The sequence below is a fragment of the Candidatus Woesearchaeota archaeon genome (assembly GCA_018675335.1).
Taxonomy (GTDB): domain Archaea; phylum Nanobdellota; class Nanobdellia; order Woesearchaeales; family UBA11576; genus JABJCP01.
Window position 1 is genome coordinate 57,672 of record JABGYH010000007.1, and the last position, 230,686, is coordinate 288,357.

At 30.6% G+C, this 230,686-nt stretch carries 220 protein-coding genes, 6 tRNA genes, 3 rRNA genes, 1 other RNA gene and 2 pseudogenes (2 of these 232 only partly in view); 106 read left to right on the plus strand and 126 right to left on the minus strand.

The genetic code is table 11. The annotated features are described in order from the left end of the window. From HN587_04620 to HN587_04630, 3 genes are all read right to left on the minus strand, one after another. Positions 1-1,128, minus strand: partial view of a hypothetical protein gene (locus tag HN587_04620; protein ID MBT7903127.1) — the 5' portion only. Its footprint begins 729 nt before the window's first position; 1,128 of the gene's 1,857 nt are visible here — the first part of the coding sequence; its start codon is at positions 1,126-1,128; its stop codon lies beyond the left edge, outside the window. Positions 1,129-1,164: 36 nt separating this feature from the next. Further along, positions 1,165-2,595 (minus strand): hypothetical protein, encoded by a 1,431-nt coding sequence (locus tag HN587_04625; GenBank protein MBT7903128.1) that lies wholly within the window; start codon positions 2,593-2,595, stop codon positions 1,165-1,167. A gap of 108 nt (positions 2,596-2,703) precedes the next feature. Then, entirely contained in the window at positions 2,704-3,894 is a 1,191-nt protein-coding gene (locus HN587_04630) for a hypothetical protein (protein MBT7903129.1), read from the minus strand. Between the two features lie 501 nt (positions 3,895-4,395). Between HN587_04630 and HN587_04635 the strand changes: the two genes are divergently transcribed. The 4 genes from HN587_04635 to HN587_04650 all read left to right on the plus strand — a co-directional run bounded on the left by HN587_04635 (position 4,396) and on the right by HN587_04650 (position 11,576). Beyond that, a complete protein-coding gene (locus HN587_04635; GenBank protein MBT7903130.1) occupies positions 4,396-9,231 on the plus strand; it encodes a hypothetical protein in 4,836 nt (1,611 codons plus the stop codon). 202 nt (positions 9,232-9,433) lie between these two features. After that, positions 9,434-9,973, plus strand: coding sequence for a hypothetical protein (locus tag HN587_04640; GenBank protein MBT7903131.1), 540 nt, complete (start codon positions 9,434-9,436; stop codon positions 9,971-9,973). 223 nt (positions 9,974-10,196) lie between these two features. Then, positions 10,197-11,033, plus strand: coding sequence for a PD-(D/E)XK nuclease family protein (locus HN587_04645; GenBank protein ID MBT7903132.1), 837 nt, complete (start codon positions 10,197-10,199; stop codon positions 11,031-11,033). 150 nt (positions 11,034-11,183) lie between these two features. Next, entirely contained in the window at positions 11,184-11,576 is a 393-nt protein-coding gene (locus tag HN587_04650) for a hypothetical protein (protein MBT7903133.1), read from the plus strand. Positions 11,577-11,651: 75 nt separating this feature from the next. Here HN587_04650 and HN587_04655 read toward each other — a convergent pair whose 3' ends face one another. Beyond that, positions 11,652-13,037, minus strand: coding sequence for a tRNA (N(6)-L-threonylcarbamoyladenosine(37)-C(2))-methylthiotransferase (locus HN587_04655; GenBank protein ID MBT7903134.1), 1,386 nt, complete (start codon positions 13,035-13,037; stop codon positions 11,652-11,654). Positions 13,038-13,246: 209 nt separating this feature from the next. On the opposite strand from HN587_04655, the gene HN587_04660 reads away from it, so the two are divergent. The 4 genes from HN587_04660 to eif1A all read left to right on the plus strand — a co-directional run bounded on the left by HN587_04660 (position 13,247) and on the right by eif1A (position 16,666). Further along, a complete protein-coding gene (locus tag HN587_04660; GenBank protein ID MBT7903135.1) occupies positions 13,247-13,600 on the plus strand; it encodes a hypothetical protein in 354 nt (117 codons plus the stop codon). Positions 13,601-13,945: 345 nt separating this feature from the next. Continuing rightward, on the plus strand, positions 13,946-15,913 hold the full coding sequence (gene gyrB, locus HN587_04665) for a DNA topoisomerase (ATP-hydrolyzing) subunit B (GenBank protein ID MBT7903136.1): 1,968 nt from the start codon (positions 13,946-13,948) through the stop codon (positions 15,911-15,913). Positions 15,914-16,007: 94 nt separating this feature from the next. Next, complete coding sequence (locus HN587_04670; protein MBT7903137.1) at positions 16,008-16,208, plus strand: hypothetical protein; 201 nt, start codon at positions 16,008-16,010, stop codon at positions 16,206-16,208. 101 nt (positions 16,209-16,309) lie between these two features. Further along, complete coding sequence (gene eif1A / locus HN587_04675) at positions 16,310-16,666, plus strand: translation initiation factor eIF-1A (GenBank protein MBT7903138.1); 357 nt, start codon at positions 16,310-16,312, stop codon at positions 16,664-16,666. An 80-nt stretch (positions 16,667-16,746) separates the two neighbouring features. Here the strand turns inward: eif1A and lspA are convergent, their stop codons facing one another. The 4 genes from lspA to HN587_04695 form a co-directional block, all read right to left on the minus strand. After that, entirely contained in the window at positions 16,747-17,190 is a 444-nt protein-coding gene (gene lspA, locus HN587_04680; protein MBT7903139.1) for a signal peptidase II, read from the minus strand. 79 nt (positions 17,191-17,269) lie between these two features. Next, the gene (locus HN587_04685; protein ID MBT7903140.1) at positions 17,270-18,019 is read right to left on the minus strand and encodes a hypothetical protein; all 750 of its coding nucleotides are present in this window, start codon (positions 18,017-18,019) and stop codon (positions 17,270-17,272) included. A gap of 162 nt (positions 18,020-18,181) precedes the next feature. Next, positions 18,182-21,079, minus strand: coding sequence for a hypothetical protein (locus HN587_04690; protein ID MBT7903141.1), 2,898 nt, complete (start codon positions 21,077-21,079; stop codon positions 18,182-18,184). 241 nt (positions 21,080-21,320) lie between these two features. After that, positions 21,321-21,896 (minus strand): hypothetical protein, encoded by a 576-nt coding sequence (locus HN587_04695; protein MBT7903142.1) that lies wholly within the window; start codon positions 21,894-21,896, stop codon positions 21,321-21,323. A gap of 138 nt (positions 21,897-22,034) precedes the next feature. On the opposite strand from HN587_04695, the gene HN587_04700 reads away from it, so the two are divergent. The 5 genes from HN587_04700 (at position 22,035) to HN587_04720 (ending at position 26,682) form a co-directional block, all read left to right on the plus strand. After that, on the plus strand, positions 22,035-22,919 hold the full coding sequence (locus HN587_04700; protein ID MBT7903143.1) for an endonuclease III domain-containing protein: 885 nt from the start codon (positions 22,035-22,037) through the stop codon (positions 22,917-22,919). A 148-nt stretch (positions 22,920-23,067) separates the two neighbouring features. Beyond that, entirely contained in the window at positions 23,068-23,817 is a 750-nt protein-coding gene (locus HN587_04705) for a hypothetical protein (GenBank protein MBT7903144.1), read from the plus strand. Between the two features lie 150 nt (positions 23,818-23,967). Then, positions 23,968-24,495: a hypothetical protein gene (locus tag HN587_04710; GenBank protein MBT7903145.1), complete on the plus strand. Its 528-nt coding sequence runs from the start codon at positions 23,968-23,970 to the stop codon at positions 24,493-24,495. Positions 24,496-25,014: 519 nt separating this feature from the next. Beyond that, positions 25,015-25,395: a 30S ribosomal protein S8e gene (locus HN587_04715; protein ID MBT7903146.1), complete on the plus strand. Its 381-nt coding sequence runs from the start codon at positions 25,015-25,017 to the stop codon at positions 25,393-25,395. Between the two features lie 141 nt (positions 25,396-25,536). Beyond that, the gene (locus HN587_04720) at positions 25,537-26,682 is read left to right on the plus strand and encodes a glycosyltransferase (protein MBT7903147.1); all 1,146 of its coding nucleotides are present in this window, start codon (positions 25,537-25,539) and stop codon (positions 26,680-26,682) included. Positions 26,683-26,796: 114 nt separating this feature from the next. Here HN587_04720 and HN587_04725 read toward each other — a convergent pair whose 3' ends face one another. After that, complete coding sequence (locus HN587_04725) at positions 26,797-26,964, minus strand: 50S ribosomal protein L37e (GenBank protein ID MBT7903148.1); 168 nt, start codon at positions 26,962-26,964, stop codon at positions 26,797-26,799. 63 nt (positions 26,965-27,027) lie between these two features. Beyond that, positions 27,028-27,255 carry a small nuclear ribonucleoprotein gene (locus HN587_04730; protein ID MBT7903149.1) on the minus strand — a complete coding sequence of 76 codons (228 nt, stop codon included), beginning with the start codon at positions 27,253-27,255 and terminating at the stop codon, positions 27,028-27,030. A gap of 604 nt (positions 27,256-27,859) precedes the next feature. Here HN587_04730 and HN587_04735 point away from each other — a divergent pair. Then, complete coding sequence (locus tag HN587_04735; protein ID MBT7903150.1) at positions 27,860-30,340, plus strand: hypothetical protein; 2,481 nt, start codon at positions 27,860-27,862, stop codon at positions 30,338-30,340. A gap of 122 nt (positions 30,341-30,462) precedes the next feature. Here the strand turns inward: HN587_04735 and HN587_04740 are convergent, their stop codons facing one another. From HN587_04740 to HN587_04795, 12 genes are all read right to left on the minus strand, one after another. Further along, positions 30,463-32,133, minus strand: coding sequence for a hypothetical protein (locus HN587_04740; GenBank protein ID MBT7903151.1), 1,671 nt, complete (start codon positions 32,131-32,133; stop codon positions 30,463-30,465). Then, on the minus strand, positions 32,127-33,482 hold the full coding sequence (locus tag HN587_04745) for a transglutaminase domain-containing protein (GenBank protein MBT7903152.1): 1,356 nt from the start codon (positions 33,480-33,482) through the stop codon (positions 32,127-32,129). Before HN587_04745 ends, HN587_04740 begins: the two co-directional genes overlap by 7 nt. A 1-nt stretch (position 33,483) precedes the next feature. After that, complete coding sequence (locus tag HN587_04750; GenBank protein MBT7903153.1) at positions 33,484-34,590, minus strand: Mov34/MPN/PAD-1 family protein; 1,107 nt, start codon at positions 34,588-34,590, stop codon at positions 33,484-33,486. Positions 34,591-34,598: 8 nt separating this feature from the next. Then, positions 34,599-36,560, minus strand: a complete 1,962-nt coding sequence (locus tag HN587_04755; GenBank protein MBT7903154.1) for a hypothetical protein — start codon at positions 36,558-36,560, stop codon at positions 34,599-34,601. Position 36,561: 1 nt separating this feature from the next. Further along, complete coding sequence (locus HN587_04760) at positions 36,562-38,196, minus strand: hypothetical protein (GenBank protein ID MBT7903155.1); 1,635 nt, start codon at positions 38,194-38,196, stop codon at positions 36,562-36,564. 35 nt (positions 38,197-38,231) lie between these two features. Then, the gene (locus HN587_04765; GenBank protein ID MBT7903156.1) at positions 38,232-38,657 is read right to left on the minus strand and encodes a hypothetical protein; all 426 of its coding nucleotides are present in this window, start codon (positions 38,655-38,657) and stop codon (positions 38,232-38,234) included. 35 nt (positions 38,658-38,692) lie between these two features. Then, the gene (locus tag HN587_04770; GenBank protein ID MBT7903157.1) at positions 38,693-40,027 is read right to left on the minus strand and encodes a hypothetical protein; all 1,335 of its coding nucleotides are present in this window, start codon (positions 40,025-40,027) and stop codon (positions 38,693-38,695) included. 34 nt (positions 40,028-40,061) lie between these two features. After that, positions 40,062-40,358, minus strand: a complete 297-nt coding sequence (locus HN587_04775) for a hypothetical protein (GenBank protein ID MBT7903158.1) — start codon at positions 40,356-40,358, stop codon at positions 40,062-40,064. A 69-nt stretch (positions 40,359-40,427) separates the two neighbouring features. Continuing rightward, a complete protein-coding gene (locus tag HN587_04780) occupies positions 40,428-40,850 on the minus strand; it encodes a four helix bundle protein (GenBank protein ID MBT7903159.1) in 423 nt (140 codons plus the stop codon). 211 nt (positions 40,851-41,061) lie between these two features. Continuing rightward, a 23S ribosomal RNA gene (locus HN587_04785) occupies positions 41,062-43,878 on the minus strand. A gap of 135 nt (positions 43,879-44,013) precedes the next feature. Next, positions 44,014-44,115 (minus strand) — tRNA-Ala (locus HN587_04790). 54 nt (positions 44,116-44,169) lie between these two features. After that, positions 44,170-45,647: ribosomal RNA gene (locus HN587_04795) — 16S ribosomal RNA — on the minus strand. A 460-nt stretch (positions 45,648-46,107) separates the two neighbouring features. On the opposite strand from HN587_04795, the gene HN587_04800 reads away from it, so the two are divergent. From HN587_04800 to HN587_04815, 4 genes are all read left to right on the plus strand, one after another. Beyond that, positions 46,108-46,272: transfer RNA gene (locus HN587_04800), tRNA-Gly, on the plus strand. Between the two features lie 36 nt (positions 46,273-46,308). Beyond that, positions 46,309-46,472, plus strand: a tRNA-Ile gene (locus HN587_04805). Between the two features lie 146 nt (positions 46,473-46,618). Beyond that, positions 46,619-46,693: transfer RNA gene (locus tag HN587_04810), tRNA-Glu, on the plus strand. A 301-nt stretch (positions 46,694-46,994) separates the two neighbouring features. Further along, the gene (locus tag HN587_04815; protein ID MBT7903160.1) at positions 46,995-47,993 is read left to right on the plus strand and encodes a hypothetical protein; all 999 of its coding nucleotides are present in this window, start codon (positions 46,995-46,997) and stop codon (positions 47,991-47,993) included. Positions 47,994-47,998: 5 nt separating this feature from the next. Here the strand turns inward: HN587_04815 and alaE are convergent, their stop codons facing one another. Beyond that, on the minus strand, positions 47,999-49,369 hold the full coding sequence (alaE, locus tag HN587_04820) for an L-alanine exporter AlaE (GenBank protein MBT7903161.1): 1,371 nt from the start codon (positions 49,367-49,369) through the stop codon (positions 47,999-48,001). A 99-nt stretch (positions 49,370-49,468) separates the two neighbouring features. Between alaE and HN587_04825 the strand changes: the two genes are divergently transcribed. Next, positions 49,469-50,497, plus strand: coding sequence for an Lrp/AsnC family transcriptional regulator (locus tag HN587_04825; GenBank protein ID MBT7903162.1), 1,029 nt, complete (start codon positions 49,469-49,471; stop codon positions 50,495-50,497). 144 nt (positions 50,498-50,641) lie between these two features. Here HN587_04825 and HN587_04830 read toward each other — a convergent pair whose 3' ends face one another. Together HN587_04830 and HN587_04835 are read right to left on the minus strand one after the other, a co-directional pair. Beyond that, a complete protein-coding gene (locus HN587_04830; GenBank protein ID MBT7903163.1) occupies positions 50,642-51,379 on the minus strand; it encodes a segregation/condensation protein A in 738 nt (245 codons plus the stop codon). Positions 51,380-51,610: 231 nt separating this feature from the next. After that, positions 51,611-51,727 (minus strand) — tRNA-Val (locus HN587_04835). A 366-nt stretch (positions 51,728-52,093) separates the two neighbouring features. Here HN587_04835 and HN587_04840 point away from each other — a divergent pair. From HN587_04840 to ftsY, 3 genes are all read left to right on the plus strand, one after another. After that, entirely contained in the window at positions 52,094-52,783 is a 690-nt protein-coding gene (locus HN587_04840; protein ID MBT7903164.1) for a translation initiation factor IF-6, read from the plus strand. Positions 52,784-52,853: 70 nt separating this feature from the next. Then, on the plus strand, positions 52,854-53,321 hold the full coding sequence (pfdA, locus tag HN587_04845) for a prefoldin subunit alpha (protein MBT7903165.1): 468 nt from the start codon (positions 52,854-52,856) through the stop codon (positions 53,319-53,321). 100 nt (positions 53,322-53,421) lie between these two features. Next, complete coding sequence (gene ftsY, locus HN587_04850; GenBank protein MBT7903166.1) at positions 53,422-55,401, plus strand: signal recognition particle-docking protein FtsY; 1,980 nt, start codon at positions 53,422-53,424, stop codon at positions 55,399-55,401. Positions 55,402-55,999: 598 nt separating this feature from the next. Here the strand turns inward: ftsY and HN587_04855 are convergent. Beyond that, positions 56,000-56,810 (minus strand): annotated as a pseudogene (locus tag HN587_04855) (DEAD/DEAH box helicase). 490 nt (positions 56,811-57,300) lie between these two features. Between HN587_04855 and HN587_04860 the strand changes: the two are divergent. Genes HN587_04860 through HN587_04875 form a run of 4 tightly spaced genes read left to right on the plus strand, consistent with a single transcriptional unit; the run spans position 57,301 to position 60,846 of the window. After that, complete coding sequence (locus HN587_04860) at positions 57,301-58,254, plus strand: hypothetical protein (protein ID MBT7903167.1); 954 nt, start codon at positions 57,301-57,303, stop codon at positions 58,252-58,254. Next, positions 58,251-59,339, plus strand: a complete 1,089-nt coding sequence (locus HN587_04865; GenBank protein MBT7903168.1) for a hypothetical protein — start codon at positions 58,251-58,253, stop codon at positions 59,337-59,339. The genes HN587_04860 and HN587_04865 overlap by 4 nt, the downstream gene beginning before the upstream one ends. Beyond that, positions 59,336-60,211, plus strand: a complete 876-nt coding sequence (locus HN587_04870; protein MBT7903169.1) for an LD-carboxypeptidase — start codon at positions 59,336-59,338, stop codon at positions 60,209-60,211. The genes HN587_04865 and HN587_04870 overlap by 4 nt, the downstream gene beginning before the upstream one ends. A gap of 26 nt (positions 60,212-60,237) precedes the next feature. Next, positions 60,238-60,846, plus strand: a complete 609-nt coding sequence (locus tag HN587_04875; protein ID MBT7903170.1) for a hypothetical protein — start codon at positions 60,238-60,240, stop codon at positions 60,844-60,846. A gap of 30 nt (positions 60,847-60,876) precedes the next feature. Here HN587_04875 and HN587_04880 read toward each other — a convergent pair whose 3' ends face one another. The 10 genes from HN587_04880 to HN587_04925 form a co-directional block, all read right to left on the minus strand. Next, positions 60,877-61,722 carry an inositol monophosphatase gene (locus HN587_04880; GenBank protein MBT7903171.1) on the minus strand — a complete coding sequence of 282 codons (846 nt, stop codon included), beginning with the start codon at positions 61,720-61,722 and terminating at the stop codon, positions 60,877-60,879. A 63-nt stretch (positions 61,723-61,785) separates the two neighbouring features. Continuing rightward, positions 61,786-63,375: a 2,3-bisphosphoglycerate-independent phosphoglycerate mutase gene (locus HN587_04885; GenBank protein ID MBT7903172.1), complete on the minus strand. Its 1,590-nt coding sequence runs from the start codon at positions 63,373-63,375 to the stop codon at positions 61,786-61,788. A gap of 95 nt (positions 63,376-63,470) precedes the next feature. Beyond that, positions 63,471-64,511, minus strand: coding sequence for an Lrp/AsnC family transcriptional regulator (locus HN587_04890; GenBank protein MBT7903173.1), 1,041 nt, complete (start codon positions 64,509-64,511; stop codon positions 63,471-63,473). A 239-nt stretch (positions 64,512-64,750) separates the two neighbouring features. Next, complete coding sequence (gene eno, locus HN587_04895) at positions 64,751-66,016, minus strand: phosphopyruvate hydratase (GenBank protein MBT7903174.1); 1,266 nt, start codon at positions 66,014-66,016, stop codon at positions 64,751-64,753. Positions 66,017-66,270: 254 nt separating this feature from the next. After that, positions 66,271-67,143, minus strand: coding sequence for a hypothetical protein (locus tag HN587_04900; protein ID MBT7903175.1), 873 nt, complete (start codon positions 67,141-67,143; stop codon positions 66,271-66,273). A 162-nt stretch (positions 67,144-67,305) separates the two neighbouring features. Further along, complete coding sequence (locus tag HN587_04905; protein ID MBT7903176.1) at positions 67,306-67,485, minus strand: RNA-protein complex protein Nop10; 180 nt, start codon at positions 67,483-67,485, stop codon at positions 67,306-67,308. A 158-nt stretch (positions 67,486-67,643) separates the two neighbouring features. Next, positions 67,644-68,432 carry a S1 RNA-binding domain-containing protein gene (locus HN587_04910; GenBank protein MBT7903177.1) on the minus strand — a complete coding sequence of 263 codons (789 nt, stop codon included), beginning with the start codon at positions 68,430-68,432 and terminating at the stop codon, positions 67,644-67,646. A gap of 104 nt (positions 68,433-68,536) precedes the next feature. Continuing rightward, positions 68,537-68,719, minus strand: a complete 183-nt coding sequence (locus tag HN587_04915) for a 30S ribosomal protein S27e (GenBank protein ID MBT7903178.1) — start codon at positions 68,717-68,719, stop codon at positions 68,537-68,539. Positions 68,720-68,732: 13 nt separating this feature from the next. Beyond that, complete coding sequence (locus HN587_04920; protein MBT7903179.1) at positions 68,733-69,044, minus strand: hypothetical protein; 312 nt, start codon at positions 69,042-69,044, stop codon at positions 68,733-68,735. A gap of 162 nt (positions 69,045-69,206) precedes the next feature. After that, positions 69,207-69,932, minus strand: coding sequence for a hypothetical protein (locus HN587_04925; protein ID MBT7903180.1), 726 nt, complete (start codon positions 69,930-69,932; stop codon positions 69,207-69,209). Between the two features lie 387 nt (positions 69,933-70,319). On the opposite strand from HN587_04925, the gene HN587_04930 reads away from it, so the two are divergent. Then, the gene (locus tag HN587_04930; GenBank protein MBT7903181.1) at positions 70,320-71,546 is read left to right on the plus strand and encodes a radical SAM protein; all 1,227 of its coding nucleotides are present in this window, start codon (positions 70,320-70,322) and stop codon (positions 71,544-71,546) included. A gap of 477 nt (positions 71,547-72,023) precedes the next feature. Here HN587_04930 and HN587_04935 read toward each other — a convergent pair. Both HN587_04935 and HN587_04940 read right to left on the minus strand, forming a co-directional pair. Continuing rightward, a pseudogene (locus HN587_04935) lies at positions 72,024-72,125 on the minus strand (lectin). Between the two features lie 346 nt (positions 72,126-72,471). Beyond that, the gene (locus HN587_04940; protein ID MBT7903182.1) at positions 72,472-72,867 is read right to left on the minus strand and encodes a hypothetical protein; all 396 of its coding nucleotides are present in this window, start codon (positions 72,865-72,867) and stop codon (positions 72,472-72,474) included. A 142-nt stretch (positions 72,868-73,009) separates the two neighbouring features. On the opposite strand from HN587_04940, the gene dusB reads away from it, so the two are divergent. Continuing rightward, complete coding sequence (dusB, locus tag HN587_04945) at positions 73,010-73,981, plus strand: tRNA dihydrouridine synthase DusB (GenBank protein ID MBT7903183.1); 972 nt, start codon at positions 73,010-73,012, stop codon at positions 73,979-73,981. Between the two features lie 224 nt (positions 73,982-74,205). Continuing rightward, a complete protein-coding gene (gene lonB / locus HN587_04950) occupies positions 74,206-76,155 on the plus strand; it encodes an ATP-dependent protease LonB (protein ID MBT7903184.1) in 1,950 nt (649 codons plus the stop codon). Between the two features lie 103 nt (positions 76,156-76,258). On the opposite strand, the gene HN587_04955 is transcribed toward lonB, so the two are convergent. After that, entirely contained in the window at positions 76,259-77,317 is a 1,059-nt protein-coding gene (locus HN587_04955; GenBank protein MBT7903185.1) for a hypothetical protein, read from the minus strand. Positions 77,318-77,389: 72 nt separating this feature from the next. Beyond that, a complete protein-coding gene (tsaD, locus tag HN587_04960; protein ID MBT7903186.1) occupies positions 77,390-78,397 on the minus strand; it encodes a tRNA (adenosine(37)-N6)-threonylcarbamoyltransferase complex transferase subunit TsaD in 1,008 nt (335 codons plus the stop codon). A 218-nt stretch (positions 78,398-78,615) separates the two neighbouring features. Here tsaD and HN587_04965 point away from each other — a divergent pair, with 218 nt between their 5' ends. Further along, positions 78,616-80,562, plus strand: coding sequence for a bifunctional (p)ppGpp synthetase/guanosine-3',5'-bis(diphosphate) 3'-pyrophosphohydrolase (locus HN587_04965; GenBank protein MBT7903187.1), 1,947 nt, complete (start codon positions 78,616-78,618; stop codon positions 80,560-80,562). A gap of 62 nt (positions 80,563-80,624) precedes the next feature. Further along, positions 80,625-80,963 (plus strand): hypothetical protein, encoded by a 339-nt coding sequence (locus tag HN587_04970; GenBank protein MBT7903188.1) that lies wholly within the window; start codon positions 80,625-80,627, stop codon positions 80,961-80,963. Positions 80,964-81,023: 60 nt separating this feature from the next. Here HN587_04970 and HN587_04975 read toward each other — a convergent pair whose 3' ends face one another. Together HN587_04975 and HN587_04980 are read right to left on the minus strand one after the other, a co-directional pair. Further along, on the minus strand, positions 81,024-81,761 hold the full coding sequence (locus tag HN587_04975) for a hypothetical protein (protein MBT7903189.1): 738 nt from the start codon (positions 81,759-81,761) through the stop codon (positions 81,024-81,026). Positions 81,762-82,207: 446 nt separating this feature from the next. Beyond that, entirely contained in the window at positions 82,208-82,642 is a 435-nt protein-coding gene (locus HN587_04980) for an Lrp/AsnC family transcriptional regulator (protein ID MBT7903190.1), read from the minus strand. A gap of 90 nt (positions 82,643-82,732) precedes the next feature. Between HN587_04980 and HN587_04985 the strand changes: the two genes are divergently transcribed. Further along, positions 82,733-83,698 carry an Lrp/AsnC family transcriptional regulator gene (locus HN587_04985; GenBank protein ID MBT7903191.1) on the plus strand — a complete coding sequence of 322 codons (966 nt, stop codon included), beginning with the start codon at positions 82,733-82,735 and terminating at the stop codon, positions 83,696-83,698. Positions 83,699-83,713: 15 nt separating this feature from the next. On the opposite strand, the gene HN587_04990 is transcribed toward HN587_04985, so the two are convergent. From HN587_04990 to HN587_05005, 4 genes are all read right to left on the minus strand, one after another. After that, complete coding sequence (locus HN587_04990) at positions 83,714-84,160, minus strand: Lrp/AsnC family transcriptional regulator (protein MBT7903192.1); 447 nt, start codon at positions 84,158-84,160, stop codon at positions 83,714-83,716. 230 nt (positions 84,161-84,390) lie between these two features. After that, complete coding sequence (locus HN587_04995) at positions 84,391-84,621, minus strand: hypothetical protein (protein ID MBT7903193.1); 231 nt, start codon at positions 84,619-84,621, stop codon at positions 84,391-84,393. A gap of 202 nt (positions 84,622-84,823) precedes the next feature. Further along, the gene (locus HN587_05000; GenBank protein MBT7903194.1) at positions 84,824-85,534 is read right to left on the minus strand and encodes an RNA methyltransferase; all 711 of its coding nucleotides are present in this window, start codon (positions 85,532-85,534) and stop codon (positions 84,824-84,826) included. A 60-nt stretch (positions 85,535-85,594) separates the two neighbouring features. Continuing rightward, complete coding sequence (locus HN587_05005; GenBank protein ID MBT7903195.1) at positions 85,595-86,119, minus strand: hypothetical protein; 525 nt, start codon at positions 86,117-86,119, stop codon at positions 85,595-85,597. A 685-nt stretch (positions 86,120-86,804) separates the two neighbouring features. On the opposite strand from HN587_05005, the gene HN587_05010 reads away from it, so the two are divergent. Beyond that, entirely contained in the window at positions 86,805-88,148 is a 1,344-nt protein-coding gene (locus tag HN587_05010; GenBank protein ID MBT7903196.1) for an aspartate kinase, read from the plus strand. 108 nt (positions 88,149-88,256) lie between these two features. Then, positions 88,257-89,537, plus strand: a complete 1,281-nt coding sequence (lysA, locus tag HN587_05015) for a diaminopimelate decarboxylase (protein MBT7903197.1) — start codon at positions 88,257-88,259, stop codon at positions 89,535-89,537. Between the two features lie 33 nt (positions 89,538-89,570). Here lysA and HN587_05020 read toward each other — a convergent pair whose 3' ends face one another. The 7 genes from HN587_05020 to add form a co-directional block, all read right to left on the minus strand. After that, on the minus strand, positions 89,571-90,752 hold the full coding sequence (locus HN587_05020; GenBank protein MBT7903198.1) for a site-2 protease family protein: 1,182 nt from the start codon (positions 90,750-90,752) through the stop codon (positions 89,571-89,573). A gap of 244 nt (positions 90,753-90,996) precedes the next feature. Beyond that, a complete protein-coding gene (gene rpl40e / locus HN587_05025; protein MBT7903199.1) occupies positions 90,997-91,158 on the minus strand; it encodes a 50S ribosomal protein L40e in 162 nt (53 codons plus the stop codon). 102 nt (positions 91,159-91,260) lie between these two features. Further along, the gene (locus HN587_05030; GenBank protein MBT7903200.1) at positions 91,261-91,659 is read right to left on the minus strand and encodes a translation initiation factor IF-5A; all 399 of its coding nucleotides are present in this window, start codon (positions 91,657-91,659) and stop codon (positions 91,261-91,263) included. 178 nt (positions 91,660-91,837) lie between these two features. After that, positions 91,838-92,056 carry a histone family protein gene (locus HN587_05035; protein MBT7903201.1) on the minus strand — a complete coding sequence of 73 codons (219 nt, stop codon included), beginning with the start codon at positions 92,054-92,056 and terminating at the stop codon, positions 91,838-91,840. 656 nt (positions 92,057-92,712) lie between these two features. After that, a complete protein-coding gene (locus HN587_05040; GenBank protein MBT7903202.1) occupies positions 92,713-93,438 on the minus strand; it encodes a hypothetical protein in 726 nt (241 codons plus the stop codon). Between the two features lie 3 nt (positions 93,439-93,441). Continuing rightward, the gene (locus HN587_05045; GenBank protein MBT7903203.1) at positions 93,442-94,218 is read right to left on the minus strand and encodes a hypothetical protein; all 777 of its coding nucleotides are present in this window, start codon (positions 94,216-94,218) and stop codon (positions 93,442-93,444) included. Between the two features lie 110 nt (positions 94,219-94,328). Further along, positions 94,329-95,426: an adenosine deaminase gene (gene add / locus HN587_05050; GenBank protein MBT7903204.1), complete on the minus strand. Its 1,098-nt coding sequence runs from the start codon at positions 95,424-95,426 to the stop codon at positions 94,329-94,331. A gap of 292 nt (positions 95,427-95,718) precedes the next feature. Between add and cyaB the strand changes: the two genes are divergently transcribed. Both cyaB and HN587_05060 read left to right on the plus strand, forming a co-directional pair. Then, the gene (gene cyaB / locus HN587_05055) at positions 95,719-96,261 is read left to right on the plus strand and encodes a class IV adenylate cyclase (GenBank protein ID MBT7903205.1); all 543 of its coding nucleotides are present in this window, start codon (positions 95,719-95,721) and stop codon (positions 96,259-96,261) included. A gap of 58 nt (positions 96,262-96,319) precedes the next feature. After that, positions 96,320-96,844, plus strand: a complete 525-nt coding sequence (locus HN587_05060; GenBank protein ID MBT7903206.1) for an NUDIX domain-containing protein — start codon at positions 96,320-96,322, stop codon at positions 96,842-96,844. Between the two features lie 82 nt (positions 96,845-96,926). On the opposite strand, the gene HN587_05065 is transcribed toward HN587_05060, so the two are convergent. Further along, a complete protein-coding gene (locus HN587_05065) occupies positions 96,927-98,027 on the minus strand; it encodes a peptide chain release factor aRF-1 (protein ID MBT7903207.1) in 1,101 nt (366 codons plus the stop codon). A gap of 169 nt (positions 98,028-98,196) precedes the next feature. Here HN587_05065 and HN587_05070 point away from each other — a divergent pair. The 7 genes from HN587_05070 (at position 98,197) to HN587_05100 (ending at position 100,082) form a co-directional block, all read left to right on the plus strand. Further along, positions 98,197-98,270 (plus strand) — tRNA-Pro (locus HN587_05070). 95 nt (positions 98,271-98,365) lie between these two features. Next, positions 98,366-98,560: a hypothetical protein gene (locus tag HN587_05075; protein ID MBT7903208.1), complete on the plus strand. Its 195-nt coding sequence runs from the start codon at positions 98,366-98,368 to the stop codon at positions 98,558-98,560. Between the two features lie 152 nt (positions 98,561-98,712). Then, positions 98,713-99,018 (plus strand): 50S ribosomal protein L37ae, encoded by a 306-nt coding sequence (rpl37ae, locus tag HN587_05080; protein MBT7903209.1) that lies wholly within the window; start codon positions 98,713-98,715, stop codon positions 99,016-99,018. A 21-nt stretch (positions 99,019-99,039) separates the two neighbouring features. Then, positions 99,040-99,177, plus strand: coding sequence for a DNA-directed RNA polymerase subunit P (locus HN587_05085; GenBank protein ID MBT7903210.1), 138 nt, complete (start codon positions 99,040-99,042; stop codon positions 99,175-99,177). A gap of 3 nt (positions 99,178-99,180) precedes the next feature. After that, positions 99,181-99,426 (plus strand): hypothetical protein, encoded by a 246-nt coding sequence (locus HN587_05090; GenBank protein MBT7903211.1) that lies wholly within the window; start codon positions 99,181-99,183, stop codon positions 99,424-99,426. 1 nt (position 99,427) lies between these two features. Further along, positions 99,428-99,757, plus strand: coding sequence for a prefoldin subunit beta (locus HN587_05095; GenBank protein MBT7903212.1), 330 nt, complete (start codon positions 99,428-99,430; stop codon positions 99,755-99,757). A 79-nt stretch (positions 99,758-99,836) separates the two neighbouring features. Next, on the plus strand, positions 99,837-100,082 hold the full coding sequence (locus tag HN587_05100; protein ID MBT7903213.1) for a hypothetical protein: 246 nt from the start codon (positions 99,837-99,839) through the stop codon (positions 100,080-100,082). 6 nt (positions 100,083-100,088) lie between these two features. Here the strand turns inward: HN587_05100 and HN587_05105 are convergent, their stop codons facing one another. After that, entirely contained in the window at positions 100,089-100,721 is a 633-nt protein-coding gene (locus tag HN587_05105; protein ID MBT7903214.1) for a mechanosensitive ion channel family protein, read from the minus strand. 52 nt (positions 100,722-100,773) lie between these two features. Here HN587_05105 and HN587_05110 point away from each other — a divergent pair, with 52 nt between their 5' ends. Genes HN587_05110 through HN587_05120 form a run of 3 tightly spaced genes read left to right on the plus strand, consistent with a single transcriptional unit; the run spans position 100,774 to position 103,061 of the window. Further along, positions 100,774-101,868: a GTP-binding protein gene (locus HN587_05110; GenBank protein MBT7903215.1), complete on the plus strand. Its 1,095-nt coding sequence runs from the start codon at positions 100,774-100,776 to the stop codon at positions 101,866-101,868. Positions 101,869-101,874: 6 nt separating this feature from the next. Next, complete coding sequence (lgt, locus tag HN587_05115; GenBank protein MBT7903216.1) at positions 101,875-102,684, plus strand: prolipoprotein diacylglyceryl transferase; 810 nt, start codon at positions 101,875-101,877, stop codon at positions 102,682-102,684. After that, positions 102,681-103,061: a hypothetical protein gene (locus tag HN587_05120; protein MBT7903217.1), complete on the plus strand. Its 381-nt coding sequence runs from the start codon at positions 102,681-102,683 to the stop codon at positions 103,059-103,061. The genes lgt and HN587_05120 overlap by 4 nt, the downstream gene beginning before the upstream one ends. 3 nt (positions 103,062-103,064) lie before the next feature. Here HN587_05120 and HN587_05125 read toward each other — a convergent pair whose 3' ends face one another. From HN587_05125 to ffh, 3 genes are all read right to left on the minus strand, one after another. Continuing rightward, a complete protein-coding gene (locus tag HN587_05125; protein ID MBT7903218.1) occupies positions 103,065-103,460 on the minus strand; it encodes a hypothetical protein in 396 nt (131 codons plus the stop codon). A gap of 26 nt (positions 103,461-103,486) precedes the next feature. Then, positions 103,487-103,636, minus strand: coding sequence for a hypothetical protein (locus HN587_05130; protein ID MBT7903219.1), 150 nt, complete (start codon positions 103,634-103,636; stop codon positions 103,487-103,489). A gap of 131 nt (positions 103,637-103,767) precedes the next feature. Then, positions 103,768-105,168 (minus strand): signal recognition particle protein, encoded by a 1,401-nt coding sequence (gene ffh, locus HN587_05135; protein MBT7903220.1) that lies wholly within the window; start codon positions 105,166-105,168, stop codon positions 103,768-103,770. A gap of 422 nt (positions 105,169-105,590) precedes the next feature. Here ffh and HN587_05140 point away from each other — a divergent pair, with 422 nt between their 5' ends. Both HN587_05140 and HN587_05145 read left to right on the plus strand, forming a co-directional pair. Next, complete coding sequence (locus tag HN587_05140) at positions 105,591-106,928, plus strand: ABC transporter ATP-binding protein (GenBank protein MBT7903221.1); 1,338 nt, start codon at positions 105,591-105,593, stop codon at positions 106,926-106,928. Positions 106,929-106,943: 15 nt separating this feature from the next. Next, the gene (locus HN587_05145; GenBank protein ID MBT7903222.1) at positions 106,944-109,064 is read left to right on the plus strand and encodes an ABC transporter permease; all 2,121 of its coding nucleotides are present in this window, start codon (positions 106,944-106,946) and stop codon (positions 109,062-109,064) included. Between the two features lie 33 nt (positions 109,065-109,097). On the opposite strand, the gene HN587_05150 is transcribed toward HN587_05145, so the two are convergent. Beyond that, positions 109,098-110,282 carry a stage II sporulation protein M gene (locus HN587_05150; protein ID MBT7903223.1) on the minus strand — a complete coding sequence of 395 codons (1,185 nt, stop codon included), beginning with the start codon at positions 110,280-110,282 and terminating at the stop codon, positions 109,098-109,100. A gap of 53 nt (positions 110,283-110,335) precedes the next feature. On the opposite strand from HN587_05150, the gene HN587_05155 reads away from it, so the two are divergent. The 3 genes from HN587_05155 (at position 110,336) to HN587_05165 (ending at position 112,811) form a co-directional block, all read left to right on the plus strand. Then, on the plus strand, positions 110,336-110,656 hold the full coding sequence (locus HN587_05155) for a hypothetical protein (GenBank protein ID MBT7903224.1): 321 nt from the start codon (positions 110,336-110,338) through the stop codon (positions 110,654-110,656). Positions 110,657-110,723: 67 nt separating this feature from the next. After that, positions 110,724-111,497: an NADH:ubiquinone oxidoreductase gene (locus tag HN587_05160; GenBank protein MBT7903225.1), complete on the plus strand. Its 774-nt coding sequence runs from the start codon at positions 110,724-110,726 to the stop codon at positions 111,495-111,497. 15 nt (positions 111,498-111,512) lie between these two features. Further along, positions 111,513-112,811 (plus strand): Ni/Fe hydrogenase subunit alpha, encoded by a 1,299-nt coding sequence (locus HN587_05165; protein MBT7903226.1) that lies wholly within the window; start codon positions 111,513-111,515, stop codon positions 112,809-112,811. 8 nt (positions 112,812-112,819) lie between these two features. On the opposite strand, the gene HN587_05170 is transcribed toward HN587_05165, so the two are convergent. Further along, positions 112,820-113,146 (minus strand): nucleotide pyrophosphohydrolase, encoded by a 327-nt coding sequence (locus HN587_05170; protein ID MBT7903227.1) that lies wholly within the window; start codon positions 113,144-113,146, stop codon positions 112,820-112,822. A gap of 91 nt (positions 113,147-113,237) precedes the next feature. Between HN587_05170 and HN587_05175 the strand changes: the two genes are divergently transcribed. Beyond that, entirely contained in the window at positions 113,238-113,978 is a 741-nt protein-coding gene (locus HN587_05175; protein ID MBT7903228.1) for a hypothetical protein, read from the plus strand. On the opposite strand, the gene HN587_05180 is transcribed toward HN587_05175, so the two are convergent. After that, entirely contained in the window at positions 113,950-114,339 is a 390-nt protein-coding gene (locus HN587_05180) for a hypothetical protein (protein MBT7903229.1), read from the minus strand. The genes HN587_05175 and HN587_05180 overlap by 29 nt on opposite strands. Before the next feature lie 55 nt (positions 114,340-114,394). Here HN587_05180 and HN587_05185 point away from each other — a divergent pair, with 55 nt between their 5' ends. After that, positions 114,395-115,309: a DMT family transporter gene (locus HN587_05185; protein MBT7903230.1), complete on the plus strand. Its 915-nt coding sequence runs from the start codon at positions 114,395-114,397 to the stop codon at positions 115,307-115,309. Here HN587_05185 and HN587_05190 read toward each other — a convergent pair. From HN587_05190 to HN587_05200, 3 genes are all read right to left on the minus strand, one after another. Then, on the minus strand, positions 115,306-115,812 hold the full coding sequence (locus HN587_05190) for a hypothetical protein (protein MBT7903231.1): 507 nt from the start codon (positions 115,810-115,812) through the stop codon (positions 115,306-115,308). The genes HN587_05185 and HN587_05190 overlap by 4 nt on opposite strands. Before the next feature lie 31 nt (positions 115,813-115,843). Next, complete coding sequence (locus tag HN587_05195) at positions 115,844-116,077, minus strand: HypC/HybG/HupF family hydrogenase formation chaperone (protein ID MBT7903232.1); 234 nt, start codon at positions 116,075-116,077, stop codon at positions 115,844-115,846. A gap of 74 nt (positions 116,078-116,151) precedes the next feature. Then, positions 116,152-117,180, minus strand: coding sequence for a hypothetical protein (locus HN587_05200; GenBank protein ID MBT7903233.1), 1,029 nt, complete (start codon positions 117,178-117,180; stop codon positions 116,152-116,154). Between the two features lie 132 nt (positions 117,181-117,312). On the opposite strand from HN587_05200, the gene HN587_05205 reads away from it, so the two are divergent. Further along, a complete protein-coding gene (locus HN587_05205; GenBank protein MBT7903234.1) occupies positions 117,313-118,212 on the plus strand; it encodes a phosphate uptake regulator PhoU in 900 nt (299 codons plus the stop codon). A 119-nt stretch (positions 118,213-118,331) separates the two neighbouring features. Here HN587_05205 and thrS read toward each other — a convergent pair whose 3' ends face one another. After that, positions 118,332-120,260: a threonine--tRNA ligase gene (thrS, locus tag HN587_05210; protein MBT7903235.1), complete on the minus strand. Its 1,929-nt coding sequence runs from the start codon at positions 120,258-120,260 to the stop codon at positions 118,332-118,334. Between the two features lie 244 nt (positions 120,261-120,504). After that, positions 120,505-121,482 carry a magnesium/cobalt transporter CorA gene (gene corA / locus HN587_05215; protein MBT7903236.1) on the minus strand — a complete coding sequence of 326 codons (978 nt, stop codon included), beginning with the start codon at positions 121,480-121,482 and terminating at the stop codon, positions 120,505-120,507. A gap of 148 nt (positions 121,483-121,630) precedes the next feature. On the opposite strand from corA, the gene HN587_05220 reads away from it, so the two are divergent. From HN587_05220 to HN587_05230, 3 genes are all read left to right on the plus strand, one after another. Continuing rightward, a complete protein-coding gene (locus tag HN587_05220) occupies positions 121,631-122,728 on the plus strand; it encodes a DUF1704 domain-containing protein (protein ID MBT7903237.1) in 1,098 nt (365 codons plus the stop codon). Between the two features lie 89 nt (positions 122,729-122,817). Then, positions 122,818-123,180 carry a peptidyl-tRNA hydrolase gene (locus HN587_05225; GenBank protein ID MBT7903238.1) on the plus strand — a complete coding sequence of 121 codons (363 nt, stop codon included), beginning with the start codon at positions 122,818-122,820 and terminating at the stop codon, positions 123,178-123,180. A 63-nt stretch (positions 123,181-123,243) separates the two neighbouring features. Next, positions 123,244-123,456, plus strand: a complete 213-nt coding sequence (locus HN587_05230) for a hypothetical protein (protein MBT7903239.1) — start codon at positions 123,244-123,246, stop codon at positions 123,454-123,456. Between the two features lie 22 nt (positions 123,457-123,478). Here HN587_05230 and HN587_05235 read toward each other — a convergent pair whose 3' ends face one another. Beyond that, entirely contained in the window at positions 123,479-124,237 is a 759-nt protein-coding gene (locus HN587_05235) for a hypothetical protein (protein MBT7903240.1), read from the minus strand. 66 nt (positions 124,238-124,303) lie between these two features. On the opposite strand from HN587_05235, the gene HN587_05240 reads away from it, so the two are divergent. After that, on the plus strand, positions 124,304-124,900 hold the full coding sequence (locus HN587_05240; protein ID MBT7903241.1) for a hypothetical protein: 597 nt from the start codon (positions 124,304-124,306) through the stop codon (positions 124,898-124,900). A gap of 97 nt (positions 124,901-124,997) precedes the next feature. On the opposite strand, the gene HN587_05245 is transcribed toward HN587_05240, so the two are convergent. Next, positions 124,998-125,831: a hypothetical protein gene (locus HN587_05245; GenBank protein ID MBT7903242.1), complete on the minus strand. Its 834-nt coding sequence runs from the start codon at positions 125,829-125,831 to the stop codon at positions 124,998-125,000. Between the two features lie 219 nt (positions 125,832-126,050). Here HN587_05245 and HN587_05250 point away from each other — a divergent pair, with 219 nt between their 5' ends. From HN587_05250 to HN587_05265, 4 genes are all read left to right on the plus strand, one after another. Then, positions 126,051-126,719 carry a signal peptidase I gene (locus HN587_05250; protein ID MBT7903243.1) on the plus strand — a complete coding sequence of 223 codons (669 nt, stop codon included), beginning with the start codon at positions 126,051-126,053 and terminating at the stop codon, positions 126,717-126,719. Positions 126,720-126,805: 86 nt separating this feature from the next. Then, a complete protein-coding gene (locus tag HN587_05255; protein ID MBT7903244.1) occupies positions 126,806-127,123 on the plus strand; it encodes a transcription factor S in 318 nt (105 codons plus the stop codon). Beyond that, positions 127,124-127,396, plus strand: coding sequence for a DUF167 domain-containing protein (locus HN587_05260; protein ID MBT7903245.1), 273 nt, complete (start codon positions 127,124-127,126; stop codon positions 127,394-127,396). A 57-nt stretch (positions 127,397-127,453) separates the two neighbouring features. Beyond that, a complete protein-coding gene (locus HN587_05265) occupies positions 127,454-127,927 on the plus strand; it encodes a hypothetical protein (GenBank protein MBT7903246.1) in 474 nt (157 codons plus the stop codon). A 56-nt stretch (positions 127,928-127,983) separates the two neighbouring features. On the opposite strand, the gene HN587_05270 is transcribed toward HN587_05265, so the two are convergent. Next, complete coding sequence (locus HN587_05270; protein MBT7903247.1) at positions 127,984-129,087, minus strand: AAA family ATPase; 1,104 nt, start codon at positions 129,085-129,087, stop codon at positions 127,984-127,986. 319 nt (positions 129,088-129,406) lie between these two features. Between HN587_05270 and HN587_05275 the strand changes: the two genes are divergently transcribed. Both HN587_05275 and HN587_05280 read left to right on the plus strand, forming a co-directional pair. Beyond that, complete coding sequence (locus HN587_05275; protein ID MBT7903248.1) at positions 129,407-131,026, plus strand: hypothetical protein; 1,620 nt, start codon at positions 129,407-129,409, stop codon at positions 131,024-131,026. A 57-nt stretch (positions 131,027-131,083) separates the two neighbouring features. After that, positions 131,084-131,923: a hypothetical protein gene (locus HN587_05280; GenBank protein ID MBT7903249.1), complete on the plus strand. Its 840-nt coding sequence runs from the start codon at positions 131,084-131,086 to the stop codon at positions 131,921-131,923. Positions 131,924-132,479: 556 nt separating this feature from the next. Here HN587_05280 and HN587_05285 read toward each other — a convergent pair. After that, positions 132,480-132,980, minus strand: a complete 501-nt coding sequence (locus HN587_05285) for a hypothetical protein (GenBank protein MBT7903250.1) — start codon at positions 132,978-132,980, stop codon at positions 132,480-132,482. 67 nt (positions 132,981-133,047) lie between these two features. Here HN587_05285 and HN587_05290 point away from each other — a divergent pair, with 67 nt between their 5' ends. Both HN587_05290 and HN587_05295 read left to right on the plus strand, forming a co-directional pair. Beyond that, positions 133,048-133,980: a 4-demethylwyosine synthase TYW1 gene (locus HN587_05290; protein ID MBT7903251.1), complete on the plus strand. Its 933-nt coding sequence runs from the start codon at positions 133,048-133,050 to the stop codon at positions 133,978-133,980. Positions 133,981-134,033: 53 nt separating this feature from the next. Beyond that, entirely contained in the window at positions 134,034-134,444 is a 411-nt protein-coding gene (locus HN587_05295; GenBank protein MBT7903252.1) for a DUF1295 domain-containing protein, read from the plus strand. Between the two features lie 12 nt (positions 134,445-134,456). On the opposite strand, the gene HN587_05300 is transcribed toward HN587_05295, so the two are convergent. Then, on the minus strand, positions 134,457-135,053 hold the full coding sequence (locus HN587_05300; protein ID MBT7903253.1) for a hypothetical protein: 597 nt from the start codon (positions 135,051-135,053) through the stop codon (positions 134,457-134,459). Between the two features lie 253 nt (positions 135,054-135,306). Between HN587_05300 and HN587_05305 the strand changes: the two genes are divergently transcribed. Both HN587_05305 and HN587_05310 read left to right on the plus strand, forming a co-directional pair. Next, positions 135,307-135,726: a hypothetical protein gene (locus tag HN587_05305; protein MBT7903254.1), complete on the plus strand. Its 420-nt coding sequence runs from the start codon at positions 135,307-135,309 to the stop codon at positions 135,724-135,726. A gap of 17 nt (positions 135,727-135,743) precedes the next feature. After that, positions 135,744-136,070: a hypothetical protein gene (locus HN587_05310; protein MBT7903255.1), complete on the plus strand. Its 327-nt coding sequence runs from the start codon at positions 135,744-135,746 to the stop codon at positions 136,068-136,070. A 34-nt stretch (positions 136,071-136,104) separates the two neighbouring features. On the opposite strand, the gene HN587_05315 is transcribed toward HN587_05310, so the two are convergent. From HN587_05315 to HN587_05330, 4 genes are all read right to left on the minus strand, one after another. Continuing rightward, the gene (locus HN587_05315) at positions 136,105-137,037 is read right to left on the minus strand and encodes a 4Fe-4S binding protein (protein MBT7903256.1); all 933 of its coding nucleotides are present in this window, start codon (positions 137,035-137,037) and stop codon (positions 136,105-136,107) included. A gap of 162 nt (positions 137,038-137,199) precedes the next feature. Then, positions 137,200-138,231 (minus strand): thioredoxin domain-containing protein, encoded by a 1,032-nt coding sequence (locus HN587_05320; protein ID MBT7903257.1) that lies wholly within the window; start codon positions 138,229-138,231, stop codon positions 137,200-137,202. Positions 138,232-138,444: 213 nt separating this feature from the next. After that, entirely contained in the window at positions 138,445-139,644 is a 1,200-nt protein-coding gene (locus HN587_05325; GenBank protein MBT7903258.1) for a VWA domain-containing protein, read from the minus strand. Then, positions 139,637-140,674, minus strand: a complete 1,038-nt coding sequence (locus tag HN587_05330; protein ID MBT7903259.1) for an AAA domain-containing protein — start codon at positions 140,672-140,674, stop codon at positions 139,637-139,639. The genes HN587_05325 and HN587_05330 overlap by 8 nt, the downstream gene beginning before the upstream one ends. Positions 140,675-140,805: 131 nt before the next feature. Here HN587_05330 and HN587_05335 point away from each other — a divergent pair, with 131 nt between their 5' ends. Next, positions 140,806-141,681, plus strand: a complete 876-nt coding sequence (locus tag HN587_05335) for a hypothetical protein (GenBank protein MBT7903260.1) — start codon at positions 140,806-140,808, stop codon at positions 141,679-141,681. 36 nt (positions 141,682-141,717) lie between these two features. On the opposite strand, the gene HN587_05340 is transcribed toward HN587_05335, so the two are convergent. From HN587_05340 to HN587_05360, 5 genes are all read right to left on the minus strand, one after another. Then, positions 141,718-142,314 (minus strand): DedA family protein, encoded by a 597-nt coding sequence (locus HN587_05340; GenBank protein ID MBT7903261.1) that lies wholly within the window; start codon positions 142,312-142,314, stop codon positions 141,718-141,720. Between the two features lie 55 nt (positions 142,315-142,369). Then, positions 142,370-143,131: a nucleotidyltransferase family protein gene (locus tag HN587_05345; protein ID MBT7903262.1), complete on the minus strand. Its 762-nt coding sequence runs from the start codon at positions 143,129-143,131 to the stop codon at positions 142,370-142,372. A gap of 134 nt (positions 143,132-143,265) precedes the next feature. Beyond that, a complete protein-coding gene (locus tag HN587_05350; GenBank protein ID MBT7903263.1) occupies positions 143,266-145,098 on the minus strand; it encodes a hypothetical protein in 1,833 nt (610 codons plus the stop codon). Between the two features lie 173 nt (positions 145,099-145,271). Then, a complete protein-coding gene (locus HN587_05355) occupies positions 145,272-145,622 on the minus strand; it encodes a hypothetical protein (GenBank protein MBT7903264.1) in 351 nt (116 codons plus the stop codon). 75 nt (positions 145,623-145,697) lie between these two features. Next, on the minus strand, positions 145,698-148,013 hold the full coding sequence (locus HN587_05360) for a type II/IV secretion system ATPase subunit (GenBank protein ID MBT7903265.1): 2,316 nt from the start codon (positions 148,011-148,013) through the stop codon (positions 145,698-145,700). Between the two features lie 193 nt (positions 148,014-148,206). Between HN587_05360 and HN587_05365 the strand changes: the two genes are divergently transcribed. From HN587_05365 to HN587_05380, 4 genes are all read left to right on the plus strand, one after another. Then, positions 148,207-148,884, plus strand: coding sequence for a hypothetical protein (locus HN587_05365; protein MBT7903266.1), 678 nt, complete (start codon positions 148,207-148,209; stop codon positions 148,882-148,884). Positions 148,885-148,886: 2 nt separating this feature from the next. Continuing rightward, the gene (locus HN587_05370) at positions 148,887-149,438 is read left to right on the plus strand and encodes a C26 family cysteine hydrolase domain-containing family (GenBank protein ID MBT7903267.1); all 552 of its coding nucleotides are present in this window, start codon (positions 148,887-148,889) and stop codon (positions 149,436-149,438) included. 29 nt (positions 149,439-149,467) lie between these two features. Then, positions 149,468-149,749 (plus strand): hypothetical protein, encoded by a 282-nt coding sequence (locus HN587_05375; GenBank protein ID MBT7903268.1) that lies wholly within the window; start codon positions 149,468-149,470, stop codon positions 149,747-149,749. Between the two features lie 71 nt (positions 149,750-149,820). Then, entirely contained in the window at positions 149,821-150,060 is a 240-nt protein-coding gene (locus tag HN587_05380) for a glutaredoxin (protein ID MBT7903269.1), read from the plus strand. A 25-nt stretch (positions 150,061-150,085) separates the two neighbouring features. On the opposite strand, the gene HN587_05385 is transcribed toward HN587_05380, so the two are convergent. Then, entirely contained in the window at positions 150,086-151,687 is a 1,602-nt protein-coding gene (locus HN587_05385; protein ID MBT7903270.1) for a DUF87 domain-containing protein, read from the minus strand. A gap of 259 nt (positions 151,688-151,946) precedes the next feature. Between HN587_05385 and HN587_05390 the strand changes: the two genes are divergently transcribed. Beyond that, complete coding sequence (locus tag HN587_05390; GenBank protein ID MBT7903271.1) at positions 151,947-152,192, plus strand: hypothetical protein; 246 nt, start codon at positions 151,947-151,949, stop codon at positions 152,190-152,192. Between the two features lie 69 nt (positions 152,193-152,261). After that, positions 152,262-152,744 carry a hypothetical protein gene (locus HN587_05395; protein MBT7903272.1) on the plus strand — a complete coding sequence of 161 codons (483 nt, stop codon included), beginning with the start codon at positions 152,262-152,264 and terminating at the stop codon, positions 152,742-152,744. 134 nt (positions 152,745-152,878) lie between these two features. On the opposite strand, the gene HN587_05400 is transcribed toward HN587_05395, so the two are convergent. From HN587_05400 to HN587_05410, 3 genes are all read right to left on the minus strand, one after another. Continuing rightward, positions 152,879-153,448, minus strand: coding sequence for a hypothetical protein (locus tag HN587_05400; protein ID MBT7903273.1), 570 nt, complete (start codon positions 153,446-153,448; stop codon positions 152,879-152,881). Between the two features lie 76 nt (positions 153,449-153,524). Next, positions 153,525-154,010, minus strand: coding sequence for a hypothetical protein (locus HN587_05405; protein MBT7903274.1), 486 nt, complete (start codon positions 154,008-154,010; stop codon positions 153,525-153,527). 348 nt (positions 154,011-154,358) lie between these two features. Beyond that, complete coding sequence (locus HN587_05410) at positions 154,359-154,916, minus strand: hypothetical protein (GenBank protein MBT7903275.1); 558 nt, start codon at positions 154,914-154,916, stop codon at positions 154,359-154,361. Between the two features lie 236 nt (positions 154,917-155,152). Between HN587_05410 and HN587_05415 the strand changes: the two genes are divergently transcribed. Continuing rightward, positions 155,153-157,993, plus strand: coding sequence for a hypothetical protein (locus HN587_05415; GenBank protein ID MBT7903276.1), 2,841 nt, complete (start codon positions 155,153-155,155; stop codon positions 157,991-157,993). On the opposite strand, the gene HN587_05420 is transcribed toward HN587_05415, so the two are convergent. Beyond that, positions 157,990-158,586 carry a hypothetical protein gene (locus tag HN587_05420; protein MBT7903277.1) on the minus strand — a complete coding sequence of 199 codons (597 nt, stop codon included), beginning with the start codon at positions 158,584-158,586 and terminating at the stop codon, positions 157,990-157,992. The genes HN587_05415 and HN587_05420 overlap by 4 nt on opposite strands. A gap of 36 nt (positions 158,587-158,622) precedes the next feature. Beyond that, the gene (gene infB / locus HN587_05425) at positions 158,623-160,389 is read right to left on the minus strand and encodes a translation initiation factor IF-2 (protein ID MBT7903278.1); all 1,767 of its coding nucleotides are present in this window, start codon (positions 160,387-160,389) and stop codon (positions 158,623-158,625) included. An 87-nt stretch (positions 160,390-160,476) separates the two neighbouring features. Between infB and HN587_05430 the strand changes: the two genes are divergently transcribed. After that, positions 160,477-161,532, plus strand: coding sequence for a hypothetical protein (locus HN587_05430; protein ID MBT7903279.1), 1,056 nt, complete (start codon positions 160,477-160,479; stop codon positions 161,530-161,532). Between the two features lie 27 nt (positions 161,533-161,559). On the opposite strand, the gene HN587_05435 is transcribed toward HN587_05430, so the two are convergent. Then, a complete protein-coding gene (locus HN587_05435) occupies positions 161,560-162,177 on the minus strand; it encodes a hypothetical protein (protein ID MBT7903280.1) in 618 nt (205 codons plus the stop codon). 308 nt (positions 162,178-162,485) lie between these two features. Between HN587_05435 and HN587_05440 the strand changes: the two genes are divergently transcribed. Then, a complete protein-coding gene (locus HN587_05440; GenBank protein ID MBT7903281.1) occupies positions 162,486-163,679 on the plus strand; it encodes an AAA family ATPase in 1,194 nt (397 codons plus the stop codon). Between the two features lie 7 nt (positions 163,680-163,686). On the opposite strand, the gene HN587_05445 is transcribed toward HN587_05440, so the two are convergent. Beyond that, positions 163,687-164,439, minus strand: coding sequence for a hypothetical protein (locus HN587_05445; GenBank protein ID MBT7903282.1), 753 nt, complete (start codon positions 164,437-164,439; stop codon positions 163,687-163,689). Positions 164,440-164,530: 91 nt separating this feature from the next. On the opposite strand from HN587_05445, the gene HN587_05450 reads away from it, so the two are divergent. Continuing rightward, the gene (locus HN587_05450; protein MBT7903283.1) at positions 164,531-165,403 is read left to right on the plus strand and encodes a hypothetical protein; all 873 of its coding nucleotides are present in this window, start codon (positions 164,531-164,533) and stop codon (positions 165,401-165,403) included. Between the two features lie 92 nt (positions 165,404-165,495). On the opposite strand, the gene HN587_05455 is transcribed toward HN587_05450, so the two are convergent. Further along, positions 165,496-165,771: an elongation factor 1-beta gene (locus HN587_05455; protein ID MBT7903284.1), complete on the minus strand. Its 276-nt coding sequence runs from the start codon at positions 165,769-165,771 to the stop codon at positions 165,496-165,498. Positions 165,772-165,790: 19 nt separating this feature from the next. Further along, positions 165,791-165,967, minus strand: a complete 177-nt coding sequence (locus HN587_05460) for an RNA-binding protein (GenBank protein MBT7903285.1) — start codon at positions 165,965-165,967, stop codon at positions 165,791-165,793. Positions 165,968-166,171: 204 nt separating this feature from the next. On the opposite strand from HN587_05460, the gene HN587_05465 reads away from it, so the two are divergent. Beyond that, positions 166,172-166,903 (plus strand): HAD hydrolase-like protein, encoded by a 732-nt coding sequence (locus tag HN587_05465; protein MBT7903286.1) that lies wholly within the window; start codon positions 166,172-166,174, stop codon positions 166,901-166,903. Positions 166,904-167,015: 112 nt separating this feature from the next. Here HN587_05465 and HN587_05470 read toward each other — a convergent pair whose 3' ends face one another. Further along, complete coding sequence (locus HN587_05470) at positions 167,016-167,300, minus strand: translation elongation factor-like protein (protein ID MBT7903287.1); 285 nt, start codon at positions 167,298-167,300, stop codon at positions 167,016-167,018. A gap of 308 nt (positions 167,301-167,608) precedes the next feature. On the opposite strand from HN587_05470, the gene HN587_05475 reads away from it, so the two are divergent. Both HN587_05475 and HN587_05480 read left to right on the plus strand, forming a co-directional pair. Beyond that, entirely contained in the window at positions 167,609-170,926 is a 3,318-nt protein-coding gene (locus HN587_05475; protein MBT7903288.1) for a hypothetical protein, read from the plus strand. 44 nt (positions 170,927-170,970) lie between these two features. Continuing rightward, complete coding sequence (locus HN587_05480) at positions 170,971-171,282, plus strand: hypothetical protein (protein MBT7903289.1); 312 nt, start codon at positions 170,971-170,973, stop codon at positions 171,280-171,282. 21 nt (positions 171,283-171,303) lie between these two features. Here HN587_05480 and HN587_05485 read toward each other — a convergent pair whose 3' ends face one another. From HN587_05485 to HN587_05525, 9 genes are all read right to left on the minus strand, one after another. Next, a complete protein-coding gene (locus tag HN587_05485; protein MBT7903290.1) occupies positions 171,304-171,690 on the minus strand; it encodes a hypothetical protein in 387 nt (128 codons plus the stop codon). Positions 171,691-171,909: 219 nt separating this feature from the next. After that, complete coding sequence (locus HN587_05490) at positions 171,910-172,101, minus strand: 30S ribosomal protein S27ae (GenBank protein ID MBT7903291.1); 192 nt, start codon at positions 172,099-172,101, stop codon at positions 171,910-171,912. Between the two features lie 39 nt (positions 172,102-172,140). After that, positions 172,141-172,503 (minus strand): hypothetical protein, encoded by a 363-nt coding sequence (locus HN587_05495; protein ID MBT7903292.1) that lies wholly within the window; start codon positions 172,501-172,503, stop codon positions 172,141-172,143. A 76-nt stretch (positions 172,504-172,579) separates the two neighbouring features. Continuing rightward, the gene (locus HN587_05500) at positions 172,580-172,768 is read right to left on the minus strand and encodes a DNA-directed RNA polymerase subunit E'' (protein ID MBT7903293.1); all 189 of its coding nucleotides are present in this window, start codon (positions 172,766-172,768) and stop codon (positions 172,580-172,582) included. 40 nt (positions 172,769-172,808) lie between these two features. After that, positions 172,809-173,384 carry a DNA-directed RNA polymerase gene (locus HN587_05505; GenBank protein ID MBT7903294.1) on the minus strand — a complete coding sequence of 192 codons (576 nt, stop codon included), beginning with the start codon at positions 173,382-173,384 and terminating at the stop codon, positions 172,809-172,811. A 39-nt stretch (positions 173,385-173,423) separates the two neighbouring features. Beyond that, positions 173,424-173,822: a hypothetical protein gene (locus HN587_05510; GenBank protein ID MBT7903295.1), complete on the minus strand. Its 399-nt coding sequence runs from the start codon at positions 173,820-173,822 to the stop codon at positions 173,424-173,426. A 321-nt stretch (positions 173,823-174,143) separates the two neighbouring features. Next, positions 174,144-175,463: a hypothetical protein gene (locus tag HN587_05515; protein MBT7903296.1), complete on the minus strand. Its 1,320-nt coding sequence runs from the start codon at positions 175,461-175,463 to the stop codon at positions 174,144-174,146. A gap of 351 nt (positions 175,464-175,814) precedes the next feature. Next, a complete protein-coding gene (locus HN587_05520) occupies positions 175,815-180,008 on the minus strand; it encodes a PKD domain-containing protein (protein MBT7903297.1) in 4,194 nt (1,397 codons plus the stop codon). Positions 180,009-180,125: 117 nt separating this feature from the next. After that, positions 180,126-181,673, minus strand: a complete 1,548-nt coding sequence (locus tag HN587_05525; protein ID MBT7903298.1) for a hypothetical protein — start codon at positions 181,671-181,673, stop codon at positions 180,126-180,128. Positions 181,674-181,987: 314 nt separating this feature from the next. Between HN587_05525 and HN587_05530 the strand changes: the two genes are divergently transcribed. The 8 genes from HN587_05530 to HN587_05565 all read left to right on the plus strand — a co-directional run bounded on the left by HN587_05530 (position 181,988) and on the right by HN587_05565 (position 191,977). Beyond that, positions 181,988-183,202, plus strand: a complete 1,215-nt coding sequence (locus tag HN587_05530) for a hypothetical protein (GenBank protein MBT7903299.1) — start codon at positions 181,988-181,990, stop codon at positions 183,200-183,202. A gap of 155 nt (positions 183,203-183,357) precedes the next feature. Then, the gene (locus HN587_05535) at positions 183,358-186,303 is read left to right on the plus strand and encodes a hypothetical protein (GenBank protein MBT7903300.1); all 2,946 of its coding nucleotides are present in this window, start codon (positions 183,358-183,360) and stop codon (positions 186,301-186,303) included. A gap of 1 nt (position 186,304) precedes the next feature. Then, positions 186,305-186,967, plus strand: coding sequence for a glycosyltransferase family 2 protein (locus tag HN587_05540; GenBank protein ID MBT7903301.1), 663 nt, complete (start codon positions 186,305-186,307; stop codon positions 186,965-186,967). Continuing rightward, positions 186,964-187,329, plus strand: a complete 366-nt coding sequence (locus HN587_05545; GenBank protein ID MBT7903302.1) for a DUF2304 domain-containing protein — start codon at positions 186,964-186,966, stop codon at positions 187,327-187,329. The genes HN587_05540 and HN587_05545 overlap by 4 nt, the downstream gene beginning before the upstream one ends. Further along, a complete protein-coding gene (locus HN587_05550; GenBank protein MBT7903303.1) occupies positions 187,326-188,243 on the plus strand; it encodes an NAD-dependent epimerase/dehydratase family protein in 918 nt (305 codons plus the stop codon). Before HN587_05545 ends, HN587_05550 begins: the two co-directional genes overlap by 4 nt. Then, positions 188,240-189,352: a glycosyltransferase family 4 protein gene (locus tag HN587_05555; protein MBT7903304.1), complete on the plus strand. Its 1,113-nt coding sequence runs from the start codon at positions 188,240-188,242 to the stop codon at positions 189,350-189,352. The genes HN587_05550 and HN587_05555 overlap by 4 nt, the downstream gene beginning before the upstream one ends. A 13-nt stretch (positions 189,353-189,365) precedes the next feature. Next, positions 189,366-190,490 carry a glycosyltransferase family 4 protein gene (locus HN587_05560; GenBank protein ID MBT7903305.1) on the plus strand — a complete coding sequence of 375 codons (1,125 nt, stop codon included), beginning with the start codon at positions 189,366-189,368 and terminating at the stop codon, positions 190,488-190,490. Further along, the gene (locus HN587_05565; GenBank protein MBT7903306.1) at positions 190,487-191,977 is read left to right on the plus strand and encodes a flippase; all 1,491 of its coding nucleotides are present in this window, start codon (positions 190,487-190,489) and stop codon (positions 191,975-191,977) included. Before HN587_05560 ends, HN587_05565 begins: the two co-directional genes overlap by 4 nt. Here HN587_05565 and HN587_05570 read toward each other — a convergent pair. From HN587_05570 to HN587_05610, 9 genes are all read right to left on the minus strand, one after another. Continuing rightward, positions 191,974-192,591 (minus strand): PIG-L family deacetylase, encoded by a 618-nt coding sequence (locus HN587_05570; protein MBT7903307.1) that lies wholly within the window; start codon positions 192,589-192,591, stop codon positions 191,974-191,976. The two genes, HN587_05565 and HN587_05570, sit on opposite strands and share 4 nt — an antisense overlap. Positions 192,592-192,596: 5 nt before the next feature. Next, a complete protein-coding gene (locus HN587_05575) occupies positions 192,597-193,856 on the minus strand; it encodes a B12-binding domain-containing radical SAM protein (protein MBT7903308.1) in 1,260 nt (419 codons plus the stop codon). Positions 193,857-194,016: 160 nt separating this feature from the next. Continuing rightward, positions 194,017-194,709 carry a WbqC family protein gene (locus tag HN587_05580; protein ID MBT7903309.1) on the minus strand — a complete coding sequence of 231 codons (693 nt, stop codon included), beginning with the start codon at positions 194,707-194,709 and terminating at the stop codon, positions 194,017-194,019. Next, positions 194,706-195,857 carry a glycosyltransferase family 4 protein gene (locus HN587_05585; GenBank protein MBT7903310.1) on the minus strand — a complete coding sequence of 384 codons (1,152 nt, stop codon included), beginning with the start codon at positions 195,855-195,857 and terminating at the stop codon, positions 194,706-194,708. Before HN587_05585 ends, HN587_05580 begins: the two co-directional genes overlap by 4 nt. Further along, positions 195,838-196,164 carry a hypothetical protein gene (locus HN587_05590; GenBank protein ID MBT7903311.1) on the minus strand — a complete coding sequence of 109 codons (327 nt, stop codon included), beginning with the start codon at positions 196,162-196,164 and terminating at the stop codon, positions 195,838-195,840. Before HN587_05590 ends, HN587_05585 begins: the two co-directional genes overlap by 20 nt. A 218-nt stretch (positions 196,165-196,382) precedes the next feature. Beyond that, positions 196,383-197,474 (minus strand): asparagine synthase, encoded by a 1,092-nt coding sequence (locus tag HN587_05595; GenBank protein MBT7903312.1) that lies wholly within the window; start codon positions 197,472-197,474, stop codon positions 196,383-196,385. Between the two features lie 11 nt (positions 197,475-197,485). Next, on the minus strand, positions 197,486-198,202 hold the full coding sequence (locus HN587_05600) for a CDP-alcohol phosphatidyltransferase family protein (GenBank protein ID MBT7903313.1): 717 nt from the start codon (positions 198,200-198,202) through the stop codon (positions 197,486-197,488). A 2-nt stretch (positions 198,203-198,204) separates the two neighbouring features. Next, positions 198,205-198,738, minus strand: coding sequence for a hypothetical protein (locus HN587_05605; protein ID MBT7903314.1), 534 nt, complete (start codon positions 198,736-198,738; stop codon positions 198,205-198,207). A 329-nt stretch (positions 198,739-199,067) separates the two neighbouring features. Further along, entirely contained in the window at positions 199,068-200,465 is a 1,398-nt protein-coding gene (locus HN587_05610) for an NTP transferase domain-containing protein (protein ID MBT7903315.1), read from the minus strand. Between the two features lie 257 nt (positions 200,466-200,722). Between HN587_05610 and HN587_05615 the strand changes: the two genes are divergently transcribed. The 3 genes from HN587_05615 (at position 200,723) to HN587_05625 (ending at position 202,550) form a co-directional block, all read left to right on the plus strand. Continuing rightward, the gene (locus HN587_05615) at positions 200,723-201,436 is read left to right on the plus strand and encodes a phosphocholine cytidylyltransferase family protein (GenBank protein MBT7903316.1); all 714 of its coding nucleotides are present in this window, start codon (positions 200,723-200,725) and stop codon (positions 201,434-201,436) included. A 243-nt stretch (positions 201,437-201,679) separates the two neighbouring features. Beyond that, positions 201,680-201,795: ribosomal RNA gene (rrf, locus tag HN587_05620) — 5S ribosomal RNA — on the plus strand. A 44-nt stretch (positions 201,796-201,839) separates the two neighbouring features. Next, complete coding sequence (locus tag HN587_05625; GenBank protein MBT7903317.1) at positions 201,840-202,550, plus strand: hypothetical protein; 711 nt, start codon at positions 201,840-201,842, stop codon at positions 202,548-202,550. A gap of 49 nt (positions 202,551-202,599) precedes the next feature. On the opposite strand, the gene HN587_05630 is transcribed toward HN587_05625, so the two are convergent. From HN587_05630 to HN587_05645, 4 genes are all read right to left on the minus strand, one after another. After that, on the minus strand, positions 202,600-202,800 hold the full coding sequence (locus tag HN587_05630; GenBank protein ID MBT7903318.1) for a hypothetical protein: 201 nt from the start codon (positions 202,798-202,800) through the stop codon (positions 202,600-202,602). 108 nt (positions 202,801-202,908) lie between these two features. After that, entirely contained in the window at positions 202,909-203,991 is a 1,083-nt protein-coding gene (locus HN587_05635) for a mannose-1-phosphate guanylyltransferase (protein MBT7903319.1), read from the minus strand. A 41-nt stretch (positions 203,992-204,032) separates the two neighbouring features. Further along, on the minus strand, positions 204,033-205,250 hold the full coding sequence (locus HN587_05640; GenBank protein MBT7903320.1) for a hypothetical protein: 1,218 nt from the start codon (positions 205,248-205,250) through the stop codon (positions 204,033-204,035). Positions 205,251-205,395: 145 nt separating this feature from the next. Next, positions 205,396-206,451: a hypothetical protein gene (locus HN587_05645; protein ID MBT7903321.1), complete on the minus strand. Its 1,056-nt coding sequence runs from the start codon at positions 206,449-206,451 to the stop codon at positions 205,396-205,398. A 280-nt stretch (positions 206,452-206,731) separates the two neighbouring features. On the opposite strand from HN587_05645, the gene HN587_05650 reads away from it, so the two are divergent. Further along, the gene (locus HN587_05650) at positions 206,732-208,057 is read left to right on the plus strand and encodes an ATP-binding protein (protein MBT7903322.1); all 1,326 of its coding nucleotides are present in this window, start codon (positions 206,732-206,734) and stop codon (positions 208,055-208,057) included. A 102-nt stretch (positions 208,058-208,159) separates the two neighbouring features. On the opposite strand, the gene HN587_05655 is transcribed toward HN587_05650, so the two are convergent. Further along, on the minus strand, positions 208,160-208,435 hold the full coding sequence (locus tag HN587_05655; GenBank protein ID MBT7903323.1) for a hypothetical protein: 276 nt from the start codon (positions 208,433-208,435) through the stop codon (positions 208,160-208,162). 185 nt (positions 208,436-208,620) lie between these two features. Between HN587_05655 and HN587_05660 the strand changes: the two genes are divergently transcribed. From HN587_05660 to HN587_05685, 6 genes are read left to right on the plus strand one after another with little or no spacing between them, the layout of a single operon-like run. Next, positions 208,621-208,815 carry a hypothetical protein gene (locus HN587_05660; protein ID MBT7903324.1) on the plus strand — a complete coding sequence of 65 codons (195 nt, stop codon included), beginning with the start codon at positions 208,621-208,623 and terminating at the stop codon, positions 208,813-208,815. A 13-nt stretch (positions 208,816-208,828) separates the two neighbouring features. After that, positions 208,829-209,077 (plus strand): hypothetical protein, encoded by a 249-nt coding sequence (locus HN587_05665; protein ID MBT7903325.1) that lies wholly within the window; start codon positions 208,829-208,831, stop codon positions 209,075-209,077. 17 nt (positions 209,078-209,094) lie between these two features. Further along, positions 209,095-210,027 (plus strand): ornithine carbamoyltransferase, encoded by a 933-nt coding sequence (gene argF / locus HN587_05670; GenBank protein MBT7903326.1) that lies wholly within the window; start codon positions 209,095-209,097, stop codon positions 210,025-210,027. A 44-nt stretch (positions 210,028-210,071) separates the two neighbouring features. Beyond that, complete coding sequence (locus HN587_05675; GenBank protein ID MBT7903327.1) at positions 210,072-211,832, plus strand: carbamoyltransferase; 1,761 nt, start codon at positions 210,072-210,074, stop codon at positions 211,830-211,832. Next, positions 211,819-213,000 (plus strand): SGNH/GDSL hydrolase family protein, encoded by a 1,182-nt coding sequence (locus HN587_05680; protein MBT7903328.1) that lies wholly within the window; start codon positions 211,819-211,821, stop codon positions 212,998-213,000. Before HN587_05675 ends, HN587_05680 begins: the two co-directional genes overlap by 14 nt. Positions 213,001-213,011: 11 nt before the next feature. Next, complete coding sequence (locus HN587_05685; protein MBT7903329.1) at positions 213,012-213,173, plus strand: hypothetical protein; 162 nt, start codon at positions 213,012-213,014, stop codon at positions 213,171-213,173. Between the two features lie 37 nt (positions 213,174-213,210). Here the strand turns inward: HN587_05685 and trpS are convergent, their stop codons facing one another. Further along, positions 213,211-214,332 (minus strand): tryptophan--tRNA ligase, encoded by a 1,122-nt coding sequence (trpS, locus tag HN587_05690; protein MBT7903330.1) that lies wholly within the window; start codon positions 214,330-214,332, stop codon positions 213,211-213,213. Between the two features lie 31 nt (positions 214,333-214,363). Beyond that, entirely contained in the window at positions 214,364-214,957 is a 594-nt protein-coding gene (locus tag HN587_05695) for a hypothetical protein (protein MBT7903331.1), read from the minus strand. Positions 214,958-215,063: 106 nt separating this feature from the next. Between HN587_05695 and HN587_05700 the strand changes: the two genes are divergently transcribed. Beyond that, positions 215,064-216,035 (plus strand): hypothetical protein, encoded by a 972-nt coding sequence (locus HN587_05700; GenBank protein ID MBT7903332.1) that lies wholly within the window; start codon positions 215,064-215,066, stop codon positions 216,033-216,035. A gap of 83 nt (positions 216,036-216,118) precedes the next feature. Here the strand turns inward: HN587_05700 and HN587_05705 are convergent, their stop codons facing one another. Beyond that, a complete protein-coding gene (locus HN587_05705; protein ID MBT7903333.1) occupies positions 216,119-216,958 on the minus strand; it encodes a hypothetical protein in 840 nt (279 codons plus the stop codon). Between the two features lie 233 nt (positions 216,959-217,191). On the opposite strand from HN587_05705, the gene ffs reads away from it, so the two are divergent. The 4 genes from ffs (at position 217,192) to HN587_05725 (ending at position 220,810) form a co-directional block, all read left to right on the plus strand. Further along, an RNA gene (gene ffs / locus HN587_05710) (signal recognition particle sRNA) lies at positions 217,192-217,463 on the plus strand. Positions 217,464-217,943: 480 nt separating this feature from the next. Further along, entirely contained in the window at positions 217,944-218,879 is a 936-nt protein-coding gene (locus tag HN587_05715; GenBank protein MBT7903334.1) for a hypothetical protein, read from the plus strand. A gap of 337 nt (positions 218,880-219,216) precedes the next feature. After that, positions 219,217-220,089: an HIT domain-containing protein gene (locus HN587_05720; protein ID MBT7903335.1), complete on the plus strand. Its 873-nt coding sequence runs from the start codon at positions 219,217-219,219 to the stop codon at positions 220,087-220,089. Between the two features lie 91 nt (positions 220,090-220,180). Next, positions 220,181-220,810 (plus strand): HIT family protein, encoded by a 630-nt coding sequence (locus HN587_05725; protein ID MBT7903336.1) that lies wholly within the window; start codon positions 220,181-220,183, stop codon positions 220,808-220,810. A 60-nt stretch (positions 220,811-220,870) separates the two neighbouring features. Here the strand turns inward: HN587_05725 and HN587_05730 are convergent, their stop codons facing one another. The 3 genes from HN587_05730 to HN587_05740 all read right to left on the minus strand — a co-directional run bounded on the left by HN587_05730 (position 220,871) and on the right by HN587_05740 (position 225,952). After that, the gene (locus HN587_05730) at positions 220,871-221,716 is read right to left on the minus strand and encodes a hypothetical protein (GenBank protein ID MBT7903337.1); all 846 of its coding nucleotides are present in this window, start codon (positions 221,714-221,716) and stop codon (positions 220,871-220,873) included. 249 nt (positions 221,717-221,965) lie between these two features. Further along, positions 221,966-224,704 carry a leucine--tRNA ligase gene (locus HN587_05735; protein ID MBT7903338.1) on the minus strand — a complete coding sequence of 913 codons (2,739 nt, stop codon included), beginning with the start codon at positions 224,702-224,704 and terminating at the stop codon, positions 221,966-221,968. A gap of 261 nt (positions 224,705-224,965) precedes the next feature. After that, positions 224,966-225,952 (minus strand): Lrp/AsnC family transcriptional regulator, encoded by a 987-nt coding sequence (locus tag HN587_05740; protein MBT7903339.1) that lies wholly within the window; start codon positions 225,950-225,952, stop codon positions 224,966-224,968. A gap of 137 nt (positions 225,953-226,089) precedes the next feature. Here HN587_05740 and HN587_05745 point away from each other — a divergent pair, with 137 nt between their 5' ends. Beyond that, positions 226,090-226,245 carry a hypothetical protein gene (locus HN587_05745; protein ID MBT7903340.1) on the plus strand — a complete coding sequence of 52 codons (156 nt, stop codon included), beginning with the start codon at positions 226,090-226,092 and terminating at the stop codon, positions 226,243-226,245. A gap of 44 nt (positions 226,246-226,289) precedes the next feature. Here HN587_05745 and HN587_05750 read toward each other — a convergent pair whose 3' ends face one another. From HN587_05750 to HN587_05775, 6 genes are all read right to left on the minus strand, one after another. Then, positions 226,290-227,204: a hypothetical protein gene (locus tag HN587_05750; GenBank protein ID MBT7903341.1), complete on the minus strand. Its 915-nt coding sequence runs from the start codon at positions 227,202-227,204 to the stop codon at positions 226,290-226,292. A 1,267-nt stretch (positions 227,205-228,471) separates the two neighbouring features. After that, on the minus strand, positions 228,472-228,669 hold the full coding sequence (locus tag HN587_05755; protein MBT7903342.1) for a DNA-directed RNA polymerase subunit N: 198 nt from the start codon (positions 228,667-228,669) through the stop codon (positions 228,472-228,474). A gap of 49 nt (positions 228,670-228,718) precedes the next feature. Beyond that, positions 228,719-229,105: a 30S ribosomal protein S9 gene (gene rpsI / locus HN587_05760; GenBank protein ID MBT7903343.1), complete on the minus strand. Its 387-nt coding sequence runs from the start codon at positions 229,103-229,105 to the stop codon at positions 228,719-228,721. Positions 229,106-229,121: 16 nt separating this feature from the next. Next, positions 229,122-229,541, minus strand: a complete 420-nt coding sequence (locus HN587_05765; GenBank protein ID MBT7903344.1) for a 50S ribosomal protein L13 — start codon at positions 229,539-229,541, stop codon at positions 229,122-229,124. 1 nt (position 229,542) lies between these two features. Further along, the gene (locus HN587_05770; GenBank protein ID MBT7903345.1) at positions 229,543-229,908 is read right to left on the minus strand and encodes a 50S ribosomal protein L18e; all 366 of its coding nucleotides are present in this window, start codon (positions 229,906-229,908) and stop codon (positions 229,543-229,545) included. Between the two features lie 107 nt (positions 229,909-230,015). Further along, positions 230,016-230,686: the 3' portion of a DNA-directed RNA polymerase subunit D gene (locus HN587_05775; GenBank protein MBT7903346.1), read on the minus strand. Its footprint extends 109 nt past the window's final position; only the last 671 of its 780 coding nucleotides appear in the window; its start codon lies beyond the right edge, outside the window; it ends in the stop codon at positions 230,016-230,018.

Genomic DNA, 230,686 nt, shown 5'->3' on the forward strand with positions numbered 1-230,686 from the left:
ATCCCCTGATTTAAGATTTGAAATTAAAGAATTTAATAATTCAACAGGATTTCTTTTTGAAAACTGAGTTCTAAAAATAGTTGCATAAGCTTTATCTTTATACCTGCTTTCTAAAATTTGAGCAGTATTTTCAATTAAATGCGCTAAAACAATATCGGACAATATTGCAATCATGTTATTATCATTATAATTATTATCAAACTTACTCAAATAACTCACAATTGCTTTTGCAATAATTGTTGACGGTGAATCTTTTAAGTTCAATTGAGCCCAATAATCTGGAACGTTTTCATCAATTCCAAACGCAACTAAATAATCTATAATTTTTTGCCCATCTTTTTTTGAAAAATCTTGCAATAACTGAGCCAACGGTTTGGAGTTAACACTTGCAAGAATTTTTTTTACTGCAAATAACACAGTTACAAAAGTACTTTTCTTATTTGTCAATAAGTCTTTGAAATGTTCTAATGCTTTTACTTCTTCAAACAACTTACCCAAAAATACAATTTTGTCAGATTGAGCTAGTTTTTTTTCTAACTTACTTTTTGGAAAATGTTTTTCAACATAATCAACAAATTGTTCAAAATACGAAACAAAATGAACAACATCTAAATGAAATACTTCTCCACTAGCAAGATTGTTTTTTACAGAAGTAAAAAAACCAACATCTTGTTGAGGGGGAATTAACTTTTTAGCTACAAATTTTTTCATTAGTTTCGTTAACTTTGTTGCCAGCTCAGAATCATGAAAATTTGTGGTCAACCATTTACAATACTCATCTAAATGAGGTAAAAACGTATGGAAAAAGAATTCTGAAACTCTTAAACTTTTACCTGAATCTGCAAGTAGAGTTTCTAAATGCTCAAGTTCTCTACCCATCAAAGTATGAGCAAATCTTTTTCTAAACCTGCCATATAATTCGAATGTATCTGAAAATTCAACAAATAAATCATCTAATTCTTTTGCTGCAAGTTTGAAATCAGCAGGAAGATTAGATCTGTTCACCGCAGGAGTATTTTGAGTAACTACTCTTAAATTCGTTTTGTTACTAGCTGCATTTACTGCACTCGCAGGGTTTATGTTTGATCCAGCTACAGGACATTGATTTGAAATATTTGGTACAACCATTTTTTTATTTTTTTTAACTTATGTTCTAACTTAATTTTAAGATGAAAAAGCAGGATCTAACTGACCTCCTGAGTTTTTATCATCTTTTGATTCCGAACTTGTTCCTTCTTTTTTTGCAGGAGTGCTAGGATTTGGTGAATCTGACTTGGCGTTGTTTTTACTACCAAATAAATTTCCAATACCACTTCCGATAAATCCAAAACTCCTACGCCAAAGAGGGGGTTTATCAACTAAACCAATAGTATCTTTCATAGAAGTTTTAGTTCGTTTCCAATTATCCATAGAATCTTGAAGATCTTTAATCGCTTCAGGATCTTTCATATGCAACTCTCGGAAATATTTTTTAAAATCTCCTTTAACCTTAGATTTAGGAATTCCAAGTTTTTGAGCAACTTGCCCAATAATTCCATCTTGAAGTTCTGCATCTAATTTTTCTTCATCAGAATCAAAATTAAGAAGTGGAATTGCCCCAGATAATCTTGCTTTTAGAGGATGACCTTCTTCAATTAATTGATCAACTCTAGTACGCTCTTTTTCTGATAGATTCTGATAAGTTTCAGACCAATTCTTCCCCACATTTGAAAGAATATTTTTTACATGCCCAATTAAAATCCCAACAATAATCCAAGTAAGAATTGCCTCTGCTGATCCAGGACCAGGATTTGTTTTGAAGGGATTCCACACAATTAAACTTGAATTCACATCAACATTAGTTATAATAATTTGAACAAATGCGAAAGCTAAACCAAAAATAAATCCACTAGGTTTATCACTATTCATATTTTGGTGAAGATTAAAACTTAAAGCCATAAGAGCTGCCCACCCACCAATTAAAACTGCAATTGCCCTAGTCATCCCATCATTAGCAAATGAAAATGCAATAAATGCAGGAATAATAAATTCCATATAAAAACCGTCAGGCAATCCAAGTTTATCTTTAAAAATAACAAACACAAATATTAAACTAACAAATGCTGCGATAAATGCAGGTAACCCTTCACCATTCGTTCCAGTCTTTAATACTCCTTGATCAACATCTTTTGGAAAATCGCTTAACACATAAGCTCCAGGACTATTATTAACTTGAGTACAACCAATCTTTGACTCTCCATTATCACAACCCCAACCCATTACTTTGTATTCGAGGAAAGTTTTTTGCTCCCAAATATATTCTTGAGGCTCAACTAACATTGACTTTGTTATCAAAACTGCTACGACAAATACCATTGCCCAAGCAACATACTTACTTGAGTTATCAGAAAATTTACTTCCCAAAAATACCATAAATAACACGAATAAAACACCACAAGTTGCAAGTGTTGAAAGTATGAACTGTTTTGTCAAATAATTTAATTTAAACTCCTTAAACTTAACTTTATACTCTCCAAACTTAGATTTTGCGCCTGAGAATTTACTTTTGAATGTATCTTTAAAACCTGCTTCAACCGCAAGAGAACAAACGAACATAAATAATACTAATGAGATTAACAAAAACACAATTTTTCTTTTTTTGTTTTTATTTAGTTTATTCATTTTTGTTAGTTAATAGAGTAATTGAATTTATTTTATCGAGAGTTATCTCAAAAAATCCTCCAGCTCTGCGAGGCTTGCCAATGAAATTATATCTGAATCCTTAATTGAAATATTATTAAACATCAATTTACACCATATCTTTAGAAGAGGTGTTGCAAAAACAAAGACTTTACCTTCCTTTTTGATAATATCAACCTCCATTAAACGCTCCAGAAGACTTTTGGTAACTGGCCCCGAACGATAAACTTGACGTGCAATTTCAGTCAATCTTAAATCAGGATTATGAGTCATAACTTTTAGAACTACTTTTAACAAGGTTGCACCCCTAGCATTAGTTAATGCAGTAGAGTAAGTTTTATTACAAAATGAATAAAGAGGCGAAAATTTAGAAGATAAATTTTGAACGAAAAATGCAAATAAATTCTCATTAGAAATTTTAAAAGAGTCTTGTTTTGTTGATTGTTCTTCTTTAAACTTCAAATATAAAGATTTTGAAAGAGTTCTTACTAAAAAAGGAATCCCTCCCGAAAAATTATAAATTTGAGAAATTACATGCCTATCAAAATTATACTTTAAAACTTTTTCAATATAATGAATAGTTGCATCTTTATCCCAATACTTCATTTCTAATAAATCAACTCTATATTTCAAAAGTCCAGTTAGTTTATTTGTGAAACTTGATGAAAAAATGTAATTGACATGTTTATGAGAATTCATTCGCGTAAAAAATAAATCAAGTATATCTCTAATCTGCGAATAATTATTAAAATCCAGTAAATTTTCAAAATTAAGAAATGCAATAGACATTTTTTGTTTAATATGTTTTGCAAAATATTCCGAAAAATCAAATGCGGACTCTAATAATAAGGTTTGATCTGGCTTTATTTTTTGTAATTCATTTTGAATTACTCCAATTATTTCTTTACATTGTTTTGATAATGCTTGCTCAATCAAAAAATCTGCATCATAATACTTTGAACGCTCAACAGAATTATTTGAAAAATAAGACCAAACAATTGTTCCAACAAATTCAATAGAAAACTGTTCTGGAGAAATACTTAACCTGTTTAAATCACAAATTAGCGCATGTTTTGGCTTAAGACTTGCAAAATGAGTTTTTATTAATGTCTCCTTACCACAAGAATTAGGCCCTAAAACAGCAATATTTGAATTTTTCCTAAGTGCATCTAAAAAAATAGAATTATCCCAATACAACACCTCTTTTTCTGACAAAAATTTATGCATCTTTGTTCTCGCAAAACTCAAAATTATTGTTTTTTTACTATATTTTACTCAAGTCAAGTATTTTTTATACCAATCGGAATATATTCAGAATTGAATACTATTTAAATCTTACTAAAATTTTTATACAAAACCGAATATAAACAAGCTACAAAATATACCGTTCAGCATAATCATATATAAATGTTTTGAAAGTCTAATTCAGATGAATTACAAATCGGAATATATACCAAACTGAATAATAAAATAATTAATTAGAAAAAAAATTATTAATTAAAGAATAAAAAAAATGATTAAAAAAATAATAAATAAGTAAGAATTCCCAATTATCCTGCGAAAGATTTAAATAATAAAAAAGAAAACAATTTCTAAATATACAATTAAAATATTTTAGTTGTATATATTATGTTTAAATTAAAAAATATTGTTTTTATTATTCAATAACAAAAATAAATAAATTTAAGCAATTATTTTCAAAAAAAAATTAAAAGGGTGATTAACATAAAAAGGGGAAAATTAGTTCTAGCAACACTATTAATAACAATATTTATTCTATGTTCATTTGGAGCGTACGCATTAACCAACGCACAAATAAAAACAGAATTAAACAAATTAACTCCACCTGCAGCAGCTGACGTTGATGCGTTACCAGGAAAGATTTGTGAAGTACATGGATTATTTAACTTTAACGAACCCCCTCCAGTTACAGCCCAAAGTAAATTAACTGATTACGTATTAGGTAATTCTGAAACATCATTATTAGAATACTTAAACTATTTACACACATTACATTATACTGGCCCAATATACATAAGCGCTTATTCTAGTATTGATGGATCATCAACTTATAATGTTAAACTCGCACAATCACGACAAGACGCAATTGTAGAATTAATGGTAGACCTCTATATTAGTTCAGGACAATACCAATTCCAATCAATAGGATTTGGACCAACACAAGAAACAGACATGTTTTGGCCACTTGCTGAACCACTACGAAGTGAAGTTGACAAAGCAAAAGGACTAGATAATTACAAACCATTAGTTGCTAACAGAAGATTTGTTGTTTCAACTTATGAACAACCCCTACTTACAACTGGCGCACAAGAATATGTCCAATACACAGAAGGATGTGGATTTTATGTTGAAGAAGAAGACATACCAAAACCAGATCCAGTTATTGAAAATCACCCTCCTGAAATTTTTATGATAGGAGAACAAACTACATTCCCTGCAAAATTCGAATTTGTAAATAATGCAGCAATTGGTTTAACAATCACAACCAATGATGCAGATTTTCCAAATGAAAGTATTTCTTATAGCCTTTCTGGTGCCCCTGCTGGAATGACCATCGCAGGATTTAATGATGGAAAACGTGCAGAACTTGATTGGACCCCTCCCGAAGAACCTACCGCAGTAACTTTTAAAATTATTGCAATCGATTCTGATGGAGAAATTGATGAAGAAGAAGTTCAATTTACATTTAAAATTGATACAGTTCCAGCAGTAATTGATCCAGCCTGCGATAAAACAGTTGATGCATATGTTAGCAAAGGTAAAGCATATGTTCCAAATGGCGAAGGACTAACTGCAGAACAAAAAGCAAAAATTGAATCAGGAGAATCCAATGTTGATGGTTTTGATGTTTATACCCTTGCATCAGGCAAATCAAAAAATGGAAAACAATATTATAAAGAGGGCAAGGCAGTTGTTTGTATTACTGCACTCCCATTAAAAGTTACAGAAGATGGAGATGGCACAACAACTCCTGGAACTACTGCAGATGATTGCATCTGCCCAACAAGAACAGTTCTTAATTGGTTTACAAGCGATGAATTAGCTTCATGGTGCGGACAACCCTTCTGGTTAAAAATATTTACTTGTTGGTTAATTTTATGGATTTGGTTAATATTCCCAATTTGGTGGTTTAAACGAAAAACATTTAGAAGACTAATCAGAGAGCATAAAAAAGAAGAAGTAGCTGAAATGAAAAATTGCAAAGATGTAATAGGATTTATCAAACTAGTAAATGATAAAAAAACTAAAACTATCAAAAAAATAGAAGAAATAAATGCAAAAATTTCAAAGCTATCTGAAGAAGAAAAACAAAAATTTGGAGAACTTGTAAAACAAATAGATAATGCAAATACTTCAAAAATAATATCTCCAGAACAAGTTAAATCCAATTTAGAAGCATTAGATTTAAAACTTAAAAAAGGAAAATCATTGAAAGAGTTAATTGAAGACAAAACATTTACCGCAGAAACATTAAAAGAATATTTAACTTCAATGAAAGAACAAACTGGCCTTACAGATTCTGAAATTGCAATAGTTCTTGAGATTGTTCTAAAACATAAAAAGGATCATGGAAACAAATTTGAAGCAAAACTCGTAATGGAAACAGCATATCATGTGCTACAAAAAAAAGAATTTCCAGGACTTGTTGAAGCAGGAGAAAATGTTCAAAAGATACTAATGTTGTATTTAGAACTTGTAGAGTTATTAATGGAACTCGATGGAGATGAACATGGAATTGAACTCGTTATTCAAAAAATAGAGAATGGAGATATTAAAATCTGTAATCCCGAAGAAAAATTCAAACAAGGTAATCAGATTATAACTCGAAAAGAACATCTATTAACAGTATTAACAAAAATTAAAGAATTAATTGTTGAAGTAAGAAAAGAAATAGATTTTATCTTAAAAGACATAGAAACAGAAACAAGAGAAGGTGGAATTCTATTATCCGGAGTACTTAATTTATTTGGTGGAAACCGCGAACAATGGAAAAAAATGGGCTTTAAAAATTGGCTTACAGACTACAAAAAAAAATGGAGTCATTTCCACGACATGAAGCGAACACGAAAAGAAGAATGGGGTTATGGAACTGGAATGCAACGAGTTGCTGGCGGAACTAGAGCCTTAGAAGAAGACTACGGACATGCACCATACAAATACAATGTACTTCAATTATTATTTGGACGACCTCAAAATCCTGGTGCTGCAAGAGATTGGAATCCAGGACTTGGCGGACAAGGAGACTTGTTTGATACAAAATGGCTTGAATGGACAGGTGTTCGAAAAGAAAATACTACCGCGATGTTTAGATACATACACAAACTATCTATGCAAATCTATGTTCAATTGCAAAAAGACAAAACTATTCTTACAGGTCTTGCGCAAAAACTTGAAGCTCAGAAAAAATTATCTGAACGAATCATAGAACTCATAGAAAAAACACCTAAACTAAAAGCCGAAATAATACATCCAAAACTACCACACACAACTGGTGGAAAAGGTACAAAGAAAAAAGGAGATGCTCCATATGTTACTTTGTTAACTGGAAAAGATGTATTAGAACTTACAACCAATAAAGCAAAATTCGAAGGAAGAATTCCTAGAGAAAATGGAATACTACAAGGATGTGCACCATTCCAGTACAAATTTATTTGGGGATATAATAGTCGTAACCCAATTGAATTAAGTGTTAGAGCTGACGGTAAGTGGTATGCCAAGGCAGATAATGACAAACTAACAACAGAAATTACATGGGAAAGTGTTTCCGAAGAAGTGAAAAAGAAATTTGGAATTACTGAAAACGTCCCAGGAATGGTATTTGATAAGCGCTTAAGTATAAAAGGTGATGAAAAAGAATTCCAACTAGCACTCGTTGTTAGAGATGAATTTGGACGAGAAGTAATCGTTATTGAAAAATTACGATTTAAGAAAGTGCCAAATCTCATAATGGGAACAGTAGTTACATTGACTGAAAAATTGGAAGAAACACCATTAAAAGGTGCAAAAGTTTGGTTGCAAGAAGATGGCCACGACTATCAAGAAGCAGGTAAAACTGTTGAAGTGATAACTGATAAAGATGGCAAGTTCACATTTAAGGGCAGATTCCATAAGAACTTAGTTGTTTGGGCAAAAATCAAACCAAAAGGTAAACCTGAAGTTATCAAAAATAATATTGATAGTGGAAAACCTGACAAACCAATTAATCAAAGCCCTCTTGGTGGTGGCACATGCACAGATGTAAAAATACTATTGCCAACAACATCAATTGTCCCAGTAGTTCCGCCAATACCAATACAGAACTTAGAAAGTAACTTAAGAGATATTGATGGACTATTGCCGTTATTAAACAATAAAGGAAAAGACCACATCATGGCAATAAAAACAGAATTAGAACACCAACTAAACACACTAAATTCCGAATTCCCATTAAGTGAAAATGATGGTGAGCGAAAATCCAAAAATCCGGCAGGACTAAGAAAAGCATTCGAACAACCACACGTATTTGGAGGTTTGACTGATCGAGGAAATGTTAATGGAGTTGGAAAATTCTGGGGAACTATCCAAGATGGAAATAGATTACAACTAGCAGGAGTTAAGAAATTTATTTTTGGAACTGAAGCAGTACATGATGACTGGTTAAAGTTACAAGAAAAATTAACTCATGAAGAATATAGAAGAGGACTAACTCTTCCTGCAAACAGAAAAAGACTTACTAAAGGAAAGTTCTTATACACTGGATGGAGAGGAATTACAAGTGCTGGAAATTTATTTGGTGATTTAAAACCCAGCATAGAAAAAGTAAAAGCACACTTCATTAATTCCGGCGGAATTGGTAAATGTAGTTTTGCATATTGTATGATGGGAGAAGACGTTCCAAAGTATTTTGTAGAGATACAAAAAATAATCGATGAGAAAATAAAACTCATGGAAAAGTATCTTGACCAATACTTAGAAGCTTCAGAAGCATTAACTGAACCCATCCAACAAGCAGAATCAATGAACCACACAGACTTATATGTATTACTTGGAAACATAAACCAACTACTACTAGAAGTAATGGACTACATTGAAAAACAAACACTACCAAAACTAAAGAGTGCTAAACACGGAGTTGAAAGTTACATCAAAATTGTAAAAGCAATGCAAATGGTACGAGAAGGTCGCGAAAGAGACGATAAAATTGAAGACACATTAAGAAACAGTGATGCATTAAAAGAGCTATTACATTGGATGGAACAAATGAAATCCGAACCTAGTGCAGGAACTTGGGAAGGTGGAGTTAGTTACTTAAATAAACACTATTCCGACTTCCTTGATGAAGTTAAATTATTGATCCATCAAGAAACAAAAACCGCAGTGGAAGACATAAAAACCAAGATGGAAGCTGACCATGCAAAGATTGCAAAAGACATAAAACAAATTGATGACGTGGTTTATGGAAAAAAAGTCGAAGTTAAAGAGGAGAAAAAACCTGACGCGCGAAACTTTGATTATAAACCTGCAAACGCTAGTGGTGGCAAAACTCAATAAACACAAAAAAAATAGTGTAAAAATTTTTTAAATTTTTTATTCTTTTTCTTTCTTATTTTATACAAAATACAATATAAGTATATTTTTGAAGGCATCTAAGAAAAATATACCCGAAGAATTTCCGCCATATTTAAAATTTATAAACAATATATACCATTTGCAAACAAGTTATATAAACCTGGATTGCTTAACACACTTTATCATGGGGAGACCAAAAAGAAAAGTTATCTCCATAGTTGGATTAACAAGACCAACTCCATATGCAGGAATAATAAACGACATACAGATTTTCTTAAAACCTAGCGAAGGACTACAAACAATTGTCGATGCATTAAGTTTAATGCAAATTGAAGCACCCGAATTTTATTTGCCTGTTGAAGAACGCGTACGCAATGTAAAACTATCAGAATACGACCGCATAAGTTACGCACACGGAAACTCAGTTTATATGGCAAAAAAAGCAATGGAACGTGGACGAGTTTATTGTGCGACAGTCCTTGTTCATGAAGTTAAGCATATGGATCTTGAAGGAACACTCACACCAAAAAAAATTGCAGAAAGAATGTGTGATGAACGAGAATTAGACTTGTTAAAACGACTAGGGGATGAAAAATATTGGGAAATGAATCCACCATTTACTATGGATACGTATCTTGCTTGGAAAACATATGAACGACTAATATTTGAAATGAATATTAGGCCTCATAATTCTGATGAAGAACCATCAATACTACAACCATAAGCAGACCCCAAGCAAATAACTAGTTCCAATTAAATTAAGCCATATAAAAATAAAACTGAATATGATTAAAACTGAAAATAATTTAATGTGAAAAACTAATCGCTAAAAAAACATAATCAAAATTTAAAACAATTAATCGCTTTTTAAGCAGAATTATAATCACAAAATAAATAGAATAAAATCAAACCAAAACTATATAAGTAAGCCTCAAACTTAAAATATGATGGTTGCAAAACAAGGAGGCAGAGTACAAAGTCCAAGTTCGATAAATTTATTTAAACAGTGTCCTCGACGGTATTTCTACTCATACATTCTTAGATTTCCAACAAAACCTAACATACATTTAATAAGAGGGAATGTAGTTCATAGTGCTCTTGAAAACTTTTTTGATATAAAATTTAGTACATTAACTCTTGATGATTACAAACTCAAATTAACTAAACATTTAAAACAATTATTCAGCCAAAGTTGGCAAAGTAAAAAAAAAGAATTATCAAAACTAGGATTATTACAATCAGAACTAGAATTCTATTATGAAGAAAGCACATTTATGCTCGCAAATTGGCTTAATGATTATTTACAAAAAATAAAAAAACAACTAGACAAAAATGACAATGATTTAAAATTTGCATTTAATCGAGTAAACCCATTAACTCGCGAAGAACTATACAAAGATGACGAACTGAAAATAAAAGGATATGTTGACGCAATTCATCGAGACGGAGACTCAGAAGATGTTGTAGTAATCGACTATAAAACTAGCAAGAAAGATACTATGACTCCTGCGTATCGATTGCAATTAGGATTATATGCTTTAATGTATCAAAGAAAACATGGAGTAATGCCTAAAAAAGTTGGAATTTGGTTTTTGAAAACCGGCGAAAAACACATAGATGTCACACAAGAAATGATTCAAGATGCACTTTTTGAAGTTGAACAAATACACGCAGCAACACAAACTACAGTAATAACTGATTATCCCAAAAAAGTTAGTCCTTTATGCAAATACTCAACAGGTCAATGCGATTTCTACGATATGTGTATGCGCGAGCGAAAATAAACGCAAATAATTACACCAATACTAAAACTAATAATAAAAAAATAGTTAACAACTATAATAGTTAACAACTATATTCGCCATCATAAACTGCAATTTAATCAATCTAGATTAGAAAAATTAATAAACAAAAAAAATACTGAAGTAAATAAAATGGCACACTGTAATGAATGTTCAACAAAGGGACTTGCAGGAGATAATTACTGCAGACAATGTGGAGAAGACCTACCTGAAGAAGAAGTGATTAAATGTGATTGCGGAGTTGTTGTAAGTGAAGATGACAATTTCTGCCATGCATGCGGAGCAGGATTTGAAGGCGACATCGAAGAAACTGCAAGATGCGTAGGATGTGGAGAAGAATACGACGAAGGAGCAAAATTCTGCCAAAACTGTGGAGTACAACTACCCGAAGTCGAAGAAAGTGATGAAGAGTGCGAAGAAGGGGACGAATCAGAAGAGGAAAGTGAAGACGAACCTGAAAAAATATCACAACCACAAGAAACTCAATCACAAACACAGCAACAATTTCCACCAAGTGGATTTTAACCATAGCTCATAAAAGGTAGAAATTAACCAAAATTGTTAAATTTTTTATTTTAATATCCCCACAATATTTCTAAATTAAATTATTTCACCAATCAAATAATGAGAACTTGAAGAAGTAATTTTAACTTTAACTAAATCACCTAATTGAAGTTTATTCTTTTGCAACTTTTTTTGATTAACAATAACTTGAGTATAAGATTCATTATGACCAATAAACGAAACAACAGACTCAGTTGACTTGCCAATACCATCAACAATAATTTCTTGAGTTGAACCTACCAACTTAACAAGATAATCTTTACTAATTTTTTTAAACAAATTAGCAATTTTACGAGAACGAGTATTAGTGATTGTTCCTGCCAATTGTTTTAATTCTGCTGCAGGAGTTCCCGGTCGCGACCAAAATCTCGAGATATTAATAATTTCAGGCTTTGTTATTTTTATTAAATCAAGAGATTCTTGAAACTCAGACTCAGTTTCTGTTGGAAACCCACAAATAATATCCGTAGCAATAGTCATAGTTGGAACTGCAGATCTTAATTCTTTAACTATTTGTAAAAAATCTAAACGAGAATATTTTCGATTCATTAAATTTAAAATCCGATCGGATCCTGCTTGCACAGGAATATGAATAAACTTAAACATTTTTTCAGACTGAAAAATATCTTTTAGCCCTGGCAAAAATTCTTTTATAAAATTAGGATTTGACATTCCCACTCTTATCTTAAAATCTCCTTCTAACCTAATTAGTTCAGACAATAATTCAACTATGTTCGTACCTATATCAACCCCATACGCACCACAATCTTGACTAGTAATCCAAATCTCTTTACACCCTGCCGTAATTGCATCTTTTGCCCTGCGAATTATTGCTTTTGAATCATAAGAAAAAAGTTCTCCCCTAGCAGCTTTAGTTTTACAATAAGAACAATTACCAACACAGCCTTTGCTAATTGGAATAATTTCTATAATTTTGTTTTTTCGAACTTTAGGCAGATTAAGCCTATCATCATTTGAATTAAAAAGATCATGACTAGAACCAACACTCATCGAACCAAGTACATTTTTTGACTGTGTGCGATCAACTGGTTTTGTCCCAATTAATTGAACAACATTACCATTAAGAGTTTCTTCAACAACAAAACAAACTTGATCTAGCATCTCAATACCAATAATAGAATAATCTTTTAATTTAGTTTGAATTAATTCTTTTCTTGCTTGAGGAATACACCCTGCAATTACAACTTTTTTATTTAGTTTTTTTAACTTGCGAAGCATACGAAAAAACTTAGTCTCTGCAAGTTGTTTAACAACACAAGAATTAACAATAACCAGATCTGCTGATTCAATTGAATCTGCTAATTCAAATCCTTCTTTTCTAAGTTGACCTAACAAACACTCAGAATCTGACTTATTCAAAGTACAACCATAAGTTAAAATAAAAACTGAATTCATAACCATCCTTAATTATCAAGAATTAAATATGCTTATAAAAAGATTTCCAAAATTTAAAATCAAAAGCACATTTGAAAATAAATTTTAAATTAAAAAAAAATAATAAAATATGACCAAACATTTAAATACTAAAAAAACAATAAATAAAAATATTAGCCGAGAATTAGCCAAGATCAAAAAAAGATTGAAAAGCTAAAAATTGGGGTGCAAAATATATGGAAAACGAGAATGTAGAAACAAATCCTGAACCGGTCCAAGACCAAACAACTGAAGCGATTTCTCTTGGCGGTAGTATTGAATTAGTAGGCTTTAGAGACTTAGATAGAAGTACAATGGTTATCCTAAAAAAAATGATAGGCAATCACGTACGAAAAATGACTGAAATAAGCTCAGACTTTGAAAGTATTTCAATATCAAAGAAAAACATACACGGGTCAAATAAAAAAGTAGAACTTCATGCAAAAGCAATGGTTGCAGGAAGACCAATAACAAGAGATGAAACTGACTTTAACATATTCTTCACAATTGATAGAGTGTTATCAAGCCTTTCTGAAGAACTAAAAAAGTAAGTTAAATCAATATTGAAACTGACTTAGAAGTATATTCCAAACTAATCGGAAACTGTTTTCTTAAATTATTTTATTAGATTAATTAGGCTTCACTTAACTAATTTTGTAAAACTGTCCAAAACAAATAATACAGGGCCCCTACTGCTTGTTTCTAAACGAAAAGTATATAAAGCACGAAGTATTTTTTTAAATTAAAATAACAGGCAAAATAAGCCTTCTAATGCCATAATTTCAAGGTTTGATACGTTGAAGTTTTTATGGATAAAAGTTAACAAAAAAACGATAAAATAGTTCACAGAAGAAAACAAAAATAACTAATAATCACACAATAAAAACATAAGAAAAATGGAAGAAGAAAACCAACCAACACAAACCACTGACGTAGAACCTACAACTGAAATAAAAGACGCTACACCTCAGAAAGAATCTAATCCTGCAGATTATAAAGCAGATCAAATAACAGTTCTAGGAGGCCTTGATGCAGTTAGAAAAAGACCTGGCATGTATATAGGATCCACCGGACCTCGTGGCCTTCACCATTGCGTATACGAAATTGTAGATAACAGCATAGATGAAGCAATGGCAGGACATTGTACTCAAATTGATATAAGTCTTAATGAAAATGGTTCTGTAAGTGTAAAAGATAATGGACGTGGAATTCCCGTTGATATTCACCCAAAATTAAATATGCCTGCATTAACAGTAGTATTAACTAAACTACATGCAGGAGGAAAATTCGATAAACAAAGTTACAAAGTTAGTGGAGGCCTTCACGGAGTGGGAGTTTCTGTTGTAAATGCGCTTTCAACTAAATTAATCGCAGACATATCTCGAGATGGAAAACATTATAGACAAGAATTTCTCGCAGGAGTGCCTCAAGAATTCCAAACACTCGGAGATACCACTGATCGAGGAACTAAAATCACATTCCAACCAATGTCTGAAATATTTGAAACAACAAATTTTCAATTCGATATTTTATCTTCCAGACTTCGAGAACTGGCATTTCTAAATAAAGGAATAGAAATAACTATTACCGAAGAGAAAACAGGAAAAATGAATAGATTCCTATACAAAGGAGGAATCACACAATTTGTAGAATTTCTAAATAAAAATAAAAATAGCATTAACTCACCAATTTATTTTGAAAAAGAAAAAGAAGGAATGCACTTAGAAATTGCAATGCAATATACTGATAGTTATACTGAAAATTTCTTTAGTTTTGTAAATAACATAAACACAATAGAGGGGGGAACTCACGTAATTGGATTTAAGTCAGCACTCACAAAAAGTTTTAACAAATACATCGAACAGAATAAATTAACAAAAGATGGTGGAAAGTTAAGTAGTGATGATGTACGTGAAGGACTTACTGCAGTTATTTCAGTAAAAATTGCAGAACCTCAATTCGAAGGACAAACAAAAGCAAAACTAGGAAATAGCGAAGTAAAAGGACAAGTTGAATCACTTGTAAGCAGCGGACTTACTATGTTTTTAGAAGAAAATCCTAGTATCGCAAAAACAATCCTACTAAAAGCAGTGCAAGCATCAAAAGCACGAGAAGCTGCACGAAGAGCAAGAGAATTAACAAGAAGAAAAGGAGTTTTAGGTGGTGGCGGACTACCTGGAAAACTTGCAGACTGTCAATCAAGAGATCCTTCAAAATGTGAAGTATATATCGTAGAGGGAGACTCAGCAGGAGGAAGTGCAAAACAAGGACGTGATAGAATAATTCAAGCAATACTCCCACTAAGAGGAAAAATTCTAAATGTAGAAAAAGCAAGAATTAATCGAGTATATGAAAATACTGAAATCATCGCACTCATAACTGCAATAGGATGTAGTGCAGGAGAAGAATTCAACATAGAAAAAGCAAGATATCATAAAGTAATAATTATGACTGACGCAGATGTTGACGGTGCACATATTTCAACACTACTTTTAACATTCTTTTTTAGATACATGAAACCATTAATCGAACATGGATATGTATACATTGCTCAACCACCTTTATTTAAAGTAAGTAAAGGAAAGAAAAGCAAATATGTACAATCTGAAGAAGAAAAAGACATAGCAATTCAAGAAATTGGAGAAGGCGCAATGATTCAAAGATTTAAAGGTCTTGGAGAAATGAACCCTCAACAATTATGGGATACTACAATGGACCCTGAAACTCGAGTGTTAAAACAAATCACAATTGAAGACGCAGTAAAAGCAGAAAAAATGTTCACACTTTTAATGGGCGATGATGTAGAACCTCGAAGAAAGTTCATTGAAGAACATGCAAAAGATGTTGTCAATTTAGATGTTTAAACTAACCAAATTATTTAATTTATTTTTTCTAACCTTTTTTTATAAAATATTTATCCAAAAATTTATATAATAAAAAAGAATTTATTCTAATAAAATGGGAAAAGGACATCCAATATTTTATTTAACAATAATAGGGATAATTGTATTTGTTTGTTGGATCATATACCAAATATTTTCTAGTTGGAAAAGTTACGTGTTCGTAGGAATAATTGCATTCATAGGAGTTGGACTTCTCAGACAAAAAGAAGATCGCACACGAAACCAGAAAATAAGAGAACGACAAAGAAAAAAATAAACAATTCTTATTTAATTATCACAATTAAACAACTAATTTAAACTTTTGAAATAGTTTATAACCCCAAAGATTTATAAATCAACCTTCATTTTTTAATAAACATGCCACCAAGAAAACCATACAAAAAAGGCGGAAAAGTTAAAACTGCTACTGAAGAAGAAGATTTTGGCAGAATAAAATTACCGCGAGGATTAGAATCATTCGGAGTTGTAGAACAAAGAGTTGGTGGAAGCCGTATGTTTGTAAGATGTATGGATGGTAAAAAAAGACTTTGTCGAATACCTGGAAGACTTAAAAAAAGATTATGGGTACGAGAAAGAGATTTCATAATTGTAGAACCTTGGGAACTCGGCGGCGATGAAAAAGGAGACGTAATCTTTAAATATCGACCAAACCAAGTAAAATGGTTAAAAACTAAAGGATACTTACGTGCACTTGAAGAAGCAGACGAATTCTAAACATAAAATATTTTAAATTTATTCTATTTTATAATTTGATTGAAACCAGAAAAAAAACAACTAAATGAAATTCTAAAAATTTATTTGCGATCAAGTAAATAATAAACAACCAATATCCCAACACCAATACAAAGAGCACTATCCGCAATATTAAAAACAGGCCAGACCCTAAAATCAAAAAAGTCAATAACAAACCCAAAAAAAATACGATCAATAAGATTTCCAATCGCACCCCCCATAACTAACGCGGACGCTATTAAAATTACTTTTTGTTCAACTAATTCTGGAAGAAAATAAATAAACCCCCCAATTAAAACTAAAGCAATGCACACGAATAACCACTGCGCATGTTGTAAAAAACCAAACGCAGCACCAAAGTTTTGAACATAAGTTAGATGAAAAATATTATTTATTATTGGAACAGAATGACCAAGACTAAATGAATTTTTTATAAGAAACTTAGAAATTTGATCAAGCATTAACACAAAAAATGCAATGCCCGCAAATAGTGATACGTTAAACATAAATTTTTTATCTGAAAAATTATGATTAAAAATACTTTTCAAATTTAAATTTAAAGAATTATTTTTTGATTTCATAAAATCACCACTGATACTTCTGATGATTATTGTTGTTATCTCCCTTAGCAATTCTTTCAATATTTGAAAGACGCTGATTAATTGATTCAATCGCAGAACGAATAGCATCAAGTTTTGCGTTAACAAGTTCAATATCTTTATGAATATTTTGAGACTGTGCATTAAAATTAGAATACCCTTGAGGTTGAGATGGTTGTTGAGGCACTTGAGTTACTTGAGGAACTTGAGAATATTGAGGTTGTTGAGGGGCAGTTGCATGTTGAACAGAAGGATATCCTGCAGATTGTGATCCGACCGCTTGAGGAGTTGAACCTAAACCTGACAAATCATGTTGAGCTGCTTCATGATCAGAAATAGGTGAAAAATTACCTGAAAAATCTGAATTTGAATCAGACGGACTTGATGAAATCGATGGAAGTCCAACAGGAGGATTAGGCGCAGAACCAATAGGATTCATAGTAGACTGCATAGCCGAAGGATTAGATGAAGGCAAGGTAGACGAAAGATCATTTGAGGGCATTGCCGAAGATTGAGGTAACGGAGAGTTTTGAGAGGAAGGACTTGGTTGCGCTCCAGGACTTGATTGCGAATTAAAATCAGGAAAACTCATATCTCCAGTACCTGAAGTTCCATTACTAGCTCCAGAAGCATTACCAAAGTCAGAACTAAAATCAGAGCCGAAATCTTTACCTAAATCACCCATATTAAAATCGTCTCCGCCGCTTTTATCCCAAAACTTTAGTTTTTCAAACATAATTAACACCTAAATAATCTTCAAATACACACCTAATGAATGACCAAATTTAATGGCCAAATAATTCCCAATTAATATTTTATTAATATACGATAAACATTTAATACCAATAATTAACATCTGAGTATAAATAATTTTTGATTAAAACAACCTGAAACAAAATTATTTTAAAAAAGGCAATTTATCAGGCTGATTACCTTTTTTATGGAAAAAATAAAATAAAACAATAATTAATAAAACCAAACCACTAACAATTTTTAACAAAGTAATTGTTTTGTTTGAAAAAGAAGAACTCCCTTCATCTGACAATGTTTCACCGTTAACTGGTTCAAAATTTGTAATTTCATCAACACCAATAATATCCTCATCAGATAAATTAGTTATTGATGCAGTTTCACTTAATTTTGTACTTGAATCTAGTTTGGTAAATTTAGGAACATAATTTGCAACATTAACAGTTTTTATATCTGCATGAGAATTAAAAGTCATACTTTGATACTCATATTCTGCAGATATATTACTAATATTAAAAACTCCCTCGTCATCAAAAACAGTTTTATAATAATAAACTCTAAATGAACTCGCCGGAACAACTCCTTCCCACTCAAATTTATCTAAACCATCTGATACCAAGGATACTTCAGTTGTAGTTTGTCCCGCATTTCTAATTTTGATAGGAAATGAAACTTCCTCAGACTCAGTAATATTTACATCACCTAAAACTTCAACAAAAATAATTGGCCCTGCAGATTTAGCATAAGAGGGATTAATGCTAATAATTGTGGAATTATCAAAAAATTGATTTTTGTCAGCATCATAAAACTCAAGAACACTCTTATTAATTTTATGACTACCATTAACTTTAACAAATACATTAAAAATATCTTCAATCTTAACAGATTCTTTTGGACCTAACCGATCCAACTTGTGAACCTTTGGACCCACAATATCAATTTCACTTTGTTTTGGTGGACGGATAATCAAATTATACGCAGTCTCTTCTTCATCCGCATTAGTAATAGTATAAGACAACGGAATAATATCTCCCACAGTCAACGTAGATTCTGATAATTCTTGAAAAATGGTTACATCAGGAGATTTAGGTTGCACAATTATTTCTTCAAACTCAGAAAAATTATAATCAAAAAAAGCATCCCAATCAAAATAATGTGTATTTGTAATAATTTTAAAAGTTGTTTCATTAGAAACTTTAGGTGCAGTCAAGGTATACGTGTACACAACTGCCTCTGCTTCTTGCTTCAATACCAGCGTTCTACCATGCACTCCTTCAACAGTAAACTCAGGAGGGATTAAATCATTAACTTCTAATTTAGGAATTTTAACCAATCTAGGATTTTCAACAGTAGTCGACCAAATAATTTCTTGACCTTCATCAACAGTTAATCCTTCAGAGCTTTCATGAGTAATTTTTAAATCCTCAAACTTGTTAACTTTAAAATCAACTTCAGTTGAGTTTGAATAAGACTCACCATACTCATTTTTGTAATCAACAGTAACATTAAATGCATAAGTTTTATCTGCTAAAACTTTAGGAACAATCATATCTACTTGATGAGTATATTCCGAACCACCTTTTGAAATTTTTTCAATATCAAGTGATTCTAAATCAATCATACTAGTTACAGGTGTTACCACAATATCTTCAATAAACACATAAGGATTTAAATTTTCAACAAAAATTCTTAACAATTCAACATTTAATGATTCTAATTGGCCGATTTCACCATCTTCAATCTCTCGACGTGGCTGATGCATCGCATCTTTATCTTGCAAATAAACTCTGAGTTTAATACCTGCATCTTTTACAGTAAACCTCTCCCAATAAGTTGACACAAAATTTAAATCATCTTCTTCAGTTGTGTAATCTGCAGTAATTTTAAAATTAATTCTTCCGCTCTGAGACGTTTTGAAACGCAACACAAACATTTTAGAATAATTAGCAGACCAATCATGATTTGAATACTCAACATAATTAGATTTAATCTCATCAATTTTTCCACTAGATTCTACATCCACCAAAGAATTTGATGCGTTCGATTCATTCGCCCAGCGGTACCTAATTTGACCGGTTCCCAAATATTTTAATGAATCTGGAAATTCTATTTTAAATGAATTAATTGAAATTTTTTCATCGAATAAATTTGACACATTAAGCACTAAACGAACTTCTTCATTAAGATGGTAATCCTCATTGTCGTCTGAAAAATCCAATTCAGACTTAGAATTTTCTAACGGATACTCAGAAATTTCTTCATCTTTACTCAACATTATCCCTTCAACAAAAAATAAAGGAGATACAGTTAATTTTTTAGACGTTGTTTTTTCTTCATGAATTTTTTTAAATCCATCACCAAACGAATACTCAGCAGATAACGCACCCTCAAATTGAGATAATCCCCTAATTGTATATTCACAATCAAATGAAACATCAGTATTCATATACCCTCTAGTAAAAATAATTGAATTTCCAACCTGCTTACAATAACCATCAACATCAACAATTTCAAACTCTGCAGGAAAATCATCAACATAATTAATATCAAAAGCAGTGTCACCCTCACTAGTAATATTTAATGAAACTTTAGCAAGTTCACCAGTTATTAAAACTGACTTGTTAAATGTTCTAGTAACTTTTAAATCAGGAACTTGACGAGAAATATTAATATTAGCATAAGTAGTATAAGGCTCTTCAGTTGTGTCTTGAGAAACATTCGTAAAACAAAAAGTAAAAATTTCTTTTTCAGAACAACCAGTCACAGGAACACTAGCACGAATACTTAATCCATCAACAAAAATTCTATCTTGCGCACTGTTCATAGTCACAATAAAAGAATACTCATCAACAACAACGCTCGCACCACTTTTCACATTACCATCAAAAACTATATCTGAACCGGAAACAAAATTTGTTGCAACCAAAAAAAGAGATACGATAATAATTCCTACAAAAACAATCTTGAACAAAAATTTTACCAACTTAATAAACAAAAATGCAACTACAACAAGAATTACTAATACTACTAAAAAAAATGGATCCATTCAAATACCTCTTTTTGCAAAAAAATGAATACTACCCGCACACAACCAATGCAGCTAATATTTGACTAATAGTTAATTAATACTTATTTAATATTTATAAAGAAAAGATTAAAATCATATTTAAATGTTATGTTTAAAAAAACTAAAATATGGTATTTTAGAAAATTAAAATGTCAGGTTTTAGAAAATTAAAAATTATGTTTTAAAAAATTAAAATGCAATATTTAAAAAAAAAAAACAATCATGACCCAGTATATGCAGATTTAGATCTAACTTTAGTTTCAACTTTAGTTTCAACTTTTTCTTCAACACGATCTGCCCAAAATTTAAAATGAAGTCTTAACATATGCTCTGCCATCAGTTCTGGACTCGCAGGAATTCCAAGCTGACCAATATGATCATCAATTGTTGCATAGAATAAACCCACTTCGAAAATATAATTGTTCGGAAGAACCCAAGTTGCATCATGGTCAGTAACATATAATCGCCCATCTGCTTTTTGTTCTAATGCATATTGTTTAGCTTCCTCTTTTGCACCCACCAAAATCGGCCAAGTTTCTCTTTCGAGAACTAATTCAAGAGACATCTGTGCGAAAGTGGGATCTACTTCACCTAAACTTGCATCAGTTTTACCTAATTTAGGAACTGGAATGCGAGAAATAATTTCATCAGCATAACTACCAATATATTCAAGAGAATCGTGAGTTTGAAGTGAATACCTCGCCAATTCAATAACTTTCCTACGAATATCAGGAGTGATTTGATCATCCGCAATACAAAAATAAAATTGTCTCTTAACATCGAAAGGAGTTGTCATGAATTTAAATACTGAACGTAATTTTATAATAATTTAGATTATTGAAAATAACCACTAAATACTATAAAGACAAATAAATTTTAAATAGTTTAAAAAAGAAACAAATTAAGTGGAACCAAACAAGTTAAATTTAAAAAAATGAATCAAACCAATAAAATAATTCAAATGTATAACTGGTTGTTTAATGAATATGGCCCTCAAGGATGGTGGCCAGTTTCAGACGTCAGCGAAGAGACTGAATCTAAGTTTGGAGAGGAGGTCGAGAAAATTTATTTAGGCATTCAGACTTCGGCGAATAACATCGCAAACACAAATAAAAAAAATAAAGGATATCACCTCAAAGATTATTCTTATCCAAAAACTAACCAACAAAAATTTGAGATTTGTTTAGGCGCAATACTTACACAAAATACTAGTTGGACTTCTGTTGAAAAAGCACTTGAAAACTTAAAAAAATTGAATGCACTCAATATTGAGGTCATAACAAAATTAACTGATGAAGAAATCAAAAATACAATCAAACCTGCAGGATATTATAATCAAAAAATGACATACATAAGAGAATTCATAAAATTTTTTGATTCAATTATATGTTCACAAAATAAAATACCCTCCAGATCCGAACTATTAGCAGTAAAAGGAATCGGACCTGAAACTGCAGACTCAATGTTACTTTATGCATTCAATCAGCCAACATTTGTTGTAGACGCATATACAAAACGAATATGTTTGAACTTAGGCCTCATTAATGAAACCAGCACTGAAATGAAATACGATCACATGCAAAAATTATTTGAAACTACAATTAAACAAAATATTGAATTAATAAATAATAATAATAACAATAATAACAATAAGAAAAGTCGCATAGATAAAAATAACAAAGAGCAAAAAAACACAAAGCAACTAGTTGTAATCTACCAAGAATATCACGCACTAATTGTCGCACATGCAAAAAAATTTTATCAAAAAAAGGAAATGTGGCAAAACTGCCCACTTAAAAAGCAAACCAAAAGTATTTAAAAAACAAGTTTTCTGTCCCAATAAAAGGACAATTTTAGAGGGAAAAAGTATAAATATGAAATACAAATTGATAACAGATAATAAACAATTATTAAAAAAAATAATGAAAATAAAATAATGCTTAAAAATAAAGGTGAGGCAAAACAAAATGGCAAGCAAAACCAAAAAACAAACTCAAACAGACAAAAAAGAACCTTCTAAAAAGAAGAAAATTAATGAAAAAACAAAAAATACAATCAAATGGGTTGTTGGATTCGTAATCTTATTACTAATCTTGTTCTTCATTCGACAAAAAATGATGGCAGACCCTGCAACAGCAGAACCTGAATTCGAACCATTACAACCACTCGAAACACAAGACTTACCAGAACCTACAGAACCAACACCTACAGAATTTGTACCTGAACCACAAATTGAGATAACACCAACTCCATTTGAAACAGGAGAACAAATTAGTTCTGAAGACGTAGACGACTTAAAAGATAAAGAACTTGCAATTGATGTAACAACAACTGACGATACTAGCTTACTTAGCAATGTTGAATGTCAGTATGATGAAGCAAGCGGACTTTTATATGTAAGTTTAGACATGACTAACACCGGAACTGAAACATTCACCATCAGTCCAAAAGGAGTTAGTAAAGATTACAACACATATTTTAAAATTAGAGGAATTGTTGATCCAAATCCAGGATGCACACAAGAAGAATTAACACCTTCTGAGACAACTACATGTACTAAAATCGGATTTGATTCTCCAACATACAGCAATGTAGAAGGAGTAAATAGAATTAGCATTCAAGCACCAGGAGTTACTGAAGCGCTACTAGTAGAATGTCCTGAAATGCCTGAACTCGTAGAAGAAGTTACTGAATCCGAAGTAGAAATTGTAGAGTAATTCGACAAAAGTCTAATTAAAAAACAAGTGCGAAATTAGCACTAAATTTTTTATTTTTTAAAATTTTTCAAATTCTAACCGAAAAGTGTTGTAACTTACTAGTAATTAAAAAGCGAAAAGCTTATAAGTAGTACAAAATCAAACAAAATTATGACTTTTGTTGATCAAACACTCGAGCAAATGCTCCTAGAAATAAATTCACACACCCAAATATTCTCAGAAGAAATCGATAAAATAGATGTTTCCCCCTACGCTCGAAAAATTGCAAAGAAAATAGGAATCGAATTTGAAGCAGATGATGTTGATTTGGATGATCCAGCACAACGAATTCCATTTTACATAATTCGCGCACTAATACTCACTTACGAAAATTCAGAAGAGAGAGGTAAATTACCAATCACAACCCAAATATATCAAGGCAATCAAGGATACGTAATAAGAATTAGTGACTCAGGAGAAGGATTTGACCACAAAAAAATGTTACTTGGTTTCAATCAATTTCTCGACGAAGTAGATAAACAAAAATTAATTGCAATAGACAAAGCACGCGCTGCAAAAAAACATTATGCAACCAATTTAGGGCAAGGCACGCAAGCCATCCATTTATCCACGTTCGAATGTTCATATGAAGGTTGTGGCAACACAATAAACATGAAACTATTAATTCCCAAAAACTAAACTAAAACGCAATCATAACTACCAATTAACAAAAACTTTTTATATGTCCATTAAAAAACACACTAGATTCCAAATGAGGGGGTGCCGGAGCGGTCAATAATAAATAGTATCCAATCATGGTTTTTGACCATAACGAAACTGTTTATTGACTTGACGGGATAGGCTTAGGCACTTCATAGATGACTACATAGGTAAAGCACACGCATTATTCTATGAATTGAAGACACCTATTGGCTTAGTGCCTACTAGGGTTCGAAATTAGACATCAAGTAAATCCAGCAAACTACATGCTTGCTAAAAACTGATGTTTGACGATTGTCCCTACCCCCTCATATTTATATCTTAAATTAGAATATGCCTGCAGAATTCGGAATGCAGCGAAATTCATGAAAATTAACATAATCCACTAATAAATATTACTTAATTAAGTAAAACACAATAAATACAATATTATTAAAATTTATAAAGGGTTAAACTAAATTAAAAAAAGTATTAAAAACAGTTTTAAAAGGATAAAAAATGGGAATTTCACATCATAGAAGCAAAAAACAAACAAGTGGCGGAGTATACAAGCGCTACAGAAAACAAAGACAGTTTGAGCTAGGAACAACTCCAAGTTTAACCAAATTAGGAGAAAAGAAGTTCATAGATAAGAGAACTCTCGGAAACAACACCAAACGAAGCTTACTACAGTGTGAAGAAGCTAGTGTGACAAACTCAAAAACAGGCAAAACAGTTAAAACTACAATTAAAACAATACTTGAAAGTCCTGCAAATCGACATTATACTAGACGAAACATCATGACTAAAGGCACAATTATTGATACAGAACTTGGAAAAGCAAGAGTTACATCTAGACCTGGACAAGAAGGCGCAATAAATGCAGTATTAGTAGAATAAACACAAGCATTACGTTTATTAAAATTATTTCAAACTTTTTCTTAACGATTTTTTTTAATTACAACTAATAAATTAAAACAAATAGTTGTACTGCATTCAACACTAAAAAAATTTAAATATACGAAAAAATTCTATTCAAATATGACTCCCACAATAAGTTTATGCTTAATTGTGAAAAACGAAGAAGACTATATCGAACAATGCTTAAACTCAGTTCTCGAACTCGTAAATGAAATAATAATTATAGATACAGGTTCCACAGATAAAACAAAAGAGCTCGCACTCGACTTTAAAAAAAATAAATTTCCAAATCTTAAAATTCTAGATTTTCCCTGGGTGCAAGATTTTAGCTCTGCAAGAAATTTTTCCACAAGTTATGCAACAAGCGAGTGGATACTAATTCTTGATGCCGATGAAATAATTGCAAAAGAAGACCACAACAAAATCAAAGAATTAATTTTAAAATATAATAAACCAAACACTGCAATGGGACTGATGTTAATTCAAAGAAATTATGCTAACAATTCAAAACTCGTCGGATGGACACAAAATGATGAAAAATATGTTAGTTTGGAAAAATTTAGTGGATTTTATCCAACTCCAATTACCAGACTATTCAAAAACAAACAAGAGATAGTATTTAGAAGTAAAGTCCACGAAAGTGTTGATGATTCAATATTCGAAAAAAAAGGAAAAATAAAATTAACAGAAATACCAATACATCACTTCCAATACGAACGTGGAGAAGAATACGTTAAACAAAAACAACTAAACTATTTTGATATATGCAAAGAGATGGTAAAGACTCGAAAACAAGATTTTAAAGTATGGTTTGATATGGGCGTGATCTCAGCAAATTATCGAAATTCACCAACCGATTCTGAAAAATTCTTTAAACAAAGTTTAGAATTAAATCCCCACTATCTACTATCATATTTACAACTCGCAACAGTTCTTGAAAAACAAAATAAATTGGAAGCTGCAATAACCATATATAAAAAAGCATTAAGCATAGAAAAAAACAATTTTCACCTAGTTCACAATCTTGCCGTCGCTTTAACTAAAACAAACAAACCAATTTTAGCACTCAAATTTTTTGAACATGCAGCAAAATTAAATCCAAACAACCCTCACGTTTACACCAATGTTGGATGCATATTTGGACAATTAGGCAAATTTAAAGACGCAACAGAATTTTTTCAAAAATCACTTGACCTAAATCCTAACGATACTCGAGTTAAAAACTTACTCGAAGGAACAAAAAATAAAATAAATAAGAATAATTGAATACAATTTAAAAAGAAAAACACACAATTTAAACAAAGTGATCTGTTAAAATCAAACATTCTAGAACCTAAAAGTACACCAACATAATAAATTTAGAAAAAAAATTAATAAATCTTACTTTTTCTGCCAACTGTAAGATCGAGTTTTTGCAGATGCGCCGTAGCCACAACTAGAACAAACTTTTTTACTCTTGTGATAAGTGTGCTGACCACATCTACGACAATAAATGTGAGTTTTCTTACCACTCTTCTTACCCATGCTAGGAGTTCCTTTACTCATAATAATTCACCTGAAAATTAATTTAATAACAAATTGATAATGAAAATAAAAAATTTATGATAAATTTTATGCAGGAGAGATAAATATAATCGTATCTCCTCTAATAAATGTAGTGCCTAATTTACGCTTAAGTGCTCCATCTACGTGTTCTTCGCCTTCATCAAGCACAACATTGATATGAATATCAAAAGCTTTTAAAAGTCCAATGAACTGTTTACCATTCTTTAATTCAAGAACAACTCGTTTTCCACGAGCTGCATTAAGAGCGTCTAACGGTCTTGATGTATTATCCATAATTTAAGCACCTCAAAATATAATTAAAATCGGTTAATTTAAATTTGGAAAAAAAGGTAGAGGTATTTAAATGTTATGTATTTGTAAAAATCACCTAAACAATCAACTAAACAATAAGTAATAAACCCAACATAACACTCCTTAATTTTCACCATAATCACCCAAAATACCCAAATTTTACTAAAAATATTTGCAAAAAGATTATAAATATTTCCGAGCTTATAGTAATATACTATATTAGCTAACCGGCAATGCATTTAAAAGGAAGCATCGGAAATTAATGTTCATTTATAAATAACGGTCAAAAAAAGTTTTTTTTATTATGCAATGACGACAGGCCAAAAATGGCAAATTTTTACAAAAGAAGTCAAATTGAGACTAATCAAATTAATTCTTAAGACGGTGTTGCGAAAAGCTTATAAACGATAATCTGTCTTTTCGACGATAATTAGACTTGACTAAAAACGACACAGACATTGCCCGCAGAGACTAACAGAGGCGCAACTATGACTCTTTTTTAAGAAGTAAAGAGGTGAACACTTCTTAAAATCAAACAAACCACAAAAATAACTAAAAACACGTTACAAAACACGGAGGTGTTTTGATGAAAGTTAAAAAAACAGTTAAAAAAATCGTAGCTCTAGGAGTGGGAATTACCATGATGGGAGCAACACTATTAGGAGCTATGGCTACACCCTACACATTAGCAGATTATCCACAGCCATTTGTAATGGACGGCGCTTGGAACGGTCTTATGGTAGTAGGAGATGACGCAGCACCTGCAGATATTATTGGTGTAACAGACATCGCAATGGAACTTCAATACAGTGCAACTGTAACTAAATCTGTTTCAACAGGAACAGCTGGAAGCGCAGTAGCATTAGAAGGAGATGCATGGGAAGCTAAAACTAGTTCTAAATTATGGGAATTAGGAGAAAACTTAACCGCAATCCAATCAGTTTTAGATGAAACAGACCTAAACGCATTAGAAGATGGAACATTTAAAAACAGCAAAGGAACATTCGGATATGAACAAACATTAACATTCTATCCTGCAACTGCACCAAGTGTATCATACACAGTAGATGAAGATGATGTAACTGGAGATTTTTTATTATTAGATGATTCAGACGATCCATATGCAAGATATTCTTTTGACTTTACATCTTCTGCAGAATCAGATGTTGTTGAAAATGAAATGGAAGATTTCCATAACAAAAAAATAACAATGTTAGGCAAAGAATATACTATCGTAGATACTGCAGTAAGCAGCGGAGAACCAACATTTACCTTAATGGCAGGAGCAGTACAAGATGTTTTAGAAGAAGGCGAAACAAAAACATATACTCTTGGCGGAAAGGAATTTGAAGTAACTGCATTAATCATATCAGATACTTCAACAAGTGTTAAATTCAAAGTTAATGGAGAAACTACAGATGCTATGACTCCAGGAGATATTGAATTATTAAGCGATGGAACTCAAATGGGAATTAGAGAAATCTTACCTAATGAAGCAGGAGAAACTGCTGGCGGAGACATTGTAGAATTTTACATCGGAGCTGACAAACTAGTTTTAGAAAACGGAACTACAATAGAAATCAACGAAGAAAAAATTGAAGAAACATTAGTAACTTTTGACGGAGATTTTACTGCCGCAACATGGGACGGATTCACAATAGACTACAACGCAGATGACACATACTATATTCCTGCAGGCGGAAAACTATCTGAATTCTTAGATGAACCAGAAGGTTTAATGAACTGGGATATTGCTTATGAAGGTCTAACTGCAGAAGATACAGAAATGATTAAACTAGTAGCATCAGGAGATGACGAGTATAAACTAAAATTAGAAGTTGCAGATGGTGAAGTAACAATTCCATTAGCATATTCTGGCGCAGCAGACGTAATGAATCTAGGAGATAAAGCATCCAGTTCAAAAAGAAAATATTTGATTTTGGATAAAACTGAACCTCTCCAAGAAGACGATTACTTTGTTTTAACAACTGGTGGTGCAGCAGATCAAGGAGATGAATCATTTGTCTTACAATATAAAGGATCTGATAAAACAACTGGAACTGATAACGGAGTTCTTAAGTTTAAAAACTTAGCTACTGGAGAAACCATTGAACGAAGTTTAGCTAAAACTACTTGCGATGCAACTCTAAGAGTTGGAGGAGTTAGTTATGCATTTAATGAATCTAGCGCAGCGGGTTGTTTAATAAACGATATTAATGTTAGTTTAAAGAGTGCGAGTCAATCAGATACGACATCTCAAGTTATTTTATCTAAATATGGAGCTAAACTTTCATTTAACCAGTTAAGATTAAATGACTCTGTAGCAGAAGGAACATTTGACAACTTAAATACTAGCAGATTTTTAAACGTGGTAGTCGAAGAAGTTAACTCAGACATGGTTGAATCAACAAACAAAGACATTATTTTTAAAATTGGACCACACGTTACAGGAACTGATGAATTATCATTAGACTATGATGAAACAGCAACTGCATTACAAGACCATGAAGAAAATGATGACTTACGAACAGGATTTACGCCATACGGAGCATTAATTAGTTACATGACTAAAGACAATGCACCTGATGAGTTAGAAATTTCATGGCCTAGTGAACAACAATATGCACAAGTATTCGTAACAAGCGGAGCTGTTGAATCTTCAATGACTAGCGCTGGCGGAGACGTAACATACGAAGTACCTGTTAAAATTGAAGTTGGTGCAGCTGTATTAGCAAGCCAAGTTCCTGACGTAACAAGTGCAAATATTGTATCAGTTGGTGGAAGTTGTATTAATGAAGTAACTGCAGCAATTATGGGACTAACATATCCAGCATGTGGAGAAGCTAGTGGACTAAGTGAAGGAGAAGCTATCGTTAAGCTATACGAAAGTGGCGACAGTGTTGCAATTGTTGTTGCTGGATGGGAAGCTGAAGATACAACCAGAGCTACAAGAGTTCTAGCTAACTACGAAGAATATCAAGCAGCTGGTCAGTTAGTAGGTTCAGAAGTTAAAGTAACTGGAACAAGTTTAACAGATGTTACTGTTACACCAGTTACAAGCCAATAAGCCTGCAAACTTAAGTTAGTTTTAAAAAACTAAAATTTTTTCCTTTTTTTTCTTTCTTTTTTAAAATGATCAAAATAAAAAATACTTCTTAGCGTAAGCTAAACTAATACTAAAGTTACAATTTATTTCGAACTAGTCTTTCTTTTTTCAAATCGCTTTTTTACTTGGTAAAAATTAGAATACAAATGTTTAGATGAATGATTATCCATACGACCACAAACAAAATTAGGATTTGATTTAACTGAAGGTTTCCAAACATAACTTGGCAATAAAACTCTCCAATTACTTTTGTAATTCTGACTAAACATCCAATAAAAAATATCCGCACTAGACAAATGATTAGTTTTAGAATCAACCCAACCAACCGCTTCAGAATTAGATAACTTGTTAGGAATACTAATATAACAAAAATTATTATTCAATGCAGAAGTAGGTGCATTCTTGCTTTGAATATTAGTTCCATCCGCAACAGAGTTAGTTAATTGAGATGGATTTTTAGCCCCATTAATTTCATGATCAATAATTGAATAACCTCCAAACATTAAACCAAATAAAGTGACTCCAACTAATGCTGCTTTTGATGGACTATGTTTTAATTGTTTAATATCTCTAAACAATCTTGATTGGCCTAATTTACTTATCACCTTTTTTGAACAGTCAGGATTTGTTTCGTAAAAATAAGAATCAGGCAATGAAGAAATATCAAAAAATGGATCTGTAGGCGAATCTGTTAAAAATATTTCTAAATCAGTATCGTTTATCGCACCTCGATCATCACTTCTAGATTTAATATCTAATTTTTTTAATGTTTTTTTAGATGCTAAATTTTTTGGCCTATTTTTCTTTCGTCCAAAAGAATCATTTAACCCATTTTTGTCTAAAGTAGCAACTCCAGATTTTGCAGAATGATCAGACTTGTAATTAGACTTATAATCAGTTGCATTTGCAAATAAATTAACCCTAGTTTGAATAGATTCTAGTAAAGAACTTAATAGATCAGAACAAGACTTAACATCATACCCTGCGTCTTTATCCGAGAATTCGTAATTAAGCTCTACGCCTTGCAAACTTAACTGATCAAGCAACCTATCTACAAATAATAATGATTTCAAATCATAAATAGAATTGCAGTCATCCATCCAATAAATCAAGTTAGAGTCATTCAATTCAGACAAGTACCAATCAGCAAGAAAAAACGCAGATTGATTATGCGCGTATTTTGCATATTTATCATACTTATTTTCACTATTTAATTGATCTGAAATATTCGTTAAATTACATTTAATAGAGGTGATATTTTCAAATGTTAAACTAATCAATGACTCAAAAAGACTAGTATGCGGATGAGAACTATTCGAATAGAGTAAATATGGCGATTGTTTTGAATGTTGTGATTCCCCATTCAACTGATCATTTGATAAAATATATTTTACTAACCGACTAATTTCATCCCCTTTACCCGTTAAATCAATTAAATGATCTGTACAAATAAGATCAGTTAATCCTCTAGCAGAGTTTGACAAGTTTTTACATTCAGAATAACTAAAATGATTTAATAAAAAAAATGAAACTAAATTTTCTTCTAAAGTTAAACCTGGTTTTGATACTAGAGAAGATCTAAATAACTCATTAAACCGCACATAAATATATTCTTTATCTACTGCAGTGTCAACCGAAGAGTTAGCCAATTTAGCTTGATTTGATCCATAGTGCGGGAATTGAATTGAGTTAGTTTGATCTGATTTAGCTTGGTTTGATTTGGATGCTTGTTTAATTAATTGTTTTGTTAACATGCCCCCTTCCTCCAAAGAGTAAACGTATCAACAAAAGAAAAATCAAATTTTGGCTTCATATGTTCATAATACGCATCAAATTGATTCTTGCTTAAATCAACATAAATCTTTTTTTTGCCAATACCCAATTCAGACTTGATTTCTACTTGCGCAATTGCATGAGTATACATATCTTCGATTTTACTTTTAACACTAACATATTTAGACTTAATTCCTAATGACCGACACAACGTAATGTATAGAATTGCTTGCTCACCACAAACACCTTGACCAGAATTAAACACTTCTTCTGCAGTTCTATATCCTACTTTTCCCCTATCAGAGTCACCATAAACTATATTTAGTTTCATCCAATCAAACACTGCTTTTGACTTATGATAATCACTAAACTGCACATATTTTTCAACTTCAGAATACATATCTTTTGTTAACACAAAGGGATTATCTTGCCAGAAAGGAAATACTTGAGACAATACTTTTTTCTTTTCAAACTTAATCAAACCAACTTTTTTGGGTCTTTTAATTTTTTTACTTTGTTCACGCTTTTTACTTTTCTTAATTTTTTTAGATTTTTTAGATTTTTTATATTGTTCTGATTGTTTAGATTTATTAGATAAAGGCACAATTAATTTGGGTTCATAACTTAATTCTCGACTAACTCCTTCACCCCCATAATCGAACCCATCGACTTTTTGTTCTAATGAATCTAATTTTTCTTTAGTGAACATAAATAATTTAAAATCAACATCATAGTTTTCACCAATTCTACTTGAGTTTGACTCAATTTGTTGTTCTGCTGCAGATAATTTTTTTTCAAGCGACTGAAACTTCCAATACACACCACCTAATAAAACTAAAGAAAGAATCCCCACACTCAAATAAGTAAAAAAACTTTTGTAACTTTTTGAAGAATTAGTTTTATTCAGATTTGAATTAGTTGAATTTGTAGAAGAGGATGAAATACCCACCCCCATTAATTGATCTTGGAATAAATCAGGACGATCCGGCAGCAACATATTTATTGAAGGGATCTCATCTGAAACATCAATCGATGACCTTGCCACGCCAAGTTTTAATTTATTAGACTCAATTACTTCACACGCACTATCATCCACAGAACTAGAAATTAAAATATCCGATATTGTTTTTAATGAAACTGGCTGAATAGGAAATGAACTATCATTTTTTACAACGTAATCCTCCTGCGAAGAAGTATCTAAAATAGAACATAAATTCCCCCCACATAATAATCCCCTCTCTTTTTTAATCTTTAATTTAAGATCAACACCCGATAAACTAGATTTATTTTTTTTGTTATTCTTGGCAGCATTTTTATCTTTAAAACTCAAACTAATCACCTCTACAAATAATAGAATTAGATCTTTGCTCTTGCAAAAATCCCGGTCGCAAATAATTTCCTAAAATTTTTCCCCCATAAACAACGTTAGAACAAATTTCATCCAAAATTAAATTTAAATCATAATTAGAAAAATAATTATCTGCGCAAGGAAATTCATTTGCATTTTTTGAGTTGATTGGACCTGATACATCATAATCCACCAATTCTAAAGTAACATTTTTAATCGAACGTGGAAATAAATTCTTAAAATCTTGCTGCACCCTCAATTCACAATAATAATCAGATCCAATGCAAGGATTAAATCCACTTAAAAATGTTTTAGCATAAGTATTTTCATTAACAACCAAACTAACTGCAAATGGAATATGTTGAAATTTTTTTACATTAGATTCGACAAATAATTCTAAGAATAATTTTTGAAATTTTTTAGTAAGTTTATTTTGCCTATTAGTTCCAGATTTAAACCCCAGCTCAATAAAATAATCTGATGACCAACTTGATTGAGAATTTAGCTTTGACGCATTAAATAAAATAATCTGGGTTGAGTTATGTTGACTAGTTAAATTTTTATCAGACAACTCGGATGCATTAAAAAATAAGTTAGAATTTGAATTGTTAAACTCATCAAATGAATTATTTAAATCAGTTAAGCAACAAACGTCCTCAACTCCAACTAATAAACTATTTTTTAAAACATTTTGGTTATGGTAATAAAGTACATCTAATTGTTCATCATCATGTTCAGAATGAAATGCAGGATGTCCCCCATGACTATGCCACATACCTAAAATTTTATGATTATTTAACCTGGCAAGGTTATATGCTTGAGCAATGGATGTTTCACTAAATTGACCATCAAAACTTGAAACTGTCTGCTCAGGAAATAAAAAAGCATCACTTGCAACCAAATTAACACTATCTCTCTGCGCAGTTAAAACACCTGCAATTTCAATAGGTGAATTAACAATTTCTGAGGCCAATTTAGAATACAAACAAACTTTTTCAAATGCACGTCGAGAAATTTTAACTGGACAAACTAATTCATCAATTTTGGATTTTAAAATAGAGCTCTCGCTAATCAAATCATCTAATCTCATTTTTTACCTCAAACAATTAATTTATGACACTCACACTCACAATATCTCGAGCAAAGAATATCATCTGCAACTAAAGAAAATTTATGATCATCACTTTTTTGACAATTATACTCAAACTTATTACCCAATACAGACCCAATTTGAGCTGTAAAAATTGACTCAGGAAAATAATCACTTAATAAAATCTTAATTCCCAAACCAACCATAAACGATCCGACAAACGCATTTGGCATCACCACATTTGCAACAAGATCTGCGCAAGATGCAACTTCTTCCCCTCCTGCCAAACTATTTACTTCAGAACTAACTACTTCAGAACTAACTAAATCAACATAATCATTACAACAATCTAAACATAAAGATTTACCAGGAATAAAAAAATCAGCTTCACAAAAATAAGTTCCAACAGAACCATTAATTAAAGGAACTTTCATTTCCACAGCATAATCAGACATTAATTTGCGCGAACTCCAATTATCAACACAAGAAAAAATTAAATCATATTGCCCAGCAATTAATTGAGTTTCTAAAAAAGCCTCATCAACAAAAACAGGATGTGCACGAATATAATCTGCTCGCCCAAATACCTCCTCTTCTGCGCACCAAATACCCATTGAATTAGTTGAACTTAATTGTTTGAGTCGCTCAGATAAAACTAGTGATTTATTTGATCCAATTTTACCAAAATAAAAAATTTGACGATTAAGATTATGCTGCTCAATAATATCCCCATCACAAAGATCAATTACCCCTTGGTTTTTTCCAAAACCTGCCAAAACAGAATTTAATGCAACATATGTCCCAATACCCCCTAAACCAACGACCAAAATATTTTTAGATGATAAAAAAGAACGAATAAATTTGTCAGGATTTTGGTAAAATTTGAATAAATCTAAATTAACTTTTTTATTGAAAAATTTGGACTTTTTTTTATATGGATTTGACTTGACTTTTTTATTAAATTTTTCTTCTAACTTAAAATTAATTTTTGCATTCTTTGATCTAGCACTCAACATTTGATCATATTGGAAAAATGAATGCATAAATCCTCCAGACATAAAATCAAAAATAATAGGAGCACATAATTTTTTATCTGCCTCCAACAAACAAATCTCTTTACGAATTTCATCAACAACTAATGTACCAATTAAACCACTGGTGAAATCTCCTTGAAAACAAGATTCGAATTCTTCAAATAAAATATTTTCCAGATTGAATTGAGTATTAAATTCAGCAGTCATTTCAGATGCACCCCCACTCAGATTTACCCCTTCCGCAAATTTACCAATCACAGATTTAAACGTGGAACTCGACGCTGAAATTAAAGGAATTCTTACACCAAATTTTTGAAAATAAGTTTCACAAGCAGACATACAAGAATATTTAGAGCAAGGATCATTTGTAACATCAATTAATACATCAGGACTTAACAAATCTAAAAAAGGAAAAGAAATTCCCTGTTCAAATGTAGTTACTGTAATTTTCGGATTAATTTTTTTAATCATTAAATTTAATAAATCCAACTTTGTTTTAACTTCCGATTTGATACCTGATTTAACATCAAATTTAACCTTGACTTTATCTTCAAATTTTTTATCTACTTCAAGTTTTTGAGACTTGCAACTAAAATAATTTTTTATTTTTTTACGCCTCAACTCATCATTCAAATACCTGCCTAAGTTTAACAGGAATTCCGAAGACATAGTTTGAAATCTATTAGCCCCCTGAGCGGAACTCCCCTCAACCACATTAATTTCTGGTTCGAATAAAGATAATTTGCCAATTCCTAAACCACACAAATAAGAAATAACAAAATTAGAAATGGTTCCTGATCCTACAATTGCAACATGCTTAGAATTAATAGTCTCTTGATCAAACCGACTTCTTAAAGATTCATCAGCACAATGGTTAATTGAAGAAGCTCCATTAATTTTTTCAACCAAATTTATTAATTTTTGATTTGATGACATCCTAAACTTCCCCTCTCTTAGTTTTAGAATCAACTAATAACTGTTTCAAATAACCTATCTCTCCCGCAGACAAATGCTCTTTGTTAGTAATATTTTCAAACTCGACTTTATCTGGTGCAACTTGTAAACACGCAAGTTTTTCATCCAAATTAGGAGAATATAAATTATGCCAAGCACTTCCCCCACTGTCATATCCTTCAACAAAATGAGATCTGATTCTACTCAAATAAATTTTAATTCTAGAACTAAAATCTTGAATTAACTCCAACTGATGACGAGGAACTCCCGAAACACAAATAGTTTCAAATTTTTTTCCCAAGTTTTTAATAGAGGGATGCGCATAATTTATCATCACACACGCATCATCAAATTTAATAAAATCCAAATTTGTTTTATTCGAAGACAAATCTAGCTCACCCCCAATCAAATTATCCAAATAAAGTTTAATCCCAATCTTCACTTCAGGAAATTGAAAAAAATTCTTTTTCTTCTTTTCATATAAACAAAAAGAATCAACTAATGTGAATACATAAAAATCACCACCCACAATTTCAAATCCAATATTTTTTGATGACTCGTAAAAAAAATTTTTGTCAATTAATTTAAAAATGTGATCCTCCTTGCGTTGTTTTATCAAATTTATCACGACGCCCAATCTAACAACATCTCTAATTCGAAAATATAAATTCCCAATATATTTCTTAGCCAGATCTCTTGATGATAAATTAGAACAAATAAACTTAGACTGAATAAAATTAGACTGAATAAAATTATATCCGTTGAAATTTAATTTAATCCCTTCAGATCCAAAAACATCATAAACTGACTTTTGACAACTAATACCTCCTGAGTTGGACTTTGCAACAGTTAATTTACTTAACAACTTGTTAATCTTCCAATTTGAATCTGGCGCAGTTTCAGAATTAAAACTTGGTTTTTTAACTAAACAATTATTAGCTTTTTGTTCGAAAATAACCTCATAAAATGCTCCCCCAACACAGAATAACTGAAAATCAAATAAAAAACAATTAGTTTTTCTAAATTCTTCCACCACCAACTGAGAAATATTATCTTCAGTCTCCAGTAAATTTTTATTTGTTAACTTTGATTCATCTGAAACGTAACTCAGATCATCATTAAAAGAAAATTGAGGTGATTTAAAAGACTCAGAAAAATAAGAATTACCCCCCAAACTAAAAGTTTGTGGAGCTCTAAAACTAAAATCAACAAAAGGCACAATTTTTTCCAAAACAAACTTAGATAAAAAATAATTGCCACCCAAAATGCAAGTTGAATCAAAAGACTCAGAAAAATTAATTTGTTTTACATCGCACAGAGCAATATTTACTAATTTAAAAAAATCTTTGGGAAAAAAATTTAAAACATAATCATCCAAACAAATAAATTCACTCTCTTCTTCACCTCCGCTCGCGTCTTCACCTCTACTCTCCAGCTCAATGGCAAAAATATTCGAATATCCTAAATCATTTAATTTATTATTAGAAAAATTAATTCTTGAAAAATTTATTAACTTACCATTAAAAAAATAACCATAAAAATCAGAAAAAAAAGACTCTAAAAAACTAAAAAGTCCATTTTTTTCATCAAACAAATAAGACAAATATTTTTCGACCACATTACTACCTCAATTAAAAATACGGTTTTTCAAAATTAAACTCCTACCTTGGACCAATATTTAACAACAATATCTAAACAATCAAAAGCAGTACCTTCAACTTCCCTAGTTCGAATATATGGTAAAACTGAATCATCCAAACTCAGAACATTAGATTGAGAATCAGAAATATTAGAAATTTCAGACTCCCCATCATAAGCCCACACTCTCAATTTACCCTTATTTTTTGAATCCAATTCATTCAAATACCCCAAAATTTCATTACGCACATCAACTTCGTCAGCGTCGAAAACATAATCTGAATCATCAACCACATACCGCACAAACTTCATAAAATTGGACTCTTTTAACATAGCCACATGCGACGCAGGAATAATTCTTGTAATTGCCTGTTTATCTTCACCAACACTAGTTTCTAACATTGACTTAGTAGTCAAAATACCCACAAATTCATTAGACATAATTTCACCTCACAAAAAAATATTAACAAATCACATTATCCACTCAATTTAGATTCAAACTCTGCCAATTCAGAATCAAAATCAAACTTAGAAACAACACGATTTGCACGAACATCATCAAATTGATCTCTAGATGATAAAGTATGCAAAACATGAGCAGTATTTGAATCACCATTATTCAAAAAAAAATTAGTCACCTTACGATCCAAACCAAACAATTTAAGATTCTTTAACTTTTGAGTAAATGACTGAGTCAAATTATTGATTGCAGTCTCAGTAGCAAAAACATTTTCAGAAAGTGCTTGAAAACCCCCCAAATAATCTGGAGATACAACAATTAAAGAATACATGGACTTACTTCGCCTAACCGAATTCTCAAGATCAACACCCAAATATAATAATTCCTGAACAACTGAAATAGTTTTCCACATAAGTGATTTATATTTTAAAATAAAATCTTTTTCTATGATTTTCCCATCAAATGAATTATTACTGGAAGAAAAATTCAAAAAATCCCGACGTAATTCATCCTGAGATTCTATAAGTGCATCTTCAATACATAAAACATCGGAGCTACCACTATTAACACTTGAATGTTGCTTTAATTTTTTACTCAAACCAGAATAAACAAACAATTTTTTCATTAAATCAGACTTATTCTCATCTTTACAACTAGAAAAACTTGAAATATCAGAATTCAAAACTTTACGATAACGTTCTAAATTATTAAACTCAGCATTAAACTGAAATAAAATATTAGCTAAAATAAAATTTAATGCAACAAAATTATTAACCTGCTTTTGAAACAACAAATGTAAATTAAATGAATCGACTTTAGCAACACTATCCAGAAAATCAATAAACTTATACCACGTGCTTTTTTTAAAATTAGAAGAAGTCTCTCGCCTAATTTTATTTTTAACTAATTTTTGAGTAAATGTTACTTCTTCCGTGGCAACACCAATATCCCTAAATGAAAAATAAGGCTCAGTCGGAAATGGAGAATATGCAACATAATTTAAAATTCCCTCCAGAGATGATTCCGCACCTGCTTGATTTAAAAAAAAAGTATTTCCTCCAGATCTAAACGTGCAACCAGGTTCATAAATAAACTCTGAATCAAGATTAACTCTAGCAAATGGAACTAATGACTTATCTTTGCAAACCTCCTGCTCAGGCAGGCTAAGAACAGAATAATGCCCTGCATTTGAAGCTAAATCAAAAAAATCAGAACAACCAGTCCTTTTTTGTATTTTACCGTAATCATCTGACTTTGAGGAGTAACTGGAACTACAATTCGCTCCAGACCTACAAGATTTTAAAAGTTTTTTTAACTCTGAACTTGAATCATACTTTGAAATAACAACCACCTCAAAAAAACTGCAATAACAAAAACTCTAAAAACTATTCTTCAAACTTTAACAAAGAATCAATTGAATCTCCGACTTCATGTTTAATCTTATTTAACCCTCTGCGAAAAAGTTTATCACCCAATTCATTACCTGAACTAGGTTCAGAATTTAAAAACAAAAAAGAATCAATTTCAACTTGCGAATTATGCTTTTTGTCAATAAGATATGCAACAGAATACTCCCGTTTAATCTTATATTGCCTATCAGTATTAATGTAATAACCCAAAAAATATCCACAACTTGCCCCCCCAATAAAAAGAGCTAACGCTACTTTCTTAACTAAACCCATGCAATCACCTAATCAAAACTAAAAAATAAAAATAAAAAACATATAACTAAAATAATATTCTCGCCAAAATTAATTAGCAAACATAATATTTTTCTTTTTCACATTAAAAATAGCAGTTTTTTTATCGAACATAATCTCTTGTTCAACCCGCTGTTTCAGATTATATAACATACCCATAATAGTATCTAACTTACCCAATATATATGAAACTTCAACTGCTGAAGCATAATCAAGATCAACACACAATTTAACTAGAACTTCAAGCTCTTTTGCAGAAGCATAAGAATACCCCAAATGATTAAAAAAAACTTTAGTTGAATTACTATTCGCACCTTCTGCAATATTTAACACAATTGATGTGGAGGCACGCCTAGCTTGATCAATAATATTTCGCTCTTCGCAAGAAGGAAGTTTATTCATTAGCTTATAGATTTCTAAAACTAACTCATATGATTCATTGAATACTTTTAATTTCTTAAATTCCCGAGCCATAAACCTAGATAGTTAAAACTCATTAATAAACTTTTAATGGAAAAATCCAGAAAAAATAACAAATAAATCGGAAAAAAAGAAAAAAAAAAAAGAAAACCATACAAAGGAAAGACAAAAAACAGAACTATTGGTAACTGCATGCTAAATAACTCGCCGAAGCTCGAAACTTACACACCAGTCCCATCAAACGAATCTTTTATTCGCGTTCTCAATATCTCTTTTCGCGGCAAACTTCACGCTTAGATGCTTTCAGCGTTTATTTCTTAAGGCGTAGCTGCTCGGCAATACCTTATCAGATAACCGATCGACCAGAGGCCTCGAACCTTCGTTCCTCTCGTACTAGAAGATCCTTCCACTCAGATATTAAACATTTCCAGTAGATATCAAACAAACTGCCTCACAGCGTTCTGAACCCAGCTCACGATCCCTTTTAATAGGTGAACACCCTCACCCTTGGCTGCTTCTGCACAACCAGGATAGGAAGAGCCGACATCGATGTAGCAAGCCGCGCCGTCGATATACTCGCAATGAATAGAAATATAATTTCAATTCAAAGAATGAGCTCTCGGGCGCGACAACTCTGTTATCCCCGGAGTAACTTTTCAGTCATTTCCAACCCCCATCAAGGAGAATTTGGAAGTTCGCTAGACCAAACTTTCGTTTTTGGATTTCTTTATGTGCAAAATCCAATCAGGCTGGCTTTTGCTCTTGCACTCTAAGATGGATTTCTGACCCACCTGAGCCAACCATTGGGCACCATCGATACCTTTTCGACGGTGTGCCACCCCAGCCAAACTGTCCACTTACTGGTGTCCTCCATTTCGGAGTTAGCAACGTAAATTTTGAAGAGTGGTGTTACATTGGCGTCTATTCACGATCTGGCGATCGTAACATGACAACTCCCACTTACACTATACAACAAAACTCACGCCGCAGCAACAAGCTACAGTAAAGTTTCACGGGGTCTTCGCTTCCCACTGGAAATCTCTGGCCTTTGCACCAGAAAAGAGTGTTCAGGGGCTTGTAATTGGGGACAGTGAGGATCTCGTTACGCCATTCATGCAGGCCGTCATTCAAACGGCAAGGCATTTCGCTACCTTAAGAGAGTTATAGTTACCCCCGCCGTTTACCTGCTCTTAGCTCCCTTGGAAAGGAGTTTCAAGTACAGGCACTGGGCAGACGTCACCTCCTGTACGCATCCTTGCGGACTAGCAGGAAGTTATGTTTTTGTTAAACAGTCGGACCCTCTTTGTCACTGCGCCCTATGATCGCAACCATACGATTACAAACATAGGGACCCCTTATACCGAAGATACGGGGCTAATTTGCCGAATTCCCTCAATTACATTACACCCTTACACCTTAGGCTTCTCACCTAGGGGCACCTGTGCCGGTTCTGGGTATAGATATTCAAGATTCTTTTTGATTTCTTTTTCACGGATTCCAGAAATCAACCAAACAGATCAAAAACCTGCTATTCCTAAGTTTAATCAAATTCTCATTATTACAATTCTCCTTTGACTTACATTAGTTAACACAACAGACAAATTATGTTGGTCTATTCCGAAATGTCAGAAAACAAACTTGCGTCGCCGCACGTACTTGAATAGTAAAGGAATCTTAACCTTTTTCCCTTTCCCACAAATCAATTATGAATATGGTTAGGATTAACTTACCCTTGACTGAACTACATTGTCAAGGAACCCTTGCCCTTTCGGTGGTAGTGAATCTCACACTACTTTGGTCTTACTCTCACCAGGATTCTCATTTCTGTATGGTTCACGCAATCTTACAATCACGCTTTTGCCCGTACAGAACGCCTACTTACCATAATCCTTTCGGATATCTAAAGTATCGGTAACTAACTTAGTCCCGTCCATCTTCAGGGCCTATATTCTTGACAAGTAAGCTGTTACGCACTTATTATAGGGTGGCTGCTTCTAAGCCAACCTCCTCGCTGTCTTTGAATATAGACACCTTTCACCCGTTCACACTTAGTTAGTATTTTGGGACCTTAACTTTAGTCTGGGTTGTTCCCCTCTCGCGACTCACCCTTACGCCGAGCCGCCGTTTCCTAAAATCTACAATACTAAGATATTCGGAGTTGGACAAGAAACCGAGGAATTTCTCCCCCTAAATCTCCAATCCGTATCTCTACCATCTTAGTCATCTCCTTTAAGACTTGACTACGGCCAACTTCAGTAGGAACCAGCTATCACCAGGTTCGATTGGCTTTTCACCCCTAGCCCCAAGTTAGAAGAACACTTGTCCGTAGAACCTCTTCAGGCCTCCACGAAGTATTACCTCCGCTTCACCTTACTCAGGGCTAGATCACCTGGCTTCGGGTCGTATTCAAGTGACTCAAGGCGCTTTCACACCCAACTCCTTGTTACCTGCGAGTTTCTTGGTTTCCCTTCGGATTCCTTTTTAAGTTATCCTCGCCACTTAAATACACTCCCTGGCACGTTATTCGAAACGCACGATAGAACACCGTAATGCCCTATCACACCGTTGCTATTAGGTTTCAGAGTCTTTTAACTCCCTGTCAAGGGTTCTTTTCAACATTCCTTCACAGTACTGTACGCTATCGGACTCGAAACGTATTTAGGGTTGGAAGTTGATGCCTCCCAAATTCTTGCCTAATATCCAATAGACAATACTCAAGATACTTCTACTTCAAAATAATTTATCTCTACGGGACTATCACCCTCTATGGTATAACTTTCCAGAAAACTTGAAGTTCATTATTTTGAATAAAAAGAAGTCTTACAACACCACATTTCTAAAGTATTACTACTCCAGATTCAGTTTGCCCTATGCTGGTTTCAATCGCCTTTACTAACAGCATCTCAGTTGATTTCTTTTCCTGCAGGTACTAAGATGTTTCAATTCCCTGCGTTCCCTATCCTTTCGGATTTAATGAGAAGTCTCATTCAGGAACTTCCGGATCAATGCATACTTGCTACTACCCGGAAGATTTCGTAGCTTGTCACGCCCTTCATCGGCGATTCGAGCCTAGTCATCCACCTAATAGCGTGTAATTTAATAGATGTCTTTCCTTTGCATGGCATCATAAACATGATATAATGAAACGTCATGTCTCACCAGTTATTTGAAAAATTCATTTGCAAATAACTATTATTAAAAATTAATAAATATGAACTGGACCCGGCGGGATTTGAACCCACGGCCCCCGCCTAACTTGAGATATGGGTATGCCCATTCTTTGCAAGGGCGATGCTCTACCAGACTGAGCTACAGGCCCATATGAATTAAGGATAATAAAAAAAGAGAAAGTTTGGAAATAAAAAATAAAAAAAGGAGGTGATCCATCCGCAGGTTCCCCTACGGATACCTTGTGACGACTTAACCCTTCTCACTGAGCCTAGATTCGTCACAATCAATCTGAATGTACCTCATCTAGACCCTGCTCGAGTGGTTTGACGGGCAGTGTGTGCAAGAAGCAGGGACGTATTCACCGGGCGCTGATGACACCCGATTACTAGGGATTCCATCGTCATGAGGATGAGTTACAATCCTCAATCTGGACTTGGATACGGTTTCGAGGATTAACTTCTCCTTTCGGAGTTGTGGACCCATTGTCCGTACCATTGTTGCGCGCGTGTAGCCCAGGAGATTCGGGGCATACAGACCTACCGTGGCCTACACCTTCCTCCTCCTTTCGAAGGCAGTCTCTACAATGTGCTCAGTCATCCAAAAGGACCAGTTAGCAATTGTAAATATAGGTCTCGCTCGTTACCAGACTTAGCTGGACACCTTACGGCACGAGCTGACGGCGGCCATGCACCACCTCTCGGCTTGTCAAGTAAAACCTTCAATCTGACTTTCATTCTGCCGTCGCTCCTGGTGAGATTCTCTGTGTTGAGTTAGATTAAACCGCACGCCGCACCCCTTGTAGTGCTTCCCCGCCAATTCCTTTAAGTTTCAGCCTTGCGACCGTACTTCCCAGGCGGCGAGTTTAACGCCTTCGCTACGATACTGCACAACCTCGAAGATTGTGCAACACCTAACTCGCAGAGTTTACTGCTAGGACTACTCGGGTATCTAATCCGGATCGCTCCCCTAGCTTTCGTCCCTCACCGTCGGATCCGTTATGGTCAGATGCCTTCGCCATAGGTGGTCCTCCAAGGATTATCGCATTTTACCGCTCCCCTCGGAATACCTCTGACTCCTCCCGGTCCCAAGCTCAGTAGTGTCTTCTGCACGCTGTTAAGTTGAGCTTAACAATTTCACAGAAGATTTGCTGAGCAGGCTACGGACGCTTTAGGCCCAATAATAGTGGCTCCCACTCGTGGCGCGGGTGTTACCGCGGCGGCTGGCACCCGTCTTACCCACCACTTATTCGCCAAGATATTTACTCTTAACAAAAGCCCAGCAGAGCTGGGCACTTAGAGTTCCCCTATCACACTTTCGTGCATTGTAAAGGTTTCGCGCCTGCTGCACCCCGTAGGGCTAGGGAAAGTATCTCAGTTCCCTTCTCGGGGCTCCCTCTCTCAAGGCCCCTACTGATCATAAGCTTGGTGGGCCGTTACCACACCAACAACCTAATCAGCCGCTGACTCATCCTTAGGCGTTGCCTTTAGAATAAAATTCTTTCCAGAACAATTATCCTATCAGGTTTTAGCCTCAGTTTCCCAAGGGTATCCCTGACCTAAGGGCAGATTATCAACGTGTTACTGAGCAGTTCGCCTGTGTTCCGAAGAACCCTCTGACTTGCATGGCTTAGTCGAACTCTAATAGCAGCAGCCTCCCGCAGGATCAACGGGAATTGCTATTATTGAAAAATATCCTTTAATGGTCGTATCGCAATTAAATTAAAACTTAAAGAAATCAAACAAGGTTTTTTCCTTATCACAAGGTTATTTGGCTTGTTTATATTCCAAACTTTCTCCTTCGTGCTTAATTTTTAAAATCAAGCATTCATTTAATTTTATTTTCTCACTGTGAGAAAATTTGGCGGTGATTGTTAATTTTTGTGTGTTTTCCTGGAAATTTATTCTGTTTATAAATCTTTGGGTCACTTAAAAATTAAGAGTAAAAATTATGTTCAAAATTGGGTTTTATTATTAACATCCTGACATTCTCACCCTGCCAACTTAAAAAATCATCAAATATTTAACTCTAATTAATGTTAAATTACACAGATTTAACCCATCAAAAATAACGCTCTAAATTAGTTCTGCTGTTCATTTTAGAAAGCTTTTTAAAGAACTTCCAAATTTGTGTGAAGTTATATGCAGCAGTAGTCTAATGGTAGGATATCACCCTGCCAACCTTTAAATTGTGATATCAAAATGGTGTAAGCCAAATCATAATAAAGGGATAGAACGGTGGTGATTCGGGTTCGAGAATATATTATCAAAAAAATATTTGATATTTATCGAATGTCCCGGCTGCTGCATTTTTCAAACTTTTCAAACACAAATAATAATTAAAAGAGCCTGTAGCTTAGCCTGGTTGGAGCGCTGGTCTTATATGGCGGTGCTTCATACACTCTTAAGACAGCCAGTGGTCCGGGGTTCAAAAACAGAACTCGAAATATATCTGTGTTATTAATACCATACAGATCTCAGATTTCTGTGGAAATTCCCCGCAGGCTCATTTTTTTTAATAATCACATTTAATTCGACATTAATAACAAACCTGTTGATTAAGCATTAATTTGCTACCAATACGTAAACGTTATAAATGAGTCCAAATTTTTTAGCAAAAAAGCAAAATATCAAAAGATTATTTTGTTATAATACGCCCCGTTGGTGTAGTCCGGCCAATCATCCAGCCCTTTCGAGGCTGGGACTCGGGTTCGAATCCCGGACGGGGCACTCATCATCAAATTATGTAATTTAAAATTACAGATTACTCAATCATAAACCTATATTGGAGGTTAATTATCTCACATTTGTGGGTGAAGGAATTAGAATGAAAAGAAGCTCAAGACGTTGGAAGAAAAAAGGTCAAATGCGTTGGAAATGGCAACGTAAAAGAATGAAGAAAGAGAAGAGAAAGCGCGCTAAATCTAGATAAAGTTAGAATTTAGTTCTATTATTTTTTTGGAAGTTCATTACATACTAGTTTTGTTTATTTTACTAAACTTTTTATATGTAGGACTATTTTTGTAAGTAAATGGATAAAAAAATTTATTTTAAACTTGGTAAACATAACATCACAAGTCCCGTAGTTCTCGCGCCAATGCTAGGAGTTAATTGTAGCAGCTTTAGATTAATGTGTGCAGAATACGGCGCAGGACTAGTTTATACTGGAATGATTGATTGTGAAGAATTTGTCAAATTATCTAATTCTGATAAGAAAAAAAAATTAAACATATTAAAAAATGAACAACCTATTTCCGCCCAAATAATCGGCTCTGGAGGAGAAAATGTTGTAGAAACAGTTAAATTTTTAGATTCCCTCCCAGAAATTTCTGCAATTGATTTAAATTTTAGTTGTCCCATGCCTGAATTTTTATCTCGCAAAATGGGTGCATTTTTTTTGAAACATCCTGAACAAATAGGTAAAATGATTAACTCAGTTATGGATAATACTAACAAACCAATTAGTGCAAAAATAAGATTGGGCTGGGATAAACATGCAATTAATTGTGTTGACGTAAGCAAAATTTTGAAAGATTTTGGTGTTTGCGGAGTTGCAATTCACGGAAAAACTCGTCGAGAGGTGTATTCTGGCAGTGCAAATTGGGATCCAATTAAAACTGTTAAAAAAGAAGTTGGTTGTGATTCTTCTGATTCAAGCGAAGAATTTTTTGTTATTGGAAATGGAGATATTTGCAAACCAGGACATGTTAAATATTATCTTGAACGAGAATATTGCGATGCAGTAATGATTGGACGAGAAGCTAAAGGGAATCCCTTTCTTTTTCGTCGTTGTGTTGAATTAATGCACAAAGGACAAAATGTTTCCGAACCATCATTTAAACAAAAAAAAGATTTATTTTTAGACTTTTTAGATAAATACAAAAAATATGAAACTAAAATTAGACTTAGCGAAGTTAAAGATCATGCTAGTTGGTTTTTAAAAGGTTTTGGTAAAAAAAGATATTTAATGGACCGTGTCGATCGTGCAAAAACTTTTAATGATATTCTAGATATTGCACAAGATTGTTAAGTATTTTAAATTACTTTTTCTTCAGGAGTTGAAACACCAAATAACTTCCTAAATAAATTCAAGTATAATCCCATCGTTGGCCCAATTATAGGCGAAAGAATAGCCAAAGTTTTCATCCCCTCAACAATATGTTCCAAATTAAAACTTGAATCCTTCACACCAGTCAAATAATCAATCGCAGTACCAATTGTTAACGCAATAGAATAAACTGGAAGTTGAAATGTGTTAAATGAAATAAAATCAGTTATTGTTTTTTTTATTAATGGACTTTCTTTTTTTGTTTTAGTTTTTTTAAACACAAAATCTCGCCACAGACCATAAACTCCCCCAGTTAAAATATTTATTATCGATGCAGATGTTCTTGATGCCACAATTCCTGGAACTGCTAAACCTGCAACAATATCAATCCCAATTCCAACCCCTAAAGAATAAGTAAAACTTCCCACAGTATCAACTAAGCCCGCACGATAATATTTTTTAAAATTTAATTTTTTATAATGTTTAAATTTAAGTTGAGAATACCAGCTAATAATTTTTTTAAACGGATTTTTATCACGTTTAAACTGTCCATATGCTTTAACTTTCTTTGAAAGAAAATCTGTTGATTCCACAACATAAATATCCCTGCCCCACATATAACTATTTTTTTCTATTGAGTGTTTGTCCCCCGCCAGACATTTTTTTGGAAACAATTGTTCCATAAGTTGCGTTTCTTCAAAAGACATTTGAGTTAATGCACCACCACCTTTTTTTAAAATTTGTTTGAGCCAAATCTTACTCAATCTAGCTCGCGCACTAGCATTTTTTGGCTTTCCTGCAAAAATAAAAAAACTATCTTGTTCAGAAATAAATTCAGGATAACTTGTTTGAATTGTTTGTTCTAAATTCAAAACTTGTGATTTTGTAAATCCTTGAATAGTTTCACCCGCAGACAAATATTTGAATGCCTGTTTTAACTCATGAAACGATGTGTTCCTAATAGGATATAAACAAAGACAGGCTAAAACTTTAGCATCCGCATCAAATCTTTTAATTTTTATTCTTTGTTTCAAATCAGTTCCAGGTTCATCTTGTTTAGAATCGTAAATTGGCACGTATTTTTCTAAAAAGGGCGCACCTTTAATTGCATACGCACACACTTCATTTTTTTGTAAATCACCAAATGTTCTTGGAGCAGAATATTCAACTAGTTCTCGCAGCACAGTTTGATCTTGCCAATCTCGCATTTCTTGAAGCTCATCATCAATCTCCCCAGAATCACCCTGACCATAATTTATCCTAAAACAATCTTTAACAGCCACAATCCCTGGCAAAACAGAAACTTGACAGTACTTTTTTTGAAATGAATTTAATAAATCTTCAAGCACACCAATCATAGTTACTTTTTAGTAGTACTTTGTTATTAAATATTTTTATCAATAATTACCACTAAAATAGCAATATTTATAACTAAAGTTGCAATAAACAGTAAAATTATGTTATTAAACCCACCAATATCGAAATTAGATAAAATAGATAAATTAGATAATAAAGATAAATTAATATTATTTGAACTAGATCGAGCAGGAAGACAACCAATAAACGAATTAGCACGCAAAACTAGATTAAGTAGAGATGTTGTAAGATACAGGATAAAACAACTAGAAGAAAAAAAAGTAATTACTAACTACATAACACTCATTGATTTTACCAAATTAGGATATAGAATAGTAAGATTATATTTGAAACTTCAATCAACTACCAAAACCACCGAAACAGAAATGATAAACTTTTTTTCTAAAATGGATGAAGTTATTGTCTCATACCGCACAGATGGACATTACGACATAGCATTAGGATTTCTCGTAAACGATTTAAGAGATTATCAAAAAGCGTATGAACAAATACTAATTAAATATCGAAAATTTATTGTAGAAAAAAACTTCTGCGTATTCACAAACTTCATACACTATTTTAGAAATTACTTACTATTAGATTCACCCAAATCTAAAAAAGATTTTACTGAACTCACAACTGGAAGCTGGGAAAAATTTGATTATGACTTGATGGATTTAAAAATATTAAAAGAAATTTCAGAAAATGCACGCATGTCACTTAGAAATTTATCAACCACACTAAACACCCCATTAACAACAATAAAATATCGACTGAAACGACTAGAAAAAGAAAAAGTAATTGTTGCTTATCGGGCACTAATTGACTTCAATAAACTCGGATATAAATATTATAAAGTAGACTTAATTTTAGAAGATTTAAAAATAATACCGGGATTGCAAGAATACGTACGAAATAATCCAAACATAATTTATAGAGATGTGGCCGTCGGAGGAAGTGATTTTGAGTTTGATTGTGAACTCGCAAGCCAAGATAACTTTTACGAAATGATTGAAGAAATAAAACAACTTTTTCCCGGAAAAATTAGATCTTATTTTTATTATAAGTCGATAAAAATACACAAATATTTGTTCTTCCCAAAACTAATTATGAAACAAAATAAAATATAAAACAAAATATGAAATAATATTAATCATAAAACAAACTGAATGAAAAACTAACATAAATCATAAAATATAAAATAACACCAACCATAAAATATGAACTGACATTAATTATAACATAAAATATAGAAACTTAGTCAAGTCAAATCATCATTCAGGCAAATGAATATTTATTTCACCAAAATGATCTTGTTGGCGAAGACCAATTTTTTGAGAATTACTTAAATGAAGAAGAGGAATAAATGTAAGCACCTTATCCATCCTCTCCTCTGACGGACAAAGTTCAGTAAATGTTAACATTGAAGGAAAACTCTGATCCTCATCAAAGAACTCGCAAATCTTTTGATATAAATCAGTCATAATAACTGAAATATCCACTGTTTTTTTAGGAACATTAAACTTATGAGGTATGTCAATTTCTTTTAACACCCTCCTATGTGAAACATTAAGTGCAATTGAAAGTGCATCAACGAGATCATAAACCGACACTTTTCTTTTTCTTGGTTGCGGAGTTCTTGGAATTAATTTTAATTGTTCCTCTGCATTTTCTAATGTCACACCTTGCATATTCATAAGATCTTCTTCAGAATCATAAAGATCTGTTGAATCATCAGATGTTGCTAAAAGACGATCAAACTCCATCATATCAGAACCAACCAACCTATCAGATTTAATCTTGAGAAGAATTGCTGCTGCAAGAAGAACTTTACCTGAAACTCTTAGATTCATTTCAGTCATTTTTTTAACAAGAGTAATGTATTTATTTGCAAGCTCAGACACATCAACATCCCAAGGATCCATCTGTTCAGTTTTAATAAGCTCATAAAGTAAACTTTTCCAAGTAATCTCATCTTGCTCAGTTAGAATACTCATTAATTTATCATACATAGCGATTTAAAAGAAAAATAGTGTATTTAAAGGTTTCTATGGATTGTGAATTATTTTTTGAAATTGTGAATTGTTTCTAGAGAGTGTGAATTAAATAATACCCAGAATCTAATAAAAAAATTAAATAAATAAAAAGCACAATAAATAAAAAAAAGTACAATAAATAAAAAAAAGTACAATAAATAAGAAAACGTACAATAAATAAAAAATTGACTTAAAATAAAAAATGAGTGGGCCCGCCCGGACTCGAACCGGGGATCAATGCCTTTCATCGACAATCAAACTTTGGAATAAACCTAATTTTGATGTCTTGTAAGGGCACTGTCATAGCCACTAGACCACGGGCCCAAATAACTTAAAATAACTAAAAAAAAACGTTAAATTGGGATTTGACTTGTGTTTCATACAAGTATCTTGATTGCAACTGTTTAAAACGTAACTGCAATCAAATACACACAAATACAACAGTGTGTGCTTTTTCAAAAGAGATTATGACTCATTTATAAAATTAACGAAAAAAATCAGAATCAAACAAACAAGCTACAGACAATATGAGTTAATACACAGCAAATAACCAGTTTACACAGGGCCAGATAATTAGGCAAGATAAGCGTTTTTAATACTCCAAAGATAAGCCGTTTAAATAAAGCCAGATAAGCTTTTTTTATACACTATAGATAAGCTTTTTAAATGAGAGGTTTATCCTATAGAATTATGCATCTTTTAAAAACAGATTTTAATGGAAATCCCAATATTGGACTATATGGGTTTTGTACAGATGAATTTTGTCTAATTGGCATGGAAGTCAATGAAAACAAAGCTCAACAAATCTCAGAAGCACTCGGAGTTCCAGTACATAGAATAACCATGTGTGGAACATCACTAGTAGGCGTTTTTATTGCTGGAAACTCAAAAAAGATTTTAGTCCCAGGAATTGCATTTGATTCAGAACTTAAAAAATTAGACAAATTAGGAATTGATTATTCAATTATTAATACTAACTTAACTGCTCTTGGAAACAACATACTTTGTAACGAACAGGGCTGTTTAGTAAATCCAGATTTCTCTTCAGACGTTAAAAAAAGAATACGTGAAGCACTAATGGTTAGTTTAAAACCAGGAACAATTGCTGAACTCCCAACTGTTGGTTCACTTGCAATCGCAAACTCAAACTCCGGTTTGATTCATCCAGACATAACTGAAGAAGAATATGAAAAAGTAAGTTCATTATTATCTGTTAATTTTGAAACAGGAACAATAAATTTAGGATCTCCATTCTTAAAATCAGGCGTTCTTTGTAACAAAAACGGATTTGTTGTTGGTTCAATTAGTGGCGGACCAGAAATTGCGTGGATAGATGAAGCACTCGGATATTTAGAACAAAATAATTCCAAAAATAAATAAATGAATAATTAATTTAACAATAATAATTAATTTTATAATAATATTTAATAGCACAATAATGGTGAACATAATGTCAGACAATAAAGAAAATAACTCCCCCACACAAGAAGTTGGAAAGAGTCAAGAAGAATTACAAAAAATGTTACAATCAAAGTATATGGAATATCAAATGATTGAACAACAGATGAAACAAGCACAACAACAAGTGCAAAAAGTTGATTCTCAATTAGGCGAAATTCAAATCATAATTAAAGGATTAAAAGATTTACAAGAAAGTTCAAAAGATGACGAAATATTAGTTCCAATATCCAGCGGAATCTTTGTAAAAGGTAAAATTGAAAATCCTAATGATTTTTTAGTAAATGTTGGAAGCGGAATTATTGTAAACAAAAATTTTGAAGAAACTGTTTCATTACTTGAAGAACAGTTAGTTGAACTTGAAAAATTTAGAATTGAAGCTATGAATCAAGTACAACAAATGGCAATAAACTCTCAAAACCTCGAACAAGAACTTAAACTTATGATTGAAGATTCTTGAGCATAACATTATTAAAAAGTTATTTTGCACAAAATATTTTTTAAATCAAATTTATTAGATATATATTTATTTAATATTATTCAATAAAAAAGGTGATTAAATGTTTGGTTTTCTAAAAGATAAATTAAAAAAAGCTGTCAGCAAGTTAAGTAAAGATATTGAAGAAGAAGGTGACGATGCAGTTATCGAAACCACTGAAGTATCTGAAAAACTAGATGAAACTACTTCTGACGAAAAAGAAACAATTGATACAACTAGTTCTAAAACAGACATAAAACAGCCTGATGAATCTGAAAACGAGTTAAAAGACCAAGAAATCACAACAGATGATTCAACTCAAACAAATACTCCTACTGAAAAAGAAAAATCTGAAGAATTACCGGAAGAAAAAAAACCCGAAGAATTATCTGAAGAAAAAATTGAAGAAAAAAAAATCGAAGAACAAATAATTGAAAAAGAAGAAAGTTCAGATAAAGAAATCTCGGATGAAAAAGGTTTAGATAACGAACCAGTTTTAGTAGACACTGCAGAAAAAGAAAATGAAGAAACTCCTATTGAAACACCAAAAGAAAAACCAAAAAAGAAAGGATTTTTTGGACGCTTATTTGGTAAAAAAACAGACAATATTGAAACTGAGGATGTAGAAACAGACGACACAACTGATGAGACTAAAACTGATGATCTCACACAAACTGATTCTAAAGAAGATGACCTTGACGATAAATTTCGGAAAACTGCAGACGAAGTATCAGAAAAACTAGATGATGATATTTCTTACGATGATAAAATAGCACAAGAAATTGAAGAAACAGACGATTCAATGAAAGATTATCTTTCCAAAGACTTAGAAGAAGAAAAAGAAATTAAAGAAAAATTACAAGATTTAATGGATAAAACCGATGCGCGAGAAAAAGAAGAAGATGAATTTAGCACAGACTTAGACGATATTGAAAAAGATGATGAAGGACTTAGCGCAAATGAACTTGAAGATTCAGACAAAAAGCTAGATGAAAATATGGATGATGATTTACTAGTTGAAGAAAAGGAAAAAATAGAGATTCCTGATGAAAAAACTACCGACGTTGAAGAAAAAACACAAAAGTTTTCATCCGCACTTAAAGATGATGAAGCAGCAAAATTAGACCTAAAAGAAGACGATCAAGCTGACTTGGAAGTAGCTGAAGAAATTAGTGAAAAAAAAGAAAAAACAGGATTTTTTGGAAAACTAAAACAAAAAGTTGCGGCAAAGACATTATCCGAATCAAAATTTGAAGATTTATTTTTTGAACTTGAAATAACATTACTTGAAAATAATGTTGCAGTAGAAGTTATTGAAAAAATTAAAACAGATTTAAAAGAACGATTAGTCGATCATAAACTTAATCGATTTGAAATTGAAACAATAATTATGAGTACACTTAAAAAAAGCTTAAATGAAATACTAGATTTTGAGCCGTTTGATATTTTAGAAAAAGTTAAACATAAAAAACCATTCGTAATTACATTTGTTGGAGTTAATGGCTGTGGAAAAACAACAACCATCGCAAAACTTGCAAGATTCTTTCAATCACAACAATTAAAACCAGTACTAGTTGCAGCAGATACATTTAGAGCTGCAGCAATACAACAACTAGAAGAACATGCTAATCGCCTAGGTGTAAAAATGATCAAACATGATTATGGAAGTGATCCCGCAGCAGTAGCATTTGATGGAATAAAATATGCAGAATCAAAAGGTCTAGATGTAGTATTAATTGATACTGCAGGACGACTTCAATCAAACATAAACTTAATGGATGAAATGAAAAAAATCATGAGAGTTGCAAATCCAGATCTTAAAATTTTTATTGGAGAATCAATAACTGGAAATGACTGCGTAGAACAAGCAAAAAAATTCAATGAAGCAGTAGAATTTGATGGAATAGTCTTATCAAAAGCAGATGTTGATGAAAAAGGCGGAGCTGCAATTTCAGTTTCATATGTTACAGGAAAACCAGTACTATTCATCGGAACTGGACAATCATATAAAGACTTAGAATTATTTAGTCGTACAAAAATCATGAAAACATTAGGATTTTAAACATTAGTAGGACAATAACATCTATCAATCATAATAAATTTTATATATATCTCAAATATTTTCAAACTCATCAATAAAACCATAATTATGGGGTGGTATACTTGGATAAATTTAAAAAAGCATTTTTGCATCCGTTTCAAGACGTAAAGTCAGTGATCATAGGATGTTTGTTAAATATTTTACCAATAATTAATTTCTTCTCAACAGGATATATTGTTGAAGCAGGAAAACTAAGTTTAAAACACAAAAAAGCATTACCTAAATGGGAAAATTTTGGTCATTTATGGATCACAGGATTACTAGTATTTTTGTTCGGACTTATTTGGTCCATACCTGCATTAATTTTAACATTTTTATTTGTTGGAAAACAATTCGTTTCAATGCTTACCACAGGCAGTGCTTTTGAAATGCTCCCAGGATTTAGTTCGGGAATTGTTTTAGTTGCAATAGTTTTTGTGTTAACATTTTATTTAATGCCTGCCGCACTAATGAACTTTATTAAAAAAGGACACTTTGGCGCAGCATTTGAATTTAAAAAAATATTTTCAAAAGCTTTAACTGGAAAATATTTTGTCGTCTGGGCATTTTTTGTAGTAGTTTATTTTGTACTTTCATTTATTGCAAACTTAATTCCTTTCGCAAATATAGTTTTAGCACCTGCAGCAGGATATATTGCATACATGATCGGCGTTACTGCAATCGCACATGTATGGGACAAATTATAAAATTTTAGAAAGCTTAAATTAAATTTTTTATTTTTCTTTTCTTTGTTAATCAAATTCTATTTTATTATTATAAAAAACACCTTTGCTCAATGTAACCGGACGCCAAGTGTCATGAACGAGTTTTGCCTCCAACCAATCTGCTAATTCTTGTTCATTACCAATAGTTGCGCTGAGACCCACAATTTGAAGACCCACAATTAATTGTTTTAGAAGAGTTATAAGAATCTCCAATGTTGGACCTCGCCTTGGCTCATTTAAAAGATGTATTTCATCAATTACCACAACACCCACTTCTTTAATCCAAGGAGTCCTGTGACGAATTAATGAATCTAACTTTTCAGATGTACAAATAATTAAATCATATTTTGCAAGATGAGAATCCGATGCGTCAAGATCACCTATTGATAATGCTATTTGAAACTTATCAGCATACTTTTTTTTAAATTCTTTATACTTCTCTGATGCTAGCGCCTTTAATGGGACAATATATATCGCCTTAGAATGTTTTTCTAAAACTGCATTAAGAATTGCCAGCTCACCCACCAAAGTCTTACCAGATGCAGTAGGCGTGCAAACTAAAAGATTCTTTTTTTGGAAAAGACCTGCAGCGATAGATTTTTTCTGAGAAGGACGAAACTCCACAATGTTTTGATCCTTAATTATATCAAAAATTCTTTTTGGCATTAACTTTTTTTCTGCATCCATTTTTAAAATTTATAAAAAATTTTAGAGTTTAATAAACTTAGTCTATGAAGAAGATGTTTTTAAATAATTTGGTTGGAAGTTATAGAAATTTTAAAGAGTTTATATTCTTTTTCACCCTAAACTGATGGTGAAAACACCTCTTTTCCCCTAACCGCTATTGTTTAGAACAACAAACTTTAAAAAAGACTGTTTAATATAATAGAATGTAAGTTTTAACGCCAAAAAAGCTTAGATTCGGAGAGCAATCTCCTCTTTTTGTTTTTTGAGTATGCGAAAAGGATTGAAAGATCTTTTTTTCGCTCAAAATTCATTTTTAGATGTTTTTTTGATCTTAGGCGAGTTAAAATGGCTTTGAATTATATTTATAATTTTATTTTAATCAATTCAAAAATCAATAACTTAATTTGAAAACAAGCATAAACACACCAAATAAATTTCATAATTAATTTAAATAAAAGGTTTAATAAAAATGGCACATACACTACCCAAAGTTTATTTTTCTGTTGAAGAAGGATTTCAAAATTATCCTGAAGAGTTTTATAGAACAAGTAGAAGAATTTTATCAAAACTGAGCGATATAACTGACTTGTTTCTTGTAGTTCCAGGAGACTACAATTTAGAAAAAGGCACAATAAAAAAAGCATTTCGATTTCTTAGTCCAACACAATTACAACAAATTTTAGGCGAACATCAACCTGAAGGAGATATGTTCATAATTTATGGAGATGAAACTTCAAAAAATATAGGGTTAGAATTTGCAAAAAGACAATACCAATTTCTTCAAAATCTTAAGTCCGAAGGTGCGTTTAAACAATTTTTAAACGAACCTGAAACTGAAGAAGCAACTCTAAAAGATCGCCTAGTAGAATTATCAAAAGATCCTTCTTTAAACATAGCTGAAACTATTAGATATACTTCAAGAGATCAAACGAAAAGATTAATTCAAAAATATGGAGGACAAATTATTCTTAAACCAATTTTTGGTTGCAGAGGTTCAGGAGTAACTATTGTAACTTCACTAGATGATTTATTTGCTCAAGTTAATTCTGAAGATGAATTAAAACGAGATTACATACTTCAAGAACCGCTAGATGGATCAGAAGTTAGAGTTGTACTTCTTGATGACCAATTGCTTTGTTCTAGAGTACACCATAACAGAAAAACTCCTTGGGACACAACCAGATCACAAACAACTTATGACCACTCCCCGACCACCGATGAATTAGAAATCACATCAAGAATATCCACCCAGGTTGGTGCATATCTGATCGGAGTTGATTTTATTGGACCTAAAGTTAATGAAATCAATGGAACTGGAACTGGTTTAGTAATTTATGATCATACGGGAAATTTAATTTATGATAAAACTGACGAATTCGTACGCCATGTCATGAGTACAATTCAAGAGGATCACCAAACATGAACGAAAAAATATTAATTTGTGGCGCAGGACAAGGAGGGCATGCAATTGCGGGCTATGCTGCAACATTAGGAAATGAAGTTAGTTTATACACTCACACCCCAAAAAAAGCAGAAATTATTTCTTCTAACGGCAACAAAATTAAATTAACAGGAATACTAGACGGTGAAGCGCAATTAAGAAGTATAACCACCAACCTCCAAGAAGCAGTTTCAGATAATAAATATATTTTCATAATTACCGATGCAACAGTTCATAAATACTATGCAGAAAGACTAGCACCAATCTTAACAGATCAACAAGTTATGTTAATTTCTCCAGGAATTGGAGGAGCACTTGAATTTTTAAATTTAGTTAATTCAATAAATCCTGATGCCAACATAGGAGTTAGTGAAACAGATACATTAGTTTACGCGTGCAAAGTTCCAGAAATAGGAACTTCATATATTAAAACAGAAAAAAAAAGCATAATTTATTCTTCAGTTCCTAATGCGGAAGGAATTGCTGGACTTTTAAATGAACTGTATCCTCAATTTGAAGATGTAGGAAATCCTTTAATGGGCTTAGATGATAGTCCAGTATTTCATATTGTTGGAATGTTATATAATGCACACAGAATTTTAAATAAAGAAGATTTTAATTTTTATATTGGTGGAACGACAGAAGAAAGTGCAGAAATAATGGAAGAAATGGATGCTGAAAGATGCGAGGTTGCCCGCGCAGTAGGAATTGAACCTAGAACTGTGCGTGAATGGTTAAACATCGCTTATGGCGTTGAAATGAGTTCTTTATTTAACATGATACATGCGACACCCCCATACCAAAACACTCCTGAAATTCCAAATAGATCTCCTGCCCCAAAAACTCTCTTTCACAGATATTTGTTAGAAGAGATTCCTTTAAGAGCAGTTCCAACAGTTAGCATAGCAAGAATATTTGATATTCCAACTCCCCGATATGAAGAAATGGTCGGTAGAGCAAGAGAATTAACTGGAATTGATTTTTGGAAAACTGGAAGAACTCTTGAAGATATGGGATTAACAGAGCAAGATATAAAAAGATGGACCAATTCACATACTTGGAGATGAAGTCTAATAGTCGAATAATCGCACCATCAAAAAAAATTTCTAAACACGAATTAATTAAGGGAATACAAAGATTACATAAAATAGGATTTATCCCAAAATATAATTCAGATATTACTAGTTCAGATATTTATTTTGCAGGCACTTTGCAACGTCGTGTATTAGAAATCGAAACTGCACTTTTAGAAGTAAAAAATCCATTTATTTTTTGCGCTCGCGGAGGATATGCTTCTATGGAACTTCTCTCACACATTAATCCGAAGCTAATAAAAAAATCAAAAAAAACAATCATAGGCCATAGCGATATTACAGCATTACTCCTCGGTTTTTATAAAAAAGGATTTCAAGGCAATTTAATACACGGACCTAATATTTGCACTAAAAACTGGATTGAAAATTCAGTATCAGAAAAGTTATTAATTGATTGTTTAACAAATAAACCATACAAAATTAATTTAAAAAATCACACCCACATTTTAAATGAAAAAAGTTTTAATGGACACATAATAGGGGGAAATTTAAGAATTATTTGCCACATGATTGGCACAGAATATGAAATTGATACTAACAAAAAAATATTATTTTTAGAAGATGTTAACGAAAGACCTGCCGCAATATATAATATGTTACTTCACCTAAAATTGGCAGGAAAGTTAAAAAATATTAAAGCATTACTTATAGGAAATTTTCAAAAATCAAGAAATTATTTAAAATTACTAGAAAAATTTATCAAAACTCTTAAAATACCAATTATTTATGAGCTTAGATTAGGCCACCAAAATAATATAATACCCATAAGGCTAGGAGATTATGTTCATTATAATACCTTAACAAAAAATTTATCTTTTAAAAACAATAAACAAACAAAAAAATAAATAATTTTTAAATATGTGTGATATTCATGAAACCATATAAACAAACAACGAGGTATACATCTGCGAGTAGTGCTCTATTGATGGTGTTGAATCACTTTGATTCTAAGTTTGAGTTAAGTCGCGATAACGAATTTTGGATTTGGCAGAGAAGTGCCACTCTTCCTACAAGAGGATCTTCCATATATGCGCTTGGGACTTTGGCTGCAAAAAAAGGAATTTCTGTATCCATTATTGTGGAAGAACCAGAATATAAATTTCCAGGATATAGATTTAAAGCATACAAGAAAAAAGAAATTGATGTTGCCAATTTTCGTTCAGAATTATTTTACAAACAAGCAACCAAAGAAAATATTAAAATTGAAGAAAGAGATTTTGAATTAACTGAAGTTAAAGACTTACTTTGTCAAGGAAAATTGTTAATGGTTAGATTAATAGTTGGAATTTTAAGACAAAGTAAATTAAATAGACGAAATCCACATTATGTTTTAATTACAAATTATGATTCTGATAAAAAAGAATTTAAAATAATTGATACTCGAAAAGGAAAATTAAAAATTTCTGAAGAACTAATGATTGAAGCTTTTGAAACAGTACATACCTGCAAAAGAGATAATAGAATGATCATATTTGGATAAAATATATTTTTAACTTATGTGTGCGAATCATTATTTCTTTTTTCTTACGTTTTTAGAAATTGTTTTTACTTTTAATTTATTAGAAGTTATTTTTTTGAACTTTACATTTTTTTTAACAACTTTTACTAAATCATTTTGCACCAAACCATTTGATGCTATTAATTGCGAAGTATTAACTGTTGCAGATTTTCCTTTAAAATCACTCACACTTCCCCCTGATTCAGTTACAATTAATAATCCTGCCGCAATATCCCAACTATTAATACCATGCATAATACACCCATCCAGTCTTCCCGCACCAACATATGCAAGTTCTAATGCCGCAGAACCTAACCTGCGAATTCTTAATTTATGTTTAATTAAATCAGAATAAATATTTACGGCTTCACGAGTTTCTTTATGGGTTTTTCTATGACCTAAATCAAGAACAGTTCCTTTTAGTGTTTTTGCACGCGACACTCTAATTGGTTTTCCATTTAATTCTGCGCCTTTGCCTTTTTCTGCACAAAACATCTCTTTAGTGTAAGGATTAAAAACAACTGCAACAACACTTTCATTATTTACTACAAGACCAATTGACACATTAAAATAAGGAAGTTGAATTTTATAATTGGTTGTTCCGTCGATAGGATCAATAAACCACACATGATCCGAACTTAAATTTGTACACCCAAATTCTTCACCACAAAAACCATGATCAGGAAATTCTTTTAAAATAATTTGTTTAATCTTTTTTTCAGATGCTTTGTCTGCATTGCTCACCAAAGAATCATCGTTTTTAAATTCAAATGTTGCACAACCATAATTTTTTAGAATTATTTTTCCTGCAGCACGTGCTGCTTTAATTGCAACTTTTAATAATTTTGATTTCTTCATTTGTATGATCTCTAATTTTTGTGTTTTTTATTAAATTTAATGTAAACTATTGTTAAATATAAATTAAAATAAAGGATATGACATCTCATTAGGAATTGGAAGATCCATTAATTTAAGAATCGTCGGTGCAACATTTGCAATACTACTTTTTTTCTTAGTTAATTTTATGTTATTATTTGAAAATTTATTATTTTCTTCAAGGATTAAAATTAAAGGAACTTTATTTGTAGTATGACTTGTTTTATGAACTCCTGCCATTTCTTCAGCATTGCCATGATCTGCAGTAACAATTATATTGTAATTATTTAATTTTGCAACTTTCATTACTTTTTCTAAACAAGCATCAGTTATTTGAACTGCATTAATTGCAGCATCAAGATATCCTGTGTGTCCAACCATATCCGGATTTGAAAAATTTATTAAAATAAAATCTTGAGACTTATTTTTAATTTGTGAAACTACCTTTTTAGTTATTTCATTTGCTCTCATTTGAGGAGTTTCATCATAAGTTTTAACTTTGCGACTAGGAATAATTATTCGATCTTCTTTTTTGAATGGAGTTTCTTTTCCCCCATTAAAGAAAAAAGTAACATGCGCATATTTTTCCGTTTCAGCAATCCTTAATTGAGATTTATTATTTTTAAATAAAATTTCACCCAAAGTGTTTTTAGGCAAGGAAGGAGGAAACGCCACAGGTGCTTTAATTTTTTTATCATATTGAGCAAGACACACAAAATCAAGATCGAAAATCTTTTTTCGTTTAAACTCAAGAAATTTTCCTTGAACAAACGCTTTGGTTATTTCTCTTGCGCGATCTCCTCTGAAATTAAAAAATATCATCGAGTCATTTTTATCAACTGTTGAATTATCAGTTATTGTTGGAGGAATAAACTCATCAGTAATTCCTTTTTTATAAAAATCTTTTATTAAATTTTTAATCTGTTTAATTGACATAAATCCAGGATGTTTTTTACGATGATCTTTTTTACTCACCAAGGATTCATACGCCCTATGTTCTCTGTGCCACCTATGATCCCTATCCATACCATAATACCTGCCAATAATTGTTGAAATTACTACTTTAATTTTTAAAGTGCGTAATTTTTTTCCTAATAAATCAAAATATTTTAAAGCGCTCATTGGAGGTACATCTCTACCGTCGAGAATAGGGTGAAAATAAACCGTTTTAATCCCTTTTGACCCCATTAATTTTAGAATTGCGAATAAATGATTAATGTGTGCATGAACTCCTGCATCACTAAATAAACCCAACAAATGCATTTTACTTTTATTTTTTTTAACGTGCGTAATTGATTTAAGAAGTGCTTTATTTTTGAAAAATGAACCATTTTTAATTGACCTATTAATTAAAACTAATTCTTGAGGAATTACTCTTCCAGCACCAAGATGAAGATGACCTACTTCACTATTTCCAATTACTGATTTTGGGAGCCCAACACTTGGCCCACTTGCGTCAAGTAACATATGAGAATTTTTTTTCCAAAGAGAATCAAAACAAGGAGTTTTAGCTTTTTGAATCGCATTATTTACTTGGCTAGTTCTTATTCCCCAACCGTCCAGAACAATTAGCACAGATTTGGAACTAGAATTTATTTTAGACTGCCCGCGCTTAGAACTCTGTTTAGTTGTCATTTTCACCTCTACAAATATTTGAAACGATTAAATAAAAAAATAAAAAATTAAATAAAATAAATATTTTAACTTAATCTTATAACCATTACATTAAATTATAACAATGATGCGAACACTTCAAATTTTTGTTCCCTATAACTAATTAATGTGTCATAATTTTTAACTCGATCTTTAAATTCAAGACGGATCTTACGAATAGTGTCATGAAATCCCTTTTGATTTCTAGCAACAACTTTTAACACAATATTATAATCCCCCATTGTTTTCATTGCACGAACAATATTTGGGTGCATCCTTACAAGTTGCTTGAATTTCATCTCATCTTCTTTAGTCATGTATTTCATATTCAAAAATAAAGTATAAAATTGATATCCTATTAAAGACCAGTTAATGATTGTGCTAAATTGTTGAATTACGCCTTTGTCCACTAGTTTTTTAATTCGGTAATTAACAGTATCTGCACTGACACTTAATTTTTCAGCTAACGCATATAATGATTCCCTGCCATTTTTTGCGAGAAGATTCATTAAATTCCTATCAGTTTCATCCAATTTAATATCATCTTGCCCTAATTCTTTATGCTTTTTTGGTTTATCCAAATTTTCGATTTCAGGTGGCTCTTCAATTTTTTGTTTTACAAATTCTCTTGGTATGTTAACATAGGAATAATTTTTGATAACATGAAAAATTTCCATATTTTCAACTAGATCAGAAAACTTTGTTAAAAAATCATTTAATACTTCATCAAATTCATCAACAGTTTTAGAATAAACCGCCAATTCAAGCTCCCATTTATCACTATATTCTATAATATTTAGAAAATTAGGATTTTTTTTAAGATAATCAAATAATTCTTTTTCTTTGCTTGACTCTAATTCGACAATTTGCAAATATACCTTAAAATGCTTATAATCAAATAAAGAATATTTAGATAAAATTGTGAATTTTTGTATAACTCCTAATTCTTGCATGCGATTAATTCTATACCTAACTGCATCTCGTGATAACATCACTTTTTTTGCAAGCTCAGAAAATGTTAAACGACAATTATTAACTAACAACCCAATAATTTTCCTATCTTTTAGGTCGAGCTTAGGAAGCTCAGAAACTTCATCCAGTATTCTTGTTACAACCATTTTAGATATTTTAAAATTTATTATTATTTAAAACTTACGATTTAATTAGCTAATTATGTGAAAACTTAATTAAATCACTAATCAAACTCAAGAATAATAAGAAAAATAAGTAAACTGATAAAACTAAGAAAAATAAGACAACTAATAAAAATAAGAAAACTCAAAAAAATAAAATCAACCATAATAATAAAAATAATAATAAAAATAATAATAATTATAAAAATACGCAAGACCCATAGTTAATACTTAGCTCTTTTACCAAGTTCCACTTCTATTTGCATGAGCCTATTGTATTTTGCTAAACGTTCTCCCCTACAAGGCGCTCCAGATTTGATTTGACCCGAACCCAAACCCACAACTAAATCCGAAATAAATGTACTAGTAGTCTCACCACTACGATGACTAACCATCACATTCCAATCATTTTTCAACGCCAACTTTGCAGCAGCTAATGCTTCTGTTACGGTCCCAATTTGATTCACCTTTAACAAAAGTGCATTGCATAAATTCCTGTCAAGTGCAAGTTTAACACGATCAACACTCGTAACTAACAAATCATCACCAACAATTTGAACTTTTTTTCTCTTAAGAACTTTATTTTGTCGCAACATAGAAAAGCCAGAAAAATCATCTTGATCAAAAGGATCTTCAATAGATACAATAGGATATTTTTTAACTAACTCTTCATAAAAATCAACAAATTTGTTTTTCGAAAATCGTTTTCCATCAACTTTGTAATAACCTTTATGAAAAAACTCAGACGCTGCCGCATCCATTGCAATCTTAATTTTTTTAGAATAACCTAAATCATCAATTGCAGTCACCAGTAAATTTAATGCTTGTTCAACACAATCAATTCTTGGAGCAAACCCTCCTTCATCACCAACATTAGTGGAATCCTTGCCATACTTATGACCAATAACTCTTTTTAATTCGTGATATGTTTCGGCACCAATACGAACACTATCCGCAAAATTCTTCCCTTTAGGCGCAATCATAAATTCTTGAAACGCCAATTTATTTTCTGCGTGCTTCCCACCATTTAAAACATTGAAAAATGGAGTTGGCAAGCGATTTTTAGTACCAATAATCGAATATAACTTTTTATTTTTGACAATGGAACAAAGACGATATGATGCCAAACTAACTCCTAAAATTGCATTCGCACCAAGTCGAGATTTGTTTTTAGTTCCATCCAAATCCACTAATGCGCGATCTATTTTTTTAGGTTCACGAACATCAAAACCTTTTAATTTACGATTTATAATTGTATTAACATTATTAACTGCTTTTAAAACTCCTTTACCACCGTACCGTTTGCCACCATCTCTTAGTTCCCACGCTTCATGAATCCCTGTTGATGCACCACTTGGTACTTCTTCTGTTGCAGAGTGAGTTTTTGTAAATACTGTAACTTCAACTGTAGGATTACCTCTAGAATCAAGAATTTCTCTAGCAAAAATCTTTCTTATGAAAAAATCGTCTTTTGCAGCCCTAACAGAAATAAATTTTGTAGCCAAGTTACACCTCAATTTTTGAAAATAATATTTTTACAAACCCATTTATGACCTAATCGCCAACAAATTAGATCTGATTATTAAAAATATAATATAATAGATGAAAATAGTTATTTATAAACTTTATGTAGCACTAGCGAGTAAACTATCTGGTTAATATTAAAAATAACGAATTGATAGTACCCCAAATTGATTAAATTAAATCAGTAATTGATTCAATACTTAATTATTGAATCAGTGCATTAACCAATATAACTAGTTTCTTTAGTTAGTCTTTGAGTAATTTTTTTCAAACTACTTTTAGATACTTTACTTGCATCACCTGGTTCTTGTGATAATTCTTTTTCTAATTCGGCAATTTCCTTATCAAGCTTTTTGATACTAATGCCTAAATTAAGTTTTTTATCTAAGATCTTAATTATTTCTCTTGCTCCACCCACACCTAAATAAGCAGGATGACCAAGAGTTTCTGCAAGTAAACAAATACCAGGAACATCTTGTCTTTCTGCAAGACCAATTAACAATCCACTCACACCAATAATTGGGCCCACAACACCAAATATATTATGATTAATTTTAATGCCTTTTTGAAACGAAGTCATAAAATCAGAATTATTAGCAGTACAATAAACTTGAGGTTTCTTAGGTGCTTGACCCAAACCAATACCTCCCAAAGTAATTATTTCAGATCCCCCAACTTTTTTAAACAAACTTAGAACTGAATCGCAAAAAGCATAACAACTCCTGCCATCAGTTGGTTGAAGATCTCCAGTTATGATTATTAAATCTCGTTTATCGCAAGACTTAATTTTTTTTACTTTTTTTTCCGATTTAGAATTTTTAGTTAGTTTAGCTTTATCTTTTCCATTACCATTAAATTTTTTGTAATAAACTTCAATAAGTGGAAGTTCAACACGATTATGCTCATTAATAAAAACAGAATTTGGCAAATCATACGAAAAAATCTCAAAAACTTTTTTAGCCTTAATTTGTTCAATAATAAAATCTACAGCAATTTTACCAACATTACCAATTCCAGGCATTCCTTCCACTAAAACAGGATTGTTAAGTTTAGGTATTTTGTTTGTTTGCGGGATAAATTTCCAATCAGTCAATTTAAGGTACCTCACCAAATATTATTTTAAATCATTATTTTAACGCATTATCTTAACACATTATCTTAAATCAGCAATTCAAAACATCATTTCAAATCAACAGTTCAAAACATCAGTTCAAAGTATAATTACAAATAAATCATATTAGCAATTATTCATTAATTATAGACGACCATCATTTTCAAGAAGTTCTTTTCTCGCCTTACGACGATAACTACCATAAGGATCTTCAGGACTAAATTTAGCAGGAGCAGGATTAACTGTTTTCGCATTACAAGAAGGGCAATCAGCCTCCATAGAATAAACATCACAACTTTTGCACTTAAGTATATGTCTCGCCATTTTTAGAATGTAAGTATCTTCTTCCTTATATTTTTTACTTTTGAAATTTGAAAAAAAAGGTTTTATTTCGAAAAAAATAAATTTTCATCGAATAATTAATGAATTAATATGTGAATAAATATTATCAACTGACTGAATTTTATTAAATTAATAAGATGTTAAGACTTTTGCTCAATTCGCTTGAATTCAGCATAACCATCAACTTTTTCAATTCCCTCAATCACATATTCTGTAACCGCTTTTAATTTTTTCTCAACACTTTTGTAATCAGTATCTGAAACTTCTAAAATATATGCGCCACCGCCCTTATATTTAATCATTGAATCTTTTGCTTTTTTCAAAGATTCAGTAAGAACTTTTTTAATTGTTTCAATACCATCTGGAGTGAAAAGTTTAATTTTGAATTCTCCTGATGCAAATTTAATAGAAGGTTTAATTCTTTGTTTAATTGTAACGCCAAGTAACTTCATAATATTTTCAGGAAGTTTATAATCATCCAGTGCAGAGTCATCAGAAATATAATCTTCAAAACACGGATAAATATTATCATAATCATTTAAAATCTTATCACAAAGAGTTTTGTAAATATCTTTAACATTTAGCTTTAACTCTCCTGCAACAAACTCAATAATTTTTTCAGCCTTTTGTTCTTGCTTAATCTCGTCGACTTTCGCACGTCTTTGAGTTTCAGTAACTCTCCTTAAACTTAAATCAACATGACCTCGTTCTTTATCAGTTTTAAGAACTTTACAAATAACTTTTTTACCCTCTTTAACATAATCGTGAATATTTCTAATTCTACCAGGAGATACTTCCCCAATGTGAATCATACCACTTTTACCACCAAAATCATCAATGGTTACAAAAACACAATGCGGATAAATTTTAGTAACATTACAAAGAAGAATTTCCCCATCCTCTGGCAAGCCAGTTTTTTGTCTTAACATTTTTATTAAACACTCAAATCAGCAATATATACAATTAACACAACAATTAAAAAAAAATGTGTAAAAAAACTATAAAAATTATTAAACGTATTAAAAGAGCAGAATTACTCAAGAACCTCAAGGATTCTTGCCTTAACTTTGGACTTTCCACCAGTACTTTCAGCCAAAGGCTTATCACAAACTAAACATTTAACGGTAGATGCAGTTTTTCCAAACATAATCTGTTCATTCTTACATTTAGGACATCGAACTTTTATAAATCTTGATGATGGATCTTTAACTCTCATTTTATTTCCTCAACTATTTCAACTCAACTCGTTTAGCACGAATTCCTTTTTTCTGACAATGACTTTTTTTACACTCTTTACATTCATATCTAAAATCAGTTTTTTTAGAAACTTTCTTTCCAGTCATTTTGAATGCGCTAATAGCAGGCTTACTACCATACTTACCAAGATTACCAGCACCTTTTCCGAAACCAGTTCTCTTCTTAGCATTAATACCTAGAGGTTTTGCACTACCAGGACTTCTTCTTTTAGCTTGAGTCACTTTATGCTCTGTATGTTTCTTACACTTAGGACAGAGCCTTTTGATTAATTTTGGTTTTTTCATAATTAACACCGAATTTATTAATGAATATGAGTACGAATTATATTTATAAAGCGCATTTGTTCTGATTTAGGGGTCATTTATAAATATTTTGGTTTAACCACCACAGCGCCCGAAAACATTGAAAACTGGGTTTAAGAAGGTTTTAAATTCAGACCTTAAGTTTTAAAGTTTTACTGCTTGTTCTTTACTTATTAACACTTGCGCAAGTTCTGAGGGGAGCTCAACTTCATCACCCTCATTAAAAGGCCCGTAAATCTCTAGATCTGGACCTACAACCTCCTCAACTTGCTTAGTTATTTTAAGCTTGAATGGCGAGTTTAATTGATCTTTTTGTATCCCCTTATCTTTAGTTTCCATAACAGGAATTGATGATTCTGATTGGGATACTCGCTTTACTGAGTTAGATTCAGATAAAAATTCTAAATCATCCTCAATCTCACTTGGAAGTTTTACCTCTAAAATTCCCACAGGAGTTCTAAAATTAACAAGATTAAACAAAATATCAGACCTGTGCTGAGACAAAGTTGAAAAAATATTATCAAAAAAATCCTTCTCAACACCCAACATATTAGTGGCATTAATAATACTTGAGCCAGTTTTAGCTTTCATAACTGCCATCATAAGAATTTTTTTCTCCCTATGATCATAAATATCCTTTAAAATTTTCCGTAAATTTTCGAGTTGAATTCTAGCTTTATCTTTTTCTCCTTGTGCAAAAAGATTTTTCTGATCTTCCTCTTTATCAAAAATGGCACGTTTATCCTTTAAATAAGCTAAAACCTGCCCATAAAACTCAGGATCCAATTTCTGAAGCTCATCTTTTGTTTTTTCTACTCTAAGTATATCAAAAAGACTCTCGTAAGTAATAATTACGTCTTTATCTGCCATTTGTTAAAAACACCCCAAAACATTAACTAATTTGAAACTTTATTTAGTTTTGTATTATTGGCAACTAGAATTATTTCAATTAAATAAATACTCAACTTGAATTACCAGATAAACAATCCAGAATCACCAAATAAACACTCCAAAATAACCAAATAAACAAGCCACAATCATCAAATAACTAAATCCACACCAAATTTTAAACAAACTGAATTACTACAATTACAACATAAACAAAATTGAATCAGTCTGATTTAATTTATAACTTCATTTAAATAACACTTAAATAGAGATTGTGATTTTATTTTTGTAACAATAAATAAAAATATTTTGTAATAAATACCTCAAAATATTTAGATATAATGTTTAGCAATAATAACTAATGATAAAATGGCAATATTAGAATTTGAAGATATGAGTTTTGAAAAATTTGAGAATCAAATTAGAATTGTTTTTCTTAAAAATTATGAATGCTTCATCCCAATAGATGAACTAACGAAAATAGGCGAGTTTGAAATTTTTCCAAATAAAATAGAACTGAAAAATATTAATGAAAATATTGCTGAGAGAAAATTTAATAACTTACTTACTCGCGCATTTCAAAATTTAACAAACACAATAACTAAGAAAAAAACAATTTATGTTCACAAACAAAGTAAAATACCCTTGAAAGGCACAATTTATTTTGGAGTTGTTGACCGAGGAAGTGATATGTTAGATGTGAGACCACTTACTGGCTGTAATCTTAATTGCGTATTTTGCTCAGTTGATGAAGGCATAAGCTCAAAAAAAACAACTGATTATGTAGTGGAAAAAGATTATTTAATACAAGAACTTAAAGAATTAATAAAATTTAAACAAAAACAAACAGAAGAAAATATCCCATACTCAGTATTTATCAATCCCCTCGGAGAACCATTACTTTATCCGAAACTAGTTGAACTAATTGCAGATATTAAAAAAATAAACGGAATTAAATTAATTTCAATTATGACTAATGCAGAATTATTAACTCCCAAAAAAGCAGATGAATTAATTAATTCAGGACTCAATCAATTAAATATTTCAATACATTCATTGGATCCTGAAAAAGGGAAAAAAATAATGGGAACAAATAATTACTCCACTGAAAAAATTAAAAAAACTATTTTATACATAAGAGAAAAATACCCTTTAGTGAAAATCATACTCGCACCAGTTTTTATGAAAAAATCAAATGAAGAAGACATAAAACAAATAATTAAATTTGGACAAGATAATGGTTGCGACACAGGAATTCAAAATTTCTTACGATACAAAACAGGCAGAAATATGCTTAAAACAAAAGAAGTTAAATTCATTAAATTCTTTGAGATGTTAAAACAATGGGAAACTGAATTTAAAATAGAACTTATAAAAAATTATAAATTAACCAAAACACCCCAATATGATCGAGCGTTCAAAAAAGGGGAAATTGTTAAAGCTGAAATTATTGCTCCGGGAAGATTGCCTGGCGAAGTTCTTGCAAAAGCCAACAATGTTTTAATAACTGTAACTGATGTTAAAAATAATTCAGGATTTCTAAAAGTAAAAATTGTCAGAATTAAAGATGGACTTTATTTAGGAATTCATGCGTAAATAATTCTTGCAGATTTAACCTAATCAAATATAAATTTTAGAAAATAAAAAAAAAGTAAAAAAAATATTGAAAAAAATTTAGTCTTATGGACAGTTTACAACACGTACAAATGTACCATCTGGTGTGTTAATTGCAACTCTATTTTCTCCAGAAATAACACCCATGTCAAGACCAACACAAATTGTTGATTCTCCAGGTGTTAAAACTTCAGAACTACATTCAGGAGTTACATCAGATAAACCACGATTCATAATACCTACATTTGGTTTTGCATCAGCAGTTTTTGTTAAAACCCAATCTTTCTCACCAGTATTAACTAATTCGAAACTGATTTTATCTGCATCACAAACAACATCAGAAAATTCTGCGCTTTCAACAGTAACATCCATTGCTAGACCTTTATCTTCTTTTTCTGCCATTACTTCGTCAGAAATTTCTTCACCTTCTCCTTCTGGAAGAGTTGGTTTTTGTTCTACAACTTCAACAGGTTCTGCTACCACAACTGGTTCTGGCACTACAACAGGTTCAGGAGCCACAGGTTCAGGTGCTACAGGAGCTTCCTCAACAGGTGTTTCTTTTGAACCACAACCAAAAACAAAAAGTAGAGCTACTGCCAAAATTGCAATTGCTAATAATACTTTTTTCATTTTTTAATACCTCAATAATAGGTTATATTATTTAATCACCAATTTTATGATTTAATAACCAATTTTGAATAATCTAATAACCACTTTTTAAATAAATCGCAGCATAATCATACACGCCGATTTAAAAGCCAATAAACGCATGTGAGTTTATAAAACTTTGCAAATATATTTAAGAACCTATATTTAACAGAATATAATAAAACTGGACTTGAAGTGATAAAAATATTCAATCCCCTTAAATCACCAAAATTATTCAAATAAACTCTGCTAAATATAACTATATTTTGCGTATTTCATCACAAATTATAGACTGCGAAGGATATTTGGTTGACGGATCATTATTTTCCCCAGATATTTTTCCTCTCACTTCAATAAAATCACCTTTATTTAAATCAAATGAGTTTGGTTTGAAAGCAACTAAATTAAAGGAATTAGTTGATTCTAAGGTAATAAACAAAGTAGAATTTGTTTTAGTCTTAGATATTTTTGTGACTATTCCTGTTAATTTCACAGAAGATTCATCTAATAAATTACAAGACTGCGCAATATCTATTGAAATTTCAGAAATATTCTTAGAAGGAATAATTGAAAAAAGGTTGGTTAACGCAAATAATATAATAATCCCAAAAATTGAACATACCAAAGCTATTTTAATCAACGTCTTTTCTTTCACTTGAAAATCACCCGAATACTTAATTGATTTACGAGTTTTTATCGTTTCAGTTGAAAAAGCTGGAAAAGTTATTAAATAACCCGAAATTAATTCAAACAAACAAAATTAAATTTTTAAATAATCAAACAAACGATAAACAAAATTGAATAATAAAAATCAAAATGCGAGTAAAAAAATGAGTAAAAAACTTCCTAAATTCAAAAGCAATGCATTTTTAGCACCAATGGCGGGGGTTACCGATGTAGCATTTAGAACACTTTGTAGAAAAATGGGTTGTGGTCTTGCCGTAACTGAAATGATTTCTGCAAATGCACTTTCACGCATGAACAAGACAACCATGCAAATGATAGATACGCAAAAAGAAGAAACGCCACGATGCATCCAATTATTTGGACAAAATGTTGAAACACTAGTTAAATCTGCAAAATATTGTGAAGATAAATGTGAAATAATTGATTTGAATTTTGGGTGTCCTGCAAGTAAAATAATAAAACAAGGCGCAGGAAGTGCACTTATGGAACGACCTGCTAAAGTTTTAGAAATTGTAAAAGCAGTAAGCAAATCTGTTAATATTCCCGTAAGTTGTAAAATAAGAAGCGGAATAAGTACCCGAAAAATAAATTGCATAGAAATTGCCAAAGCGTGCGAAGAAGGCGGCGCTCAAATGATTATTGTTCATCCCAGAACACAAAAACAAGGATATAGTGGAAGATCAAATTGGGAGTTAATCAAAAAAGTTAAAGATGAAGTTAATTCAGATATTGTCGTTGTTGGAAACGGAGATGTTGCAACACTTTCCGATTATGAACTAATGAAAAAAGAAACAAACTGTGATCATGTTATGATTGGAAGGGGAGCCATGGGCAATCCATTCATATTTAGCAAAATAAAATTAAAAAAAGGATTTGAAGTTAGTTCAAAATTAAAATATGATGCATTCACAAAATATGTCACTTTAGCAAATAAATTCGGCATAGGAATTAATTCAATAAAATTACACGCACAATCATTTACTAAAGGCGAAAAAAAATCAGGAAGAGTGCGACTTGCCATAAGCAAATCACAAAAAATAGAAAAAATAGAAAAACTCATGGAAGAATTTTTTGATGAATAAGATAACAATAATAATGCCCATAATAATGAGAAGAATCATAATTCATCGTGTTAATATTTAATAGCGAAAACCTTTAAATAGTATAATAATAAAATCATATATTAATATAATTTTTGAATTACAATTTGAATAATTAAATTATAAGAAAAATGGTCTCAAAAACAACTAAAAAAACTATCAATGCAAAAAAAACTGCTAAAAAAGAATCTAAATCTAACACCAAAATTGATTCTAAAAAGACTACTAAAACAGTCGCAGCTAAAAAAAATCCTAATTCAATTAATCCTAAATTAACACCAAAAGCAAAATTTGCAAAATTTAAAGATACTTCAGAGATTACTGTATCAAAAAGTCTTGTTCATCAAGTTATAGGACAAGAAAATGCAGTAGAAATTGTAAAAAAAGCATCAAAACAAAGAAGACATGTTTTTCTTATTGGTGAACCTGGAACTGGAAAAAGTATGTTAGGTTTAGCACTCGCAGAACTTCTTCCAAAAGAAAAATTAGTAGACATTGTTGCATTCCCAAACCCGAATGATGAAAATTCACCATTAATTCGAACAGTTCCAGCAGGAGAAGGAAGAACACTTGTTGCAAAAAATAGATTACAATCAAATAACATATTCAAAAATCAAAATATACTCATGTTCGCATTACTTATTGTTGCAATGATTGCGCCTTGGTGGGCAAGATCCCATTACAACTCAGACATAATGTTTGCAGCATTTTTCTTAGGATCAATGATATTTTTAGCAGCATTTGTTTTATTTATGAATTTAGGCAAAAAAATGCCTGGAAAAAACCAATCACCAAAAGTAATTGTTGATAATTTTGGAAAAAACCAAGCAGCATTTTTTGATGCAACTGGAAGTCATGCAGGTGCACTTCTTGGAGATGTATTACACGACCCATTTCAATCAGGAGGACTTGGAACTCCCGCTCATGAAAGAGTAGTTGCAGGAATGATACATAAAGCAAACAAAGGAGTTTTATTTGTTGACGAAGTTGCAATACTACAACCACACACACAACAAGAATTATTATCCGCATTACAAGAAAGAAAATTTTCAATTACTGGACAAAGTGAACGAAGTGCTGGCGCCATGGTTAGAACAGAACCCGTTCCTTGTGATTTTGTACTTGTTGCTGCAGGAAATTTAGAAACTGTAAAACACATGCACCCGGCATTAAGATCTAGAATTCGAGGATATGGTTACGAAGTATATATGAAAGAAACAATGCATGACACTGAACAAAATAGGTGGAAACTTGCAGTATTTATTTCACAAGAAGTTAACAAAGATACCAAAATACCTCACTTTAGTAAAGAAGCAGTAATGGAAATAATTGAAGAAGCAAGACGAAGAGCTAATAGAAAAAATCATTTAACTGTAAGACTTCGAGAACTAGGTGGACTAGTAAGAGCTGCAGGAGATTTAGCTAGCGAAGAAGGTGCAAAACTAGTTGAGAAAATACATGTTACTAATGCAAAAAAAGTTGCGAGAACGCTCGAACATCAAATTGCTGATAAATATATTGAACACAAAAAAGAATATGAAGTAATAAGAACTCATGGAACTCGAATTGGCCGCGTAAATGGACTTGCAGTAATTGGTGCAGGATCAACACACAGCGGAATTATTTCCCCACTAGAATCTCAAGTTACACCAGGCGGAAAACAAAAAGAGTTTATTGCAACTGGAAAACTTGGAGAAATTGCAAAAGAATCAGTAATTAATGTAAGCGCAATTGTTAAAAAATATTTCGGAGATGATTTACTCGAGAAATATGATGTATATGTTCAATTTTTACAAACCTATGAAGGAGTGGAAGGAGATAGCGCAAGTATTGCAATTGCCACATCAATTGTTTCTGCACTTAAACAAATTCCAATCAAACAAACAGTTGCAATGACCGGAAGTCTTTCTGTACGTGGAGAAGTATTACCTATTGGAGGTGTTAGTAGCAAAGTAGATGCTGCAATTGATGCAGGAATTAAAACAGTAATTGTTCCTAAATCAAACTTAAAAGATATTGTTGTAGATCCAGAAAAGTTAAAGAAAATTAACTTAATTCCTGTTGAAACAATCAGCCAAGTATTACAACAAGCACTTGATTGGAAAGGACATGAAAGTTTGTTAAAGAAAGTTAAGAAAATGAATGGTTGTGATTAAAAATTTTTTATTAATATTTTTATTATTTTTATTTCTTAAATTTTATTAATTTATTAAAAAAAAATAAACAGTTTAGAAATTATTGTGTTAGTTTTAATAGAACTTATTCAACCATTTCTTGACGCCACAAACCTTTAGTTGCATCCACAAGAACTAACCTTACATGAGGTGCTTTGCCCGCATCGTAAACCTCAATACTATCGGAAGTTAAAACGCACTTGTGAAGACTAACTTCTTGATCTGTAAGAATCTTATACTGAGTAACCAAATGAGTTGTCATCTTCTCAAAATCTTCTGCAACTTCATGAAAATTCAAAAAAAACGTGTTGATTCCCTCTTGTTCTAATGCTTCATGAATTTTAATAGGTTTAATTTTTAATTGCCTTGTACGCACGTATTCATTTTTACGATACAACTGATTTTTATCTGCAAATAACAAATAAGTCATAACTGCTTCAGGAAACAATTCTCGTAATGGCTCAAATAAATTTGAAACTAATTTAGGTTCTTCAATATCTAACGCACCAGTTTTTGCTTCTAACACAACTAAATGTCTTTGCCTATAAAACCTATAATCAAACAAACCATCTAATTCTTTAACTGCAGTATAACCATAATCATCCTCCCCTGTAGATCTTAAAATAACCATATTAGGATAACCTGCAATTTTTAAAATATGATCAGGAGTGTGCCTTACAATATACCCTTCACGATCTTGCGGATCAAACCTTGAATCAAATAACCCACCCATTTTTCCAGAAGACGAAAGTCTACGAAGAAAATATTTTGTAATCCTTCTTGCAATACGTTCAGAAAGTTCACCACGTAAATCTCTCACCCTATTTTCGAGAGGAGTTTCTAATTCATCACTTTCTCCACTTTCAATTAAAATTTGTTTATGTGTTTGTGCAAAATTCAACAAATCTTCAACAGTAAACAAATCAAAACTCAACCCATCGAGATTGTATTCAATAAGAACTCTATGAGGGAGATCTCTACCCCTGTTAATCCCATCATTTTGATTGTGCAATGCGTAACCAGTTTTAAACCCATGATTTCCCCGCGTAGAATATATTAATTTACCATTTCTTGGAGCCCACTGCACAGGTGATTGAATAACAAAAGGAGACGAATAACGATCTGATTCATTATGATTTTGCATGAAGAAAAAAAGGTGTTTTAAGTTTTAAAATGATTATTGTGATCCAATTTATATTGTGGAGTTTTGGTAAAATCACCAATAAACATCAATATCATCAGTTCTAAGATATGGCTCAATATTAGCATTTTCGGGAAGAGTAATTCCTCCAGCTTTGTGCATGAGAATTCCAAGCCACGCAATCATCAAACCATTATCAACATTAACTTCAACTGGAAGAGAATATGATTTTGCATCTCGTTCTTTACACATAATAGAACACATTTCTTGAAGCCTTAAACTAGACGCGACACCGCCTCCGAGAAGAAGCTCTTTTTTACCGCAATGCGCCATAGCACGCTCACTAACTTCAACTAACGCTGCAAAAGATACTTCTTGCATACTATACGCTAAATCTTCTTTAGAATAAATTTCGGACTTAAACTTTTGTTTTAAATTTGTGAGAAGCCCACCTAAACTAATGTCCATCCCTTTAACAACATAGGGCAATTCAATCAACGGTTTTGGATTTTTAGAATTTGGATTAATATCACTCTTTAAAGAAAGTTGATATAATTTAGGCCCTCCCGGAAAACCCAAACCAATATGTCTTGCAAAACTATCAAGAAAATTGCCAATTCCCATATCAAGTGTTTCACCAAATACTCTATACTTGCCACCTTCATAAGCAATAATTTGAGTATTCGCACCAGATGCGTACAAAAAGACTGGATCTTTTGCAGGACTCATCAACTTACCAATTTCAAGATGTGCAATACAATGATTAACTCCAATTAATGGAATATCATATTCGAGTGCAATTGCTCGTGCAACCATCGCACCAATTCTTAAACAATTACCAATACCCGGACTTTGCGAAAATGCAATAAGATCAATTTTAGATAAAGTCAAATTAGCTTTTTCTAAAGCTTGATCAAGAATTTTTTCAAAATTTAATAAATGATGTTCTGCTGCTTTTGCAGGAATAATTCCCCCTTCTTCTGTTGTGTAGAGAATTCTCTCATTAGCAAGCTTTTTACCCGAATCATCAATAATTCCAACTCCAAACGTGTGTGCTGTGCTTTCGATACCTAAACAAATCATAAAAAATGCCTCACAAAAAATAGTTTATTAATTTATGAATAACCGTCAATAAATAATATTTTATAAATGATGTTTCATAAAAATATCATACTTAACAAAGTAAATATTGAAAAAAAAGCGTTAAAATGCTTTAATCAATCAAATAAGGGCAAAATAAACTAATTTCCCCCTAAAACCACCAAAAACAATATATAGTATAAATAGTTTTTCCAAAAAAAATGGCATTTGAAAAAAAATCTCCAACAGAGGAAGAATTTTTAGTACAAATAAAAGCCAATAATCCAAATGCAAACTTCGAATTAATTCAAAAAGCATACCGCTTTGCAGAAAATGCGCACAAAGGACAAAAAAGAGAATCAGGCGAAGATTTTTTTATTCATCCCTTGCAAACTGCAACAATTCTAGTACAATTAAAAGCTGACACTGCAACTATTTGTGCAGCACTATTACATGATACAGTAGAAGACACCCCTAATTCAATCGACGTAGTTCGAAAAGAATTTGGAGAGGAAATTGCCGTACTTGTTGAAGGAGTTACCAAAACACAAGGCATTTGGTTTGATTCAAAAGAAGAATACAAAGCAGAAAATCTTCGTAAAATACTTCTTGCAACAACAAAAGACTTCAGAGTTATAGTTGTCAGACTTGCAGACAGACTCCACAATATGCGAACTCTTTCTTATTTTAGAGAAGATAAACAAAAAAGAATAGCAAAAGAAACAATGGAAATTTATGCACCCATCGCACACAAATTAGGAATTTGGAGAATTAAAGGAGAGTTAGAAGATTTATCATTAAGATATTTAGATTACAAAACATACAGCATTCTACGAGAAAAAATAGCTGAGAAAAGAGGAGAACGAGAAAAAGCAACAACTGATCTTACTCAACAAATAAAAGATGCACTAAAAAAAGAAGGAATCGATGCAGATGTAAAAGGACGTGCAAAATATTTCTACTCAATATATAAAAAGATGACAAAAAAGAATCGTCGCTTTGATGAAATATATGATTTAATAGCATTCAGAATAGTTACTTCTCGCGTCGAGGAATGCTATAAAGCAGTTGAAATAATAAATAAATTATTCACACCTCACCCAGAAAGATTTAAAGATTATGTAGCACACCCGAAAGCCAACGAATACCAATCAATACACATGACTGTAGGGTATAAGAAAAAATTACTCGAAGTTCAAATAAGAACTAATGATATGGACCACATCGCAGAAGAAGGAATTGCTGCACACTGGAGATACAAAGGAACAGAACGAGACAAGAAATTTGATAGAAAAATTGCCTGGTTAAAACAAATTCTTGATTGGAAACGAAAATCAAAAAACGCAATAGAATTCGTCGAGTCACTAAAAATAGATTTATTTGAAAATGAAATAATAGTTTTTACTCCACAAGGAGATCCGATTTCATTACCTGAATGTGCAACCCCTGTTGATTTCGCATATGCAGTCCATAGTAATTTAGGAAATCAATGCAGTAAAACAAAAGTCAATAATAAAATCGAATCACTAGATTACGAACTTCACAGCGGAGATGTTGTCGAAGTAATCACTCAAAAAAATGCTAAACCCTCTAGGTCGTGGCTTAATTTTGTAAAAACAACTAAAGCAAAAAGTAAAATTAGAATTTTCTTAGAAATCAAACCCGATAAAAAACTTGGAGATAAAAAACGAAAAGCAATAGCTCGCGGCGAACTTGAAGAAAAAATACCCGTACTTGAAAATATACTAATCCACGGAAAAGATTCTGGCAAAAATAATTTAATAAAATTGTCAGGATGTTGTGAAATAAAACATGGAGAAAAAATAGTTGGATTTTATACAAAAGAAAAAAAAATAAGCATCCACAAACAGGGATGTATCAATATTCACTCACTTGATTCAAATCGCGAAGTAAAATTAAGTTGGATAGTTCCAAAAGATTATAATATTAAAAAACTCAAAGTATTTGTTGATGATAGGCCAGGAGTTTTAGCAGATATTTTAAACTATTTGGGAACCAAACAAATCAAAGTTAAATCTGTTAATACAAGAGCTAAGAAAAAGAAAATACTACTAACATTCAAAATAGAACTTTCTGATGAGAATAAATTAAATAAAACGATTCAAGAAATAAGTGAAATCCGAGATGTTATTGAAACTAGAATTTAAGAATATACTTCAAAATATATCTTTTAGTAAAGTTTAAATAATAGCTTTTTATCATTAGGCACATGGAAGAAACAAAAAGCCAAGAAACCATAGAAAAATTCAAAATAAAGACCAAAAGCGTCCTAATAAGTAGATTGCCCCGTAAAGAAGGCGATGACTTCAAAACAGTGGTTTTAAAGCTTTATGACATCAATAACCCACATAAAACCGCAGAGTTTCCTACTAAAACACTAGAATTCGCTAATAATGAGAAAGTAAGAATTAGACGACTTAATGTTTCATACTATATGGAAGGCAATGATATTGTAATAAACGACTTAGAAGAAATATATATAGAAAAACGACCTAAAAAGCTTTTACTACGAGGATATCAAGTCGAAGTAGAAGAAAGAGACGAATAAAAAAAAGAAAAAAAATATGTTCTAATTTATTATTTTTTAAAAATAACAAACTAAATCTAATTATATTTTTCCAACTAACACAACCGAATCTCCCGAATCATAATCTAATTCTAAAACATCTTTAAAAAATGCAGATGCTTTTTTATGATGTTGAACTTGATCATACAAGCAACGACCATAAAGTCCCCTAATTACCATTCGATCATCAGGCAATTTTGGTGTTGGAACTGCCAGTGCAATATCGCGGATGGTTTCAGGAATGGCCCCTTCAGACAATGCAACATTTGGAAATAACTCTGACACCAGATTACTCGTTGCAGCATAAATAACTGGATTTTGAGTTCGCATAACTAAATAATCGAATCCCGATTCTGAAAGATCACTTATTGCGCGTTTGTTAACTTCGTAAAAATGTTTATGTTTTTGAATTTCTTTTTCTAACACAACACCTTTAAGATGTAAAATTTTTTGACCCTTATGCTCAATAAATTTATATGAACAAAAACCCTTAATTTTATCACCATACGAAATCAGATAAAGCGCATCACAATTAAATGCATTATCCCTTACTTCTTCAATAGGGATGTCAGTTCCAAACCCATCTCTTGCAATCCCTAACAGAATATCAGTTAATTCATCTTGATTAGCACCCCTAAAAACTTCTCCCGGAGCTCTTACTAAATCAACTCGAACATCGGAGAGACCCAAACGTTTACCTAAAGAATGATTTCTTGCAAAATCACTCGCCATTAATTCTTTTGTTACCCCTTCTGTAAATATTAAATCTCCAAATACCATTTTTTTATTCCTCCAATAAAATCTAATTATTAATTTTTATAATTTAATTTAGCGCCATAGCTAAACCTAGCTAAAACCTAATAATTCGTTGTGACAAATATTTTATGAAAAACACATTTGTCGTCGATAAAACTAACGTTAAAAACTAGTTTAATTACTAAAATCGCCAGCGTTTAACCTTGTTAAAGAAAAAGAAACAGATAAAACTAAGTGATTCAAAAACAAAACAATGAGACATAAGTGCAACTAACGAAAAGAAATTATTGCCCTTGCCAGGCACAACCACCCAATATAATTGATGATTTCATAGTATTAATTAAACGAGTTCATAGTTTATAAGTCTTTTGGATGAAAAATTATTCAAAATAAAGATTAAACCAAATAATTAGGTGAACTGCAAACATACAAAAAATATACAGAATTTAAAATACCAACTGAATTAAACATCATTCAAAATTAAATCCTTCTCGTTTTATGTCTTCCAAAATATAATGAATTTCAGTGTTAGCAATATTAAATACGTCAAGCGACTCAATAAAATAATCCAATTCGCGCACATTACGATGTACTGTTTCTGCGATAAAATCCCACCCATTGTTAATTTTAAATAAATTATTCACAGACTTATGAAGTAAAAGATGAGATCTTAATCTATTCCTAAAAATAGGATCACATTTTATGAAAATTTGTGCTTTAACATCAAAACCCAATTCAGAAAAATTAAGTAAAATTGTTGAATGAGAAATAATCTGATGTTTTAAAAACTTTAAAGAATCAAAAAGAGTAGAAATAGGAATATTTGTTTTTTTACTAATAACCGTAAGTTTTTGCCTAGAATCTACCCTTAGCTGAGTTAACAGCTTTATATTTTTTGAATCCAACATAATACCAACATAATAATCAAACCAGTATTAAAAAGCAGTTACCAAAAAAGTTAACTTTTTAAAATAAACCACCTTAACAAATTTATAATGTTAATTGATGCGATAAATAACAAAATTTTAGCAGAATTAGATCAGAACTCTCGCGCTCAATATTCTACAATTGCAAAAAAACTTAAATTAAGCAAACAATCAATAAAAAAACGTATCGACAAATTAATAGATGAAAAAATAATAACTCAATTTACGACAATTATAAATTCTGCAATCTATCCATTAAACCCTGCTCAAATATTTATTTCACTCCATAACACTTCAAAAGATGATAAAGAAAAAATCGTTTTGGAACTATTTAATAATTTCAAAATACCCCAATTAACTGTTTGTGATGGGACCTATGATCTTTTCTTCGGATTACGTGCAGAAAACATTAGAGAATTTGATTGCGAATTAAGAAAAATATGCACTAAATATTCTAGCCACATCAAAGACCGAAAAATTATCCAGTTAGTTGAAACCAAATTACTTCCAAGAACTTTTTTGACTGGAAAAAAAAGAGAAATAATTCCCTCAGATAAAGGATTTCACTCTAAAATAAATAAAACTCAACTTAGTCCATTAAAAGAAATGGATTATGCAATTCTAAATAAACTCGCAGAAAATCCTAAAATCAGTTATGTTTCGTTAGCAAATGAACTAAATATTACAACACAAACTGCAATGAATAAAGTTAAAAATTTAGAAAAATCAAACATCATCATAGGCTATTCTTACCTTTTAGATGCACATAAATTTGTTCATTATCAACTTTTACTTGCATTCACAACAATCACCAAAGAATTAGACCAAAAACTAAACAATTATTTTTTGATCAATCCCAACGTGATTTTTGTTAGTAAAACTTTAGGCGAATTTGATTACACAATCGCGTTTGAAACTAATAATTTTGAAGACTACAGAAAATTCAATGAAGAATTTAAAAAAGAATTTTCAACACACCTAAAAAGTTTTGTCCCACTTTTAGTTACTGACTTTGTAAAATTAAAATTTCTTTAAAAAAAATTACCTTAATTAAACTGCATGATCAGGTTTAAACTCTTCTTTTTTAATCTCATCAATTAAATAATGAATCTCTTGATTTTCTAAACCAAATCTTTGAGATATGTTTTCTAAAAAAAAATCTAAATCTTTTACATTAGGGTGTATTGTTTCAATCATAAAATCCCACCCATTATTTATTTTATAAAACGAATTAACCGAGTTATTACAACTCAAGTGATTTCGTAAAGACTCTTTTGACTCCCCTGACGTTTTTAAAAAAACCATTGCCCGAGTATGATATCCTAATTCAGAAAAATTAAGTAACACAGTATTTTTATGAATAATATTTTTTTGAAGAATTTTTATCGAATCAAATAGAGTCGAAACTGGAACTCCCGTTGTCTTACTAATCTTAGTTAGTTTTTCCCTAGAATTATCTCTTAGACAAGATATTAGTTTTATTAGTTTTTCATTCATAAACAAATCAACTCACAATCCGGAAAAATTTTGGCGAAAACACCTATTCCCATCAACCTAATAACACTTAAGTAAAACTAACTTTTAATAATTCGGATTTTTGATTGTAATAAAAAAAGTAGATCCAAAAAATTTGTGCTCAATACCGGAAGAAATACAACAAAACTGCAAGTATTATGAACACTCAACAATTATCGTAAAAACTACGGGAAAAAATCAAGTTAGAAAACTTACTTTTTCTTAGAAATTGCAGACTTTTTTTGAGATTTAAGTTTAGACCTATTTTGAGATTTAAGTTTAGACTTAGTTTTCCTTTTGTTGTTTAATTCAGTAACCTTTCTAATACCTCGTTTTGTTTGACGAGTAACATGATTAAATGATTTTTTGTGCAAATCATAATACCAATGCTTAGCTGCCTTGTAACCTTCCCTGCCACAAAGATAAACCCCAAAAAATAACAACACCCAAGTTAAAATATAAATATAAAAATTAATTTTGATAAATAAACTTGCAGAAGCAGGATGCAGAATATATAAAAAAGTACCAGGTTTTGTAATAAACCCTACAATGAAGCTTATAATAATAAGAAGAAACCCTACCAAAAATCTGATTGAATGATCTTTTATATCCATTATTACACAAAATAACTAAAAACGCGTTAACTTATTTTAATCTTTTGATTATCTTTTGAAAAATACCCATTAATGCAAATGATTCTCTACGACTTAAAAAACTACGAGTGAAAATCTTTTTCCACAACTTTTTTTGAGTTTGAACTCGTTCAGGTCTTGTAAAATGTAACCTCCCCATAATTTGATTTAACATCAAATTTAATTGTTTGATTTCAATTTTAGAAATTGGCGCAATATTTGAGACTTGAGAACTGTTAGAATTAAGATTTTTATGAAACTCATATAACAAAATAGACACTGCATGTGAAATGTTTAATGTAGAATAACTAGGAGCAGCAGGAATTGATACTGTAAAATCACATTTTTGAATTTCCTCATTTATGAGTCCACTACTTTCCCTGCCAATAACCAAACCAATTTTTGTTTCTGATAAATTTAATTTAGATAATCTTATTGAAAGTTGTTCAGGAGTTATGGGAGACCTAGGAATATTATATGAAGTTCCAATTTTGGCAGTTGTTGCAATCAAATAATCAAAATTAGAAAGAACCCTATTTGTCCTAACCTTTGCTTTAACAATCACTTCTTGCGCATTTTTAGCACGATTTCTCGCAGTTTGCGACAAATGATCACACTTAGGATTAATCAATATAAGATTTGAAAAACCAAAATTTTTCATAACCCTTGCAATCGCACCCACATTACCTGCAGTTTCTGGTTCAATTAAAATAACTGAAATCATAAACTAAGAGAAAAAGAATAAAATATTTAAAATGAACTTAAAAGACTTCAAAAAAAATATTTACGCAGCATATGAATGATGCCCCTCCAGTGGAAGTTCACGTTGCGCTAATACATACCCTTTCACAGTTCGACTTCCAACTTCTTTTCCAGGAATCGTTTGCTTAAATGTAAGATCGACTCCTACAATTGAATGTTCGTCCATTAACAACTTAAGTGCTTCAGAATACTGCGGCGCATGAACTCTTCTACACTCACCGCCAATAACCATTCTTGATGCAACTCGATTTAATAACGTATCCTCAGCAATTCCTTGTTCAGATTCGTTTAATGCCGCAACAATATAAGTTTGTAACGTAGGAATTTGATTTCTTGCATATACTATATTACCCACACCGATTGGTTTTCCAGAATCAATAGGTCTTGCAATTAAAACCTCATCTTCAACCATTCTTGCTAAATGTGATTCAAGATCAACTCCTGCAACTATTTGTGACAATGCTAAAAAAGAATCAGGTCTAGCTTCAAAAAAAGTAAGCAATGCATCATATAATCCCGAACTTCCTGATATTAATTTTTGATTCATTTAAACTACCCCCAAAAAATAATTTAATAATTATACTGATTCAAAATATACTCCCGTTTATAAGAATTTCTAGCTTGAAATATTCGCGAAAAATTAGTATAAAAAAGAAGTTATATAAATCGCCCAAAATAAATATTATTATCACTTTAACTAATTCTCCTCGATGATTCTTTGAATTGCATAGTGCACACTAATCGCATTTTTATTTTTTAAAAACAACTAATTAAATTTGAATATAATTTTTGAAATGTGAAAAAATATTTAGAAAAACTAATTACAAGGGATACTGCATTCTTTTTATACAATATCAAAAATAAACTAGAAATAAAGTTGAGTTTTATTTTTTTATTAAATTTAACACATAGCATGCACACAAATAATAAATCAATAACATATTTAAATACTTTTTGTTACTATAATAACATTAAGTTTTTATATTAGTTTGTAATTAATATGATAATGTCAAACAAAATTACCTCAATTCAAATTGGATTAATACTCACAATTGTAAATTGCAATAAACTGAAGCGTAAGTAAATAGAAACACATAGGCAAACAATTATTTCTAATTTTATTTTTTATTAAAAAACTGGTTAAAACACACAATAAACCACAATAAAAAATCTAAAAAATTGAGACTAAAATCTAAAAAAATATAGGAAAAAAATAATGCGAGGGCACACATATGAATGTTTACAAATTTGGAGGCACCAGTCAAAAAGATCGTCAATCATTACAACAATGTATAAAAATTATCAGAGATGGGTCTGTGAACGATATAGTCATCGTCTCAGCACCCGCAGGAGTTACAGATTTATTAATTCAAGGATTTGATGAACAAACCAGCACAGGAGAATTTACTCGAGAAACGTTTGAAAAAATTCAATCTAGATTTTTTGAAGTTCATCCAGAACAAGAAAAACGAGCAATAATTGAATCTGGAATGAATGAATTAGAGCTTAGAATATCCCAGGGAATGCAAGATGGTTTTGGAACAGAACAATTAAAAGATTTACACTATGCAAGAATTGCTTCATTTGGCGAATTTTTAGAACCCAGATTATTTTCAGAAAATTTAAAAATGGAAGGAATTAGAAGTCGCGTTGGAAGAATTGAACAAACAATGAGAGTTCATGGGCCACCAAGAAATGCAAAATATGATCGATGTTCCGACCCAAGAATACTTGAAGAAGTTAGTGGATTTGATGGAGTCACAGTATTTAGTGGGTTTTATGGCTTTGATTCTGATGGAAACATATTAGTGTTTAGCCGAGGCGGATCAGATTTTACCCAAACACTAGTTTCAAGAGCAGTAAATGCGGACGCTTGCTTTAATTGTACAGATGTTAATGGAGTATTCCCCATAAATCCAAACCTACTTACTCCAAATGCTGCTGAAAAATTAAGAACCATACCCGAATTACAATATGAACAAGCACAAGAATTATCAAAACAAGGTGCTAAAGTTTTACATCCTAAATGTATCGAACCATTAAAAGAAAAAGGAATTCCACTTTATGTAATAAACACATTTGATCCCCTTGGTCCAAACACAGTTATTGGTCCTGAAAGTCGAGCATACATCGGAGTTAATGCAGTCACAGGACGAAAACAAGCATTCACCAAAATAAGTTTAACTACTGGATGCATGGATGGCGCAACAGGATACTTGCAAAATTTTGCAAATTCATTTGAAGGAGTAGATGTAGAAACAATAAGTACATCTGCCATCGAATTAAGCGCAGGATTTTCAGATCCAACTGCAGATACGGATTTAATACTTGAAAGATTAGCACAATATGGAACTGCAAAAAAACAAAATGGACAATCCATGATTGCAATAGTTGGAAAAGGAATTGGCAGAAGTCCTGCAATAATTGGTAAGTTTTTTTCCACTTTAGGAGTTTTGGACATTCCAGTTGATCAAATAACCAAATCAAATGATTATTGTCTTTGGGTTTCAATACCACAACACCATTATGAACGTGCAATGGTTGGAATCTACAATGCAATGCTTACTCGACAATAAATTAAGTCGCAGAAGAATCGGCAAACTATGCGCAAGAAAAAAAAGGAATGAATAGCCTGGAAAAAAAAAGAAAAGAAGAGACTAAAAAAAAATGGAATGTGATTATAAATGAATTCAGAAAAACTAATCGAAGCTGCTCAAAAATTTAAAACTCCACTTTATGTTTATGATGGAAATTTAATTAAAACAAGATATAGAGAATTAAATCATTCATTGAATTGTGCAACTGATGTTAAAACTAAATTATTTTATGCAATGAAAGCAAATTATAATCCGTCAATATTAAAATTATTGCTAAATGAAGGTGCAGGAATTGATGCAGTAAGTCCTGCAGAAGTAATGCTCGCTTTAGAAGTAGGATTTTTCCCAAACCAAATACTTTTCACAGCAAATAAAATAACTGATGAAGAAATGAGACTTGTCAAGTCAACAGGAGTTTTATTTAATATTGGCTCAATTTCTCGATTAAAAAAATATTGTAAAGAATTCCCAAAAAGCTCAGTATGCATTCGATTTAATCCCATGATTGTTGCAGGAGAAACTGAAAAAGTTAGAACTGGAGGAGAAAATAGCAAATTTGGAATTTTTATTTCACAACTAGATCAAGTATTAGAAATTACCCGCTCAGCAGATGTAAAAATTGTTGGAGTTCACGAACACACAGGGTCAGGAATTCCCGAAATGGTACAAATGAAAGCAGGCATGCAAAATCTACTTGACATAGTTACTCCAAAAAATTTTCCAGACCTAATATTCGTAGATTTTGGAGGAGGATTTAAAGTACCATACACCCCCGGAGAAGAAAAAATTAATTATGATTTATTTGGAAAAGATGCAACACAAATTTTTCTTAATCGAACAAAGGATTTTTACACACAATTTAATCGACGCATTGAAATGTGGTTTGAACCAGGAAAATATCTTGTTGCAGAATCAGGAAATTTACTCGTTGAAGTTACTGCAATCAAACATAACCCCCATAAAACATTTGCAGGAACAAATTCAGGCTTCCCTCAGCTCATAAGACCTATGTTTTATCAAGCATACCACCACATAATAAACTTAACAGCAAACCAAGATAATCAACGTAGAAATAACTGTGACGAAATCTCAAAACAAATACACCAATATGATATTGTTGGAAATATTTGCGAGAGTGGTGATTGTTTTGGCGTGAATCGTGAAATGGAAGAAATACATGAAGGAGACATACTATCAATTCAAACTGCCGGAGCTTATTGTTATTCAATGGGTAGCGTTTACAATTTAAGAGTAATGCCTGCCGAAGTCATGTTTTTAAATAATTCAATTACACTCATTCGTAAAAGACTAACTGAACAAGAGCTAGTCGCACAAATAATTGGAGAATGTAGTACAGATACTGAATAAGAAATTAGAAAAAAATTAAAAAGAAAAAAAAAATTAAACAGCAACATTTAACAACCATTGAATAAATGGCCAAATTAAATTAACTGCAAGTAAAATAAGAGTTATTAGCGCAACTCGTTTCCAAATCTTATTGCCTTTTGTTTTACCTTTTGCACGATGAGTTAATACTTGAAGCATTCTTCCACCATCAACAGGCCCTAAAGGAAGTAAGTTTGCCAAACCAATACCTAAACTTAAAATTGCCGTAACAACTAACAATTCAAGAATTGCTTTTACAATCCAACTTAAAATTTTGAAACTTAAGAGTTCACTTTTTAATTCAGTCTTCGGCGCAGATGATACCATAACACCTAAAAATGCACTTCTTTCATCATCAGGATTTGGACCCACTTCAAATGAAAACTTCTTATTATCTGCCTTAACTTGAACATCATCTCCCGGACGCAAATACTTGAGCTCACTTGAAAAATCTTCAAATGTTCTTACTTCAACCCCATTTACTTGAGTGATAACCATATCTTTTTGTATGCCTGCATCTGCAGCACTCATATTAGGAAACGTATCAACAACTTGAACTCCAAGAGGATTTACCATTGCATCTGCTAAAGGATTAAATGCGAAAGATAACAAAGCCAAACATGCTATTGCCAACAATACATTAGAAAAAGGACCTGCTGCATAAACACTATATTGAGTAGTATCTGATGATGCACGTAATTGTTTTTCGTCAGGCTCAACAAATGCACCCATTAAAGGTCCTAAGAAAAAAATACCACTTGACTTAACTTTGATTTTATGAGTTCTTGCAATAACTCCGTGAGAAAATTCGTGAACGACAACTACCAAAAATAACGCAATCCATCCAGAAAATAATGGAATCGTAACAGGTGACCCTGGAACTGCCACCCCTGGTATTACTAAAGATACTGCGCTTGCAGCACTTGGCATCATCACAATGTCAACAAGATTTTTAACAAGAAGATAGAACATACCTATTACTCCTGCAAAACCTACACCAATACCAATAAAACCTAGTACTCGGAAATATTCTCTGTATTTAGAACTCCACGAGTCCATAAGTTTTAAGCCGATCTTAGTTTTATAAAGTGCAATTATCTTACTTTGAATAATAAAATGTTTTCTGTTTAGATAAACAAGCAAAACAATCGCAACATAGAAACTAAGAACAAACCATCCAGAATCAACAAAACTCATTTTGGGTTACCTCTTTTTTAATTTAAAATGTTAACTCAAACAAATAAATATCATCCAAATTAAATTTAAAATGAATTTAATTCAAATATTTGAATTTGAAAAAAATAATACGCGAAAACGGATGTGTACAAATTAATGCGCAACAATGATTGCCCACATAATTTCAAAAAACTATTAAAAAATATTTAAAAAATTCAAAAATAAACAAAACATAAAAGTTTGATTTTACGTTCAGATTTTATGTTTATTTCTTACGCTTAGGTCTTAAGGCTTTACCCTTGCAATGTCTACAAGAAATTTTACCTTGAATAACTTTTAAACCTGGCGCTCTAATTTTATGTTTACAACGCTTACACACGAAAATGTTTTTAAAAAATCGTGCATTTGCTTCTTCAAATTTTGCCATTTTTAACGTCCCTTCATATTAATTTTATAAATTTAAATAAAATTGAATTAAAAAAAGTGTTTTTTTAATTCTCAATTATAATTTTTAATTATTAAACAATTATTATCCTTTAACTTGTTTCATAACCATCTGATCAAGTACAACCCAGAAAAGAACAGTACATCCTTCAACAACGTCATCTTTTAGTTCATCAGGAATCAATAAATCAAATGTTTCAAAGGTTTCAGAGTCCATAATATTTGCCTTATCACCTGCGATAGATAGGACCTGCGCATTTCGTTTATCAATAATAGGTGCATCAACATGATCGTGTCCAGGCATTACAACAATTCTCTTTTTTCCATCTAAAAGACCCATTGCAGTGATTCTTGCTTTTGCGTGACCGTGTTTTCCAGGACGACTAACTGATACGTCTGTAACTTTACTTGCCACACCATCAACAATCATATAACTACCTCGTTGAATACTGGATACTTCAATCTTTTTTGTTTCACCTTTCATATAAACACCTTTAATCTACGTTTTAACTTGAAAAAATCTCCAAGTAATATATAAAAGTTACCTAATCATAAATAATCTATTATAAATGAAAATTACAATAAATGGGCGATGAATAGGTAATTTAAATAAAAATTATATTTAAAAAATTCATCAATAAAAATATATTAAAAATAAAAATTTATTTAGCTGCTAATTTGATATCTCCAGCTTTAACAGTTTTACGCCCTGCATGAACTGCTAACTTAACTGCATTTTCAGCAATCTCTTCTGCAATATCTTCAATAACATTCTTTAACGCTTCTTTAGCTTTGTCAGAAACACGTTCTGCGCCACATTGCTTAAGAATTTTTTCCATAGCTGCTAAAGGCAATAATCTTTTACTTTGACTAGCACTCATATTTTACACCTTCAATAGTTAATCTTTTGAAGAAAACAAACTTCTTTTATAAAGGTTTTGATTTAAACCGCAAAAAAAGGCTTTAAGAAACTAAAAACGACTCAGAATTCCCCTAAACGATCAACTAAGGCAAATCATAAGCCAGTTAATACTAAAACAATTTATTTGATGAGTTTAAACCAATTTCAACTCTTACCTAAACACAGATGATTCATTCTGCATTTCGAAAATGCATTTAGTAGTTTGAAAAGTTATTTTTCCCGACCAAACAAACCAATAGAACTAGTCTTAAAATAATTATCATTAATTTTATCCTAAATATTATCCATTTAGTTTAATTCTATAAAGAAAAATATATGGGAGGAATAAGCGATGTAGTCTTAATTGAGAATTTTTAATGGGCTCGTACTACACCCGTAAGGATAAATGCAATTGACCCTCCATTTTGCATTGCCTTCTTATTCACCATATGTCTTTTGCGTTTAGTTTCGCAAAGATCAAAAACCTCTTTTGATTGTTTTTTGTTTTTGACCACACTACAATGTATAACACCTCGAGTATTTAAAATTTTAATTTGAAAACTGCGCTTAAACAGATAAAAAATTAGAATTTATGCGGAAAATTTGTCGTATTTTTTTAGTAATTACGCTTTTAACTCAACATTTAATTACCTTTAGCGGCGCTCTAGAGCCCAACAATTCAGTTATTTTCCCTTTTTCAATATCAGATACAGATTCTAAATGAAATGATGCAATTTCTTTACCATTCCAATTAGAAATTTTAAGAATTGCTGCTTTTTGATTTTTTAATTGAGAATTGGAATAATTCGTTAAGAATTCGCCAACTAAACTCATAAACTCTTCAGATTCAGATTTGATTAAAGTCATATTTCGATCATCACTCACAATTTCACAATTCCCAAAATAAAAAGAAATTTGGTTAGAATAAATTTCAGACTTTTTCTCAAACCCATTAAAACGTTTTAACTGATAAAAATTATGATTTAAAAAATTTTTAAAAGATTTAATTAAACTTGATTTTAAGTAAAATGTTACCCCCAACCAAAAACCACCACAACATTTAGAAACTTCTCGCGGGCGTAAATATTTAATGTCTTTCAAATTAATTTTTAGAAACTCATTTTGTCCTTTAGATAAATAACTCGTCAATTTACTCATAAGCTTTAAATTTTTAGAAGGGTTAACTAATTCAAATTTGATTTGAGGAGATTTTAGATTAAATTTTTTTTGGAATTCTAAAATGAAATGCACAAAATCAATGCCTCCGAGTTCTATTAGTTTGTTATCTGAACCCACAAAAGAATACACAATAGTTGATTTAATTTCAAATTTATTTTTAAAAAAATTAATTTTATTTAACATTTTTTAATTTAATGAATTTTTAATTGATTCGACTAGTCCCGACAAAAAACTTTGTTGAGGCTTTGGTGATTTTGGCTGTACTTTTCTTTTTTTTGCCTCAATTTTATTTTTTTCTTCTACAAAAAGATGTTTTTTATAACCAACCCCTTTAAGACGGCGTTCCATTTCTTCTTGATTTTCAAAAACTTTTTCTAAACGCTTAAACTTACGATCATGATAAAGTGTTTTAGATCCAGAACGCACAAATTTTCTTTGCTTATGCAAAACTTCATGATACATCACATAATCAAGCAAAACAGGATCTTCATTTAACAACATTTTACTAATCGATACTGTATCTGCCTTGTAATCATATGTCCCAAAAACTCTAGTCGCATTTGTCCAAACAAGATTTGGTCGTTCTACTAACCCCAAAAAATAACGCTCATTAATCCGATTAAAAGATCGTTCCAGAATGGGATGCGATCTATGTTTTGGAATTGCAAGATGAAGATTTTTAACAAAATTATGATACAAATCAATATTTAACGTCGTAAATTTACCTTTAATTTTCCACAACCTTAACATTAACTCTTGAATAAAACCCATTTGAATTTCTTCAGAAATCGAAAACCATTTCCTATTAAGTTTAACAGTCAGTTTATTATGATCCAATAAAATGTGCCCACCATAATCTTTAATCCGACCAGAATAAATCACGCTTGGTTTGTAATTAAACGCACGATCAGGATATAATTCAAGAAATGACTTTTCTATTAAGTAATCTTTTTTTGAAAACATTAAAGAATAAGAAAAAAGAATTGAGTTAAATAAGTTTTGAATTAATATAAAGGTCAGCTAAATTAAATAGAATCTAAATTGAGATGCGAATTAACAAGCCCAACAATAAATTACAATAAATCTAATGAAGTATCAAACTCAGTTAAAATTTCATCAGTAGTATCTTTATCAATAAATGCTGCTTTAACCCCATTCTTAACCAGTTTTTTTAGATCTCCTTTTCTAAATCCAAGATGATTTACCAATAAATACATTTCTTTAGTAATATTGGTGTTGCTAACTAAACGATTATCAGTATTAATACAAACTCGTAACCCGCGCATCATCATTTGACGAATCGGGTGTGCTTGAATTGACGGTATTGTTTTTGTATGAACATTACTTGAGATACAAACTTCGAATGGAAGTCTACTCGTATTTGCTTCCCTCACCAATAGAGTACTACCCAACACATGAGTTCCATGACCAATACGTTTTGCCCTTAAGTAAACTAATGATTCAGAAATACTTTTAGCACCATATGCTTCACCAGCATGAATTGTGACCGGAACATGATGCTTAAAAACAGGCATACAAACTTTTTCTAATTCTTTTGGCCTATGACCATATTCTGCTCCCGCAATATCAAATCCAACAACCCCCTGACCATAATAATTAATTGCAATTCTAACTGCTTCTTCAGTTGCAGATTTATCTGTTCTAATTCCACAAACAATTAAACCAACATGAATTCGCTTTTTTAATTTTTCTTTACAATATTTTTTTCCTGCATCCAATCCTTCAAGAACTGCTTCAATAATTTGAGGAAGTTTAAGTTTTGGAGTAACATAGTTTGTCGGCGCAAATCGTACTTCAAGAAGACGCACATTTTCAGAAACACAATCAACAACAAGTTCGAATGCAACTCGTTTTAATGTACGCTCACTTTTCATCACACTTTCAGTTAAATGAAACGCTTTAAGATATTCTTCAAGATCCAGGGCATTTTCTTTTATTACCAATTTTTTAAGTGTTTCAATATTATAAGAAGGAAGTTTAATTTTTTGACGTTTAGCTTCATCAATCAAAGTTGTAATTCTCATGCTACCACCAAGATGAACATGAATGTCAGTTTTTGGAATTTTTTTAATCCAAGCAATAGTTGGAAATTCTAAGTCTGACTTTTTTTTATACTTATTTAATGGTTGGATGTATTTGAAGCTGTTCATAACAACAGTTTTTGGCGTTGTCTTTTATAAGTCTTTCGGTTTTTGATTACTGTTGAGTGGTTAAAGTGAGACGATCTTGTTTTGTAGTTGCATCATTTGAATGAGTCCACACATATTTACGAAGAGTTGATTAACTTTTTTCTAAACATTCGAAACAATCAAACATCCAAACTAATTAAACATCTAAACCACTTAAACATTCAAAACAATTAAACTCCTAAACAGATCAGACATACAAAATATATTCAATACATAAGATAAATTTATAAGGAAATATTGTGAATGAAATAATATGAAAGAAATAGAAGTAAAAATACTAGATATTGACAAAGAAAAAATTGTTACAAAGTTATTAGATCTTGGAGCAAAAAAAGTTTTCGAAGGAGATATGAACATCGAATTCTTCGACTATCCCGATAAACGATTAAAAAATGAGAATAAAATTTTACGTTTGCGTACAAAAGGAGATCAGGCAGAATTGACATTTAAACACGCATTGAGTCGAGAAGGAGTGAAAATTGCAGAAGAAATAGAAACTCACACAGATGATTTTGAGACTACGCGAGAAATAATAGAACAAATAGGATTAAAATTATTAATCCAAACACAAAAACACAGAGAATCATATTTACTACAAATTTCTGAAAAAGAAAAAATACAATTTGAATTTGATACGCACAAGGGAATCCCAACATTTCTTGAAATTGAAGCAAGCAGCGTTGAACTTGTTGAAACATATGTGAACAAATTAGGATTTAATATGCAAGATACAACTACCATGAACGGCAAACAAGTAATGGAGAAATATGGCCAAAAATTATCAAAATTATTTTAGAAAAAAAAATATCAATAAAAAAATAATTTAAAAAAATCTAAAAAGAGGGTTTAATAAAATGGCTGAAGAAGAAATGCTAATTGTTGTGGATGAGCAAGACAATATTATCAGACATGCGACAAGACATGAATGTCATGAAAAAAAATTATTACACAGAATAATTGAAGTGCTCGTTTTCAAAGATAATACATACAAAGAAGTCTTAATTCAAAAAAGAAGCAGCACTAAAAAAGTAGAACATAATATGTTCGCACTCACAGAAGGCCATGTTGGCAAAGGAGAAACTTATTCATTAGCTGCAAGACGCGAAGTAGCAGAAGAATTATTTTGCGAAAAAGAATTACCTTCCGACGTTGAAATTGAAGAATTATTTAAAATTTCAAAACTTGAAGGAGATCCGACATTCATGCAAGTTTTTAGAATTATTCATCCAGGACCATTTAACATAGACCTCGTCGAAGTTGGAGAAGTATTTTTTCAAGACATAAATAAAGTTATTAAAAACATAACTGAAAGCCCTGATGAATACACCCACTCATGCAGATATGTTTTAGAAGAATATCAAAACAAATTTATGAATTAATCTTTTTATTTTTATCTCATTTACAAAAATTTCAAACAGAACTAACTTAAAAATTAATTAAAACTAACACCTAATTAAGATATTAACTCTGAACAGGATAACGCAATATTGCTGCAAATTTACCCATATCTTTTAATTGAACACCCTCGCGAGTGTCAGTAGAAATTATTTGAACATCAGACCCAAGATTAATTGCGATTTCTTCTAACTCTTCAATTTCTTCATCTTCACAAGAATCAGATACTAGAACAGTTTCTACCGCACCCATCTCCAATACTTTTTTGACTTGAGCTTTACCGTACGCGACCATATTTTGATCTTTTGCCAGATGCCCAAAAAACACACCCATTAATTTCTTTTCATCAGCAATTCCTTCTTCTGCAAGAAGATCTTGAGCTTTATCAACAAGTTCGTTTAAGCCAAATTCACCAGTATACGATAAATCTTTAGAACCAATAATTTTTTTTTTGACATCTCCCGTAATATAATCTTTATTTAAAAAATTATTAACAGTAGTTCCTGGACCACCAATGATTATTCCTTTAAGTTTTTCAAGATGAAGAAAATTTTCTTTCATGTAATCCGCAATTTTTTTGAAATGATCTTTAACTGCACCCTCCCTTAAACGTTGAAAACGAGGAGCGGATTGACCTCCAGCACGCATTTTACCTGGAACTTCACTATGTGTTTTTTTCAATGGAATAATTGCTTTACCCTTAAGAAGTGCAAGCATACCATCCCTTTGATCTAAAACAACAAGACCATAAATCTCATCCGTATCAATCATTTCTTGTAATGGTTCAACAATAAATTCCTTATCACACCTATAAGTCCTAAAATTAAGGGGGACTGGAGGTTCAAGTGACCAAACTTTAATATCATCTTGACCTTCCCTTTCAGAAACATTTCCCGAAAAAATTGCAAGACCATTCGGAGGAGTTTTTGGAATTAATTTTAGATGTTGAATCATACGTTCCAATGCACCAATAACATTTTCCCTAGTATTTTTTGACTTAATATTAGAAGCAGTTCCTTGCTCTTGTGAAAGATGATTTGAAATTGCATTAATATCATAACCCGCAGGAACATAAACAGTAACAAGCTCAGTATGCCTACCACGATAACTCGCAATTTGTTTAACAAATTTTTTAAGTTTAAATTTATCTTTTTCTGTAATAGCCATATTTAAACCAAAAAAAAGGAATGGGTATTTAAAGTTAATTGTTGGTATTAAACTATAAAATACAGAAGATTCAAGTTAAACAGGGTTGAGACTGGTTCAAACGGGAATTCTTACGAGTCGGAAGATTTAAATATGTCTTGGAAATTCACTTAAAAACCATAGAACATATGGGGCTATAGTGTAACTTGGTTATCACTCGTGGTTTGGGGCCATGCGATCGGGGTTCAAATCCTCGTAGCCCCATATTAATTCATTAAATAAGGTTTATTTAACAATATTTAATAAACACAACAAAAATAAACCAAAATCATAATAAACTAAATAAAAGGTAAATAAAAATGGCAAGTAGAACAAAAAGACGAGAAATACAAGCTATGAAGAAAACAGTAATTAAGATAAAAAGACCTAAAACTTTCAAAACAGAAGAAGCGGCAAATACCTGGGCAAAGGCTCAAGGAATCGGAAAATACACATTACAAAATATTAAAAGTCCTGAAGCTGCAACAAAAAAGATTAGAGTCATAGCAGAATAAACAAAAACATTCATAAAATTATAAATAGCTTAAAAGTGAAAAGATTTTTAAAGAGACAACAATACCTCTAAATCAATCGAAAATCAATAATAGAGCTTAAAATAGCCCTGTTAAATCATAAAAAGTTAAAATAAACTATTAAGAGCTAAAAAATGGCTAAAACAAGACTTAGAACTACGACAAAAAGATATGGACCTAGATATGGGGCTCGAAATAAAATTAAAGCTGCTAGAATCGAAGAAGAAAGCAGAAGAAAACATAAATGTCCTTACTGTAATTATATTCAAGTTAGAAGAATAAGCAAAGGAATTTGGTTTTGCTCAAAATGTAAAGTTAAATTCGTAGGAAAAGCTTATACTATTCCTAAAGAAAAGAAAAAAGAGATAACACCAGAGATTTATGATCTGGTAAGTGAAGACATGTATAACAAAGAAGAAGCAGAAGAACAAGAAGCGTAAAAATAGCTTCATACATCAAAAATGGTAGAATATAAATGTTTCAATTGTAACAAAAAAGTCAGCATGGACTACTTACGAAAAAAAGTAAGATGCCCATATTGCGGATCTAAAGTTCTATACAAACAAAGACTTGTTTCAACAAAAGTAAAAGCAAGATAGATGATGACATACAAATCAACTATTACCGTAGAGATCACAGAAAACGAACAAAAAGAAAAATTACTCAAGTTATTCGCTCCGGAAGAAAAACAATTTGAAAGATCGGAATTTGTTGTAAAAACTGTTGAAGAAGGAATATTGTTTGAAGTGAAATCTAAAGATCCTACTGCTTTGAGAGCCACACTCAATACCATTACTCAATGCTTAACGATTCAATATAAAATTCAAAAAAATAATACGAGAGATTAAAATGAGTGACGTACCAGCTGAAACACAAGAAAAAATTAATAAATTGCAAATAATGGAACAATCCATGCAAAACTATTTAGGACAAAAACAACAATTCCAATCACAACTTCTAGAAATTGAATCTGCATTAAGCGAACTTGAAAAAACTAACCAAGCTTACAAAATAGTTGGCAATATAATGGTTGTTGCAGAAAAAAGTAAATTAACAGAAGAACTAACAACAAAAAAAGAAACAACTGAATTAAGAATAAAAACTCTTGAAAAACAAGAAGCAAAATTAAGAGAAAAAACAAGCGAAATACAAAAAGAAGTTATGAAAGAAATGAAATAATTGTTCTTTAACTCACATTAACTTAATCAAATTTTAAAATTAAAAAAATTATTAACAAGGTCATCTATTATGCAACAAAATGGACCAAAAAATACAAAGCATAACTCAAGCCTTAAAAGACTTGACTGAAGATACCACTGTTCCTAAAAACATTCGAAATAGAGTTCTAAATATTATACAAATATTACAAGATGATTCTGACTTGAACATAAAAATTAACAGAGCATTACAAGAATTAGATGAGATTAGCGAAGACACAAACATTCAACAATATACTCGAACACAAGTTTGGAATATTGCAAGTATGCTTGAAATGTTAAATTAACAAAAATTACTTAGATTTAGAAACATTCTTTTTTTCTGATTTTTTATCAATTAACTCTTTTGTTGATAATTTCTTCTTAACTTTAATAATAGAAGTTCTAGTTAAAACAGAGTTAGGAATAAAAATAACATCTCCTTCTTCAGTCTCAAGTTTAGTTTCGACTAATGAAATATGTGAAACTTTCCCCTTCATACCCTTTACTTTAATTATCTCATCAGGTTTAATTAGTTGTTTACTTTGAATAACTACTCCTGCGATCGCATTAGGAATAAAATCTTTCACACCTAAAAATGTTGAAAGAATTATAATCAAAATAATTGCTCCTGCAATCATATTTAGAATAGTTGTTGCTAAACCAATCTGTTGGAGAACAATTACTACCGTAACAAAATATACAAAATATGTCGTGAATGCTTCAGCAAGTTCTTCTGCTTCAACCCTCATGCCACCAAGCTTATTTAGTAATCTGTTAAGTTCAAATGAATGAAGAAATTTATAAACTAATTTTCCAAGAAATCTCCCAAAAACAAACCCTATTAATAAAATAATAATCGCAACAACAAACTTACCTAAAAACCCCAGAATGTTATTTTGAATATAATCGTAAAGTTTATTGAAGATATCTAATGAAATGTCCATTAGTCAAATCAACAGATATATATTTATAAAAGTATTGATTTTGTGGTCAGATATGCCAGATTATAATGATAGAATAAAAGAATTTGAAGATGAATTACGTAAAACGAAGTACAATAAACGAACTCAACACTCCATTGGTCTGTTAAAAGCTAAAATCGCTGTTCTCAAAGATAAAGAAGTATCTAGAGGAAAAAAAGGAAAAAAAGGCGAAGGATATTCTGTTAAAAAAAGTGGAGATGGAACTGTAATTATGGTTGGATTTCCAAGTGCAGGTAAAAGTAGTTTACTTAATGCAATTACCAACGCGAATAGCCCCGTAGGTGCATATGAGTTCACCACGCTCGATGTTGTTCCAGGACTAATGGAACATAAAGATGCAAAAATACAAATCTTAGATGTCCCTGGAATCGTAAGAGGTGCTGCAAGTGGAAGAGGTCGAGGTCGCGAAGTTCTTTCAGTAATACGAAACGCAGAACTTGTTTTAATAATTGTTGATGTTACAAGACCTGAAGCATATCCAGTTATCCAGAAAGAAATTTATGATTCCCACGTAAGACTCAATCAATCAAAACCAGATATTAGAATAAGAAAAAAAATGAAAAATGGAATTAGAATTGGTAAAACTGTTCGTCTTCCAGATTTAAATGATGATACAATTAAACTCATATGTAAAGAGTTCAGAATAAGTAATGCAGAAATTTTAATTCGAACACCAATAAATGCAGATCAATTAATAGATATGATTGAAGGCAATAAAAAATATCTCCCTTCAGTAGTTGTATTAAACAAAATTGATTTAGTTGATAAAAAAAGACTCGAAGAAATTAAAAAAGAAATTAAACCAGATATTTGCATAAGTGTGCAAGACGGATTTGATACTGAAGAAATAAAAGAAATAATATTTCAAAAAATGAATTTAATTAGAGTCTATTGTAAAGAAACTGGGAAAAAGGCAGACTTAGATATCCCACTCATAATACGTGCAAACTCCACAATTGAAACTATGTGTAGAAAATTACACAAAGACTTCGTAAGTAAGTTTCGATTTGCAAAAGTCTGGGGGCCAAGTTCAAAATTTGGCGGCCAAATATTAAGACTAAAACACAAACTTAAAGACACAGATATTGTTGAAATACATCTGAGGTAAATATTTATGTTTATAATTGATTTTAATCCAATCATTGTTTCAATTGGCACCATGCAAATTAGATGGTATGGAATAATTTACATTCTAGGATTTGTATTCGCATATTTTTGGCTTAATTATGTTGGCAAAAAATGGGTAAAACAATTTGATAAAGAGAATGTAGAAGAATTTATTTTATATTTAATGATTGGAATTATTGCAGGTTCAAGATTATTTGAAATGATTTTTTATCGGTTTGAAAGTTTTATTGCAAACCCCCTTGAATTGTTTAAAATCTGGGAAGGTGGAATGAGCTTTCATGGCGGACTTATCGGAACATTTTTGGCAGTTAAAATTTGGAGTGTTCGTCGACGAATTGAGTTTTGGAAAATACTTGACTTAATAAGTCCAGTCGCAATATTTTCATTAATGCTTGGACGAATAGGCAATTTATTGAATGGAGAATTAATCGGAACTCCATTTAATGGACCGTGGTGTGCAATTTTTTCTGGAGTGGATAATGTTTGTAGACACCCATACCCAATTTATGCATTTATCTCGCATTTGTTATTATTTAGTTGGCTAATATTTTTAATTTATTTGAATAGGTCAACGCTTAAAAAGTTTTTTGGTTCTAAACTATTATCAATTAATTTTTTAATAGGCTATGGAATATTAAGAATCATTACAGACATTTGGAAAATTGACAATATAGTTTTAGGTTTGAAAACAGGACAATTGCTAAGTGTTATTATGATTATTATAGGACTTGGAATTTTTGCTTGGACAAAGAAAAAATGGATTTTAAATAAGATAACCTCGGAGCACAAAAAATGAAAGATGTCAGCACATACTTAGTTTGTAAAGAACACATATTAGAAGTAAAAGAATTTCTTAAACAGTTTTTTGAAGAAGAAAAAGGAAGATATAACCATAAAGAATGGATCACATTCAAATTATTAAATTCAGATTTTAAAATTTGTTTAATGACTGGAGATAATCAACCAATAACACAAAATATTACATTCGAAATTAATTGTAAATCTCTTGAAGAACTAAAAAATTATGCTCATAAATTTAATAAAAAAATTGAAAACTTTTTAGCTACAGCAACCGAAAAACCATATAGATTTTATTTTATAGAAATACAAGGACCTAATGGAATTTGTAAAATAGATATTAGCTGTTGTGAAGAAGAACCTAAAACTAATTAAATCTTAAACTGCAACCACATACGCCAAAATACATAAAAGAGTAATAATTGCAGACGATAAATGCCACTCCCAATCATCCTTTTTCTTTTTACGTAAATAATAAATACCAATAAAAACAAATACTAAAGCCAATAAAAAATATGGTTGTTTGAAATTAGATAAGTAGCACAAATACAAATTGTAAAATATTAATGAATATGCTAAAATTTTATCAATTAATTCGAATTTTTTTTCTTTGTGTGCGTGATACAAACAAGAAAAAATAATCACCCCTGCAAGCAAGATTGAATGTAGTATAAGATGATTCCAAATAGCAATTGTTAACGGAATTATAAAAAAAATATTGCTCCAAACTTTAGAATTTAAACATTTATTTTTTAGTTTTTGATCAAATAACATGTTGCCCTAATAAAACTAGTTCGTAATTAACACTTTCTAATCTTTTTTTGTTTAGTTCTTTTTTCAATCAGAGGATGATCCGAGTCAGGATTATAATCATATAAATCAGACGATTCTTCTTCTAACTCTCCCTGTTTCTTACAAAGTTTAGACTTAGGTTTTTTGATTCGCTCCATAAATTAAGATAAAGGATTTTTTAGACTATAAATTTTTTGGTTTTTAGAAATTAATTATGAATTATTGAGTAAGAAATTATATTTGTACATGCACCACAGATAATCTGATTTTTATTTTGTTTAGAATTTGTTTACCTATAAGTTTTACGTTTACCACGACCCATACCTTTCATGCCACCCATAAGTCCACCAATTCCCCCTCTCTGCATCATTTTTTGCATTTGTTCAGGAGATCCAGACTTACCCGCAAAAGATTTGATCATTTTTTTACTTTGCCTATATTGTTTTATTAATTCTCGAACATCAGAAATAGTTTTTCCACTACCTGTTGCAATACGATCAATACGACTAGGAGTCATTACATTTTCAGGATCTTCAAGTTCTTTTTTAGTCATAGAATTCATCATGTGTTTCCACACTTTTAATTTTTCTTCTTGACCTTTTAACATATCTTTAGGAATTTTAAGACCACCAAATCCAGGAATCATATCAACAATTTTACCCAGAGGACCCATTTTAGACATCGCACTCATTTGTTCATACAAATCAATTAGATTAAAATCACCTTTAATTAATTTTTTACCCATATCTTGAGCATCCTCTTCAGAAATTGCTTCTCTTGCTTTTTCAAGCAAACCCTCTAAATCTCCCATACCAAGAAGCTTACCTACAAAACGTTCAGGAACAAAAGTTTCAAGATCATCAATTTTCTCCCCGACACCAATAAATTTTACTTTAGCACCAGTAATAGAACAAGCAATTAACGAGCCACCACCTTTAGCAGTACCTTCAAGTTTAGTAATAACAACACCTGACACATTACATGTTTCATGAAATGCTGCAGCTTGTTTTTCTGCTGCTTGACCCACATCACCACCAATAACTAATAATCTTTCATCAGCTTGAACTTCAGTTGCGATATGATTAAGTTCTTCAATAAGCTCATCAGACAATGCATCTCTTCCTGCAGTATCTATAATTACAATATCAAATTTGTTAAGTTCTTCTTCAAACTCTTTAAAAATATCAACAGGATTTTTGGCTTTGGGATTTCCAAAAACAGGAACTTCGATTTGCGCACCTAATTGTTGAAGTTGAATGAATGCTGCGGGACGCCAGGTATCTGTTGATACAAGTGCAACTTTATGTCCTCGTTTTTTGTAATATTTTGCAAGCTTACCAGAAGTTGTCGTCTTACCATGACCAAATAAACCAACCAACATAATTCTTGTTGGTTTTTTAGAAACATCAATTTTGGATTCTTTTTCACCAAGAAATTTTACTAACTCTTCATACACTATTTTTATTAAAAATTCTTTTTTTGTTAAACCGGCAGGAGGTTCATCTTTTAAAATTCTTTTTTTGATCTCTTTTGTTAATTCAAAAACCATTCGAACATTAACATCAGATTGTAAAAGAGCCCGCTGAATATCTTTAACTAATTCATTAACTAGTTTTTCATCTACAAATAATGCACCTGAAATCTTAGATAATGTATCCTTTAATGATGAACCGAGTTTTTCTAATACCATTTTTTCCTTAATTTTGCTTAAACAAACTTAAATTTTTATTAAAAGGTTATATGTTCGGCTTAGTTAACAATTTCGAACAATTGTACTGCCAAGTTATTAATTTATTAATAAAAGTATTAAAAATTAATGTTATTTATAAAGATTATCAATTATAATGTATTTTAGATTATTTTAAAATATACTATATAAATAAGGTTAGATAAGGTTAAACAATGATACCCAACAGTAAAATGTATTTTAAAAGCGATTAACTCATATAATAATTATTTTGTATTATGAATAGTTCATATTATAAGTATTTCATATTTAAATTATTAATATCTTTAAAGATACTATCTTTATATTAAAAATACTCATAAAATAATTATTTATTATTAAGTGGTCACTCAAATTTATAAATATAATTTAAGTAAAATAGCAATATGGCCAAAAAAGAGTGTGAAGAACAGATTGAAAAGGATTCTGAAAGCACTAAACTTAAGTCTAATTCTAACACAGACATTAAAGATTCTAAATCTAAAACAGACTCTGAAAATGAAAAAAACCCAAAAATAGAGCAAATAGGCACAAAAAAAGAAAAAACTAGCAAAAAACTTGTTGAGAAAAGTAAAAAAGACTCAAAAAAAGAAAAAAACAGTGAAAACGATAATAACCCAGATAATTTGGAAATTAAAACAGAAAAATCAACTTCTAAACATTCTGAAAAAAAACAAAAAGATGAAAAAAACAAAGACGAATTAGGAATTGATGATCAAGAAACAAAAGAACAAAAAAAATCATTAATTAGAGTAACAAAATTAACAAAAAGATTTGGTAAAAAACTAGTTTTAGAAAAAACCAACATGGAAATATATGATGGAGACATATTTGGGATTGTTGGAATGAGCGGAAGTGGAAAAACAACATTACTGCACATGCTCATAGGATTCATAAAAACAACAGAAGGAGATGTTGAATACAGAACTCATGTTAAACATAATGGAGTCATAAAACCAGAATACAAATCAGTCTTTAAATTTTTTAATCAGAATAAAATAAAAAAGTTATATGGTTACAGCTCTCAAACCCCTTCATTTTATGAACATTTAACTGTTGAAGAAAATCTCAAATTATATGGCAGATTATACAAATTATCTGGAAAAATAATAAAAGAAAGAATAACTGAGATACTAAACTTTGTTGACCTTGAAGCAGATAGAAACTCCATATCTTCTGAACTTAGCGGAGGAATGCAAAAAAGACTTGACATAGGTTGTAGTTTAATTCATAAACCCAAAATTCTTTTTATGGATGAGCCAACAGCAGACTTAGATCCAATTATAAGAAAACAAATGTGGAAACTAATAAAAAAAATCTCAAATGAAGGAACTACAGTAATTCTCAGCTCACACTTACTAGACGAAATAGAACACCTCTGTACCAAAATAGGAGTTTTACACGATCATCGAATGCTCGGATATGGAACACTACACGAACTAAAAGAACTATTTTCAAAAAATCAAGAAATACACATCCACACAAAACCTGGCAACTATGAAAAATTAATTGAAAAGTTCAAAAAAAGAAAATTAAAAATTAAAAAAACAGAAGAAAAAGATGAAACCCTAATTTTATATGCATTAAATGCTCAAAAGATACTTCCTAAAATTGCAGAAATAATAAATGATTCAAGAGAAAAAATTATCAGTTTGGATTTGAAAGAACCAACTCTTAAAGAAATATTTGAGATACTAACTAAAACTAAAAAAGAAACAAAATAAAAAATATAAATTAAAATGATGAAATTATTAATCTTAATTGCTAAGAACTTCAAACTTTTGCTTAGAAGTAAAACTTCTGCACTCATCATATTTATAGGCCCATTACTTCTTGTTTGTTTACTGGGCTTAGCGTTTAGTAAAACATCAGGATTTTTACTTACAGCAGGAATATTCTCAGAAAATTATACTGCGCTTGCAGAAGACACCATCAGTCAGATGGAAAGTCAGAATTTTAATGTAATAAGATATGAAGATCAATTAAGCTGCATTAATTCAGTTAAAGGAGGAGAAACACAAAGCTGCATAATATTTCCTCCAGACATGAATATTTCTCCTGGAAAAATAAATGAGCTTACATTTTATGTAGATTATTCTCAAGCAAATCTCGTTTGGATAATTCTTGATTCGATGAATGCAAAACTCAATAACAAAACAAATGAAATCTCTAAAGAATTAGTAACTGATATTCTTGCAAGATTAAGTTTTGTTGAAGGCAGAATTATGGATGCGCAAGCAGAATTAGAAGTTTTAAAAAATAAAGAAATTGATGTAAAAAATAAAGTTTTAGATGTAAAACAAGAAGTTGCAGCACTTGATATTTCGGTTGATTTTAGCAGCGTTGATTTAAACGGAGTTGACGATGCATCAGACATAATCATTTCCAAAACTAAGCTCATTAAAACTGCAGTTGAGAACAATGTTAAAACTGCACTTGACAAAGCTACTGGAACAATAAATGTACTAGCAGATATTAAAGATCGAACAGGAGTTTTGAATGAAACAAAAGAAGATGTTGATGATGCAATATCAAAATTAAATCTGCTAAAAGATACTATTGAAGAAACTCCCGCTTATGCAAATTTACAATATACTGAAATTGTTAATCAAATAGGGAATATATCCGGCATGATGAATTCAGTTGATCTTCAACTAAAAATTACAAAACAAAATGTAGCAAAAATTTCTGATCAAAGAGATTTACTACTTCCGGAATTTGATAATGTAACTTCGCAAATAGAAGAAGCAATAATAATCATTAATAATTCAGACTTAATACTTCAAGAAGCATTAGATAAAATAAATGGACTTGAAATAAAAGAAGCAGGAGAAATAATATCACCTATAACTTCAAAAGTAGAACCTATAACCACTCAAAAAAGTCATTTTCACAGTTTATTTCCTGCACTTCTTGTAATTGTTATAATGATTACAGGGATATTATTATCATCAACCATAATGATTGTTGAAAAGAACAGTAAATCATTTTTTAGAAATGCGATAAGTCCTACAAACTATTTTACATTCACTACTGCTAATTTTATTAGCACACTCATAATTTTAGCAGTTCAATTAATGATGTTTATTAGCGTGTCCATATTTTATTTTCAAGTTGATATATTATCCAATTTCCACAATATTGCACTTATTCTGTTTATTGCAACTGTCTTATTCATATTTTTAGGAATATTTTTAGGATTCATATTTAAGACTGCAGAAACAGTAACACTCGCATCAATAACTGCATCAAGTTTATTTTTATTATTTTCAAATATAATAATTCCATTAGAAAGCATGCCTGAATCAATAAAACAAATTGCAATGTATAATCCATTCGTTGTTGTTGAAACCGCGCTTAAAAAAGCAATAGTATTTAATTTTGGATTCGAACAATTACTTTACCCACACATCATAACTTTAACATATTATGCTGCAGGAATCATACTACTCCTACTAGTATTGCAAGGTCTTTTGAAAAAACTTGCATTCACTCATTTTAATTTCCATTTTAGCGAGAAAAAAGGAGAAATAAAACTTACTGGAACTTCAGATTGGGGGCGAGCTGAAGAAAAATTTAAATCCCAAGAAATAGATTCCAAACATAATAAAGACGTTAAAGATTGTGAAGATAATGATGATGATGACCTGGACAAAGAAACTGATGAAGAAAAAGTCGAATTAATAATTGATGAAAAAAATTCAGATCATAAATTAAGCGAATATAGTGATGAAGAAAGAAAAATTGAAGAAGATAAGAAGAAAAAAGAAGACGAAGAAAAATTAAAAGCTGAAATTGATAAAGTATTAAGTGATGAAGATTTAGATGATTCAGACAGAGCAATGCTAAGTAAGATTTAATTACAACAAAAGCAGCACCAACTTATTAACTATCTAGTTTAATTCTGAAATTATTAGTTCAAATAAATCCAATGAACCATTTTCTAATTGAATATTAAACAACAAAAAGTTATCTTGATGCTGTTTAATAAATCTATGATTGAATAAGGACTCAGAATTATAAGTTACATGAGAATAATTAAAATCACCCGCACTCATTTGTTTTGATGAAAATCCAGAAATATTAAAGTTTGATTCAAGTTCATTTAATAAAAAAAGATAATCGCTTGCATCTTGTTTTGAATCAAATGAGAATACTGATTGAGATAAAATTGAATTTTCATTAATTGTGTGGATTTTTGTTGTATATTGTACGTCCACAAAAGATGAAAAAAAAGCAAAAAGTTCGGGATTGTACACTAAATGAATTGTTGACATAAAATTAATTCTTGCGTTATTAAGCAAATGATCTGATTGTTTCTTAAATTTAGTTGAATCTATTTCATTTATTTTTACAACATTATCTAACTCGTTTAAATTCGAACCATCAAGAATAACTGCTGATAGTGATTCATTTCTTATACGAATACTATCACTTAAACTTTCACTAATAAATGCACCAGTCACATAAACTTCAACGATTGCTGCAATTAATAAAAGAAGAATTACAATTTCTATAAATGCTTTCAAATTATTTCTTGCAAACTTCCAAAATGAGAATTGAATAAACAATTTTTTTCTAAAAATTAATTTTAATAAAACTGCAACCCCTAATGTTGATGAAAGAAATAACGCAGGCAATTCAAAAATTCCATGAGGAATGATTCCCAATACCATTTGAATTGGAATAAACCCATTAAGATGCGCTAACTTAAACCCCAAATCAAACATCAATCCAATAACTAACCCGTTGGATAGCAAGAGCAAGAATGGAGGCAATAATAACAAGCCTGACAGAGACATTAAAACTGCCACATACAAATTGTTGAAGAATATATTAAACGTTAAGAGCGCAGAATTAGATGTGTGGACAGACTCAACTAACAAAGCTAGTGAATCAAATAATTGAAGTTTAAAATTATTAGGCATGAAAAATGCAGCAATAAAACCTAACATGAAAAAAGAAATGACAACATACAATAAATACCGATGAGAGTAAAAAATAGATTTGAAAAAAGCAAAATACTCGTGTTCGTATTTTTTAATTGATTTTGATTTGTTTTTTGTTTTTTTTCTCATTAAACCCTTAAAAACAATTAATATTTAAATAAGTTTAGTTAATAATTAAAATAATGCACGAACAAGCAATTGCCCAACAAATAATAGAAAAAGCAAAAGAATTAGGCCAAGTTAAACAAATTTTTGTTGAAGTTGGGGATTTAGGCCACTTGCCCGCCAATGAAATGAAAGAAGTTCTAGAAAATCGAGTTGATTGGAAAATAATTATTGAAGAAAAAAAAGCAACAGTTAAATGCGAATGTGGATATTTAGGCGAACCAAATATTATTGAAAAACGACATGCCTCAACACTATATGAGTGTCCTAACTGCGGAAATTTACCCCAAATTATTGACGGAGACAAAATCATACTCACAAAAGTTGAAATTGAATAAATTTTTAAAGAATTATTATAAAATTATAAGAAAAATTTAAATACGCACAAAAGAGACATATCATAAAATGACAGACAATGTCAAAAAAATAACAAAACCACGTAAACCGAAAGTAGGTTTTTTTTCATTCACTTGCTGTCAAGGCTGCCAATTTACAGTTTTATTCATCGATGAAATTCTAAATATATTAAATAAATTTGATGTTAAATATTTCCACCTAATAAAAGAAAAAAATAGAGAGGGAAAGTTTGACATAGTATTTGTCGAAGGTGCTATAACCACAAAAAAGGAATTAAAAAAACTAAAACAAATTAGAGAAAAATCAAAAATTGTTGTTGCTATGGGTGCTTGTGCATGCCATGGAGGGATACCTGCAATGCGAAACTTTCTTGAAAATTCTGAATTAAATAAATATGTATATAACCAAAATATGTTAAAAGATTCCATTGAAGCAAAAGGCGTTGGAGAACACATAACAGTAGATTACTATCTTAGAGGATGTCCAATAATTAAAGAAGAATTTGTTGAATTTGTAAAAAAATATTTGAAAAAAGAAAAAATAGAAGAATTCATAGGTCCAGTATGTGTTCAATGTTCAAAACGAGGAAAGGATTGTTTCTTAACTCAAAAGAAAATGTGTTTAGGTGCTATAACTCATGGAGGTTGTGGTGCCATATGTACAAAAGAAAATATTCCTTGTGTTCTTTGTCGAGGACCAGTTGATCACGCAAATTTTACAGGAGAAATAAAATTATTTGAAAGTTGGGGAGTTAGTTATGAAGAAATCAAAAATAAACTAACTGAATTTGATAATATCAAATTGGATGATCCCAAAAAATAATTGTGAGAATAAAAAATGAGCAAAACAATAAATCTTAATCACATAACTAAAATTGAAGGGCATGCGAAGCTACACATAGTAGTAGATGGAAATAAAATAAAAAAAGCAGAATTGAAAATCTTTGAAGGAAGCAGATATTTTGAAGGAATACTGAAAGGTAAAAAATTTGATGAAGTTCCAATAATTGCTTCACGAATTTGTGGAGTGTGTTCTGTAGTTCATACGATTGCAGCAAACAAAGCTATTGAAGATGCATTCGAAATAACGGTCAGCAAACAAACAAAATTACTTCGAGAACTTCTAAACATAGGAGGAATTATTCAGAGTCATGTTTTACACCTATATTTTTTAGTCTTACCAGACTATTATGGGTATAGCAGTGCAATTGAGATGGCGCCAACCCATAAAGAATTAATTAAAACTGCACTAAGAATTAAAAAAGCAGGAAATAAAATAGTTAGAGTGGTTGCAGGACGAGATATACATCCAATTGCAGAAGTTATTGGCGGTCTTTCTCGAACTCCTGATGAAACTGCATTGAAAAGTTTACTATCTGAATTAAAAAGCATAAAAAAAGATGCAAAATTTACTCTAAATGTTTTTGACGAATTAGATTATCCCTCAATTATTTTAGACCACCCTTATTTTGGGTTTGGAGGGGGAAGTTATTTTTATTCAGACAAAGTCATAAATGGTCTTGACGGTGAAGAATACACTGAAAAAGAATATGAAAAACATTTTAAAGAATTCTTAAGAAAAGGATCAACTGCAGAATTTGCCACAAAAGAAGGCAAAACCTACATGGTCGGAGCATTACCTCGAATATTACTTCGAATCGAAAAAAATGATTTAAAAACTCAAAAAAAATATTTAAAAAAAATCTTAAACAATAAATGGAATCCATATATGAATGTTCTTGCGCAAGCAATAGAAATCAATGAAGGAATAATCAACTCAATTGAAATTTTAGAACAAGTTTTATTAAATTTTAAAAAAGAATCTCCTGCAACTTTTGTTGTTAAAAAATCTGAGGGAATTGGACGAGTAGAAGCTCCACGAGGGATGCTATTTCACCAATACAAATTTGACTCCAAAGGAAACTGTACTTTTGCAAATATCACCACCCCCACAACGCAAAACTTAGCACATGTTGAGGATGCAATTAAGATACTTGTTGAAACATTATTACTTGATGAAAAAAAGAGTAAGAAAGACATTAAACTTGATATTGAAAAATTAATACGCGCATATGATCCTTGCATAAGTTGTTCAACGCACTTTTTAGAACTTAATTGGGAAGAATTCAAGAAATGAATATCCACCTATAATTCATCATACTTCTTACTTAACCCATGGCATTTACTAATAGGATATTTTTTTTCATTTTCTGCCATCTTTTTTTCAAACCAGTAAATAATATCTAAATTTAAAACATCTGACAGTCTTAACAAAATATTTAACACATCTGCCAGTTCTAACGCAACGCTATCAGGATTTGCGTTTTCTTTAAATCTAAATAAATCAAGAACTTCGCTTGACTCTAGAACAAGAGCTATTGCTAATTCTTTAGGTGAATGATACTGTTCCCAATCCCTATCCACACTAAATTTTTTTACTTTTTCTTTTAATAAATTTATTTCATTGACCATATTAGTTGAGAGAAATTGATTTAATTTAATGATTATCCCCTCACCAGTAAGGGAAAATATTTAAATAATAAACAATTATTAATTATTTAATATGAAAATACCCCTATTAACTGAAGGAGAATCCAAGGTCTATACCTCACTAAATGAATTAGGTGAAAGCACCACAGGCTTAATTTTGAAGAATTCAGGAGTTTCACACTCCAAAATATATGATATTCTCAAAAGACTATCTAAAAAAGGATTAGTTAGCACAGTAAATAAAAATGGAGTTCAACATTTCAGCCCCGCACCACCTGAAAGATTAAATGAACTTGTAAACGAAACTGAACTCTCACTCGCGAATACAAAACAAGAAGTTAAAGAAATTATTAATAAACTAAAAATAGTTGAAAAAACAGGAATTAAAACAAGTGCACTAAATTCATATGAAGGAATAAAAGGCATGAAGACAGTTCTCGAAAAAGTTTTGTCACATTTAGCCCCAGAAGAGACAGTATTAATATTGGGATCTCCAAAAAAAGTAGGAGAACAAACAGGAGGCTATTTGAAGAACTGGCAACAAAAAAGAATAAATAAAAAAGCTAAATGTAAAATCATAGTCAACAAAGACTCTATTTCATGGGATGACAAATGGTGGAAAGAAAGTAAACGCAAAAAATTAACAATCACCAAAAAATCAAATAATTTGGCCCCAGCATACCTAGTCATAACTAATTCAGTTGTCGCCACAATATATTTTTCAGAAAAACCACTATCCTTCTTAATCGAACACAAAGAAATTGCTAAAAGTTATAAAGAGTTTTTTAATCAAGCTTGGAGAGAATCGAAGTAAGTTCTTTTTGAATTTGATCTCGGTTTCCTTCAGGAGGAATGCCAATAATTTGAATTTTTTTAAGTTCACCCATTTCTTTTTTTAATTTTAACCAAAAGCTAAGATCTAAATCATGACATCCAATGCAGCTAAATTGAGAAAGATGATCAATATCAGTTATTAGTATTGATTTTGAAATATTCATGATAACGTCGAGAATTATTAAATTATTTGACTCTGGAAGATCATCAGGAGAAGAACAATTGATAAATTTTATATTAGGAAAAACGAGGTTAGATACTAATTTTTTAGCCAACGAATCAGTTTTGATGAATTCATTACCAAAACAGTAAATACATAATTCAGATTTTATTTTGGGCATACCAACATACATTAATCAAAAAGTATTTATATGGTTTTGGATTTAAGTGAGCAATATGGAAAAAAGAGGACTAATATTTGTATTTCTAACCGCAGTAATAAGTGGACTGGCAATATTCCTAAATAAAATAGGAGTCGGCGGAATAAATCCTAGCGTTTTTACTTTTTCAAAAAATATTCTTGTTTTTGCATTATTATTAGTCACCATAATTGGACTTAAAGAATTCAAACAAATTAAATCATTAAAAAAAAAAGAATGGGGTTTTTTGAGCGTTATTGGACTATTAGGTGGAAGCATACCATTTTTACTCTTCTTTAAAGGATTGAGTATCACCACAGGAATTAAAGGTGCGTTCATCCACAAAACAATGTTTGTTTATGTTGCGATACTATCAATAATATTTTTTAAAGAAAAATTAAATAAACAAACCATATTTGTTGGTGCAACCCTCCTAATAGGAAATATTCTTCTTTTAAGATTAAGTTGGCAAACCTTAAATTTAGGAGATTTACTTATTTTTCTTGCCACAGTATGTTGGGCAGGGGAAACTATTTTGTCAAAAAAAATATTAAAAACTGTTCAACCAAAGATTGTAGCATTAGGCAGAATGGGATTTGGAAGCATGTTTATTTTAGGATATTTATTTGCAGCAGGAGAGATTAGAGAAGTATTAATGATGAATTATGAACAAATATTATGGATCATTATCACTTCAATATTTTTGCTAGGTTATGTTTGGACGTGGTATACTGGACTGCAAAAAGTCAGCGCAACTGTTGCAACTTGCATTTTAATGTTCGGCTCAATAATAACCAGCTTACTTAACCTAATATTTTTAGACAATATTTTAAACATCAATCAAATTATTGGAGTTATGTTTATTGGAGTCGGAATAATATCAGTTATTTTTTTAGAAAAACAAATTATCACAAATAAAAATTCAAACCTAAAATTTAATTCTATTAATTAATCCCAGTTGGAATTTGCAATCTCAATAAGATAACCTAAATGAGTAAAAACTATATCACCAACTTTAACATTTGGAATTAACTTCACAATCATATGTTTTGGTCGATTAATATTGTCGTTAGGTTCTAAATACTCAACTTTGGCAGTTGTTTCATTACGCATAATAATTTTTACCCTATGAACTTTACAAAATTCTCTGAATGAGGGAGGAGTTTTAGAATAAAAACCTTCTTTTCCATCAATAAATTTATTATGAAATTCTTTAAAATAAACTTCAATAATTGATCTGTCCCAAATAGGTTTGTTTAACTGAATTGCCACTTGTTTAATTCTCCTAAAAGCAGAAGGAAAAAGAAGTTCAAGTTCAGATTTATCAAGAGGAGTTTTATTTAACAATGCAGTTTCTAATGCAAGGCGCTTTTCTTCAGTTATTTTCCCTTGTTGAACTAAAACAAATGCACAAGGAAATGCATATTTCAAAAAATAATGTTCTACTGATTCCATTGTTACTTATTCCATTTTATGACTGAATTATTTACTCATCATCACAATAATTTACTGATTGTTCTTCCATTTGTTTTAATGTTTTCAGAAAATCAAGCGCTTCACGCTCACTTACAATAGACACAATAAACCCGCCTGAGACTAAAACGTATTCGCCCAATTTAGGAATTTCAAGAAGTTTAACTTCGCGTTTAGTGTGACCATAGTCAACAATTGCAGTATCAGACTTAATTTCTACAATTTTTCCAGGTATTGACAAACACATATGCCTGCAATTATGACCTAAATAATATATAAAAGTATTTGTAAACCCCCGATTAAATTTATCGCTTCAAATGTTTAAAATAAACCTTCTGCAGTACAGGCAAGTGAATTTTGTGCCGCATAGTTATTTGATGGTGCATAAGGAGTCGTACCCCGCCGCGAAACTTCTTTCGCACGTTTTAATTTCGCTAACGCTGAATAAGTCTCAATATTTGAATTAATCTGATCTGTTCTATGAACATCTCCACTTTGCACCGTAATTAACCCTAATGATCTAGCCAGATTATAATAATGCACATTTTGTTCAGGAGCATGATGTCTACTACCTGATTCGACACCCACAATACCAATCTGATCTATTAATTTTTTAACAAGATAATCTTCAGCACCCAATTTTAGATTTCTTCCAGGATGTGCTAAAACCAAAACTCCTTTTGAAAGTGGAAGAATTTTGGTAGCATCAGGTCGTTTTAATTCAGGATAAACTTTTGAACCAGGAGTTAGATACGTTTTTTTGAACGCACTCTCAGAGGTTATTCCTTCTTTTTCTAATCGTGCTCGGTTTTTAGGTTTTTGATAAACTTCATGCGCAATATTATTTTTTACAATTAATTTACCATACTTTGAAAAATCGTCCATCGATATATCAAATCCATTTTGAGATAGTAATGAAATTGTTTCTTGCGTTCTTGTTGAACGATCATACCTAAACTTAGCTAAAGCCCCCTTAAATTCTTGACTTGACTGATCAGGCCAATAAGATAATACATGAAGTTTCTTACCCTCAAATTGACAAGTGATTTCAACTGCAGGAATTACTTCAATACCAGTTATTTGTTCTAATTGCCCATAAGTAGAAATGCCCTCCATTGTATCATGATCTGATATTGCAACAAAATCATATGGTGCTGCCAATAAAAGATCTAAGGTTATCTCCCCATCAGAAAATGGAGTATGAAGATGTAATTGTCCTTGTTTTTGTCCTCGATCTTGTCCTTGATCTTGTCCTCGACCTCGTCCCAGGTCTTGTCCTTGGTTTTGTCCTTGGTTTTGTCCTTGGTTTTGTCCTTGGTTTTGTCTTTGTTTATGGGTTGTTGATGTCATGATAGTAATTAAACATATACGCAATATATTCGTTTTGTGTATGAAATATATTTTAGAATATACGAATATACTTTTTTTAGAAGTATATTTTTTTAGAAAAGTTTAAATATATGCGCCACTCAGTAAATAACCATGAGACGAAAAATAATCAAACAAGGTGCATCAACGCTCACAGTTAGTTTACCTGCTTCATGGGCAAAAAAATTCAGTTTAAATTCCGGAGACGAAATAAACCTTGAAGAAGATAATAAAAAACTCATAATCTCAACTCAAAAAGAATTCAAAAGTAAAAAAAGTGAAATTAATATTAGCTCATGGAGTAGAAGTTTAGTTTTTGTTTCCATAACCAACGTATACATAAGAGGAGACGATGAGGTCATTGTAAAATATAAAGAACCAAAAGAAGCAGACTGGGTCATGCACATGACTGAAAGTTTAATTGGTTATGAAGCCGTCGAACAAACAAAAAATCATTTACTCATAAGAGATTTATCAGGAAATAATGAAGTAGAATTTGATATGATCGAAAGACGACTATTTCGCCTAGTATTATTTATGGCAAAAGATGGTCTTGATTGTTTAAAGAAAAAAGACATAACTCAATTAAAAGAATTATGGATAAGGGATCGCGAAGTAAATAAATTCTGCGCGTATTGTTTGCGAATTTTAAATAAAAAAGGCCACAAAGACTTTGAAAAAACACAACACCACTACAACGTAATTCAATTTTTAGAATTACTCGGCGACGAGTATTCAAGACTTTACAAAAATACAGAAAAAGGAGTTAGAAAAGAATTAATACCACTATTTGAGCAAATTGTTAAAATGAATGAAGATTTTTATAATTTATTTTACAACTATGATCCTAATCTTGCAATGAAAATACTCGATCAAAAAAATGATATTCGCGATCAAACTAAAAAAGTATATAAAAATGTAACTAGCGAAGAATTACAGTTCACCTATAGGATGAGAAAGATTGCAGAACTAATAGCAGACATTATGAAAATCATGCTGGTTATGATGTGTTAATAAAAATATGATTAAAAAAAAGAACAACAAAGAAAATAAAAAAAATTAAGACAACAAAAAAAATTAAAAAAATACAAAAATATTAAAAAAAAAATATTAAAAAAACCTAGTTTTTGATATTATAATCTTTCATCAATTTCTTTTAAGATTTGTTCTATGAATTCAATTACTGGTTTCTCCCCGTGAACAACATTATCCCTAGTTCTTATGTTTACAGTATGACTCTCTTGTTCTTTATCTCCAACAACCAAAATATAGTTAAATTGGTCAAGTTGCGCAGCTCTAACTTTTTTAGGAATAGACTCAGATCGTTCATCAATTTCAACCCTGACTTTATTTTTGTTAAACTCTTCTTTGAGTTTTTTTGCGTAATCAATATGTCTATCCGCCACAGTTAAAATTTTAACTTGGTTAGGATTTAACCAAAGAGGGAATTTTCCTTTATAGTGCTCGATTAAAAGTGCAAGAGTTCTTTCATAACAACCAATTGAAGATCTGTGAACTATCATAGGTCTTTTTTTCACTCCATCAGTATCAACATAAGTCATGTCAAATCTTTCCGGTAATGCAAAATCAATTTGAATAGTTATTAACGTATCTTCTTTTCCGTAAACATTTTTTGTCTGAATGTCTAGCTTAGGACCATAAAATGCAGCTTCGCCCTCTGCTTCAACATAATCAAGATTAAGATCGTCTAGAATTTTTTTCATTGCTTTTTGTGAACCTTCCCAAGCTTTCGGATTATCAATATATTTTCCACCCTCTTTATTAGGATCCCACTTTGAAAATCTATACCAAATTATATCGTCAATCTTAAGAGTCTTCATAATATAATTTACTAAATCAACAACTTCCTTAAACTCATGTTCCAATTGATCTGGCCTACAAACAATATGACCTTCGGATAGCGTAAACTGACGTATCCTAGTTAGACCATGCATCTCCCCTGATTCTTCCTTTCTAAAAAGAGGAGAAGTTTCATTGTACCTTATAGGAAGATCCCTATAACTCCTAGACTCAGCATTATAGATAATAAATTGAAATGGACAAGTCATAGGTCTTAGCGCGAGAATATCACCATCATTAGTTATTTGAAACATTCCATCCTTATAGTGTTCCCAGTGACCTGAGACTTTGTATAACTCACTTTTTGCCATGACAGGAGTTTTTGTAAGCAAGTAACCCCTGCTTTCTTCTTCATCTTCAATCCAACGTTGAAGAATTTGCAATATCTTACTGCCTTTTGGCATCATTAACGGAAGTCCTTGACCAATAATATCACTAGTTGTAAAAAGACTCATTTGTCTTCCAACTTTATTATGGTCATTTTTTTCTGCTTCTTCAATTTGTCTTAATTTTTCTTTTAATGGTTTTTTATCAGGAAAAGAAATCCCATAAATTCTTTGAAGTTGTTTATTTTTTGCATCTCCTCTCCAATAAGCTCCTGCAATTTTAGTTAATTTTGAAGCTTTCAGTTTACTTGTGTTTGGAACGTGCGGACCTTTACACATATTAATAAAATCTCCTTGCTCATAAAATGAAACTTCAGTTTCTCCTTTTTCCTTTAACTCTTCAACAAGTTCAAGAGTATATTTGTACCCTTTCTTTTTTAAAAAATCAACAGCTTCTTCAATTGGTTTAACTATTTTTTTTATTTCAATTCTTTCTTTTACTATTTTTTTCATTTCTTGCTCTATTTCAGGAAGATTATCAATATTAATTTGAGTCTCACAATCAAAGTCATGATAATAACCACTTTCAATTGCAGGACCAATACCCGGAATTGCACCATATAATCTAGATAATGCATGCATTAAAAGATGTGTTGCTGAGTGTTGAAAAATTTCCACTCCCTCCGAATCTCTAAAAGTAATGATTTGAATTTTTGAATCTGTTGTGATTGTAGTAGTTAAATCTAATAATTTGTCGTTTGCTTTAACTGCAAGTGCTGCTTGCTCAAGTCCAGGACTAATTCCTCTTGCGATATCGAGTCCACAGACTTTTTCGTATTCTTTTATGTTCCCATCAGGGAAGGTTATTTTTACCATACAATCACCTTATATTTCGTTGTTTTATTCATTTAATAAGTATGTCGACATATCTCTTAATAGAGGATATTTTTTCTAATGTACAATTACTTAAAAAACGCAGTACGTAAAGTACCAGAATTAAGAATGCATATTTGATTTAAATAATTTGTGGTAGGATAGGAATATTACCCTTTAAAGAGAGAAATAAGAGAACTACTGTTTTTGGCTATCCTCAATTGCTATACAAAATTAGTTTTTCTATTTAGAGCCAACTCTCTTTTTTGAAATACCAACGCATGGCTAGAATTGAAACTATCATAGTAATCAATGCAAATGCGTAACCATATTTCCAATATAATTCAGGCATAAACTTAAAATTCATACCATAAACTCCACTAATTAAAGTTGGAACCAGAATGTATGATGCCATAACAGTTAAACGCTTCATAACAATATTAAGATTATTAGAAACAGAAGATAAATAAATATCAATAATTCCAGTAAGAATATCTCGTAATGTTTCTCCAGAATCAATTAATTGAGTTATGTCGTGATACAAATCCCTAAATTTTAAAGTTTCTTTTTTAGAAAATGCTGCAAGATAACCTTTTTCAATTGCAGTAATAACTTCTCTATTTGCAATTAAAGTTTTATGGAAATAAATTAACGATTTTTTTATACGAAAAATTCTATTAATGTGTGCAGATTCTGCTTTTTTAAAAACTTCATTTTCCACAGTATCAATATCTAAATCAAACGTGTCTAAAAAATGAAAAAAGTCAGCAAGCATTTCATCTAAAATTAAATGAATTAAAGAAACGTGAGAGTTCATAAAATTAGGTTTTACTTCTATTTTTTTGTAAACCCTATTAATTGCACCAAATTCTTGTTTACGAATTGTTACTACTTTCTTTTTTTTAGTTATAAAAAAAGACATCGATGCTGTTTCAACTTCAAAATTTTTATGCGGCCCATGATGAATTCTTTTCTGCTCATGCGGAGCACCAAAAACAATCAATGAAAAGTCATCTTCATCATAAACCTTCGGGCGTTCATTAGACCCTGAATAATCTTTAAGATCAACTAAAGGAATTTTTGACGCTTCAGAAACTAGAACTAATTCTTCACTAGATGGATTAACTAAATCAAACCAAATAAACTCTTGAGAAGAAAACTCTTTAGATGAATATTGATTAGTCTTGCTAACAACCCCTCTTTTTTTATGAAAAACATTAAGCATACACTATAAAAAGGATCGAGGAGTATATAAATATTACGCAATATGGAATTAAATTAAAAAATTAAAAGGAAAAACTAATTTAAACAATTATTCATCTCAAAAATGTAACAACACAATGTTTAAATAAATTAAAAAAACAAAAAATAACATGATAAGTAAGTTTGATCACACAGAAGGAACTGAACAATTAAAAAAAATAGATGAACAATTATTTGAAATTGGAAAACAAATACAGTTTGCACTCATTAATCCCACCAACATAGAACATGAAAAAAAAATAGTTTTATCAGATTCGGATTATAATCCATTATTTGAATATGAAGATGTAGATTTTGAATCAACTATTGCAGAAATTGAAAGTATTAACTCACATAATTCAATTATGGGCAACATATTTGAAAAGAAACGAATAGGAATTTTAAATCGAGCAAAGGCAATTCAATCACGCGGAACTTCCCAATTTACGAAACATGGCCTTAATAGTTTTGGTCAAGGCACTAAAGGACTAATTGATGATGCAAAAAAATTGTTAGATGTAACTCAGACTGAAACTGGAAAAACGGAGAGTTCACTTACGGCAGTACACCAATTACATGCAGAAGTAAAACATTACGGTTTTGATTATCTTGTTGATCATGTTGACATGAGTGCGTCTGCCATGGTTCAACCTTCAAAAAGAATAGTTTTACTGAATAAAAATATGAGGTATAGTCAAAGATTTATCAAACAATTAATAGTTCATGAAATAGGCACGCACGTATTAAGGGCAGAAAATGGAAGACTTCAACCCTACAAAATATTTGCTACTGGCTTTCCTAATTATCTCGCAACAGAAGAAGGATTTGCAGTTTATAATGAAGAACGATGCGGCCTTCTTGACAAAAGAGTATTACAAAAATATGCTGCAAGAGCAATTGCAACAGATATGGCACTTGATAAAAGTTTTTCTGAAATTTATAATTATTTACAAACTTACATGAGTAAAGATTGGGCATTTCAATTTGCATTACGAGCTAAAAGAGGACTGGGCGATTCAAGCAAACCCGGCGGGTGCACTAAAGACTATGTTTATTTAGATGGATACCTCAAAGTCAAGGGATTTATTGAAGGAGGAGGATCCATTAAAGACTTATATTATGGAAAAATAGGACTTGAACATGTTGATGATGTAAAAAAGATACCCGGAATTAAAACACCCAAATTTCTACTTAGAAAAGACTTGTTTAAAGCACTAACCGAATTCTAAAGACTTTTTGAGGAAAATTTAAATAAAATTATAAATAAAGTAATATTATGAAGAGAATAATACAAGCCGTGGGAAGATTAGTTAGAAAAATGAATGCAGAAGAAATGAAATTAGTTATTTTAGTTAGAAATGATCTAAAACTGCCAAAAGGAAAAATTGGCGCACAATGTGGACATGCAGCAGTTGAAGCAGTATTAAAACAATTAGATAAATCTAAAGATAAAGTTCGTAAATGGCGACAAGAAGGTCAAAAAAAAATTGTTTTGAAAATAAATTCAGAAGGAGACTTACTAAAATATATGCAACAGGCAAAAGATCAAGGCATAAATACTGCACTCATAACTGATGCGGGAAGAACAGTTGTTGAACCTGGAACTAAAACTTGTCTTGCAATAGGACCTGACCTGGAAACTGAAATTGATCTTGTAACGGGAAAATTAAGCCCATTATAACTCACACTCCATTTTTAAAATTCATCAGTTATTTAAAAAAACATTAACCAAAAAGAGGTAAAAATGAAACCCGATTCTAAAAAAATAAAGGAAATGGAAAAAGAAGATGAATACTTATTAGACGAAGAAGAACTTGAAAAAACAGACAGAAAATTTAAACGAATGACAAACAAATTATCTAAACTAATCACAAAGAAAAAAATAAGTAAACCAGTTCTAAAAAGAGTTCAATCAAATCGAAAAAGTAGAATAAAACTATTAAAAAAGAAAAGATAACAAAGTTTGTTATGTTTATCCCTCAAATATTTACTTTATTAGCTTTTTTCCACAGTTTAATAAAAGTAGCTTGCAAACTTTCTAAAAGTGCAGGATTTTTACTAAATAAAGTTAATCTTTCTTCTTCACGACGATGATCTTGAACTCCCAATAAAAATTCTTGATTATCTTTAATTAATAAACTTAAAAGTTCAGGAGAATTAAGTTGTCTAATGTCCGCACCTAACAAAATACATTCAGTAACATTTTTCTTGTTTTGAGATGTTATTTTTTTGATAATTATTTTAACTTTTACTTTTCGATTCAACGCTTTATACAGTGCAAGATTAGATGAATATTTACCCACAAATAATGGTGCGATTTGAATTAATTCTTTTTTTGCTGATGATCTCATAAAAATAAGTGCATTCATGTGTTCATCCCTTCCCGTAAAAATTAAAACAGAAGGATCCTTTTTTTTAATATTAAATTTTTTAGGAATAACACCTAAATTATCTATTTGCGTAAGTTTATTGTTTAAATTTTCTTTTTTTTGATTTATGAATAATTTTAAAGAATCTTTAATATCTTCAATTTTGTATGTTTTTGGAGAAGTTGGAATTACTTTAACAAAATTATATTCTTTTAACTCTTGAATAATTGAATAAATTCTACCTTTTGGAACTTGAGTATTTTTGTAAATGTCCTTAGCACTGGCAGAATCTACGGTTGAGAGATATAAAATAGTTTCTTTTTCATATTTGTTCAAATTTAATGAATCTAAAACTTGCGAAAGCTCCATAAACTTTTAAAAGTTGTTTTACATATATAAAAGTTTCTTTGTGTTTCTGAGTTTTGGTGATAAAACATGGGAGAATACGAACCCAAAACAGATGAACAAAAATATTACTCAATAGACTCACTAGTGAAAATGATTGATGAACCCAATCAAACAAGTTGTAGACAATTTTTAGATGAAAATAAAGAGTTACTTAGAACTGCAAGAGGCTCTAAAGCAAATCACCAATATTGGGAAGGAGGATATACCCACCACATTACAGAAATTATGAATATTGGTGTTCAACTTTATCCTACATTAAATAGGTTGCGAACTTTGCCATTCACACTTTCTGATGTTTTAATTGGATTATTTTTACACGATATAGAAAAACCTTGGAAGTATGAATTACGCGAAAATTGCGAAGTCAAAATAAAACCTGAAATGAAAGATCGAAATTATATCAAACAATTTGGACGCGAAAAGATCAAAGAATATGGATTTAAATTAACAGAAGATCACTTTAATGCAATTGATTATGCTGAAGGCGAAATAGGCGTTTGGACTCCTGGCAAAAGAACCATGAAACCTATAGCTGCATTTGTTCACATGTGCGACGTATGGAGTGCCCGAGGCTGGCATGATGAACCAAAAGAAAGAAGTGAAAAAACAAATTGCAAGTGGTAAATTTAATTTAGGCAAAATAGGGATTTTAAGTAAAATATTGAGAGAATAGAATTTAGCTGAATGAAATATAATTAAACCATAAATAACAAACTAGAACTTACTTAACAAATACTTTTTTACCATTTTTTAACTCAATACCATGCGGACGAAGACCTAAACTTTTGATTTGAACTTGTTTGCCATTAACTTCAACAACATCACCTAACGAAAAAGTTCTAGGACGAAACATAATACACATACGATAAATATCTCTGCTAGTTTGATGATTATGAGAAAAAAGTTTTTTAGAAGTTTTTAGTTCCCCACCAAACTTACGTTTAAGCTTTTCACCAATTTCTCTTAAATATTTATTAGAAGTTAGATAAAAATCAACCCCATTTTTAACTAATGACTCTTTGTTAGCAAATGCACCTTTATATTCGCTACTCGCAACATCTTCTTTTACAAAATTCACGATCTCATCAGTTACTTCACGCAATTGAAGAACTCCTTCAAAATATTGAGTTCCTTTTTTAGAACAATGCGCACAATACGTAAAATCAAGAAATGCAGGAATTACAAACTCAACTTCTAATCCTTCATAACTTACTGTTGCGTCAAGCTCTATTTCTTGCCTTAATCCTGGCTTATTGTATTGAATATCTCCAATATTAGGTAAAAGACTTATTTCCAAATTTTGAGGATTGACAATTTTTAATAAAGCAGACTTAACAATTGCTTTATCTAATTCATCATATGCACTCCAAATACCCCTATACATAAATTTTTTACACTCAACGCAAACTTTAATTGCAACTTCTTTAAAAGTAACATCCAAATTATCTAAAGCACACCCCTTACAAAATGTAGCTTTTTTTGACTTTTCATCAGAAGGCAGGTCTTTCCCACATTTAGGACAAAACCGCCTAGACTTTAACCCTGAAAATTTCATATAGTTGCAAAACAGAACTTAATTTATAAAGGTTTTTGAAAAGAAGCATAATTGAACAGCATTAATAATAATTACCCAGTTTAAAAATAATACTCTGTATACTGATTAATACAAAAATCTTATTTAAAAACTAATACTAAACCAATACCCAAGATATGCCACCAGCATTTAAATACTGCAACAGAAATATTTATAAAGATTTTATTTAGAAAAAAGGATATGAAAAAAGGGATGAGCCTTAAAAACGCCAAAAGAATCTGGAAAAAAGTTTGGTATTTTATCTGGGAAGACGATAGTTGGCTCAGCTGGGCAGTTAATGTAATTCTGGCATTTGTACTCATAAAATTCATAATCTATCCTATTTTAGGACTGATCTTGAGCACTTCATACCCAATAGTCGCAGTAGTTTCTGGAAGTATGGAGCATGATGGCAACTTCGATCAATGGTGGGAAAGTGGAGCATATTGCGATTCACTTAGCCAAAACACAATCACAGTATGCAATCAAGAATTACATTATTCAAAATACGAAATTACTAAAGAACAATTCAAAGAATATAGATATAAAAATGGATTTAACAAAGGAGATATAATGCTCATTTATGGCTCAGCTCCCGAAAAATTAAAACAAGGAGATGTGTTAGTTTTTGAAGCAGGAAAATCAAATCCAATAATTCATCGAATTGTAAAAGTTAATGAATACTCCGATTCGGTTGAATCACAAATAACATTCACTACAAAAGGCGATCACAATCCCACTTCATCAAATTTTGAAAAACAAATATCATCTGATTTTGTCATCGGCAAAGCAGTATTTAGAATCCCATATTTAGGATATATCAAAATATGGTTTGTAGAAGGATTACAAAAAATAGGAATCATAAAATAAATCAAAAAAAAAGAATAAAATAGAATATTTAAAACTAATAAAATAAAAAGATTAAAAAAATAATCAAATAAACAGGTGACTTGAAAATGTTATTTTGCCCAAAATGTGGAGCACTACTTATGCCCAAAAAAGATGGAAACAGAAAAATAATGGCATGTAGTTGTGGATATAAATCTGAGCATGAAATGAAACCAAGACTCTCAGAAAAACAAAAACACGACGATCAAGAAATTGAAGTAGTAGACTCAGAAATTGAAATATTGCCATTAACTAAAGCCGACTGTGATAAGTGCGGATGTGAAGATGCATATTTTTGGTTAGTACAGACCCGATCAAGTGATGAACCAGAAACTAAATTTTTAAAGTGTAAAAACTGCAAACACACTTGGAGAGATTATAGTTAAATGGCCATAACTGAATGTGAACAGTTTAGTGCAAATACAGTTATTGAAAAACTTAAAAATCAACGAGTAAAAATAATTGTTAAACCAAATGCACCTAAAACTAAAATACTTTTTTGGGATTCCCAAAAACAAGCTTTTAAAATTGCAGTTGCTGCAGTGCCTGATAAAGATCGAGCAAACACTGCAATAATTAAATTTTTTTCTAAACTTCTAAAATGCAAAGTAACCATTATTTCTGGACTTAAATCAAGAGAGAAAATAATTCAGATTTAATATAATTATCAGATATTGATGGAAACATTAATAAATTTCTAAAAACTTCCTCAGCCCATGGAAGAACATTTGAAAAGCAGACCTAATAAAACTATTTTTTCAACTGAAAACACCCATCAGCTTAGAAATAAAGCCATCAAAAAACTAAAAAACAAATTATTACCAGATAATAAAATAATTAAAATTATATTAATTGGCTCATCTGTTAAATACCAATTTGGAGAATACGAACCACCTGGATTTAGAGGAAGTTTGTTTTCTGATTTTGATTTCATTATTTTTGTTGAACCAGACTTTATAATTCCCCCCTGGCTTGACAAAGAACCAGATGGAAAACCATTTTCCGAAGATAGCATGAATTTAGCGTATCGAAATAAAAAATTTATTGATAATAAATACGATGCAGAAGTATTCTTCATTAGAAAACCCAATATGGAAAATTTAAAAATTCAAGAATTAGGAGAACAAGCAGGAATCCCTATGACTTCAAATTCTAAACACAAACAGTTAATTATTTATGAGAAAAAGTAAATAAAACACAAATAATGGCCAATATTTATTAAAATTAATTAAAACAGAAAAAGAATTTATTTATTATTAGTCTTAGCATAATACTTAGCATCGTACTTTTGAACATCATCAATTAAATCTGTTCCTTGCCAATCTTTAACCCAATCCGAAACTATAAACGTTTTTGTTGATCCATCTTCTTGAGAACAAATAACTCTACCAATCCCCGCATTAATAATTAATTTTTTACAAATAAAACAAGGATGCATATCAATTGGTTTTCTTTGACCCTCATAAATTCGAATACCGCTTAAAAATAAATCTGATTCTAAAATTGATGCGCCAGATCTTGCAGCATTAATAATTGCATTCATCTCAGAATGAACACTTCTACAAAGTTCATAACGCTGCCCTGACGGAATCTTTAATCTGCGCCTCAGACAAAAACCTCGCTCAACACAACTATCAGTTTTTCTAGGTGCCCCAATATAACCTGTTGCAATAATTTGATCGTCTTTTACAATAACACTTCCAAATTGCACGCTCAAACAAGTGGATCTTGTTGCAATCTCACTTGCAATATTAAGATAATACTGCTCTTTAGTTGGCCGCACGGATTTAACTAATTTAACATTTAAATCATTTAATAATGAATCAACTTTATTGTGAAGCTCATCTTCCCCTGCATTGTTAAGAATCGTAATTTTTGCTAATTTAATAACTAACCCTATTTGTTGCCCTGCACCCGATTTTGCAAACTCCCGTTTTTCAAGAGACTTAAATTCTTTTAGAGTTTTTGCATCCCCTGCATTATTCCTTTTAGTCATACGATCAAATCTAATCTTTACAGGAGCATCAACATTAATTAAAAAGAAATTTTTATGTTTTTTAAGTTTTTTAGCCTCATCAGAATGTCTAATTGAAGAAATAACATATCTTTCCCCTGGAACTTTATTTACTTTTCTTAATGCTCTTTCTGCCAGAACACCATAACCATAATTTTTTCGCAATTCATTCCCCAACTCAATTAAATTATCCCTAGTAATTGGTTGTTTGCGTAATTTAAGCTCTTCCCTAATTATGTCTGACAAAGAAAGATGAATAAAACCTTTTGCAACTAAATACTCTGCAACAGAATCTTTTCCCGCACAATTCGTACCAGTTAGGCCAATAACAATCATACAAAAATATGAAATGTAAAGAGTATAAATAGTTTTCGCACTTAGAGATACTACCCCTGATCAAGTATGCCCCCATTTGCAATACCTATATAAATCGAAAAAACTCCGACGAGAATACCTGACTTACTTAGTCATTAATGCGAGACAAAATAAAGTTTAAATAAAATCTCAATTGTTTATTATAATACTAAATTATAATACGAAAAAGAAAAAGTCTACTTAGACAATTCTAATTTAAAAAAAGGACCTTTAGTTTATAAAAAAATAAACTAACTTAATCCCGCACAAAAATAATAAAAAAAGAGGTAAGGTGGTTTAAATGGTATTCACTTCAGAAGAAAAAGCAATATTAAATGTATTTTTTACAAACACAGATAAAGATATTTTTGCAGTTCGACCTTGGATGCCCGAACAAGAAATTGCAATTTTATTTGCACGATACAGCAGAAATCCAAAAGATCTAAGAAGAACATTTCTTGATGAATTATATGTTAAAAGTGACGTGTTACAAAAAGTTTGTGATGTCGTAACAACACATCCTGAATTATTACAAGTAGATCATCCAAAAACTAGATCATTTTTTAAAAAATTTTTACAAGACTTCGGCCATAATTCGGTAGCAGAACTTGGAACAGGACATATTGCAGTAGAAGGAGTATCAAATATAGTCACAAAAATTCTTGAAAGAAGATTGGTATCCCCACTTGAAAAATCAACAAGATATGTTTGGTTTGATCAAAATAGTTTATTTATGGAACCAACAATCATGAAGTCATCACACGCCACAAGATATCAAACCGCAGTTTCAGGTTTAATGTCAACTTATCAAACCCTAATTGATCCAATGATTGCATTTTTACATGCCAAACACAAAGATGATCCTGCAATTGCAAGACAACTTGCTGCAGGAAAAAAACCAAAAATATTATTCAGGCCTCAAGCATGCGATGTTTTAAGATATTTACTTCCAGGAGCCACACAAACTAATGTTGGAATTACTGGCCATGCACGAGCACTTGATACACTAATAGTTAACATGTTATCTCAACCACTACAAGAATCAAGAGATGTTGCAAGAGATATGCACGATGAATTAAAACTTGTTCTCCCTTATTTAATTGCATATAGCTCAGCGCATTTTGATCAAGGAATCGACAATGGATATTTTGCCCAAACACCTGAACTGTTAAATGATCTTGCAAAAGAAATCATAGGAGTAGCAGAAGATATTCCCCAAGTTGATCCAGTAGAATTAGTTTATCATGATCCCGACGGAGAAGATAAAGTAATTGCTGCAATGCTATATGATCTACGCGATATGCATTTACCAAAATCGGAATTATTACGTCGAGTTAAAGCAATGAGCGAAACTGATAAAGACCGACTAGTAGATACATTTTTTCAACATCGAGTTCAACCAAATCTATTTAATCCAGATTCTGAATTTGCACACCAACCATTAAGAGCGCTTGAAGATGCAATCGTTGACTTTGATGTCCTTATGGATTATGGCGCATATCGAGATTTGCAAAGACATAGGGCAGGAACATACCGAGTTCAAAGACTAACAACACTTCATGGTTATGATGTTCCCGAACAAATTATTGACGCAGGATTTGAGCAAATATATAGAGAAGTAATCGAACAAGCAGCAGACGCACATAACATAATTCATGCAGATCTACCTGAAGAAGCACAATATGTAGTCCCATTCGCATTTAAAGTGAGATACAATATGCGAATGAATCTTAGAAGCGCATTTTACATGGTAGAACTACGAACAAAACCAGGCGGACATATTTCATATAGAAAAATTGCAAAAGATATGGCGGATCACATAACCCAAGTTTATCCTAGAATTGGAAAACAATTTCACATGATACTCGACGGACTTGATGAAGGATCAATTAGTCGAGTTGATGCAAAAAGTAAGGAATAAATTAAAATATATTTATTCTAAATAGTTATGATAAAGAAGAGTAAACGAGGTTTGAAAATGACATATAATCCAGAATCAGGAATGGGAATTTACTTGGCAATGGAAGGAATTGATGGATCTGGTCAAGGAACTATTGTGAAAGGAATTGAAGAGTGGTTTGCGCAAAAAGGTTTGAGAACTTTTAATTTAACCGAGGCTTGGCAAGATGGTGTTGGAGGCGCAGTTTTAAGAGACATTTATGGAACAACAGATGTTTGTCCAGCATATGAAGATTTAAAAAAATACTTTGCAGATTCAGGAATTAAATTAGACTCAATTATTCTATGTGAACCCACTTTTGAAGGAGTTGGATTAAAAATTCGCAACCATGCAACACATGAAATTGAAGGACTCGACGTTAGTGCAGAAGATACTGCTGCATTATATGCTTACAATAGAGGAATATTAATTCCCAAAACAATTCTTCCAGCTTTACAAGATGGAGTTCATGTGATTAGTGAAAGAAGTTTTGTTACAAGCGTAGTATATCAATCAATACAAGATGATGGCGATTTAGAAGTTGAAAGAATTGTTCAAATACCTGGCAACGTGCTTGCGATAAGAAACCGGCCTGATGTATACATAATCTGCGATTTAGATGGCCTGACTGCAGTTAAACGTCTTGCAATGAGAAAAAAACAAGATAAATGTAAGTTTGAGAACGCACCATTTTTAGACGCTGCAAATACTAAATATCAATCAAAATGGTTACGCGAAATGCTTAGCGGATATGGCTGCAAAGTTGTTTACTTAAGTACAAGAGATCCTAGAGGTCCGAAAGACACAGAAAGATTTAGCGTAGAAATTATTGAACAAGCACTAGAAGGCAGATTAGTTAGTGGTGCTAGGTTTGAGTAAGTTTGATTTATTTGCAAAATAGAAATAGTGAAGAAAAAAATCTTCAAAATATTTTTTTAAATTATTTTATTCTTCTTCTTCAGATTTAGAAAATTCAGATAATGTTGTATTTTTAACAATCGCGTCATAACTAATTTTGCTTGGACTCATAAAAAAACACCTCTATTTTTTTAAAAAGAAATTAAAATAAGCCAGCAGAACCCTGAAATCAGGGCCCTGCATCCCTCTTTTTGTAACCCCTTTGAAATTGAAATATTTGTGATATACAAAAACTTTCAAAAAAAAGTTTTCATAACATAAAACAAAATGAGCAAACTTATAAATAATTTGCAAGTAAAACATAACAATGCAAACATATATACTCTGTTGCGATATCATTTGCGAGTGAACATAACCTGAGTATATAAAAAAAATTATATAAACATTAAATAAAACCTACAAAAAATATTCTCGACGAGATTAGTTTAAAAACAAATTGGAAACAGATTGAAAATATATTAAAAAAACACTAAACCGGAAAATCAAGTGAACTAACATAATCACTTAACCTAAGTGTTTAATTCGCAGTAAAATCCATCATAGAAGTTGCTTTGTGTTCAACAATCTCTTTTGACTCTGCATCTATCTTAATATTTAATGTCTTAAGAGATTGAGTCATAAAAGTTACATTCCAAACTAGTCCTTGTTTAATATGTTGAAGAATAACAAATTTTTTCATTGGAAGATCTGCAGAATATTTTTCCTGTTGAAGTGCGCTTGCAAGCCCTATTGCTTCTTCAAACTCAAGATTTATTTTTGAAAGATCAAGCTCAAGAATTGGATGAGTTGGATCTTTAAAAATTTCTTGATCACTATTAATTTTAATATCATCACCGGAAACTAAAAAAGTAGTCATACGGTTATTGTCAGCAGTATAATACCCAATATCATAATTTATCAAAGTAGGATTATCACAAATAAAAAATATATGTGCTAGCAAAGTATCCTTATGAGACTCTTTCCAAGCTATAAACTCAGAATTGTTAGCTAATTTATCAATTAAATCTTTGATTTTCATAATTTAAATAAGAAATAAATAACATTTAAATAAGTTTTGGAAAATAATAACCCTGGGTAAAAATAAAATGAACAAAGAAATAACAAAAAAACTTGAAAAACAAGGGTATAGGTTTTTAGGAGAACATAGCGCACTAAAAATATGTAGTTGGACTAAGAGAAGCATTAGAGATGAAGGACATTGTTATAAACAAAAATTTTATGGTATTAGAAGTCACAAATGTGCACAAATTTCTACAACAGTTAACTTTTGCGATATGGCTTGCGAGTATTGTTGGCGAGAACGATATAATGAACCATTTACAACAGTAGATATCCCTTCAGAATTATTAGATAAAATTGATAAAACTCAAACAGACTTACTAATAGGCCTTGGCGGAACAGATAAATCTAACAAACAAACATTAGAAGATGCAAAACATCCAGTTCACATCGCAATTAGTTTAACTGGAGAGACATTATATTATCCCAAATTAAATGAAATGATCAAACTCATTAAAGAAAGAGGAATGACTAGTTTTGTTGTAACAAATGGAATGTTGCCTGATGTTTTAAAAGAAATTACTCTGCCAACTCAACTATACATATCGCTCGATTCACCTAATGAAGAAATTCATAAAAAATTATGCAATCCAACCCACAAAGATAGCTGGGAACGATTAATGAAAAGCTTAGATATCATGCGAGAAAGACATGACGAAGGACGCATGAGCTTGAGAATAACAATTGTTAAAGGAATCAATCTAACTCAGCCTGAAAAATATGCTGAGCTCATAGAAAAATCAAATGCGCATTTTATTGAAGTTAAAGCATATATGTTTGTTGGTGCAAGCAGAGAACGACTAGTTCTAGAAAATATGCCCCACCATGATGAAGTAAAAGCATTTGCCAAAGAAATATGCAAACATTGCGATTACAAACTCATTGATGAACAACAAGAAAGTAGAGTTGTTCTTTTAATGAAAGAAGACTTTGATGGAAGAATAATGAAATTTGAATAATAAAAACTATTTTAAAATTATTTAAACACAACAATAAAACTAACAATAAAAAAATGAGACGAGAAAAAGTAGAAAAAATTATGCCCATTATTTTTAGTGTAGTTTCTATTTGTTTATTCATCCAATTTTGGAGTTTGAATAATATTTGGAAAATACTTATCGCAACATTAGGCCTGATTATTTGGTGGATTGGACGAATACAATTAGGAGATTCTTTCACTGCACTTCCAAAAGCCAAAAAACTTGTAAGTCATGGAATATATTCAAAAATAAGACATCCCCTCTACGTAGGAATTTGCATTAATTTAATCGGGATTGGGCTCTTAATTAATTCAATCGCATTTTGGATTTTAGGATTGTTTGTCGGATGTATTTTATTTATACGTTCAAATGAAGAAGAAAAAATTATGATTAAAAAATTTAAGAAAAAATATATTAAATATAAAGAAACTACTTGGTTTTAATTAATACACGCATCAAATCACAAATATTTTACCCTTTGGTCCTGGATTTGAAAGACGAGTTGGACCAATTTTTTGTTTTCTGCACGCAGTTTCATGAATGTGTCCTGATACTGCAAGAAGCGGTTTATGCTCAAAAATAAATTCTGTATAAGATGCACAACCAACATGATCCCCATACAAATCATCTAATTTAGTTCCAAATGGTGGTCCGTGAGTTAGCAAAATAACTTTATCATCTTTCTTAATTTTTTTCATTGACTTTTTAGCGAATTTTTCAAAAGCAGTATCTTCTTGAGAAAAACCTCCTCCACCCCAAGCAATAAAAACATAATTATCAATACGGTGCGCTTTTTTATGAAGAAAAGTAATATTATCATATGGTGCACAAGCCTTTTTCATAATATAATCACTTTCGTGATTTCCATGAAGCATTAGAATTGGTTTTTTAAGATTTGCAACTCGTTTAACTAAATAATCCAATCCATCTTCAAATAAAGATAAATCACCCAAACAAATAATTAAATCAGGATTACGTTTTTTCACAATAGATCTTAAACTCTTAAGTGCACTTAAAGAACCGTGAAGATCAACAAAAACTAGTAGTTTCATGATCTGAAAGATTGATAAAAGTTTTATAAATGTTTTGTTTATAAATTAATCATAACTTAATCACAAATAAAAAATAAATTTTATTGAAAAAAATTACATTAAATTATCCGCATGAGTGTGCATAATGTACTCAGTTGAGTCGATCAAACTAACCTAAAATTAGAACTAAAAAACTCACCCAAGTAAAAAAAAAATAAGCAGAGTAAAAAAATAAGAAAACTATATAAATAAAAGATGGATAATTAGATGAAAAATGATTAAACGTAAAAAAAGAGGAAAACTTCTAGAAGAATTAGAAGCAACGCACAATCAAATAAAGCACTTAGATAACAAACTCGAAAATATGAGAGATAGACACAATCAAATAATAAGTGCGCATAAAGAAGATAATTTTTATAAGAAACTTCACCAACAAAGAACTGAAAAAAAACAACTTAATAATGCAATCCTGCCTGGAATTGTAATAACATTATTAATGATAAGTGGAATAATTTCTTTACTTTATACTGGAGGAGGGATTACGGGAAGTACCGTTTCTGATTTAGAAAAAGACGACTCGTATGATCTAGGCATTAAAAACTTTGCAAAATATTTCTTATCTGGCGCATTTTTTATCATTTTATGTATTGCAGGACTGATGTTTGTAGTTCATATGAACAGCGAACGTAAATAAAGAAGTTAGGAGTTTTTATGTTTAAACGTTACATACTTAAAAATAATATAAAACAAGGACCCTATTTTTATCACAATTTTAAAACAACTGATGGCAAAGTAAAATCAATATATTTAGGAAAAGATCAAATTAAAGCACAAAAAAAATTAGAGAAATTAAAAGAATATCTTAATTTAAGAAAAAAAGAAGTAAAAAAACAAAAAGTTATGATACCTACAGAACAGGTTGATCATACCCATAACCAAGTTGAAAAAAAAATTATGAAAAATAAAACAGATATTTCATTAGAAGAAATACACGATTTACTTTCTGAACTAGATCAAATAAATAAAAAATTAAAATAAAAAATAGTATGCAATTTAATTATTTTAAAAAAAATTAAATTAATTCTCCACTTACAGAAATTACTTTTTTAACTAAAGGAATATCTTTACCAGATAATTCTATTGCAGATACTACTGATGAATACAACCCTTGACAACAAGGAACTTCCATTACTGCAACAGTTATGCTTTTAATATTATTTTGTTTGAATATCTCAACAAACTTTTCTTGATACTCCAAAATATTATCTAATTTGGGACAACCAATTGCAACAGAACGACCTTTAATTAACTCCTGATGAATTGAGGGGAATGCAAAAGGAACACAATCCGCACAGATCAATAAATCTGAATTATTAAAAAAAGGCGCATGCGGTGGAAGAAGTTTTAATTGAACTGGCCATTGAGTCAGACAAGAAACATCATTTTGCAAAATAGATTGTGACAAAGAAGATTTTGATAAATCAGATAAATTAAGATTTGCAGAGTTACTATCTTGTTTACGCGGAGCTAATTTTCTTAATTGAGACCCAGGACACCCACATGGAAGATCAGGTTCACCAGGTTCTGAATTAGAACAAGAATCATTAGCAGAATCACTAGTTTGATCTTGTTGAGATAATGTAGTTAATTCATCAAATATTTCGGGTTGATTAAGTTTAAGATAATCTAATGCAGTATTAAAAAATTCAGTAGCACCATGTTCTTTTAAGTGATTTACATGTGCTTTAACAACATTAGCACCTTGAGGGATTAATAACTCCAATACTTTAACTTCATCATAAGGCTCTGCCTCTCTTTCTTCAATAGTTATTGCATCTTCAGGACAATGCCCGATACACGCACCAAGACCATCACAAAAAAGATCGCTAATCAATCTAGCCTTATTATCTATAATTTGAAGTGCACCCTCTTGACAATTAGGAACGCACACACCACAACCAGTACACTTTGATTCGTTAATTAAAACGATTTTTCTTTTTACCATGAACTTCCTTTGCAACACATTCATTAAAAAAGCTTTACTTATAGACTAAAAGAATTCAAAACTAGGATATATTAAAAGTGAAAAAAAAATTAAATAACAAATAACTAAAAAATAAAAAAAAATTATAAAAAAATAAAAAATAAAAAAATTACACAATTAATTTTATGCTAACTTAGCTAATTCTGCTTCAATTACTTGTTCGAACGCTTCAAAAGGTTGAGCTCCTACAAGTTTTTGACCATTTACAAAAAATGCAGGCGTACCAGAAACTCCTGCCGCAGAACCATCAGCCATATCAGCTTTTACTTCATCTGCAAACTTACTTGTGTCAAGACATTCATCAAATAATCCTTGATCCAAACCAAGTTCACTTGCATACTTTTTAAAAGAAGAAACTCCTCCAGAAACCCCATTGTCAAACAATTTGTCATGCATTTCCCAATATTGTCCTTGATCGCCAGCACATTCTGCTGCTTCTGCTGCTTTTTGAGCTTGAGAGTGGAATCCTAATGGTAAATCTCGATAAACAAGTTTGACTATTCCAGTATCAATATATTTTTCTTCAATTAACGGAAGAGTTTGACTATAAAACTTAGCGCAAAAAGAACACTCAAAATCACTAAACTCAATAATAGTTATTGGCGCATTTGGATCTCCTTTAACTGCATCATCATCAACAGACACGTCAACAAATTGAGATGGAGGTGTTTGAGTTTTTTGCGGTGCAGGAGGTGCGTTTAATGAAATTGCACCAGTAAATAAATATTCACCAGATTTATCCGTATAAACCTCAACTGGTTGTCCATCAATTAATAACTCTAATTTATACAACCCATCTTCTTCAGATTTTGAAACTAATTTTGCCAAAACTCCCCCAGAAAGTAAATTATTATTAATTACGCTCACTGCTTTTGTCGCAACAGAATCTAATGGTGCATTTGCCCCACCAGAATTTAAATTTGATTCTGAATTAGAATTTGAACCTGAATTAAATAAACCCCCCGAACTAAAAACAGAAATTCCTAAAATAATAATTAAGACAACTGTCGCATACATCCAATAATTTTTTGATTTAGCATGAGAATTTGATTGATTATCTTCAGAATCACCATCAGCAATATGACTTGAATTTTTGTTATGATTATAACCTGATCCGTGTTTATGAGATTTATGTGTTTTATTTTTTTTTGACATCTAACATACCTCCTAAAAAAAGAAATTGTTTAAAATTAACAATTCATAAAAATGTCATCATAAATACTAAGAACTTCTTGTTTTTTATATACCTTTTTGGCATTAAAAATAGGACTATAACGTTTGAAGTTTTTAAAATATAGCAATACACCGTTTAGAATATGATTTAACGCACAATTTATTTTAACACGTAATTTTTGTGCGCCCTTTAGTTTAACCTATATTTTGATAATCCTCAAGAACAATTTTACCAATCTCATCCAAATTTTTCACCAGATAAAATTTACCACCGCCAATTTCTGCGATCTTTTGCCCAAACTTCTCACTATCTTTCTCAACATTAATTCCTACAAGACTTACAGTTATTCCTTGCGCCTTAGCAATAGAGACTGCAGCCAAAGTATCTTTTTCAGGATTCTCCCCAGTTGTTGGCAGCGCATCAGAAATTAATAAAAGATGTTTAGTTACATCAGTACCTGGAAACAATTCAATAGATTTGTTAATTGTAACGGGAAAATTAGTTTCAGATGATGCTTTAACTCTAGTTATCTCTCTTAGAATTAAACCAAAATTTTTTGTTGGACGAATGAAATGCTTAACTTCTGAACCGAATGTGATTAAACCCACACTGTCTTTTTCTTGAATTGCTTTATACGCCAATGCAACTCCTGCCCGCTTACACATGGAAACTTTCGACCCCTTCATACTACCCGACGAATCAAGAGCATAAACTAAACAAACTTCACCTTTACTTCGCCTACTAAATGTTTTTAAATCTTGAAATGATAATTTAGAATGATTTCGCCTAATAGCATTTTTAACCGACTGGCGAATTGCAATATCTTTGTAACGATCTCCCTTCTTAAACATTTTAGTATCATTCTTGTCCCCATAAATATTATGTTTTTTGTGAACTTTTTCTCCCCTTAACCCTTTAGGTATTAGATTGTCTAAACTAGAAGTATACAAAACTAAAGATGCAAGTTCAATACCTTTATCAGTTATTAAACCTTCACGATCAACAAGCTTTTGAAATTTTAATTTATCAAAAGTTTCTTGAATTCTTTTTTTAATATCTCTTTGAAACTCAGGAATTTTAGCATTTTTTTCAATATAATCCGGATCATAACCAGTAAATTGTCGAATGATTGAGGCACCAAAAATTTGCTTTGCAGTTTTAAAATTTTTAACAAGTCTTTCAAACATCAAATCAGGAGTAAAAGAAGATAAACCTTGATTAATTGATTCCTCCAAAAGTTTACCTTGATCAATTTTTTCTTGATCATTTTCTAAAACAGAATTCATAAGACCCTTATGCACGTCTTGCTTTTTGAGATTACCAGAAAGTTCTTCAATATTTTCTTTTTCTTTAATCTTAACTTTTTTGTCTTTTTTTGACTTTAACTTACCCAACACCCCCGGACTCATTGTTGGAGATATTATTACGCTCCATAAATCCGCGAAGTTGTTCTTTTAAAAATTCAACAGGAGATTGAAGATATTGAATAGATGGTTTAAGTTTAATACGATGACTTAAAACAGAAATAATCGCATCATACACATCAGAAAAATCAGCTTTAGCTTTTCCCTTAAGAAGTGCATTAGTTCCTGCTCGCTCAAATAAACCAAGAGTCGCCCTTACACTCGGAACTTTCTCAAGTTTATCAGATTCTCTTAACGTGCGTACAAAATCAACAAGAGTTGACGTAAGCTTAGGTGGAACTTCAACAAAAGCTTTGCCGTGCTGGTTAATTATCTTAACTTCAAGATCATGAGTTTCAGGATATTCCATATAAGTTACATCAAAACGATCAAGAAGAACATCACTTAATTGTTCTGTCGAGGAATCACACGGGTTCATTGTTGCAATAAAAATAAAATTTGCTTCCAAATCAATATTGTATGAACCAATAGTTGCAACCCTCTCTTGTAAAACTTGAAGAAGTGCATTTTGTAATTTTTCAGGACAACGATTAAGCTCGTCGAAAAAAAGGATGCCATTGTTTGCTTTGAAAATTTTTCCAGGAGTAAATGCTTCAACACTTAACGGTCCAAACTTAAGCGCTTTAATTGGATCAATATCACCAATAAGATCTTCAGCTGTTAAATCTGGCGAACCTTGAACTCGCACAAAACGTTGAAGACCTGCTATTTTTTTTGTTTCCTGCTTTGTTGATGCAGCTTTACAATCCGGACACACAGGAGAATGCGGTGAACAATTAAATCCACAATCATTAACTTCAACTTCTGGAAGCAATTCTGCAACATTTTTTGCTAACGTTGTCTTACCAATACCTGGCGGACCAATTATTAATATGTGACGATCTGCTGCCAATGCACTTTTTAGTTCTGACTTTACTTTGACTTGTCCTATGACTTCATTGAACGGATCCTTTGTGGAAAGAAAAACACTCGTTAATTGTTTAGATAAATTTGATACCATTTTAAAAGCCCAAAGAACAGTGGTTTATATACTTTATCGATAAGACTTATAAAGTATTGAATGCTGAAACCCACCAAAATTCCATATTTAGAGGAAATATTTATAAATAAGCGATTTTTTGTTACTATTTAATGGTTGCAAAACTCATAAATGAGCTAAGTAGAGAATATGGCGTTTCCGAAAGAAAATTCTATGTTTCAGATAGTGAACTCGATCGTGAAATCTATATCAAAAACTTGCATGGCCTACTTATGAACCCATTTGTAAAAGACAGATTATTACGCTCAAAACAAGAAATATTCAAAGAAGCTTCTGCATTTGATGAAATGATACAAAGTGTTACTTATTTAGTTGCAACAATGTATTCATCAGAAGAAGATTTTGCTTCAATTGGAGATTTTAATTCTATGTGGGCTCAAACACAAAGTTATGTTCGAGATGAATCTACCATAACCCGCGATTCAACAAGAATACGTGAAGGACTCGTAGAAATACTATCTGATGTTTCAGACGATTTAGATGAACAAGATGTTATTCCTTTACTTTATGGCTCTGTAAAATATGGCGACGCCAATAGATACTCTGATTTAGATATTTTATTCTTAATACCAAGTGAAACTAGTAGACCTGATGTACGAGCATTAATTGATGATGTTGATCAAATTATTAGTCACGAATTTGAAGGAAAAAATATGATACGCGATGATATGGATCCTGCAACAAGTGCAATTAGTTTAGGGCACCTTCATTCAAAAATTGTAAAAATGAAAAATGGCGAGACTTCAAAACTTGCAGATTATACAATCAAAGGAAATGAAATGTACCCATTAAATTGGATTTTAGAAGGTGACGTTCTTGTTAAATTAGATGACGCGCAAGAAGATTTAGATTTTGTAAAAGCCGAATTATTAGAAGCAGTTAAAACAGATCCATTTTTAGAATTTGTGATGAGCTATCACTTATATCGAACAATTCAAAAACGAGAAGAAAATAAAGATAGAAAATAAATTTAGTTATCTTGTTTAAATAATATTGTTTAAATTCTACTTTTTTAATTTTACTTTTTTATGCGAGGGAACTTGTTGTTTTTTCTTTAAGTATTTGTAGCCAAAGAAAATCGCAACAGCAATTAAAACTATTCCCAGAGTAATTATATTAAAATATTTTTCTAGAAACTGAACAATAACTTGACCATATAACATAATCAAAATCGCAACTATAAAAAATCGAGCTCCTCTAGAAAAGAAAGATACAATAAAAAACTTCCAAAAATTAATATAAAATAAACCTGCAGAAATTGTAAAAATCTTATAAGGAATTGGTGAAAAACCTGCAATACCTACCGCCCACACACCATGTTTGTCAAACAATTTGTGAACTTTTTCTATTTTCTTTTTACTGAAAAACTTTTCAAGAACAGTCTTCTCCCCTACAAAACCAATAAAATAACCAAATGCACCACCCAATGCAGAACCAATTGTACAAATAAATGCATACAACAAAGCTAATTCTGGAGATGCCACACACAAAACAATAAGTAAAACGTCAGGCGGAATTGGAAAAAAACTAGACTCAATAAATGCAAGAATAAATAAACCCCAATAACCAAGAGGCGCAAATATTTCCAAAGTCCAATTCATAATTGATGAAAAAATACTCATTTTAAATTTTAGATCTAACTTACATATTTGCACATCAAATATTTAGTTTACCTTCCTCTGCCAATTTATTAACTTCCTCGTATTGTTCTTTATTACCAATATCAAACCAGGTCTCTTCAAAAACTAAACAATATAATTCTTTTGATTCTGCAAGATATTTGGCAAATTCACCCCAATTATCAGGAAACGATTGATCATAAAAACCTGCTAATAATTTAATATCTTCTTTTTTAAGATAATAAATCATTGTTGCAGCTAAAGACGATTTAGGATGTTGTGGTTTTTCTTCAAATCCTGTAACTTTATAATTATCATCAATTAATACAACTCCAAATTTTTTAGCGAGTTTTTTAGGATCTTTAAGATCAAATCCTGCAAGCACTGAAGAATTCTTTTCTTTTGCTAAATTTTTAAGACAATTTAGATCAAAACCAAATACATTATCTCCTGCAAGCATTAACACATCGGAATCAATACCGCCTTCTTTTACTGCAAAATTAATATCCCCAACTGCTCCAAGACGATCTTCATTAGATTTAGTATTATCGTTAAGTACATGAATTTTAATTTTTAAATCAGTTTTTGATTTAAATTCATCTAACCATCCAATAAACTGAGAATAAAATTTATCATTAGAAACTATAAAAATCTCATCAACTTCAGGCACATTTAGAACTTTTTCTAAAACATGTTCAAGTATTGGCGTGCCATTAATTTTTAATAATGCTTTAGGCAAGTTTTCAGTTAACGGATATAACCTGGTCGCATAACCTGCTAAAGGTAAAATAACTTTCATAAATCACACCTCAAAAAGTAAAAATAAATTAGCAATAAGTTTATTTAATCACTCAATCTTTTTATTATAATTGTCCAAACACAATCGATTCACCACAATTGGAACATTACAATTGTTCAACCACAATTGCTTTATCACAATCGCTTCATCACAATCTTTTTAACTTTGTCTAAAATAAGTTCATCAGTTTTCACAACATTTCTGATAAAGGAAATAGGATTTTTAAAATCTCTTTTTACATCAGCACAAATACGACCATTTTCTTCGAAAGTTTTAGCGTGCTTTCGCTTAAAATCTTCCACATGAAAAGTTTCACTTAATGGAGGCCCAATTCTAGTTGTTGACGAAGAAATATCCGCAGGAGGAAACACAAACCAAAATAATGCAGGATCAGTTTTATTCCACTCCCACCCACAATCAATTAATTCAAAATCATTAAACTTAACTTGATTTTTTATTGAAGTGAAAACTTTTAATAATTTAGCGCCCACGACATCAGACTTTCCTTCTAATGGTTTTGATTCAAGAATCACTAATGAATTTTTACCTGCATCTTTTTTTAACCCAGGAATTGTTATTGGAGTTAATTTAAAAAATGATTTTGAGGGAGTTGTTAAAAAATTCTTTGCAGCTTGCCTAAATAATTCAAATTTTTCCAATGACAGTGCTGCTGCAGCATTACGATCTTTAAGGACTGGATCTATAACTACCAAGGGAGAATCTAATTTAGAAATATTAAGTTCTTTAAGTGCTAAATACGGTTTTCCTTTAAAATAATTTTCAGCATCAACAACTTCTTTTGTCGACCAACCAAGAGATGCTTTTAATAGATTTACAAATCCTTTGTAATGAATCGTTAAAATATCTAAAACATGTCCTGAAAAACCCTGAATATATGATTCTGCACCATAAACTTTTTGAGACTTACAAAACATTTTAGCCAAACGAATATCTTTAGTATAACCCGCACGATTTGCGACCCAAGTAACATGCATAGGACTCATATCAGTAACATTAACTGCATCTTCAGGAATCGAAATATCAAGTACTGGAACTATCTCGTAACAATAAGTTTTCATAATTTGAAAATAGTCTCGACTACCATGAACTGGATTTGGACGAAAAGGACGAAGCGCTCTTAATAATAAAGAAGAAATATCATAATTTTTATATGAAACATCAAACTTAACAAAAATATCACAATCATGATCACCTTTAAGATTAGTTCCTTTAGCGATTGATCCACCTAAAACTGCAACTGCTTTAAGATTATTTTTTTTCAATTCGTAATTTATTTTAGTGATAAATTCATTTACTTCTTTTAGTATTTTTTTTTCAGAAGGCGTTACTCTCTTTAAAACAGTAGCAAAAATTGATTCTATCTCTTTTAAGTCAATTTTTTTGAAATCAACAAAAATTCTATTTTTATTAAATGGCTTTTTATGAAATCTAGAATCTGTTTTTCTATATCTAGGATTCGAACGTGAATTATTACGATTAAAATTATTATTATTATTATTATTAGAATTATTCCGGTTAGGTGTAAATTTTTTATTATTACTGTTTGGATTAGGAGTGCGATTATGAACTGAAGCAGGATTTGATGCCAAAACAGGACGCGCAGTAGAGGCAGTTTTACGTGAATTTGTCACATTAGCTGAATTAGTATTAGCAGCAGAGTTAGACTTAACATAATTCGGTTTGGTAGAATTGTATTTAGGTTTATTCGCACCATGATTATTGCGATTAGTTGAAAATGTAGGTTTAGTTTGAGAATTAATACTAGCATTATTTTCAGAAACTGACGGCGCAACTGAATTAGTTGATGTGGCTGCCAAAGTAGGTTTTTTAATGGGTTTTTTAATTGGTTTATTAATTGGTTTAGCCTTGATTTTATTAGGAGTTTTTCTTTGAGAACTCCTTAAACTTTGTTTCCCACCCGAATTTCTTGTATTTTCAGATCCCATAAATATTGAAAGAACCTCGGTCTTTTTATATATTTTACGTATGAATAGTAATTAAAAGTTAAAAAAAGAAGTTAATTAACTGATTAAAAGAATAATTCACACTAACTTAAACATATTAGGAAATATAAAAAAACAGCATAAAAATAAAAGAATACTGCAGAATTAAAAAAATATTACAAAATTAAAAGAATAATTCCCACTAAAACTAAAATAATTCCTAAAATTATGCCTACAACTGCCAAAATAGTTGTTTGTTCTTGCTTTTTAAACCAAACTGGCAAATTTTTTAGAAAAGAACCAGTGTTTTTAAAATCCTTAAAAAAATTCCCAAATGATTTCATATAAACCTTAAAATCAAACGGTTTTTTGTTTATATTTGCAGACGAAGTTTTCGTTTGAGCAGTTCCTGCCACATTTGGATTAGAACGACTTGACATTTGTTGATTATTTTGGAACTGAACATTACTCGGATTTGCCCTGCGAATTTGTTGTTGTGCACTATTTGCCGGAAGTTGTTGAACCATATTATTTTTAATACCTCTTACAATTTATGAATAAATATGTCATAACATAAAAATAATTAATTACCTTAGCAGTTATTATTTGTTATCATTATACGACTTATTAATTTTTCTTTTTTTGAGATCCCGATCAAACCAAGTTTGCCACTCAAAAAAAATCTGTTTAGCATCTAACTTTCCAGTTTCGTTCTTAACTTTTTCAGTCATCAAATGGAAAACATCATTACACTTTATCACAAATGGTGCTTCAAACATTTCATCATCCCCAGTTTCGATTGCTTTTTCAGTAATGTAACCTTTAATCTTTCCTCTAAGCTCAACATTATCCCAAACCGCATCCCAATCACCTGCAAAGTCAGGAATATTTGCAGCAATAAGTTTTAAAACATCACTATTCCCGTCTAAAAGATCGTCAGTTGGCACTAATTGATCTGTTTTTGAATCGTATTTCATTAAATCTACAAATCCCCCTTCTAACAAAGGATCATCATTCCAAGTTTTTCTAACTTCAGTAATTTGAGTTATTCTTCTCCACTTATGTAAACCATCCGGACTTTTAATTGGAGTTGCAATAATAATTATATCTGTTGCTTTGAAACTTGTTTTAGGAACTCCAATATCATTAACAACTCTGTCAAATAAACCATACGGTGAATCTGCGTGAATCGTCCCTGCAACAACATTTGCCGCAGCACCAACACGCATTGCTTCATAAAGTGCTTTTGCTTCAGCAGATCTAACTTCACCAACAATTAATGCTGAATCTCCCAGCCTAAGTGTTGCACGAATACCGTCTGCAGCACTCATTTCACTACTACCTTTAGCAAGAGCAGATGCAACTTTCATTGGTTGAATATTAAAACCTAAATGCCTCATAGAATCTGTTGGAAGCTCTAATGTATCTTCAACAGTAATAACCCTATACCGCCTCATAATCTCAATAAGAAGCCCTGTCAAAAATGCAGTTTTACCTGAACTTCTAGTACCACAAATCATCATTGATCTAGTACCATCAACAATAAATGATAATAACCCTGCTGCAAGAGGATTAAGTGTTTTATATTTTATGAATAATGGAAGAGTCCAAGGACGATCCCTATGTCTCCTAAAAGAAAATGCTAAACCTGACGGATCTAATGGCTCAGTAATTGTTGAAACTCTAACTCTTGCTCCAGGAATTTCAAGTTCAGTATCTAAAATAACATTAGCCTCGTCAAGTGGCCGTCCAGAAATCATTCTTAATTTTGTAGCCCAACTTTCCGCTTCAGTTTTAGTTGGAATAACATTAGTAATACAATCTGAATACTCCCCATGAACTAAAAAAATAGGAATTCTTCCTTGAGGAGAATTAACAGAAATATCTTGAATTTCTTCATCTTGCAGTAAAACTTCAACCAACCCAAACCCAACCGTATACCTTACTAAAATTCGAGCAAGTTTTTTAACAACACTCTCAGGAAAATTCATCCCTCTATACGCAGAAAGTTCTTCGATTAAGTCTTTACCTACGCTCACAAAAACTTCTCTCATACGAGCAGGATCTGTAAATTCTTGTCTTGTTGGTTTATGTTCTGCAAGAATATTTCTTGCCAAATCGAGAAGTTCATATTCTTCTTCTGACAACTTAAATTCAGGAGGCATTATGTGATATAAATATTGGACTGATTCAGGCATCCTAAACACAGTAACTTCAGTATCTTCGCCCACTGTGTAGTTAGCCATTTCTTCGCCACCTTCAGGATAATCCGCCATTAATTTTGTATACATAAAATCAGGCTTGATGAATGGATGAAAAAACTTACGATAAACTTCCCTATCATGAATTTTATAACCTGCAAGGAATGGTTTTGCCGCAGTAATTAATTTTGTTTTATCAAGAAGCCCAATAACAAAAGTTAACATCTCAAAATAAACTTCAAAACAAGGAATTAATTTTTCCTCAAGAAGTTTTTCATAATTAATATGTTCTCGTCTCAATACCCGTTTTAATTCAACATACGCCCCAACAGGATCTGACTTCATAGTTCTAAAAACAATATTTTGAATTTCAGTGTACCACTTATTTGCAAAAATTTTACCTTCTGGCACTACTAAAAATTTTTGGTACTCGAATTTATCTTTAGATCTGCTAACTTGATCAAAAACAAACGCAATTTCTTTAATAAGGTTAACTTGATTTGCATCATATTCATACTCCCTACTTTGAGAAAAAACAATTTTAGTGGTTTCCGGAGATTCAATAAGATTATCACAAGTTTTACTCATTACAATACCAGAATTTTCTAAAGATGGAACTATAGCAGCACCATCATAATTAATACGCATGATGTTATCTTCGCCTTCATGAATTAGTTCATAACCAAACAAAGGTACTTTAGTTCCAAAAACTCCCATTAAATCACCACTTTTAAAAAATCACCACTTTGAAATAAACAAATATTGATTTATAATTAATATGCACGACTTACATACAACTCATAAAACAGGATAATTTAAATAAATTTAAATATCCACTTTAAATATAAATTTAAATATAAATAAATATCTATAATAAAATAATAAGCTAATTATATAAAATTAACTCAAAATGGTAGATCAACAAAATATGCAAACACCACCAGGAATGCCACCCCCACAAACTGGACCAGGAGGGATGCCAGCAGGAATGCAACCAAGTGGAGCTCCAAAAAAAGGAGGATTTAGTCTATTTGGCCCTTCAAAAAAACCAGGTGCGATGGCAGGAGGTCCAAAAACTGATTATGCAGGAGAGATCAATAATCTAAGCCGACGACTTATGACCTTGGAAGAACGATATACCAACTTACGAAAAAAAACACAAGTTACAGATCAAAACATGTTAAATAATAATAAAAAAATTATGACTGAAATTGGCGCAATACATGAAGAGATGAAAGAACTAAAAAAAGAAATGACTGATTTAACAGATAAAATGAAAATCATGGTTCGTGAATTAAAAGATTGCGCAAAACGAAATGAAGTTCAGTCACTAGCAAAATATGTTGATTTATGGAATCCCATAAACTTTGTAACACGAGATGCAGTACTTCGAATAATCAAAGATGAAGTTGAATCACAATTTAAAGATCTTAACATAAAAATGCAAGAAGAAGCATTCATAAAAGAACAAATAAAAATCGAAATGCGCGAATTAAAAAATAATAATTTAGACAATAATTCTACTCAATTAAAACAAAATGAGAAAAAAATTATTACTGAAGATGGAAAAGAAGTAATAATAGAATAAAAATGATTTTAGTTGTATGTTGTGGTAGTAAGAGAGTTAAAGAAATATCTCAAATGGCCAAGAAAACCGGCCATAAAGTCATTTTACGAAAGCCAGAAAATATCCAACTTAGCGAGAAGATTACTGGAATTGTCATTAGTGGTTCGCCAGTAATGATTGGCAAGCATATTTTGGAATATAAAAAGAAATTTGCATTCTTAAAAAAAATAAAAATTCCAATTTTTGGCATTTGTTTTGGACACCAAGTTGTAGGGGTCGTGTTTGGATCTAAAGTATCAACAGGTAATGAAATTAAATGTTGGGAAACAATAAACATACTTAAAAAAAGAAAGTTATTTTTGAATTTGAATAAACAAGAAAAATTAAAACAAGACCACCGTGAACAAATCACACTTCCAAAAAATTTTGAATTATTAGCAAAATCGAAAAGTTCAAATGTTGAAGCTATGAAACATAAAACAAAAGAAATTTATGGAGTGCAATTCCACCCAGAAATAAGTGGAGACATTGGAAAAAAAATAATGAAAAATTTTTATGAAATATGCGAAAAATAGAAAAGTTACATAATAATAAAGGTAAAACTATGAAAAAAGCAAAACAAGATATAACTCAATTAAAAAAAGAAATTAAATTGATTAAAATAAGAAATAAAAAAGTAGAATCTGATAAAGCTTGGGAAACAAGCTGGACTCGAAAATTATTAATCGTTATTTTAACATATCTTGTAATAGTTATCTTTTTTTATTTTGCAACACTACCGTCTCCTTGGATTAATGCAATTGTTCCTTCAGTCGCATTTGTGTTATCAACACTTACAATCCCCATTTTTAAGAAATTATGGATTGAAAAAATTTATAAAAAATAATGTTAATTTAGTTATGAGCTATTTTTCTAAACAAAATACATTTAAACCTCTGTCCCAGCTGCAACACTACTATGACTCAAATCAAACTATATCAATTTGAACAATGCCCCTTCTGTGAAAAAATCCGACTTAAATTAGAACAACTCAAAATAGATTATGAAAAAATAAATGTTAGCTTTGATTTCAAAGATAAATTAAGACAAGAACTTAAAGAAAAAAGTAACGTCGGAACAGTTCCAGTAATTGAAATTGAAGGGAAGTTTATTGGAGAATCGGATTTAATTTTAAAATATTTAGATGAACACTTTTAGATATTTAACATAATTAATTTAAGGACTAATCATCCTTGATTGCACTAGGACTAGCACCGCCATGCCAAGTAAATCTAGGCCTAATACGAATTTTATGAATTTTCTCATTTAAATCATCAAAAATAACTGCACTTCCCTTCAGACTTGGAAGTTCATTCATAGCACGAGAAATACCGTGCTCCATATAACTTTGAGCAAGAAGCCCTAATGCTTGCATATCTAATCTTGCAGTAATACGATGCGCAATAACCGTATCTAATTGAGTCATAACATCAGTATGAATTTTACCTGGTTGTTGAGTTGCAACAATTAAAGAAATACCTGGTTGACGACCTTCTCGCATAATAATTACTAATGGTTCTGTTGCAGCATTAGCATCTTCAGGTTTGAGGGGTAAAAACTCGTGAGCCTCATCAATAACTAACCAAACAAGTGGCATTTCTTGCTTTTTTTCCGAATCCACAGATTTTTGATCGATAAAATATTTTTCCATATACTTAATTTCGTTAAGTTCCTCACCTTTACGAAAAGACATTCGAGAAATAAATAAATGTTTCGACACAATACCCACAACTAATGTTTTAACATCCCAGCCACCAGGCATTGTAGCATAACAACTTACATCCAAAACAGTAATTTGTCCACCTTTAGCAAGATCTTGAAGAGGGGTTCCGTGATCTGTAAAAACTCCCCAAGCAGTAGCTGTTTTAAACATATTTTTAACTGCATTTTTAACTTCAACTGAAGTATCTTTTTCATCATCAAGAAATTTAAAGATATCATCAAAATTAAATTTAGCTTTTTGTTCTGTAAGCTCTTCCACAATTTTAGAAATAAAAATACCTTCGGGAGAATACTTATCTTGATGAAATGCAGCACACCAATCATCAGCTTCAACTTCAAAAATATTAATTGAAAACGGAAAGTCAGTACGAATTCCCTTTTTTTTATAATCATAATAAAACTTTTCAGGAGTATAAATCACAATATCTACTGGGTGCGGATCAATTCCATATGGCTCTAGAAGCTTATGCTCTTTTTTATTCGCATGCCCCATAGTCCAATAAATACCCATAGTATCTAAAAGAATTATTGATAAATTTTGTTTAACCTCTTCTTCCAATAAAGATAAACCTTCTGCAATAACCCCCATAGTATATGATTTTCCACCACCCCGCTTACCACAAATAAGCATTACGTGAGCATTTGAAATATCCAAATAAAGATTATCACCCATAAAAATTTTATCTCCCTTATCAACATATTTTTTCCCTAAAAGAAGCGCACCTTTAGTCCCATATTTTTTTAAATCAGCCATACTACGACCCGCAACAATAGGCATGTGATCTGGATCAAGAATGGGTTTTGATGATTTTGGTTTTTCAGAAGTGTTTGAATAGGATGAATTGTTTGTTTGTTCAGACGCAGTTGTTTGTTCTGATGCTTTACTTTCTTCACCTTCAACCTGTTCTTTAGAAGAATTATCCCCTTCAGATGAATTAGAATCAACACTTTTAGACAAGGTAGCTTCATCAAAATAATTAGTTTTCTCACTAGAATTAGAATCCACTTTAGTCTCATTAGAACTATCTTCTTTAGTCGACTGATCCTCTGAAATAAAAACCACCTCTTATAAATTAAAATAATAAATTATTAGTTATATAAATGTTTCTGAAATAAATAAAATTGAACTTCAAAAACGAACTTATAAAATAAACTTTAAAATAAGAATAATCTATTACTCAAAAAAAGGAACATTTAAAAAAACAACTGCACTAACCAATACCCACAGTAAAGTAACTGATAAATATAAACAATTAACAATAAAATAATTTTAAAATAAAAAAAAGAAGTGACATTAATAACAACTATAGAGCATGATAACAATGAGTGAAGAAGAAGTACAAAGTATGATTCTGGTTTTAAAAAAACAAGGATTAAGCAATAATCAAATAATAAATTTTTTACAAATACAGGGTACAGATTATTCAAAAATATATAAAGGATTTTATGAAATAGATTTAACACAAAAGATTCCAGTACCTGATGCTGAAGACATCAACAAAATATATGAATGCGAAAATGAATTAATTGAAGAGCATGAGTCACAAGAAGCAGAATTTGAAGAATAACTCAATCAATTTTTAAAAAAATAATTAATACCCATAATTTTAATCATAAAAAAAAGAAGGTGATATTTAATGGCTGATTATCCTCAAGGAATGCCCCCTGGGCAAGGATATCCTCAAGGGCAACCAATGCCTCAAGGAAACATGCCTCCCCCTCCTGCAGGTTATCCTCCTCAAGGAGATCCAGGAAATTCTGGAGCAGACTATGGCGGTGGAGAAAATACTGAAGAAAGAATTGAAGAGTTAGTAGAAGCAATAATTGATGAGAAATGGAAAGAACTAACTGCCAATATTAGTCGAATTATTGATTGGAAAGATAAAACTGAAGCAAGAATTACTAAAATTGAAGCAGACTTTCAAAATCTAAAAGATAATTTTGATAAACTACACACAGGAATTTTAGAAAAAGTAGGAGAATACGACCACCACATAATGGATGTTGGTACTGAAGTTAAAGCACTAGAAAAAGTATTTCAAAAAGTTCTCCCCGGATTTTTAGATAACATCAATGAATTATCCAGAATAACTGATGATTTGAAAAAGATTAAAAAATAATTTTAAAACTTTTTTCATTTTTTTATTTCTTTTTTTATAATTTAAAATAAGGTGTATTCTACAATTATCTAAATAATATTTAATTAGAATTAATCTTGATTTGTAACTTCAGCTATTAATAAATCTCAAACGGTTTAACTAGACTTACCAGCCAATAAACGAATAGTAAACGATCCTAGAATTAAAATAAACACCATACCTATAACTTTAGGGTGAAAAATTAATGCGCCCACATTACTATTAAAATTGCCCGTATCAACAGTTAAGTCTTCTCCTTGAACACCCGTAACATTTTCTTCTTCAGAAAATGGCAGAAGTGAACCACCATATACTGCAGAGATTGCACCAATAAAAATAATTAAACCCACTGCCAGAATAAACCAATGTGCAGTTTCCCAATCTTTACTCATATAAGTCGTTATGGAATCATCATTAACACCCATAAATTTCAAACTAACAATAATCATGAAGAAAAAAATGAACATTAAAACAAACCAAGGAGCCATAATATTGATAACTTCAACTACTCCTGGAACAATTATTAACATTAAAGCAATACAAAAAGCAATTATTGATTGTAACCCTTTACTATCCCCAAAAATTTTAGTTTTTTGTAAAACTCCAAATAATAGAACAAACACTAGAAGAATTGGAAGAATAACTCCAAAGTAATTGATTAACCCAATATCTAAAAATGATGCCATTAATGAACCTCTTTAAAACATATTTGAAAATGAAAACTAAATGAAAATAAAAAATAAGTGAAAATAAAAAAAATATTTAATTGCTACCATCAAATAACTCTTTGAATTGATCACCAGTTTTTTTGATAACTCCTTCGTCATTAGGATTGCCTGGTTCTTTAACAATAAACCATACAACTAAAGCAAAAACACCAATTACAATTAGTAATGCTTGCGTATCAGGATCATCTAACCACCAAAGCCAATCAGGCCAATATTGTAACCAATTAGCAGCTCTTGCGAAAATGAAAAACACTAAAGCAAATGCGCCAAAAGCGATCCAACCAGATAAAGATGAACCCCATTGAGCCTTTCCACCAAACAGACCAACAACCAAAAAGACCATAACAATCGCGACTAAGACAATACTTACACTAGGTAATGCCTTATTAATTATTGAAACCACATCTCCATTCGCAGGATAATATCCTAGAACATGCGGAATTACTGTCGCCAACGCCAACACAAGAGCAATAACTACATTGTACTGTTTCTTATCACCTAATGGTTGGGTCTTTTGCATGATTGCAAAAACAACTGTAAAAATAAGTAAGAAAGGGAGTAGTACATCACTTAAGCCCATGTATTCAAGCCTATAAATGACGTCTTGGAAACCTACCATATTATTACCTCCTTTTAAAAATCGAAATTAAATTTTTTATTTGTTAATTAAAATATTAAAATTTATTTTAAAAAAATTGAATTAAAATATATTTTATGTTAAATTAATGATTATTAGTATTTATATTTATCCTTTTTATAAGATTTGATTTTATAAGTTTTGATTTAAAAATTTGTTTTAAAGATTTAATTTAAAAATTTGGATTTAAATAAATTTCATTAATCCTTGACTATAGATCATAAAATAAATTTAATCTTTTTTATCTGCTGCATCTTTTGGAGACTTTACAATAAAATACATGAAAACAATAACTAAAATCATCAAAGCAATCGACCCCACAATATTTGAGTCCCAATGATTAATTAAATATGCCCACGAAGGTTCTAACCAACCAAGTGCATTCATAAAAATTAAAATAATACCTATAAGCATTGCAATCATAAATGATGTTCTCCACCATCCTTCTTTAAGATATGCAACCTCTCCCTCTTTCATAAATGATCCTATTAAAATAAGAAAACAAACTGAAACTAGAAGCAATAAAACCATGTGAGCTAATGCCTGATTAATAATCGCTACAAGACGAGTTGATGCTACAACTAAAAATGCAATCACAAATGCAGCCATAGAATTAAGATTTTTACGAGTATATTCTACATCTTTAATTTTTTCAGAACCAAATACTTGCGACTTTTCAAGTATTGCAAATACTATCGTAAAAACAAGAATGAAAGGGAGAATAACATCATAAACTCCTAGATCCCCAAAAAACTCTATAATTCCGCGGAATACACTTTGCTGTGGCATAGAGAGGACATAGGTTTTGAATAGTATATAAATGTTTCGATTTAAAAAGGCGTTGAAAAACAGCATAAAAATGCTTGTGCGCACCGCACGTTCGGAAACGAAGCAAAAAACTGACTTAAATAGCGTAAAAGTCCGTAACGACCTAGCAGTAATTACTTATCGGAATGTTTATAAATCATGTGTTGCTTAAACAGCAGTGAAAATCAATTAAAAATACGAAAATAAATATTGAAACTATGAAATCCACAAAAAAAGCAGATTTTGAAACTGCCAGAATAAATGAAATCTCAAATGAAGTTGGAGAATTTTATAGGCAAATCATCTCAGGAAATGACTTAACTACTGATATGATCAGCCAAACAAGAGAACTATTAGATAATCTAGATTTCGAACTTTCAAAAGAAGAAGAACGATTTGACCATTTAATAGGTGAATTTTCAGAATTTTATATTTGCGCACTATTACAATTACCTATAACCGACTTTAAAAAAACAACTCAAGGAAATGCAACAAAATATGAAAGTTATCAACAAAGCAAAGGACTACGAACATTATATTCCAGACTTAAACTAATACGAAAAGTAAAAAAGAAATTTCTATCATCATTTAGATTTGATAAAATTCAAGGAGATACTAAAGGGATAAGAATTATTCGAGATCACCCCGATACTCCTGAAGTAGATTTTTTTCATGCAGCAAAACAAGAAGACACTTCATATTTAGAAAGAATCGTTAAAGCCAATCCAAAAACTTGGCAATACACCCCATTTGATATAAATAATTATGAAAGAGGAGATTTTAAAGAATTATTTGCCAAATTACTTGATATACACCAAGATCAAAACGAAACAGAATTTGATATTGACTTAGTAAGAGCATATGTTTCTCAAGATATAACTTATATGAATGCATGCATCACAGAATTTAGAAAAAAAGTTAAACGTACAACAAAATATTTTCAGCGTAAAACAGAACATGAAAAAAAAGGAAGAGATGCAAAAAGAGGATTCAAAGAAGATCAACAGTTAGAATGCTTAGAACATTTAGTTGGAATGAATGATCAATTACCTGGGCGAAACGTGAAAAATCCTGACGCATACTTCGCACAAATTTTAAAAATATATGAAGCTAGCATACCTCACCCAAATAAAACTACCAGCTTACAAAAAATTTTAGAAAGAGGCACAGTAACTGGAGCTAAACGGCTAATTGAAGACAGAGTTCATTTATGGCAATATTCACCAGTAGATTTTGATGAATTATTCAAACAAGACTTCGATTTAGCGTTTAGAAAACTACTCAATATTTATGTTCACAATTTTGAAGAGGCCAATTCCGATCAAGTAAAAACAGATATTGAAACAATAATTGATACTTGTGAATTAATACAGTTTAATGTTGTAAAACTAAATCCAGTAACATACGTCAGTTCTCAATTACAACCTGATGAACCTTCCCGAACACAGTTTACAATTGCTAGTCGAGAATATAGAAAATCAATTGAAGACGTATTGGATGTGAAAATAGATATTGTCAAAGCAGACAATAAAAAATCTGCCGCAGCTAAATTCGCAGGACTTTTAAAAATTTACAAAGCAAAAAAAGTTAGTGCAGCAGAGACTGCAGCGAAAGGCTTGATGCGAAACTTATTTTATTTTGAAAGAGAAATCTCCAAAAATCAATTGAGCACACCCTCTGCCACCAATCCAGAAGATACAGATCCAATTGCAGCCCAGGAAATAGAACGTGAAAAATATGTTTTTTGTAGAGAAGGTGATTTAATCCTCATCCTTCGTGCGCAACAAAACAATCCCCAATATTTAGAAGATGCAACACTATTTTTCCAAAAAATACTTGTAGGAAGAAAGCAAACACAAACTGATTCATTAATATTCTCATTAAGCGAACTTCCCGGACAAAAAAAACAAGCAAATAGTTTTGCGATAGTTCCAAAAGATGTCCCTGCAGGATACTTGCCAGTAAAAGTTAATGATATGTCTCAATTATCAACCTTACTCTTACTAAGAAAGGCCAAAAAACAACCTGCACCCTACAAAGATTACACTGCCCACCCGAAAAAAAATGGGTATAAAGGACGACACGCATATTTTGAACGAACAGTTACAGAAGATCAATTAGATGGAACAACTACTGAAACAGTAGATTTAATTGAACTACAATATAGAACTAGTTTAGAACATTTTATTGATGAAGTTGGAAGTGCCAGTTATCAAGATTACTCTAGCGATGTTGAACGAAATCACAATTTTAGTGACGCCGAACTCGAAAAAATTATTGAATTAAGTTTAAGCGCAGATTTAAGTCCTCATCAAATAAAAAACGAAAAACGAAAACGAATGAAAAATTTTAGACGATACGACGCAATAATTGATACAATAATTTTAAACAAATATGCTGAAAAAATTCAACGAGTATACACAGATTTACTTTTAGAAGAAGATCTTGAAATAGTTGAACAAAAAATGGGGCTTTTAGTCACATTAAGGAAAAATTTAATCAAAGACTTTCAAGAACAAATAGAAACAGATGATCCCGCAAATAAAATTCGACAAAGAATTACAGATTTAACTCGAAAAATGCAAGAATTGCCCCAAGAATTTATTCTTCGCGCAGGACTCAAAGCTTACGAAAGATATGATAAAGCAAGCGTTATAATCGGAGTTTTACGACAAGAACCATTAGTCCAACATGGACAAGAAAAATTAGTTGAACATAGTTATGATTTTTATAAATATTTAACTTTATGTGCTTTCACTCGAGCATATTTAGGTCAACGAAACCTTAATCAAGCACAAACCCGAGTTGGAACTGCACTTTTACAAGCAGCAGAAACTTGTGCCAATTGTAAAGACGATTTAAAAGAAGTCGAACGAAGAACAGTACTTGAAAAGTCCATGGGAACATATTTTGAAAACCACACAGGAAAAATTAGTAGAGACTTAATACGCCCGCCAACAATAGAAAAAGGACGACTTGTTGATGAACTTGATCGCCTTAGAAGATATAGAGTTGATAACAACCAAGAAATCATAGATTACGTTGTGGATAACAGCTAAGAAATTATTTTAATTCTGCGACTTTTAGGCACAAAATTAAGAAACGACTTTTTATCCTTATTTGAAAATTTGCCAACACATAAAAAATCAGTTTTATACTTAACAATAACATAGCCAGAATAATTTGAAATCGCATCTTCTGAAAGATCATCAAACGATAAATCAAAACCTAAAATCCATTCTTTAACTTGTGCTTCAGACAATTCCAAAATATTTTTTGTTGCAATAGATCCAATTATTTGAGATCCCTCCATAGAAAGACGAATCTCATTTCGATCAAGAGTTGCAAAATAAAGTCCCATTTTTTCAAGTCTAAAAAAACTCATTTCATCAGATAATACATCAAATCCCCGAGAAATTAGAAAAAGTTTATTTTTAGAATTAATAATTAATGCAACCTCGCCAAAACATTCTTCTTCAGATAAGTTATTTTGTTCAAGCACAGAATCATTTAATTTTGTTAAATTTGTTTTAAAACTTAAATTATCAAAATTAACATTACAGCCCCATTGAGAATTAATTAAATTAATAACATTCTTTTTTTCTTTAGAATTAAGAATATGATAAGATCCTTGTTTTTTTTTGATATTCATTTTTATGTAGGCCAGCCAATAGGGAAGTTAATAAAATTATATTCCCCAAACAGGATTCTGCTCTCGTTTAATCATCGCAATTTCCTTAAGTAATTCCCGTTCAGGATTGGATAATAATTCTTTAAACTCTTTTAATTTAATAAAATCTTTTTCAGGCATAGATACAAACAAATTTTCACCTTCCACAATTTGCCTGCCCACAGTTACTCCTGGAAGAGAAATTGCAACTTGACTTCCTTCATCTACAGATTGAACAGAATCTTTTTCTTTTTGAATGCTTTTAACTAACGCAACCTCAACCCCATTTTCTTTCATAAGCATAACATTTGTTGAAAGTTTTCCAATTAATAAATCAACACCTACAATTGCAGGATTGCTCTGACGAAAAATATAATTAGGAATTAGCCTAAGTTTACAAGGCCTTGTTAGCGAACCAATTTTTTCAAGCTCATACTTACGTTTTTCTTCAGCTAACCATGCTTCATAATTTTCGATAAGTTTGTAAATAATATCATTTGCAAGAATTTTAACTTTTGCTGAAACTTTAATAACGTCCTCAGCAGGATTAAGATTAAATGCGAGGATTACTGCAGATAACGGATCTTGTTCAAGATTTGATTCTGCATCAATAACATCTTTTTTAGAAATATCTCCAACAGATGCTTTTCTAATAGTGACGCCCCTATCTCTTAACATACTTGAAAGCGCTTCTAATGAACCAATAGTATCTGCCTTAATAATAATTCCTTCTTTATCTGTTTGAACTAAAATATCATTAAGTTCTTGGTTCATCTCATCAGCAATTAATTGAGTATCTTTTTTATCACAAGATCTAACTGGCATACCTGCAACAATCCCATTCATATCAGGACAGGAAATTTTAACACCAGTTGCTGCAACTACTTCTTTTGTGGATTTAAACTTGGTTTTTTTATCCCTCATCTCAGCTAAATCTGCAGGCAACATTAATGCTCTAACTTTAGTAATAATAGAACCATTAACTCCCCCAATAACTAATGAATCATTAACTTTTAACGTACCATCATAAACAATTACATCCATTGTTTTTCCTAAACCTTTCTCTTCTTTAACTTCTAAAATTGTTCCTTTAGCAGGTTGAGAACTATCAAACTCCAGTCGATCACCTAAAAAACGTTGAGCAAGACCTGTTATCATCATCATCAATTCAGAAATACCCTCTCCAGTCTTAGCACTAACCGGAACAATACCAATTTGTTTAGTAAAATCTGCAACTCGATCAAAACGATCACTATCAAAACCGAACTCAGAAATTTTTCCAACTAGAGTATAAAATTTATTTTCAAACTCAGTAATTACAGACGGTTGTTGTGAAGTCAAATTTTTCATAACAGGACCTGAATTTGATTTCCATCCCGAAACTAAATCAAGTTTATTTGCGGCAATAATAAAAGGAGTTTTATAAAATTTTAAAATTTCTATTGATTCGATAGTTTGAGGTTTAAACCCCTCATTAATATCTACAACTAAAATTGCAATATCTGCTAAGTTACCGCCTCGCTTTCTCAAACTTGAAAACGCTGCGTGACCAGGAGTATCAATAAATAACAAACCAGGAATCGTAAAATCCATATTCATCGCTTTTAGAAGATCGCCACACTTATTTTTTATAACAGATAATGGAATAATTGAAGCTCCAATTGCCTGAGTAATTGCACCTGCTTCTGTTGCTATTATACACGTACCTCTAATACAATCAAGAATAGATGATTTACCATGATCAACATGTCCTAAAACTGAACAAATAGGTGAACGAATAGCCATAATAAGCTCAAAGATGGGAAATGTTTTTAAAAGTTTCCATCAACAATATAAATAAAACTGCTTGTTTGATATCAGCATCATAAAAAAATGATAAATGAAAATGGAATAAAAATTAAAGGAAAAGCAAAGAAAACAGTAGATAAAAAAATGGAAACATTCTACAATCCAATAATGAAACTAAATAGAGATTTAAGTGTTCTATTACTAAATTCCATACCAGATGATCAAATGCAAATTGGCCTGCCTTTAGCAGGAAGTGGTATACGCGGATTAAGATTTTTGAAAGAATTAAACAAAGGAAAAATTCGCAACATTTGGTTTAATGATTATAAAGAAAATTATGAAATTGAACTTTGTGCTAATTTAGACTTAAATAAAATTGAAAAAGCTGATTCAATCAATATTTGTAATAGAGAAGCCAATAAATTTTTGTTAAACTTAAATGGACTAGATTATATTGACATCGATCCGTTTGGAACGCCCAATCCTTTTTTAGATAGTTCTATTAAAAAAATTAGCCGAGATGGAATAATTGCAATTACTGCAACAGATACTAGTTCTCTTGCAGGCGCATATCCTAAAGTTTGCAAAAGAAAATACTGGGCAACACCAAGTCATCAAGATGACAAACATGAAATTGCAGTTCGCATTTTGATTCGAAAAGTTCAAATGATAGGAGTTCAATATGAAAAAGCAATGATCCCAATTTTTAGTTATTCAAAAGATCATTACGTGCGTATTTTTTTTAGAAGCTACAAAGGAAAGAAAAAATGCGATAATGTAGTTAAACAATGGCAAATGAAAGGAAATTTTGGACCTTTATGGAGTGGAAAATTGTGGGATTTTGAACTTGTGAAAAAAATGTTTAAAGAAAATTCTAAAACTGGACTAGTTGATATTAATTGGTTACAGCTGATTAAAGAAGAAAGCGTTGTTGAAGAAAAAGATGAAACTGCAGACATTTATTCAATTGTTGAACTTTGCCAAAAACTAAAAATTAACACCCCAAAATTTGAGTTGGTCATTAAAAAAGTAAAGAAAAAAGGATTTGAAATTTCTAGAACCCATTTTAATGATAATTGCATGAGAAGCAATATTTCCGAAGAGGAATTGGCGGCAGTGTTGAAAACTTTGAAAAATTAGAATTCTAATTAGTTCAATAAAAAAATTTTAAATAATCTTCATTAATTGTGATGCTATGACTCTCTTACCTGATTCTGTAAGTTCAAAGTAATTAACACTTTGAAACGTTTCTCGCTTAATTAAATTAATTTTTTCTAATTTAGAACAAGTTCTTAATACAATCGAACGTTTTTTTTCAGGAAACTCACTCGGATACACATCTTGAGTTAGTGCTAGAAGCTGAACTGACTTGCCAGTTTCACGATAAATTTTCCAACAAATAACAAGAATTTTTTTTTCTAAATCAGTCAAATCATATTCGACTTTAAACGGTTTTGGTTTTTCAAGCTTATCATAAAAAATTTTGTGCACATGATCAAAAGACTCAGTAAAAATTTTACCTTTATTTGTTAACGTAATAATAACTTGATCAGAATCATTTCTATCTGAAGTTATAAGCTGAGACTCACAAAGAAGATCAATAGCACTAAATGGTTTATTAAATAACGAAAGTTTGGTTTTAATATCAGTTAATTTAACAAAATGAGAAGATTTAAACACATATTCTGTGTCATAAAGTAATTTAAGAATATTAATTGCCTGATTATCATTCAAAATTTTTCTTAAGCACGGCGGTTTTTTAGTCATAATACTCCCTTTTATCATATGTGGCTCCTAGTTGTTTAACTCAAACCAGCAATCCCACCCACATAGTAAACTAAACAGAGGAAATCACATAAAAATATTGTTGTTTCCAAATAGATATAATGAAACGAAGAAAAGAAATTAGGTATACTGTAGTGAAGAAAAAAAATTAGGTATAATGCAGTGAAGAAAAGAAATAGAGCCTAAAGGAATAAACGGAAATAAAGGAACAAAAAACAAAATATTTAAATATGAAACAGTTTCTTTTTAATAAAACATTAAAACGAAAATTATGTTAAAATTAAAAAATTAAAATTTTTTATGCTTAAATGGGGTGGACAGAAATAGCAACAAAGAAATTAACATTTGCAAGTGTACTCATGAATCCAGTATACAAAGATAGAAACGAACTTTTTTCTTTAGTACCAAAAAAAGGACTAGTCCACAGAATAGAAGAAAAAAATGAAGTTATTATGGAACTTGCACCAATTCTTATGAATAGCGCAGTAAATTGTGTTTTCTTATACGGAACACCCGGCACAGGAAAAACTGCAATGATAACTGAACTCACCGAAGAATTAACAAAAGAAGCAAAAAAAAGAAAAATTGATTTAACAAAAGCATATGTTAACTGTAGCGAAAACAGAACAGAAACAACAATTCTTATCGACATATTAAATCAAATTGGAGATCGCGAATATCCTAGACTAGGTTGGACTCGAACCAAAGCATTAAGTGAATTTAAAAAAATAATCAAAGAAACTGAAATGAATCTTCTCATAATTCTTGATGAAGCAGATTATGCATTAAAAGAAAGTGGAGATGATATTCTTTACAGATTAAGTAGAATTAATCAAAAAATTAAGTCTAATGTTTCAACACTCTTAATTTCAAACGATATTCGAGTTTCAGATTATATCAAACCAAGAACTGCATCAACTGCAGGAAGAGTAAAAATATTATTCGCACCATACAACCATGAAGAATTAAGAGACATATTAAGTGCACGCGTTAAATATGCGTTTCAACCAAAAGTTGTGAAAAAAATAGTAATCGATAAAATTGCAGAAATAGAAGCAAATCGAGGTGGAGATGCAAGAAAAGCACTCGAATTATTAGATACTTGCGGAAAACTTGCACTTGCACAGAAAAAAAATCAAATAACTTTAGAGTTAGTTAATGAAGCAGATACTGCACTTGAAAAAGATACAATTCTTAATACAATTTCAACACTTGCAAAACATCAAAAATTATTATTCTTAACAATTCTTCAACAAAAAGAAAAAGATTTAGAAGGAACTTCAATATATCATAAATATAAAGAAACTTGCTCTAAACAAAATATAACTAACTTATCAGTTAGAAGAATTAGGACATTCTTAGTAGAATTTGATGAACTTGGACTTTTAAAACAAGAAGTTACTTGGCTTAGAACTTTGAAAAAGAAAAGTCGATCAATCAAAGTTGAAATAGATAGTGGAATTAAGAAAAAAGCAATAAAAATGATTAGAGATAGTTTGTAAAAAAGTTTTAACTGCTTTTACCACTCATTTCTTTTTCCCATCGAGCCAATAACTCAACATGATTTGAATATAAGTCAGAAGAATAATTTGGTGCTGCATTAAATATATCAAATTCAGACCAATTAGAATCAAAAGAAATTCTATTTACTGATCTTGTTACTATTTCTTCAGGAGATAACCAATACTGAGTATTCGCAAAAGGTCTTAATCTTGATTCATTTTCAGTTCTCACCGAACTCAGATTAAAAAAACATCCTGAAACTTGTTCATTTTCTGCAACTTTTTGTTGCACATATTTTCGTAACACATTTTTAGAATATGAGTATGATCTCCAAAATGGCACATTAAAAGAATCACTAATCGACCCAAATGCGACCAAACACAATTTTGTTTTAGACTGATTAATTCGATTTATTAATGGCTCTGCAATGTTTTTGAATGTGTCAACATTAGATGAACATACAACCGAATCAAGTTCTTGAAAATCACTCTCAAATTTAAATTTACCAACTGGATGAATATAAACAATTTTATCTATTCCACTTAAATCAATATTTTGAATGCAAGACTGAGTCGTTTTAGAATCCAATAAATCAATTTGGCAATATTTAACAAATCTATTTTTTATCTTAGGCGCAACTCTAGAAATACCCACAATTTGCAAAGTATCCCGATTCTCTCGATTATTAGCATACTGCGAAACATATGCTTTACCCAAAAAACCAGTTACACCAGTTATTATTACAAGTTCATTTACCATCCATTAGTGGCCACCACAAGGCATTATCTATGTTTGGTTCAACATAAATTAAACCAAAAAGTTTAAAAAGATAGTTAATCTATTTAGTTTAATGGCGATTAATTTAACATTTCCACTTGGAAAAAATAAAGACAACATTAAGAACTTAGTATTTAGCATTTTAACAAAAGAATATCCATTAAAAATTATTGATTTAACCAATTTTATAAGAAAAAGATATGGTAAAAGTGTAACATTCCAAGCAGTAAGAAAAGCAATCCTGCAACTCGTTGATGAAAAAGTTCTTGAAAGACGAGAACATAAATTCCAAATAAATAAAAAATGGGTTTTAGAAAGTAAAAAAACATTAGATCAACTATATTCTGACCTTAACAAAGAAAAAATACACCCCACAGGAATTGATTCAATTCAAGGCAACGTATCAGTATTTGCATTCGATTCACTAAATGACTTGATGAAATTTTGGGAAGACTTAATTGATGACTGGTTTGAGACTTTTAAACTCGGAGATCCAAATATTAATTGTTATCAAGGTGCGCATGGCTGGGAAGGACTAATGCATCCCGACCGAGAAAGAATAATGATGAGCAGACTAAAAGAAAAAGGAATAAAATCATTCGCATTTAGCACAGGAAATACTTCTCTTGACAAATATGTTTGGAAATTTTATAAAAGCATAGGACTAAAAGTAGGACTTCACCCGTCCACCACAACATTTGATAGAGGATATTATGTTGTAACATACGGAGAAACAATAATCCAAACCCAATACCCCCCAACAATAATTAAACTGTTAGATAAATTTTTTAAAAAATCCAAATCGATTGATCATCTCAACCTAAAAGAACTATCAGAAATTATCAATAAAAAAATAAAAATCAAATTAACAGTAATTAAAAATTTAGAAATGGCCAAACAAATCAATAAATCAATAATAAATCAAATTAAAGAATCAAAATTATAACCCAAATAACTAAAAAAAAATATAGAAATTGATAAAAATAAAAAATTTAAAAATTCTAAATAAATATTAATGTAAAATTATGATGCGTGAAGTTAACCTAACGCTCGCCTTACATCAATAACTTCAGCGGAATTAACATCTTCAAGTTCTTCAATTTGTTTTTCCATCGCTTCAGTAGAACCAAGTTTCTCATCCCTAACAAAAATTAGATCTAATGCTTTAATTCCAAAAGCTATTGGAGTTATTATAGTTTTACCAATTTCTGCTTCGAAACTTTGAATGATAGTATCTGCTTTACCTTTTAATTCATCCAAATTAACTTCTGGAGAAATAGGCATAAGTCTTAACGTAACAATTACATCTGCCATTATGAAAACCTCCTCATTTTTAGTTAGGCCCGTCAAATTTACATTTAGGGCACGTGTATTTAGCAACTAATTTACGGCAATTTGGACAACGAGTAATCTCACTATCCCCACAATTAGGACACGGAAAACGTGCAGTACCTGCTAAATTACTTACTTTCTTTTTACATGAAATACAATAAACATCTTGGTCAGCCATGCTGAAAACCTCCTAAAATATAATAGATTTTAGGAAAATCAGGTTATTTATAAAGGTAACTGAGCGCTTAAAAGGAAATACTGCCCAAAATAACGATAATTTACACAATTAAGCTCCAAATGATAAAAATTATAAATCCAACCAATACCATTCTCAAGTCCTAAGAAGGAACATTTAATAATACAATAACTGAACCTTAAAACAATGATAATTGGAACAGATCTATCAGGAACACTCATTAAAGAGCAGGCAGCAGCAATAGGCCATAAAGACTGGTTCAGATTAATGTCAACCTTGCTTGAAGACCCAAGTGTTGCTTTAATGGGAAATAATCCAAATTATTTTTTAGAAGTATTTGGGGTAATGTCAAGATATACTGGACTCAATCCCGCCATTGATTCTGAAAAAAAGCTAATGACTAAACTTGCACGAAATTTATTTCAAATGTGTTTTTTAAAATCTGCCAAACAAGCTGCAGCAAAAAATAATTTAGGTTACTTCGAATATTTAGATTTATTAAAAACGTTGAAAACACAAAAGAAGGATTGTAAAATTGCACTAATAACTACAACCCCCCAAGATATTGTAAATCCACTACTAAAACTTATTGATTGTGAAAAGTTATTTGATCACATTTGCAAAAGTGATTTGAGTAACAAACCCAACAAAAAAGAATTACTCGACCAATTTCAAAAACAAAATGGAAAACTCACTTTTTATGTTGGTAATGAATATTCAGATTATGTTGCTTGCACTCAACTAGGAATTACTTGTTTTCTCATAAATTTTGACTCAGAAAAATACAAAAAGTCAATAACTTCTACAAATCCTAAAAATAATACCAATTTAAAAGAACAAATAAAAATCCCCCCACAAAATATTTGTAAAACAATTACTGAACTAAAAGAAAAAATTGAGACCCTAACAACTATTTGACTCGTTAATTAAAAAATTGAAATTTAAAAAATTGAAAAAAAAATCAAGATACAAAAAAATAACAAAAAAGATAGAAGAAAAATAAACTAAAAAAAATAAAAAATAAAAAAAATCAGACTCTCTTGTAAATCTTATCTCCAGATCTTACTTTATCAAGAACTTTTATTCCAAGATCGTCCCCTGACTTTGCTTCTTGAACTGCAACTTTCTTAATTTGCATACTAGTTACAGATTGTTCATAATTAGTTGTTGATCCTTTAAATAAAATATTATCACCAACTTTTAAATCACCCGTTAGTTGAATTGCGGCAACACCCACCCCACTAAAAAAAGAACTCACAGATCCAATCAACTGCAGATTTTCTTCAGGCAAACATTCATCAGATTCACAAGACATATCATCAACCATACTTATCCCCTCATAACTTAGCAATTAGCAAAGTAATCACGCCGTAAAAAAATATAAAAATATCCTCCCCTCAATCACCCCCCTACGCAAGAATGATATAAATAATTTTCGGATGCATACACGTTAAATTTAACTTTTTTAAGAATTATTATGCAGTTTACTTTAAAAAATTTTAGAATATACTAAAGTTACACTACTTAATTTACACTACTTAAAATATTTTACTATTTTTTAAGAGTTATAAAAGTTTATAAAATAAACAATATAATATATTATTATTACGGGGGTAATACAGCATGGTTAATAATATGGACTTTGACAATCTTGCTAATCAAATGGATGAAGTTTTAGGAGAGGCACCTAATCCCGCAAATCAACAACCAATTGCAGGACAAAACCCTAACTACGACGGAAGCCAAGTAAGTACGATCAATCAAATTTCTCAGAATAAACGAAAAAAAGGATTTTTCTCATTTTTTTTCAAACACAAAACTGAAGAAGAAAACACCAAAATAAACGAAAAGAGCAGTGTAACTAACCCCTCTGACGAAAAATCTAACCAAAATAAGTCAGATTCAAATAAATTAAAAAGTAGTGTAACTACAAAGTCCCAAAATTCCACTAGTAATGAACGTAAATTAACTGAACGAGAGAAAATATTAAGCAAAAAAGAAGAACTATTAACTAAATTATCCCAAGCAGTAAATCATAAACGAGAAATGATTACTCAAAAAGAGACTGAAGCTAATCAAACCCTAAAAGACGCAAAAGAATTGAAAAGATCAGCAGACATAGAACACAAAGAAATTCTAATCAAACTCAAAAAAATTCATGAAACCTCACGCGATGCTCTAAAAGACAAAGAGCTTATTGAAAAAGACGTGGGAAAACTTAATCGTCGAAAACAAGAACTAGAAGAAGAAATTCTCCTTAATTCAGCCAGATTAACTGAATTACAACAAAAATGCACAATTGAAAATAAAAATTTGATAAAACTTACTGCTCCCGTTGATGTAGACACATTACCTCACGCTAAAAAACTAACTAAACGAAAAGAAGCACTAGATCAAAAAGAAACACTACTAAAAAAATTAGCAGGAGCGATCAAAACTAAACAATCAAAAATTGACGTTACTGAAAAAAAATTACTCTCTGAAAAAGAAAAATTAGAACGCAAAAAACTTCAAATAGAATCTGTAGAAGATGAATTACAAAGAAGAGATCAAATAATTCAACTTAGAATACAAGAAATTGATAAAGATAAGGAAGGCGCATACAATCAAATACTTGAATTACAAAAAAGAAAAGATGAACTACACAAAGAAATTCTAGATCAAGACGATGTACTACACTTAACTAAAGAAAAAATAGAACAAGCAAAACAAGAATACGCTAAATATGAAATTAACAAGAAAGAACTAGACTCTATGATGCTTGCTATGAGTACTGATTCAGTAAATAACGCGCAATCTGATGAAGAACTAATCCCTCTTCCTCCAGGACATGAAAATTCGTCCCAAAATCGCCTCGGAGCGTTAAAACATTTAGCTGAGAAAAAAATACTCCCTTCAAGCGCAGAGTTAGAAGAACAACAGGAAATGATTGCAAATGACATTGAGCAAAGAAAAAAATGGATGGAACAAGAAGAAGAAAAATTCAAAAAAAGAGAAATAGAAATTGAAAAACGAGAAGATGATATTCTAAAACAAATTACCACCATGGAAGGTGAAGTTAGTAATTTACGAAAATTAAAAGAAGATTTAGTAAAAAGTATTGATAATCTTAATTCTAAAAAAGAACAATTACAAGAAAAAATTAAAGAAAGATTAGAAAAATTAGACTCAATTACAAAACTTATCAAAACGAAACAAAGTGAATTTAATATCGACGATAAGAAAAAAGAATTACTACAATTACAAGAAAAAATTTCAGAACTAGATTCAAAAATAGATGTGCGAAAAAAAGAACTTATGCAAGATGAAGATCAGTTAATAAATAAAGAAAAAGAATTGCATGAAAAAGAACAAGCAATCAAAATAAGAGAAGAAAGTATACTTGAACTCAAAAAAGATTTTGTAACCGAAAGACAACAAGAAGAACTTAAACTAAAAGAAATAAAAGACGAAGTCCAAAGTCTATCCGATAGACGGCATCAATTTGAAGCAGAACTAACTGATGCGCGAAATAATTTAGAAGAAATAAAAAAACTTGCTCAATTAAAACAAGCAGAATTTATTGAGATGGGAAATCAAAAAGAAGATTTGACTTCTCGAGAAGAAATAATTAAACAAAAAGAATTAGACTTATCCACACTCGAACAAAAAAATCAAAATCAAAAAAGAATTTTAGAACAAAAAGAAGAAGATTTGAAAGACATAAATAAGCTTCTTAAAGAAAAACAAGATATGCTCATCAATAGAGAAAATAAACTAAATAAAGACATACAAATATTTAATAAAAATGTTGAAAAAACAGAAAAACGACGAGCACAGATAGAAGAAAAAATAACTAAAAGAAAACTCGCAATCGAAGAGCTTGAACGAATAAAACTTTTACGTGAAAAAGAAATAAAAGAAAAAGAGAAAGTAATTGAATCAAAAATTAAAGAAAAAATGAAAGAGGTTGAGACACTCAAACTCCAACATAGAAAACAGATGATCCTAGAAAGTAAACAAGCAGTAGAAAATAACAAAATACTATCTGCAAAAGAAGATGAATTGTTAATGACATTAAAAAGAATGGAACTTGACAAAGCACTTCTAGATCAAAAAGAACAAGAAATAACTGAAACTGTTAAAAAATTAGAAGATGATAAATACTTAATATCAAGTAAGGAAGACAGCATTGTTGAAAAAATTGATAAACTTGAATTACTAGAACCGTCACTAAAAGCACGAGAAGAACGATTACATCATTATGAACAACAATTAGAATCCAAAAAAGAAGAACAAGAACACGAATATTCACATAAAATTGACAAAATTGAAGACTTACAAAAACAAAGAATGAAAGAACTTGATAAAATTGAAAATAAACTTCTTAAAACACTTGACAAAGTACAAATAAAAGAAGAAAAACTCAAACAAGTAAAAGAATTACGAATGAGTGTTGGAGTATTACAAAGAAAAATTGATGAATTAGGTGATGTTATCACCACACAAGTGTCAGAAATAGAAACTAAAAAAGAAAAAATAGAAGAGTTAAATGCACTAGCACTAAGAGATACTGGAATCAAATTAGATCTTGAACGCAAACAAAAAGAATTAGAAGCAAAAGAACAAGAAATATTTGAAAAAGAAGATGCGCTTCTTATGGAAAAGAAACAAATAGAAGATGAAAGCAAACTAATCGATAATAAAAATTTCTCAAAATACGTTGAACAAGAATTACGCAGATATAAAACAGGAGTTGCAGGTGCCACACACGATGATGTACGCCAATTAATTAATCATACAAAAGAATTAATTAAAATTGGTAAATTAACTGATGCAGCAACAAATTATGGCAAAATAGGCAACATTTATGAAAATTTAGATCTAGGTGTGTCTGAAAAGAAAAGGCTATACTACGCAATTCTCGAGCTCAAAACAGATATTGAACTTGCGCACTTGTAAACCTAATACAACTATAAATTAACTTTAATCATTAACATAATAAAATGGCAGACAGTTTAATAGGTAATATATTTGAATTTATTATTGGATTTTTTCTAATTCCCCTATTATTATTTGGCATTAAATTTATCATAGTAGTAGTTTTTGGAGTATCTAGTGGATTAAGTGGTGCAGAATTTAGTAAAACTGATATTGGAGGCTATTTTGTGATAGTCGCATATATTCTTAGAATTATAACACTACTAATTTTATTTAAACTCAAAAAAGTAATGGCTGCAGGTCTGCTAATAAATACTATACTAACAATCATACTAGACTATATTGTGGGCACTCCCGACATATTTAATATGAGTTAAATACTGATTTTAATTTTCCAGCTAAGACTGCAATGATTCCCAATATTTCAGTTGTCGATAATTTATTTGGTCAGAAAAATTCAATGCATCTTGTTGTGACGCATCCCTAAGACAAATATGACGAAATCCTTCAGGTAATTCAGACGTTCTTCTTTCTTTAAGAGAATGATATTCTCGCGACCTCATTTCAAGAAACAACCAATTCCAAAATCCATTTTCATCCCTATTCGCAGAAGTTTTCATCAGGCAATCAATTGCATCATTAACTGCTGCTTCTAATAAACCTGTTTTTGATGGATCGTTTAAATTAAAATATGTACCTTGAATTTTTTCTCTTCCTAGTCTTTCAATCTCATCATTCTCAAAGAATATATAGACATCATTATTTGGTTGTATGTATCCTAACATAATTATATGCATTATTCATAAATTTATATAATTACCGAAAGCTTGAAACTCATCCAATTAATTCATTCTGCTCAGGCACATTGCACGCCCCATTTTTTTCCAGACAAAGTTATTATTAATTAAAGGAGAAAAAACCCTATCTTAATTAAAATGTTAAACAATAGAATAAAATTTAGCACAATATAAAATTTAAGAAAAAAAATTAAATGAAAAATAGAATTATTCTTTTTTGCTAAACTCAGTATATTGACATTTTCCACAAACAGATCTGTCTTTATGTTGAGCTAGAAAAAAACCAACACCACATTTAGGGCAAAACTTATTTTTACGAACAAGTTTATCACCAGAAACTTCATAACTTTTATATTTGTGAGAGGTAGTTTTTGTTTTTGTATCTTTCTTCTTAGCCATAATAAATCACCATTAATTAATAAATGTTAAAGAGTTAAATTACTCTTCTTTTTTCTCCTCTTTAGATTCTTCTACAGGAGCTTTCGCATCTGCCACAGTTTCTTCTTTAGCAGGAGCTTTTGGTTCCTCAAGTTTATGTTTCTTAAGCAAATACGAATGTTCAATTTTTTCCATTTCTGCTTTATCAGAATAAATATGAGCAATAATTTTTGCTTTACTAGATCCAAATCGAGGATAAATATGCTTAATAATTGTTAAAGCTTTTTCAACACCTAACTTTTTAGAAATTTCAGTACGAATATCTACTCTAGATGGAGTAGGTCCATTAAAATCTAACATTGCAGTAATTCTCTTTCGAGAAAGTAAGGGTGTATCTCGTTCTTTCAAAATTTTTAAATCCATCATATCTCACCTAAAATAAACATATTGAATCACGAAAAATAATATCAACTGTTCATATAATCATAGTGCATTAAAATTATCTACACTTAATTGCATATTCTCCTTTTATAGTTATGCCAATTTTTTGTGCAATCTCAGATTTATTTGCGTCAACCACAAAAATTCTTCCTTGCCAATTCGTTGAAAAATTAGAGTTTTTACAAATAGGACATTCTCCACCGTCCACAAAAAGTTTACAAGTTTTACAACATTTTTTTTTAGCCATTTTTTATCAGATTGAATATTACTAAGTTATTTTTTTAAAATTATTTTTTCTTAACTTCTTTTTTAACTTTATCTCCCTCTTTGTTCTGACGTGCTTCTATCCACTCACTTTTACCAAGTAAATCTTGACGCATAGTCAAACCAATTTTAGGATTTGATAAGTCTTTATAGCTTACTGCAACAATTCTTGCAATACATCTATCTCCAACTTTTAATGTTTGCTTTGATTCTTTACCACTTAAAACTTTATCTTTTGAAAATGAAACAAAATCATCCATAGTTTGTGAAACGTGAATCATACCTTCGATCGGGCCCATTGAAATAAATGCTCCAAAATCAGCAATATCTCTAATGTTACCTGCAATTACTTCTTGCAACTCAGGCCTAAATGCTAATAATTCAAATGTAGTATCAAAATAAGCTGCACCATCTCCCGCAATAATTAATCCTTCCCGGATATCATTAACACCTGCAACATCAATAACAATGCCTAAATCTTTCGATATAAACCCATCATATTTCTTTTTGATTCGTTGAATTACCGCTTCTTCGGTTTTTAAGTCGAAAATCTTTGGCGGAACACGAATGTGATCGTTTACTTTTACTTTATAAAACATATTTAAACACCTTTCAGACTAATGAGGGTGGAAACCCCTCTAAATAAATTCTAAATAATTCATCTGCCTTAAAACTATCAACTGAGAGTTTAAAACCTTTATTCTTCGCTTTAAACCCGCATCTTGAGTCGCAACCGCGAATCTACCCTCTTTTAATAGGTTTAGGATCAGTTGATCAACATTTAAATGCTTTTCTGTTTTTAAAACACTTACTTGATTTGATTTAATTTTTGCGCGCACCAAAGTCAAACCTAACTTTGCAGCTTCACGATTTTTACCTGCCTGCCCCTCAATTATTCCTTCTAACTCATCAATAGTTTTGTCAATAATGAAGAGCTCAAATACTCCCGGAACAATCCTATTAAACTCAGAAAAAATATCCACGCCAAACTGATACGGAATTAAAAAAAAATTAGTATCAACAATTATCTTAATCATAATTCACAATAAAACAACACTCATTTTTAATATTATTGATTTTAAATTTAGTTAAATAATAAATCTACTGGCATTCTCTTCGAGACAATTAAACCCCTAACGCACAGAAATAAATCTAAAATCAAAAGAAAAAAATCATAACTGAAAAAAAAATTATTAAAATTAGAATAATTAAAAAAATAAACTGCAAACTAGGAAAATTTAATTAATAAAAAAATAACATCTCAGATCAGAAAATACCAGAAAAAAAATAAAAAAAAATAAAAAAAAAGATGATCTGGATAAAAAATTTAGGCCAGTCGGCCAAGTTTAACTACCAGTTCAGTAATAAGTCTGACCGCCTAGTTCTTCATCATCTTCATCATCTTCTTCGTTACGCTTTTTGAAAGCAATAACAAGTCCAACAATAATTAAGATAATTACTAAAACGATTAAAGCGATTTCAAGACCTCTCTTCAAACTACTACCATCCCCAGCTTCAGAGTCATCACCTTCAACAACATTAGCACTAAGAGCTACTTGCTCCATTAAAGCACCAGTTGAATCTTTGATGTCCACTGAGAACATTTTTTCCCCAGCAGCTGCACTTTCTCTAGCACTTAGATAAACATAAACACTTTTTGTTTCTCCGCCTGCAAGAGTAACTGTTTGAAGAGGACTTACTTTAACTGTAGCCCAATCATCAGCACCATTAACTCCAACAACATATGTTTTAGTTGCTGCACTAGGATTTGTAAAAGTTATTGGGTAAATAACTCCGCCTTCTCCTTTAACAACATCTTGTGATGCTACACCAACAGTAACTTGAGTTTGTGCTGGCGCAGGTGTTGTAGTTTGAGTTGTGGTGGTTGAAGTTGTTGATTGTGCTTGACAAAGCTCAGATTCAACAACATAAATGCTAACAGATTCAGTAGCAACATAATCATCATCATGATATGAAACTAATACTTCACCATTATAAGTTCCAGCTTGAGTACAAGTAGGAATTCTAATATAAAGTTCTTCTGAAACTTTGTTATCATCTTCTTCTATATCAACATAATCAGGAAGTGCTTCTAAACCAAGTTCTGCAATTTTGAACTCAATTTTTACATCTTCTTCATCGATTTGACCATAGTTTTTAAGATTTACAAGAGCTCGAACAGATCGTCCTGCAACAACTTCGTGAGAAGGATCGACATCAACATCTTTGATAACAATACTGTGACGTACTGGATCAACTTTTAATTCGAAAACTTCCTCTAAGGTGTCACTGTCTCTATCTGAAACTTGCACTCTTAATTTATAGTGATCTTCATCCATGTTTCCAGGAAACTTTAATTTTAAAGTTTTAATTTTGGAAACATTTTCTTCCATATCAAAAACATCAGATGTTTCACTTACTTTGTTAGGGTGGTCGTAACCAGAAAGTCTAACATTAAGTTCAACATTATCTAAATCTTTAAGCGGTGTAATTTTAACTTTTACTTCAAAAGAAGCATCTCTATCTAGACTTAAAACATTATCAGTTCCCTGATCTAAATTGTCACCATCAACTTTAACCCAGTCAACGGATGCATCAAGCGCACTAACTGTTCCAAGCACTAAAATACTAACAACAAAAAGCAGCAAAATGCTTAATAATCTCTTTGATTTTGCCATTCTTATTCATCCTCCAAATCATCTTTTTTTAGTATTATGCGGTTTGGATCATAAGGCCTAAAAACCTTAAAATAGGTTTAATAAAAAAAAACCCCCAACGACTTAAAATTTCTAAAAAAAATTCTAATATCGTCAAACATTAATCACGGGTTCTATTTAAACCTTTCGATTATTTTGTTATTTCGCAGTAGCTAATCTCTTTAACTTTTGTTCAGTCGTTAAAGTTCGTATCTACTTGATCACTAACCGTGCCCCTTTTTGTCAAAAAAAAATATTTTAAAAATTAAATAATTTTAAAAAATTATGAAAAAATATAAAAAAAATTTGAATTTAAAAAAACTAAAATAATAATTATCTTATTTCCAAAGTTCTGTATTTAACTCTGTGAATGTCGTCGTTATGAACTACAATTCTAACATCGTAAACTCCAGGAGTTGCCCACTGAGGAATATCAAAAACTAAGTTTGAATTATAATTTTCGCCAGATTCTAATTCATGAAGTTTATCAGTTGCCATAACATCTAATTCTTCAACATAAATTCTAACTTTAATATCTTCAATATCATAGTCAAGATTATTTTCAAAAGATATAGTTGAACTAACTAAATCTCCAGGCATCAAAACCGCACCACCAAATAAATTATTGAAATTAATTTTGTTAACAAAAACATCATCTAAATCAACAAACGGTGTTAAATAATCTATATCCCAAACTTGTTCGAAACCTTCGGAATCATCATTGCCATTCATACAATTTGGATCTTGCAGATCAATTAAACCATCACCATCATTATCGATATTATCACTACATTGAGGTCCAACAATAACATGAAATTCATCATTGTCTTGAAGGTTTTCACAACCAGGATCTAACAGATCGATTAAACCATCAGAATCATTATCAATCCCATCTGAACAAGCAGAATTTCCAGGATTCCAATTATCTTCAGAATCATCAGTTGCATTATCACAATCAGAATCGTCTAAATCAACAAATCCGTCACCATCATTATCAACATTATCACTACATTGAGTATTACCAGGATTCCAATTATTTTCAGAATCATCAGTTGCATTATCACAATCAGAATCGTCTAAATCAACATACCCATCAAAATCGTTATCCAATCCATCACTGCAAGCAAATGTTGGAATTATAATATCAGTTTCATCATCATCTTCAGCACTGCTACAACCAGGATCTTCTAAATCAGTTAAATTGTCAAAATCATTATCAATACCATCAGAACATTGAGGTAAAACAATTGGTTCTTCTAAAACTAATACAACTGCTTGAGTTGATGCTTGCGCACCATCATCGTCAACAACAATTAATTGAATAGTATAATTACCCAGCTCATTTAATGTTTTATTGAATGCGACAGGAATTCCTGAAATTAATAAATCTTGATCAAAAAATTCTCCATCATCATGAATAATCCAACTATAAGAAGTTATTTCTCCATCAGAATCATAACTGCCAGATCCATCAATAGCAACAACTAAAGGCACATAACCTTGAGATGGAGTTACATTAAGAACTGCCACAGGAGCTAAATTTTGTTGAACTTGATTTGTTTCATCATCATCATCAGCACTACTACACCCAGGATCCGCAGGGAAGTCAACTAAATTATCAAAATCATTATCTATCCCGTCAGAACATTGAGGTAAAACAACAATAACTTCAGTATTAATAGTAACTTCAATTGAATCTGTATCCAAATCAAGATCGCTTAGTACTAAAGTAATATTTGCCGAACCAGACTCTAAAGGAGTTATGGTTAAAACATCAGTAACATCAACAACAACATCAACAATATCAGACACTTCAATAACATTCCAAGTTAAGTTATCACCTGAATCTTCAACATCAGATTCATACGGAGTTAATGAGATTGTAGTTTCTTGATCAAAAACAACATTTTCAAATTCTCCAACTAATCCCTGATCAATTACTGGAAGATTATTTAGAATAGATAATTCAACAACTTCTTCAGCACCACTACCATCTTCAAAATTAAATGCAAAAGTGAATACTTGACTACTACCTAAAAAATCATGAGTAGGTGGAATTTGCAATGCATAATAATAGTAAGTAGATTGAGCTTGAGCATAATCATCAACTAAAAAATCAACCATTCCCCCAGGAGGACTTACTAAAGAAGCATCAGTTACTAAATCCATAGTAGTTAAATTATCTGAGTCTAAAACTCTAAATTTAATATAAATAAATTCATTACGGAAAAATTCATTTGAGACAACAGAATAATCTGAATCAGAATAAACTGTTAAATCATCAATAACATATTTTTCTTCTAAAATATTATATGTGAAATTAGGAACCACATCTAAGTCAGCAATAAAGCCATCTTTTTGAGCAATTGCGTGAACTGTTTCTACACCTGGTGCTCCGACAGTATAAACTGCAGAACATGCTCCAGTTAAACTATCAGTAACACAAGTTCCTAAAATTTCGTCATTTGAATTTAAAATTGAAACACTAACTTCTCCTTCAGAAATATTATTTGCAGTAACATCCACAATACAACTTTGAGGTTTGTTCTCAATAACATTTTCAAAACAAGTTAAACCTTCAACATCTAATGCACCTACAACAACTATTTCTTTTGAAACATTAACTACTTCTTCTCCATCTGAAACAGATAAAGTTACAGTATAAGTTTTTGGAGTAGAATAAACATATTCAGGATTTTGTTCATTTGAATCAACAACGCCATCACCATTAAAATCCCAACTAAAACTTAGCAGATCATTTTCAGGATCTGATACTTGAGATACGAATAAAACAGTTTCATAAACACCAGGAGTTACTGGTGCAAATATAAAATTAACAACAGGTGGTTGATTAACATTTTCAACATTTAAAACCCACGCATGTGAAACTTGATCTTTCCCATCAGATACAGTTACTACAACATCATAAGTTCCAGCAGAATCTAAATCTGAATTAAATTGATAATTAGCACTATTTCCTACAACATCACCTTCAAGAGTCCAAATATATTCAAGATTATTAACATCTTCTGAATCAGCATCAGTTGCAACAACTGAAAAACTTTGCGATTCTCCTTCTTGAATTAAAGGATCATTTAACGGAGCGAACTCAGAAATAACTGGTACTCGATTTAAATCAGTAATTGTAATTTGAACAGGAATTGAAGCGGATGCTCCTAATGAATCTTCAACACTAAATTGAACAACATAAACTCCTTCACTATCATAATCAGTTTGCCAAGTAAACAAACCAGATTGAGCATTAAAATTTCCAAATGAAGCAGTAGTTGCAAATGTTAAATCATCATTATTTTGATCGAATGCATTTAATTGAATTTGAATAAGATCTGTTTCTTGACCAACAATATTTCCAGGATGCATCAAAACGGGCACTTGATTAAAATGAGTTTCATCATTATCTTGGGGAGAAGAACAACCAGGATCATTTTGATCAACATAATTGTCACCATCATTATCAATACCATCTTGACATTGAGTAGTTCCATCACCCTCAGAATCATCTTGAGCATTCACACAACCAGGATCAGCAAGATCGGTTACGCCATCTAAATCATTATCAATACCATCTTGACATTGAGTAGTTCCATCACCCTCAGAATCATCTTGAGCATTCGCACAACCAGGATCATTCATATCGACAAGACCATCACCATCATTATCTTGATTATCTTGACATTGAGTAGTTGCATCAGATTCATCATTGTCCTGAAGATTTTCACAACCAGGATCTAAAAGATCTGTTAAACCATCATTATCATTATCAATATTATCACTACACTGAGTATTTCCAGGATTCCAAATATTTTCAGAATCATCATCACTATTAGAACAATCAGGATCACCTAAATCAACATACCCATCACCATCATTATCTTGATCATCAGAGCATTCAGAATTTCCTCCATTCCAAGGAGATTCAGAATTGTCTTGCAAAGAATTACAAGCAGGATCATCCAAATCAATATAACCATCTAAATCATTATCAATACCATCTTGACATTGAGCTTGAACATCCGATTCATCATTATCAATTTTGTTAGCACAACCAAAATCTGCAGGGTGGTCTGTTGCACCATCATTATCATTATCAATACCATCATTACACTGCGCATTAGAAACAGTTAATTGAAGTGGATGCATATTTGTATGAACATTATCAGAAACAATAACATGAACAAAATAAGAACCAACACTAGAATAGTCGTTCGGATTAACAGGAACTGAAACAAAACCAGTTTGAGGATTTGTTGAAACGTCTTGATCATATAATGTTTTTATCAAGCTCCCATCATTGTGTAAAAGGTTCATTGTAACATGCGCCGTTCCAGAAGCAGAATAAAAAGCACCAGACGAAACAGTTATTGTTTCACCATTAAATATTGAGGTGCTAGTTACATCTGAGTCTTGACCCCAAAATGCACCATACGTTACTAGTCCGAAAACATTGCTGCTTAGCAAAGAAAAGACTAGAGCGATAACCATTAATAATGATAGTTTTTTGTTCATCTTTCAATCCACCCTATAATCAATTTAAATTTTTAATATCAACTTAAATTTTTAATTTGAAACGTTATTTGAAATGTTAAATATAATTTTAAAAGTTTAAAAAAATTAAATAAAAAATTAAAATAAGTATTGTGCACCAACAAATCCACCATGATCGTCAGGTCCTTCTCCAACTCTTCCACGATATCCTGCTTCAATAAAAACAGTATCTAATAATCTATACGCAAGACCTAATTTTAGTGCTGCGAGGAATCTAATATCTGTTGAGTGAGCCGAGATTGGATTACCTTCTGAAGCAACGTTTGCCGAGTCCCACACGTCTGCTAAATTTGCAGGCACTGTATTTGGCGCGAAAAATAATTTTTCATAAGTTGTAGTAGTTGTTTCATCTAAATCTATACCAATACCTAATCCCAGAGCAAAATATAAACCATGTTTGTCATTACCTAAAAATCTCAAGTCACTGGTAAACATTAAGTCTAGAAGCGTTGTATCTGTCGAGGTAAAATCTTTATGACCTCCATAAAGGCCCATAGGATCTTCAGGATTCGGAGTTGAAATATCAGGAGTTCCAACAGAATCGCTACTTTTACCACCTGCAAGCATTAAGTCTAACCCAAATAACCAGAATCCATTAAATTTAGGAAGATCAAGTTTAGCAGAAAGATATGCACCATGAGCACCACCACCAAATCCAGTATAACCTGCGCCAATTGGTAAAAACCAATCACGATCAGATGTGACTTCTTTTGGAAGATCAACAGGAGCATCATCTTTTGGAAGATCAACAGGAGCATCATCTTTTGGAAGATCAACAGGAGCATCATCTTTTGGCGCATATTGCATCACAAAATCAATAACTTGCTGAGGAACTTTTAATCCACCTGCTTCATACATCCCCAATATATAATTATTAGGAACCCGCACTAACATATTAGTAGGAATCATTAAATGATTATATTGAGTATCCCCATCAGAAAATTGCATCCATAATTTAGAATCACGAATTGCTCTCAAAGATTTACCACGAGTATCTTTCTTAGCAGAAGATACTATATCCCAAATATTACCATCAGTTGTAAAAACTAATTTAACTGTTTCAGGATCTAGTGTTCTATTGTAAGAAGGATTATCTGAATTTGCATAATTAAATAATACTAACGCCTTTGCAGGACCTGCAGTATCTTGATTTAATCTAAGTGCATTGAATAAATCTGCCCATACAGTATACTTAGATTTGGTTTTATAACCATCTGAAAGATTTACTGGACCTACTGCACCTTCAGGAATTAAATTTTGAACTGGTCCTGCTTTTCCAGGAGCTTGCATATAAACCCTAAGTTCAACAGGGAGAGTATCATTAACATCAGGAGTTGCTAAATTTGGCATTTGAACTGCTTGAGTATCCATAAAAAGAAAATGATGTTCTGGCAGTACATCCATATCAGCATGAAGTAATTTTAGACCAGTTTGACAAACTGCACTCTCTAAACTTGCAACACAATGAGGTGCCAGTGCCTTTGCTCTTTGTTCAAATAATTGTTGCTGAGCTCCAGGAGTTGGAGGAACAGGACTTTTTTGCTTAGCTAAAGCATCTCCAGCATAGCCTAACGTTGCGATTGTAGCAGCAGCAGTAAGAAAAGTTGTAACACCTTTTGAATTCATTTTATTTAAACCTCGTAAAATTGTTTTATTAAACATTAATAAGGATCTTATTCGTTTTAAACGATTCAAATAAGTTTAAAGCCCGTTCTACTATATAGATAGAGCTTTTTTCACTTATAAGTCTTTAAAAAACCCCCAATAAATATAATTAAGCGTAAAGTACCTAACAACTCGTTATTATATAAAATTTACGTTTTGTTGTTATTAAACGGGACTAAATGTGGGTCTTTATTATATAGTGAACAAATATCCATTAATTTACTTGCATCTTCCGAGCAAGATATATAAATAATTCTCTTTTAAACAAAAAAAATATGTCCAAAAACCGCAATACTCCAAAACTTACTATATTAATCATAGGTGCAGGACCCATAGGAAGCCATACTGGATTTGAACTAGCTAAAATTTACAAACAAACAAAAATACCAACACAAATATACTTATATGATAAAAAGAAAAAAATTGGAAGTCCAATACAATGCACAGGAATAATAACAAAAGATATCAAAAAATACATTAATTATAACGAGTTAAAACAAAAAAAAATAATTGTCAATGAACTCAAACAATTAAAAGTTATTGCACCTAATGGAAAATACATACTACTGAAAACAAAAGATATAGTAATTAATCGAGAAAAATTTGACCAACATTTATTTTTGCAAGCAAAAAACAACGGAGTGAAAACTTTTTTAGAACACAAACTAATTTCAATTAATAAACAAAAAAAAGAAGCCAATTTTTTAAACAACGGAAAAACAAAAAAACAAAAATATGATATTCTAATTGGTTGTGATGGACCAAATTCAATTGTTGCAAAAACCATCGGAGTCAAATACCAATACTGGGTCGGAGTTCAAGAAGTATGTAAAATCATAACTCCCCCTGCTAAAAAAAATCAAAATCTAATTCAAAATTTTGATCATACTACCTATGAAGTTTACTTAGGAACAAAGTATTCAGGATTTTTTGGATGGCAAGTTCCAGAAAGTAAAAACACCACGATAATTGGAGTTGCTTCACAAAAAAACATTAAAGAAAAATTTAAAAAATTAAAAGAAGAATTACAAAAAAATAATAATTATAAAAAAATTGAAACACAAGGTGGACTTATTCCAATTTATGATCCGAAGCAAAAAATAAGTGATTCCCATGCAGGAATTTTTTTGATTGGTGATAGTGCAGGACAAGTAAAAGCGACAACAGGAGGGGGAATAATTCCAGGATTAATTGCCTCCAACAGTTTTGTAAAGTCAGTAAAATACAACAAAACTGACTTAAAAAAGCTTAATTTACAATATAACAAAAATCTAAGAAACCTAAATTTTAAACTTAGACTTCATTTGACAATAAGACAAATTTTAAACAAATTTAACAATGAGGATTATAATTTATTAATTCTTCAATTTAACAATCCAAAAATTAAAAAACTTCTCAGAGAAGAAACACGAGACAACCCTTTAAAATTAATTTGTAAAATATTAATATTTAACCCAAGTTTATTGCGCTTTATAAATAAACTATTTTAAAACTCTTAAAAATTCAATAATGAAATAAAATTTAAAATTGACTAGAATATAAAAGAAAGAAAATGTTTATAAAATAAGGGAAATTTGATCAACAAAAAGAGGGCAAAAAATCAAAATCATTCTAAAATCAGAAAAAAGGCACAAGAGGACATAAAATGACCAAAAAACACACTCACACAAAAAAAGATACTGCAGAAAAAAACAAAAAAAATATTGTTTCTAAACTCAAGCATAAACTGACTAATCTAAAAAAAACTAAACTTGATAAAAAAAATCAAACTAATACTCACACACATACTAAAAATCAAAATTCAGAAGAAGATAACAGTGAAACAGTAAATGTTAATTATAAACCTGCACTGAATGCTTCCATTAACTTTTTCAAAAAATACGGATTCGTATTATTAATATTAATTCCTATGTTTTTTGCAATATTTTTTAGAATGTATCCGGCATACTTGCCAATTACAGATCAATGGGCAACAGATACAGTAGAAAATTATTATAAACAACAAATCGCAGGACAAATAAATTCTCAATATCCTCATCTGCCTGATGCAAATAAACAAAGTTTAATCAATGCTGAATGGACAAAATTTAGTTCTCAAAATAAAGAGCTATTATTTGATCAAATATCCACTACCTCTGCAGATTTTAAGTCCCATTTTCAAGATGATACGGGGCAAACATACTTGCTTGCAATTGATCCGTACTTATGGTATGGTTTCGGCAAAAATCAATTAGAGTGCGGCAATTCAGGTTGTGATTTAAGAGAAGATAATAATTATTACAGTTATAGAAACGGACGTAAAGGAATTGCAAATGAAAGTAATTTTGTGACAACACTCGGATTATTAATTCATAAAATTTCTAAAATTTTTGGCAATAATTCATTATTATTTGCATTTTTTTTAATTCCCGTTGTAATGATATCATTATCAATTATACCTGCATTTTTCATAGGGAAAAAATTGGGCGGAAACATAGGTGGATTTTTTGCAGGCCTTATCGTAGCGATAAATGCCGCATTACTTAGCAGAACCCCTGGAGGATTTTCAGACACTGACTCTGCAAATATATTAATGCCACTATTAATCATGTGGTTTTTTTTAGAAGCATTTTACTCACAAAATTGGAAAAAAACAACAGGTTATTCAATCCTGGGGGGGATTTCATTTTATATTTATGTTAATATGTGGAGCGTATCACACATATTTGATTTTATTCTTGTGGGAACAATATTATATTTTGGAGTTGTCTTGTTAACCCACATATGGAAAAAAAGAGATTTGCCAAATTCACTAATAACCACCTGGAATGAAACAAAAATAAATTTAGCTAAATCCGGATTATTTTTAGGAATTTCACTTATTTGTTTAGTTATTGCCAAATCCTGGAGCATAATTCCTAAATTATTTGAGGACATAATTAGATTTATTATGATTAAAGATGTTGCAATATCTACTGTTTGGCCAAATGTAATGACTACAGTTGCAGAGTTTAACACAGTTCCTTTAAGTCAAATTATCGCACAAATGGGCGGCACAATTTTATTTACAATTGCAATTATTGGATTAATATTAGCCGCATTTGTAAAAGATTTAAAAGATAAATATTATATTATGTATTCTGCATTGTTAATCATTTGGTTTTTAGGAACTGCCTATAGTTTTACAAAAGGAATAAGATTTGCGATTTTAATGGTTCCAGCATTTGCAGTTGCAACAGGAGTTGGATTAGGACTTATTTACAAATATGGAAGTGAAATTATTAGTAAAGGAATTCATTTAAATAAAAAAATAACTCAAATTTTAATTTTGTCAGTATTCATGTTAATTATGATTCCCCAATTTCAAGCAGCACATAATGTTGCAACTCATGAAGTTCCAAGTTATAATGATGCATGGGACAAAGCATTAAACAATATCAAAACAGATGCTGAAGATGGAATTGGATATATAACCACCTGGTGGGATTTCGGACATTGGTTTGTTGCAAAAGGAATTCGAGTAACGTTTGATGGGGGAAATCAGGGAGAACGAATTCATTGGGTTGGAAAAAGTTTGCTTACGAATGATGAGAATTTATCTGCAGGAATATTAAGAATGCTTAATTGCGGTCAAGAAGATGCACCGCACGTAATTGAAAAGTATGTTTCTGGAGATACAGTAAAAGCAATAAAAATTCTTAATGAAATTATGACTGTTGAAAAAACAGAAGCTCAACAAAAACTAGAACAATATGGATTTAGTCAAGCTCAAATAATTGAAGTTTTAAAAACAACTCATTGTGAAAATTTACTTCCACAGTATGTTATTGCATCAGAAGATATGGTTGGAAAATCAGGAGTGTGGGGACATTTTGGAAGCTGGGATTTTAAAAGAGCTGAAATGTGGCAAACCGTTAGAAATTTAGAATATACTCCTGCAATTGAATTAATGACCACTAAATATGAACTTGATTCAATCACCGCAGACAAATATTATTTTGAAATAAAAAAAACTGATGGAGATCAATGGATTGCACCTTGGCCAAGATATATTGGTACTGGAGGGTGTAATGTTCAAAATGCAATTGCCTCTTGCGTAGCAAATGTGGGAGGACAACAAATACCTGTAGAAATAAATTTAAAAACATTTGATGCAAAAATTCCAACAAATAATGAAAAAAATATTAAACCTAATTCAATTGTTTATGTATTTGAAGACGATGTTTTAAACAAAGAGTTCTCCACAAATAACCACATAGAATTAGCTGGATTTTCAGTTATTTTAAGACAATTTTCGGATGGTTATTCCATTGTTTTGAGTGATCCTGAACAAGCACACAGTATTTTTACCAGATTATTTTTCTTTAATGGACATGGACTTACAAAAATAAAACCATTCGATTACCAAAAACAATTTTCTGCAGGAGATATTAAAACGTACAAACTTGATTGGAATAGTGAAGAAAAGGTAATTATTTATGAAACACCTGCAGCATCAGAAATTATCGTAACTGAAATTAATGGAACAATGGAACCAGTTCAAGAATTAAACGAAAATACGTCAAATAATAATTTAATACAAAAAAATCAAACCAATTTAACAGCAGAATAAAATGAACAAACATACTTGGGTAGTAATACCCGCATACAATGAAGAAAAAAAAATTGGCGCAGTTATAAATAAAGTAAAAAAAATTTGTAAAAATATTGTAGTCGTTGATGATGGGAGTAAAGATAACACGTATGAACTTGCCAAATCTAAGAAGGTAACTGCATTAAAACACATTATTAATTTAGGAAAAGGAAGTGCAGCAAAAACTGGTTGTGACTATGTTTTTAAACAAAATGGACAAGTAATGATTTTAATTGATGCTGATGGGCAACACAAACCTGAAGATATCCCCCGATTTTTAACACAAATTAACAAAGGAAATGACATAGTATTTGGATATCGTAGCAGAACAAAAAAAATGCCCGCAGTATTTAGATTTGGAAATTGGTTTATTAACAAAGTAACTGAAATTTTATATGAGATAAAAATAAAAGATTCGCAATCAGGATATCGTGCATTCACTTCAGAATCATATACTAAAATTAGATGGAACTCAACAGATTATAGCATGGAAAGTGAAATGATTGCAAATGTTGGAAAAAATAAGTTGAAATATAGCGAAATACCAATTGCAACAATTTATTCAGACGATTATAAAGGAACCACCATTTTTGATGGAATAAAAATTGTTTGGAATATGTTAATTTGGAGATTAGAAAAATGAATTCGATATTAGGAATACAAATTTTAGGAGTATTATTTGTTTTATTTATGGCATATTTAACGTTTTTGCACCAAAAAAGAAAAAACATATGCAAAAAAGAAACAATCATGTGGATTTTTGTATGGATTGTCGCATTAATTTTGTTTATAATACCCAACATTCTAGATTTTTTTGTTAAAGGAGTTTTACAATTAGAACGACGAATAGATTTTTTTATAATAATCGGAATTATGTTTTTTATGGGTCTCAGTTATTATGATCACATCATGACTAACAAAACACAAAAAAAAGTAGAATATTTAGTTAGAAAAATTGCAATTGAACGTAAAAATTTTGTTAGCAAAATAAATAAGAAAAAATGAAAATATTAGTTACTGGAGGAGCAGGATTTATTGGAAGTCATGTTGTAGATTTATTAATAGAAAACAATCATGAAGTAACAATTATTGATGATTTATCAACCGGACTTGCAGAGCATATAAATCCCAAAGCAGATTTTTTTGAAAAAAGCATAACCGATCCAGAAATAATAAACATATTTAAAAATAAACATATAGAAATATTAATTCATCATGCAGCACAAGTTGATGTCAGAAAATCAATTTTAGAACCCGCATTAGATGCAGAAATTAATATTATTGGCTCAATAAATTTATTTGATTGCTGTAGAAAAACAGGAGTAAAAAAAATAATATTAGCTTCTTCCTGCGGGGTTTATGGAAATCCTAAATATCTTCCCTGTGATGAAGAACACCCAATAAATCCACTTTCAAATTATGCAATAAGTAAATATGCTATTGAACTTTTTTTACGACAAATGGCTCAATTAAATAAAATAGATCACACAATTTTAAGATATGCTAATGTTTACGGACCCAGACAGTCAATAAAAGGAGAAGCAGGAGTTGTATCCATATTCATTAAAAAAATGCTAAACATTCAAGCTTGTAAAATATTTGGAGATGGAGATCAAACAAGAGACTTAGTTTATGTTAAAGATGTCGCACATGCAAACTTACTCGCAATTAGTTCTAATGTTAAATTGGCAAACATAGGAACTCAACATAGCATTTCAATTATGAAATTACATAATAAATTACAAAAAATATCTGAAACGGACATGAACCCCATTTTTGAACCCTCCATCGAAGGAGAAATAAAAGATTCGGTCTTGACAAAAATAATTGCAAAAGAACAATTAAATTGGGAACCCACAATTAAAATTGAAGAGGGATTAAAAAAAACATTTGACTGGTTTAAAAATAAAGCAAAATGAAAATATTAATTTTTACAACCCATTTTTATCCCTACTTAGGCGGTTTAGAAAAATACGTATTAGAATTATCTAAAAGACTAATTAAAAAAGGAATTTCAGTTGATATCATAACATTTAATGATAAAAAAATTAAAGAATTTGAAAATTATGAAGGCATTAATATTTATAGACTGCCTTGCTGGAATGTTTTAGGAGAAGTTTATTCAATACCCAGATTAAATAAAAAAACAAGAACCCTTTTGAAAAAACTAAGTGAACAAAATTATGACTTTGTTAACACACATACTCGATTTTTTACGAGCTCTTGGCTGGGAATGTGTTTTGCGAAAAAATATGAAATTAAATTAATTCACGCCGAACATGGCAATACATTTGTGCAACACCCAAATAAACTAATTGAAATATTTGCTCGGGTTTATGATCAAACTATTGGACGTAAAATATTTAAAAATGCTTGGAAAGTTATTGGAGTGAGTAAACCGTGTATTGATTTTGCAATAAAACTAGGCGCCAATCGAAAAAAAACAACTATTGTCCATAACAGCATAGATATAACAAAATTCAAATCTCATCGAAAAATAAACAAAGAAATAAAAAAAATTGTGTTTGTTGGACGTCTAATTAAAGCAAAAGGCTTAACAGAATTAATTAGTTCAGTTAAAAAGCTTAATGTTGAGCTACACATAGTTGGTGATGGACCTAGCAAAAAAGAATTAAAAAAATTAAGTTTGATGCTTGATGTGAAAACTACATTTTATGGCTTTCAAGAAGAAACTAATGTAAAAAAAATACTAGCTAAAATGGACTTGTTTGTTAATCCATCATATTCTGAAGGATTACCAACTTCAGTTTTAGAAGCAGGCGCTATGGGATTACCAGTGATTGCTACAGATGTTGGAGGAACAAATGAAATTATTTTGGATTCGACAATGGGGTGGTTAATTAAACCAAAAAATATAAAACAATTAAGAAATAAAATAAAACAAGCAATTGATAATCTTGATGTAACAGTGCGAAAAGGAAAAAAATTGCAAAAACATATTATTGCCAATTTTAATTGGAATAAAACCACAGAAACATTTATTGAACTTTTATCTAATAAATTTTAAAATGAGGACTGCAATGAAAAAAAAAAATACAGCCATAAAAAAACAAAAAAAAATAATTTTATTTGGACTCAATGGCAGAGGAGGAATGTTACATTACACTAGCCAATACGCTAATGAATTATCTAAACTCCATCAAGTTTATGTTGTTTTACCCAGCTATAGCCGCAAAGATATGTTTAATAAAACAGTCAAAATAATAAAAATAAATGCGCCTCCAACAATCATAGGAACAATTATTAATTCTTTAAATTTAATAAAAATTAAAAATTTAATAAAATGCATAAAAAAGATAAAACCAGATATTTTACAATTCATGGACATCCACCCATTTTATTTAATTTATTTACTTTTTTTAAAAAAAGAGACAAAATATTCAACAATTCACGATGTAAAATTACATTCAGGAGAAAATAAAGGAATTACGTCCATAATTACAATACTTATCCAAAAGTCACTTTTTAAATATTCAAAAAAATTAATAGTGCATGGAGAAAAACAAAAAAAAGATTTAATTTCGTTAAAGGTCAAATCAAAAAAAATAATTGTTGTCCCCCACGGAACATATGAATTTTTTACAAAATGGAAACAAAATAAAAATAAATTAGAAAAAAATACAATATTGTTTTTTGGCAGAATAATTAAATATAAAGGGGTCGATAATTTATTAAAGTCAATGGAATTTGTTATCAAACAAAAAACTGATGTTAATTTAATAATTGCGGGCGAAGGAAACTTTCAACAATACTCCAAATATTTAACAAAAAAAATAAATAAAAATGTTACCGTTTTAAACAGATATATTCCCGAAGAAGAAGTGGCAGCAATATTTCAAAAATGTTGTTTTGTTGTTTTACCTTATGATGATGCAACACAATCAGGAATAATACCCATAGCCTACTCATTTAAAAAACCAGTCATTACCACTAATGTGGGTAGTTTATCGGAAGTTGTTGATCAAAATAAAACAGGGATTATAATTCCTCCAAAATCACCAAAAAAACTAAGTGAAGCAATATTAACTATGTTTAAAAAAAATACAACTAAAATGGGTGAAAATGCATATACTAAAATGAAACAGATGATGGATTGGAATTTAATTATAACAAAAATATTTGATGAGCCTGAATTTAAAAAATGACTAATTATTTACGCAGAGCAATTACTGGATCTTCGACAGTGTTCACATTATCTTTAATTGCAGTGTTAATTGGTTTTTTATTAAGAATATTTCTTGCAAAAAATCTTTCTATTGAAATGTATGGGTTATTTTATGCAGTATTAGCATTGATTTCTTTTTTTAGTATTTTTAAAAGTCTGGGGCTTATTCCTGCACTAATTAAATATATTCCTGAATTTATAGTCAATAAACAAAAACAATCAATAAAAAATTCAATATGGTCCGTATTAATAATTCAATTTATTTCGTTTTCAATAATTACATCAATAATTATTTTTTATTCAGATTTTCTTGCAAATTCATATTTTCATAACTATGCTGCAAAGAGTTTAGTAATTATACTAACATTATCATTTTTAATATCAACTTTAGATTCAATAATAATAGTAACGTTCCAAAGTTTTCAAAAAATATTTTTATTTGCATTATTTCCACTTATTAAATCAATATTATTTTTAATTTTAACTTTTATTTTTGTTAAATTGGGATATGGCGCATTTGGAGCAGGAATGGGCTTCTTTTGTTCATCTTTGATTACTAGCATGTTATTTTTACCCAAGTTTTTAAAAATTACATTTTACAAAATCAATTTAGCAAAACTAACCTTTGACGCACAAATTATTAAAAAATTAGTTTTATTTGGATTTCCATTATTACTAAGCACTACAGGTTATTTAATATTAAATTACACTGATACCCTGTTATTAACTCATTTTAAAACACTGACAGAGGTAGGATTATACAATGTTGCACTACCTGCAGCAAGTTTAATACTATATTTAGGCACTTCAATATCAAGCATAGTGTTCCCCTTAACATCTGAGCTTTGTGCCAAAAAAAATAAACGAACATTAATTACAGGAATACAATTATTACATAGATTTTTATTAATCGTAATTGTCCCAGTTGCATTAATTATTTTTTCTTTTTCAGATTTAGTGCTGAGTTTATTATTTGGTGAAAAATATATTTTAGCTCAAAATATTCTAAAAATTCTAGTTATAGGTACTGCTTGTTTTACAATAACACACGTAAATTTTAGCATGGTTTCGGGAATAGGGAAACCAAAAATAATTGCCAAAATAGTTTTAGGGGTCGCATTACTAAATATAATTTTAAATATAATACTCATACCATTAATAGGCGTGGTAGGTGCGGCAATTAGTACCTCGATAAGCCAAATAATCATGTTAATTTTAAGTATTTTAGCATTGAAACAATTAATTAACATAAAATTACCAATTATTTCCTGGATAAAAACCGGATTATGCGGGATAATATTCTTGTCAGTAATAACTTTGTTACGAAAAAAAATTGTATTAACTTTCTGGAAAGAACTAATAATTATTTTATTAATAACAATTCCAATATATGTGATTACATTATTTTTATTAAAAATAATCACGTTAAAAGAAATTAACGAAATAATAAAAAAGATAATAAATTAAAATTCTAAAAATTTAAACACTTTGAAACTTTCTGCATATTTTACACCTATTTGATATCCTCTAAAAAATGCACCACCAACTATTGCATCTATCTCTAAATATCTGTAATTTTTTTTTTTATCATTTAATAAACTTTGATAAGTTTTTAACGCTTTTATTTTAATGTCTAAAAATGGAGTTATATCTATAAAAAAATTAGGAGTGAAATCTAATTCAGAAGAAGGAGTTTCAAAGAATAAAACTTGATTAATATTTCTACATGCAGAAATTACTGCTTTAGAAGTATTTCTATGATCTTGATGCGAATCTAAAAAGTGATGTGAATACACTCGGTCTATTTTGTGTAATGCAAGAACATTTTCGACCTTTTGTATTGTTTCAGGACCCTCTTTTATTTTTGTATCTGGTAAATCAAAAAAATGAATCTCCTTGACTCCTAATAATTTAAGTGCTTTCTTACATTCCTCAACACGTGTTAAAGTATTACCAATTTTTTCACCATTAGACACTATTGCAGCTATTACGTCATCGCCTTTACGAACATGATGAACAATAGTTCCCCCCATACTTAGTTCAATATCATCTGGGTGTGCTCCAATAGCTAAAACTTTCATTTTTATCACTTACTTTTTTTATAATGAACTGCCCTTTTTATAATTTTTGAAACCAATTCACTAGGAAACCAATTAATAACCCTAAACTTCCATAAACCTGCTGCCAATATTTCAAAAGGAAGAATTTTAAGACGAGTTATACCGGGAAAATTCCTTCGAGTATTATCTTTTCTAAACTGCAACCCAACTATCCAATAAAGAGGGTTTGAAGACATCCCTATTTTACTCCAGCCAACCATAGTAGTCGGAGGTTTAAACCCTGCTTTAACCGCCATATCAAACATTTCAGTATTGGGAAATGGAGTATAAGTATAAATTGATGTTCGTGCGTTAGAATCTATTTTCTGTATTTTATCAATTAAATCTAATGTTTTATTTAAGCTTTTTTTCGTTTCATAAGGCATATGCGCAATAAAACTATACATTGCAGTTATATTTGTTTTACTTAAAAATCTAGCAGTTCTTAAAATTATTTTTTTGTCATGCCCTTTATTGATAATATTTTTAAGCATATGGTCATCGCCCGATTCGCACCCTACTTCTAAAGAAATGCAATTGGCTCCTTCGAGAGCATTTACCATTTTTTCTGTTAGAGCATCATTACGAATATTTGCATGAAAGGTTATATCCCCTAATTTTTTTAAAATTTTACCTATTTCTTCCACTCTTTTGTAATTTGCACCAATATTGGGATCAATAAATGTAATGTGTTTAAATCTTAACTCTTTATGAAGTTTAATAAGTTCTTTTTCTAAAACATCTAATGGTTTTGGATTCCATTTTTTTTCCAGACAACAAAAAGTACATTTACCCCAACATCCGGTTGATGTCGACCATTGAAAATCTGTCTGTTCAAAAAGATACCTCGTTTTTTCATTAAATGGAAATAAATCTTCACCTAATCTACCTACAACAACATCATCCACAAACCGTTCTTTTAAAACTTCGTCTTTTCTTAATGTCGCATGATAACCCCCTAAAAGAGTTTTAATTTTAGGATTTATTTTTTTAGCAAGTTTCATCAAACGAGCAGCTTCCCCGCATTGAAATCCAGTCATAGCACTAACTGCAAATATTTTTGAATTTTTAGCTTTTTTGAATAAATCTGATTCATTTTCAAACCTACAATCATGAAATTCAACATTAAACCCTTTACTCATAAAATAATTTCCAGGATAAATTATAGACAACGGAACTTGTTTATTAGGCGAATCAGTTGTTGGTTTAGGATACACAAATAAGTAATCAATTTTTTTATCTTTCATTTTTACAACCTATAGTTATCATCAAATATTAACATAACCATAATAACTTGCTTAAAATTTGATGTAATACTTTATTAAAATAATAGGCTATTTAAATAATATTTAAATCTTACTAATATAGAATATCATAACACATATTGTTAAAAAAATATATTATTTTTTACACTGAATTTGATTTTAATGAGTGTAACAGCTGTTTAAAGTTATTTTTACCTATGTTCATAAAAAAATCTATTGAAGACATATAAGGTATGAATTTATCACAATTAAATTGAACATATTCGGGATGAATAAATTTATGTTTTATAATGTTTATATTATCAAATATATTAACATCCAAATAATCAATAGCCCCTTGTCCTGCTAAATAATCAGTAGCGCTCATTTTTTTACAAATATCTAAAATTCGTTGAGATTTTGAAGAAGTTATTTTAAGTTCAGATGAAAAAACTATTTTAGGAGATATTTCAAGTAGTTTGAATATGTGTTTAATAAAACTTAAATTATAATCTATAAGATTATCACTATTTATAGCAAGCACTTCATCAATCCATAGGAGGGTTTCATCAAAGAAGGGATGATTTTTATATGCATCAATTAATTTATTTCGATAATCTTGTTTCCAATTACCTACAATTTTTCTTGCATTAATATTTTTATCACACACATGTTTTATTTCAACAGGAACACTTAACCATTTCACTCCATGAGGAGTAAGAATTTGATTTCTATTTTGAAAATTATTTTTTTTAAATTGTACATCATCTAAAATCACAAAAACATCTGCCTTGTTAACTTTATCTAAAAATCCAAAATAAGGTAAATGTTCAGGCTGATGAATTGTAACTATCATTTTTTAATGGCCACCAATATTGCTTTTTTAAATATTTTCAGCATGTTATCATAATTAAATTGAGTTTGAATTATTTTTTTGCTTTTGACCCCCATTTTTTTAACGTCTTGCTTTAAAATAGTTTCCATTTTATCTAAAAGATCTATTTCATTTTTTTGTTTAAAAATAAATCCATTCACTCCTTCTTTTACTAAATCTCCTGCAGAACCTACTGCGTTTGAAGCAATAACTGCATTCCCACAAGACATGGCTTCATTAACAACCATGCCCCACGATTCAGTACAATCTGCTTTATTAAACATAAAGATGGATGGGACTATTTTAATATCTGCAGCAGCCAAGTAATTTGCTAAATCAGATCCAGTTTTTTTTCCTACAAAAAAAATTCTAGAGTTATGCTTGCTTAATTTTCTGCACTTTTTGTAATAATTTTTACCTGGTGAATCATAATAACCAACAATAATAAGCTTTACCAAATAGTCTTTTTTGCTTAATTTATTAAATGCATTTATCAAATTTGGAATCCCTTTCTCCTCAGAAATCCTGCCGACAAAAATAAAAGTAAATCCCTGTTTAAGTTTAAATCTAGTTTTTATTTTTTGAACCGTTTTATTATCAATTAATTTACTTAAATCAATAGCTGAGTTAGGTGCAATAAAAATATGAGCAGGATTGACTCCCGATTTAATTAAAAAACTTTTTGATTTAGCACCTGCAGCAACACACACATCTGATTTTTTTAACGTCAATAAACTATACCATTTTGTTAATTTACTTAAAAAAGTTGTGGGATATAACCACGTTTCTTCCCAAGAGATCCATTTCTTCCTTCTTAGCTTAACTATTAAAAAACCAAAATGCGCAGCAAAAGTTAAAAAATGTTGATTAACAACAACATCATAATCGTCAAATAATAAATGAATAATTAATTTGGGTGAAAAACCTCTACTGTAGCCTACAAAAGGAATCTCTTTTAAAATTTTATAATTCCAATTTTTCATTTCTTTAAATTCTTTTTCAATCCAATAATCAGAATGAGTAAAAATGAATTTAGTCTGAAATGATTTATGTAGTCGATCATAAAAACCAACGCGATACTCTCTAACAGAAGGATTAATAATTAAAAGTTTAATTTTCTGTTTTTTCATTTGAGTTACCAGATAAGTCTGATTTAACCATGCCTAATTTAGTCTTTAAAAATTTATTTTCCTCTTTTAACAAACTTAATTCTTCAGACTGAATTTTATGCGTTTCACTTAATTTTTGACGCTCTTCTAAAAGTAAATTATTAATTTTTGTAGAAGATATTCGCTTAGTATATGGAAAATAAATTATTTTAACTCCTTCTTTTTTAAGCTGTTCTTCAATTTTATCCCATTTATCTGTGCCATGCCAATCATCACCAACAAACATCACACCAAATTTTAATTTGGTCCAAGCTTCATATTTAGCCATATTCTCCTGAGGAACGACCAAATCAACAAACTGACAGTTCCTAACTAATCTTCTTTTTCACTATAATAGATGAACACATTCTTGTCATTTACCTATCCCAAAATTACCCTTAATTATTGTAATATTTGAAGTATTACAAATTTTGAAGGTTTTTAATTTGTTTAATTTATTTAATCTAAAAAAAACTTTTGTACGAATCCCCTGGCCAAACTAGTTTTTTAAAATTTTTCTGGATTAGTCATTTCAGTAGTTTCTAAAATATCAAAAAATCCTTGATCAATTAAATCAAGAAATTTTTCCAAACAAAACATCAACCATTTTTCTTTTCCACTAAATTTATTAATATCAAAATCAGTTCTAAACTCTGGACGCGTTGGTCCTTTCCAGTCTTTTAACCATTGATCCATAGGTCTTGCAAAAGCAATCTTTTCTGGAATTTCCCAACCAGGATACAATGTCTTGAATACTTCCCGTATCAAATATTTACTTTCTCCTGCACGAATTCTAGATAAATCTAATTCAATCCCCAGATTTAAATGTGCATACGGTGCAAAAATATCAACTCCTGCAGAAGTAATACCATTTTGAAATGCTAAAGTGGTATCTTTTCCGAAAATTTGTTTAATAAATTCTTGAGCATCAAAATTTCCATTTGTAGCGCAGTTTGTAAAAAAATTAGATAAGTCAACTGAATTTTTAAGAACTTTTTTAGGATCTACAAAAGTAAACCAATCTTGAAATTCTTTAGTTTTCCAATCCCTAGATAACATTTTATCTAATCCACCAAATAAGCCGTCCGCAGAACAACCCACAATTAACGTTTTCACGCCATCTTTTTTAGCTTCAGAGGATGCTTTGAATAATGCAACTTCAACTCCCGTTAACGGAGCCACTTTGTTTAACATTAGCCTAGTTAATCTTGAACCAAAATAATCCTCTTTAGTAACTTCAATTATTTTGTGATTTAACCCGCATTCTTTCGCATATTTTGTTGCTAATTCAATTTCATCTATGGCATTCTCCGCAATAAATTTAATAGTGTACGCTTTCACTGTTTTAGGCACCAATTTAGCTAAAATTGCAGAATCAATTCCTCCGCTAAGAAGAATGCCTGTGTCAGGAGCAATATTCTCTGAAATAATTTTCTTAAGCGCAGTTAAAATGTCTTCAGAAGTCTTAACAGCAATTTTATTATTTGCAGAGTTAAAATTAAAAAAATTAGGTTTAATATTTTTAGTCCAAAATTCATCAGTTTTAACTACATGTCTAAAAGTTAAAAAAGAACTTAAACAAAATGGATTAATTTTCATATCTCAACACCTCAGTTTACTTTTTTTAATAAATTGCATAATATGCTTGAACTAATCACCCACCTAATAGGGAGCAATACACCTAAAATAATGTGAAACCAACTAAGAGTATTTAATAAGGCACCAACTAAAATTAAACCACCCATAACAGTAAAATAGTCTCCAAATGTTAAGTGTTTTAAAATACGAATGAACTTAGACTTTGTTCTTAACAACTGATTGCAGTTTGACTCATCTAATTTTAAAATTTCTTTGTATGCTGCACGAGTTCCTTGTTGAACATGGAAAAAAAAACTATTTGAAAAACCTAAATATAAAAAAAAAATAGATCCAGTTTTAACCCATAAACCCACCCCCAATCCAATAAAAATTAAAGGAAATGCAGTTACATGATGAATTAAATCCAAAAAATGTCCTGATTTGGAACAAGTATTCCTATATCTTGCTATATTGCCATCAACATTATCAAACATAAAAAAAAATTGAATACAAATTGCACCTAAAATCCAGTTTTTGTGTGATGGAAATGCAAAAAGAATGCCTGCAACCGCAGATAAAATTAACATTAAAAAAGTAACGAAATTAGCACTAAATCTTAAATGTAAAAAAAGTTTAGTAAAATAATCTGCAATAGGCATATAAATCAAAAGAACATCTAACGGCGCTTTATCATAAGGCCCATGTTTTTTTTTAGTAATTTTTTTTAATACAGATAATTTTTCTACCATTCTTACCACTCATTTAAAATTTTTAATAACTCAGACGGTAAAGATTTGTTACTTTTTCCTTTGATTAATGGAATTAATTTAATTTTATTGGGGTTAATTTCTAATTTTTTTAGTAAAAATTTTTCTTCATTAGATACTGCATGAATATAATCAAATCTATTAAATAAATAAGTTAGGATTAAACGCCTGCTCCAGGATTTTGGGATTCTAGTTAAATTAGGTGCTAAAATAACTTGCATACCAAAAAAGCTTGATAATAACGCAGGCCAATGTGTTGAATGCGCATAAATAACTGCATGCCTATTTTTGACTAAATGAAGCCACTGCTGAAACTTAGACATCATTTCAATAATTCTTATTTCAGGATTAAGTTTTGCAAGAAGATATTTTGGAATTTTTATATGAGAAATAATAATTAAATCGCATAAGTACGATTCGTTAATAAAATTACGAGAAATTAAACCTTCTTTCAATCTAGATTTAGTTGAATCTTCCAACCCATTATGTCCCACACAAACAATTTCAATAAACTTCATTTTATTAAGAGAAATTATCAGTTATTTAAATATTTTGCCCCTGGAAAAAATGTAACCTCATCAAATATGCTAACCTAACATCAATATTTTTAAAAAAAATATTTAAAAAGTAAATACAGTGAATCTCAAATTTAAATAAGCATTCAATTAAATTATAAAACGAAGATAAAAATATTAATAATAGTATTTATTCAAAATGAATCACCGAAGTTTAATATAGATAAGTTAAAAATATAAAAAAATTCTTAAACTAAATTTCAATCTATTGGTATTAATATTTTGATCCAGTTTTAATTTAACATCATAATATTTAATCACAATTAATTAGCTTAAATATTTTTGGCATCAATATACTCCCCATTTTCTTCATTGATTTTTTTACAAATTTCTAAATATGAAAAATCTTTATTTCTTTCTTCAAATTTATTAAGGTATATTCTTTCAGAAATTGATCGTTTAGGTGGATTGAATGGAGGTTTAGTTCTATGTCCTAAACAAATAAGCGCGAGAGGCACCCAATTACTATGCAAATTAAATAAATCTATAATTTTTTTATCATTAAAACTACTTATCCATAAAGAATCAATATTTAATGCTGTGGCAGTTAATAACATATTCTGTATTGCTGCTGCTGCATCCATATATATAAACATATTTTGTCCTCTTTCTTTTGTCGTGCATGAATGAGTAGAAATTTCCCCTACCCTTCCCGCCAATTCCAAATCTCCGATAACAAGAATGGAGGTAGGACATACTTTGGGTTGTATTTGTTGACAATATACTGATAGTTTTTCTTTAATATCAATATCATCTATAATAATAAATTCTAACGCTTGAATGTTCTTTGCAGATGGCGCCCACCTTGCAGCTTCAAGCAAGGTCATGATCTGTTGTTTATTTATATAATCATTTTCTTTGAACATACGTATGGATCTCCTAATAAGAATTTCTTTTATAGGAACGTTTTTATAAGCTTCTTCAATAAGCCTAATATTTTCTTCTTCTTGTTCGATTAATTCAAATGTTCTTTGCGCTTTTTTAAAATCAAGAAGTCTATCTATTTCAGTCCAGCTTAAACCATTAGTGCTTACTATGTTTAAATCATATTTATTCACAAAATTATTCAAAGGTACTAAATGGTTTATATTTGTGATGTTAGAATTAACCAGAGTTTCAATTTCTTTAAAATATTCTGCCATGCCCTCTTTTGAAAATTTATAAACTCCAATTGCATGACCTTGAGAGGTTTCAAATGGAATATTTTTAGAAATTTCACTTATGCAATTATTTTTTATGGTTACTTTCATTGCATCTTCATCAAGCCGAGTACTATTCATATCTACTACTGCTGCATTTTTATGTTTTGTACTCAAAAGACTTTTTAATATGTTTTCATTAAATATAGTATCGCCATTAATTATTATGCCACCATCAATCAGTTGTTCTCTAGCTAGCCACAATGAATATATACAATTTGTTTTTGCATAAATTGGATTATATATATATTCAATATCCATTCCCTTATAAACTGTGCCAAATTTATCAATAATTTTACTTTGACCAAAACCTATAACAATAATTACATCTTTGATTCCTGCGTAACTAACCCTATCCAAAATTATTTCTATTAATGATTTTTCTTTAACCTCTAACAAACATTTAGGAAGTTCATTTGTTAATGGCAATAATCGTTTTCCTTGACCCGCAGCCAAAATAATTGCTTTCATCATTTTTTATACTCACCTAACATTTTATAATTTTTACATCGCATAAAAAATAATTTATTACATTAAATATATAAAAGTTACGGATGTAGTTGGAGAAGAAAATTTTTGAATTTAATTTTATAATTACAATAATTATGTTTTAAACTTGCCACCTATATACGCAATATAAAATGGATTCTAACCCCTAAAAAGTAAAAATTTATATACTAAAATAGTTATTTCAAAATAAATTAAAAAACATTATTAATTAAAATAATATGGACGCGTTAATAATTTGTGCAGGAAGAGGTAGAAGATTAAAACCCATAACAGATGTAATTCCGAAACCCCTCGTGCAAATTCATCAAAAAAATCTATTGGAAAGAGTTTTAGAACAACTAGTTTTTTTTAACGTAAAAAATGTCCATATTGTCGTAGGTTATAAAAAAGAGCAAATTAAAAAAAATATAGGTGATAGATTCAGTGAATTAAAAATAAATTATATTCACAACCCATTTTATAACAAACTAAACAATCTTTTTAGTGTCTGGTTATGTAAACCGCATCTTTACGGAAAGAAATTTATATTAATTAATGGAGACATCATATTTGATAAAATTATTTTAAAAACAGTTTTAAACTCAAATCTTAACAATTTTTCAGTTATTGATACCACAAAACCAATCCCAGAAGATAGCATGAAAGTTCGAATAAAAAATAATGTTTTAGTTGATTTTGGAAAAAAAATAAAAAATCCTGAAGGGTATACCATGGGAATTCATAAATTTTCGAAAGACGGTTCAAAAATTTTTTTAACTGAAATTGAGGAAATGTTGGAAAATGGAACTGATGATTATCATCATGGCGCAATATTGAATAGTTTAAAAAAACAAAAACTTATTCATCATGCGTTGATCATCAAAAATGTCGCATGGTGTGAAATAGATGAGATAATGGACATATCAAAAGCAAGTAACATGTTTAATACATAAATTAAAAAATACTCATACAGTTTAAAACAAAAATGCACCTGTGCCAGACATCATGTTTGAAAACTATTTTGGCATTATTCTTGCAAAGGAACATTTAAATCAGGATTAATAGCACCTAAATCAAAGATTTTCTTCAAAATTAGATTTTTATTTATGGCCATATTTGTTAACTAATTTAACTTATGCTGAGTTTCAATTAAAAAGACATCAAAACATTTATAAATAAGACATAATTTCCATACTTTGAACGGCCATAGCGGCTTGGTCCTACCCGATCCCATCTCGAACTCGGAAGTCAAGCAAGCCCACGTTTTATGTTGTACTGATCTTTGATTGGGAACCATAGAAAGCCGTTCTCCTTTTCTTTTTTATATTTACAAACATAAAATAAACTTAGTAAAAAATGAATAAAAGTATACTAACTCGAATAAATGAAGTAATTCGTGAAAAAGGTTTTTTTTATGTAATGCATTATACAGCATTAGGCAGCCTAAATATCATTAAATACGTGCTGAGCAAATTATTAAAAAAAAATAAATTTTTTATTTTCCAAAATAAAAAATATAGATATTTTATACATTCATTAACTTGGAATGGAGAAAGAGTTGTGGAACTTCCGATAATAATAAATTTTTTAAACAAATATAAAAACAAAAAAATATTGGAAGTTGGAAATGTATTATCCACATACATCCATACAAAGCATGACATCTTAGATAAATACGAAAAATACACCAATGTGATTAATGAAGATGTTTTAACATTTAAGTCAAATAAAAAATATGATTTAATAATTAGTATATCCACATTAGAACACGTGGGGTGGGATGAAAAACCAAAAGATACTCAAAAGACATTTTTAGCCATAAACAATCTTAAAAAACAACTTTCTAACAACGGAACATTGATTGTCACATTACCTTTAGGATATCATCCATTGATAGATCGAAAAATTAAAAATAAAGAAAAAATATTTTCCAAATGTTTTTTTCTTAAACGAGTTTCAAAAAATAATAATTGGAAAGAAATTGATTTAAAAAATTTAAAATATATTAAATACAACTCAAAATATCCTTATGCTAATGAAATAATAATTGGAATTATTAATAAGTGAAAATAAAAAAAAACAGGACATGACCTGCCCAGTTTGTAAAAAAACTAAATTATTCAACCGATTCTTCAGCAACTTCTAACGCATCTTCCTCAACAGGCCCAGAGATTATAGAATCATAATAATCTGTTGGACGAATGCTAGTTATAACTGTTTGATGCACCATATACTTACCATCCTTACTTTTTCTAAGCTTGCTTTCAATAATTGGCATTCTCTTAAGCTGAGCTTCTTTTTTTGTTGTTAAAACCATAATTTCACCTCAAAAATTAATATGTTACCATATTCAGACCTAGCTTATTAATTTTCAATAGAAAAAACCGGAAGAAGCAAGGTTAAAATCGAAATAATTTTAAAAATATTATAACAAGTGATTATTATTATTCTCTTTTAATAAATTTGTTAATTCTTTTATTTTTTCAGCTTCTTTTTTTGTGCAAACAAGAATAGAATCTTTTGTTTCAACAATAATCATATCAGACACCCCAATTGAAGTTATGAGTTTTTTTTCAGTCGAATATATTATATTATTTTTAGAATTCAGACTTAAATATTCAGACAAGGCTACATTGCCCACCCCATCAGGAACATTTATTCGCCCTATTGAATTCCAACTTCCCACATCATCCCAAGGAAAGTTACCTTCTAATACCAAAAGATTATTTGATTTTTCCATAATCCCATAATCGATAGAAATTTTTTCAAAAGATTCAAATGCTTGTTTTATTGATTCATTTATTTTCTCATCATCGCAACTTTCTAAAGCAGATTTTATTTTTAATAACTGTTCATAGTGCATAGGCAAATATTTTTTGAATTCCTCTAAAAGCACATCTGCACGTGAAATAAAAATACCACTATTCCACAAATAATTACCCGAATTTAAATATGATCGTGCAGTATTTTCATTAGGTTTTTCTACAAACCGTTTTATTGAAAACACGGACGAATTTGAATTTGGTTCTATAGATAAATAATTTTCTTTTTCGATGTATCCAAATCCCGTTGCAGGAAATGTCGGTTTAATACCTAAAAGTACAACTTTATTTTTTTTCGTTAACTCAATTGCATCATTCAAATGATTCAAATATTCAGCTGGTTTTTCATAATAATGATCTGCAGTTTCAATTAAAAGTGTTGCTTCAGGATCTTTATTTAACAAATAAATTGCAGCAAATCCAATACATGCAGCAGTATTTTTAGGACTGGGTTCAATTAATAAATTTGCAAACGGCACTTGTTCTTTTAAAATAGAAGATAAAACATCCACAGTACTAATATAAAAATTATTTTTGGAAATAAGTGGATTTAGAATATTCACAGTATTTTGAATGAGAGATTGATCCCCTACAATATTTAAACATTGTTTGGGTAAATTTTTTCTAGATAACGGCCAAAATCTCGATCCAACTCCCCCTGCAAGAATTACTGCATACAGCACCATTTTATATACTCCAACACGAAGTTATAATCTAAACTATAACTTCATAACTCAATCACTAACTCTCCTTTTTTTTCATCTACTTGTTTAATAATTTTATGATTTTTTAATTTTGTTTTGATCTCTTTCCAACTTAAAGTTTCACGTGCTTTTTTTATTTGATTAAGAATTGAATCAATTAATTGGTAATTTTCATAAACTAATTCCCCTTTTTGTTGTTGTTCTTGTTCTTTTTTTTCAAGTTTAACTATGTGCTCAGTTTGTTTATCAACAACTACTTGAAGTTTACTTAATTTGTTTTTTATAACTTTTTTTTCCGTTTCTTTATGCGCTGTTGCTTTAGATGTCGTAAAAATAAAATCAAATGCTTCGTGAAGTGACTTAAAACTTTGTGATTGAAAATTTGCATATTTTTGAAGTTTAAATGGAACTATATCTTTGTGATTCTTTTTTTCTGTATTAATTATTAGTTCAGGTGCTAAATTAGAACTTAATAATTTTTGCAATGATTCAAATAATTTTTTGATTTTAACTTTTGAAATATTTTTTGATTCGCAATTTTTATCTAAATTTGCAGAAATGCATAATTCTTCTGAATACACTCCCCCAAAACCAAGATCAATTGCTAAAGATTTTACTAAATTTTCTTTTTTAGAATTTTTTAAACAATCATTTAAATCCTCGACAGTCATATTTAGAACATCATATTCTTTTTTAGGAAATAAATAGGGATTTTTAGGCCTAATTGCCCTATCCTTAAAAGTATGATACGAAATTGCTGAAAGAATGATCTTTTCTCCATCTAGCAATAAAACATTACCCCCTCCAAATAATTCAAAAACAAGAAAAAAAGTTTTAATTTCTTCTTTTTGTTTAACCTCAAATGTAAACTCCACGATTCTTTCAAAATCTAATTGTCGTATAGATCTCACTCTTGCATTTTTTAGTTTTTTTCTTAAATAAGTGCAAAAACCAGGAGGTGACTCGGGAGCATCAAACTTATGTGATGCAAAATAAATAATTTGATTTGGAATTACCCTAAGAAACGTTTTACCAAGTTTTGCTGAATGGAACCTAAATAAAAAATCATGTTTGTCTTTAGATCTTTCTTGATAAACTTGATCAAGTTTAGAATCAACTAAATCTTGCAACTCTTTTACTAAGAAATGCAAAGTAAGTGAAGATATTTCATACGAATCTAAAAGATTCGATTTTTGTAATTGTGTTTCAACCACATCCTTGCGCGGATTTTCATCAGCCATAATAAGTTGTGATGAAAAAGGTTTTATAAAATGTTTGGTTAGATATGATATCTAATTAGAATATCTGAAATAAAAATAATAATGATAATGCTTTAAAACTAATTATGATAAATAAAAATTAAAAAAAGAAAAAAATTAATGCAACTTATTGCATTTCTAATTCAATTTCTGGCTGAATCGGTTGAACTTCTTCTTCAAAGAAAATTTGAACATCTGCTTCCCCTGCAACTTGATTAATAAACGCAGGAAGAACTTCATCTTTTTTCTTTGCAGCAAGACTTTCTTTTAGACTTTCACTAACATCTTCAAAAGAAGAATCTTTAGGAACTCTAAAAACAACATGATACCCGAATTGAGTTTTAACAGGCTGGGTAGAATATTCTCCAACATCTAAACCAAATACTGCAGTTTCGAACTCCGGAACCATAACTCCCTTGCCAAACTCACCTAAATCTCCACCATTAGGACCTGAAGGACCAGTTGACTTTGTCTTTGCAAGCTCTATGAACTTTTTCTCAAACTCAGAATAATACTCAATACCCTCAAGCTCAGCAATAACTGCTAGTGCATCCTCTTCAGTTTCAAGTAAAATGTGCCTTGCATGAATTGTTGCATCAAACTCAGCTTTTGCGTCTTCATCAGATACTTGAATATTACGGAAAATTGTTTCTTCAAATAACTTATTGATAATTAAATCTTTTTTATACTCAGATTTAAAAAAATCAAATGATAAATTTTCTTCTGCAAGTCTTGCTTCAAAATCTTCTTTTGTTTCGCCTAAACCTGCAAGCGCAGTTGTTATTGCTTCATCAACTTCAGTTTCGTCAACTGATAAACCAAGTTTACTTGCTTCTTGTAATAATATTACTTTATTGATTGTTTGATTTAAAATTGTAGATTTAGTAATAAATGGCCTGTATGATTCAGGAATTCTATCATATAACATATGGATATAATCCATAGAAATTTCTTCACCATTAACCATTGCCGCAACTGAAGCATCTCCTTCAGACGGTTTTACAATATCATTTGTTGAAAATGTATAAATTACTGCTGCAAAAAGAATAACTAAAATCACAATTCCTACTGCATACTTCCACCCATGCTTAGATAAATGCTTGGATTTAGACTTTGAACTAGATTTATGTTCAGACTTTTCTTTGTGGTCTGAATGTTTTTTAGAATGTTTTTCTTTGCTCACCTTAAATTCCCTCCGCGTCATAATAATTAATTTTTAATGCCAAAATAAGTTTAATATCAAATAATAACACTTTTGTTTTTCAAATACGCATTATGTGCATTTATTTGACAATTCAGGCACATTTGACAACTCAATTATATCCATTTTTTACTCACCAATAAAAAATAGGTTAAACTAATTAAAATTGAAATGAAAATCATATATAAAATTTACTCCCTGTGAATCGTCACTCGCAAGTCATCCAAAAGATTTAAATCAACACTTCATTTAAATAACCATTATGAGTAGAGATATAGTAATAGGTAGAAGTAAAAAAGACCATGAAAAATTTGGTTTAAAAGGAACAGTATTCTTAGGCAAACAATATATCAAAATGGGTCGCGTTACGGCACTTTCAAATCCTGTCTATTTAGATGTTGCAGGAGCTCACGTCGTATTCATATGCGGTAAAAGAGGCGGCGGTAAATCATATACTATGGGAGTAATTGCCGAAGGAGTTGCAGATATGCCCCAAGATGTGCGTCAAAATCTTAACTTTATTTTTCTTGACACAATGGGCGTTTATTGGACCATGAAGTATGCCAACAAACACGAAACTGATTTGTTAGAAGAATGGGGGCTCAAACCACATACATTAGATATAGTAATATTTACTCCAAAAGATTATTACAAAATATATAAAGAAAAAGGGATTCCCACAGATGTACCATTTAGTTTAAAACCATCAACTCTTGATGGAAGTGATTGGTGCATGACATTTGGGATTAGCGAAAATGATCCAATGGGAATTTTACTTGGAAGAGTCACACACCAACTAAAAAAATTAAAAGGGGAAGATTATAGCATACAAGATTTAATTGATGCAGTCCAATCAGATGATAGAAGTGAACAACAAATAAAAGATTCATTAGAAAATAGACTAATGAGTACTGAAAGTTGGGGACTGTTTGATACACATGGAACTGAGTTAAGTGAACTGACAAAAGGAGGCCAAATTACCATCCTCGACGTAAGTTGTTATGCAACACTTCCCGGCGGGTGGAAAATAAAACATTTGATTGTAGGAATAATTGCAAAAAAAATGTTTATTCAACGAATGGTTCAACGTAAACAAGAAGAATATGATGAAATCAAATCGGAAGTTGACTTTTTTACTTCTGACAAAAAAATGAAACAAGATATGCCACTTGTTTGGTTAGTTATTGACGAAGCACACGAATTTTTACCAATTGATCCGGCAGATAAAAACCCTGCAACAGATCCCCTAGTCATAATTATGCGAGAAGGAAGACAACCAGGAATTAGTTTAATTCTTGCAACTCAACAACCAGGAAAAATACATACAGATGTAATGACTCAAAGCGATACAGTATTATCTCATCGAATTACTGCAAGACTTGATACTGATGCACTTGGAAAACTCATGCAAAGTTATATGCGAACGGGACTTGCCCAAGAATTAGATAATTTACCAAGACTAAAAGGAAGTGCGCTTATCTTTGATGATACCAATGAAAAACTATTTCCAATAAAAGTTAGACCTAGATTTACTTGGCATGGAGGATCAAGTCCAACTGCAGTAAAAGAAGATAAAAAGAAATTCTAAACTTTGATTTTTAAAAAACCAGAAAAAAAACTTAAACGAAATTAAATAATTTGTTAATAATTAATTTAAGAAAATAAAAATTTAAAAATAATACTTTTAATATTATTTCCGTTTAATCTTTGGTGCGGGAGTCAAAACTGTATTTTTTTCAGCACGTTTTTCTCTTGCCATCACTGATTCTTCTGCTGCATCTTGAATATCAACAGGAGTGTGTGTTGCAGAAATTAATGCTGCAATAAACATAAGAACAAAAACTAGACCTAATGCAAAACTCCAAGTGGGACTAATTTTTCCACCAACAGAGTATACAATAGTAATTACAATCCCAAGAATTGCTGCTAAAAAAAATCCACTTGATAACGGAGCTGTTTTAAACATGAAATCACCTCTTTTACATATTAAATTATTATTAACTATTTAAATTGATTAATATGATAATACCATAATAAAAGCAAGATTGTTTTAAAAAACTTTCTGAAAAATTAACTTTATTTATTAAAAAAATAACTAGTTTAAAAACCACATAGAAAACAATATAAAGTTTGACATTTCAAAAAAAAATAATGTATAAAAAAGAAAAAATAGAATTATTTGGAGAAAAACTTGGTTTTTTACTTTCTTTTATGATATTTACAACTATTTTATTTTTTATTTTAAATTTAACAAGCAACCATTCTAACTGGAACTATATTGATGTTTTAATTATAACGGTCACAATAGTCGGCATTGGTTTTGGACTTAAACAAATATTAAATTAATAAACAAGTTAAAATGAACAGAAATAAACTATTAAAAGGAATTAAAAACGGAATGAACCTTTTCGGACAAACAATCAGCATAATAGTTAATACAGTTCTTTTAACAATAGTATATTTTATAGGTGTTGGAATAACTTCTATTATTGCTAAATTATTCAAAAAAAAATTTCTTCAAACAAAAATATCTAAAAAAAGAGAAAGTTATTGGACTGCACTTAATTTGAAAAAAAATAAAATGGAAACATATTATAGACAATTCTAATTTAATGAGGTATAAATATGAAAGAAGATTTGTTAGACTTACGCAATTTAACTAAAAATAAAATAAAAGAACTTATTGATCTTGCGTTAGACATAAAACAAAATCCTGAAAAATATAATTCAAAATTAAATAAAAAAACACTTTTAATGATATTTGAAAAACCAAGTTTACGAACAAGAGTTAGTTTTGAAACTGGAATGACTCAGATGGGAGGACATGCAATTTATTATGATTTATCCACCTCCCCAATGGGCAAAAAAGAATGTATCGCAGATACTGCAAAAACTGCTTCTCGCTATGTTGAAATAATAATGGCAAGATTATTTAAACATGAAAATATAACCCAATTAGCAAAAAATTCGTCAATCCCCATAATTAATGCTTTAACTAATTTTTCACACCCATGTCAAATATTATCTGATTTGTTAACTATAACCGAAAAAAAATGTCAACTTAATGGACTAAAATTGACGTATCTGGGTGATGCTAACAATAATGTTACCCATTCACTTTTATTTGGTTGTGCTGCAGCAGGAATCAATATCACAGTAAGTTGTCCGTCTGAAGAAGGGTTCTCACCTTTGCCGGAAGTGCTAGACAAATCTAAAAATATGGCACAAATAACCGGTTCGACAATTGAAGTTAATAATGATCCGAAACAAGCAGTAAAAAATGCAGATATTATTTATACTGATTCTTGGATGTCATATCACATAAAAGATGAAGAAAAAGAAAAAAGATTTAAAATTTTAATTCCATATCAAGTAAATAATGAATTATTACAACTTGCAAAAGAAGATGTAATTTTTATGAATTGTTTACCTGCAATGAGAGGGATGGAACAAACTGCAGAAGTAATTGATGGACTCCAAAGCGTTGTTTTTGACCAAGCAGAAAATAGACTACACATGCAAAAAGCAATCATACTTAACTTATTAAAAATTAAATAATCAACCCAAAAAAAATAATAAACAATAATAAAAAGGCGAGAAACATGTATGTATTAGGAATAAGTTGTTATTATCACGATTCATCTGCTGCATTGATGAAAAATGGAAAAATTGTGGCTGCTGCAGAAGAAGAAAGATTTACTAGAAAAAAACATGATACGTCATTTCCAATAAATGCAATAAATTACTGCCTTAAAAGTCAAAAAATTTCAATAAATGATGTGGCACATTTAGGTTTTTATGAAAAACCCTTTTTAAAATTTGAAAGAGTACTATACCAACACCTACAGGGATTTCCTAAAAGTTTGAAAACATTCTTAAGTTCTATGCCTTCATGGATAAATCAAAAATTAAGAATAATGAAAAAAATAAGAAAAGATTTAAAATATAAAAAAGACGTTTTGTTTATTGAACATCATCTTGCGCATGCAGCAAGTTCATTCTTAGTTAGTCCATTTAAAAAAGCAGCAATACTAACAGTTGATGGCGTAGGGGAATGGACTACAACCACATATGGCGAAGGAAACGAAAATAATATTGAATTATTAAAAGAACTTAGATTTCCTCATTCAGTAGGATTACTTTACTCAACAATTACCGCGTATATGGGATTTAGCGTCAATAATTCAGAATACAAAGTTATGGGTTTAGCACCCTATGGAGACATGAATCGCAAAACAAATCAATTTTATAAAAAATTATTAAAAGTGGTTGACATCAAACAAGATGGCAGTTTCAGATTTGATATGAGCTATTTTGTGTTTCAACATGCAGACAAAATGCCCTCAAAAAAATTATGTAATCTTCTTGGCGGCCCAATCGAACAAAGAGATGCTCAAATGACTCCGAGATACATGAATCTTGCAGCAGGAGTGCAATTAATAACTGAAGACATACTAACAAATATGTTAAATCACCTGCATAAAGTTACTAAATGTGATAATTTAGTTATGGGTGGAGGAGTTGCGTTAAATAGCGTGTATAATGGAAAAATATTAAGAAATACCCCCTTCAAAAAAATATGGATTCAACCTAATGCTTCAGATGGGGGGACCAGTATAGGTGTTGCAACATACATTTACAACACAATTTTTGGAAATTCTCGAACTTATACTTTAACTAATGCATATTTAGGGCCTTCATTTTCAACACAAGACGTAGAAAAATATTTGAAAAAAAATAAAATTATATATTCTAAATTTAAAAATGATTTGGAACTTGTTAAAACAACTGCAAAACTCATTTCAAAAAATAACGTAGTTGGTTGGTTTCAATACGGGATGGAATGGGGTCCAAGAGCATTAGGCTCCAGAAGCATTTTAGCAAATCCTTGTAACCCTGAAGCAAAGGAATTACTTAATAGCAAAGTAAAACATCGTGAAAAATTCAGACCATTTGCGCCAGTTGTTTGCGAAGATGATGCGCTAACTTATTTTGATTGTGATAAACCAGTACCCGAACCCACAGATTATATGTTAATGGTTTATCCAGTTTTTAAAAAATGGCATAAATTAATCCCATCAGTTACTCACGTTGATGGATCAGGAAGATTACAAACAATACGAAGAAAACAAAACCATCTTTATTATGATACCATCAAAGAATTTGGTAAACTCAGCGGAGTTCCAATTTTAATTAATACCTCATTTAATATTAGAGGAGAACCAATTGTTTGCACACCTCATGATGCTTATAAATGTATGATGGGCACCGGAATTGATTACCTAGTTATTGATAAATTCATAGTCAAAAGAAACGATAATCCAGAAGATATGTGGGACAGTGAAAAATATGCGAAAGACTAAAAAAAAAAAATCTCGCAGTTTAAAAAATTTTTTAATTAATATTTTATTATTGTTTGCAGTTTCTTTTATTTGTGTGATTATTATTGAAGGAGGATTGCGAATAATTTTAAATGACTCAATTACTATTCGAACAAAATATCATGACACATATGTTTACACATTTAATCCTGACCAAATAAATCAAAAATACAATTCTCCAGATCATGACTTACCATTTGTTTATACTACTACCAAAGAGGGTTGGTTAGGCCCCCAATTCGAATATGATCAAAAAATTAATAAAACTAAAAGAGTTTTAGTTATTGGGGATTCATTCACCTCACAATTAAATCTTAAAAGCTATGATCATATATTTTCTGAGCTTGTTGAAAGTCAACTTACAGACACAGATGTGGTAACCATAGGGGTTGGAAGTTATGCATTCGATAATGAATATAAAATATTTGAAAATGAACTTGAAAAATATAACCCTGATTTAGTAATTTTTGCGACTTTTATCAATGATTTATATGACACAACCAGAAATAACGTATTTATTTTAAACAATAATACTTTAAAAGATATTACTCCAAGACAAATACCCCTTATAAGAAAAGCACTCTTTCTTTGCAGACAAAAATCTTATTTGTGTAATATGTTAACTAATAACATAATAATAAAACATGCAAATAAACTTAATAAAATAACTAATTTTCTTAAAATATCGGATATAAAAAGAGATGTATCCCTCCAATATAAAATATGGGGGATGCCAGATGAATTATTTTTAGAAAATTTAACTAATGTTCCTACCACAATTAAAACCGCACACACCAAAACTGATTTAATTTTATCAAAAATAAAAAAAATTAGTAAAACAAAAAATTTGACTGTAGTTTTTATGCTCATCCCAATTAAAGAGCAAATAGATTCACGAAAAAAATCTGAGTTTTTTAATAAATATCCTAAACTTGATTCAATAAACTTTAATTTCAGTAAACCTTATAATACCATAAAAAAAATGTTAATTAATAAAAAATTTACTATCATAAATTTAGAACCACTATTTATAGAAAAAAATAAAAATAATAGCCATTATTTTGAAATTGATGGTCACTGGAATGAAAAAGGGCACGAGCTTGCAGCAGAAGTTTTAAAACAATATTTATTAAGTAAAGGATTTGAATAAAAAAATAGAAAATGGCAAAAAACAAAACATTAATAGGAGAATTTTGGAACTTTTTAAAAGTAAGAAAAGCTTGGTGGCTTACACCAATCATAATAATGATAGTTCTTGTGGGAGTCTTAATTATATTTAGCCAAAGCAGTGCATTATCACCATTTATTTATGCATTATTTTAAAAAACTAATTAAGTTAACTAAAAATAACAAGAAACTTTTAAAAAACAAACTTAGAAATTATTTTTTTAGCTTGTTCCCTTTTCTTTTGATGCGCTTCTAAAAATGTTGAAAGTTTTTCAATAAGAATCTTTTTTAACTCACCGCTCAAAAGTTTACCTGATTTGTAATCATCATAAATTTGCTTAAGTTTGCAATCATCTTCTTCAAAGAATGTCAAGTATTGATATGAAACATCAACATCAGGATTCCCCCCAAGTTTTCTATGTTCTTCTAAAGTTTCTCTACCACCAGAAAATGCATGTTTGTTAATTTTCTTTTTAACAATTTTTGGTTCATCAGTTAATGCAATAAATGAATGAGGATCTGATGCAGACATTTTTCCACCACTAAGACCAGGCATAAAAGTATGATATGTAGAACAAAGCGAATCAAATTTATGATTTTTGTTATTTGCAGTAAAACGTTTTGCCATATCTCTTGCAATCCTTAAATGAGGATCTTGATCTGATCCAACAGGAACAATAACTGGTATTGCGGATTCAAATTCAGGAAGTTGAGGATGCAACATATCTGCTGCTTGTAACAGTGAAGAAGTAATTTTTCCAGGAGTAAGATCCCCATAAACTGCTTTGAATTCATTAAAAGTTGCGTGACGTCCAAGTTGATTTTGTAACCGGTAATACGCAGATGCTTTTTTTCCATCTTTTGAACGATCACTTTGAAAATAAATTTCACAATTTTCTGGTTTTAACCCTAATGCAATATAATTCGTAATATATTCTTCAATTGCTATTTCTCTACTTTGTTCTAATGATTGTTGACGCTGATGATACGCCTCAACATCTGCAACAGTTATGTATAATTTTGCGCCCAAACTTTGATAAAACAACATTTGTTTTGCGACCATCATGTGCCCAAGATGAAATTTTCCGGTAGGCATAAGACCCGTCATCATTACAAAAGGTTTTTTTTCTTTAATTCTAGTTAAAATTTTATCAAAATCCCTGTGAGCAAAAATAAATTTTCGCCTGAATAAAATATTGTTTAGAAAAAAATCAGGAAGTTGCTTTATTGGTTTAAGACCAAATTGAACTATTAATTTATCATAATCAATATCCCCTTTAACTTCCCAAGGATTAACTGTGAAATCTTTTACCATGGGCCCTAATAAGAATAGGTTGTTTATAAAATTATTCCTGAAATGAGAATATTTCTTTTATGGTTAACAGTGCTTTTTCTCTAGAAGCAGGAAAAGATGCAATAGAAATCTTTAAATGAAAACAGTCTCCCGAATCAGTAATATTAAATTTACGTTTCTCTAACCAAGATGATTTATCAAACCTAATATAAAAAAATAAATTTTCATCCAATCTTGATTCTGCTTGATTAACTAATATTTTTTTTTGAAGACTCGTAAGCGCATTTTGTAAAAAAACAATAAAACTTTTGACATTGCGTTGTCGTTTAAGTAAAATAGAAAAAATTCTAATTTCAGAATCATCACATCCTGTTGCGAGTTGTTTATTTAGCACAATTTTTTCTTTACCAAGATCAAGAGGAACTAATTCAATTAATGATTGTGCAATTTCTGCATGAGATTCTCCATCTTTTGAAAATACAGTTAATTTAATGTTATGAATTATTTTAGAAGGTTTATTCGCAGAATTATCTGCAGCATAATTCACATCAGCAGAATTTGAATTTACGGCAGTTGAAATAGTAGAATCAATACTGCAATTGTTTGTTAGTTTAACATTATTATTATTTGTTTTTATTTGAATCACACCAGGGGTATTTATGCAAATTTTATGTAAATTTATTTAAATTTATTATTTATACAAGTTATAAAAATAAAATGATTTAAATAATTAATTAAAAAATAGTCCACATATGAAACATTCATTTAAAACTACAATAATACTAGTCATCGTCTTTTTTATTGCTCAGCTTATAGGCCTCGGAGTAGTTAGCCAATATATGACTGACAAAGTTATCGATCCTGCCACAGGAGAGGTCATTAATGTTTCTTATGAAGCACTACCATTTGACATGGAACGGCCAGAAGTTGAAGAATCATTCTCAGTATTTTACATAATAGGCGCAGTTATTGCTGCAACAGTTTTGATTTTACTCATAATCAAATTTAAAACAAAACGATTGTGGAAGATTTGGTTTTTATTATCAGTTATAATTTGTTTAAGTGTCGCATTTGGATCCGTTATGAATCAATATGTTGCATTTGGACTCGCACTTATTTTAGGACTCTATAAAATATTTAGGCCTAACTTTATTATTCACAATTTAACCGAAGTTTTTATTTATGGAGGCCTTGCTGCAGTGTTCGTACCTATAATGAATTTATTTGCAGCTCTTGCTTTATTAGTATTGATTTCAATATATGATGCTTACGCAGTTTGGCAAAGTAAACACATGATAAAAATGGCCAAATTCCAAACAGAATCAAATATATTTGCAGGATTATCCATCCCATATGAAATGAATTGGAAAAGTTTATGGCAAAAACAAACTACCCAAAAAAAGTCATTATCCTCAAAGAATCATAAAACTAAAAAAACCTCAAAAGTTGTAGCTACAAAACACGTAAAAGTAGCAGACGATAAAAACTCTAAAAAAGTTCCAAGTGCAATTCTTGGCGGAGGAGATATAGGATTCCCACTAATATTTGCAGGAGTTTTGATGAAACAGTTCACATTTTTTCAAGTTTTATTTGTACCAGTAATTTGCACAATTACTCTTGGAATATTATTATATTATGCACAGAAAAATAAGTTTTATCCCGCAATGCCATTTCTTAGTGCAGGATGTTTAGTTGCGTATGGATTTATCTGGTTGTTGTTTTAAAACTACCCAAATAATAATAATAATAATAGAAATAGTAATTGGACTAATTAAAATTTATTAAACTTCCAAAAATTTTTATTTTTCTAATAGTCTCCTAAACTTTTCTGAGAATTAGTAACTGCATAATTTACTGGATCAATAGACATACCATCAGCTGCTGCTATTACTTGCACACCTGTTTCTTTTGTTAATTTTCTTGCATCATATATCGGATCTGAGGCTATAATTTCAGTCCCAAAATGAGTCAAAATAACTAATTTTAATTTTGCATAAGATTTAAGTTTTTGAATAAGATTTAATGAATCCAATGAAGACAAATGATTTTTTGAAGGTTCTTTAATGTTAAAGGAATACATATTGTTTATTATTAATATATTGCAATCTTTAAATTGGCCCGGAAGTGATGCAAAGTACGCAGTATCGGATGTGTAACCTATAACATAATTTGCAGTAATAAATTTAAATCCAAATCCCCCACAATGATCTTTTGTTTTCGTAGGAACTATTTTTATTCCAGGCAAATTAATTTCTTTAATAATTTCACTTACTTGATTATCCTGATTTAATTTGTTAATAATAATTAATTTTTCCACTAAATTTTCGTGATGTTTTGTTAAAACTTTATCTAAAACCTCATTAGTTATTATTAGCGTTCCTTTTTGAATTTTTCCTCCGAGAGTAATCGAATCAATTGCCAAATTAAGATCATTACAATTATCTATATGGTGATGGGAAGTTAAAATAACTGAGGTTTTTGAAAGATCAATATTGTAAAGTTTTGCAAATACTGCAGAACCCGGTCCTGGATCTAGATGAATTTGTGTTTTTTGCAAATTAAGAATTATTCCACCAGTACCTCTAAGTTGAGAAGTCATAACTTGACGTCCACCGCCACTACCCAAGAAAGTTATTGAAGAATCCATAAATTAACCCATAAAACTGCCCGAATCATAAACAATTGTTAAACTGATTATAAACCCCTGCTAGTTCATATAATTATAAGTAACACTGATATTTAAATTTGTTTTGACATTGAAAAATAAGAACTAAAACATGAACTTTAAAATAACCAAATAATAATTTTTACAAACTTAAATTTAATTCTTCATAACCCAATACAAAAAGCTTTAAAAAGAAGCTCAAATTGAAGTTAGAATGGCAGGCTAGACTGGGGAGTTAGCCCTTCCTTGTAACCGTCAACGGGCTTTATGGCGGAGTTGAAGCTTTGGAGAGGCCTTAACAAAAGTTTTTGGCCTTGATTTGGACGAGGATATTCTGTCCTCGGGGATTGACTTTTTTGGGAATCGTGTCAGACTAGGAATAGAGCAGCACTAACCACTTAAGTTGGTGCTCCAAGGGTAGCGGAATTGAGGAAAAATCAAGATAAACCAATTATTTTTGTTAGGGTCCACCTGAAGTGGCCTGCCATTTTTTTAATCTAAAATATACTAATTCTCCAATAAATTGAACATAAATACTCAAATAATAGCTACCGACCTAAATGTTCTTTCAAAAATAAAAATTTATAAAAAAATACTGTTTTTTAAAATAATGTAAAAAACATATAAAATATATAAATTATAAATAAAATTGCCAAAAATGAAAACATTTAAATATTATTACTGCATAGGTATTATTGATGGCAACTAGTGATATTGACCAAGGGCTGTGTTTAATGCACAGAAGTGATTACATCCCACTAGTTTTAGCTTCACAAATTATTAAGGTTTTTGTGCGCTGAAACAAGATCTACAGCCTTTTGGGCACGGATTTTGTTGCAAGCGTCACATAACCATCAAACCTATTTCTTGTAACGAAATCCGTGCAGAGTTTTGTATATTTAGTAAACCATTTGTCGCCAGTCAGGCTTTAAGAAGGGGCCACAACACAAAATAAGAGTTGAGATCAATGAGAGGAACTACTAGAACTGCTGCAGTTACAAAACTGCCTAATCAAAGAAATCCTGAACTCGTAACAAATGTAAATCCATTACGAACAGGCAAGCTCGTAGATAGATTAATCAGAGCAGATAAAGAACTAAGACAAGGATTTTTAGCTCAAAAAAGATTAATTATTGCTGAAAGAAATCCTGCATTCCTAAACTTAGTTGTGCAAAAAGTATTAGCTGATTTGATGCCAGTTTATGAAGAACACACAACTCAAAACCAATATCCACACTACATCTTATTAGATGGAAAAGTTAATCACTATGTCAATTCCGACTTGCATGGAACAGTTACCGCAACAAATTTGCCAGGAATTATTGTTTCCAAAATTCAATCAAGAGTTAAACATCCTTGCAGTTTTGCTGAAAAAACTGGAAGAAGAATAGGAGAGTATGGTCGCGCAGGTGAATTTTATGATCCCACACAATTAATGGTCCAGGATGGTTGCGGCCTTGAAATAGTTGTAGCAGATCCTTCCTCAGTTCAAGGAGTAGTTAATTGGGCAAAAAAATTAGACTGGGCAGAAATAACCGAATATGAAACCCACAGAAAATCTAATAGGTACTCTGCGGACCATTTACAAATATCCTATGTAGGGCCAGAACCTGAACTTCGTGGACTAACAATGGAATGGCAAATAACCGATGCAAAAAATCATTTGGATAATAAACTTAGTCCGGATAGAGCACATGGAACTGCCTATAAAAATCAAAAACTCAGTAAACCCCACACCCTTGGAGGAAGTCAATTAGTCCTCGTAGGTAATTCAGTACAAATACCTTCCACAGTACGCACAAGAGAATGTGATGAAGGGTTAATTGCACAAGTAACCGGAGGAGTTGTTCCCTACACATTATTTATCCCTCGAGAAAACATGCAAGTAGACCCACCAAACTAATTTAGGAGATAGAAAGAAATAGTTTATGAAAATATTTTTTTATTATTTGGTTATTAATTATTATTTGGTCATTATTTATTTATTCTAATTATTCATCAGTTGTTTATTCTGAGGGTTTATAATTTTTGTATTCTGATGTTTTATAATTTGTTTATTACTAATAGTCATTCATCAATCATTCTGTTTGCACTTATTTTTTTATTATTTGTTTTTAGACATAAACTTGTAAACGCGTTTAAAATATCAATTTTTGAAATTGAACAGTTTTTAATTTAAAAATTAGAAAGATTTATTATAAACACTTTTTTCTTTTATCACATAAGTTTACTAGATAAAAATGGAATTATCCCCCGAACAACAAGAAGCGCTTGAACAGCAAAAACAACAATGCATATTCTGCCAGATAGTTTCAGGAAAAATTCCAGGGAAAAAAATATATGAAAATGAACACATCTTAGCTTTCATGGATATAAGGCCCGCAACTAAAGGTCACGTCCTATTAATCCCAAAAGAACATTATTTCATAATGCCAGTAATACCCCCTGAAATTTTTAAACAATTAATGATTAAAGTTCGAGATATTTCTAAATCAATGAAAGATTCTATGCTTAGCGATTACACCACCGCATTCATTGCCAACGGAGGCGTTGCAGGACAACAAATACCTCACGTAGTAATTCATTTAATCCCTCGCGAAAAAGGAGATGGATTAAATAATTTCGAAATACCTGAAAAACCATCTTTAGAAGCAGACGTTTCAGAAGTCGTTCAAAAAGTTAAACCTATTTTAAATGCAATGCTTGATAAAAATCTAACTATGCTTGGCTATAAAGGTTCTGCAGGAGGAGAGAGTTTAGGAGGACAAAATAATACAACTGTTGCCCGCGGAGACGTTGGAGTTTCAAAAGAACTTGGAAAAGAACAAATTGTACAAATAATAAATCAAAACCCCCAATTAAAAGAAATCATACTCAAACAACCAGATCAATTCAAACAATTAGTACCCACACACCCACAATTAAAAGACCTATTCAAAAATGTCGATTTAGACGAAATCATCGCACTTGTTAGCGGAAAACCATTTGAAAAAAAAGAAACTGAACCGAGTGAGCAATCCGAAGAAAAAGAAAATTTAGGATCCAGTGTCGAAACTAAAACCGAAAAAAAAGATGACGCAAATCTTGATTTGGTTTCAAAACTATTTGGATAATACCCAAAAGAAAAAATAAGACGAAAAAACAAAAAAAATTATCACCATAATAACGCATACATAAAACGAAATAATTAGTACAAACCATAAAATGAGTTCAGATAAAATATTAGACGGAACTGAAATATTGTATGAAGATGATGTAGTCTACGCAGTAATTCCTAAAACACCTGCAATAAAAGGACACATACAAGTAATCACAAAGAAAAAATACAAGTCATTTGAAAGTGTTCCAGATAAAGATGTTGAACATTTAATGTATACTGCAAGCTTTACTGCAACCGCATTATTTGAAAATTTACAGCCAGGAGGCACAAATATTATGCTAGATACCGGCAACATGTTTAGTGAAGATGAAAATCACATAATTGTTAATGTAATTGCAAGAAATACTGAGGATGGACTAAATTTTTTATGGACTCCGCAACAAATCCCCGAAGGCGAAATTTCGCAAATTCAAGAAAAAATAAAAAACAAATGCGATATGATAGGGGTCAAAGTAAAAGAAAAAGAAGTTTTGGATTTAGACAAACAAAAACCAGAACAAATTGGCAAAATTAAACAAGACGGAGACTCCCCCGACTTAAAAAAAGATGAATCTGCGAATTCTAAACTTCACGAAGATAAATATAAAAAAGCGTATGACAAGGGAACTCAAGAAAAACAATACGATGAAGATTGCGAAAGTTACCTCGTTAAACAATTAAGAAGAACGCCTTGAAACTGAGTAGCAACTCTAATTGCTACATTCGAATTCTCAACTAATAATTATGCAATGATCCTATCTGCCAATTGCTTTCCAAAATAAATCAAATACAATTCTTTGAGTATCTGCTAAAGACTTACTTTGAAACATAACACAAAATAAACCATGATCACGCGATATAAACACAACCGTATCACCATAAATTAAAGTTGTTGTTGGCAAGTTCATTTCTTTAGGAATTAATCTCGTTTCACGCAGATTATCTTGATCTGATTTTTGAAATGTAATTCCTTCTTTTGACATTTCAGTAATTATTTTTTCACAAATCTTTTTCTTAACTCTTTTTTTTGTAAACCCAGTAAATACTGATTCAAAAAGCTTGATCTGTTTATTTGAAGAACCATAAATAAGAAGCTCTGCTTGATTTTTTTCATTAGATTGTTTTAGAACATTTTCAAGAACTGATTTCAAACCAAGATCACCCTCATAAATTGAAATCTGAGGTTTTTGATAAGTAGACTGAAACATACTGTTAAGATCAGGAATAATTTTTGAAATGCGTTCTGTTCTTGTTGTTAAAATTGATAAGAGTTTTTCTGGTTGCTCTGCTTCAAAAAATTGCTTCCCTGATTTTACAACTGAATTTACAAGCCCTTTTTCTTTTAATGAATTCAAAATTTCATAAGTATACGTCCTATAAGTTCCAGCACTTTGAGATAACTCAGTTACTAATGAAGATCCTTGTTTAATTAATGCCAGGTATACTTTTAATTCCTTATCTGTTAAACCAAATTCTTTAAGCGCAGACATTATCTCAGGATCGTTGCTAGCAGTAGAGGACTTGGTTGACGCCCCAGTTGATGCAACTGCATTAGTTGACGAATTAATACCCTTGCCAGTATTTGAATTATTAGCTACCATGAATTAAAGAAATAAGAGTTCACTTATAAATATTATGTTATTGTTGTCAACTAATTAACGACAGAATATAGTTTGTAAATGGACTAAAATGGCTCAAAACCACAAATTCGAATGATAGAAACTAAATGAGAAAAAAATATGAAAAAATAAAATAGATAAAAAAATTAATTCAACTAATCAATCTAAAAAAAAACACATAAAAAAAAATTAAAAATAATATGAAAATAACCTAAACTATTTGAAACTCACTTATTCGATCAGTATAGCCAATTTCCCCGGACTAGCATTCTTAGCTTTAGGATGATTTGAATCTTCAGTTTTCACAATTTCAACAACAGTATTAAATTCAGACTCCAACATAGATTTACTAGATTTAATTGATTCTAATTCTTTATCTTGCCCAATAAGAACTAACGGCACTTTAGATGTATCTTTAATCAACTTAGGAATCAACTTAGTAATATCTTGACCATATTTTTTTAACTCAGTTTGCATAAACAACTTAATTAACTCTCCAGGATTTCTAGTTGTCTTTATTGCTTCTTTAAATTGTGCCATAAACTCATATTTCCAAACAGGCGCCACAAACAAAGTCAATTTTTTTGGAGCATCAATTTTTGCCAATTCAAGAACTGCACGAATATCTGCAATAACTGACTCAATTAAATCTTCTTGAGCCTCAGCTTCTGGATCTATTTTGGACTCATCAAAAACAGGCCAAGGTGCAACTGCAATAAAATTGTCTTTTTTAGGAGAAGTATTTTTTCCAAGTAAATCCCAAATCTCTTCTGAAATGTGAGGCGTAAATGGTGCTAAAAGTAATGCTACTGATTCTAACGCTTCAACATATACACCCTCATTTACAACTTCTACCCCTGCGTCAGTTTTTGATGATTCTCTATATTTTGAAATTGAATTGACAAATTCCATTATTGCACCTAATGCTAACGAAAACTTAAACTCATTAATCAACTCAGTTACTTTTTGAATTGCCCTATGAGTCTTCGAAACCATTTGCTTATCTGAAGATGATAACTCGCAATCATTAAATTCAGGAAGAGGATCAATTAGTCTCCACACACGATTAAGAAATTTAAAACTACCTGCAACACCAGTATCAGACCAATCTAACTCTTTTTCTGGAAGTGCCGCAAATAAAATAAAAAACCTGGCAGTATCAGAACCATATTTATCAATAATTTCACCAGGGTCCACAACATTGCCAAGAGATTTACTCATCTTAGCACCATCTTTTAATACCATCCCCTGACAAAATAAACTCTTAAACGGCTCATCAATATTAGTCAAACCAATATCTTTGAAAAATTTAGTAAAAAACCTTGCATACAATAAATGAAGAATTGCATGTTCAATCCCCCCAATATATTGATCAACAGACATCCACTTATCAGCAACATCTTTTTTGAATGGTGCACCCTCAAATTTATTAGAACAGTATCTGAAAAAATACCAACTAGAATCAATAAAAGTATCCATAGTATCAGTTTCACGTTTCGCAGGAATACCACAATTTGGACAAGTGCACTCATTAAATATTTTTGAAGTAGTTAATGGATTACATTTACCAGTAAACTCAACATCATCTGGAAGTTTTACTGGAAGCTGCTCTTCTGGAACTGGAACAACACCACAAGCATCACAATAAATAATCGGAATTGGAGTTCCCCAATAACGTTGTCTTGAAATTAACCAATCACGCAATTTGTAATTAATTGTTCGTTTCCCCCACCCATTTTTTTCTAAATATTGAGAAATTTCTTCAATAGCATCAACATTATTAATTCCATTAAAATCTCCACTATCAGTCATAACTCCTTCATCGACAAATGCCCTAGAAAGTTTTTTTGGATCAAATACATGACCATCTTTAGGATTAATAACTACTTTAATTGGAAGATCATATTTTTTTGCAAAATCATAATCTCTCTGATCGTGTGCGGGAACTGCCATTACTGCCCCAGTCCCATAATCATACAATGCATAATCTGCAATCCACAACGGAAACTTCTCGCCATTAACAGGATTTATCCCATACACGCCTAAGAACTCACCATTCTTTTCTTTTCCTTCCGCAGTACGTTCGATAACAGTTTTTTTCTTAACTTCACCAATAAATTTCTTTATTTCATTTTCTCTATCAGTTCCTTTAGCCCATTCAATAACCTTAGGATGTTCAACTGCTAATACCAAATAAGTTATCCCATAAATAGTATCAGGACGAGTAGTAAAAGTTTGGATAGTATCAATTTTTTTACCAGTGCAATCTACAACATCAAAATCTATCAACGTGCCTTTTGATTTTCCAATCCAATTACGCTGCATAGTTTTAACTTTTTCAGGCCAATTTTCTAACAAGTCCAAGTCTTTGAGTAACCGATCTGCATAATCAGTAATTTTGAAAAACCACTGCTCCAAATTCTTTTCTTCAACAACAAATTTGCAACGCCAGCACTTACCATTTTCAACTTGTTCGTTCGCCAGAACTGTTGCACAATCAGGACACCAATTAATAGGTGCAGCTTTTTTGTATGCCAAACCCTTTTTGAACAATTGTAAAAAAATCCACTGATTCCATTTGTAATAATCAGAATCAAAACTAGTTACAAACCTATCCCAGTCATAACTTAATCCCAGCATTTTTTGCTGCCCCATCATCATCTCACTAGTTTTCAAAGTCCACTGTCTTGGATGAGACTTATTTTTTATTGCAGCATTTTCGGCAGGCAAACCAAAACTATCATACCCCATAGGATACAAAACTTTGAAACCATTCATACGTTTAAAACGTGCAAAGCAATCGCCGATTGCATAATTACGCACATGACCAATATGAAGTTTGCCAGAAGGATATGGATACATTTCTAAACAATAAAATTTAGGTTTATCAGACTCATCAGATGCTTTAAACACCCCTGATTCATCCCAACGTTTCTGCCATTTATCTTGAATTTCATTAAAACTTACCATCCAAATAGTTTAAAAAACCTTATTTATATATTTTATGCAGGATATTTCGCAACAAATATTTTAGTTCAGTTCGAATTCAGTTCAGATAATACCAACTTAAGCTCCCCTGAAAGCATAATTCAAATCGAACCAGGATCTAATTATGCTCAAATCGAGATTAATCGTTAAGTTGAATAAACAAATAATACCATTTTATTAGACATAAAAGATTATAAAAATTAGACTAATGTTTTTTAAAATCTAAACACAAAAAAAGAATTCTTAAAAAGAGTTTTTAACACCTTTTGGAAATAAATTAAATTTGTGATGTTTTGATACCAACATAAATTTTTGTGAACGAATAACATCCAAAAATAAACTTCTTAATTCTTTTAATAAATAATCCAAATCAGAACTTGATTTGACTACAACATACAATGAAATTCTCGGTTTAATTGCATCACTAATTGCATAAGTAATATTTTTATTTTGAACAATATACGAATAAAGCTTAGCCAATAAATCAGGATTTGGTTTTTTTAAATCAAGAATTACAGAGTACTCAGAATAACCCAAATTTTTCATAAAAAAGGTAGGAATATATTTTACAATCACCCCTGATTTTTCTAAATTTTTAATTCTATACCTCACAGAATCAGCAGATAACCCAACTTGTTTTGCAATTTCATACTGAGGAATTGTGCAATTTTTACAGAGAAGAGATAAAATATTTGCATCAATATTATCAAGAGTTACAGGCTTTAAAGTTCTTATAGGATCATCTTTTAATTTTAGATTTACAGGATCAAAAAAATCTTCAGGAAGAGGAGTTAATTTAAGAAAATCAAAAGTAATGATTACATCATAATTAACAATCTTATCACCAATTTTTGAACAAATTTCATACAACATCTTACCCAAATGAATTGAATCTTTTGCAGCAAGTTCTAAAATTAAATCCCACTCACCAGATAAAGAAGCAAACCAAGTTGTGAAAGGATAATCAGACAAATAATTAATGACTTCTTTTTCTTGATTCGGACTCGCATTAAGTTTAATTAAAATGTCAAACGTGTTAAACCCAAATAAATAGGTGTTAATTGCAGGAGAAAAATTATCCATAAATTCATTCTTAATTAATCTATCAACGCGATATTTTACAGAATTTTTACTAAGACCAACCAGCGATGCAATACTAGACAAGCTTTGACGGCTATTTTGGCATAAGCAATAAATTATTCTAAGATCTTTTTTATCCAAATTCACCATAAGTTGTTCAAAAGCTAGAATTTATTATAAATTTAACTGTTTTTCCCAAAAAATTATCACAAAGGTTTAACATAAAAGAAAAATATTGTTATCACTAATGCATACTAATTATTAGTTTGTGTTGAGAGGTAAACAAAATGATTGATGTGTTAGAATCAATAAAACTTCAAGAAAAAACTAAAACAAAAGAAGAAAAGGAAATAAATAATCAAAGCATAATCAAATGCATAATCTTAATTGCGATTTTAATTTTCTTAATACCACTCATGAAACTTGCAACCAAATCAATATAATCAATATGAGCCCAAAATAAGTTTAAAATAAATAGATATTCCATTCAATTTTTATCAACAAGAATGACTCTGCCACCAACAGTCGCATTATCAATCTTTCCCGTAATCCTTAACTCTTTAAGATAACTAAAAAAAGATGTACGTCCACAAAGTTGTTTCTCACTCACTAAAACATCTTCAATTTCTCGCGTAGTATATTGCTGCTCACCAACCATTTTAAGAATTTGATCTAACACATACTGTTTACGATTAGGCCTAATTCTACGAATGAACTGTTTTTCAAAACCTGAAAAATCAGATTGAACTGCTACTTGCGGTGGCGCAATCAATCCCCGACTCACTTGATTGACAATAGGTTCAGATGATTCAGTATCTGAAGAAGATTCTTCAAACGACCGTTGAAACGAAGAATGTGATTCTTGCAATTTAGACAATTGTGATTTGAGATCAACGTTTTCTTGCTTCAATGTAGAAATTTCCGATTTTGAAGCTTCAATTGTTTTAATAAATAAATCATTAAGATCAGATAATTGGTTAGAAACTACAAGTTCCTTTTGTTTTTGTTGATTAAATAACGTGTGAAAATGATGTACCCAGCGCTTAAGATTATCCACTTCTTGTTTTGTTAAATTATGGGATTTAGATAAAGTACCATGTTTCAAATGTAATTCTTCCTTTGCGGACGAATGAGACTCATGTAAAGTTTTATGACTACATTCTAACTTAGACAACTTACCAGATAACTCCCTGTGTTGCTTTTTATTGTGTGCTGAGTGATTGTTAAGATAACTTACCCAAGCATTCAACTTATCAACTTCTGATTGATTATCCACAATTTGAGAATTAACTTCGGAAATATCATCTTTGATTCTAGAAAATGCAGTTGCGAGTTGTGACCTGATTATTTCCAATCTTGGCTGCTCAGATATTTGCTTACGTTTAAAGAAATTAAACACCAATTTATGACCCCCATTTATAAATAAACAGTTTTTGTTTATAAATTTTTTGGTTTTTTGCACACATTCTAAGATTAACCCTCACTTTCACTCAATTTTTTACAAAAAACACTCATTTTATTCGCGTTTTTTGACCTGCTTAGTTCAACCAGTTCAGTACGAATTCAGTACGAACTGAACTCCGAACCCAATCCGAACTAAAAATGAGTCCAAATATATAAATTTAACCATTTAAGCCAGTTCAGTTCGTTCAGTACGAACCTAGTACGAACTGAACTCGAATTGAATTCGAACTGAACCCACAATAATTAAGCAATTTAATGATAAAAATACCCAAAAAACATACAAAAACATACAAAAATATCCCAAATAAGCTAAAAATGAAGAAAAAATGAAGAAAAATGATTAAAATAGCTCAAATAAGCCTAAAAGTGAGAAGTTAGTAAATATACCTAAAATAATGCAATAATTCACTAAAACAACTCAAAAGGTCAAAAATGAGCCATACAGGGCCTAAAAACGAAAGATTTAAAAGGAAAAATAGCAAAAGTGAGGGTTTATTTTGAAAAAACAGCTAAAAAAGACAAAAAGTGAGGAGAAAATAGAGTAGAAGCCCTGAAATGGGTGAATTCAAAGGGCTGAACTAGTTCGGATTTGAACTGAACTGAGTATGAACTGACCTGAACTAGACATAAAATAACCTAAACTGACCAAAATTAACGAATAACTACTCAAATAAAACTTTTCGAACATAAGCTGAGGAATATAATAGCAAAATAGTTATTTCTTAATTCTAAACCAACATAACCACATAATTTCAATTAAACTCTCAGATTAAACGAATTAAATAATTAAAACTCTTGATAACATCAAAGAAGTCAAGTTATCTCATTTTAGTTTTAAAATTTATTAATATGCCCAATAAAATAACTGCTTAGAGTGCTAATTAAATAAATAAGGGGTTTAACTGAATCATATGACTCATTTTAGCATATAACCTATCAAAAATGCTAAATCTCAGTCAAAATACCCTAAATTGCCAGAAAATAATATTTTAATAACCTAAAAACACCCTAAAGTGAGTTTCAACTAGTTCATTTTGCTCAAATATGATCTATCAATACATTAGTCTTATTTGGTTTACATCAATATGGCTTAATAATTAAGTACAATAACATTAGCTACAGTAATCAAATTACTAAAGAAATAAATATTAATATACTCAAGAATAAATATTAATAAAAAAAATAAGAATTATAATAAATCAAGTCTAAAACTTCTTAAACTTTGCAACAGTATCAATAAGATCAACATTACCCATGATTTGTTGTCTACAACAATAACGATCCAAACCAAATGAATCTAATACTGTCTTGATCTCTTCACCTTTCTTGGTTCGTTCTTTGAACTCATCCCAAAACTGACCAATTGGCTTTCCACAACTCCAACAACGAATAGGTATTAACATTTTTGACCTCTAACTATGTGCATAATATACACAATTGATTATTATAAGTTTAACGATATGATTTCTGACGTTTAGCACGTGCTTTTGAATCATTAGGTTTACAAACTTCTTTACGCCTAACATCTGCAACAATAAATGCTCTATCATAATCTCCCAAAGTTTTACGAACTGCAGCACCACCAAATTCGGAAAGTGCACGGCAAATAGCTAATCTTGCAGCTTCTGCTTGACCATTAACTCCGCCACCATTAACCGTTACATCAATGTGGAGTTTGTTTGCCATATCACCAACTAATAAAAGTGGTTCTCTGATTTTCATTCTAACTAACTCAGATCTAAAAAACTCTAAAGATTGCCCATTAACACGAACTAAACCTTTACCTTCTTTTAAAACTGCTCTTGCAATTGAACGCTTACGACTACCTGCCGCGATAATATTAGTATCTTTCTTCTTACTCAAGTTTACCACCTAAAAATTGAGAGACTTCTCCAATAGTAACGAACTTAAGATTAGGAAGTTTACGAACACTGAACTGTTCAAATGTCTCAAACTTTTTATCATTAAAAACTTCAGGAACTCCTTTCCAACACATAATACGTTTGAAAGCAGTAACTCCTTTTTCTTGTTTGTATGGCAGCATACCTCGAATCATTCGACGTAAAATTCTATCTGCCTGTCTAGGATAATAAGGACCTTTTAATGGAATACCATGATCTCTTTTTTGTTTAAATCTAGCAAAAATCTGATCACGAGAACCACTCATAACAGCATATTCACTATTAACAATATCTATGGTTTCACCTAATAAAGCTTTTTTAGCAACGACTGCTGCTAAACGTCCAGCAATTAGATCTTTTGCATCAACTATCATTTTAACCAATAATCCTCACATCTTTTGTTTTAGGATTCTTTTTCATTAAATCATCAATAGATAAAACATTACACTTTTGAGCTTTTAATGCATCAACTGCACCATCAGAAAAATCAAACGCTGCAATAGTTATAGAATGATTTAAAATTCCAGAACCTAAAACTTTACCAGGAACAATAATAATCTCATTTTCTTTGGTAAACCTGTTTAATCTAGACAAATTAACAATACGTCTTTGTCTTGAAGATTTTTCCAAATCAGTTGCTATTCTTTTCCACAAACCTGCATTGTCATCTATTGCTTTCTTCTTCAACTCATGAATAAGTTGAATTAATACAGGATTGGATGGACCAGTTCTTTTTGCCATTTTAATCAATTACTTTTTATTTTTATTTTTTGAAATATATTTTTGAATTATAATTTTTAATATGTTGAATACTAATTTATGAAAATATTATTTTAATCATAAATGAATTATTTGAATGATTCACTTAATTTTTCTACTTTTTGTTGAAAATATTCAACCGCACAATTAATCATTTCGGAGGGTTTTAATTGACCCCAACTTTCTACAAAAAATATAAAATCTGAATCGCTTTCATTAAGTTTGATATCTGCAACATCAGTGCAAGCACCACAAAGATGGCATTTGAAATAATTATCTTTGTTGATTACTAGTTTGCCACTTTTAACATCAAAAACATTAACTGGGCAAATTTTTGCGACCATATCTGCATTATCAACTTTACCAATTTTAATATCAGGTTTGCACTTGAAAAAACAATGACCTGCACTCCATTTTGAGTGCTCACTTCCAGTTCCAAGGATTGCAGTTGCTTCAATTTCAATCTGTTGCCCTTTTGTTAGTTTAACAATAGGCATTTTTGGATGAACTGGAACAACTTTAGGATCTTGAGATTCTATTTCTGATGCATAAACCACTCCAGGACCTTTAGCTTTTAATGTTAATTTTAATGAACATTTAGCACAACCTGCACCTTCACAAGCACAATTTGCTGGAAGATTATATGATTTAAGATCAGTTTTAATAGGAATTAATCCTAATCTATGTGCAACAATTTCATCATACAAAACAGATGTATTTTTTCTAAATTCAACGTCTTCAATTGCCATAGTCGGAATAT

Bases quoted from the DNA above. Each gene is read 5' to 3' on its own strand.
- HN587_04625 (MBT7903128.1), bottom strand. From the start codon at position 2,595: ATGTTCGTTTGTTCTCTTGCGGTTGAAGCAGGTTTTAAAGATACATTC.
- HN587_04640 (MBT7903131.1), top strand. From the start codon at position 9,434: ATGGGGAGACCAAAAAGAAAAGTTATCTCCATAGTTGGATTAACAAGA.
- HN587_04645 (MBT7903132.1), top strand. From the start codon at position 10,197: ATGGTTGCAAAACAAGGAGGCAGAGTACAAAGTCCAAGTTCGATAAAT.
- HN587_04650 (MBT7903133.1), top strand. From the start codon at position 11,184: ATGGCACACTGTAATGAATGTTCAACAAAGGGACTTGCAGGAGATAAT.
- HN587_04655 (MBT7903134.1), bottom strand. From the start codon at position 13,037: ATGGTTATGAATTCAGTTTTTATTTTAACTTATGGTTGTACTTTGAAT.
- HN587_04660 (MBT7903135.1), top strand. From the start codon at position 13,247: ATGGAAAACGAGAATGTAGAAACAAATCCTGAACCGGTCCAAGACCAA.
- gyrB (MBT7903136.1), top strand. From the start codon at position 13,946: ATGGAAGAAGAAAACCAACCAACACAAACCACTGACGTAGAACCTACA.
- HN587_04670 (MBT7903137.1), top strand. From the start codon at position 16,008: ATGGGAAAAGGACATCCAATATTTTATTTAACAATAATAGGGATAATT.
- eif1A (MBT7903138.1), top strand. From the start codon at position 16,310: ATGCCACCAAGAAAACCATACAAAAAAGGCGGAAAAGTTAAAACTGCT.
- lspA (MBT7903139.1), bottom strand. From the start codon at position 17,190: ATGTTTAACGTATCACTATTTGCGGGCATTGCATTTTTTGTGTTAATG.
- HN587_04685 (MBT7903140.1), bottom strand. From the start codon at position 18,019: ATGTTTGAAAAACTAAAGTTTTGGGATAAAAGCGGCGGAGACGATTTT.
- HN587_04690 (MBT7903141.1), bottom strand. From the start codon at position 21,079: ATGGATCCATTTTTTTTAGTAGTATTAGTAATTCTTGTTGTAGTTGCA.
- HN587_04695 (MBT7903142.1), bottom strand. From the start codon at position 21,896: ATGACAACTCCTTTCGATGTTAAGAGACAATTTTATTTTTGTATTGCG.
- HN587_04700 (MBT7903143.1), top strand. From the start codon at position 22,035: ATGAATCAAACCAATAAAATAATTCAAATGTATAACTGGTTGTTTAAT.
- HN587_04705 (MBT7903144.1), top strand. From the start codon at position 23,068: ATGGCAAGCAAAACCAAAAAACAAACTCAAACAGACAAAAAAGAACCT.
- HN587_04710 (MBT7903145.1), top strand. From the start codon at position 23,968: ATGACTTTTGTTGATCAAACACTCGAGCAAATGCTCCTAGAAATAAAT.
- HN587_04715 (MBT7903146.1), top strand. From the start codon at position 25,015: ATGGGAATTTCACATCATAGAAGCAAAAAACAAACAAGTGGCGGAGTA.
- HN587_04720 (MBT7903147.1), top strand. From the start codon at position 25,537: ATGACTCCCACAATAAGTTTATGCTTAATTGTGAAAAACGAAGAAGAC.
- HN587_04730 (MBT7903149.1), bottom strand. From the start codon at position 27,255: ATGGATAATACATCAAGACCGTTAGACGCTCTTAATGCAGCTCGTGGA.
- HN587_04735 (MBT7903150.1), top strand. From the start codon at position 27,860: ATGAAAGTTAAAAAAACAGTTAAAAAAATCGTAGCTCTAGGAGTGGGA.
- HN587_04740 (MBT7903151.1), bottom strand. From the start codon at position 32,133: ATGTTAACAAAACAATTAATTAAACAAGCATCCAAATCAAACCAAGCT.
- HN587_04750 (MBT7903153.1), bottom strand. From the start codon at position 34,590: ATGAGATTAGATGATTTGATTAGCGAGAGCTCTATTTTAAAATCCAAA.
- HN587_04755 (MBT7903154.1), bottom strand. From the start codon at position 36,560: ATGTCATCAAATCAAAAATTAATAAATTTGGTTGAAAAAATTAATGGA.
- HN587_04765 (MBT7903156.1), bottom strand. From the start codon at position 38,657: ATGTCTAATGAATTTGTGGGTATTTTGACTACTAAGTCAATGTTAGAA.
- HN587_04775 (MBT7903158.1), bottom strand. From the start codon at position 40,358: ATGGGTTTAGTTAAGAAAGTAGCGTTAGCTCTTTTTATTGGGGGGGCA.
- HN587_04780 (MBT7903159.1), bottom strand. From the start codon at position 40,850: ATGGCTCGGGAATTTAAGAAATTAAAAGTATTCAATGAATCATATGAG.
- HN587_04815 (MBT7903160.1), top strand. From the start codon at position 46,995: ATGGATAAAAAAATTTATTTTAAACTTGGTAAACATAACATCACAAGT.
- alaE (MBT7903161.1), bottom strand. From the start codon at position 49,369: ATGATTGGTGTGCTTGAAGATTTATTAAATTCATTTCAAAAAAAGTAC.
- HN587_04825 (MBT7903162.1), top strand. From the start codon at position 49,469: ATGTTATTAAACCCACCAATATCGAAATTAGATAAAATAGATAAATTA.
- HN587_04830 (MBT7903163.1), bottom strand. From the start codon at position 51,379: ATGTATGATAAATTAATGAGTATTCTAACTGAGCAAGATGAGATTACT.
- HN587_04840 (MBT7903164.1), top strand. From the start codon at position 52,094: ATGCATCTTTTAAAAACAGATTTTAATGGAAATCCCAATATTGGACTA.
- pfdA (MBT7903165.1), top strand. From the start codon at position 52,854: ATGTCAGACAATAAAGAAAATAACTCCCCCACACAAGAAGTTGGAAAG.
- ftsY (MBT7903166.1), top strand. From the start codon at position 53,422: ATGTTTGGTTTTCTAAAAGATAAATTAAAAAAAGCTGTCAGCAAGTTA.
- HN587_04860 (MBT7903167.1), top strand. From the start codon at position 57,301: ATGGCACATACACTACCCAAAGTTTATTTTTCTGTTGAAGAAGGATTT.
- HN587_04865 (MBT7903168.1), top strand. From the start codon at position 58,251: ATGAACGAAAAAATATTAATTTGTGGCGCAGGACAAGGAGGGCATGCA.
- HN587_04870 (MBT7903169.1), top strand. From the start codon at position 59,336: ATGAAGTCTAATAGTCGAATAATCGCACCATCAAAAAAAATTTCTAAA.
- HN587_04875 (MBT7903170.1), top strand. From the start codon at position 60,238: ATGAAACCATATAAACAAACAACGAGGTATACATCTGCGAGTAGTGCT.
- HN587_04880 (MBT7903171.1), bottom strand. From the start codon at position 61,722: ATGAAGAAATCAAAATTATTAAAAGTTGCAATTAAAGCAGCACGTGCT.
- HN587_04885 (MBT7903172.1), bottom strand. From the start codon at position 63,375: ATGACAACTAAACAGAGTTCTAAGCGCGGGCAGTCTAAAATAAATTCT.
- HN587_04890 (MBT7903173.1), bottom strand. From the start codon at position 64,511: ATGGTTGTAACAAGAATACTGGATGAAGTTTCTGAGCTTCCTAAGCTC.
- HN587_04905 (MBT7903176.1), bottom strand. From the start codon at position 67,485: ATGGCGAGACATATACTTAAGTGCAAAAGTTGTGATGTTTATTCTATG.
- HN587_04910 (MBT7903177.1), bottom strand. From the start codon at position 68,432: ATGTTAAGACAAAAAACTGGCTTGCCAGAGGATGGGGAAATTCTTCTT.
- HN587_04915 (MBT7903178.1), bottom strand. From the start codon at position 68,719: ATGAGAGTTAAAGATCCATCATCAAGATTTATAAAAGTTCGATGTCCT.
- HN587_04920 (MBT7903179.1), bottom strand. From the start codon at position 69,044: ATGAAAAAACCAAAATTAATCAAAAGGCTCTGTCCTAAGTGTAAGAAA.
- HN587_04925 (MBT7903180.1), bottom strand. From the start codon at position 69,932: ATGGCAGATAAAGACGTAATTATTACTTACGAGAGTCTTTTTGATATA.
- HN587_04930 (MBT7903181.1), top strand. From the start codon at position 70,320: ATGGCAATATTAGAATTTGAAGATATGAGTTTTGAAAAATTTGAGAAT.
- HN587_04955 (MBT7903185.1), bottom strand. From the start codon at position 77,317: ATGCAAAATCATAATGAATCAGATCGTTATTCGTCTCCTTTTGTTATT.
- tsaD (MBT7903186.1), bottom strand. From the start codon at position 78,397: ATGATTTGTTTAGGTATCGAAAGCACAGCACACACGTTTGGAGTTGGA.
- HN587_04965 (MBT7903187.1), top strand. From the start codon at position 78,616: ATGGCATTTGAAAAAAAATCTCCAACAGAGGAAGAATTTTTAGTACAA.
- HN587_04970 (MBT7903188.1), top strand. From the start codon at position 80,625: ATGGAAGAAACAAAAAGCCAAGAAACCATAGAAAAATTCAAAATAAAG.
- HN587_04975 (MBT7903189.1), bottom strand. From the start codon at position 81,761: ATGGTATTTGGAGATTTAATATTTACAGAAGGGGTAACAAAAGAATTA.
- HN587_04985 (MBT7903191.1), top strand. From the start codon at position 82,733: ATGTTAATTGATGCGATAAATAACAAAATTTTAGCAGAATTAGATCAG.
- HN587_04990 (MBT7903192.1), bottom strand. From the start codon at position 84,160: ATGAATGAAAAACTAATAAAACTAATATCTTGTCTAAGAGATAATTCT.
- HN587_05000 (MBT7903194.1), bottom strand. From the start codon at position 85,534: ATGATTTCAGTTATTTTAATTGAACCAGAAACTGCAGGTAATGTGGGT.
- HN587_05005 (MBT7903195.1), bottom strand. From the start codon at position 86,119: ATGAATCAAAAATTAATATCAGGAAGTTCGGGATTATATGATGCATTG.
- HN587_05010 (MBT7903196.1), top strand. From the start codon at position 86,805: ATGAATGTTTACAAATTTGGAGGCACCAGTCAAAAAGATCGTCAATCA.
- lysA (MBT7903197.1), top strand. From the start codon at position 88,257: ATGAATTCAGAAAAACTAATCGAAGCTGCTCAAAAATTTAAAACTCCA.
- HN587_05020 (MBT7903198.1), bottom strand. From the start codon at position 90,752: ATGAGTTTTGTTGATTCTGGATGGTTTGTTCTTAGTTTCTATGTTGCG.
- rpl40e (MBT7903199.1), bottom strand. From the start codon at position 91,158: ATGGCAAAATTTGAAGAAGCAAATGCACGATTTTTTAAAAACATTTTC.
- HN587_05030 (MBT7903200.1), bottom strand. From the start codon at position 91,659: ATGAAAGGTGAAACAAAAAAGATTGAAGTATCCAGTATTCAACGAGGT.
- HN587_05035 (MBT7903201.1), bottom strand. From the start codon at position 92,056: ATGAGTGCTAGTCAAAGTAAAAGATTATTGCCTTTAGCAGCTATGGAA.
- HN587_05040 (MBT7903202.1), bottom strand. From the start codon at position 93,438: ATGTTAAATAAAATTAATTTTTTTAAAAATAAATTTGAAATTAAATCA.
- HN587_05045 (MBT7903203.1), bottom strand. From the start codon at position 94,218: ATGTTTTCAAAAAAAGATTACTTAATAGAAAAGTCATTTCTTGAATTA.
- add (MBT7903204.1), bottom strand. From the start codon at position 95,426: ATGAACAGCTTCAAATACATCCAACCATTAAATAAGTATAAAAAAAAG.
- cyaB (MBT7903205.1), top strand. From the start codon at position 95,719: ATGAAAGAAATAGAAGTAAAAATACTAGATATTGACAAAGAAAAAATT.
- HN587_05060 (MBT7903206.1), top strand. From the start codon at position 96,320: ATGGCTGAAGAAGAAATGCTAATTGTTGTGGATGAGCAAGACAATATT.
- HN587_05065 (MBT7903207.1), bottom strand. From the start codon at position 98,027: ATGGCTATTACAGAAAAAGATAAATTTAAACTTAAAAAATTTGTTAAA.
- HN587_05075 (MBT7903208.1), top strand. From the start codon at position 98,366: ATGGCAAGTAGAACAAAAAGACGAGAAATACAAGCTATGAAGAAAACA.
- rpl37ae (MBT7903209.1), top strand. From the start codon at position 98,713: ATGGCTAAAACAAGACTTAGAACTACGACAAAAAGATATGGACCTAGA.
- HN587_05085 (MBT7903210.1), top strand. From the start codon at position 99,040: ATGGTAGAATATAAATGTTTCAATTGTAACAAAAAAGTCAGCATGGAC.
- HN587_05090 (MBT7903211.1), top strand. From the start codon at position 99,181: ATGACATACAAATCAACTATTACCGTAGAGATCACAGAAAACGAACAA.
- HN587_05095 (MBT7903212.1), top strand. From the start codon at position 99,428: ATGAGTGACGTACCAGCTGAAACACAAGAAAAAATTAATAAATTGCAA.
- HN587_05100 (MBT7903213.1), top strand. From the start codon at position 99,837: ATGGACCAAAAAATACAAAGCATAACTCAAGCCTTAAAAGACTTGACT.
- HN587_05105 (MBT7903214.1), bottom strand. From the start codon at position 100,721: ATGGACATTTCATTAGATATCTTCAATAAACTTTACGATTATATTCAA.
- HN587_05110 (MBT7903215.1), top strand. From the start codon at position 100,774: ATGCCAGATTATAATGATAGAATAAAAGAATTTGAAGATGAATTACGT.
- lgt (MBT7903216.1), top strand. From the start codon at position 101,875: ATGTTTATAATTGATTTTAATCCAATCATTGTTTCAATTGGCACCATG.
- HN587_05120 (MBT7903217.1), top strand. From the start codon at position 102,681: ATGAAAGATGTCAGCACATACTTAGTTTGTAAAGAACACATATTAGAA.
- HN587_05125 (MBT7903218.1), bottom strand. From the start codon at position 103,460: ATGTTATTTGATCAAAAACTAAAAAATAAATGTTTAAATTCTAAAGTT.
- HN587_05130 (MBT7903219.1), bottom strand. From the start codon at position 103,636: ATGGAGCGAATCAAAAAACCTAAGTCTAAACTTTGTAAGAAACAGGGA.
- ffh (MBT7903220.1), bottom strand. From the start codon at position 105,168: ATGGTATTAGAAAAACTCGGTTCATCATTAAAGGATACATTATCTAAG.
- HN587_05140 (MBT7903221.1), top strand. From the start codon at position 105,591: ATGGCCAAAAAAGAGTGTGAAGAACAGATTGAAAAGGATTCTGAAAGC.
- HN587_05145 (MBT7903222.1), top strand. From the start codon at position 106,944: ATGATGAAATTATTAATCTTAATTGCTAAGAACTTCAAACTTTTGCTT.
- HN587_05150 (MBT7903223.1), bottom strand. From the start codon at position 110,282: ATGAGAAAAAAAACAAAAAACAAATCAAAATCAATTAAAAAATACGAA.
- HN587_05155 (MBT7903224.1), top strand. From the start codon at position 110,336: ATGCACGAACAAGCAATTGCCCAACAAATAATAGAAAAAGCAAAAGAA.
- HN587_05160 (MBT7903225.1), top strand. From the start codon at position 110,724: ATGACAGACAATGTCAAAAAAATAACAAAACCACGTAAACCGAAAGTA.
- HN587_05165 (MBT7903226.1), top strand. From the start codon at position 111,513: ATGAGCAAAACAATAAATCTTAATCACATAACTAAAATTGAAGGGCAT.
- HN587_05170 (MBT7903227.1), bottom strand. From the start codon at position 113,146: ATGGTCAATGAAATAAATTTATTAAAAGAAAAAGTAAAAAAATTTAGT.
- HN587_05175 (MBT7903228.1), top strand. From the start codon at position 113,238: ATGAAAATACCCCTATTAACTGAAGGAGAATCCAAGGTCTATACCTCA.
- HN587_05180 (MBT7903229.1), bottom strand. From the start codon at position 114,339: ATGCCCAAAATAAAATCTGAATTATGTATTTACTGTTTTGGTAATGAA.
- HN587_05185 (MBT7903230.1), top strand. From the start codon at position 114,395: ATGGAAAAAAGAGGACTAATATTTGTATTTCTAACCGCAGTAATAAGT.
- HN587_05190 (MBT7903231.1), bottom strand. From the start codon at position 115,812: ATGGAATCAGTAGAACATTATTTTTTGAAATATGCATTTCCTTGTGCA.
- HN587_05195 (MBT7903232.1), bottom strand. From the start codon at position 116,077: ATGTGTTTGTCAATACCTGGAAAAATTGTAGAAATTAAGTCTGATACT.
- HN587_05200 (MBT7903233.1), bottom strand. From the start codon at position 117,180: ATGACATCAACAACCCATAAACAAAGACAAAACCAAGGACAAAACCAA.
- HN587_05205 (MBT7903234.1), top strand. From the start codon at position 117,313: ATGAGACGAAAAATAATCAAACAAGGTGCATCAACGCTCACAGTTAGT.
- thrS (MBT7903235.1), bottom strand. From the start codon at position 120,260: ATGGTAAAAATAACCTTCCCTGATGGGAACATAAAAGAATACGAAAAA.
- corA (MBT7903236.1), bottom strand. From the start codon at position 121,482: ATGCTTAATGTTTTTCATAAAAAAAGAGGGGTTGTTAGCAAGACTAAT.
- HN587_05220 (MBT7903237.1), top strand. From the start codon at position 121,631: ATGATAAGTAAGTTTGATCACACAGAAGGAACTGAACAATTAAAAAAA.
- HN587_05225 (MBT7903238.1), top strand. From the start codon at position 122,818: ATGAATGCAGAAGAAATGAAATTAGTTATTTTAGTTAGAAATGATCTA.
- HN587_05230 (MBT7903239.1), top strand. From the start codon at position 123,244: ATGAAACCCGATTCTAAAAAAATAAAGGAAATGGAAAAAGAAGATGAA.
- HN587_05235 (MBT7903240.1), bottom strand. From the start codon at position 124,237: ATGGAGCTTTCGCAAGTTTTAGATTCATTAAATTTGAACAAATATGAA.
- HN587_05240 (MBT7903241.1), top strand. From the start codon at position 124,304: ATGGGAGAATACGAACCCAAAACAGATGAACAAAAATATTACTCAATA.
- HN587_05245 (MBT7903242.1), bottom strand. From the start codon at position 125,831: ATGAAATTTTCAGGGTTAAAGTCTAGGCGGTTTTGTCCTAAATGTGGG.
- HN587_05250 (MBT7903243.1), top strand. From the start codon at position 126,051: ATGAAAAAAGGGATGAGCCTTAAAAACGCCAAAAGAATCTGGAAAAAA.
- HN587_05255 (MBT7903244.1), top strand. From the start codon at position 126,806: ATGTTATTTTGCCCAAAATGTGGAGCACTACTTATGCCCAAAAAAGAT.
- HN587_05260 (MBT7903245.1), top strand. From the start codon at position 127,124: ATGGCCATAACTGAATGTGAACAGTTTAGTGCAAATACAGTTATTGAA.
- HN587_05265 (MBT7903246.1), top strand. From the start codon at position 127,454: ATGGAAGAACATTTGAAAAGCAGACCTAATAAAACTATTTTTTCAACT.
- HN587_05270 (MBT7903247.1), bottom strand. From the start codon at position 129,087: ATGATTGTTATTGGCCTAACTGGTACGAATTGTGCGGGAAAAGATTCT.
- HN587_05275 (MBT7903248.1), top strand. From the start codon at position 129,407: ATGGTATTCACTTCAGAAGAAAAAGCAATATTAAATGTATTTTTTACA.
- HN587_05280 (MBT7903249.1), top strand. From the start codon at position 131,084: ATGACATATAATCCAGAATCAGGAATGGGAATTTACTTGGCAATGGAA.
- HN587_05285 (MBT7903250.1), bottom strand. From the start codon at position 132,980: ATGAAAATCAAAGATTTAATTGATAAATTAGCTAACAATTCTGAGTTT.
- HN587_05290 (MBT7903251.1), top strand. From the start codon at position 133,048: ATGAACAAAGAAATAACAAAAAAACTTGAAAAACAAGGGTATAGGTTT.
- HN587_05295 (MBT7903252.1), top strand. From the start codon at position 134,034: ATGAGACGAGAAAAAGTAGAAAAAATTATGCCCATTATTTTTAGTGTA.
- HN587_05300 (MBT7903253.1), bottom strand. From the start codon at position 135,053: ATGAAACTACTAGTTTTTGTTGATCTTCACGGTTCTTTAAGTGCACTT.
- HN587_05305 (MBT7903254.1), top strand. From the start codon at position 135,307: ATGATTAAACGTAAAAAAAGAGGAAAACTTCTAGAAGAATTAGAAGCA.
- HN587_05310 (MBT7903255.1), top strand. From the start codon at position 135,744: ATGTTTAAACGTTACATACTTAAAAATAATATAAAACAAGGACCCTAT.
- HN587_05315 (MBT7903256.1), bottom strand. From the start codon at position 137,037: ATGGTAAAAAGAAAAATCGTTTTAATTAACGAATCAAAGTGTACTGGT.
- HN587_05320 (MBT7903257.1), bottom strand. From the start codon at position 138,231: ATGTCAAAAAAAAATAAAACACATAAATCTCATAAACACGGATCAGGT.
- HN587_05330 (MBT7903259.1), bottom strand. From the start codon at position 140,674: ATGGTATCAAATTTATCTAAACAATTAACGAGTGTTTTTCTTTCCACA.
- HN587_05335 (MBT7903260.1), top strand. From the start codon at position 140,806: ATGGTTGCAAAACTCATAAATGAGCTAAGTAGAGAATATGGCGTTTCC.
- HN587_05340 (MBT7903261.1), bottom strand. From the start codon at position 142,314: ATGAATTGGACTTTGGAAATATTTGCGCCTCTTGGTTATTGGGGTTTA.
- HN587_05345 (MBT7903262.1), bottom strand. From the start codon at position 143,131: ATGAAAGTTATTTTACCTTTAGCAGGTTATGCGACCAGGTTATATCCG.
- HN587_05350 (MBT7903263.1), bottom strand. From the start codon at position 145,098: ATGGGATCTGAAAATACAAGAAATTCGGGTGGGAAACAAAGTTTAAGG.
- HN587_05355 (MBT7903264.1), bottom strand. From the start codon at position 145,622: ATGGTTCAACAACTTCCGGCAAATAGTGCACAACAACAAATTCGCAGG.
- HN587_05360 (MBT7903265.1), bottom strand. From the start codon at position 148,013: ATGGGAGTTTTTGGAACTAAAGTACCTTTGTTTGGTTATGAACTAATT.
- HN587_05365 (MBT7903266.1), top strand. From the start codon at position 148,207: ATGGTAGATCAACAAAATATGCAAACACCACCAGGAATGCCACCCCCA.
- HN587_05370 (MBT7903267.1), top strand. From the start codon at position 148,887: ATGATTTTAGTTGTATGTTGTGGTAGTAAGAGAGTTAAAGAAATATCT.
- HN587_05375 (MBT7903268.1), top strand. From the start codon at position 149,468: ATGAAAAAAGCAAAACAAGATATAACTCAATTAAAAAAAGAAATTAAA.
- HN587_05380 (MBT7903269.1), top strand. From the start codon at position 149,821: ATGACTCAAATCAAACTATATCAATTTGAACAATGCCCCTTCTGTGAA.
- HN587_05390 (MBT7903271.1), top strand. From the start codon at position 151,947: ATGAGTGAAGAAGAAGTACAAAGTATGATTCTGGTTTTAAAAAAACAA.
- HN587_05395 (MBT7903272.1), top strand. From the start codon at position 152,262: ATGGCTGATTATCCTCAAGGAATGCCCCCTGGGCAAGGATATCCTCAA.
- HN587_05400 (MBT7903273.1), bottom strand. From the start codon at position 153,448: ATGGCATCATTTTTAGATATTGGGTTAATCAATTACTTTGGAGTTATT.
- HN587_05405 (MBT7903274.1), bottom strand. From the start codon at position 154,010: ATGCAAAAGACCCAACCATTAGGTGATAAGAAACAGTACAATGTAGTT.
- HN587_05410 (MBT7903275.1), bottom strand. From the start codon at position 154,916: ATGCCACAGCAAAGTGTATTCCGCGGAATTATAGAGTTTTTTGGGGAT.
- HN587_05415 (MBT7903276.1), top strand. From the start codon at position 155,153: ATGAAATCCACAAAAAAAGCAGATTTTGAAACTGCCAGAATAAATGAA.
- HN587_05420 (MBT7903277.1), bottom strand. From the start codon at position 158,586: ATGAATATCAAAAAAAAACAAGGATCTTATCATATTCTTAATTCTAAA.
- infB (MBT7903278.1), bottom strand. From the start codon at position 160,389: ATGGCTATTCGTTCACCTATTTGTTCAGTTTTAGGACATGTTGATCAT.
- HN587_05430 (MBT7903279.1), top strand. From the start codon at position 160,477: ATGATAAATGAAAATGGAATAAAAATTAAAGGAAAAGCAAAGAAAACA.
- HN587_05435 (MBT7903280.1), bottom strand. From the start codon at position 162,177: ATGATAAAAGGGAGTATTATGACTAAAAAACCGCCGTGCTTAAGAAAA.
- HN587_05440 (MBT7903281.1), top strand. From the start codon at position 162,486: ATGGGGTGGACAGAAATAGCAACAAAGAAATTAACATTTGCAAGTGTA.
- HN587_05445 (MBT7903282.1), bottom strand. From the start codon at position 164,439: ATGGTAAATGAACTTGTAATAATAACTGGTGTAACTGGTTTTTTGGGT.
- HN587_05450 (MBT7903283.1), top strand. From the start codon at position 164,531: ATGGCGATTAATTTAACATTTCCACTTGGAAAAAATAAAGACAACATT.
- HN587_05455 (MBT7903284.1), bottom strand. From the start codon at position 165,771: ATGGCAGATGTAATTGTTACGTTAAGACTTATGCCTATTTCTCCAGAA.
- HN587_05460 (MBT7903285.1), bottom strand. From the start codon at position 165,967: ATGGCTGACCAAGATGTTTATTGTATTTCATGTAAAAAGAAAGTAAGT.
- HN587_05465 (MBT7903286.1), top strand. From the start codon at position 166,172: ATGATAATTGGAACAGATCTATCAGGAACACTCATTAAAGAGCAGGCA.
- HN587_05470 (MBT7903287.1), bottom strand. From the start codon at position 167,300: ATGTCTTGTGAATCTGATGAATGTTTGCCTGAAGAAAATCTGCAGTTG.
- HN587_05475 (MBT7903288.1), top strand. From the start codon at position 167,609: ATGGTTAATAATATGGACTTTGACAATCTTGCTAATCAAATGGATGAA.
- HN587_05480 (MBT7903289.1), top strand. From the start codon at position 170,971: ATGGCAGACAGTTTAATAGGTAATATATTTGAATTTATTATTGGATTT.
- HN587_05485 (MBT7903290.1), bottom strand. From the start codon at position 171,690: ATGTTAGGATACATACAACCAAATAATGATGTCTATATATTCTTTGAG.
- HN587_05490 (MBT7903291.1), bottom strand. From the start codon at position 172,101: ATGGCTAAGAAGAAAGATACAAAAACAAAAACTACCTCTCACAAATAT.
- HN587_05495 (MBT7903292.1), bottom strand. From the start codon at position 172,503: ATGGATTTAAAAATTTTGAAAGAACGAGATACACCCTTACTTTCTCGA.
- HN587_05500 (MBT7903293.1), bottom strand. From the start codon at position 172,768: ATGGCTAAAAAAAAATGTTGTAAAACTTGTAAACTTTTTGTGGACGGT.
- HN587_05505 (MBT7903294.1), bottom strand. From the start codon at position 173,384: ATGTTTTATAAAGTAAAAGTAAACGATCACATTCGTGTTCCGCCAAAG.
- HN587_05510 (MBT7903295.1), bottom strand. From the start codon at position 173,822: ATGATTAAGATAATTGTTGATACTAATTTTTTTTTAATTCCGTATCAG.
- HN587_05515 (MBT7903296.1), bottom strand. From the start codon at position 175,463: ATGGCAAAATCAAAGAGATTATTAAGCATTTTGCTGCTTTTTGTTGTT.
- HN587_05520 (MBT7903297.1), bottom strand. From the start codon at position 180,008: ATGAACAAAAAACTATCATTATTAATGGTTATCGCTCTAGTCTTTTCT.
- HN587_05525 (MBT7903298.1), bottom strand. From the start codon at position 181,673: ATGAATTCAAAAGGTGTTACAACTTTTCTTACTGCTGCTGCTACAATC.
- HN587_05530 (MBT7903299.1), top strand. From the start codon at position 181,988: ATGTCCAAAAACCGCAATACTCCAAAACTTACTATATTAATCATAGGT.
- HN587_05535 (MBT7903300.1), top strand. From the start codon at position 183,358: ATGACCAAAAAACACACTCACACAAAAAAAGATACTGCAGAAAAAAAC.
- HN587_05540 (MBT7903301.1), top strand. From the start codon at position 186,305: ATGAACAAACATACTTGGGTAGTAATACCCGCATACAATGAAGAAAAA.
- HN587_05545 (MBT7903302.1), top strand. From the start codon at position 186,964: ATGAATTCGATATTAGGAATACAAATTTTAGGAGTATTATTTGTTTTA.
- HN587_05550 (MBT7903303.1), top strand. From the start codon at position 187,326: ATGAAAATATTAGTTACTGGAGGAGCAGGATTTATTGGAAGTCATGTT.
- HN587_05555 (MBT7903304.1), top strand. From the start codon at position 188,240: ATGAAAATATTAATTTTTACAACCCATTTTTATCCCTACTTAGGCGGT.
- HN587_05560 (MBT7903305.1), top strand. From the start codon at position 189,366: ATGAAAAAAAAAAATACAGCCATAAAAAAACAAAAAAAAATAATTTTA.
- HN587_05565 (MBT7903306.1), top strand. From the start codon at position 190,487: ATGACTAATTATTTACGCAGAGCAATTACTGGATCTTCGACAGTGTTC.
- HN587_05570 (MBT7903307.1), bottom strand. From the start codon at position 192,591: ATGAAAGTTTTAGCTATTGGAGCACACCCAGATGATATTGAACTAAGT.
- HN587_05575 (MBT7903308.1), bottom strand. From the start codon at position 193,856: ATGAAAGATAAAAAAATTGATTACTTATTTGTGTATCCTAAACCAACA.
- HN587_05580 (MBT7903309.1), bottom strand. From the start codon at position 194,709: ATGATAGTTACAATTCATCAGCCTGAACATTTACCTTATTTTGGATTT.
- HN587_05585 (MBT7903310.1), bottom strand. From the start codon at position 195,857: ATGAAAAAACAGAAAATTAAACTTTTAATTATTAATCCTTCTGTTAGA.
- HN587_05590 (MBT7903311.1), bottom strand. From the start codon at position 196,164: ATGGCTAAATATGAAGCTTGGACCAAATTAAAATTTGGTGTGATGTTT.
- HN587_05595 (MBT7903312.1), bottom strand. From the start codon at position 197,474: ATGAAAATTAATCCATTTTGTTTAAGTTCTTTTTTAACTTTTAGACAT.
- HN587_05600 (MBT7903313.1), bottom strand. From the start codon at position 198,202: ATGGTAGAAAAATTATCTGTATTAAAAAAAATTACTAAAAAAAAACAT.
- HN587_05605 (MBT7903314.1), bottom strand. From the start codon at position 198,738: ATGAAGTTTATTGAAATTGTTTGTGTGGGACATAATGGGTTGGAAGAT.
- HN587_05610 (MBT7903315.1), bottom strand. From the start codon at position 200,465: ATGAAAGCAATTATTTTGGCTGCGGGTCAAGGAAAACGATTATTGCCA.
- HN587_05615 (MBT7903316.1), top strand. From the start codon at position 200,723: ATGGACGCGTTAATAATTTGTGCAGGAAGAGGTAGAAGATTAAAACCC.
- HN587_05625 (MBT7903317.1), top strand. From the start codon at position 201,840: ATGAATAAAAGTATACTAACTCGAATAAATGAAGTAATTCGTGAAAAA.
- HN587_05630 (MBT7903318.1), bottom strand. From the start codon at position 202,800: ATGGTTTTAACAACAAAAAAAGAAGCTCAGCTTAAGAGAATGCCAATT.
- HN587_05635 (MBT7903319.1), bottom strand. From the start codon at position 203,991: ATGGTGCTGTATGCAGTAATTCTTGCAGGGGGAGTTGGATCGAGATTT.
- HN587_05640 (MBT7903320.1), bottom strand. From the start codon at position 205,250: ATGGCTGATGAAAATCCGCGCAAGGATGTGGTTGAAACACAATTACAA.
- HN587_05650 (MBT7903322.1), top strand. From the start codon at position 206,732: ATGAGTAGAGATATAGTAATAGGTAGAAGTAAAAAAGACCATGAAAAA.
- HN587_05655 (MBT7903323.1), bottom strand. From the start codon at position 208,435: ATGTTTAAAACAGCTCCGTTATCAAGTGGATTTTTTTTAGCAGCAATT.
- HN587_05660 (MBT7903324.1), top strand. From the start codon at position 208,621: ATGTATAAAAAAGAAAAAATAGAATTATTTGGAGAAAAACTTGGTTTT.
- HN587_05665 (MBT7903325.1), top strand. From the start codon at position 208,829: ATGAACAGAAATAAACTATTAAAAGGAATTAAAAACGGAATGAACCTT.
- argF (MBT7903326.1), top strand. From the start codon at position 209,095: ATGAAAGAAGATTTGTTAGACTTACGCAATTTAACTAAAAATAAAATA.
- HN587_05675 (MBT7903327.1), top strand. From the start codon at position 210,072: ATGTATGTATTAGGAATAAGTTGTTATTATCACGATTCATCTGCTGCA.
- HN587_05680 (MBT7903328.1), top strand. From the start codon at position 211,819: ATGCGAAAGACTAAAAAAAAAAAATCTCGCAGTTTAAAAAATTTTTTA.
- HN587_05685 (MBT7903329.1), top strand. From the start codon at position 213,012: ATGGCAAAAAACAAAACATTAATAGGAGAATTTTGGAACTTTTTAAAA.
- trpS (MBT7903330.1), bottom strand. From the start codon at position 214,332: ATGGTAAAAGATTTCACAGTTAATCCTTGGGAAGTTAAAGGGGATATT.
- HN587_05700 (MBT7903332.1), top strand. From the start codon at position 215,064: ATGAAACATTCATTTAAAACTACAATAATACTAGTCATCGTCTTTTTT.
- HN587_05705 (MBT7903333.1), bottom strand. From the start codon at position 216,958: ATGGATTCTTCAATAACTTTCTTGGGTAGTGGCGGTGGACGTCAAGTT.
- HN587_05715 (MBT7903334.1), top strand. From the start codon at position 217,944: ATGAGAGGAACTACTAGAACTGCTGCAGTTACAAAACTGCCTAATCAA.
- HN587_05720 (MBT7903335.1), top strand. From the start codon at position 219,217: ATGGAATTATCCCCCGAACAACAAGAAGCGCTTGAACAGCAAAAACAA.
- HN587_05725 (MBT7903336.1), top strand. From the start codon at position 220,181: ATGAGTTCAGATAAAATATTAGACGGAACTGAAATATTGTATGAAGAT.
- HN587_05730 (MBT7903337.1), bottom strand. From the start codon at position 221,716: ATGGTAGCTAATAATTCAAATACTGGCAAGGGTATTAATTCGTCAACT.
- HN587_05735 (MBT7903338.1), bottom strand. From the start codon at position 224,704: ATGGTAAGTTTTAATGAAATTCAAGATAAATGGCAGAAACGTTGGGAT.
- HN587_05740 (MBT7903339.1), bottom strand. From the start codon at position 225,952: ATGGTGAATTTGGATAAAAAAGATCTTAGAATAATTTATTGCTTATGC.
- HN587_05745 (MBT7903340.1), top strand. From the start codon at position 226,090: ATGATTGATGTGTTAGAATCAATAAAACTTCAAGAAAAAACTAAAACA.
- HN587_05755 (MBT7903342.1), bottom strand. From the start codon at position 228,669: ATGTTAATACCTATTCGTTGTTGGAGTTGTGGAAAGCCAATTGGTCAG.
- HN587_05765 (MBT7903344.1), bottom strand. From the start codon at position 229,541: ATGATAGTTGATGCAAAAGATCTAATTGCTGGACGTTTAGCAGCAGTC.
- HN587_05770 (MBT7903345.1), bottom strand. From the start codon at position 229,908: ATGGCAAAAAGAACTGGTCCATCCAATCCTGTATTAATTCAACTTATT.